This window comes from Ferruginibacter sp. (genome assembly GCF_028288465.1).
Classification (GTDB): Bacteria; Bacteroidota; Bacteroidia; order Chitinophagales; family Chitinophagaceae; genus Ferruginibacter.
In genome coordinates this window covers 115,343-322,189 of record NZ_JAQBNR010000001.1, presented here as the reverse complement: position 1 = coordinate 322,189, position 206,847 = coordinate 115,343, and the positions used below count along the sequence as shown (strand labels likewise).

Here is a 206,847-nt window from a genome sequence, read left to right as displayed (position 1 = left end):
TAGATGGCAGTGTGGCAGATGTAAAAAATCAATTTAAGCAAAACGTTTACCGGTTGGGTGCCAGCACGAATGCACATAATTTAATGACTTATATTTTTGAGGTAATTAAACACCAGCCAAACGAATTGTTATTGAAATTACTCCATGACTCCACTACCAATGAGGTGTTGAAATTTTTCATCAGCCAGGACATCCAGATCCATTCATTTAATGAAGTATTACCTACACTCAATGAGATTTTTATTCAGTTGGTAGAAGGTACACCCTATGCAAGACAGTTTGAAAAAATGAATTAATTTTTAAGTAGCATTTATCCAAAAAACATGAATAAGATCTGGCTCGTACTAAAAAGAGAATACATAACCCGGGTGCGCAATAAAACATTTTTATTGTCTACCTTTTTGCTGCCTATTGTAATGTTACTTTTTATTTTTGGCAGTGCTTTTTTTGCCATGTCATCTAAAGAAAAATTAAAAAAAATAGCGGTTATCAATGATCCCGGTACCTTCAGGGCCAACTTAAAAGGCGATTCCGCCAGTTTGATTTTTGATTTTAAAGACAATATTGACAGTACAAATTTTTCCACCAAAGGCTATGATGCTGTATTGAATTTAAACAATGATTCTGCATCACGAAAATTTGCTATCCATTCAAAAAAACAATTGGGTATAGATGCGCAGGGACTGATAGAATCCACGCTGGACAGGGCTTACGAAATTAACCAGTTACAGAAAAAGGGTATCCGCAAAGAAACGCTCGACAGTATAAGTAAGCAATCAAAGGGGGCATTTAAGGTAGAAAACCGGTTAACCACAGCACAGGGAAAATCGCAGGAAGTAAATGCTCAGCTTAACTATGGCGTTGGATTTGGAAGTGGCATTCTGATCTACATCACCATGTTTATTTTTGGCGCCATGGTAATGCGGGGTGTAATGGAAGAAAAAACGAACCGCATTGCAGAGGTTATTGTGAGCAGCGTAAAACCGTTTCAATTGATGATGGGGAAAATATTAGGTATTGCAGCGGTTGGACTTACACAGTTTTTTTTATGGATTGTTTTGATACTGGTTTTATCTACTGCCATTGGCGCATTTATTCCGCACGAGCTGGTGCAACAGGCTGGTGAGGTGAATAAGAATATACCTATGGGAGGTAGCAGCGCCATGGCCATGAAATTAATGGATGTTAAGCAAACTGCCAGCAATGTAAACTGGTCGATGATTATTACTTGTTTTATATTTTATTTTCTCGGAGGATACCTTTTTTACGCTTCGCTGTTTGCTGCTATCGGCAGTGTAATAAACGAAGATCCGCAGGAAGCACAATCGCTTATGTTGCCGATTACGATGCCCATTATTTTTGCCTTTATTATTATGACAAGCAATTTAAACACGCCCGACAGTACCATTATGGTATGGGCCAGTATGATACCGTTTACATCACCTATCGTTATGATGGCTCGTATACCGAGTGGAGTTCCGTGGCAGCAACTGGTTGTATCAATGGCATTACTGATTGCCGGCTTTTTATTTACTACCTGGCTGGCTGCTAAAATTTATAGAACAGGCATTTTAATGTATGGCAAAAAGGCAAGTTGGAAAGAAATGTTCAAATGGGCATTTAGAAAATCATGAGGCGGGGGCTTCTTACTGCTCATCACCAAAAAGACTTTTATAAATTTCAGCTTTTGTAAAAGCATACAACAAACCTGCTATTAAGAAAAAGATACAAATTAAACTGCCAGCTATAAAGCCGCCAATACCCAGCAATACAGAAGAAGTTTTGGACATTGCAAATGGCTCGGTTGGTTTATCCAATACTGAAATGATTGGAGTGGCTTTTTGTAAACGCCAGGTGGCCTCCTCCCTGTTGGTTACAGACTGGTCACGCTGCCGTACAATCCTGCTTTTTTCCATTGACAAATTTTCTTTAGGCAAATCATATTCCAACCTGTCTGTTGGAGTAAAGAAAGTAGTGTTCTGCATCGCTATTGCCTTCTTATCTACCCTGCCTAAAATTCCTTCCAGCGAATCTATTTTCTTCACGGTAAAATTATAATCTGCAAGTGCTTTGGAAGTTTTAAGATCAATATAAAACTGCGACAGTTTATCTATCAGCACGTTTGTTATCGGAGTGATCAATGGTTTGTTGGCGTTGCTAAAATATATTTCCAGTACTTCAGTCTTACTCATCTTTGCGGTAAGGTAGTCGTTTAAAATTTCCGCTCCCACAGAAGCCAATGCAATGGTGTCGTCCGGCATTTTTAGTTTCTTCTGCCAAAAAAAACTGTGGTCATTTATATCTTGTATCAACAATTCGGCTATTGTTTTATTACCAAATTGAGGCAATCGTGTTGCCGCGACCTTTTGTCTTACATTGCGACTCATGGTAAGTTCCACGATATTAATGGCAGCTTCGCTGCTAAAGCTTTTTGAAGTACCTTCAATACCTAAAATTCCACTTAATGCGCTTGTTGAAAGCGTATTTTCAGATTGATTTGTCAATGGAAAAATAGTTGCTTTTGCGGTATAGACAACCCTGTTGTGGCGTCCGTAAAAAAATAACAAAAGTGCAAATGCAACACCAACCCCTGCAATGAGAAGCTTGTATTTTCCCAGCTTATAAAAAATGCTTCTTAACAGTACTGTGCTTGTCAATTTTTTTTATTTAATCTTAAAAATCAGGTAAGTAATAATTAAAGGTATAGCTGTTGTAAGTGCTGTCGCCATAGCATTGGAAAAGTCCTTATTTTCCGGACGCGGTGGTACAGTAATAGTAGATCCCTCTTCTACTCTTGGATAAATATGAAAAAAGAAAATATTTTTCGTGCGCATGCTTTTTCCATTGGCGTAGGTTACATACACTCTTTTGCGCCATGGCCTGATACCGAAGCCACCTGCCCTGTCGATATAGTAACTGAGGTTGGTGTGTTCTTTATCAAAAGTAATTTTTAATGGCGATTGCACTTTTCCGCGAACGGTTATAAATGGATTTACTTCCGGAATATATATAACATCATTTTCCTGCAGTATAATATCGTGTACAGAATTAGGTGACTTTATGGCTTTGTATAAATCTATACTAACCGGCTCTTCAAGATTTGCTAATGTACTGTCTTTAATAATATTCCCCAGCGAGTCCCTCTTTGGTTGATACACGATCTTTTCTCTTAAAAAATCGGTTTTTTTCCTAAACAAAATGGCACCGCCAATATTAGCATTTTCTAAAACTCCGCCAGCCCTTTGAATATAGGAAGACAGTCTTTCATATTTATCAAGTCTGGAATAAGCCCCTGCATATTTTACAAGTCCCAGAATTTGTACATTTTGCTGCAGTTCGAAAGTTGGATTTTTTCTTACAAATACCTGGTCATAGGGTTTTAAAATAATATGGGCTGCCACAGAATCCAAGATCAAATTAGGTTGAATGGAAAAAGACTTGATGATGTTGCGGGTAGGTTTCAGCCCTTTTTTTGCAGAATCAATATCTACGATACTGGAAATTTCCAGTCGTCCAAATTCAGCGGATTGCTTTAAACCACCGGATAAATAAAGCAGGTCCTGCAAGGTCATGCCGCCGTATTTCCTGACATGCCCTTCTTTTCTAACTTCTCCGAAAATGTCAACAAATTCCTGGTCACCAAACTCATTACTTGAAAACAATTGAATTATATCGTTTGGCATCAATAATACATTACTGCGGCTTGATGCGGAATTATTGTTCTGTAAATCATTCAAATCAACTTCCAGCTTATCTGATTTGATAGCGGTTGAATCACCGGCTCCGCGAAATATATAGGCCCGGGCCAGGTAGGTGTTCCTGGTAATTCCACCCGCCCGGTTAATCACATCAAACAGGCGGTCGTTTTTCCTTAGCTCATAAATACCGGGATATTTTACCGGTCCTTTCACTTCCAGTTTATTTACCAGACCGGGCTTCACCAAATCTGCTCTTACAATATCCCCGTCTTCCAGTTTATAGTCAGTATCGGGAATTTTTATAATACTGGTCGCATTCACATCATGAATCACCTGGTCTTCATTTTCTGTTCGGATAACTTTTACCGCAGAAGTTAACGCTTCGGATGTAAAACCGCCTGAAAATTTAATCAGTGCTTTTATGCCTTCATCCTTTTTAAGCTGGTAGTACATTGGCCTTTTGAACTGTCCGGTTGCCAATACTTTTATTACTTCATTACCCACAAATACAAAATCATTGTTTTGCAAATAAATCCGGCTGCCCATCTCGCCGGTTGCCAGATATTTGTACACGTCGATGGTTTCTATCACCTTTCCGTTACGTTTAACCTGTATATCTCTTAAACTGCCAAAATCTGTGATACCACCAGCCAACCCAATTACATTATATGCATTTGAAAACGCTGAAACTGTTACAGGGCCGGGATTTTCAACTTCCCCGCCAACATTCACATTAATGGTTCTGGGCTGTCCCAAGGTTACTTGTATATTAGTATTGGCCGGTACAACACTCTTAAATCTTGCATAAATTAATGAGCGGGCCATTTCAAAAGTTAATCCCTGGACTGATATTTTACCCAGGCTGTTGGGAAAAATAGCTCCATCCCGAGCCACAATATAGTCTTCCTGGTATTCGCCCCCACCCCACAAGGCTACAACAATATGGTCGCCCACTCCAATTGGATAATCCAGCGGAGGTGTAGATAACTCACCGATGTCGTACATAGATGAATTTTTAAAAACATTTGCGCCGTAAGTATTTAAGGCATTATAGGATGCGTTCTTTACATTGTCATTTAAGGTGCTATCTTTATCTACCACCTTGTTGTCAAATTTCTTGGCCGCAGCCGAAGCGCTTTCCCTGCTTCGGTCAGTACCCTTTCTGCTTGGTTGATTATTATCCTTAAAATAATTTTCAAAGCCCGATTTGGTTAATTGTGTGGGATCAACATTGGGCAATAATTCCTGCAGGTTCTGTGGAGTGGGTTCTATCGTTTGTCCGCAGACAGTTAAAGAAATAAAGGTTACACCAAATAACACCGTAGCAAACTTCTTCACAAAAAACTTAAAAATACACTCCATTTTGGATGGGTTAATGAACAATAATTTTGAAACTAAGCAAATATAATAATTTATTTCAGTGGATGCCGTAATGCCAATTCAAACTCACTCCATAGCTCATTCACTATATCAGCAGCGGGTTGAACGCTTTTAATCAGGGCACTCACCTGTCCTATTTCGAGCTCGCCATTTTCAAGATCGCCCTCAAACATTCCTTTCTTAGCTCTACCCTTTCCTAATAATTTTTGTAATATGTCAACAGAAACGCCATTCAGTTCTGCTTGTTGTACCTCATCAAAAAATTTATTTTTCATCAGCCTCACTGGCGTTAGCTGTTTCAGTGAAAGTTGGGTCCCGCCTTCAACAGAATGAATGACAGCCTGTTTAAAATTATCATGCGCTGATGCCTCATTGCTGGCAACAAACCGGCTTCCGGCCTGGATGCCTTCGGCACCCAATACCATTGCGGCCAGCATCTGCCTTCCTGTTGCAATGCCGCCGGCGGCAATTACAGGAATAGTGACAGCACTACAAACTGCCGGAACAAGTACCAGCGTAGTTGTTTCCTCCCGTCCATTGTGACCACCGGCTTCAAAACCTTCAGCTACAACAGCATCGCAGCCAGCCTGCTGTGCTTTTAGTGCAAACTTACTGCTGCTGACTACATGCACTACTTTTATACCTGCCTGTTTTAAAACAGCAGTCCAGGTAGCGGGATTACCGGCAGAGGTAAAAACAACCGGTACTTGTTCATCTACAATTATTTTGATGTGCTGATCAATATCGGGGTACAGGAGCGGTACATTTACGCCGAAAGGTTTGCTGGTGGCTGCCCTGCATTTTTGAATATGCTCTTTCAATACTTCCGGACGCATACTGCCGCTGCCGATTAAGCCAAGCGCCCCGGCATTGCTTACCGCACCCGCCAGACGCCAGCCACTAGCCCAAACCATTCCCGCCTGGATGATGGGATAATCAATACCAAAAAGATGAGTAATTCTGTTGGTGAAAGATGGCATTCGTTTGGTGCTTTTTATCAACTTCCTTCAATTCAAAATGCCTGTATAGCTTGCTGCATTATCCAAGATCTATATCTGTGTTATCGCCAATGTTAAGTGATCTCGTTTCGCCTTTTATACCCGTATCGCTGCCAATTAATGAATCATCCAGCACCACATCATACAATTTTGAAAACGATCCTATAATAGAATCTTTTACAATTGTATAATTTAACAACGTACTATCGCCGATGGTAACATTGGGACCAATAACCGAGTTTTTTATATCACATCCTTCGCCAATACTAACCGGCGGGATGATAATTGTATTTTCATACCTGTCCAGCTCAGGGATTTTGCCGCCAAACTTTTTCAGTAAAGTGGCGTTAGATTCCAGTATCGTTTCCTTCTTACCACAATCAAACCAATTTTGTACTTTGAACGATTTGAAGGTTGAACCACTCTGTATCATGCATTCCAGCGCATCTGTAAGGCTCAGGTCATTGCGTGCAATGTCTTTCTTTTCAATTATTTTTTTGAGGCAAGTAAATAACAAATCAGTCTCCATTATTTTATAAATGCCTACCAGCGCCATATTGCTTTTTGGTATCGCCGGCTTTTCTACCACGCGGCTTATAAAGCCGTCTTCTTCAATTTCTGCCACGCCAAAATTGCGGGGATCGTCTACTTTTTTTACACCCAGCATAGAGTAGGGTGAGCTGAGCATTTGTTTGATATCATATTCCGCAATCGTATCTCCCAGTACTATAAATACTTCCTCGCTGCCAATAATCTCCTTAGCAAGATCAATCGCATGACCTGTACCGTACCGTTCATTCTGGTAAACAAAATGGCAATTAAGGTGGGGATATTTTGCCTTTACATAATCCTGTATTTTTTCGCCCAGGTAACCCACGATAAATATAAAATCATTTATCCCGGCTTCGTGCAATTGATCAACTATGATACTTAAAATAGTTTTACCTGCTAAGGGTATCAACGCCTTGGGCTGTGTGTAAGTATGTGGACGCAATTTTGTGCCTGCGCCGGCAACCGGGATAATAGCCTTCATTGTAAAACCTTACACCTGCTAAGTGCTACATTTTTATTGGTAATTATGATGTTGCTTATTTTAAACAGGTTGTGAAAGTAGTGAATTTTGTGTAAACGCTACACCATAAAAAATGTCATTATTTTTACTACCTCCGTTAAAGTTAATGCGGGTTTGTATATTTGCACCTTAAAAATTACGCATGCAAAAAGATACATTGGTTTTTGATTTAATAAGGCAGGAAATGAACCGCCAGCGGCACGGAATTGAACTGATAGCTTCGGAAAATTTTACTTCTTTACAGGTGATGCAGGCGTCAGGCTGTGTAATGACCAATAAATATGCGGAAGGCTACCCTGGCCGCAGGTATTATGCGGGCTGCGAAATTGTTGACCAAACAGAACAACTGGCTATCGACCGTCTGAAGCAGATCTTTAACTGCGATTATGCCAATGTACAACCGCACAGTGGCGCACAGGCCAATGCTGCGGTAGCCCTGGCTGTATTGCAACCGGGTGATATTATATTAGGGCTGGATTTAAGCATGGGCGGCCATCTTACCCATGGCTCTCCGGTAAACTATTCCGGTAAATTGTATGAAGCCCATTTTTATGGTGTGGTAAAAGAAACCGGTTTAATTGACTATGATACACTGGAAGAAAAAACAAGAACATTAAAACCGAAATTGATTTTTTGCGGCGCCTCCGCCTACAGCCGCGACTGGGATTATGCCCGCATAAGGAAAGTGGCGGATGAAGTAGGTGCTTTTGTACAATGCGATATGGCACATCCGGCCGGTTTAATTGCCAAAGGATTATTAAATTCCCCTTTTGAACATTGTCATTTCGTTACTTCTACCACACATAAAACATTGCGTGGCCCAAGGGGCGGCATTATTTTAATGAAAAAAGATTTTGAAAATCCTTTTGGTTTAAAAGATGTAAAAGGCAATACCCGCCTGATGAGTAACCTCATGGACATGGCTGTTTTCCCTGGAATACAGGGCGGACCATTACAACATATTATCGCTGCAAAAGCTGTGGCATTCGGCGAAATTTTAACGGATGAATTTACGGATTACGCTAAACAGGTAATTGTAAATGCACAGGCCATGGCAAAGGCCTTTGTTGAAAAAGGTTATGAATTAATCAGCAACGGTACCGACAATCATTTAATGCTGATTGACCTGCGCAACAAAAACATCAGCGGTAAAAAAGCAGAACAGGCGCTGGTAAAAGCAGATATTACGCTGAACAAAAACATGGTGCCCTTTGATGATAAAAGTGCATTTGTTACATCAGGTATCCGCGTAGGCACAGCCGCCATCACCACGCGTGGTATGAAGGAAGAGCACATGCAGTTTGTTGTAAATGCGCTGGACAATGTATTGATGAACGCAGACGATGAAAAAGTCATCAGCACCATCCGTGGTCAGGTGAATGAATTTATGGGACAGTTTATTTTATATCCTGAACTGGGATAGCATCAAAAAATTTATTTGTATGATACAGCGCATTCAATCCGTATGGCTTTTAATAGCATCCATTGTTACTTTTCTTACGTTAAAATTGTCTTTTTACAGCGGCACTTATCTGCCGGATAATTTATACCACCAGTTAAATGGTACGGAAAATTTTACATTAATGATACCGACCATCGGCTTGGGTGTGCTAACGCTGATCACGATCTTTTTATTTAAAAACAGGGTTACTCAATTATGGCTTTGCATAGCCGCCATTGCGCTAGATGTAATTTTGGTGATCCTATATTACATGGCAACCAAAAATTTTTCAAAAGGTGACTATGCCTTTACAGCGGTATTGCATGCAGTTATTATCGCTGCATTATTGCTTGCAGCAAGCGGCATTAATAAAGACGAGAAATTGATAAAAGACAGTAATAGGTTGAGGTGATGAACGCCACTTATTTAAAAAAGAGGCTGTCTCAAAGCATGAGCAGCCTCTTTTTCGTTAGATGATATCTAATAATTGTTCTAAGATTAAACATATCAGTTGCACTGAAAAGTATAAAAGCTAACTGCTTGGTTTTTATTTTTGATAAAGGCTCTTTTTTTAAAGCCAGCAATAATGCTTTAGCTATTTTCAGCCATGAAGTGACAATATTGATGCATTAATTTAGACGTACACCAAAGGATAATTATTGTTTGCAAAAACGTTCCCGGTATTCGTTGCAATTTGATGGGTTTTATTATATTTTATAAACGGATTCGGATATTAATTTTAGATAAATACCAATGAAAATACTGTTCGATCTTTTTGATCCTTTATTGTGGCTATTTATATTGGGACCTTATATACTGGTTCTCTTAACCATTTATATCATATTGAAAATGGTTAAGTAAATATTTAAAGAAAAATAGTTGCACGTTTAACTGAAAAAGCTCCTTTTTGAATATCACAAAACTGTGACTATAAAAACTTTCCCGTATAACTTTCCTTACATTTCTTCAAGTCAGCTGGCTTTCCTGCAAACACCAGGTTTCCTCCGGCATCGCCTGCTTCAGGGCCCAGGTCTATTACCCAGTCTGCAGACTTAATAACATCTGTATTGTGTTCAATCACCAGGATAGTATGGCCCTGTTCTATTAAGGCATTAAACGATGCAAGCAGTTTTTTAATATCATGAAAGTGAAGCCCCGTGGTAGGTTCATCAAAAATAAAAAAGATATGCCCTTGCGATTTTCCCTTGCCTAAAAAAGAAGCCAGCTTCACCCGCTGCGCCTCGCCGCCACTCAGCGTATTGCTGCTCTGGCCCAGTTTTACATAGCCTAAACCCACATCACTCAAAGGTTGTATTTTCTTTGCAACGTCGGCCTCTTCCTTAAAAAATACAATGGCGTCATCCACACTCATATCCAGCACTTCATAAATACTTTTTCCCTTGTAGGTTACTTCCAGCACTTCTTCCTTAAATCTTTTTCCACCACACACATCACAGGTTAAATGCACATCTGCCAAAAACTGCATTTCAACAATCTGTTCACCTTCACCTTTGCAGGCATCGCACCGGCCCCCATCTACGTTAAATGAAAAATGTTTTGGCAAAAATCCCCGCATTTTACTGAGCGGTTGTTTGCTGTACAATTCCCTTATTTCGTCGTATGCCTTAATGTAAGTAACCGGGTTGCTGCGGGATGATTTACCAATGGGGTTTTGGTCAACCATTTCAATTTGTGAGATGGCATCCAGATCACCCGTAACAGATTTATGTATTCCTGCTTTATCAACGCCTTCCCCTTTAATTTTTTGTAGCGCAGGATATAAAATTTGTTTTACCAATGTTGTTTTACCGCTGCCACTTACGCCACTCACCACACAAAAAACATTCAACGGAAATTCAACGTTGATGTTTTTAAGATTGTTTTGCCTGGCACCTTCTACCGTAATACTCTGGTTCCATTTACGCAAATGTTTGGGTGCATCAATGCTCAATTCTCCTTTAAGGTATTTACCGGTAAGACTGTTTTTATCTGCGATCAATTCCTTGTAATTGCCTGCTGCCACCACTTCTCCGCCCAGGTGACTTGCCAGCGGCCCCATATCAATAATATAATCGGCTTCCCGCATCATCATTTCATCATGTTCCACTACAACCACTGTATTCCCAAGATCACGCAATTCTTTTAACACCCTGATCAGTCTTTCGGTATCCCTGCTGTGCAAACCAATCGAAGGTTCATCAAGGATGTAGAGAGAGCTGGTTAAATTACTTCCTAAGCTTCTCGTCAATTGAATACGTTGGCTTTCGCCTCCGCTTAACGAATTGGCCAACCGGTTTAGCGTAAGGTAACCAAGGCCCACATCTGTCAATGTTTTAATCCGGTGATGTATTTCTATCAGAATTCTTTTGGCTACCTTTTCATCATAAGGACTAAGCTTTAAATTATCAAACCAAACCTGCAAATCTTTAACAGGCAATTCGCACAATTCACCAATGTGTTTGCTACCTACTTTTACATACAAAGCTTCTTTGCGTAAACGATATCCTTTGCAATCCGGGCAAAGTGTTTTACCACGATAGCGGCTTAACAAAACGCGGTACTGGACCTTATATAAATTTTGTTCTACTTCTTTAAAAAAATCGTTGATACCATTGGCGTAACTATTTCCTTCCCACAACAGGCGGTATTGCTCTTTTGTAAGATCTATAATGGGCGTATGAACAGGGAAATTAAAATTTTTGGCGGCTCTGATAAACTGATCTTTCCACATGCTCAATTTTTCTCCCTTCCAGGGTGCTACCGCTCCTTCATATACACTTAATTGTTTGTTGGGAATTACAAGGTCCGGATCAATACCCAGCACCAGTGAAAATCCTTCACAGGTGGGGCAGGCTCCAAACGGATTATTAAATGAGAATAAATTAGGAACAGGTTCTTCAAACTGTATTCCGTCCAGTTCAAATTTATTGCTGAAGTGTTTTATTTTTTTCCCATTTACTTCCAGCATCAGTGTCCCTTCGCCTTCATAAAATGCAATACCAACGGAGTCGCTGATGCGGTGCGTATCATCTTCATCAAATTCTTTAACAACCAGCCTGTCTATCAATAAGCAGGTTTGCGCTGGCAATTTCAAATTATTGTCTTCAAGCAAGTCTTCAATACGTTGTGCCTCAAAAGCCCCGCCAATGGCAGCATTCGGAATGGCTACTCTTGAAAAACCCTTCTGTATTAATATATTCAGTTCTTCTTTTATGTCTCGATTGGCATGCAGTTTAAATGGCACCAGCAATAGTACTTTATCTCCCTCTTTTAAACCAGCGATGGCTTTTACTACGTCCGTAACATCATCTTTTTTTACTTCCCTTCCGCTAACCGGCGAAATGGTTTTACCGGTTCTTGCAAATAACAACCGCAGGTAGTCATAAATTTCCGTCATGCTGCCAACGGTGCTCCTTGGCGTACGCGTAATTACTTTTTGCTCAATCGCAATGGCCGGGCATAAACCCTTGATATAATCCACATCGGGTTTGTTCATGCGTTGCATAAACTGCCTTGCGTAGGCGCTTAAACTTTCAGCATATCGCCGCTGTCCTTCAGCAAATAAAGTATCGATGGTTAATGAAGATTTGCCCGATCCGGACACACCCGTAACCACTACCAGTTGGTTGCGTGGTATCGTTACCGTTACGTTCTTCAGATTGTGTACCCTGGCGCCTTTTATAAAAATACCGTCAGTATTATTTGCGGGATTAAGAGGCTTTTTTTTATTGATAGATTTCGTTGTAGTCATATATAGAAATGCAAAAATAAGCCGTTCTTTTTTGCTGTAGTGATATTGTGAAAGTATTGCCAAAATCCATCCAGCAATATTTACCGTACATGAATTATATTATTTTTATTAAACAATATTTCAAAAAAAAATTTTAAGAAATATTTGGCAATTCAAAATTTATTCATACTTTCACATTCCAATATCCAATAAAGTGAAAAGCCAAGAACGCCTATCTAAGAACTTCTACGCTCACCCCATCTTATTGGTTTCCAAACAAAAGTCCTAAACCAACAAAAACTGTAGAAGTTTATGAAATGCCTTATCAATTTAACCGACCAGCAGTTAGTACATCTTTACATGGATGGAGACACTGACGCTCTTTCAACACTTGTAACACGTTACAAGGACCGAATTTACACTTCAATTTATTTGCTTGTAAAAGACAAGTACCTGGCAGAAGATCTGTTCCAGGATGTGTTTATCCGTATCATCGATACGCTGAAAGGCGGACGATATACTGAGGAAGGAAAGTTTTTGCCATGGGCACTGCGCATTGCACACAACCTTTGCGTAGATCATTTCAGAAAAGTAAAACGCAGCCCGAGTATCAAAACAAGTGACGATCGCGACATTTTTGAAGTGCTTAATTTCTCTGAACCAAGTGCAGAACATCGTATGATGCAAAGCCAAAGTCACGACAGGGTTCGCAGAATGATTGATATGCTGCCTGAAGATCAGCGTGAAGTAATCATCATGCGCCACTATGCAGACCTGAGCTTTAAGGAAATTGCAGATCTTACCAAATGCAGCATCAACACAGCTCTAGGCCGTATGCGCTATGGTTTAATTAACATGCGCAAAATGATGGCAGAAAAACAAATTGCTTTATAAAGTTAATAAGTAACCCCCTTCAAAAGTAAAACCCTTCAAAATTGAAGGGTTTTACTTTTATACACAGTTCCAGCATGTTAAAGTTGCTTTTTATATATACCCAATACTTTGTCGAGATGGGCTGCAAATTCTTTTGCTCCTTTTGTCGGATCATAGCCATAACCGCCTGGCACCAATAATTTGCCTTCGCTGTCTACAAACACATAATTGGGCTGGCCGCTGGCCTGTATCAATTGTTGTTGTAAATCTTCATTTCTATCTCCTACCGTTACCACCTGCCCGTTTAATACTTTGGAAAAAAACTTTTCATTGTCGGGCAATTCCTCGTCATCATAGTCGCTGAATAAAGACACTACAACAAAATCATTTTTCATTTTACTGATCACTTCTTTATCCGGCCAGATAGATGCTTCAAACTTCCGGCAATTGACGCATTGGATACCCGTAAAATCAATCATCACCGGCTTGTGCAGCAATTTGGACGCAGCAAGTGCCTCATTGTAATCGTAATAAATGGTCAGGTTATTTTGTTTGGCTGCCAGCGGCTCATAATTGCTTAGACGTTTTACATATTTTACAGGCGGCAGCGCCGCTGAAGCAGGCTGACCATTATCAATAGTTAAGGCTGGTTTTTCCGTTTGATTGTACAAAATAAAATCCTGGGTACCCATTGCGGGAACAAAGGCAGAAACTGCATTTAAAGGAGCGCCCCACAAACCCGGAATTAAATAAACAGAAAATGCAAGCGAAGCTATGGCCAGCATCAGCCTTGGTATAGGAACGTATTGTAACCCCCAATCATTCTTGGGCAATTCACTATCATGCTTAAAAGTCAGTATACCCAACAGGTAAAAACCCAGCAGGGAGAAAATTACCACCCATAATACAATAAATACTTCCCTGTCTAAGATGCGCAGGTTTTTTGCCACATCTACGTTGCTTAAAAACTTAAGAGCAAAAGCAAGCTCTACAAAGCCCAGTGTTACTTTCAAAGCATTTTGCCAGCCACCGCTTTTGGTTAATACGGTCAACAGCTTAGGAAAAAAAGCAAAAATGATAAATGGAAATGCCAGACCAAACCCAAAACCAAACATGCCACTGACCGGGCCCAAATTGCCCGCTTTACCGCCCGCCAATCCTAAGATGGAGGCCACAAAATTACCCGTGCAGCTGAACGAAACAACCACCAAAGTAAAAGCCATAAAGAAAATGCCCGGATAACTGTTGGAATTACTTTTGCTATCCAGTTTATTGGCCCAGGAAGACGGAAGATTGATATCGAAAGCACCTAAAAAAGATAATCCAAAAACAAGGAACATCAAAAATAAAAACAGGTTGAATATCCAATGAGTAGATAAATTATTCCAGAATGTTTTTGGTACCACCGAAGCCAACGCACCGATGGCAGAATAAATAAGGATGATAGATACCGCATAAAATAATACATTCTTTCTTCCCTGCAAAGGCGTTTTGCTTCTTTTTAAAAACAGACTAACTGTAACAGGTACCAGCGCATAAACGCATGGCGTTATAAAAGCCAGCAGCCCGGCTCCCATACCCAGCATCAGCAATATTATCCACGATTTGCTGGCAAATCCTTCATCTGCCACCACCGCAGTTTTTACGGCAGAAGTGTTTTCTTTATATTCAAACTGCATGGAAACCATTTGATCGGCGGATTCCACGCTTTCGCCCTTTTCATAATAATAATTAATGTTAGCTTTTATGCGGATACTGTCTCCTGAATTTAATTTTACTTTCTGTAACCATTCTACCGAATCGGTATAAAAATGAATGGCAGCATTATTTAACGCCGCATCATTTTTCGTTTGCATATTTCCTTTCTCAACAATACTGTCGGCTAAATAGTTTTGAATAGTTGAATCAAACTGAATAGCAGTATTTACAGGTAAATCAGCAGAAATTTTCTTAATTGAAAACAATTTTATGCCAGGGGATGGCTTAGCTTTAATATGCAAAATAAATTCTCCTTTGCCTTTCTCTTCCTTGCTAAAACTAAACTGCACAGGTTGTTGGTCCTGTGCAGTAATGGCGAGTAATATAAAAAAACTCAATCCCGATAATACGATATGTTTTATCATTTTAAAATTGTAACTGCTAGTTTAATGCGATATTGAAATTTTCGGTAGTAGGCGGCATACAGGTTCTGTCATTGCAAATCATCGACTCAACAGTTCCGCTAACATTGGTTTTGATCTTTCCCTTTACCGTAACCGTTTTAACAAAATCAACCTTACCTTCAAAATACTTCACATCTACTTTAAAATTTTTATCAAAGTAAGATACCAGCTTGCCTACTTCCTTCGGCTTTGCAGCTGCAACAGTAACCAGCCCGTTATTGGTAAATTTAAATTCTGTGGGTATCGGGCCGCCTTCCGGAGTTGTTTGAGAGTAAACATGCCAGCCTGAAGGTGGTGTTGCTGTCATGTGTAATTCGTACCGGTTATCAGCCAGTTTTTTTGCTGTGAAGCTCCAGCTTATTTTTTGCTGTGCCGTTGCCACGTTTAATAATAAGGTTAATAAAATACCGGTTACTATTTTTTTCATTTTTGTTATCTTTTAAGTGGAAGTACAACAAAGTAACGGCCAATTAGTTTTTAAAGATGTTAAACACTGTTAAACAGTTGGGTTAAGCAGCTGTTAATTAATTCCAAATAAGTGAGCGAATATTTTTTTGCCATCTTCATTACCTAATACATTGCTGCAGGCCCGCTCTGGGTGAGGCATCATGCCAAATACATTTCTTTCCCTGTTACAGATTCCTGCAATGTTATGGATAGCTCCATTGGGATTGGCTTCACTGTTAACAGTACATTTATCATCACAATAGCGGTAAATAATCTGGCGATGCATTTCCAGCTCTTCAAGTGTTTTATCATCCGCAAAATACCTGCCTTCACCATGCGCCACGGGAATTTTAAGCGCTTCACAGGTTTCAGATGCCGCTTCTTTTATAAAAACATTTTTACAAACAAATTGCTGGTGACTGTTTCGTAGCAGTATGCCTGGTAATAAACCGCTTTCGCACAAAATTTGAAACCCATTGCATATACCAAGCACCTTACCACCTTTATTGGCGAATTCAATCACACTTTGCATCATCGGGCTAAATTTGGCGATGGCGCCACAACGCAGGTAATCACCATAACTAAAACCGCCCGGCAACACAATGCAATCATCAGTAGTAAACATGCTAAGGTCTTTATCCTTGTGCCAAAGCTCCACTACTTCCTGTTTAAGGTCGGTTTTTAGAGCTTCTATCATGTCTCTATCGCAATTACTGCCGGGAAAAACTACTACGCCAAATTTCATACTAGTGTTTGTGTTTAATTTTTATTGAGAAAGCTTTGCCTTGATTTTATTGTAAATCAGGAGCAAAAATACAATTACATTTTAATTATTGTTCGAAGTAGCTGAACGCAATTACAAAACCTACCATCAGCCAGTGCAATAGCAACGGAAACCATTTTTTTTGAGGATACAGAAAAGCGCTTCCCACAAAGGCTGATAGTGGTACAGCACACAATATCCAATACTCAAAACTATGAGCGGTGTTTATAAAGGGAATAAATATAGCTACGATCAAATACAAAAATACCAGCGTCCAGCTTTTACGGGTTTGCACAAGCTGGCGCCTGAAATTTTGTTGTACGTAGAATATTCCGATTACGGTAGCAAACAGTACTATAATCATGGCTGCGGAAGCCCAGTAAGATTTGTAAAAAACAGGCAGACTTACAGAAAAGCCGGGCAGCTTATATCCTTTCCATTTATCTGCCAAAAAAACGTAGGATAACAAAAAATAATAAGGAGTAATAATACCCAGCAATGCAATCAGCCACTCTGCCAATTTAAAGGGGCGTGTTAAGGTAAGACCGACAATAATTAAAATAGCAAATGCGATAGAGGGAAAGTAAAAAAAAGTAGAAATTCCTATAATAATACCGATGTTAAACAGGGCCGACCTTGCATTTTTGTTATTGTACAGCCCGCTCATACTAGCCCAAACCCATATCAGCAGCGTATTAACAATAAGCGGTGCAGATAGTACATTCCATTCTTTAAAGAGTGAAGTTATCAGCAGGTAGGCCATTCCAGCCAGGTAATTTGGCTTTTGCATTAAACGCTGGTCGTTAGCCAGTTTATTGAAAGTTATGGCCTGCGTGTACAAAAAAATAAAGCTGATAAAAGAATATATTACCGGCACATTTCTTCCTAACGGTGCAAGCTGGGCCAGCAGTGTCTTAAATAGAAAACCATCCGTTTGTTGGGGAATTGGTATGGTGGGATGCAAAAAAACAGGCAACTTCAGCAGCAGCCCGTATACCAGCAGCAAAAATGTATTGTAAGGATTGTTGGCCTTGAATGTGCCTGTCACGTAAGGATCTGTTTTATGCACTGCAAAAGTGCACATTAATTGTGGCTTTAAAAAATCATTCCAAAACTAATGGCAGTGCCTAAAAATCAATTTTGGCAAAACATATCTGCTGGCGGTAAGAACAAGGCACAATCATTTGCCGGGCGCCGGTTTGTTTGGCATACCGTATCATAAATTCATAACCTTTGTCATAACTTTTCAGGCTGGGATTCCTGGTTAAAGTACCGTCACCGGCTATAACATTGTCAATCAGTAACGGGTTTCTTTTATCTGAATTATTGAATAAGAAATGAATTCCTGCGCCGGTATTAAAAGTAGCGTAAGACAAATAATTATCCGTTATATCTGCAAATTGTTCTTTATGAATGATATTACTCCATTCGGTTACCCCTTTGTTATCTATGCTTTGCACTAAAATATTATAATAATAATACCGGTTATTGTAATAATTATTAAAACTATTATACGGCCTGTAATAACCACCATAATATGGGCTGTAAAAATTGTAATAATAAGGATTGGAGAAGGGAGAGTTATAGAGGTAGTCCCACCGGTTCCACTGATTGTTACCCGTACTTTGGGCCGAAAAATCTTCAGCTACCAACAAATATCCACCATCTTTTTTTAAGATGAGGTTGCGGATAAAAAAGTCGTTAAAGGCATATTTCAACCCGCCTTTTTCTTTGGCGATACTCCGCACACTATCCGGCAGCGGATTAAAAACACTTGTATAGATACTATCCCCTTTTATATCCCAAACAGAAGCATAAATGCCAGTTATATTACCACGACGTTCTCCATAATAAAATGAGCTGAGCACGTACCTTTTATTGACATTATCCACTTTAATTTTCACTTCGTCTATATACGTTTTATTCAACGGCAGCACCCGGTAAGTAAACGTGTCCTGCATCGCAGGTTTGGTAACCAGATCGAGTGTACCAATATCATCCCTGGCACTCGACTTAATTGATTTTGCAAATACAAAAGTTCCATCGTTGTCTACAAAAAAATCGCTCAGGACATCCTTTCTTTCATTGTAGTCCATTATCTGGCGGCTTTTATGTATGGGCTGCAGTTGATTGTCATATAACAACGTTGCAAAATTAAAGCGGTCGTCTTTTTTCTGTATTTTGAAAACCATTATTTTTTGCTTGTCTTCACTGGCTACCACGTTGTAAATTTTATTGTCGCCAAATACACCTACCTGCGTGGTATCCAGTAAAACAGGCTCATTTAATTTTTTGACATTGCCGTCAATTTTAGCAGCCATACAATATACCACCCCCCTTTTTTGGTATTGGTATATCAGGTAAAAAAAATCAGGATACACAACAAAGTCAACATTAAATGCTTTGGAAGGAATAAAGTCAAGGTCCACCTTTTCCTTTAGTTCCATATCGCCCTGGTAAACAGAAATCGCATACCTTGAACTCACATTTTTGAATACAAGTATATTTCCGCTTACTTTACCTACAATTTCAAAATCCATGTCGCGGCTATTCTCTTTTAACACATCCGAGTAAGAAATTTTTTGCGCCTGCGAAAACAGGGGCAATAAAAACAACATGGCAATAAACGAGACTCTTCCTTTCATGGTAATGCGGCAATTTTATAATTTAAAATTAAGCTATAATCTTTTAATAATTTGTAAACAAGATGGTGGAACTTTTGTTTTTACATAATTATAACCAGTGTTTTATTTATGTTAAAAATTTACCCGCGGTATAAGTATGCTCATTCACCTGCGCTGTTTTTTCATCTTCAAATGGCTATCTAATAAAATTTTTATGCAGACAGTATTAATAACGGGCGGCACCGGAATGATTGGTAAAGCTATTACGCACCAGTTGTTACAAAAACATTACAGTGTAATTGTATTAAGCAGGAAACTGCCTGATGAAGTTGTGAAAACCCCGGGCCTGTCCTATGCAGCGTGGGATATTAAAAAACAAACAATTGATATGGAGGCAATAAAAACCGCGGATCATATCATACACCTTGCAGGCGCTGGTGTGGTTGATAAGAAATGGACTGAGGCTTATAAAAAAGAAATACTGGACAGTAGAACAGATAGCAGCAGTTTATTAGTTAGCAGCTTAAAAAAAAGTGCTAATAAAGTTAAAACTGTTGTAAGCGCATCTGCCATTGGTTGGTATGGTGCAGATAAAAGCGGCAAGCCATTTACGGAAACAGATCTGCCCGCAAACGATTTTCTCGGCAATACCTGCAGGTTGTGGGAACAGAGTATTGATGCTGTTATGGACCTGGGGATACGGCTTGTAAAACTTCGTACCGGGATTGTACTAAGTGCCATTGGTGGAGCGCTGGCAGAATTTAAGAAACCGCTTCATCTTGGCGTGGCTGGCATATTAGGTGAGGGAAAGCAAATGGTTAGCTGGATACATGTGGATGATCTTTGCAGGATGTATATCTCCGCGATAGAAAATGAATATCTGTCAGGCGTTTATAATGCAGTGGCGCCTGCGCCCGTTACCAATAAAGCCTTAACGATTGAACTGGCAAAGCAAATGAACGGTAAATGGTTTATACCAATTAAGGTACCTGTAATGGTGTTAAAATTAATGATGGGCGAAAGAAGTATTGAAGTTTTAAAAAGCACTACAGTAAGCGCTGCAAAAATTCAACAGGCTGGTTTTTCCTTTTTATACCCTGCTATCAGCGGTGCTTTAAAGCAATTGTGTCACAAGTAATAGTCCCGCAAAGAACGCTAAGTATATGGGATACAAAAGGGTTAATATGTTGCGTCAAATATTTTCTTTGTTCCCCCTGGAGTGAAACCATCTATAAATCGGTTTTTATAATCCGGTTATAACTCCACCAGCAAAACAGTACCAGGTAAGCAGCGCACAATACCATTACTACCGAGGTATAATCAGTTGGCAGCACACCCCTTGCCAGGCTTTTTACGGGATTATCAGGAAAAGTTAGTAAGCCGTCAGCTGCGTTCATGGGCAGGTAATCGCCCATACTGCCAAGATCAATGGTATTGTCTCTTCTTAATTTGATGCTCCAGATATCGAGTAGCTGCGACACGAAATTTTCAAAACCCATGTAGATAAAAAACATACCGGTCGCAAAACCTGTACGCCTTATCAGTACGCTGATTAACAAAGCCACCATATTATATGTAAGAGCCTTTAAAAAGAAAATTCCGGTGAATGAAAATCCTTCCAGCGAAAAAGAGGTGCCCGATGCCAGGCCAAAAACCAAGGCAGTCAGGATGACTAACGCCGTGCTTGCCAATGCGGCAATTATTGCTAACACAATCTTCACTTCAATAAACTGTTTCCTGCTCCATCCGTCGATGATATTTTGACGATGCGTGCGATAGGTGAATTCGTTTGTAACCAGCATAATAATTAATAAACCAGGCAGCAGCAAAATGCAACCGGCAAAATAACTTGTTGTATGCCAGGTTCTGTCAAAATCATATGGCGAAAATGAGCTCATCATTTTTGCTGCGTTCACCTCGCTAATCATGTTTTTATATACGCTGAAAGCCACATAATTAACGGCTACTACGCCCAATGCAAAAAAACTGCTTAGTATAATGAAGGCATTGTAATTTTTAATTTTCAGCCATTCTATCTTCAATAATTGTATCATAAAAAACAACTGTTTTAATTAGTCAGTTCAAAGAATTTAGATTCCAGGCTTTTCTTTTTAAGTTGCATATAATTCAGCACCACCCCGTTTTCAAAACAATAACGGTTAATGCTTTCCAGGTTGGTAGTGCCAACCGGATAAAACAACTGCAACAAATTATCATGTTCTTTTATATCGTTGTAACCGGTTAAACGGCCAATAATATTTTTTAGCTTTTCCATATCGGGTGCTCCCAATTCAACAATATCATCATTGGCTAAAATTTCATTTACATCCCCGGCTGCAATGAGTTTTCCCTTTTTCAAAATAGCCACATGCGTGCATACTTTTTCAACTTCGTCCAGTAAATGGCTGGCCATAATAATGGTTTTTCCTTGCTGGCGTAATTGCTTTATCAACTCCCGTATTTCTGCAATGCCCACTGGGTCAAGTCCGTTGGTTGGTTCATCAAAAATCAACACATCCGGATTACCCAATAAACAAGACGCAATGGCGAGCCGTTGTTTCATCCCCAATGAATAGGTACTAAAACGGGAATCTTTACGCTCTGTAAGATTCACTGTTTCCAGCACCTGCAGAATATCCTCATCACCTCTTTGTTTAATGGCAGCAGTGATTTTTAAATTTCTTACAGCAGATAAATAATGATAGAAATTAGGAGTTTCCAAAAAAGTACCAATCTTCCTCCGGCTGTTTTCATCCGGTGTGGTATCAAATAAAGTGTAACTGCCCGCAGTGGGTTTTAGAATGTCCATGATAATACCGAGCATGGTGGTTTTACCGCTTCCATTAGGCCCCAGTATACCAAACACCGAACCTTTCGGAACACTGAATGTAACGCCATTCAGGGCTTGCACTGCTCCATAATTCTTACATAAGTTATCAACAGAAAGAATCGACATAAGTTATTTGCAATTAGGGTTTGAAGATAAGGGATTTTATCACCGTGGAAGGACGCAAATGGGACCAGTGGCAATTACCGTTCGTGTTGCTGGTGCCAGATATTGCTGAAATTTCCGATCATGGCAATGCCGCTCCGGTTATAAGCAAGGCGTTGTAACTGCAGGTTGTCGATATCTTCCTGCAACACTTTCCTGGTAAAGGGATTGAGGGTTCCGCCAGGGGCCAGTGGTGCTGCTACAGGGCTGTACTGAAATTGCGGATCAACAATTGTACCTCTCGGATACATAATACCCGGCGTTCCCTTACCACGAATATCCAATATGTCCGGATGATCGAGGCCGATAGTATGGCCATATTCATGCGCCGCTGTAGTGGAATTGTTGAGCAGGTTATCCAGTAAAAAATACCCTGTATTACATCCTACTCCATCTACAAAAGAAATATTACCACTGGCAAATGCTTCAACCCTGAAATAATTATTGCGACGGCTGGTGTTTTCAAAAATCATCTCAGGCGTTAACGACTTTGCCCAGATGCCTTCAATATTAAAGACCACGTTATACACGGCATTTTTAATCCTTACTTTCCCTCCGGCTTCGTTCCAATGTTCGGCTATATCTTTCACAATTGCCAGGCTAAGAGCGTCATTAGCCGCATCGCCATAAAAAAACAATGTGGAATAAATGCAAAGCTGCTGGCTGGCTGGTTTAATTTCTGCTTCGCCCATGATGTAAAATTACACTTTTATTCTTCATCCTGAAGGGCGGAATAAGTGAAGGCGAACAATTGCCCACACACCTTTTACTATCGCTGTTGTCTAATCATCCTGGGGGTCAAGAACTTGATTTTAAGAGATTATTTACCCGGGTTGAGATTATATTTTTTAACTTGGGTAAATTTGTTTTATGAGCAACTACTGGGTACACCCCAACATAGCCAAAGCCAGTACCATTTCAACCGATGTGTACACCAGTAAAATAGTATTTGACGCGGCGAAAGAAAAAATATTTGCTCCTTCCTGGCAATTCATTGGCAGTAAAGAAATGGTAAAATTTAATGGCGACGTACAACCCTTCACCTTGCTGGAGAATTATATGAATGAACCACTGATGCTTACAAAAGATTCGGATGGCGGAGTGCATTGCCTGAGTAATGTATGTACGCACAGAGGGAATTTGATTGCTTACAAGCAATGCAGTAAGGCCACTAACCTGCGGTGCAAATATCATGGACGTCTTTTTGAGTTATCCGGCAAATTCATTTCAATGCCCGAGTTTAAAGAGGTTGAAAATTTCCCCGCCGAGGCGGACAACCTCCCGGTATTACCCTTATTCAGCTGGGGCAATTTATTGTTTACCAGCCTGCACCAAAAAGAAACTGCTTCCCATTATTTTAGCGAGATGATGGAGCGCATGCATTGGTTACCAATTCATGAATTTATTTATCGTCCTGATCTGGATAAGACTTTTAACATAGATGCTAATTGGGCCTTGTACTGCGAAAATTACCTGGAAGGCTTTCACATTCCTTTTGTGCACGCATCCTTAAACACTGCACTGAGTTTTGGCGATTATACAACAGAACTTTATGCCAAAGCCAGTCTGCAACTTGGCGTAAGTAAAGACGGTGCAGCGTGTTTTGATTTACCGGAAAGTTCTGTTGATTATGGTACCAAGGTAGCAGCTTATTATTTTTGGGTATATCCCAATATGATGTTTAATTTCTATCCCTGGGGTTTGTCGGTAAATATCGTTAGTCCGGTAGAAGTAAATAAAACCAAAGTTGCATTTTTAACTTTTATATGGAAAGAGGAATTGTATGATAAAGGTGCCGGCAGCGACCTGGATAAAGTTGAAATGGAAGATGAAGAAATTGTACAAAATGTTCAAAAAGGTATTATATCAAGGTTTTACCAGCAGGGCCGTTATTCTGTTACAAGAGAACAGGGCACGCATCACTTCCACCGTCTCCTTGCGGAGAGTTTAAATCGATGAGCTGCCCTACCGTTGTGACTGTTGCTAGTTGCGAAGCGGCTTACCGCTCTTCAAGATACTCTGTATTCTTTCAAGCGTTTTTTTCTCCCCGGTAAGGCTTAAAAACGCTTCCCTCTCCAGGTCTAAAAGATATTGTTCGCTTACCAGGGTAGGTTCGCTTAAATCGCCTCCGCACATTACGTAGGCTAATTTTTTAGCTACCGTAACATCGTGTGCAGTGGCATAGTTTGCTTTGTTCATTCCATTAATACCCGCCAGCAAAGTACCTAAAGCAGACCGGCCCATCACTTTAATATCCGTGCGTTGTACTGGCATAATATAACCATCGCTGTGCAGGTCGATCACCACTTGTTTGGCTTCTGCAACTCTTCTCCCGGGGTTGATACTTACCTGGTCGCGGCCTTTACGATAAATGCCCATCTCAAAAGCTTCTGCAGCAGAGGTTGCCACTTTGGCGGTTGCAATGGTAAGGAAACGATTTTGTATGGTAAGAATATCTACTTCACCTTCCTGTGTTTCGTCAGCCGCCCTTAACACAAACTCTTTGGTACCACCACCTCCGGGTATTACACCGATGCCAGCCTCAACCAGGCCCGTGTATGTCTCCGCCGCAGCGACCACTTTATCAGCATGCAGGCAAATTTCACAACCTCCACCCAAAGCCAGTCCATGTGGTGCCAGCACCACGGGTATGCCTGAATAACGCACCCGCATCATGGTATTTTGGAACATCCGGATGGCCATATCAATCTCATCATAATCCTGTTCAATGGCCAGCATAAAAATCATCCCAACGTTTGCGCCTGCACTAAAATTGGCGCCGTCATTAGCAATTACCAGGCCTTTATACTTATCTTCTGCTAGTGCAATTGATTTTTGAATGCCTTCCAATACTTCGCCACCGATGGACCCCATTTTTGTGTACCATTCCAGTCCAAGTACATCATCTCCCAAATGGTAGGTTCTGCAGGCGCTGTTTTTCCAGATGGTTTCATTGGCAAAATTTTTCATTACAATAAATGCATCGCCCCCTGGGACAGACTTATAATTTTTTGAGTTAACATCGTAGTATAAACGTTTTCCATTTTCAATTTTGTAGAAGGTAGCTGCACCAGAAGCCAGCATTGTTTCCACCCATGGGGCAACCTGGAAACCAGCCGCCTTCATGGCTTCTACAGTTTTAGCAACACCCAGCGCATCCCAGCTTTCAAATGCACCAATCTCCCATCCAAAGCCAGCCATCATGCCGTCATCTATGCGGTACAACTCATCGCTTATTTCAGGGATACGGTGAGAGATATAGGCAAATAAATGATAGTGAAACAAGCGGTAAAATTCACCTGCTTTATCTGTACCGGCACACAATGCTTTTAACCTCAATTTTAAATCGTCGATTGGTTTGGCAGTTTCAATTGTGGCAAACTTTGGCTTTTTGCGGGGTTCATATTCCAGTGTTGAAAGATTCAGCACCTGTATTTCTTTTTCGCCGCCAGCTGTTGCCGGCATCTTTTTAAAAAATCCCTGCCCGGTTTTATCGCCCAGCCAGTTATTCGCTACCATTTTATTTAACCAGGATGGGATAACAAACTGTTCCTTCGCCTCATCATCGGGGCAATTATCGTATACACCTTTGGCCACTTTTACCAGCGTATCAATACCTACCACATCAGCGGTGCGGAAAGTGGCTGATTTGGGGCGACCGATAACGGGGCCGGTCAGTGAATCAATTTCATCTACCGATAGCTGCAGTTTTTCCATGGTGTTCATTATCGCCATCATGCCAAATACGCCAATTCGGTTGGCGATAAAGGCCGGCGTGTCTTTACATAAAACAGTAGTTTTACCCAATTGCAGGCTGCCGTAATCCATCAAAAAACTAACCACACCTGGATCAGTAAAAGGAGTCGGAATAATTTCGAGTAAACGCAAATAGCGGGGCGGGTTAAAAAAATGCGTACCGCAAAAATGTTTTTTAAAATCATCGCTCCGGCCTTCGGCCATCAGGTGAATTGGAATGCCGGATGTGTTGGAACTTGTCAACGTTCCGGCTTTGCGGTATTTTTCAACTTCTGTAAAAATCGCTTGTTTAATGTCCAGTCTTTCTACCACTACTTCAATCACCCAGTCGCAACCGCCAATGTCCTTCATGTTGTCCGTGAAATTACCAGTTGTTATTTTTTTTACAACATCCTTTGTATACACCGGCGAAGGATTTGATCTAATCGCTGCGGTCAGTGCATCATTCACAATTTTATTTTTGTCAGCAAGCTTTGCATCCGCGGGTAAATCCTTTGGTTGCATATCAAGCAATAAAACCTGCAAGCCCACACCGGCAAAGTGACAGGCAATGCGGCTGCCCATTACACCACTTCCTAATACCGCTACTTTTTTGATGATTCTTTTCATATGTATTTTTTAGCCCGTTGGGGATTGGCAAAATTAGTTAGTTAAACAACTATTTTGAAATTCGAAGGTAGCATTTTTAAATTATGCGAAAAATAAAAATCACTGCATAAATGTATGATTGGAAACTAAATCAGTTAAGTGAATTGGCTCATTGTCCAAAAACGGATGGCTGGTTATTGCACTAAATTATCAGGGATAAAGTACAATTTTAACTTGAGCATCGCTGCCCAGGGAATAGTTGAAAATATTACTTACAAAGCTGTACCTGTCTTTTTCTGCCCATATAAGAACCGGGTAGTTCGGAAAAAATTTTTTAAGCATAGGGTATTGAAAATAGTAACCCGATAAGGCGCTCGCAGGATATTTTGTAAGGTTGCCGGCAATAGTGTCAATAACAGAGGTAATTTGCTTTTCAGTAAGCAGGTAGGGATTAAAAAATGGTGTATAATAACTCGTAAAAAAACCACTATCACAAAAATCCGGCAAACACTCCGGCACAGAAGACTCAATAATGACCTTGTTTTGGAGCTGGTATTGCTGCCGCAAAAACGAAATATATCGCAGAGACTTCTCTTTGTTGACAGGTGTCAGGTTTTTAAAATCCAACCAGATAGAAGCCGTTAGTTGCCTGGCTTTATATACATTTAAAATCTCTTCTATAAAAGGATGATTGCTTTCAGATGAATCATGATATACCAGCAATTTATTTTTACTGGTGTCAAAATACACATCCATTTCGAGTCCGGCCGTACCTGCAGGAAGCTGCTCCATTTTTTGAACCGTATTCACTGCCTTGCTCCATTTTTTGTTGGCCACTACCAAAGGCTGCTCACGTAATTTTAAATATTGGGGGCTACGATTTATGGTGAACGATTTTGGTACCAGCACACGACTCATACCTTTATGCAAAATAATATCTGCCGCCAGGCATATCAGCAATATGAGCACTGAGAGTGTATATTTGTTCAGTAAAAAATAACTTTTCTTCATTTAAATAAAGCCCCCGGCTTGGTTACTTTAAAAAACACATTCATCAAAGAAAAAACATCCCTACTGTTTTTTTCAAAGCTACTTATTTTACTAGGCGCTTTAAAATGTGTTTTCTTTTTTTATAATTATCGTGTAGCTAACGGCTGGTCGGTAGTTGATGCAAAAAATGCATTTCAGATAATTAAATGGTCTGTTTTGTATGATATTTTTTGCATTGCCCTCATTCACCTGCCATTGTTTATTTTTATTTCAGCGGCTACTCAACTGGTTCAAAAAAAACTAATTGCCTTGCCGCTTTTATTAATTTTTACATTAGCTGACACCCTTTTGATTGTGCTGAACCTGGCAGATATTTTTTACTTCCGTTTTCACCTCCAACGGGCCGATGCCGACCTGCTGTATGTTTTACGAAATCCTTTTGCCAATAGCACATTTACTGTTTTGTTGCTCGTACTGCTGATTGTATCGGCCAGTATCACAATAGCCTGGATTGTACACAGCAACTTATCCAAACTATTACACCCAGCCGCAACTGGTAAACCCTTTATACTGACACTTATTTTACTACTGCTTTTTACCTTGCTCTTTTTTTGGAATGGCACAAAAAAAACACTGCCGTCTTATCCGCTAACCCAGCTGGAGCCTGTTCAATTGCCGCTGGCACAAAACTCTTTTCATACTTTTATCTATTCCCTTTACAGGCAAAATGAAACTGCTTTACCGGCCGCAAATTATATGTCACCACAACAGGCTGCCCTGTTGTTTCCTGCATGGAAAAAAAATAAAACAGCTGGAGTGACTGATAAAAAAAATATCGTGCTGTTTATTATGGAAAGTATCCCATATGATTTTTTCGACAAGAGCAGCCCGTACAAAGTAGCAATGCCGTTTATAGACAGCCTTGTAAATAAAAGTACTTTTTTCAGTAACGCATTTAGTTTTTCTTACAGCTCAAACAAAGGAATTACCGCTATACTTGCCGGATTGCCAACATTGACTGATATTCCTTTGTATCATTCCAATTTTTTATCCATGGAGCGAAGTGAGGTTGGAAAATTGCTGGCAAAAAATAATTACAGTTCTTCTTTTTTTATTGGCGATAATTATGATGATATGGGATTTGCGCAATGTTGCAAATGGTTGGGCATACAGCATTATTATTGCATGAAAGATATCCCTGGGTACCGGCAAATGGAAAAGCACAGCCTGGGTTTACACGATGAATATGTACTCTCTTTTATGCAACAAAAGATAGCCGCAATGCAACAGCCTTTCTTTGCGGCACAGTACAATATCAGCACACATTACCCCAACGATTTGCCTAAATCGTTTAATGACAGATATCCCCGGCAAAATACCACACCTTCTATGAAAACGATGGCGTATTACAATGATTGCCTGCAGCAGTTTTTTAAAGAAGCTGCTACAAAAAATTGGTATAAGAACACGGTATTTATTTTTTGCGCAGATCACTGGGCTACTCCGGATGCAGACAATGTAAAGCTGGACGAAACCAGTGGATTTAGAATACCGGTGTTTATTTATGAACCCGGCAAAGAAACCAAACGCACGATTGCTTCCCCCGTAAGTCAGCTGGATGTGGTGAACACTATTTTGCAGACAGGCAGTAAACAAGACAGTGTGTTGAGTTATGGCACAAGCCTGACTGATACTATATTACAGCCCAACCGGACTGTTTTTACCAAGATGAACAACGCAGTGTATGAGGCCATCAATAACGAATATGTACTGGGCTTTAATGCCATTGAAGGAAAGTCATTGTATTATTTTGATTACCTGACAGATACCCGGAAACAACATAATCTGCTGTCCCAACCCCGCTATACAACCGGCATTGACAGCATGGCCTTACGCATGAAGGCTTTTCTGCAAACAGCTTCTGCACATTACCGTAACAAGCATATTAGTAATTGACACCGGAAATTGCAGCCCTCGTTTTTTAAGATTGGTAGCAGGATTAAAATGTTAGTGCGTCAAATCTATAATTGAAGCTCTTTATCGCTGGGATTTAACTATGAGTATTAACAGCAAATCACCATCTGAAATTGCGATCGGCACCGATGGGCAGACCGCAATTTCAGGCTCGTCAAAATAAAAATATTCGCTGAATCGAAGGCGCTGCACAAAGCTGGAAAAGTATAAGAGAGTGACACAACAATGATATATTGAAATACCTCTGCCGGCAGAAAATATTTACTACTAACTTACCCCACTACCGTTTTTCACCGCTTCATCCGGGTTTACAAATTTTAATTTACCATCTGCATCTTCGGCCATTAATATCATCCCGTTACTTTCTATGCCCCTCATTTTTCGTGGTGCAAGATTGGTGACTACAGTAACCTGTTTTCCAACAATTGCAGAAGGATCAAAGTGCATAGCGATGCCGCTCACAATAGTTCTTACTTCAGCGCCCAAATCTACTTCAAGCTTTAATAATTTATCTGCCTTGGCTACCTTTTCAGCAGCTATGATGGTACCTACTTTTAAATCTATTTTTGCAAAATCTTCAAAATTAATTTCAGGCTTCTTTGCTTCAGTCACTTCAATAGCAGCGGCTGTTTCAGCTACAGTTACTTTTTCTGCTGCTTCCTTGTTTTCTTTTTCCATTTTAATTTTTTCGCTTTTAATCTTTAATTTTTCTACCTGCTCTGTAACTTCCGAATCTTCAATTTTTCTGAATAACAATTGTGGTTCCCGCAATGAATAGCCTACACTCAATAAGTTGGGTTTACCTGCATTTGACCAGTCCAGCATTTTCTCCACCACCTTCATCATGTAACACATTTTTTTGGCCGCATGTGGTAAAAAGGGATTGATGTACACGGCCAGGTTAGCCGTTAACTGCAAACAAATATGCAGGCAATTATCAATTAACTGCTGCCCTGCAGGATTGGTCTCCAAACTTTTCGCCACAATCCAGGGTTGCTTTTCCTGCATGTATTTGTTGCCCTTCCTGGCGAGGTCAATCACTTCATATTGTGCATCCCTGAACTTATATGTTTCAAGCAAGCCGCTGATGGTAACTTTTGTCTGCGCTATTTCCTGCAGTAAAGTCTTATCTGTTTCATCCAGCAATGCTGCATGCAATGGTGGTACTTTCCCCTTACACAATTTATGCATCAGCACAAAAGCCCTGTTTACAAAATTGCCAAATACATCCACCAGCTCGCCTTTCACTGCATCCTGAAAACCCTTCCAGGTAAATTCACTGTCCTTGGTTTCCGGCGCAATGGCGGTAAGGTAATAGCGCAATGCATCCACCATCTGGTCGCCACCATTTTCTTTTTTTACAAAGTCGTTGATGTAATCATCCATCTCAATACTCCATCCGCGGCTGGTGCTCATCTTATCTCCTTCCAGATTCATGAACTCGTTGCTCGGTACATTATCCGGTAACACATTCCCATGCAGTTTCAGCATTACGGGAAATATGATCGCATGAAACACAATGTTATCCTTGCCTATAAAATGTACCAGCTTGGTATCTTCATTGTACCAGTAAGGTTTCCAGTCTTTATCCTTGTCCAGCGCCCATTGCTTGGTAGCACTGATATAACCGATGGGGGCATCAAACCAAACGTATAATACTTTGCCCTTCGCTCCTTCCACATTTTGTGGAAGAGCAATGCCCCAATCAAGGTCACGTGTTACCGCTCTTGGCATCAAACCTGCATCCAGCCAGCTTTTACATTGGCCAAGCACATTGGCTTTCCAGTCATCTTTATGATCCGTCAATATCCATTGGCGCAAAAATTCTTCATGACGGTTTAATGGCAGGTACCAGTGTTTGGTCGCTTTTTTAATCGGCGCATTGCCACTTAAAGTACTCCTCGGGTTAATCAATTCTTCCGGGCTAAGAGAGGTCCCACATCTTTCACACTGATCTCCGTAAGCGTTTTCATTGCCACACACCGGGCAGGTACCTACAATGTAGCGGTCAGCCAAAAATGTATTGGCTTCCTCATCAAAATATTGCTCTGTTTCTTTTACTTCCAGGTCGCCGTTGTCATTTAAATAGGTAAAAAACTCCCGGGCCGTTTCATGGTGAATGGGCTCAGATGTACGGTGATAAATATCGAACGAAATACCCAGGTCGGCCATATTGCTTTTCAGCATGGCGTGGTATTTATCTACAATGGCCCTTGGAGTTGTATTTTCTTTCATCGCCTGTATGGTAATAGCAGCACCATGTTCATCGCTGCCACATACATACACCACATCTTTTTTTTGCGCCCTTAAATAACGCACATAAATATCTGCCGGCAAATAAGCCCCCGCCAAGTGGCCGATGTGTTTTGGACCGTTTGCATAAGGTAATGCCGAGGTAATTAAATATCTTTTTGGTTCTGTCATAATGCTTTTTTTGTCCTGTCTGTTGTACTACTATTTAAGCTTCATTGGCGTCGCACTCTTTTACATCAATTCAATATTAAACGCTTTCAAATCAAAACAACCTGCAGGTAATAAATGCTCTTCCCTTCTTTACATGTTAATTTGCAAACATGCAGACTAAATTAAATATAAACGCTGCAAATTTACCTAAAGCAAGTGCAATCCCCAAACAAAGAAAAACCTCCGCAGCGGGCGGAGGTTTCAATGGCTTTCAACGGAAAAATTATTTTTTCAATTCGTTTATTTCAACCTGTGGTACCAGTACTTTATTACACTTCTCTGTTACAATATCTTTTGCCAATTCGAATGTAGCTTGTTGCTTTACGTCTTCAGAAGATGCAGCTGCTTTAACAATGTATCTACCAGCCTCTGCCACCCAAGATGTGCTGTTAGTATCGAAAGATGCCAGGTCGGCAGCAGTAATCACAAATTCAACAGTCTGGCTTTTACCGGGTTGTAGCAGGGCTGTTTTAGCGAATGCCTTCAACTCTTCGGCAGGCTTGGCCAATTTAACCGCAGGTGCGCTTATATACAACTGCACCACTTCTTTACCGGCTACTTTACCTGTGTTGGTAATAGTTAGTTTCGCAGTAATGCTACCATTCAATACTGGAGAACTTAAGGTAAGATTGCTGTAGGCAAAATTGGTATACGATAAACCGAAACCAAACTCGTATGCGGGTTTTACTTTAAATGTATTGTAATACCGGTAGCCAACATAAATACCATCTTCGTAAGTCACTTCCGCCGGAACCTGCCGCATGCCCAGCATACCGGTAACAGCACGCTCAGGAAATTCCTTACCCGGAAAACTCTTTGCAGAAGGGACATCATCGTAAGCGGCTGGGAATGTGGTTGCCAGCTTACCAGAAGGATTTACTTTGCCGCTTAACACATCAGCAATGGCATTTCCACCTTCCAAACCAGGCTGCCATGCCATTAAAATGCCATCCACCGCATCTCTCCATCTGGTAACATCCACCACGCCGCCTGTATTCAATACCACTACCACTTTTTTATGCTGCGCATGAAAAGCATTGGCGACTGTTTTAATCATCACCATTTCTGTATCGTTCAAATAATAATCTCCCGGTAATTTTCTGTCACTTCCTTCACCCGCATTTCTTCCAATGGATATGATGGCTATCGATGCAGAAGATGCCTTTTGTGTAACCATTTTTTCCTCCGCAACAAGTTCAGCGATGGGTGGAGTGGGGTGCATGAACTCCTCAAAGAATCCCTTTTTTGGATGTTTTATTTTTTCTTCCTTTAAATAATTGGTGTAAGTGTTCTGCAATGCTGCATCTAATTTAAAACCTGCCGAGGTAAGCCCCTGCGCCAACGAAACAGTATAAGCCTTATTTACATCACCGCTTCCTGTACCGCCCGCAATCAGGTCGTAACCATTATTACCAAACAGGGCGACAACTGTACCCTTTGAACCCAAAGGCAGGGCATTGCTTTTATTTTGCAGCAGTATCATTCCTTCTGCAGCAGCCGTACGCGAAAGTGCTGCATCCTTTGCCAAATCGGGTTTGTCGCTGAATTTGTATCCTTTGAAAGCTGGCGATTCCAAAATTACATTGAGCATTCTTTCCACATTTTCATCCAGCACTTTTACATCCAGCGAGTCATGCTGAACAGCAGAAATAATCGCCTGCGATTGTTGTGTCGTACCCGGCATCAGTAAATCATTACCCGCTTTCATTTGTGCAACCGGATCTTTTCCTCCAAACCAGTCTGTCATTACAAAACCTTTAAAGCCCCATTCTTTTCTAAGTATGGTGGTAAGCAAATCATATTCCTGGGAGGTATAGGTTCCGTTGATTAAATTATAGGAACTCATCACCGTCCATGGCTGCGATTTTTTAACGGCAATCTGAAAACCTTTTAAATAGATTTCCCTGAGTGCCCTTTCGCTAAGGATGGTGTTCACCGTATTGCGGTTGGTTTCCTGGTTGTTGGCAGCGAAATGTTTGATGGAAGTACCAACACCGTTGGATTCGATTCCGTTAACCATCGCAGCAGTGATATTGCCGGCAACAACCGGATCTTCGCTATAATATTCAAAGTTTCTTCCGCCCTGGGGATTGCGGTGAATGTTTAACGCCGGCGCCAGCAAAATGTCCACGCCATATTCATGTACTTCGCTGCCAAAGGCAACACCTACATTTCTAACCAGTGCGGTGTCCCATGAAGAAGCCAGCAACGTACCAATAGGCCAGGCAGTTGCATAAAATGTTTTGGAACTATCGCCGTTTCTAACCGGATCAATGCGTACCCCCGCTGGTCCATCAGCAACTACTATTGACGGAATGCCCAATCGCGGAATGGCAAATGTTGTACCTGCTGCACCGGGCACTTTGTCCTGCGTAGTTCCAACTACCGGCCCGCCGGGCGGCTTCATTCCAGGCATCTTAAATCCGTTACCAGTGAGCAGTTTGGCTTTTTCTTCCAGCGTCATGGCGGCGACTATTTCTTTTACCGGGCTTTTGCCCAACTTTGGTAATTGTGCCGAAGCGGCACCCAATAAATGAACCGATATAAACAAACAATAAATTCTTTTCATACAGAAGCTTTGTGTTATAGTGATGTAATTTTTTTTTATTCCAGTTCAGCAACAGCTCTCACCAGTAATGCACCATTCGCGGCTTTTAAAGCAACTGCATTACTTTTTGTTCCATCCACGAGTGCTTTGTACAATTCGGTTTTGCCATTGTCTTTTATTTCCAGCATCAACTGAAATGTATTACCCGCTTTTGTTTTAGTGGTAAGAAAAAAATTATCGGTAGGTGTAGCCTCAGCATAATTGGTTGCCGTATCCTTTGTAGCAGCCTGCCAGCCTGGTGACATTGCAGGTGTAAAACTGTTAGTTTCAGTCTCGCCTTCATACAACGCATGGCGTTTATCGGCCTCACCGGAAGTGACCTCAATTGTTTTGGCCGGCACAAAAAGATTATCGATAAAATTACCGGCTGTATCGGTTGTCCAGATAGTGATAACAGGCGTAATTACTTCGTTACTTTTTTCAATAATCAATTGAATGGTTTTGCCCTGTTTATCCTTATTGGTAATAATCTTATCAAAAGATGCTTTTTCCATACGGCCGCCTTTGCCACCGCCACCACGGGTTAAGTCTTCTCCAAAATGCTGTATCTCTCCGAAAGGCGGGAGGCTAAACCCGGCACCTAATAAAAAAATGCCAACAACTGCAGCGGCAACAAGAAACTCCTTTTTTATGCCACCTTCTTTACGATCCTTGGTATATACTTTCAGAGAGGGCCAGTTATTTTTAATATGGAAAAAGGCAAAGCCAATAAATATCAGGCCAAGCAACACGTGAATAGATGTTACAAACTCTGGTTTTAAACCGAAATAAAGCAGTAAACCGGTAACGGACAGGAATAAAAAAGCCAGTGCAATGCTAAGGCTGATGATGTTTTTCTTTTTCATAATTTTTAATTGTCTGCAAACTTAATTAACAATTACCGCCCACTTTTTGAAATGAGACAAAGCGTTAAAAAATTGCGACAACGGCCTGATCGTTCTTATTTCACAAAGATAAAAGTTCATTGCGTTAATATGACACAATGGTAAATTATTTTTTTCTCTCCAATAATTTTATTTTTAATGTGCCTGCAGCCCTTTATTTTTATAGTATGAGTTTCGATAAAGAATTAAGCGAGCACTTTTTGCTTGGTCATGAAAAATATCTGCGTAATATTTCTGTTGACTGCATCATTTTTGGATTTGATAAAAATGAATTAAAAGTATTGTTATTATATGCCAAGTATGCCAAACTATGGGCGCTGCCGGGTGGCTTCGTGTTAAAAGATGAACACATGGACGAATCGGCCAAACGAATTCTAAAGGAACGTACAGGACTGGAAGAAATTTACATGCAGCAGTTTCATGTATTCAGTGATCCTTCAAGATCGACAAAAAAAATCAATCAGCAGTTTTTAAAAAATGCAGGCGTAAAAATTAATGAAAGCTGGATGTTTGAAAGATTTGTAACCGTTGGTTATTCAGCGCTGGTGAATTTTCCTGAGGTAAAGCCGGTACCCGATGTTTTATCCAGTTCCTGCGAATGGTTTAATATTCATGACATACCTGAGATGTTGCTGGACCATCGTGAAATTTTAAAAAAAGCGCTGGAGAATTTGCAATCCCAATTAAATTACCATCCGGTTGGGTATAATCTTTTACCCGAAAAATTTACGATGCCGGAACTACAAAAATTGTACGAAACAATTTTGGACCGGCAACTCGACCGAAGAAATTTTCAGCGAAAAATTTTAAGTACGGGCATTTTAAAAAGATTAAATGAAACAAAAAAAGGCGTAGCACATAAGGCGCCGTGGTTGTACAAATTTGATTTACGTAAATATCAAAAAGCTTTAAAAGGTGGAATGGGCTTTGAATTATAACGGGGCGGTGCAATACTCAATTGACAAACGATGAACCGAAAAAAATTTATATCCTCTGTAGTACCGCTGGCAGCCTCGTTTCCAGGAATTGCAACACTTGCATCTTCTGAAGAACCTGAAGGTAAAACTGTTATACCTTCTTACTTAAAAAAAGACGACACTATCGGAATTTCCTGCCCTGCCGGCTTTATTACCAATGAAGACATGTTACCGGCAGTGAACAAATTAACTGAATGGGGCTTTAAAATAAGTTTTGGTACTACAGTTGGAAAAAAGGATTTTACTTTTGGCGGTACCGACGAAGAAAGGAGAAATGACTTTCAGCAAATGCTGGATGACAAAAAAATAAAGGCTATCCTTTGTGCACGGGGAGGTTATGGTGCTGTAAGAATCATTGACAATTTAAACTTTAAACAGCTTGAACTGCATCCAAAATGGATCATTGGCTTCAGCGATATTACCGTGCTGCACAGTCACCTGAACCGCAACTATGGCATTGCTTCCATCCATTCAAAAATGTGCAACAGTTTTCCGGCCGACTGGAGCCTGGCTGAACCGGTACAAAAAGAAAGTATTGAAAGTATTTATAAATGCCTCATTGGGGAGAAAATGACTTATTCTTTTTTGCCAAACATTAAAAACAAATTGGGCGTTGCAACCGGCACTTTGGTTGGTGGCAATTTAAAAACGCTTGAGTCTTTGGCAGGAAGTAAAAGCGATATCATCACAAAAAATAAAATACTTTTTGTAGAAGATACCGGTGAGTATTTGTACAGCATTGACCGTATGTTCTGGAACTTAAAAAGAAGTGGCAAGCTTTCTTCCCTTGCCGGTTTGATTGTAGGTGGCTTCAAAATAAAACCTGATGATCCCGGTGAAGAATTTGGAAAAGCACTGGAAGATATCGTGCTGGAGAAAGTAAAGGAATATGATTATCCGGTTGCATTTGATTTTCCGGTGGGACATCAGAAATATAATGTTGCTTTAAAATGTGGTGTAAAGCATACCTTAAAAGTTGAATTAAATAGCAGCATGTTAACTGAAAAATTATGATAAAAACTCCTCCCTATTTAAAAAAAGGCGACACTATTGGCATTACCTGCCCGGCCGGTTACATGGCTAAAGAAAAAGCACAGACATGTATTGATACATTACAACAGTGGGGCTACCAGGTAATGGTGGGCAAAACACTGGGCAGTAACTCAGCAAACTATTTTTCAGGTACCGATGAAGAACGGCTGAATGAGTTACAAGCTATGCTGGATGATGACAGCATTCATGCAATTTTATGTGGACGCGGTGGCTACGGTACCAGCAGGATTATTGACCGGCTAGATTTTAAAAAATTTAAGCGAAAACCCAAATGGATCATTGGTTTTAGTGACATCACTGTTTTGCACAATCATATTTTTACAACCTGCAAAACAGCCAGCATACATGCGCCAATGGCATCCGCTTTTAATGATGGTGGTGCGGAAAATGAGTATGTGCTCTCTTTGAAACAAATGCTGGCTGGTAAAAAAAATAAATACACCTCAGCTACTCATGCGTACAACCAGCAGGGAAACGCAAGCGGTGAACTGGTGGGTGGCAACCTGTCGCTGCTGGCACATTTAACAGGTACACCATCTGACGTCAACACAAAAAATAAATTACTTTTTATCGAAGACATCGGAGAATATCTTTATGGCATCGACCGTATGTTGTACCAGTTAAAACGCAGTGGCAAACTGGATAACCTTGCCGGTTTAATTATCGGCGGTTTTACGGATATGAAAGATACAGACAGGCCATTTGGGAAAAATATTGATGAAGTGATTTATGATATAGTAAAAGATTATGCTTACCCCATATGCTTTCACTTCCCGGTTAGCCATGGTACGGAAAACTATGCATTAAAAATAGGTGGTACTTACCAGTTGACTGTTGGTAAAACTAAAGTGCAGTTATCGGAACAATAAATTATTGCAGCAGCAAAGAATCCAGCTTTTGATGAAAAAGCGCATACTCGTTGAGGTTATGATGCGTGCCATTTTGGATTGTAATAAACTGATCAGTTGGTTTTAAAACCGTTTTTAGTCTGGAAGCACAACTGTAAGGAATGACACCATCTGATGTTCCATGAAAAATGGTGACAGGAACTTTGATTTTAGCCAGGTATTCGTTAGATGGAATAGTATAATCAGTCATGGCGCTTACAGGATAAATGGGTGCATAGCAGCCAAACAAATCGGCAATGCTGTAATAAGGTGTTTCTAAAATCAGTTGGCTGCATTGTTGTGTGGATGCAAGGTAAGCCGCGATGCCGGTGCCAAATGACTTGCCGTAAACAACAATATTGTTTGCAGGAAAAGCTGCAGTTGCCAGTGCATAGATTTGTTTTGCCTGCCGGTACAATACTTTTTCATTTCGGGTACCAGTACTTTTTCCAAAACCCGGGTAATCTTCCATCCACACTTCATAACCATGTTTGGTAAAATTGGCTGCAAATTTTGCATAGCGGTTAATATTTCCCTTGTTACCGTGAAAGTAAATGACAACTCCTTTTCGCAGTGAATCTGCCGGAAAAAATTTCACCATATTGATGGTATCTTTTGTATTAAAAGGAATGTCATATTCTTTAAATGGAACATTAAAATGATACTGGTAATTCCTCGCAAGATGTACCGGGTGAAACAAAAACAAGTTCTGCAAAAAATACAAAGCAATCCCGATGCATACATATACAATAACCAACCATTTTAGCCACTTCCTCATTTTAATTTTTATCCTGTTATTCATCTGAAGTATTTATTCTAAAGTTGCCCAACACATTTACTGATATCAGGGCGCTAAAATATCCCTGATGAAATTATGATATTCCGGAAAGGAAGGCAGGTTATTGTGGCCACCGCCCTGTATGCGTATCAGGGTTATTTTTCGTGGATTTAAGGCCTGCAATTTTTCGCTGTTGCTGATAGGTATCAGCCAGTCTTTGGTACCATGCAAAATATAAGTATGGCAGTTAACTTTAGGTATCCATTTATCTGTCCGCATGTGAAACCGCAACACAAAACGCATCGGCAAGATGGGTAAAAAACGTTCAACCACTTTTTTAAAGCTAAAATAAGGTGCATCTAAAATTAAATACCGGGGCTTGTTCTCGCTGGCCAAATTAGCTGCAAAACCGCTTCCCAGGCTTCTTCCATAAATAATCAGGTGATTTTCATGATGCTTAGTGGCGAGTGTATCGTATACAAACTGCATGTCTTTGTGCATGTCTTTTTCACTTCTTTTGCCCGTGCTTTTTCCAAAACCGCGGTAATCTACCAGCACCACATCATAGCCATAGCGGTAAAAATCTTTGGCATATTTTGCCCAGCCCTTTATACTTCTTGAATTACCATGAAAATACAGGATCAGGCCCAAGGGTTTTTCAACATAAAAGTGAAGTCCGTTGATGCTTACGCCTTCTGCCACATCAAAAAATAATTCCCTGAATGGCACATCGTACTGGTATTTAAAGTCGGGCTTTAATTTTTCGGGTTTAAAAATAAACCGTTCCTGCGCCAGGTAAGCTACGGCGAGCAAAACCAGGTAGCCCATGATTATATAGATGATGGTAGATGACAAGTTGGTGAGACAGTTTACTTTATGCTGACTGCCATTGCTGAATGTACAAATAATAAAGCAAAATGAAATGGCTGAACACAGCATTTGCGTGAGGGATAGTAACGGAAAGCCCGGTGACGGTGAGTGCGCAGGGCCTGTGCCGGACTTGGAGTGGATAGCCCGGCCGCCTGGCGGACACGCTCAAATCCTTTTATATAATGTCACTTATTGATTTCCGAAAGCTGTCTTCCAGGCTTCGGTGCCGCCGGTAAGATTGTATAAATTTTTAAACGGAAATTTTTGCAGTAAACGCTGAATGGCAATCTGGCTGCGAACGCCGGCCCGGCAATACAAAACAACCGGTTTGTCTTTTTCTATTTCAGCAAGGTGTTTGGTGATTTCTGCCAGCGGAAATAATGTGCCCCCTATATTAAAATCAGCATGTTCATATGGCTCCCTCGTATCAATCAACTGGAAATCTGTTTGATTATCCATCAGTTCCTTTAACTGGATAACGGTAATGCTTTTTGTTTGCTGCATGTTGTAAGCAGGTTTAAATAGGCTACATTTCTTCTTCCTCGTCAGTATAAATTCTTCTCAATTTAAACTTGCTGGTGGGCGCCACCACCAATGGGTATTTTTCAACCGATACATTGCTTTGCTCCAGGCCAAAACCACGTTCTTCACTCAAAGAAATTTCCTTTATCCAGAAATACAAATGCATGATGATCCGCTCCATAAATGGCAGCTCATTGTCCTGTGACAAGAATTTTTCCATCACCACAAACTGAAAATCGCCCACCACATTATTGCGCTGCTGGCTTTCGTAGCGGCTGGTAACATTTACCTCTTTATTGGCCACCAGATCTTCCACCACTTTCTTAAACATCAGGTTTACCCTTGGCGCAATCCTGAAGCCCAGCCTGAATTCCACGCGGATGATATCGTTGGGGATGATATGGTCAACGATGTATTCACAAGTATAAGGGTCATCGAGTGTATCCAGGTGCACAAACCAAAAAATATCCGCCCGCTTTGGCTTGCCGCTTAAGATGCTGTAAATAATTTTGTGCTCAATTTCTTTTGGATTATTGGCACTCGTCATGTAAACCAGGTGGGTGGCATATTTAGGAACCGTGGTATCATTACTTAACTCTTCGAGCTTGGGAATGTACTCTTCCATGCGTACAAACTCAACGTAGCGGTTTTTAATTTTACGGCTACGGTACCACACATACATTACCACAAATAAACCTCCGCCAACAAGCAGGGCTATGAAACCACCGTGCGGAAATTTATCGAGGTTGGCTGAAAGAAAGCTTATTTCGATGGAAAGATATACCACTAAAAAAAGATAGATCCACACACTGGAAGTTCTGCGGGAAATTAAATAATTGGCAAATAAAATAGTGGTGGCCAGCATACACAAGGTGATAGCCAAACCATATGCCGCTTCCATGGCGCTGGACGATTTAAAATACAACACGATGGTACAGCAACCTATAAAAAGTAACAGGTTAATTCCGGGAATATACAATTGGCCCTTGGCTTCGGACGGATAATTGATTTTCATCTTCGGCCAAAGATTCAGGCGGATAGCTTCCGAAATTAAAGTGAAGGAACCACTGATCAATGCCTGGCTGGCGATGATAGCTGCCAGTGTCGCAATTACCAAACCGATCAACCGGAACTGCTCGGGCATTACACCGAAAAAAGGATTGAAACCACCTTTTATCATTTCATCTGTAATAGTCTGGCCGCCATGATGCGATAATAACCAGGCTCCCTGGCCGAGGTAGTTTAATATCAGGCAACTTTTTACAAATATCCAGGAGAAACGGATATTGGCCCGCCCGCAGTGGCCAAGGTCGCTATATAATGCTTCTGCACCCGTTGTACATAAAAAAACCGCTCCCAATATCCAGAAGCCCTTTGGATAATTTGTAAGTAATTTAATTGCGTAATAAGGATTGAAGGCCCTGAAAATATCCCAGTCATCTGTAAGGTGAATGATACCAAATACGGCCAGCATGGTAAACCAGATCATCATAATAGGGCCAAACAATTTGCCTATAGAAGCGGTACCAAATTGTTGTAAAAAAAACAGGAATAACAATATACCCAGTACAATATAAATTATGGTGATTTGCTCAATGTGTTTAAATGCATCAATCTGTTTTAAACCTTCAATTGCTGAAGAAACTGAGATAGGTGGCGTGATCATACCATCGGCCAGCAGGGCAGCTCCGCCAATCATCGCTGGAATTACCAGCCATCGTTTTTGTCGCCTTACAAGTGTATACAATGAAAATATGCCTCCTTCCCCTTTGTTATCCGCCCTTAAAGTAAGCACCACATATTTAAGTGTTGTTTGCAGCGTAAGCGTCCAGATAATACAGGAGAGTCCCCCTACTATGAGGATTTCACTTATTGGTTTGCTGTTGATGATGGCATTGAAAACGTACAATGGAGAAGTTCCTATGTCTCCGTAAATAATTCCTAAAGCAACAATTAAACCTGCAGCTGTTACTTTGTTAACCTGTTTTTGCACTAGCTATATTTTTGGTAAGAGGGCTTTGGCAGCAGCGCTGTACGCTATTTCATACTGCAAATACCGCCACAAATGTATATGGAAAAGCGTTATTTTACCCAGAATAATTTTAACAACCGCTGACTGCTAAAGGTTCTGTTAAACAAATTTTATGTCGTAGGTTTATTTTTGAAACAGATGTGGTAATGATTTAAGTCCCGGGATGCTCAAAAAGCACTATCCGGAAAATATGAATATATTCAAATGAGATAATATGGCTAACTATTTTGCACTTATATTTTTCACTTGCATTTTTAATTCCAACCCGATCAACGCACAAAAACCTCTTACCAAAAATATACACAGTTTTGGTGCCAAAGGAGATGGTAAAACAAATGATACAGAGGCTTTTGTTAATGCGGCGGCTTTTTTTAATGAACGAGGGGGAAATGGCACACTGCTAATTCCGAAAGGAGTATATATTGTAGGGAAACAGACTTTTAGCAACGGGGATATAAGCAGGGGCGCCTATATGGGTGTTCATATCCTTGACTTTAAAAATATCAGTAGCCTGGTGCTGCAGGGTGAAAACGGCTCGGTTATAAAATATGAGGATCATCTTAAACTCGGAAGTTTTGACCCGGTAACAGGTGAAATTTTTAATGGTAACAATCCTGCAGCTCCAATGGTAAAATATGCGGGAGACATTGGAAACTGCATTAGTCTTACAAAGTGTAATAAGATCACGCTTAAAAACCTGGTATTAAATGGCAATAATAAATTGATCCATTTTGGGGGCCGGTATGATGATCAGGGTATTCAATTGCAACATGTAGGCATTTTTATCCGTGACTCACGCTCGATTTTTATCGACCGTGTAACTGCAAGTTATTTTGGACTGGACGGTATTGAATTAATGAATGCGCCATCCGTTTTAAAAGATGATATACATATTTCAAATTCAGCATTTGAATACAATTGCCGGCAGGGATTATCCTGGGTGGGAGGCAATTTTTTGATTGCAAAAAATTGTAAATTCAATCACAGTGGAAAAGGCGCTTACTTTTCGCCGCCCGGCGCCGGAGTAGATATTGAAGCCGAAGTAGGGCCTGTGACCAATGGTCAGTTTAATAGTTGCGAATTTATTGATAATACCGGTTGTGGTATGGTGACCGGCGGAGGCAAAGCCAGTGATTGCCAATTTAATAATTGTCTTTTCTGGGGAACTTCCAATTGGTCAGTTTGGGTTACCATGCCAAGGTTTACTTTTACAGGGTGTAATATTTACGGTAGTATTGTGCATGGTTATAATGCAGATAACGATGTGGATGCAACCCGCTACATCAATTGTATTTTTGAAGATAAACCTTATAAAGGCCAGGAACCTTATGGGAAATTTTTGATTGAATGTGATGGACCAAGAAGGATATTATTTGATAGCTGCACTTTTATACCGCATCTTAAACACCTGGCCTGGCTCAATACAAATAACGCCCAATCCGGAGAAGAAAAAGCTACCATGCGTAATTGCAGGTTCATCCTTCCAAAAAAAGATGGTAATAATACACCTGTAAATTTTACCCTGATAAATTTTATTAACAACCGTACAGAATTTACGAATCAATAAATTTTAAAATAGCCAGTGCTGCTTAAACTGTTTTCCCTGTTGAACCACCTGGTCCGGGCGTTAATAAAAAACGATAAGCTGGATTAAGTCCCTCTTCTTCCCTGTGTGATACATATAAAATAGCAGTCTTACTTTCCGCCGCCATTTTATTTATCAGTCCTGTAATAATAGTAACATTAGTATCGTCAACACCAGCCGTTGGCTCATCCAGGATAAGTAAAGGCGGGTGTTTAACCATGGCCCTTACAATCAATACCATCCGCTGTTGCCCGGGTGAAAGCCGGTAGAAATGTTTCTTTCTCAGCGGTAATAAGCCGATCAGCGCCAGCCATTCATCCGCCAGTTTTATTTGCCTGCCGGATGGTTTTATATACAGGCCGACAGAATCAAAAAAACCAGACAGTACCATTTCTTCTACTGTACTAAGCCTGCTAAACAAATCGGTCATGGCGCTGGTGAAATAACCTATCTTTTGCTTAACAGACCACACACTTTCACCACTGCCTTTTCTTTTGCCAAACAATATCAAATCCTGCCCATACCCTTTTGGGTTATCGCCGGTAATCATTGACAGCAGTGTTGTTTTACCTGCGCCGTTCGGCCCGGTCAGGTGCCAAAACTCCCCGGCATTGATTTGCCAGTTGATGTTGTTGACAATCATCCTCCCTTCGTACTGAACACTTACATTATTAAATTGAACAAGCGGATTTTCAACTGCATCATAAAAATGATCAGATACCGGTATGCGGCCGTTCAATTTGATCCGGCTAACTTGCTCTTGTTGCTGTACATATTCCCTTAAACTAGTAAGCGGAACAATACAATTATCATCTCCTATACAAACAGACTTTTCAATAAATGGCAGGCAATCCTTTGTCCGGTTAATTAGTTGAATAATGTACGTATGCTGACTTATTTCATGCAGCATTTCCAGCAATGCTTTTTGTGAACTGGTATCCAGGTTATCGAAAGGATTATCCGCAATAATAAAATCAGGTTGCTGCAACAACAGGTATTGCAACAAGGCCTTTTTTTGTTCTCCGCCTGATAGCGACCGCAGGTGACGGTTAAGATTGGTTGCCACTTCCACCTGGTCGTGCCGCTCCTCTTCTTCAATGATTTCCTTAATTAAAAAAGGAGAAAACAATACTCCTTTCAATTGATTGAAAGCGTCAAAAGGTAAAGGCTTTTTATTGCTTAGTAACTTCTCTGTCAGTAATTGTTTATCTGCTTTGTCCGACAAAAAAACTGCCCAATGATTTTCTTTCATTGCTATATATATGTTTAAAATCTGCTTTTTACAAGTCCTGCCTGCAAGATAGTTTACAAAAGGCGGTTCTTTTCACGGGAGGCTTTTTTGTGTTTACGGCGGCATGCAATTAAAAAACCGCCGGATTGGAGATTGTACAAAAGAGCTGTAAAAGGAAAAGAGGGCGATGCAACAATGATCCACATTGCATCTTAGCCGGGACGAACGTTATTTAATTTCAACAATAGCCCTGCAAACACAAGCCCCTTACTTTGCAGCAAGGGGCCTTTATACAAACTATAAGAACAACATTTAATCTGGTTTTTTACCGTCTAAAAATGTATTGATGGTGCCTATTTCGGCCTGGTTATTTTCGTCTGATTTTACAGTGTAGTTGCTGTAAAAACTTTCTACGTCCGCAATGGAATTATGTAAATCCATATTGCGGCGGAGGTAGGCAGGTACCGTTTCAAACTCATTATTCGGATCGGCTGCATTAATATTGAATGACAAATTACGCAGTTTTGCAATGCGATCCATAGCCCGGCGCCGTAATTCCTCCGTTTCGTCAGGCATCGCCCGCTCCTCAACATTGGACATCATGATTGGCTGAGTTTGTTGTACAATTGGCTGTTGCTCCTCCGCCGCTTTTTGGGATTCTTTAACCACCATTTGCATTTCAAATAAAGGCTCGTCTTCCTTCACTGTACTCCGCAAAGAGGTCAGTTCTTCCTTAGTGTTGGACTCTGGTTTCGGCTGCTCTTCCACATAAATCCTGGAAGGCTTAGCCAAAAATCCGCCTGCAGACGATACAGGAGGGGTGCTAGCTTCTTTTTTACTATCTAATGAAAATATTGTTTTGGTGGCAGTTGCTGGCTTGTCAACGGGTACAGGTGGCTCAGGTATATCAAACTCTATTACAGGACTTTGATCTGATGCCGAAGATATCTCAAAAAACACAGATTCCTCCTGCGATTTTTCCCCAGTATTTTTACCTGGTAAAACTACGTTTGTCAACGCTGACGGCGCTTCCACAGGCGGTGTAACCAGTTCGTGTACCACTTTTTCCGCCGCGACAGTTGCTACCCTGGCTACCGGTTTTACTTCTTCCAAATCTTCAAATTGCAGCGTTGGTTGTTGCTGCATTTTAACCACTTCCTTTTCTGGCGTTGCCAGCGTCATTACAATTTTATCGTTTTTCTTTTCCTCTTTTGGCTGGTTGATGGTTTTTGCAAAAGGATCTTTATGCTCAAAACCTGTTGCGATGAGTGTAATGCTTATTTCCGAACCCAGTGAATTGTCGTAACCTAGTCCCAAAATCACATCACTATCCGGCCCGGCCTGTGCCATCAAATAGTTTTGAATAATTTCTACCTCATCCATAGTGAATTCATTTTCGCCTTCACAACTATTAATGTTGATAAGTATCCATTTGGCGCCGCGGATATCGTTGTCGTTCAGCAACGGAGAATTCAATGCATCCTCAATTGCCTGTTGCGCCCTGTTTTCACCCTGTGCAGATGCACTTCCTAAAATCGCTACACCGCCTTTACTCATTACAGTACAAACGTCGGCAAAATCCACATTGATCTGGCCGGTGCTGTTAATTACGTCGGTAATACATTTGGCTGCCGTGGCCAATACATTATCTGCTTTGGCAAAAGCTTCCTTCATTTTTAAGTTGCCAAACTGGTGGCGCAGTTTATCATTGCTTATCACCAATAAAGTATCCACATGATCTTTCAGTAAACTGATACCTGCTTCCGCCTGTGCCAGCCTTTTTTTGCCTTCATAGGCAAACGGAGTAGTTACTATACCAACCGTAAGTATACCAAGATCCTTACAAATTTTTGCAAGAATTGGTGCACCACCCGTGCCGGTACCTCCGCCCATACCTGCAGTAATGAAAGCCATTTTGGTATTCACTTCCAGTATCCGTTTTATTTCTTCCAGGCTTTCTTCCGTTGCCTGTTTACCAATATCGGGATTGGCGCCCGCACCAAGTCCCTGTGTAAGGTGAGGCCCCAGCTGAATTTTATTTGGTACTTTGCTTTGGGCGATTGCCTGCGCATCTGTATTGCAGATGATGAAGTTTACCCCTTCAATGTTTTGCGAAAACATGTGGTTTACTGCATTGCTTCCACCGCCACCAACGCCTATTACTTTAATGATAGACGACTGTTCTTTTGGCAAATCAAAATGTATCATAATTTGTTTCTCCTAAATACCATTTCATTTGATGATTTAAAAATGAGACCGTATTTTTTTGATTTTCGCACTTTATTTTTTCAGTTAGTAAGGCAGAAAAAAACGTGCTGTTACTGTAATTGGGTTAATAAACTGCAATTTTTTATTGCGTATTTATAAATACCGCTTGTGATTATATTTAAAAAAGTGAGTTCCTTTTGTGCTTCGGCTGTAAAGAACTGCAACTGTCAAAGCTGTTTAGAATTTGGAATCTTCCTCTTCCTTAAACAGGTCTATCAAACCTATTTTAAAAGAGTCCATAAATCCTTTCAGCGATTTGCGTTCTTTTACCTTGCTCACTTTTACTTCCATTGGTTCCGGCTCTTCCGCAGCAACATCCAGCACTTCATCCACTGGTGGTTTTTGCAAGGTTTGCGGCACCTCCACCTTGCGGAAATTTTCTTCAAACTGCTTGGCCTTATTTTCATAATCATTGTATCCCTTTAATATTAAACCGATACAAGTACTGTACATTGGCTTGGCTAGTTCATCTATATGACCACCCGCCAGGTGTTCATTCGGATAACCAATTCTTGCATTCAGACCGGTAACATATTCCGTCAGCTGAATTAAATGCTTTAGCTGAGAACCGCCACCAGTAAGAATTACACCTCCATTCAGTAACCTTGTATCCAAACCAACCTGCTTTAAATGATAACTGACAAAATCCATAATTTCGCTCATGCGGGCCTGTATAATACCTGCCAGGTTTTTTACGCTGATTTCTTTTGGCTGCATTCCACGCAAACCCGGTATCGTTATAAATGCATTTGCTTTTGCTTCATCCGCCAACGCACTGCCAAACTGAACTTTCATTTGTTCGGCCTGTGTTTTTAAAACGCCTAACCCATTCTTAATATCGTTGGTTATATTTTCACCCCCGAATGGAATTACTGCGGTATGCTTTAAAATACCTTCATAAAAAACAGCCAGGTCAGTTGTGCCGCCGCCAATGTCAACAATAGCAACACCTGCTTCCAGGTCCTGGTCGCACATCACAGCTGCTGCAGATGCCAAAGGCTGCAACACCAAATCCTGTGTTTTTAACCCCGCTTTTTCCACGCTGCGGTTAATATTGCGGATGGCATTTTTATCGCCGGTGATGATGTGAAAATTGGCACCAACTTTCACGCCACTATAGCCAATCGGGTTAGGAATATTCTGAAAATTATCCACCGTAAATTCCTGCGGAATAACATCAATGATCTGGTCGCCGGCTGGAATATAAGTGCGGTACTGATCAGCAATGAGGCGGTCAATTTCCTCCTGTCTTATTTCTTCTTCCGTTGCCTGGCGAACAATATCACCACGGGTTTGCAGGCTTTTAATGTGATGCCCCGCAATACCTACATATACCTCGTTCAATACCAGGTTAGGGTTGGATGCATAGCAGTTTTCCAGTGCAGTCTGAATGGCTTTAATCGTCTGATCAATGTTCAACACCATTCCGTGTTGTACGCCATTGCTGTTGGCACGGCCAAAGCCCAATATTTCCAGCTTACCAAATTCATTTTTACGACCCGCAATGGCGGCAATCTTTGTTGTACCGATATCCAGACCAACAATTACGGGATTGGTATTTGCCACCCCGCTATCGTTTGTCATGTTTTGTTCGTTGCTCATAGTTGTGTGTTTGTATGTGTGTTTGTTTGTGTGTTTGGTTTTATTATGATACTACTATTTTACTTTTTAATTTTTACTTCTTTGCTTCGACGATCTTCATCATATTGTCAATACTCATTGCCTGGGTTTTTTACCTGTGGCTTAGCTACCGGTTTTGGTAACACTGCCTTTGGCTTTACAATTGGTCTGATAGCTGGCTTTACAACCGCTGGCTTCGGTCTTGCTACCGTGCCCGCAGGCTTTGCAACCACCGGTTTTTTCACACCCATCGAAGCCGGCTTGGGCATTAAAGCTACCGGTGGCTTTGTAACAGCAGCAGGTTTAGCAACGGAAACAATTGACGGAGCTGGCTTATCATTCGCTCTGCCTTCAGGCTCATCATCCCGCTGTATAGACTGCTGCACCAGGTCGGCATTGGTTGTGTTGTTTTCATTGTCAGCCGTAATCATATGTAACGAATCGTTTGACAGCCGTTCAGTATTTTCAGCGATGGCCTGCATCAGCTGCAGCGTGCGCAAACTGTCTATTGATTTATCTTCTGCTCCTTTTCTTTTTGCCACTACCTGTCCGTTGTATTGTACATTTATTTCACTGTATTTATTCCAACCAGTTTTTACCATTACCTCTTTATAAAACAACTGGAGTTTATAAAATTTGGCAGCCACATCGGTTGCATCACCAAACACAATAATGGTGTTACCTATTTTGGGCACCATTTCAAAAATGCGTTGCGACGTAATGTCTACCTGGTCTATCATGGCCATATTAAAACTGTCTTTTTGTATGGCCATACTCACAGTCAAAATATCTTTCAGCAAGGCACTGTCCTGCGGCGACAATACTGCTTTATCTGAAGGAAAGCCAGTAAACACCGGCAACCTGGCAGAGAACTTTTCACTGAGCGGCAGCATAGCCAATGAACTGTCAATGTAAAAAGTAGTACCTGCTGTAGTAAATACCCTGGCCACCGGTTCCCGTTCTGTCACCTTAACCACCAGCTTATTATTATTGTCAAAAAACAGCTGGGATGTTTTAACCCAGACATCTTTTTGCAGTGCGATTTCGAGTTTTTTTAAATCAAACGCACTCATTGCCTTGCCGGTAACACTGCCGCCTACCACCAATGCTATGGCGTTTGCAATGTCCTTCTTATCAACAAAAAAATTATTATTCACTCCTTCAATCGTTATACTCATGCCGCTGCAATGCTGCGCATCTTTTCGCTTTATGGCAGCAACGAGTAACACAATAGCACCAACACCAATGGCAATCCATATGGAGGTCGCTATTTTTTTTACTATTGTTTTTTTTATTACCATGTTAAGCTTCCAATATCTGCCGTAAGGAAAATCTGCGGAGAACGTATTTAATTATTTTTTTTCAATTATTGCTTTTATTGGTTCTATCAATGTGTCAATGTCGCCTGCGCCGGCTGTGATAATTAATGTCCCTTCAAACCCCTCTTCCACGTGCGCTTCCTTTTCCTGTGCCAAATGCTTCAGTAAGTTTTCTTTGCTCAACACCATTTTACTTTCACTGTGCATTCTTTCAATAATCATGTCACTGCTAACTCCCTCCATTGGCAATTCCCTCGCCGGATAAATTGGCAATAAAATTATTTCGTCTGCCAGGTCAAGCACTTCAGCAAAACCATCCGCCAAATCTTTGGTACGACTAAAAAGATGCGGTTGGAAAACAACCACGCATTTTTTATTGGCAAATAATTTTTTTGCGCCGGTTATCAAAGCCCTTAACTCTTCCGGATGGTGCGCATAATCATCTATGTACACCAGTTTTTCCGTTTTTACAATGTATTCAAACCGTCTTTTCACTCCCCTGAAAGCCGCCACCGCATCAGTGATTTTGTTATCGTCAATTTGCAGGTGATGTGCAACACCAATTGCCGCCAGTACATTTTCAATATTGTGCAGGCCACCCATATTCAATACCACGTTTTTTAAAATCGAATTTCCGGCAGAGCCTTCTTTAGCTCTGACTACATCAAAGTGATAGCTACCGTTACTCATTGTAATATTGGTTGCATACACATCAGCATTGCTGTTATCAAGATGATAGGTTAAACGTTGATCGCCTCTCAATTCTTTCCCTCTTTCAAGGCCGAATTTACTGAGCAACAAACCGCCTGGTTTTATACGTGCTGAAAAATCAATAAATGCCTGTTCCATGTTTTCAGCCGTGCCATAAATATCCAGGTGATCGGGATCCATGCTGCTGATGATTGCTACGTCCGGACTCAGTTTTAAAAAGCTTCTGTCATATTCATCCGCTTCCACTACACACACATTTTTTTCGCTACCCCAAAAGTTGGTATCATAATTTACCGCGATGCCACCAAGGAAAGCATTGCAACCAAACCCGCTATGGGTTAGGATATGGGCTACCATTGTACTGGTAGTAGTTTTGCCATGCGTACCTGCAATACAGACGTTATAAGAATTTTCGGTGATTGCCTGCAATACATCGCTGCGTTTTATTACTGTATAATTGTGTTGCTGATAAAAATTTAGCTCTGTGTGATTGACAGGTACTGCTGGTGTGTACACCACTAACTGTACCGCTTTATCAATCAACTCAACGCTATCTTCAAAATGAATGTTAATTCCTTCTGCTGTTAACTGGCGTGTTAATGCCGTAGGCGTTTTATCATAACCACTTACCCGTACACCGATGCTATTAAAATACCTTGCCAGTGCACTCATACCAATACCACCGATGCCTAAAAAATAAATTGCCGCGGTTTCATTTTCTGCTACCGGCTTTATCTTTAGCGATTTCAATATGTTATTGTAGTTGTTCATTTATTTTTTTTGAAACCCGGTGTTGCTGATTTTCCAAATTAATTTAAAGTGTTTCTTTTGTTTCTTCAAGCCGATCAGGCTGCGGCCTGATCCTGCCGGATGGATTGGATTATATTTTTTGCAACCACTTCATCTGCATTTGTGATCGCCAGTTTACCAATATTATTTTTAAACGTTTCCAATTTTTGATCATCTTTTACCAATGCAATAATTGACGGCACCAAACTGTTCATGGCATCACTGTCTTTGATCATCATCGCGGCATTTTTATCCACCAGGTTTTTTGCGTTGGCAGTCTGGTGATCTTCTGCGGCAAAAGGATAAGGCACAAATAATACCGCCTTTTTTTGCACACATAATTCTGATACCGACATGGCACCGCTTCTGCTGATGACTGCGTCTGCCGCAGCATAGGCGTATTCCATCTGCATGATAAAATCGTTTACCCAAATAGTTGCTTTATCATCCGCTGCTTGTTTGGCTGTTGAAAAAAACGGCTTGCCTGTTTGCCAGATCAACTGCAAATCATTTTTTTCAAATTGATCCAGGTGCGCCGCCAGTGCTTCATTTATATTTTTAGCACCCAAACTTCCGCCAATGGACAAGATTGTTTTTTTATAGGGATCCAGGTTAAAGAAACGAAGGGCATCTTCCCTGCTAACGCTACTGCTGGCAATACTTTCCCTTATAGGGTTGCCGGTAATCATTATTTTATGAGCCGGAAAAAATTTTTCCATGCCATCCGTTGCTGTATAAATCCGTGTGGCTTTTTTACCAAGCAGCATATTGCTTTTGCCGGCAAACGAATTGGCTTCGTGTATAAAAGTTTTGATGCCTTTTGATTGCGCAAACCTCAATACAGGGAAACTTGAATAACCTCCTACGCCAATTACGGCAACGGGTTTAAACGTTTTGAAAATTTGCCTTACCTGTAAAAAACTTTGTACCAGTTTATAAGGCAACGCAATATTTTTTATCAAAGAGCTTCTGTTAAAACCCGCGATATTCAACCCTTCAATTGTATATCCCGCCAGCGGTACTTTTTCCATTTCCATTTTACCTTTGGCTCCTACAAATAAAATTTCTGCTTCAGGTTGTATTTTTTTTAAGGCATTGGCAATTGCTATGGCAGGAAAAATATGTCCACCGGTTCCTCCGCCTGCGATGATGATGCGTAAAGCAGTCCCTCCACCCCCCAATGGAAAATTCTGAAGAGAAATTATGTTTTGATCATCATTCATTTTTTGGCTACTGCACTTTTTTACTTTTTAATTTTTACTTTTTATTTTCAATTTTTTAGTGGTTTTCTAATTGCTGTCCTCTTCACGTCCCTTACTGCTTTTTTTGTACAAGTGAGTGACACAACGACGATGCACACAGGACAAAAAGCTGGTCACACAATTTTACTACTCCTCTTCTTCCTGTTGAGAAGATGTGGGCGCTTTTACCTCTGCCAAAACACTTTTTCCTTCCTGCTGCTCCACATTTCTTGCTACACTTAAAATAATACCTATTGACATACAGGTGAATAAAAAACTACTTCCGCCCATACTGATTAGCGGAAGTGTTACACCTGTATTTGGAAATACATTTACGTTGACACCCATGTTGGCGATGGCTTGAATCACCAGCGTAAAACTGAGCGCCAGCGCAAGGAATGCACCAAATGCAAAAGGACATTTTCGGTACAGCCTGATACACCGGTACAAAAACAGCAGGTATATAAACACAATAAATGTCCCACCCAGCAAGCCGTACTCTTCCAGTATAATGGCGAAAATAAAATCGCTGTAGGAGTGCGGCAAAAAGTTGCGGGCACTGCTGTTGCCCGGACCAACACCAAACCAGCCACCATTGGCAATGGCAATTTTTGCCTGGTTGATCTGGTATGATTTTTCATTGTCGTCCTCCTTATGGCTGTACATGAAAGTTTGTATACGTCCGATCCAGGTGGGAATCCTTCCGGCAGAAAAAATTGCCGGCAGCTCCGCTGTTTTATGTTCCGCCTTATCGTAATATTTTACAGCGATAGTTAATAAAATAATCACCGGTATCGCAGCAATCCCTATAGTTAGCAAAATGTGTTTGGTACTGATGCGGCCAATAAACATCAGCAACAAGCTGGTTGCTGCTACCAGTATAGCAGTAGATAAATTGGCCGGCGCTATCAATACACAGATAATACCCACCGGAATAATGATGGGCAAAAATCCTTTTTTAAAATCTTTTATTACCTGCTGCTTGCGGCTTAATTGCCGGCTCATGTACATGAATAAAGCCAGCTTTGCCAGGTCGGATGTTTGAAAGGTCATGTTGATAACCGGTAGCTTGATCCACCTGCTGCCTTCATTTAATTTGGTTCCAAAAAAGAGGGTGTAAATGAGCAACGGTACAGCGATCAAAAAAAGTATCAGTGCTATCCGGGAATAAATGGTATAGTTTACCCTGTGCGCAAAATAAATAATGATGACGCCTAAAATAATGAACGCAAATTGTTTGAATAAAAAACTCTCCGTGCTTTTACTGTGCCTGTATGCCAGTGAACCGGTGCTGCTGTACACCACCAGTAAACTTGCCAGCGTAAGAATTACAACGATGGCCCATATCACCCTGTCGCCCCTGGTTTTGCTAACCAGGTTACCGCCCATATTACTGATGTTGGGTGTAAAAAAATCTTTTATGTTGATGTTATCTGCCATTCCTTTTTTTAGGACATTTTATTGTTGATTTTATTAAACAATTTATTTCAATTCACCGTTCGTCTCTTTAGCAACCGTTAGTGGTTTTTAATCAACATAGATTAAACTACTAACGAAGTATAGGTTACTTACAAATTCTTTACTGCCTGTTTAAACTGGTTGCCCCTGTCTTCATAATTTTTGAATAAATCAAAACTTGCACATGCGGGGCTTAACAAAACAACATCGCCCTTGGTTGCAAAATGAAATGCTGCCTGTACAGCTTCTTCGGCTGAAGAAGTATTTACCATTGCTGAAACAAGGGTTTCAAATGCCTCGTGAATTTTAATGTTGTCGGCACCCATGCACACAATGGCTTTCACTTTTTCAGCAACCATTTCCTTCATGGTTGAATAATCGTTTCCTTTATCAACACCACCCAAAATCAATACAACCGGCTTCTCCATACTCTCCAGTGCAAACCAGGTACTGTTTACATTGGTTGCTTTACTGTCGTTAATAAATTCAACGCCTTTTATTGTAGCAACGGGTTCCATGCGATGCTCCAGGGTTTCAAATGTTTGCAGTGCTTCCCTTATTTTTTCCTTTCTTATATCAACTGCTGTTGCGGCTAAACTTGCTGCCATACTGTTATATTGATTGTGTTTACCCTTTAACTTAAAGTCGTCAATGCTCATCTGCATTTCTTCACTTTTCCATTTCAGGTGCATCTTTACATTGGCCAGGTACGCTCCCTGCGGCAATTCTTTACTCATGGTAATTGGGTATAAGGTTGATTTAATGTTGTACTTGTTAATATTTTTTACTGTTGTTTCATCATCCAGACAATAGATAAATACATCTCCGGGTTGTTGATTTTCTACTATCCGAAACTTACTGTCAATGTAATTTTGAATGTTATAATTATACCTGTCCAAATGATCTTCGGTGATATTGGTTAACACCGCCACATCCGGACGAAACGTTTTTATATCATCCAGCTGAAAAGAACTTATTTCTGCAACATACAGTGGCTTCGGGTCGTCAGCTACCTGCTTTGCAAACGAATACCCGATGTTTCCTACCATGGCACAGTCCTTACCACCAAGTTTGCACATATGATAAATCAATGCAGTAGTAGTGGTTTTTCCATTACTGCCGGTGATGGCGATAATTTTGCTATCCCCTTTGTAGCGATAGGCAAATTCTATTTCGCTGATAACCGGTATTCCCTTAGCTCTTATCTTTTTTACCAATTCATTTTTTTCCGAAATACCCGGGCTTTTGATTATCTCATCTGCAGATAAAATTTTGATTTCTGTATGCTGCGCTTCTTCAAAAGCAATTTGGGCCTGCTGCAATTCGGCCCTGTATATTTCTTTGATAGGTCCGCCATCACTTACAAAAACATCATAGCCTTGTTGCTTTGCCAGTAATGCGGCGCCAACGCCACTTTCGCCGGCACCCAATATCGCCAGCTTTTTAGCGTTATTGTTAACTACCGGTTTTTGACCTGCTATGTTTGTTGCTGCATGCATTTATACAAATAAATAATTGCCCGTTAAGGCTTTAAAAAGTGGTTTTTCAACAGCATCAAATTTGACAGAGCATTTGTTCTGTTGATTCAGTTGTTGTAATAGTAAAATAGGTTTTTCAACAGCAAAGAATTTAACAAGGTTCTTTTCAGTTGTTTTCTTATTACCATGGTAATAAAAAATGGTTCTTCAACAGCATAGAACTTAGCGGGTTAGGCTTCAGTTAATTTTCATAATTCGGGATGTAATGGATGAAAAACTTGAATTGGATTTAACTCCTTTTCGTTTCCGGGTTTTTCTAGAAAAAAATTTATCTCAGTTTCAATGTTCCAATGGCCACCACCACACTAAGTATTGTTACAATCCAAAAACGAACTGCTATTTTACTTTCATGATATCCCAGCTTTTGATAATGGTGATGCAGCGGGCTCATTAAAAAAACACGCCGGCCTTCACCATATTTTTTCCGGGTATATTTAAACCAGCTTACTTGTATTACCACGCTTAAATTTTCTACCAAAAAAATAAAACAGAAAAATGGTATCAGTAATTCCTTACGCACAATGATGGCCAATGCTGCTATAATGCCACCCAGGGCAAGGCTTCCGGTATCGCCCATAAAAACCTGTGCCGGGTAACTGTTGTACCATAAAAATCCAATACAGGCACCCACAAAAGCGGCAATAAAAATGGACAATTCACCCAAGTTGGGGATGTACATTATATTCAGGTATTCCGCCAGCTTTATGTTACCGCTTACATAGGCAAATATGCCCAAGCCAATACCAATCACCGCACTTACTCCGGTTGCCAGCCCATCCAGTCCATCTGTTATATTGGCGCCATTGCTTACTGCAGTTACCATAAATATTACGATGATGATATACAATATGTAAGTATATTCTCTCCAGCTTTGAGGCAACAATTTTGCGTAATTAAATTCGTGGGTCTTTACAAATGGTATGGTCGCAATGGGTGATTTTACTTTTACAAAAAGGTGCTCTTTACCATCAATGGTCACGATGTTAAAAGAATCACTCATCAATTTTTGTCCTGAACCAGACAGCGAGTCTTTTACGAAATTAATATCCGGGTTATACACTTCCCTTTGCACCACAACGCTCTGGTTAAAATATAAAGTCGCTCCCACGATGATACCTAACATCACCTGTCCGAAAATTTTGAACCTGCCCGCCAGCCCATCAGCATCACTTTTTTTGTAGGTATCCCCCAGCGCCTGTGCCCTGCGTTTACTTCTGATTTTTAATAAGTCGTCTATAAAGCCGATGGTACCCAGCCATAGTGTACAAAGCAACATCAACCGTATGTATACCTTATCCAGGTTTGCAAGAAGTAAGGTTGGTATTACGATGGCCAGGATGATAATGATACCACCCATTGTGGGGGTGCCTTTTTTCTGCTGTTCACCAGCCAGGCCCAAATCACGCACGCTTTCACCCAGCTGCCTGGTTTGTAAAAACCTGATCAGCCGTTTACCAAATACCGTTGTTATCACCAGGCTGAGAATAACCGCCAACAGTACCCTGAAGGTGATAAACTCAAACACGCCACTGCCAGGGAATTTGATTCCATTTTGTGTTAGCCAGCGAAATAAGTGATACAGCATGTTTTGTTATCTTTATTAATTTGCTACCTTTTAATTTGCTAATTAGTTACTTGTCCAGCAACTCAAACATTTCATTTAATATTTTCTTGTCATCAAAATCGTACTTCACTCCTTGTATCTCCTGGTATTTTTCATGGCCTTTGCCGGCTACCAAAATAATGTCCTCTTTAACAGCCAGGCTCACTGCAGTTTTGATGGCTTCTCTTCTGTCGGCGATGGTGATGTATTTTTTTCTAGCCACTACATTTACACCTGTTTCCATCTCTTTTAAAATTTCCAGCGGATCTTCGCTACGCGGATTGTCAGCTGTAAAAATTACGCGGTCGCTGTGTTCACATGCAGCTGCTGCCATGATAGGCCGCTTTGTTTTATCCCTGTCGCCACCGCAACCTATTACAGTAATAATGTGCTCGTTGCCCTGCCTTAATTTTTTGATGGTGGCCAATACATTCAGCAACGCATCTGGTGTATGCGCATAATCAACAATGCCGATAATCCGGTCATTTGCACTTACCATATAGTCAAATCTTCCTTCTGCTCCATCCAGGCTGCTCAACACCTGCAATACGTTGCCCTTTTCTTCACCCAAACAAATAGCTGCACCATATACAGCCAGCAAATTATAGGCATTAAACTCGCCGATTAACCTGAAATAAACTTCGCTGTCGTTCACGAGCATATGCAAACCAACGAGGCTGTTCTCTAAAATCTTCCCTTTAAAATCAGCCATAGTTTTAAGGCTGTAGAAATATTTTTTTGCCGCAGTATTCTGCAACATCACCGCACCCCTTTTATCATCTGCATTGCTGATGGCAAAGGCCGTAGCCGGCAAAGCATCGAACCAGGATTTTTTTACACGGATGTATTCATCAAATGTTTTATGATAATCCAGGTGATCGTGGGTAATATTGCTAAACAGCGCCCCACTGAATTGTAATCCTGTAATTCTGTGCTGGTGGATAGCATGACTACTGCATTCCATAAATACCTTTGTGCAGCCCGCATCCACCATCTTTTTCAATAACGCGTTTACACTGATGACGTCCGGTGTGGTATGGGTAGATGAAATCACTTCATTTCCAACCTGGTTTTGTATAGTACTTATCAAACCACATTTATAGCCCAATGCTGTGAAGAGCTTCCATAGTAAAGTAGCGATGGTTGTTTTGCCATTGGTGCCTGTAACCCCCACCAGCTTTAATTTCAAGGAAGGTTCATCATAAAAATTATGACTCATAAAGCCAGCGGCTACTGCACTGGTCTCTACTTCCACATACGTAACACCATCTTTCAAACTGGCAGGCAATGCTTCACAAACTATTGCAGCCGCACCATTTTCAACCGCTGTATTTATAAACTGATGCCCATCTGAAATGGTGCCCCGAATGGCTATAAAGCAAGAGCCCTGGCTCACTTTGCGTGAGTCAATCTGCAGATCTTTTATTGCTGTATTGGTATCACCCTTTACAGTCCGCAGGCTTACTTTATATAAAATATCTTTCAGCATCAATTTAAAAACAGTGTTATAGTTGTTCCTTTTTTAAATGCAGCTCCGGGTGGTAATGATTGATTTAAAACCCTTCCCCGTCCGGTAGCCATTACCTTCAATCCTTTATTTTCCATCAGGTACACAGCATCTTTTAATCCCATTCCAATTACTGCCGGAATGATTGCAGTACCTGTTGTTGTATAGGCCGGTGTTTTTAAAACAGCCGTATTATTTTGCATACTGGTCGACCGCCAGTAACCACCGGCAGCGGAATCTTTGTAAGGCAGGCTAAGTGTATTAAAGATGGATCCCCATTCGTTCTTCATCCCGTAGTAATTATACTTTGTTGTATCAACGGATGCGGTGATGAATTTTTTAGTGCCTAAAAAACGGCCATAAATCCGATCACTTATTTCTTTAAACACAGTACCCGACACATCTGCACCGTACACTAATTTTGATTCGTTGCTGTTTTGAATCACCACAGCAACAGTATACTTTGGCTGATTGGCAGGGAAATAACCAATAAAGGAAGCCTGGTAAATTTTATTTCCTTTGTTATATCCTTTATTATTAAGTGCTGTAACTGCAGTACCTGTTTTGCCTGCAATAGCGTATGCACTGTCAAATAAAATTTTATGTCCTGTTCCGTGTACGCTGTCAACTACTGCCTGCAAACATTCTTTTAGCTGGGCCAGTGTTTCATCGCTGCAAATTTTTTCCACTACTACCTGCGGATGTATCGTTTTAATATCTGCGCCATATTCTCTAACAGAATTTACCAGGTAAGGCTTCATCATTTTGCCGTTGTTGGCTACCGCATTGTAAAGCATCAGCATATGCAGCGGTGTTACCAGTTCTTCATACCCATGTGCCATGAAAGGTATAGTGGTATTCGCCCAGCTGCGGTTAGCCGGCTTTTTAATCAACGGCCTCCCGGATGCCGCGGTGATATCAATACCTGTAATGGTATCCAACCGCAGGTGATGCAAATGCTCTATAAATTTGGATGGTTGTGCGTGGTAATACTGGTCAGCCATTTTTGCAAAAGCAACGTTGCTGCTTGCTGCAAAAGCATCCTTCACCGTAAGTACATGGTTGGGATGTGTGTCGTGAATCTTTAAACCGTAGAACTGCTTTACTCCTCCCTCACAATCTATCAGCGAATTTTTGGTTACGTATTTATCTTCCAGCAAACTTAACAGGGTGGCGAGTTTAAAGATGGAACCCGGCTCGGTAGCTTTACCAATTCCATAATTTAAATCCTCGGCATAAATACTGTTGCCTGCCTGGTCTTTTTGCACCGTACCATCTGCATTTTTCAACTGGCCCAAATTGGCAATGGCTTTTATTTTACCGGTAGCTGTTTCCATCACAATCGCAGTTCCGTGCAATGAATTATTGCCAACCAGCATTTTCATCAATGCATTCTCTGCTACATCCTGCATGTAAGTATCCAGCGTAGTGATAACATCTTTACCATTTTCCGGTTCCAGTTCTGCACCTTCCACCGGCATGTAGGCGCCGGCAATATATCGCATCAAACGTTGCCCACTGGTACCTCTCAGCACACTGTCATAGCTCTGTTCTATACCCACATTTTTGGTAGCATTGTCTCTTGATAAACCAATTGTTCTGTTAGCCAGCAACACATACGGATTGATGCGCTTATCTCTCGGATCAATAATGAACCCGCTTTTATTCCTCCCCTGTTTTACCAATGGAAACTCACGTAACTGTGCGTATTCTACAAATGATATCTTTTTTTTCAATGTATAATAGCGGTCCTCATTTTTATAGGCCAGCTGCATTTCTTTTTTATAAGCGGCACTTGTTTTATCCTTAAACAGCCGTGCCAGGTAAATACTCAGCGAGTCCACATTTTCTTTAAACCGTTTGCCCCCTTTTTCTCTTAAACCATCTGCTCCAAAATCAACATACACGTCAAAAATCGGGATGGATGTACTCAGCATATTCCCATCTTCACTGTAAATAGTACCTCTTTCTGCTTCCAGCGGCATATATTTTAAATGCAGACTGTCACCCATCCTGCTCCAGAATTTACCTTCAACGGTTTGAATATAAAATGCCCTGCCTATCACAATTGCACCCAGTACTATCATCACAATAAAACTGAGGTACACCCTCCATAATATGTCTTTTTTTATATCCAAAATACTGATCGTCCTGGCCGCTTATTTCTTCGTTTTAAAGAAAGACCCCAACGGCTTTATATGCTGATTAAATATTTTTCATTTTTATTATGCCCCTGAGATTTACCGGAGGCTACCGTTTTGCCGCAGCGATACTATCCAGCAAAACGGGTGCGGTGGTAAGTTCTCTCAATCCCAATGGCTCTACCGCTTTGGCCAGTTCACTTGCCTTACTTCTAAAAATCACTTCGCTTTTGATGGTCTTGTATTCGTATTCCAGTTCCTTAATGTGCTTTTCCGTTGCGCCAATCTTCCTTGTTATTTTATCTTCATAATGACCGTTGTAGATATACAATACGGCCAGCACCGCTAAAAATAAAAAGAAGGGAATATTCTCGACTACCCACTGATGGTTTAAAAACCGCCTCCAGTCTGCTTTACGTCCTGGTGCTTTGCCTGGTGTTTTTATATTTTCTTGCACTTTTAATTAATTGTTTTGTCAAATCTTTGCCTTAGTTCAGCGATTAATTGCACCTGACATCATACGTCTGATTTTCTTTCTGCCACTCTAAGTTTGGCGCTTCTTGATCTTTTATTTTGTTTTGTTTCTGCAGTGCCCGGCAGAATCGGTTTTTTGGTAATTACCAGCAACGGGCTTTCCGGTCTGCCGCCATAAATATCATCCGCCCCGGTGTCTGTAAAACTGCCAGCTTTAAAAAAGTTCTTTACCAACCGGTCTTCCAAAGAGTGAAAAGTAATGATAGCCGCCCGGCCACCGGGCTTTAATAATGCGGGAATTTGCTGCAGCAATTCTTTTAAAGCTCCCAACTCATCGTTCACTTCAATACGCAGCGCCTGAAATACCTGGGCAAAATATTTTTGAGGGTTCCCTTTCACAACAGATTGTACGGCCTGTTTAAATTCATTGATTGTTTTAATGGATGTTAAAGCCCTTTGCTGAACGATTGTTTTGGCAAGCGTTTTTGCATTGGTTACTTCCCCGTATTGTTCAAGCATTTTATGCAATTGCAATTCGGTAAAAGTTTTTAAAATGGCAGCAGCTGTAATGGTTTGCCGCTGGTCCATCCTCATATCGAGGCCGGCATCAAACCGCGTGGAAAAACCTCTTCCGGCTTCATCAAACTGGTGGCTCGATACACCAAGGTCAGCCAGAATACCATCTACCTTTGTTATCTTATGCAGGCGTAAAAAACGTTGCAGGTGACGAAAATTTTGAGGTATAAAAATTACCCGTTCATCATCCGGCAAATTTTTCCTGGCATCATCATCCTGGTCAAACGCAACCAGTTTTCCCTTTTGGCCCAGGCGTTGTAAAATGGCACGACTGTGACCGCCACCGCCAAAGGTGCAATCCACATACACACCGTCAGGCTGTATTGACAAGGCATCGATTGATTCGTTCAGCAAAACCGGCACGTGGTAACCAGCTTCTGCGTCTCTTTGATTGTTTGGCAGCTGTTGATTTTCCTCTTCCATACCTTTCAATTGATCTGCTTTTTTAGCTTTCGGATTTTGACCCCATTACTTCATCCGCCATTTTTTTGAACTCATCCTGTGAAAAAGATTCAAAGAACTCTTTGTATTTAATTTTATCCCAGATTTCAATTTTATCACCAATAAATATCAGCACGGCGTCTTTCACCAAACTTGCATACTCCATCAAATTTTTGGGTAGTAGTAATCTTCCTGCCGTATCAAGTTCTACCTTTGAAGCACCGTTTAAAAAACGTCTTTTAAAAGCACTCGCCTTTATGTCGAAATCATTCAGCTTACTTACTTTGGCATACAAAATATCCCAGCTGTCCATGGGATATAAACTCAGGCAGCTGTCCAATCCCCTGTTGATAACAAACTGGTGTGCGCCTTCTTCCACCAACTGCTTTTTTAAAGCAGCAGGTACAAGAAACCGTCCCTTGGGGTCGATTGTAACCTCGTATTCGCCAAGAAAACCTGTCATTTACAGCTGAATTACACTTAATGAATAAATATTCACACAAAATAACACTTTTTCCCACCTTCTTACCAAATAAGGGAAAAAGATTTTTATCCACAGCTGAAGAATTAACACCAGTATAAGTATCAGCCGAAAAAGCAGTTTACTTATGTTAACAACCCTGTGGATTACTGTGCGTTTTATGTGGATTACTCAGGACGAATGTAATTTCAGCAAGTTTTACTGGAAATGGCATACTAAAATATCCGGCGGATGCATCACTTTAAATAACAAAACCGATCATATAAACAAGGAAGCAAGGCCTTTAATTTTTCAGACTATTTTAATTGGCCGATCATATTTAGAAGTAAGTAAGCCGGATTTTTTGTTGTCGGAATTGAGAAAGTCAATCCAAAATCATAGGATAAAAAACAAACAAACTATGCGAGTAAAACATGCCGGTGAATCAGTGTGCCGGCAGTAAAATCAGGTGAAGCAAATTGTATTTTATCCGGGAAGGGGTTCACCGGCTAATTCGTGGATGAATAGTAAAGAACAGGTGTGCGTGAATATTAAATTAACTGGTATTGTCTAAGCCCTTATTAACGGAAAGCTCAGCAAAAAACTGGTTCCCTTGCCCACCACACTTTCTGCCTTGACAGTACCCTTGTGCGCTTCTACCATTGTTTTTACATAACTTAAACCGAGGCCAAAACCTTTTACGTTGTGCAGGTTTCCAGTATGTGCCCGGTAAAATTTTTCGAAGATCCTGCTGAGGGTTTCTTTGTTCATGCCAATACCATTATCTTCTATTTTTATCTTAAATGTATTGCCGGTATTTTGCGTACTGATTTTTATCAGCAGGTTATCGCCGGAGTATTTTACGGCATTATCAAGCAGGTTGCTTACCAGGTTGGTGAAGTGTACATCGTCTGCCATCAGCAAATCATTGGCGGCTCCAAAATGTACATTAAGACGCCCGTGTTTTTCTTCTACCTGTAAATTGATATTGTTTAAGGCGCTGTTTATTAATTCGTGTGCATGCAATTTTTTCAGGTTTAACTGAACCTCCTGCTTATCCAGCAAAGCTGCCTGCAGTATGGTTTCTACCTGTTTATTCATGCGCTTATTTTCTTCTTTTATGATACCGGTAAAATAGTTCATTTTTTCCCTGTCATTGATCACCTTCTCATTTTTCAACGCATCTACAGCAAGTGAAATAGTAGCAAGCGGCGTCTTAAACTCATGCGTCATATTGTTGATGAAATCAGATTTGATTTCACTCAGTTTTTTCTGTTTGATGAGCGCCCTTACTGTGATAAAAAAGGCACAGATAATAATGATGGTGAAAACAATTGCGCCAACGATAAACCAAGTCATGGATTGCCAGACAAAACTTTTTACATGTGGCACAATCAGAATCAATACTTCATCAGCCGACAGCCCTTCTGACAAGCTGCCCGGAGATGGTTCCAACGGCACCACTACAGGCTTATTGTTTGCAGAATCGTTGTACACTTTCACAAAGTTGTCTGATTGCATTTCTTCCACAACAAGCGTAGTTGAACCAATAGCAAATTCAAAAGGAATATTTTCCAGGTTTTGTTTTTCAAAAGCCTTCCGGATAATCTGCCTTATTTCATCTTTAGAATACCGTTGTGAAATAGTCGGTCTGAAGATATCTCTTTGCAATCCTTCACTTGGAAAAATGAAGCCTCCCTTTTTGGTGAGTGGTATTAAATTCCCTTTTTCCGACATCAGGTCTACCGATGCCTGGTAAGTGGCCATTGCAACGTGATCCCTGAACTTCTGTTCGCCTGAAAGCAGCGAGCCTTTTATCCAAAGTATCTGAAAGAAAATAATTCCCAACAGTGATAGAAATATTAAAACAGTAATAACGGGAAAAATTTTCTTCATGCTTGCAAAAGTAAATTACTCAGGGGCTTTTAGCCGGTTATGGTATTGTAAAAGGTAAATTTAACGAAGGTTTTAGAACTAAATCACATTTCAAAAATAAGCCACTGATTATTTCGGTAACATAAATAATTGAATTATTTTACAAACATGATTTCTCCCGCTGCAGGTATATTATTAATAGCCGATCCTTTTTTGAAGGACCCGAATTTTATGCGCACGGTAATCTTTATTTGCGAACACCAGCAACAGGGTAGTTTTGGCTTTGTACTAAACAAACAATTTGAACAAACGCTGGATGAACTGATGACCGGCTTTGACGGGTTTCCGATACCAGTTTATTACGGCGGCCCGGTGCAAATGGATACCATACATTTTTTGCATCAGTACCCCGAAGAGGTGCCTGGCGGTCTGGAAGTAATGAAAGGCGTTTACTGGGGAGGCGATTTTGAAAAACTTTCTGAAATGGTTAAAACCCAGCAGCTGGATTTTAATAAGGTGCGCTTTTTTATTGGTTACAGCGGCTGGAGTGAAGGCCAGTTAAACAACGAGCTGAAAGAAAAAAGCTGGCTAACGGTAACGGCTACACGAAACCTGGTATTTCACCCGTCGCCGGATGATATTTGGAAAGATAGCCTTAAACATTTGGGCGGCGATTATGAAATGATGATCAATTTCCCAATTGATCCGCTGCTAAATTAAACATAGTCCAATATATTTTTTTCGGTGCCAAAGCTTCATTATTTAGATGGCAAATATTTGGATACTTACAAAAAACTGTTACTTTTTATTCACTCAATTTCTAATTCCCTTATCTTAAAGGATGTTTTACCAAATCGTAAAAAAAGTAGCAAGAGTTGCTATTAAATTTTACTGCCGGGATATCAAAATTAACCAGAAAGCTTTGCTGAAAAATAAGGGCCCGTTATTGCTTGCGGTAAATCATCCCAACTCATTTTTAGACGCTATTATTCTATGCACTTTATTTGACGAGCCGGTTTATTCGCTTGCCCGGGGTGATGCTTTTAAAGGAAAATTGATCAGCGTCTTTTTGCGTTCATTGAAAATATTACCTGTATACAGGGTGAGTGAAGGCGTGGAAAACCTGGAGGAAAATTACTCTACTTTTTCGGCTTGCATTGAGCTGTTTAAGAATAATGGTATTGTTTTGATCTTTACAGAAGGCAGGTCGGAAAATGAATGGCATTTGCGTCCGTTGAAAAAAGGAACTGCCAGGCTTGCGCTTACAGCATGGCAGCAAAATATCCCATTAAAAATACTGCCAATTGGCCTTAATTATAATAGCTTCTTCTTGTTCGGAAAAAATGTGCATGTTAATATCGGCGACTGCATCGGATCAGACATAATGAAAAATACGGGCGGTGAAAATGGCCGGCAACTCAATAATATCACGGGCGCCATACAGCAGCAGTTGCAACAAAGGGTATATGAAATTGATTCAACTGATCGTCAAAAAAAACAGACCACCTTCCGGATAAAGTTCAGCAAAATCAAAACGGCCTTGTTGCTTTTGCCCGGATTTGCCGGTTTGGTTTTACACTGGCCATTTTATTTTATCCTGAAAAAATTGATTGAAAAAAAGGCTGCCCTGTCAGGGCATTTTGATTCAATCGTCGTAGGCGCATTGCTGATTTTTTATCCCTTTTTAATTCTATTCTGGGCGCTGGTTGCTCAATTTTTTTTAGGTGAATACCGGGCAATTGTTATTGCAGCTGCATTGCCCGTTTGTGGCTGGTGTTGTATGCAGCTGAACAGGCAGATAGATTAAACTCATAAAAGAACAGTATCATGCCTTGTCGCATAACACAGGCCAGCTAATCAGCCGGCCTGTGTTATAAAATAATATTAAATGCGTATTTACAACTGATATTTAAAATCAGCTTCTTTTACATCCCTGCTGTTGCCACCAATAAATAATTTAAAATCGCCTGGCTCAGCAACATATTTCAAATCGCTGTTGTAAAATTTAAGATCAGCGTTACTAATGGTAAAAGTCACTTTTTTTGATTCACCCGCAGCCAATGTAATTTTTTGAAAACCTTTTAATTCTTTTACCGGCCGGGTGATAGAACCCACCAAATCGCGGGTGTACAATTGCACCACTTCTTTGCCGGCTTTGTTACCCGTATTGGTTACCGTTACAGTAGCCGTAATGGACTGGTTTCCTTTTATCGTATTACTGCTTAAAGTAATGCCGCTGTAGGAAAAACTGGTGTAACTTAAACCATAACCAAAGGGATATAATGGATCGTTGGATACATCCAGGTAATTGGAGCGGAATTTTTGAAACCACTGCCCTTCAGGCAAGGGGCGACCGGTATTTTTATGGTTATAATACAAAGGCACCTGGCCAATATTCTGGGGGAAAGTTGTACTCAATTTTCCGGATGGATTTACGTCTCCGAACAAAGCATCGGCTATTGCATCTCCTGCTTCTGTTCCACTGAACCACACATCTAAAATAGCAGGCACATGCTCATTCTCCCATGTTAAGGTTAAGGGTCTTCCGGCAAACAATACAAGCACAACAGGCTTGCCGGTTTTCACTAAAGCTTCCAGTAATTCCTGTTGTAATTTTGGAATACCAATGTCCGACCGGCTGGCAGACTCGCCACTCATTTCTGATGACTCACCTACAGCAGCAACAACAACATCTGCCTGGCTGGCAATATCAAGTGCTTCCTTCAGGATAACTTCCTTTGGCCGGCTGTCTCTGTGCAACGATTTCCCAAACATGGTACCCCGCTCTTCAATCATGCTATCTGCATCGAGATTAGATCCTTTAGCATATAAAACTTTTCCCTGGTTACCTACTGCATTTTTCAATCCTTGTAACACAGATATTGGTGTAGAGAAATCAGTAGCCACGCTCCAGGTGCCGGGCATGTTTTCCTTCGCATCTGCCAATGGGCCAATCAATGCAATGGTTGTATTTTTTTTAAGGGGTAGTAATCCTCCTTTATTTTTCAGCAACACAAAGCTTTCACCAGCAATCTCCCTTGCCACTTTTCTGTTGGCTGGTGTAAATATTTCTGTGGCGGCACGCTGCTCGTTGCAATATTTGTATGGGTCTTCAAACAAGCCTAATTTATATTTCGCTTCCAGTACCAGTCTGCATGCCATGTCTATCTGCTGTTGTGTCACCTTCTTTTCTTCAAGTGACTTCTTCAGGGTGGTCAAAAAACCTTCGCCTACCATATCCATATCAACACCAGCTTTTAAAGCCAGTGCCGAAACCTGTTGAAGATCACCTATACCATGCGCTTCCATTTCATTGATGCCGGTATAATCTGTTACCACAAATCCTTTAAACCCCCACTGGTTGCGTAATACATCGGTCATTAAAAATTTATTGGCGGTAGCCGGTATACCATCTACTTCATTAAAAGAGGCCATCACACTTCCAACGCCGGCATCTACAGCTGCCTTGTATGGTGGCAAATATTCGTTGTACATTCTCACCCTGCTCATGTCTGTTGTATTGTAATCGCGGCCGGCCTCAGCAGCACCATACATAGCATAGTGTTTAACGCACGACATAATGGTATTGTTTTTTGAAAGATCATCACCCTGATAACCTTTGACCATTGCCGCAGCAATTCTCGATCCGAGGTAAGCATCTTCCCCGTTACCTTCTGAAATCCTTCCCCAGCGTGGATCGCGGCTGATATCCACCATCGGGCTAAAGGTCCAGCAAATACCATCGGCACTGGCTTCTGTGGCTGCAATGCGGGTTGCTTTTTCCACCAGGTTCATATCCCAGATACACGACATGCCTAACGGAATGGGAAAGGTTGTCTGGTAACCGTGAATGACATCCATACCAAAAATCATCGGAATTTTTAAGCGGCTTTCTTCGACCGCTACTTTTTGTACCGCTTTAATTTTAGCGACCGATTTAATGTTGAAAAGACCTCCTACTTTTCCTTCCCGTATTTTTTTACCAATATCAGAATTGGATGCCTGGCCGGTAACAATATCACCCGCACCGGGTAAGTTTAATTGGCCCAGTTTTTCGTCCAGGGTCATTTTTTTCATGAGTACATCAATGAAGGTTTTCATCCGATAGCTATCGGATTTAACAGCATCACTATTTTGTGCTGCTGCCTGCAGCGAAATAGAAAACAGTACTACTGCCAGGACTTTTGTAAGCAATTTCATGTTGTTGGTTTTATTATTTCAGTAAAAAAGGCGCAATCGCTTTTTGCCAGATGGTATAGCCTTTTGCGTTCATGTGTAAATTATCTTCCAAAAAAATATCGTTCATAACAGTGCCATCGGCATTAAACATTTTATGGTATACGTCAATAAAGGCCGTTTTCTTTTGTTTGGCCAGGAATTTTTTAATCAACGTATTGCCAGCTGTCATTTTTGGCCACAAGTGTTTTCGGCTAGGGCTTGGCTTCATTGAAACATAGGCTATGGATACCGTCGGCAGCTGCTGCCTTATCAGGGTAAATAGTTGCTTAAATCTGTTAAAAACTACTTTTCCGTTTACGGTGGTATCCGAACCAGCCAAGTCATTTTCGCCACAATAAATTACTATCTGTTTAGGCAGATAAGGGATAATGATATCATTGGCAAAATGTATTACATCCGGTAACGAAGACCCGCCAAAGCCCCGGTTCACAATGGGATAATCAGGAAAATAACTTTGTACATCTGTCCATTTCGTAAAGGAAGAACTGCCAACAAAAAGTATGGCATGCTTCGGTGGAAATGCTGTACTGTCCTGTTTTTTGAAGGACTGAATATCATTGTAGAATGGCTCTGTCTGGGCCTTTACAGGCATCACGGCCGTCAGCAAAATATATGCAAGGAATATTAATTGATTTTTCATAATTACTCTGATTTAATCGGCGTGCTTTTTTGAGAAACGCCGTTTTCATTAATGGCTTCTATGCTGAAATAATAGGGTTTCTGGTTGTCCATTGTTTTTAACCAATATTCATTGTTATCGTGCACCATAATACATGTGTACAATTTATCCGGGTTAGTGCCATAATAAATATTATAAGCAAACGCATTGTCAACAGGCCTCCATTTTATATAGGCACTGCGTTTGTCTTTTTCAGTTCGCAGCACAATAAAATTTTGCACGGCAGATGGCTTTGCTCCGTGTCCATTTCCAAAAACACGCAGGCCACTGATGGCAAATTTCCCGGTGGGCATGTGAATATTTTCCAGTTTAATAAACCGTGCTTCCACCGGTTGTTCCAGCTCGATATAGTCATGCGGTACATCCGTTTTATTATTGCTTTTATCCTTTAGTACGCTCCACTTTTTACCGTCCAGGGAATAGTATAATTTGTATTGATGAAATACGCCGAGTGACTTTCCCAGAAAGGAACTGTCCACATCCTGGTCAGCATAATTAATTTGTATTGCTTTAACGGTTGAAATATTGCCCAGGTCACTTTGAATAAACTCACCTTTATTGCTGGTAGCAGCGCTCCAGTAGGTTCTTATGCTTTCATCCACTGCATTGTTTGCATAATAGCTGGCCAAAGTAGAGGAAACCACAACAGGCTTGTTATAATTCAGCAACATCCATTCTGGCCTTCCGCCTGGCGATGTTGCACCTGGCAAATAGTGCGGATAATCTCCAAATGCCGTATTGCACCACATCACATCATCTTTATCGAAGCCCGCAGGCCAGATGCCAATCCTTCTTTCAAAAGTATTTTTTACGCAAATGATAGACGTTGACACATGCCAGTAATTGTTGTTGACATCTTTAAAGGTAGCGCCATGGCCAGCTCCCCTGGAAAAGCCACCAGGCTTGTAACTCAGCGGATCTGATTGGGGTGTAAACGGCCCCAGCGGGTTATCGCCTACCACTACACCGTCGGCGTAACCGCTGAATTCTGTACCGGGTGCGCCGTACTGCAGGTAATACTTTCCATTGTGTTTATTCATAGTAGCACCTTCAATAAATGGGTCCAGAAAAGTATTGTCGGTGTTTTCGCCAAAGCGTTGCCAGCCGTAGCGATCCTGCTCCAGGAAATACATTTCTTTTCGATAAGCAATTGGCGCTAAAGTATGCCGGTTGAGCTCAATGCCATACAACGGATATCTGTTGCTGCTACCATTGTACATATACAATTTGCCGTCATCATCAGTGAAAAAGCCGGGATCCCAGCCGCCCATTTCAAATGAGTCGACCAGTGGTTTCCATTCGTTCGCTTTTGGATTGGTGCTCATCCAGATGGTGAATTTGCTGGTGTAGGTGGAACCAAAAACAATCATGGTGTCGCCGATAATGCCAACTGCTGGGGCACACAATTCATCATACACGCCTCCGTTCCAGGGGCGCAAAAATTTTTTGGAAATGAATTTCCAGTTTAGCATATCGCTGCTCCACCAGTAACCCCATTGGTTGGTACTGAACAAATAATAATCGCCTTTGTAAGTAACAATCACCGGATCAGCCGTAGCCCGGTGCCTGCCCCATTCACTAAAATTGGGAATGGGCGTATAGCCGTAATCTATATTGATGGGGTTACAATAGGTTTGTTGCTTGTACTGTGCCTGTAAATTATACGCCCCAAACAGGAAGCCAATGCTTAATAGTAGTACTATTTTTGAACGGAGCGCCGCAACGATGCTAAATTGAAATATTGAAGCTGGTAACATAATCATTTGTAGGTAGTATATTTTGATTTGGGTTTAAAAAGGATATGGTCGATACTCCACTTGCCGGGACCGGCAAAAAAGAACAGCAGCCCGAAAAGAACAAACATAAAAGGATGCTGATCTTCGTACCAGAATTTTCCATGACCTATTTTAAAGGTGATGTAACACATGCTCACGATCAGTATGCCAGCGGCTATCCTGGTGAATAGTCCGAGCAACAACAACAGGCCGCTTAGAAATTCGGCACCTTTACCAATGTAAGGCATCAGCGCCGGCGAGGAAGAAGTTTTAAACATATCCGATTGTGCATATTCCTTCATTTGTACTGCGTTAAAAACTTCGGCACCATGGTACAACATCATTGCGCCGATGATGATTCTTAAGATGCCAATTGTTGTTTTAATATTCATTGGCACTGGCGATAATAGAGGCTTCATAAAATATATTTATTCTATTTAAACATGCAGGATTAGTCGGAGTGATATTTTATTCTACAAAAGTACTTTGATAAGCCCGTAAGTTCATCTTATTTCCGGTTTACTAAATCCCCTTACATGCAAAGCCTGTTCCATAATTATCTTTTGCAGCCTTTCGTTTCAATTTGATTTAACCGGTTATTTACTTCTCAAACTATATTCCGGGCTTCCCGAAATCTTTTATTTCCATTGCACCAAAATGGCCTTCGCACTGTTTTCAATGGTGATGATTTTTTGAGTGCTTACCTGCTCTGCATTTCTTACCGATTGATAATAAGCCGGATCATACAGGTCTTCCATATATTGCAAACCGTCCAACATTTTTTCCCAGCCTTCCTGTAATGGCCGGTCATTGCCTTTGTTTATACTAACTCCTGTTATTGCATTTTCAAAACCATGAAAAACAAGTTGCAGTTGTTTGAAATCGGACTGGTAGGTTCCTTCCTGTGTTTGAAGCAACAGCTGCTTTTGAACAGGATCAAATGTGATCACCCTTTTACAATAGCCGCCTTTTTGATATTCCATTCCATCACCTTTGTCTTCATAATATACAAAACTGTTTTTTTCCTTTCCGTTGTAAACATGCAACCACAGGGTGTCGGATGGCTTTTCTTTAGCTGACTGTACAACACTCTGCATGGGTATGACAGAAGATGCTTTTATAAAAACCGGAATTTGATAAGCCGGCACATCCTGTGTCCAGCTTTTTTCACCGGTTATTTTTTCGTCCGAATATATATTGTACCAAACGCCTTTGGGCAAATATATTTTCTTATTATTTTCCAATGATGTTACAGGCACTACCAGCATGGCAGCTCCAAATAAAAACTGGTACTGGTACACATTGTCATACACTTTATCATCAAAAGGATAGTTGATGCAAAGGCTTCTTGCTATTGGCATGCCTGTTTGGGAGGCTTCGTAAAATGCGGAGTAAACATATGGCATCATTCGGTACCGGAATTCAATAAATGTTTTTGCAATGCCTTCAATTTCTTCGCCATAACTCCAGGGCTCATTGTCAGGCGTAAAGAAGCCCTTGTGGTTTCTTACAAAAGGAGAAAATACGCCCACTTCTATCCACCGTTTAAACAAATCTTTTGTTCCATCACCGATATAACCACCCAGATCGGGCCCTGCAAAAGGAATGCCCGACAGGCCCATCTGGCTGTTGAGCAACACACCACTCAGCAAACCTTCATCGCTGGCCGTATTATCACCGCTCCATACGGCAGAATAGCGCTGCACGCCGGCAAAGGCTGAACGCGTTAATACAAAAGGCCGCCTGCCATTTCCGTATTTAACTGCAGATTCATAACTGCTTCTTGCCATTTGAAAACCATATACATTTTTTGCTTCCTGAGCATTGGTTGCGTGCCCATCAAAATTAAAGACCAGGTTATCCGGCAAATAACTGCCAGCCACGGCTGGCTCATTCATGTCATTCCAGTAACCATGTATACCGTTGTCTGGCAACCATTTCATTTTATCAATCCACCAGGCCCTTGTGTTGGGATTGGTATAATCGGGCAGAAGAACAGGCAGCGGGGCTATCTCCGTTTTAAATAAACTGCCGTCTGCATATTTTATAAACACATTTTTCTTTAACCCATCGGTATATAATTCGTAGGAGCTGTCAATTTTTACCCCTGGATAAACCGAGGCTGTTAATTCTATATTCATCTTAGCAAGACTGGCTGCCAACCCGGGCATATCAGGAAACCGCTCTTTGTTTACCCTGAAGGGTTGATACCCCTGCTGGTAATCAGCATCCAATACAATGCAATCCAGCGGAATTTTTTTCCTTCTGAACGTCTCCGCTATCCAGGTTACTTTTTCCTGCGGATAATAACTGCACCTGCTTTGGTGATAGCCGATACTCCACTTTGGGGGCAGCTGCATTTTTCCTGTTAAGGATGAATAGTGTTCGATAACTTTTGCAAGAGATTCATCGTACATAAAAAAATAATCCATGTCACCACCTTCGAAACTTACCGAACTGAAGTTGGGTGTAGATGATGCGAAATTGAAAAAACTTTTATAGCTGTTGTTGTAAAACAAGCCGTATACGTCCTGATGATGTATGCCTATATAAAACGGAACGCTTATGTACATGGGCAAACGGGTGTCGCCATATTTGTAATTGTCAGTGTTATTTAAGGTTATGCCCATTCCTCTTTTATCAAGATTGCCCAGCGCTTCACCCAGGCCTACAAAGCGCTCCCCCTCCTGTAATTTTTTATAGACCGTTGCTTTGTCTCCTGAAAAGGTAGTACCAAAGCAAGTGCCTTTTACATCTTCATTAATGATTTGGCCAGCTTTATTTTTAAAGGTTATTGAAAAGGCTGGTGCTTTTTCAATTTCTACGTTGATGGCATTGGTTGAAAGTGTTATAGAATTGCCCTCCTCTTTAATTGAGTAATTTTCAAACAATGGAATTTGATTATCGACCAATGCGTAAGAAAAACTATTAAGCGTTTTATTTTTTGAAATCCTTACGCGGATAATGTGATCTGAATAAGCATGGATATCAAAAATGGATGTCGCAGTTTTTCCTTCGATACCACCAAACACTTTTTTATAAGAGGTAATTTTGCCTGTATTTCTTTGCTGCGCATTGCACCTGGCGGCCATTGCAATTACGCTGCAACACAATACCACCAATTTTATTTTTGCTGCCTGCATGTTTGAGAGGCTTAATTTTATTTACGTGGACTAACCGGGTGAGCCACCCTTTTTGGGGTGACCCACCTGGTTAGTCTTTTATCCATTTACTTTTAAAACCCAATTTTTTTAATCCATTTTGCACGTCCGGAATCTTCATAAATAAATTCCAGATCAGGCCGCTTCTGTAATTTTCTATCATCACTACGATTGGCCCCTGGTCGATAGCGAGATGGCTTTTTGCGTACCAGTTGTGATGAATGCTAAAGCCATCTGCAAAACCAAATGGTCCCCAGATTTTACTTCCCAGCTCGTAATAAAAATATTTGAGTGCTTCCATACTTTCTTTGGGTGTGTATGGCATAGAAGAAATGGCTGCTGTCGGTTGAATGACGCCTTTGTCATTTTCCGGACTGTGCGCTACATATCCTTTGTAACTATCGCCGGCAGTAAGCCCCCAGCACCGGGCGCTGTAGCCTTTATAATGATTGGGATTTTCAATGCAATAGGCCCGATTGATCAGCGTGTGATTTTTTGTCTGTTCCGCATAGTCGGTTCCATGATCATCTTTCAATTCATTTGGATCGATGCCCATGTACGTGTACTGTTCAAAGAAAAGCGGGCCACCCCTGTCTTTATCATAATTGCCCAAAGGCAGTTTATAACCATAATACGATTTTCCGTTTTGCCAGCCAAAGCTGCCGCTCCAGGTAGAGTCATACACGTTTCTGGAAATGCTATGATTGGGTGATGCTGCTGATAAGATATACGTGATTAAACACTCATTGTAGCCCCATACGGGGAAGTTCATATCGAAATCATTGCGTGGGCTCCAGTGCCAGTACAATCTTTTGTTCTCGCCTTTGGTATGCCAGTTCCAGTTGGCAGCTCCCCACATTTGGTCAATGCGTTTGCGTAAATATTTTTCAGTGATGGCATCACGAGTAAAATATTCTTTGGCACATAAAAAACCCATCAGCAGGTAAGATGTTTCCACAATGTCCGCGCCATCATCCAGGCGATCAAACGGAACAGTTTTGCCGGTGGTACCATTCATGAAGTGCGGGTATATGCCATGATAACAATCTGCTTTGTATAAAAAGTCGGCAATTTTTATCAGTCTTTTTACAGCCGTGTCTCTACCAATCCAGCCACGTTGTACCGCAACGATGGTTGATAAAATACCCATTCCGGTGCCGCCAATGGCGCAGTCTTCACCACCAAAAATTGTTTTGCTTAGATTGGGTTCATCCCAGGCTTCATTAATATAATCCCAGTAGGATACTGCATGCACGGCCACATCTCTTTCGCGTGCCAGTCCGCTTATGGGATGCGCATAATGCCAGAAGTAACGAAAAGTCTGCCGCTGTACTATTTCAAGCAATGTGCTGTCAGAAATATTTTTTACAATACCGATGGGATTAACATTATTAGGATACCCATCTTTAAAATTTATTTTTTGTGCTGACAGGAGAAGAAAGCTGCTAATGAATAGCAACAACAGAGATGATTTTTTTGGCATGGCAATAATTGAAACCGTTTAAAATTCCGGCAGATTTTGCTTCCTCTTTTTATAAAAAAGAAATCCGCCAATACAATCGTATCGTATTCAGTTTTTCAAATCTACATAAAATGCTTTGTTGAATTATCTTTTTAAAATGGCTTACTTAACCAAGGCATTCTTTGTTTGTCCTGCATAGGTAAAGCCAAGTTTATTTAATCCCCGGCCTATTTCAGGGCAACTCATAAATAATTTCCACAACAGGCCACTCCGGTAATTTTCTATCATCGCTACAATCGGACCTTCATCAATTGCCAGGTAATTTTTTGAGTACCAGTTTTTAGTCTCATTAAATGCATCCGTAAAACCGTACTCCCCCCAGATTTTATCGCCCAAATCATAATAGAAATGCCTGAGTGCTTTCATTGAATATTCCGGCGTATATGGAAAGGCCGATAAGGCTGCCGTTGGTGTAATAGTGCCTTCATCGTTGGTTGGTGAAAAAGCATTGTAGCCATTGTAAGTATCCGATGCGGTGAGTCCCCAGCAGTTTTCGCCGTAACCTTTAAACGCTTTGGGATTATCCAGACAATACGCGTGATTGATAAGCGTATGGTTTTTATTTTGCACCCAGTAATCCGCATACTTGTCTTTTAATCCATTTGGATTCAACCCCAAAAAAGAATATTGTGAAAAGAACAGTGGACCTCCGTAATCAAAGCCTAACGGTAACGTATAGCCGTAAAATGTTTTTCCGTTTTTAAAGAAATTACTTTGTGCCCAGCCACGATGATATACCGCGGCAGTTACGGGATACTCATCAGCACTTGCTGCCAAAACATACATAATTAAACACTCATTAAAACCACGCACGGGGAAATTCATCGCCCAGCCGTTGTTGGGACTCCAGTGCCAAAACAGAACATCCTGTTCGTGGGTATACCAGCTCCATTCAATACCAGTCCACATCCAGCCTACCTTTGCTCTGAATTCATTTTCCACAGGGTTATCCCGGTTAAAATATTGCCGGGCACAAAGCAGGCCCTGGAAGAGGTACGAGGTTTCCACTAAATCGCCCCCATCATCCTTCCTGCTGAAGGGAATTGTTTTGCCGGTAGCGCCGTCCATCCAGTGCGGAAATGCGCCATGATACGAATTGGCTTTCAATAAAAAGTTCACCATCTTGCGCATAAATTTTGCTGCGGTATCCCTTGTAATCCAGCCACGTTCTGTTGCAACAATTACAGCCATAATACCAAAGCCTGTGCCACCCGTGGTAACTGTTTCATGACCGTAGCCGGCATCTTCATTGCTCCTCTCCCTGGCCATACCACATACCGGATGAGCAAAATCCCAGAAATATTTAAAGGTTTGCTTTTGTACTACATCCAGCAATGCGCTGTCTGATAAATTCGTTTGCCTTGCAGGTGCATTTGCAGCATGCGGCTTTACTTTCTGTGCTCCGCAGGAAATATTCAACAGTAGCAGTACAATCGTAACCAGCAGTTTTATTTTTTTGTTGATCATCGGCTATCCTTATTGAAATACGTTTATAACACCAGTGTTTGAATGGCGTGTGGCAATATAGTAACCTCTGCCGCTGAAGTGCCGATGCAAAGATTGTAAGTTGTTTTCGCATTGCTTTGGTTCATGACCACTACCACTACTTTTCCATCTTCATTTTTAAAAGAGGTAGTTAACAACTGGCTGCGGCTTGCCGCACTGCTGATTCTTTTTGCACCAGGACGGATGAATTTTGAAAAATGTCCGATGTAATAATAGGCGTTGGTGTAAATCAGATCGCCTGTTTTGGTATCGGCATGTATTGGTGCGAAACAAAAATTCTGTACATGGTTAGGGCCACCGGTTTCATCCAGTAACACATTCCAGTCTGTCCACCCAACTGTACCATTATTAAAATCATTGATCATCGAGCGGCCATACCGTTCGCCCAGCGCCCAGTTATAATAACCGCCTGCCTTAAAACTTTCTGCACAACCTTCTGTAAACATCAGGTTTTTATCAGGCCATGCCTCATGTACTCTGCCTACATTTTCATACATTTCTGTTCCGCCACTCCAGCTTTCATACCAATGAAAACCCATACCCCATGCGTATTTGGACGCTTCGGGATCACTGAATATTGTGTTGGCTCTTTGTACCATCAGGTCACGGTTATGGTCCCATACAATTATTTTTTTATCCCCCAAACCTTCTTTATGCATAGTTGGGCCAAGATTGTTCTTAAGAAAGTCCCTTTCTTCTTCCGCAGTAAAAACACAACTCTCCCAGCGCTGTGTAGCCATGGGTTCATTTTGCACAGATATGCCCCAGATTGGAATGCCTTCGCTTTGCCAGGTTTGTATAAACTTCACATAATAATTGGCCCAGGCCTGGTAAAATTCCGGCTTTAGTTTTCCACCGTGCGCCAGGTCATTATTGCTTTTCATAAATGCAGGCGGGCTCCAGGGGCTTGCGAACAAAGTCAGTTTACCACCTGCCGCAGCGATAGCTTGTTTTACAAATGGTATGCGGTACTGTTTATCATGATTAACATTAAACGACTTTAATTCTTTATCACCTTCTGTTATGTACGTATAACTGGCGCTGGAAAAATCACTGCTGTGAATGGTTGTTCTTGCCAGCGTATAGCCTATGCCAGTTGTGTCGTTATAATACGCCCGTAAAAATTCCTGCTGTTTTGGTTGAGACAATTTGGCAAATGTTTCTGCGGAAGCATCTGTTAATGCACCACCAATTCCGAGGAAGGTTTGAAAAGTTTTTGATGGATCTACAAAAACGCATACCTGTGTTTCAACCGGCTGGGCAAGCGTTTTAAAAGATAACGTATCGGTGGCCGACAAGCGCAGCGTACTGCTGTCGGCGGTAGAATACACAACTACTTTTTTGCCTTCGGCAGAATATGGCTTATCATTTGAAACTGCCTTATTGCCGGATGGCTGACTGCATGCACTCAGCAGGATTACGAGGAAGAGGACAATGTTTTGTTTCATATTTTATAATTTTAAAATCACCAAATGTATGTTGCAACAGCACCGGCAGCGAGTTGTGTGGCCACCCATTTACCATTGTATTTAATGTTGAATGAAATAGGATTGCCGCCGTCGTTTTCTGCAATTAAAATCTTTTTATTATCAGGCGTTTGAAAAGCCACCGTTTGTAAATTGCCTGAGACTGTACTTGCAATTCGCGTTGATCCAAACGGTACAAATTTCGCCGCATGTGCAACGATGTAATAAGCAACGTTACGGGAAATGGATGAGCCGGTTATGGTTAAAGCTCCTTTGCAGGTTGTGCAGCCCCCATCCGTATGCGGACCGTAATTACCATCATTGGCCAGGTTCCATTCAAGGGCAGTGCGGCTCCAGTTGCGCATGGAACCGATCAATACATTTTTAACATGCCATTTTAAATCGCCGCCAAAATCCCCTGTTGATGCCGTGTATTGTTCTGTAAAATAAAGCGACTTATCAGGATAAGCGTTGTGTACAGTTGACAATGCACTGATGTCGCCGGCATATAAATGAAAAGCAGATCCACTTACAAATGGGTTGGCCTGTGCATCCTGTAATACGGTTAGCGGGTAATTTGGCACATCACAATTATGATCGTAGGCAATAATTTTGGTGGTGATGCCGGCGGCTTGAAATGCCGGGCCCAGGCTGCCTTTTATGAAATCGGCCTGTTGCAAAGCCGTCATTACAAGGCTGGGATTGTTGTTGGGATTGAGGGGCTCGTTTTGTGGCGTAATGGCGTCAATGGTAATGCCTTCCAACTTCATCTGCTGAATGTATTTTACAAAATACTGCGCATACACGTTGTAGTTAGCAGGCACTAAACTACCGCCTTTAAAGCTGTTGTTATCCTTCATCCAAACCGGTGCCGACCATGGTGTTGCCAGTATTTTAATATTGGGGTTAATGGCAAGTATTTCTTTTAACAATGGTATCAGATCTGTTTTATCCGGGTTAAGACCAAAGGCTGCAAGGTTTAGATCCGTTTGCCCTGAGGGCACATCATCATAAGTAAATGTGGTGGCATTTAAATCTGATGCGCCGATGCTGATGCGTAAGTAATTAACGCCAATACTGCCGGATGAAGTCCCAAACAATTCCTGCAGCAAGCTGGCCTTGGCAGCAGCTTCCATGCGGTTAATTACATAAGCACTGCCGCCTGTGAGGGTGTACCCAAAGCCTTCAACAGCCTGGTAACGTTGGGCAGAATCTACTTCAATATTTACATTACTGTTTGCCGTTGTTACAAATGAAAGTACGGCTGTTTGCTTTTGAAGCAATATAGTCTGATCAGATTTTGTCAGCCAGCATTCCATGTCGTTGGTGGCAGTAACTGGTGGTATAACAGGAGGAATAACGGGCGGCGTTACCGTAGTTCCTCCAGATTTTGAGCAACCCGCCTGGAACAACAGCATAGCAGCCAATAGCAGGAGGTGATTTTTTTTACTATTCATAAGTTCGTTTATACTATTCGTGTTTTATTTCAGAATTGTTTACAGGTAAGGCGCTTTAAATCCAAGCTTTAACATACCTGCTTTTACTTCCGGGCAACTGGTAAACAGTTTCCACAATAATCCTGTTCTGTAATTTTCAATCATCACAATTATTGGTCCCTGGTCTATTGCCAGTGTTGAGTTGGCAAACCATACATTTTTCAAACTAAAGGCATCATAAAATCCATACTCACCCCATAACTTATCACCCAGTGTATAATAAAAAAAGTGCAGTGCTTTCATCGATTCCGCTGGTGTATAAGGCAAAGAAGAAATGGCCGCCGTTGGTGCGATTACACTTACATCGCTGGTTGGCGAACTTGCATTGTAGCCATCTTGTATATCGCTTGCGGTAAGTCCCCAGCAACTGCTGCTGTAGCCGTAATTATTCTGCGGATTGGCAACGCAATAACTGTAATTAATCAGTGTATGGTTTTTGGTTTGCGTAGTATAGTTGCCGTAACTATCCGTTAAACCATTTGGGTTGATGCCCAAAAAAGAGTAATGAGAAAAAAACAGCGGTCCTCCAAGTTCAGGCCCCAACGGCAGTGTATAATTATAATAACTGTTGCCGTTTACAAATGCCGAACCTTTAGCCCACCCACTTTTATACACGGAATCTGGCACAGTATGCGTCGTGGATGATGCAGCAAGTACATACGTTATAAGGCATTCATTCCAGCCTTGTATTTTCACATTCATATCCCATGCATACATATTGCTGTAATGCCAGTACAATACATCCTGGTTGTTTTGCCGGAACCAGTTCCACTCGACGCCATTCCATAAGATATTAATATCGTTTCGCAAATTGGTTTCGCCCGCATCGCCGCCATTGAAATATTGCCTTGCTGTAAGCAAGCCCTGCATTAAATACGCCGTTTCCACAAGATCAGCCCCGTCGTCTTTGCTGCTGAAAGGCACAATGGCGCCAGTAGCACCATTCATCCAATGCGGAAAAGCGCCGTGCACTTTTTGGGCAGTATTTTTTAAAAACCCAACGATGGTTTGCATACGGGCGAGCCCCTCCGTTCTGGTAATAAAATTCCTGTTGATGCCGGTTACAATAGACATGATGCCAAATCCTGAACCGCCTGCGGTAACAATATCGCCAGAGGTATTTCTTTCCCTCGCCAATCCGCTAACAGGGTGGCCCAAATCCCAGAAATATTTAAAAGTTTGCTGCTGAATTTTATCCAATAATAAACTGTCACTGATAACGGGGAATTTATTGGCTGAATCAATTTGTGTAATAAAATTTTTATCTATGCCATTACTAAGTCCACCGCCACTGGCGGATTGAAGTGCAGTTGTTATTTTAAAAAAATATTTGGAAAGATTTTTTAATGCCGAAACAGGTTGGATCAACAACACAGAGTCATGATTTGATAAACTAACAGTTATTGCTTCAGTAACGCCGCCAGCATCTTTTAGTGAAATAGCTGTTGCAACAGTACCCTGTTTTACCGGCTGGCTAAACTGTACCTTTAATAAGGGCTGAACAGTTGTTCCATAAACGGTATTATCAAAGGCTATCGTATTAAGGTAAATGGTGCTTACTTTTATTGCAAGGGCCGGTGGCGTTACAGTTGCTGCGTCTTTGGCTTTACTGCAACCCAAAATAAGCAGGCATGTAATAAAAACAAGTATGCTATTATTTTTCATAATTTTTTTATTGACCGCTGGATTGTAAAAAAACAAGTCCGCTGTTATTTTTCGCCATCACTAAAATTTTTCGTCCACCCGTATAATTAATCCATTTTGCGTCTCTTATTTCACCGTCTATTTCAGGCAACAGGCCTACTTTAGTAAAAGTGTTTTGATCTTTATAGAAAGAAAAAATGGTAGGTTGCAGCGCATCATACCTGCCCTCGTAGGGAACTACTCCATAAAAATTACCCGCTGCTAAAAACTGGTTATTTGCCAGCGCTGCAAATGAAAACACCGGTGCAAATTGTGCCTGCTCGGGTAGCGGCACATTCGCAAAACCTCCTTTACCATCATTGATAAAACAGGTATTGGTAAGGGTTTCAGCTTTTAGCTCCCGGTAATCTTTAAATAAATCAAAAAACATGTATTGTACAGTTTTACCGGCTACTTCGTTGTAAGTAACATAGGCCTTTTTCAACACCGGTAGCGCCCGCTCTAATTCATCCTTTGCTAAAAATGTATATTCCTTTCCCTTTATTGTATACGTCATTACCTGCTCCGGTGAGCCATTTTTATCAAAGTCTTTTACATACAATTTTAAGGGACCATCCTTACCTGCATATAGTTTGGAATTATGCCCCCAGTTACCCGCTAATATATCCGTAAAACCATCCCCATTTACATCTGCAGCATATAGAGATTGCCAAAGACCTGAGGATACAGGCAAATCAGTTTCCTTAAATGTTCCTTTATTATTGATAAATATTTTTACGGGCATCCACTCTCCTGCTATTACCAGATCAGTCCAACCATCTTTATTAATATCTGTAAAAACTGCTGCTGTTACCATTCCTGTTTCTTTTAAAGAAATGATATTTTCAGCTGCAGGTTTAAAATTGCCTTTACCATCATTCAACAATAAAAACGAAGACTGTGGCTGCCCGAATTCTTTTGCATTTGCAAGGCCGCCAATAAACAAATCAGTATCTCCATCCTGGTCAATATCCGCGACTGCCACACAGCTTTTATTAGTTAGCAAAACCGGTAACTGCGCTGTTGACAAAGCGAAATGTCCTTTGCCGTCATTGATGTATAGTTTATCGGCCAAAGCCGCATTGCCGTCAGCATATTCGTTGCCCCCGCTTACAACATATAAGTCAGGAAAACCATCATTATTTGCATCAAAAAAAACGGCATCCACTTCATCACTGTTTGTAGTTTTATTAAACACGGTTGTATCCGATTGTACGAATGTTCCTTCTTTAGTCTGCACCATCAGACTGCCCGGCTGACCATTGGCACCGCAAGCAAAGAAGTCATCAAGTCCGTCTTTATTAATATCACCCACCGCAATTTTTGGTCCGCGTGTGGATTGCATATGCGGAATCAAATACTGGCTATTAAAATCAATAAAATTATTTTCCCTGTGTTTCCAGTTGCACTTAACCTGGCTTGTAATATCCTGTAATATCGGTTTGGGTGATGGGAAGAATGTGACGTAATCAAAATGTTGATTGGCATCTTTTTGTTGCACCAATAAAGAGTTTACAGCAGTTACATTTTTTAATAGCTGGTATTGCTGATTGGGCCACACGATCAAGAGGCTGTCAATAATTGCTGCATCACCCAAACCAAAATGCAGCCTTGGTTCAACGGAAGATTCAAAACCCCTTGTAAGCATCAGTTGCTGGTATTGTATTTTTTTGCCGGCAAATACATAGGCTTTGGCGCCAATGCCTGAACTGTTTAAGCTGTCGCCTTTAAAAGAAACAGTGATGTAATTTTTCTTTGGCGCATTATTTTTTAAGATTACAGCTGGTGCATTGAGGCTGTTAATTATGATATCAAGGTTACCATCATTGTCAAGATCGGCATAAGCTGAGCCGTTGAAATAACCTTTCATTTCACCAGTACCCCAGCTATCGCTGACATCTGAAAAATGGCTGTTCCCAGCACCCTGGAAAAGAAAGGGATGTGATGCTCCATCAGGCATTTTTTCCAATGCCGCCGCATCATATTGATCTGTCTTATTCATTGCCTGTCTGAAAGATAAGTCTGAAACAAAACGAATGTAATCAAGATCCACTGGACGTTTCACAATACCGCCTGATATAAATAAATCCTTATTTCCGTCGTTGTCAAAATCAGCAAAGAGGGGAGCCCAGCTCCAATCGGTTGCCGAAATACCACTCAATAAACCAACCTCGCTAAAACTAATGCCATCGCCATTATTTTGTTGCAGGCAGTTTTTTGAATACTGGTACTGAAAGCCATTGCTGATGAGCTTGAATTTATAGGTGTCGGCATTTTCATCACTGCCATAGGTTTTTAAGGTCTTTTCCTCGCCCGGTAACATATCTACTGTTACAATATCCAATTGACCATCGTTATTAAAATCAGCTATATCATTACCCATACTAAATCGGCTGTAATGTCTAAAATGTTTGGCACCACTTTCTGTAAAAGTTCCATTGCCATTGTTAATATAGTAATAATCATTCTCATGAAAGTCGTTACCGATATAAATATCCTCCCACCCATCATTGTTGATATCTGCAACCGAAATACCTAAGCCATACCCCAAACTGCTTTGATAAATACCTGCTTCCGCAGAAACGTCAGTGAACTTTTTTAGCGGCGTGTTCATGTCATTGCGCATTAATTTATCGCCTGCTTCCGGATCAAATTTTCTCCTGTTGATTGTATCTACAATATTTTCATTGGCCTTGTGCGATTGATTTAAAATATAACAATCCAGGTCTCCGTCATGATCATAATCAAAAAAGGCGACCTGTGTGGTAAACCCTGAAAAATTCAACCCGTATTGGGCGGCACTTTCTGTAAACGTTACCTCTCCGGGAGCTGTTTTAGATGGTCCGTTATTTATAAATAACTCATTGTGCCCTTTTATTTTTCCATTTATGTTTACTGCCGAAACATAAATATCGAGTAAACCATCACCGTTTACATCTGCCATGGTTGAACCGGTACACCAGTCTGAACTGCCGGCTACACCAGCATTTGCAGTAATGTCTTCAAATTTAAAATTGCCTTTATTAATATATAATTTATTGCCTGCGTGGCTATTGGCGGTAAAATAAATATCCGGCAATCCATCATTATTTACATCTCCAACGGATACGCCGCCACCATTATAATAATACAGGTAATATAAAATGCCAAATGCCTTTTGCTCTTTTAGTGTGTTTTGAAATTGCACATTTGTTTCAGAAGAAGACAGGCTGGTAAATAATGTATTGGATTTTTTGCACGAAAAAAATAGGAATAAAACAGGAGAAAAAATTAAATAAATGATTCGGCTGGCAAGCATAAAAAGGTTTTAAAAAATGCAAAATCCGTTATTGTAAAAGTAAGTTATTTCATCAGCGCTTAACCTGAGTTTTTGGTGTTTGTATTTTATTGATTTAACTTGGCAGCATTGGGTTGTACCTTCATTTTTTATGAAAATATTTATACCATACTTTCGTTCTTTTCTTACCATTGTTATTGTTGCATTTGCTGTAATTTTCTTCTCACAATGCATTCACTCCGAAAAGGAAAAATTGCCCGTAACTCCAACCGTTTCAATTAATCAATTTGCCGGATCTGCCAGTTGCGCCCAATGTCACAAAAATATCTACGATACCCATCTTAACACGGCCCATTACCTAACTACCAGAATTGCTGAAGAAAAATTTATAAAAGGTAGTTTTAATAAAGACGGCAATATCTTTGTTTACGATACCGGCCATTTGGTTGCCATGGAAAAAAGGGATAGCGGCTTTTACCAGGTTGGTTACAGCAATGGCATCGAAAAAATTGCCCGCCGTATGGATATTGTTATTGGCTCCGGTACCATGGGCCAGTCTTTTTTAAACTGGAATAAAAATTGGCTGTTTCAATTGCCCGTGACTTATTTTTCCGCAGCGCATCAATGGTCTAACAGCCCTGGTTACCCGAACAAAATTATCTTTAACCGGCCCATCACTTCCCGGTGCCTGGAATGCCATACTACTTTTGCGAAAACACTTACCGACGAAAATGAAGAACCCGAAGCTTTCGACCGCAATCAAATCATCTATGGCGTGGATTGTGAAAAATGTCATGGCCCCGCTGCTGAACATGTAGCCTATCAAAGTCAAAATCCAACTGCCTTAAAAGCAAAGTTCATCATCAATCCTGCACATTTAACCAGGCAACAAAACATGGATCTCTGTGCATCCTGTCATGGCGGAAGATTAACCAAAACAAAGCCCTCCTTTCAGTTTAAGGCCGGCGACAAACTTGCTGATTTTTATGCAATAGATACCACAACGCCGAACACAAATTCAATCGATGTACATGGCAATCAATATGGCTTATTGCGGGCAAGTAAGTGCTACAGAATGAGTGATACAATGACCTGCAATACCTGCCATAATACGCACGAAAATGAAAAAGGAAAAACCGCTTTGTTCTCGCAACGCTGCATAACTTGTCACACAATTGAGCATGGAAATTTCTGTACCCTTAAGACTGCGTCTCCCATCAATTTAAAAAGCAATTGTATTGATTGCCACATGCCCTTATCTCCCTCCCGGGCTATTGCAGTATTCTTAGCCGGTAAAGCCGAGCCCACTGCAGCATTGATACGTTCGCATTATATCAGCATTTATCCCGAAGAAACAAAAAGAGTACTTGACTACATTAAAAAATAGTAACATCTTTTTCATTCTAATTTTAAACAAACATCAAAGAACTATAAATATAAAGAGGGCTGCAAAATCTTTGCAACCCTCTTTATAATGTAAAAGAATTGAAAGCCTATTGCTTATTTGAATACAACGCTGCTATATCTGCGGCGGATAAAGCCGTACCATATAACCTGAACTGATCCAGTTGTCCGTCGAAATATCCCATCCATGAATTTGCTTTGTACGCTTCTTCACCAGCACCGCCGATGGTAAGCCCGGTAACTGCTTTGCCGGAATTAAAGTTGAGCGGTCCCATAGGCGCTCCATTATTGATGACATTGCCAAACCCGGCGGGTAAATTGGTTGGTACCGCTCCATCAATGTAAGGCGTAAGCACCGAAGTGGTTGCATCGTACGTAAATGCGAGGTGATGCCATTGTCCGTTCAGTACATTTTTCATCCGTTTTACGCCGGTAAATTCAAACCACTGATCGAATAAATAGAATTTAGCGGCGGCAGAATCTGTCGTGCTTGGGTTGCCTGCATCCTCAAACTCCAGGAACATTTTTAAATTGGTCCAGCTATATCCGGACGAGTTGAGCGCAAAAGCAAAATTGGTTCCTTTGCCTGCAGCCTGCGGCGTTTTCTTAACCCAAAAAGAAATGGTAAAACTGGTGGCAGATGTAAAATCATTGGCAGATGCATACTGCGCAAATGCCGTTTCGCTGCCCTTGTAGCCTTTGCCAGAAATACCTTCTCCCACCGCCGCAGTATTGCTTGAAGGAAAATTTGCCCTGATACTATCAACCCCGTTCATCAACGGATTATCTGACGTGCCATCAAAAGCGGCATAAAATTTCAAAGGACCACCTACAGGATTAGCATCTTTTGTGTAATCTCCCAAAGCAGGGTGGGTTATTTTTTGGCAACCTGCCAGCAGGCTCCCGAAGGCTATGATAAGAACGACATTTTTAGTCATTATTTTCCTTATGTTCATAATTAGATTTTTAAAGTGTGAACTTTTGTTTGCATTTTTACCACTCAGGGTTTTGTACCAGGATACCTCCGGATAAATTGATGGCCTGTTGCGGTATAGGATAGTACCGGCAACGGTTGGTGTAACCAAGGCTGCCAAGTTCTTTAACAGCATCGCCCCAGCGAACCAAATCGAAGAAACGATAACCTTCCATTGCAAACTCAAACCTGCGTTCATTTTTGATTGCAGCACGCATTTGGTCCTGGTCAACAAATGGAATCGGCTTTACAATAGTACGCGTTGGTCCAAGGTTACCACTTGCCCTGTTCCTGATCAGTTCCAAATTAGTCGCAGCAGTTGCACCATCACCTAATTCGTTACTGGCTTCTGCCAGCATTAAAATCACATCGGCATAACGCAGTATTCTATGGTTGATCCAATCGGCCCCGCCGCTTCCAAAAATCTGTCCTGTAAACTGGCGCATGGCCGGATCAGAATACACTTTTTTATTCCAGTAGGGCTGATCCAAACCGGTACCCGGACTGTAAGCCGGTAATGTAGCTCCGTATCCACCAGCTGCCGGTCCGCCGTCATACTGGCCGGAATATAAAATTGTCTGGCTTTTCCGCGGATCTGTACTGTCCCAGGCGCTAACCAGTTTTTGTGTAGGTGTATTCCATCCCCAGCCTAAATTCCATGCATTACTGGCGCCGCCTTGTCTCACATTTTGGCTTGTTCCCCATTGTGTTCCCTTATTGGGCGTGTTGTTCGGACCTACATAGCTCTGCTCTTCGAAAATTGATTCCGGACCATTTTTACCAGCTCCGTTTAAACCATCCTTCCATATATCAGGAAAATTGGTAGTTAAACTATATTGCTGCGACTGAATTACCTGGTTGCAAAGACTTACAACCTGTGCCCAATCGCCCCTGAACAAATGCGTTTGAGCCCATAAGGTGTTTGCAGCACCTCTTGTAAGACGGCCCGGATAGATATTAGCTCCACCTACTGACCAGTTTAGCGGAAGGTATTGTGCAGCAAGGTTCAAATCTTCGTCAATCTGCGCATAAATTGCAGCAACGGGAGACTTCGCTTTAATTCCATCCGCGGCATTGGTGTAATAGAAATTAATCAGCGGCACTTCTCCGTAAGTTCTCACCAAATCAAAATAGCAATAGGCCCTGAAAAAGCGGGCTTCGCCAATATTTCTTAAGGATGCAGGATCGGTCACTTTTAAAGAATCGGCATAATACAATTCCTTATTTGCAAGGTTGATCATATAATAGCGATCGTTCCAGTAAGTATTGGGAGCCCAGTCATCCTTGGAATATTGAAAGGTTTCAAACTCCGTATTAATCTCCTTGCCATCAGTTGTACTGCTGCCTTTTTGTGCATCATCATCCCGTATGCTGTGAAAGTCAAGCCATGGCAAAGTGGAAAAACCAGCGTAAGAAGTTAAGGTATTATACAGGCCAAAACTCTGCGCTTCCAACGTTCCCTGCTTTAAATCATCCAGGGTGGCTGTTAAGGGTTTTCTATCCAAAAATTTTGCGCACCCCATTGTTAGCAGCATCAACGGCAGCACCGCCATTGCTATCTGTAATACAATTTTATTTTTTTTCATATCAATAAATTTAAAAAGATTAAAAAGTTACATTTAAACCTGCGGTAGATACCAGGGGAATCGCACCTCCTGCATTATCATAGCCAAACGCAGTTGCATCACCACCGTATTCAGCAGTATAGCCTAAATTGTTTTTCCATGTCTTCACATTTTGAACATTGAGGTATACTCTTAAGTTTTTAATCTTTGCCTTTGAAAGTAAACGCTGGCTGAAGTTAAAAGCCAATTGTACGTTCCTGATTCTGAAATAACTTCCGTCTTCAATATTATAGCTGGAGCCGTTGTAGTTAAAGCGATCTCCCTGGCTAAGGATAGGCACCCAGTTGGAAGTTCCTGCACCATGCCATCTATTGATTTTTTCTGCAGAGTAATTTACACGCTGAAACGGAGATTCAAGCGAACCCCAGGTTCTGAAAATCTGGTTACCATAAACGCCGCCCATATCAACCGCCAGGCTTAAACTTTTATAAGTTAAATTAACGGACGTACCATAGGTAAACTTAGGTGTTGGATTACCAATAACAGTTCTGTCATCAGCAGTAATTTTTCCATCACCATTCAAATCTTTAAATTTAAAATCGCCTGGCCTGTAAGCTCCGATAGCAGAGGCAACCGGTGATTTCAAGATGTCAGCATAGCTTTGATATAGCCCCTCTACTTCGTACCCGTAAAAAGAACCGATAGGAAGTCCTGGCTGGGTACGGCTTTCAGCTGATCCATTGTTTTGAAATGCTCTTGAGAAATACCCTGCCACCGTACCTTCAGCAATGCTTAATACTTTGTTTTTTAAGAAGGTAATATTGCCTCCGATATTAACAGAAAAATCACGGTTAACAGCCTGGTTCCAGCTGGCAGAAAATTCTTCACCCCAGTTTCTTAAACTACCACCATTTGTCAGCTGATCCGGCAAACCAATGGAAGCCTTGCTTAGATATGACATCAGGTTATTGGTAGTTTTGTTGAAATAATTGGCTTCAAAATGCAACCTGTTTCTAAAGGCTGACAATTCAAATCCTGCTTCCTGGGCCGAAACGGTTTCCCATTTCAAATCTGGATTAGGCACATAGGAAGGTTGTGCAGCACCATAAATATTGGTGCCAAAAACTGCTGCGATACCTGTATTTAATCTTGGATAAAATGGATAATTGATGGTTAATCCATTGGGGTCTACCGCTGTTTGATTGCCTAACACACCAACAGATCCTTTTAATTTAAGATAGTTTAAAAACGTTTGTCCCTTCATGAAATCTTCCTTGGATATTTCCCATGCGCCTCCAAGTGCCCAGAATTGCTGGTGACGATTTTTTTCGGGGATTTGTGAGGAAGCGTCATCCCGGACAGATGCGTTTAAAAAATACTTTTGCTTGTAATTGTACAATATCCTTCCCAGCATTGAAACTGTTGAATATTCGCTTTGAGAGGAAGATGCCAGTGATGTTGTTGGATCTTCAAAACCATTGGTCATGTACCAGAATCTTTTATCATCAGGTATTGGCAAGGCATTACCGGTAGTATAGGGTTTAGCAACGCCAGACCTGTTGAAGTTGCCGAAATAGTAAGAAGTAAAACCAGCAGTTGCCGTTAAATTATGATCTCCGAAACTTTTTCTGAAGGTAAGGATATGGTCCTGCTGAAATTTTTTGTAAGAGTTGTCATTCTCACTCACCTGTGTTTTTGCACCGTACAGGTAAGGGGTGTTATTTAATGGGTCATAAGCATAATAAAGCGGTGAATATTGCCTGTTATTCACTGTGCTCATATCCGCATAGAAAGTTGATCTGAAATTGAAATATTTAAGGAAATTAATTTCGCCATAAACACTTGCAACAGTTCTAAACTCGATATTAACCTGCTTATTCCATGTATTTTCCAATTCAAGCAATGGATTTACAACACCTGAATTTTGAAGCGCATTATCAAGGCCTGAATACAAATTAACAGTCATGCTATCTCCGCCATAAGGATTCGCTACACTGAAAGGCTTTGTGCCCGCCGAAACCTGCGGCATTACTTTTCTGGCATTGTCCAATACGCTGGTTGCGTTGTAAGGATTATTTTGCCTTGATGCATTGAAGTTGATGCCAATTTTTATGGCTTTATTCACCTTAAACTCATCCCCAAAAGAAAGTAGTATTTTTTCCAGCTTTTCGTGCTTGATAATTCCTTCGTCGGTTAAATATCCCAGCCCGAAGTTGAAACGGTTTTTTTCTGTGCTTCCGGAAATACTCAGGTTATTATTATTAAATTTCCCGGTCCGGGTAACAGCATCAATCCAGTCTGTATTGGCAGTTAAGGCTGAATAGTCTGGAGTAGCAACACCATTATTGGCATTTTCTTCATCAAACAAGGTTTTAAACTGGGTGGCATCTGCAAGCTTAATTTTATCTACCAGTTTTTTTGTTCCGTAAGATGTATTGAAGTTTACTACCACCTGGCCTGCCTTGGCTTTTTTAGTGGTAATAGCAATAACACCTGTGGCGCCTTTTACACCGAATATGGCTAATGAAGAAGGATCTTTCAGTACTTCTATAGACTCAATGTCATTCGGATTGATATAATCAATGTTATCGTTAAAAATACCATCCACTACATATAAAGGATGAACCTGTCCTATACTTACAGTTCCCCTGATCCTGATGTCCGGAGCTGCACCGGGAGTACCATTGTTAACAACTGACAAACCGGCTACCTTTCCCTGCAAAGATGCAACCGGATTAGTATTAGGTTTATCGGCGATATCTTTCCCGGCTACTTTTGTAATTGATCCTGTCAGGTCTCTTTTGCTTGCGCTACCATAACCAATCACCACAACCTCATCCATTTTTTGAGTAGCAGCTTTTAATTTAACATCGATGGTAGTTCTACCTCCTACTGCAATTTCAACTGTTTCGTACCCTACGTAAGAAATTATAAGCGTAGCATTATCGGGTACAGCTAATGAATACTCGCCCGAGGCAACTGTATAGGTCCCTGTTTTATTTCCCTTTACTTTAATGCTGGCTCCTTCGAGTCCTCTTCCGTTTTCATCAGTAATTGTCCCTTTAACAGTAAGATCTTTTACTTCATCGTCCCGCTGGTACAATACAACAAGGTTGTCTTTCATAATTTTATAAGACAAACCTGTACCGGTAAGCAACTTTGTCATCACTTCGGGCAAATCTGCCTCTCTAAAAGTGGCATCAATCTTTTTTGCGACAGGGATCAAATTGTTATTGTACACAAAACGATAATCGCTTTGTTTTTCCACCAGTGACATCGCTTTCGTGAGCTCAATGTTTTTGAGTTTGATGGTAATCTTGTCCTGTCCCTTAGCAGAAACAGTTAGCTGCGTCATAAAAATGAGCAACACCGGGGTCATCAATTTCATAAGCAGTAAAATTTTAAACTTGCTTCGGTTGCCCAAAGCTTGCAGCCGTTTGTTTTTTTTCATATGTTTGTCTTTTGGTTAATGTATACAAAAAGGAAGTTTGATCCACTTGAGCGTTTTTCAAATTTTCCATGTTAGCCTTTCTGAACCCGGGAAATGCGTCAACATTCTCCTGGGTTTTTTTATCTATTTTCTTCCTACATAATTTTATTTTGAAATGGTGATGCGGTTATTGTTTATTTTAAAATTAAATTTAGTAGCCACCTGCAGTGCATGTAATGCTTCAGCCAAAGTCTCTTTTGTAAAAGTCGCCGTAAGAGGTTCGGATTTCAAATTTTCATTTGCAAACTCAATTTCTACTCCATACCATTTCTCCATCTTTAAGGCAACTTCTTCAAACGTTTCGCTGCTGAAAACCAGCCTGTTTTCTACCCACGCTGTTTCTACAATCGTGCTATCCTGCGGCAATACGGTTAAGTGACGCAGTACTATGATATCCTTTGTAATTACCTTATCAGCCATTTTATTGGTTGCCACTGATTTTGCCGGTGCCGTCAATTCTTCATCACTTATAATTAATTTTTCCGACGGCCTCAGCATTATTTTATCCTTCCTGTTTTTTAAAGTCACTTCAATACTGCCCCTTATTAAACTTGTTTCTGTCTTTTTTTCTCCCGGATAACAGCGCACATTAAAAACGGTGCCCAGCACCCTGATGTCCATTTTACTGGTGTGAATAATGAATGGCCGTGCGGCATTTTTTACAACGTCAAAATAGCCTTCGCCTGTTAGAGATACTTCACGAACTGACGCACTGAAATGTTCATTATCGTACATGAGTTTGCTACTGCCATTTAGCCATACCTGAGTACCATCGGGAAGTTGAATTTTAGTGCGGGACCCGTTTTTTGTACTTACTTCGCTTTGCGGGCTCTTTATAGTTTCCTTATTGCCGGAAGCAAATGTCTTTCTATCGTTGTTGAAAAAGATAAAAAAGAACATAACAGTTGCTGCGGCAAAAATACATGCGGCAAGCAATTTTCTAATTTTTTTTCCGTGATATGCCCGGTAATTGTTCTCCGGTTCTTCGTCAGTGTTATTTGCAGCCAGGTCATATCCCCCTGCTTTCATCCGGTTTAAATGCAGATGATAGGTAGCTTCCAAAAAATCAATATCGTGTTCAGCGAATACATTCCAATATTCCTCCAGCAACTCTGCCGAAATCTGCTGATCGGGAAATTTTTTGAGTAATTCAGTCAGTTCAGTCAATTCAGAAGCTGTGGATTCTCCAGCAAGTTTTCTTGACAGTAATGTGGAAATTCTCTCGATGCTCATATCTTGTATCTTGTTAGAGACAGGAAAAGATAAAATCCCCTATGAATGTTAAAAAAAAATTAACAATTAGTTGGACGAAGGCTTTTTGACGGGAATATTTAATACAGCAGCTAGTTTTTTCACCGCAGTGGCCATCTGATTATCTATTGTCTTGATGCTTAGATTCAGCAATAACGCAATTTCTTTATACTTTAATTTATCTTCTTTGGCCAGCTTAAAAATTATTTTGCAGCGTTGTGGAAGTGTTTCAATGGCAGCATCAATTTTAAAAGAAAGTTCGTGATTAAGTAACCGGGTTTCTGCGTTTTCATCCGGGGAGGCAAACTCCACCTGCAACTCATCAAGTGAAAAAACCGCCGCTTTTTTGTGTTGGCTCAATTTTCTGACCGAATTATTGCGTACGCTGGTGTACAGATACATTTTAAGGTCTTCAATGGCACACAATTGCTTGCGCTTCACCCATAAATCCAGAAAAATATCTGATACTATTTCTTCGGCCGTTTCTTTTGACTTAATTATGGAATAGGAAAAACTCTTTAAAGGCAGGAAATAGTGGAAAAATAATTTTTTGTAGGCAGCTTCGTCTTCATACTCAGCGATGCGTTGCTGCAGTTCGTAAATATCTTTTGAGCCTAAATCGTTTTTTCTGTTCATGGCAAACAAATCGAGGGCGAAGTTAGTACTTAATTTGCTTTAGAGATAAAATTGTATATAGCATACCCAAATTTAATTGAGCTTTATAAAAAAAGCCTCCAATAAATTGAAGGCTTTCATTGTTGTTTTCGTTTTTTATACTTCTTCAGCACCTTCAACCAAAACTGTCGTTTTGTTATTCAGTACCTCAGCAAACCCGCTTTGTATGGTAAAAAGCATGGTTGTATTTTTATCTTTTAAAATTTTAAGTTTACCTGCTTTTAAAGCACTTACCATAGGCGCATGTTTGTCCAATACTTCAAACAAACCGGTAATGCCGGGCAACTGTATACCATACACATCGCCACTAAATAATTTCTTTTCGGGTGTTAAAATTTCGAGAGTCATACCCCTGTCCCCTAAAGGGGGAACTTGGTTTGTTAGTTAATAATTATTTTTTTACCATTTTAAAAGGAGGAGGTTAAGCCTGCGCTGCTGCCATCAGTTTCTTACCTTTTTCAATCGCATCCTCCAAAGTGCCTACCAGGTTAAATGCCGCTTCAGGATATTCATCCACTTCACCATCCATAATTGAATTAAATCCACGGATGGTATCTTCTATTGGTACCAATACACCTTTTAAACCTGTAAACTGTTCAGCCACAAAGAAAGGCTGACTCAGGAAACGCTGTACTTTACGTGCCCGGGATACGGTTAATTTATCTTCGTCGCTTAACTCATCCAAACCAAGGATGGCAATGATATCCTGCAATTCTTTATAGCGCTGTAAAATTAATTTTACCCTGTTGGCTGTGTTGTAATGTTCATCACCTACAATTAACGGAGTTAAAATCCTTGACGTAGAATCCAGCGGATCTACCGCAGGATAAATACCCAAATCCGCAATTTTACGACTCAATACCGTAGTGGCATCCAAGTGAGCAAAAGTTGTTGCGGGAGCCGGATCCGTTAAATCATCCGCCGGTACATAAACCGCCTGAACAGAAGTAATAGAACCATTTTTTGTAGAAGTAATTCTTTCCTGCATCAAACCCATTTCTGTAGCCAATGTAGGCTGGTATCCTACCGCTGAAGGCATACGTCCCAACAAAGCCGATACTTCAGAACCTGCCTGTGTAAAACGGAAGATGTTATCAACAAAGAACAAAATATCTTTTCCCTGGCCGGTACCATCTCCATCACGGAAATATTCCGCTACGGTCAGTCCGCTCAAAGCCACACGGGCACGGGCGCCTGGCGGTTCGTTCATTTGTCCAAATACAAAAGTTGCTTTTGATTCTTTCAGGTCTTCCATATTCACAGCACTCAAATCCCATCCACCTTCTTCCATACTATGTTTAAACTTCTCGCCGTAGTTCATAATACCGGCTTCAATCATTTCCCTCATCAGGTCATTTCCTTCCCTGGTTCTTTCTCCCACACCTGCAAACACCGAAACGCCACTGTATGCTTTCGCAATATTATTAATCAATTCCTGAATCAATACTGTTTTACCCACACCGGCACCACCAAACAAACCAATTTTACCCCCCTTTGCGTATGGCTCAATCAGATCGATTACTTTAATACCGGTAAATAAAATTTCATTGGCTGTACTCAGGTCTTCAAATAATGGTGGCTTGGCATGTATCGCACGTCCGCCCACTTTGCTAACCTGTGGTAAACCATCAATCGCATCTCCGGTTACATTAAATAAACGACCCTTAATCGCATCACCCACCGGCATTGAGATAGGAATACCGGTATCAACTACAGCCATACCACGCACCAAACCTTCGGTACCGTCCATTGCAATAGTACGTACGCTGTCTTCACCTAAATGCTGCTGTACTTCAAGCACCAGCAAATCGCCATTTTCACGGGTTAGCTGCAATGCGTTTAGAATTTCAGGGAGTTTGCTGCCACTGTCAAACTGTACGTCAACTACGGCACCAATGATCGATTTTATTTTGCCTGTATTGGCCATAAATCAAATTTTATTGTAATGAGGTGTTTTTTCAGAGCGCAAAGGTAAGGGTTGCAAAGTAATTTTTGAAATTCGACAATCAATATTTTAGCAGGCCATTTTAATCGGTGAAATAGTTTGAAAAATGTGCTTTGGCGTGTTCCCGCATTTCGATGTTATAAAATGCTTAAGGCCGGTAAATTTAGTTGATGCTGTTTTTCGCTGGGATATTTTGGAGTAAATCATACCGGCATTTAATTTTATCATTGCATTTTAAAATATACTTTAACCCGGTTCGTTAGCCCAAAAACAATATACCATTTGTCTTTTTCAAAAAAAATAGTTAGCCGTTTATTTTTAATACTAAACTTTTTAACGGTTTTTATTTACCTGCTCACCTGCCTGGTTCCATATATAGACCCCGGCAGATACTGGTTTGTAAGTATCCTGGGTCTTGCATTTCCGTTGCTATTTTTTGCTGTGATTACTTTTCTTGCTGGCTGGATTGTCGCCAGGTCAAAATGGATGCTGATTTCTTTCATTGCCCTGCTGCTAAGTTTTCAGCAGGTAAAGGTTGCCTTTGGCTGGCATTATTTTCAACCTTTTTCAGCAACAAAACCGCAGGAAACTTTACGGATTTTATCCTGGAATGTGTCCAGTTGGGACGAGCTGAATAAGGTACAAAAAGGCGGCACCAGCTACCGGCCACTCATGATGGCAGAGGTGAAGAAATACAATGCGGATATATTGTGTTTCCAGGAGTTTCTGGAAACCCGCAATCTGGAATTGTTTGATCCCACTATTCCTGAAATCAGGCAAATGGGTTATCCCTACCACTATTATATACCCAGTTACAGCGAAAAAAAATATAGTGAAATGGGGATGGTCATTTTTTCTAAATACCCCATTACAAATACAGGCGTGCACGATTTCGGCGACGAAGAATCTGTTCAGCAATTGATTTATACTGACATTGATTACAATGGAAAGCCAATACGTGTATTTAATGTTCACCTTCAATCGGTAAGATTTGGCGAAAAGGAATACAAAAGTCTTGACCTGATCAAACACAGTGAGAAGGACGGACTGAAGGATTCAAAAACAATTATCAGCAAATTAAGGAGGGGCTACCGGTTCCGTGGAAACCAGGCTGATATTGTAAATGATTTTGTACAAAAAAGTCCTTACCCGGCTATACTCTGCGGAGACTTTAATGATGTGCCGAACTCCTATACCTATTTTACCATTAAAGGAAATATGCAGGATGCTTTTTTACAAAAAGGCAGCGGTATAGGCAGAACATTCAGGCATATATCCCCTACGCTGCGTATAGACTACATATTTTCGGATAAAAAATTTACCGTTGACCAATATCAAAGACTAACTGTTCCCTGGTCGGATCATTTTGGCATTATGGCTGATATGAGTTTTTAAAGTGGCTGGTTGCTATTCCCAAGTGTGCATTGCCTTAACTACATTTGCGTTTTACCTTATAATATGATGCAGCTAATTCCCGTAAACGATTCTAAAACCGCCCGACAATTTTTACAGGTTGCAGTGCAACTATATAAAAACGACGTCAACTGGATCCGTCCGCTGGACAAGGATATTGAGGAGGTATTTGATGCAAAAAAAAACAAGGCTTTTCGTTTTGGTGAAGCGGCCCGCTGGATTTTACTGGACAACGATCATAATTTAATTGGCCGTATCGCCGCTTTTGTGAATAGTAAATATAAAAATAAAGGGGATGATGTGCCGGTTGGAGGCATTGGCTTTTTTGAATGTATCAATAACCAGCATGCCGCCGATCTTTTGCTGGATAATGCCAAACACTGGCTGATGCAAAAAGGAATGGAAGCAATGGACGGACCTATTAATTTTGGTGAGCGGGACCGTTGGTGGGGACTTGTAACAGAAGGTTTTACCGAGCCAATGTATTGCATGAATTATAACCCGCCATATTACCGGCAGTTATTTGAGAACTACGGATTTAAACTGTTTTTTAATCAACTGTGTTTTGGCATGCATCCCAAGGATGTTTTAAGTGCCAAAATGTTTGAAAGACATGCCCGCTTTGGCGCAGACCCCGAATTTACAGCAACATATATCGACAAAAATAAGCTGGAGAAATTCGCTGCAGATTTTGCAACAGTTTACAATAAGGCCTGGGCTGGGCACGGCGGCTTAAAGCAAATGCCCAAAGAGCAGGCATTGCTGTTATTTAAAAAGATGAAACTGGTAATGGACGAGCGGATTGTCTGGTTTGCCTATCACAAAAATGACCCCATCGCCATATTTATAAATCTGCCCGATTTAAACCAATGGTTTAAGCACCTGGACGGCAAATTTGGATTGCTCCAAAAGCTGCAATTTTTATGGCTGAAAAAATTTAGTCCCAATAAAAAATTTTGTGGCATCGTATTCGGCGTAGTGCCGGAGTGGCAGGGGCACGGTGTTGATGCATATATTGTTGTGGAAGCAGCTAAAGTAATACAAACACCCTCGCTTCCCTATAAGGAATATGAAATGCAGTGGATTGGCGATTTCAATCCTAAAATGGTCAACATAGCCCAAAGCCTGGGAGAAGTTTTTCAAAGCCGTAAGCTTACTACCTACCGCTATTTATTTGACAGAACAAAAGAATTCAAACGACATCCTATGCTGGCCTAGCTTGATTTAACCCGTTGAAACTACTTTCCTTTTAATAATTATCTTTTCAAAAAAGGCTATTAATCGTAATTTGCACGCATGGATAAATTTGTAGTATCGGCAAGAAAATACAGGCCGCAAAATTTTTCAACTGTGGTGGGGCAGGCGCATATTACTACCACGCTGAAAAATGCTATTAAAAATAACCAGCTGGCGCACGCCTTTTTATTTTGCGGACCAAGAGGTGTGGGTAAAACTACCTGTGCCAGGATATTGGCTAAAACAATCAACTGCGAAAATCAAACTAAAGACGGGGAAGCCTGCAATGTATGCAACAGCTGCATTTCTTTTGATGCCGGCACTTCTTTAAATATACATGAACTGGATGCTGCCAGCAATAACTCCGTAGATGATATCCGCAGCCTGGTGGAGCAGGTGCGCTTTGCGCCACAGGCGGGTAAATACAAGGTATATATAGTAGATGAGGTCCACATGCTAAGTTCATCTGCATTCAACGCATTTCTAAAAACGCTGGAAGAACCTCCTCCCTATGCCATCTTTATTTTAGCAACCACTGAAAAACATAAAATACTACCTACTATTTTAAGCAGGTGCCAGATATTTGATTTTAAGCGCATCACCAACAATGATACGGTTGAACACCTGCAAGAAATCTGCGATAAAGAATCAATAAAAGCAGACAAGGCTGCACTGCATGTAATTGCGCAAAAAAGCGAAGGCTGCATGCGGGATTCCCTGAGTATCCTGGATAAGATTGTAAGCTTTACAAACGGCGCCGTGACTTATACCAATACGCTGGAGCACCTGAACATCCTGGATGAAGATTATTATTTTAAACTGCTGGATTATTTGCAGCAGCAGGATTTAAGCAGTGCTTTGCTGATGTATGATGAAATTAACCGGAAAGGTTTTGAAGGAGATACGGTACTGGATGGCTTTTCAGAATTTTTGCGCAATCTGCTGGTAAGCCGGGATGCAAAAGTGGCTATGCTGCTGGAAGTAGCGGAAGATTTTAAACAAAAATATTTACAAACAGCCCAAAAAATACCAGCGGCATTTATCATCAGTGCTTTAAATATTTTAAACGAAAGTGAGCTGAATTATAAACAATCCCGCAACAAACGCCTGCATGTAGAGCTCACTATTATTAAGCTCAGCTATTTGCAGCAGGCCTTGGAACTGGTAAACAACGATGGCGTTGTAAGTAAAAAAAAACTGATTGATGGTGCAAAAACCATTGCTTTCCGTGCGCTGCCGATTGAAAAATTAAAGCCATCATCTGTTGAAAAGCATGGTGAACAAGAAGCACAACTTAAGCAACCCGTAAACCGGCAACCGCAGGCAGAAGCAAAATTGATCATTGAAGAACCATCACCGGTAATAAAAAAGTCATCTCCTTATAAGGCGCCGGGCAATACTTCAAATGCAACTGCAGCCAGGGCTGCAAAACCTACACTAGGTTCACTTAGCAAAATACGCCAGCAAATAGCGCAACAAAATCAAAACGGCAGCAACGAAGCCGTGCGAATAACTGAAGACGAACTGTATGTTTGCTGGGGCCTGTTTATTGAAAAGCTGCGAAATAAAAGTAATTTTTCGGCGGTAACTAATTTTAAAGCCGCAGAGCTGAAGGTTATTGACAACAACACCATCGAAATCATTACCCAGGGCGAAATACACAAAGCTTTTATTGAAGTTGAACGTGCAGATCTGGTTACCCACCTGCAGCAACATTTCAATAACCGTTTGCTTACATACCAGGTGTTGGTAATAGAAAAAGAAGATACCGCGGTTGAAACAGATGTTCCGCTGACAAGAAAACAGCAGTACCTGAAAATCATAGAAGAGTACCCGCTGGTTAAAGAGCTGAAAGAAAGATTGAAACTGGAACTGGATTAACATATAATTTCACATTCATGTTAACAGCTCCGGATTCAAAGTCCCTTTGACACGGTGTCTTTTGTTTCAGAAGTTTTGCTTGTCTGAAACAAATGCTTTTTATTGCAACAATTGGAAATGCGCTAACGAACAATGGTTGATTTCCCTTTTTTGCATTAATTTCGACCTTCAATTAAAAAAACAAACAGAAATTATTTATTATGGCAGAAGTGATACGCATGCCGCTGTTGAGCGATACTATGACGGAAGGAAAAATAGTAACCTGGAATAAAAAAGTAGGCGATAAAGTAAAGAGTGATGACGTGCTGGCAGATGTGGAAACCGACAAAGCTACCATGGAAGTGACGGGCTATGTGGACGGCACTTTGCTTTATATTGGCGTACCTGCAGGACAGGCTGCTAAAATAAACCAGATTATTGCCATCGTAGGTAAGGAAGGTGAGGATTATAAAGCCCTGCTGGAAGGCGATAACAAGACTGCTGCACCGGCAGCGCCTGCCGCAGATAGCAAAGCTGCAACACCAGCTGCTACCACACTTGCACCTGAGACCAAATCTCAAAAAGTTGCGCTGCCTGCCGGTGCAAAAGAAATAAGAATGCCTTTGTTAAGCGATACAATGACGGAAGGAAAGATTGTATCCTGGAATAAAAAAGTGGGCGACCAGGTAAAAAGTGATGATGTACTCGCAGATGTAGAAACCGATAAAGCCACTATGGAAGTGGTAGGTTATGAAGAAGGTACTTTATTATACATTGGAGTGGAAGCTGGTAAAGCTGCCAAGATAAATGAAATTATTGCCATAGTTGGTAAACCGGGAACGGATGTGAGCGCATATGTTGCTGCAGAAAAATCTGGTGCCAATGCAGAAGTGGCCTCAGCTCCTGTTGCTACAGAGGCTGCGACCGCTCCTGCTGATCAAGCTGCTCCGCAGGTTGCAGAAAATGCTTCGCCTGACCAGCGCATTAAAGCTTCTCCACTTGCTAAAAAACTGGCCGCCGATAAAGGAATAGATTTATCAAAAGTAAACGGCAGCGGGGATAATGGCCGCATCACCAAAAAAGACATAGACAACTATACGCCCGCTGCTGCACCTGCAAAAACAGCTGCAGAGCCTGCCTCGGCGCCTGCTGCGACCGCACCTGCATTTACCGCAGTTGGGCAGGAAGGATACACTGACACGCCGCTAACACAAATGCGTAAAGTTATAGCCCGTCGTTTAAGCGAAAGCAAATTTGCAGCGCCGCATTTTTATCTTACCATGGAAATTAACATGGACAACGCCATGACTGCAAGAACAGCCATGAACGAAGTTAGCCCTGTAAAAATCTCCTTTAACGATATGGTGATAAAAGCAAGTGCGATGGCACTGCGCCAGCATCCGGATGTGAACAGCAGCTGGATGGGAGATTTTATCCGCCACAACCAGCACATTCATATTGGTTCTGCACTTGCATTACCTGAAGGGCTGATTGTTCCGGTGATCCGCTTTGCAGATCAGAAATCTTTATCACAGATAGCGGCTGATGCTAAAGAACTTTATGGTAAAGCAAAATCCAAAAAATTACAGCCAAACGAATTTAGTGGCAATACATTTACCATTTCCAACTTGGGAATGATGGACATTGAAGAATTCACCGCCATCATTAATCCGCCGGACAGCGCCATTTTAGCAGTGGGCGCTATTAAGGAAAAAGTTGTTAAAAAAGGGGATGGTTTTGCTGTGACCAATGTGATGAAACTAACGCTGAGCTGTGATCACAGAAGTGTGGACGGTGCAGTGGGAGCATCTTTTTTACAAACACTTAAGAAATTTTTAGAAAACCCGGTTACCATGCTGGTATAATTTAAAATAAAATAGCTCAAAAGCGTTGGCAATTAAGCCAACGCTTTTTTTTTGCCGGGTCAAAATTATTTTTTCAATATATTTTGAAAGTTCAGGAATATATTTTAGCTTTAACATATGAAATTAACCGAAGCAAAGCAACAATTTATCAGCAGCTGGGGCGCCTTTGGTAGCCAGTGGGGTATTAACCGCACGATGGCACAAATACATGCATTGCTGATGGTGAGCCCGGATCCGCTTACCCAGGAAGATGTAATGGAGCAGCTGAATGTAAGCCGTGGTAATGTGAATATGAATATGCGTGACCTGATTAGCTGGGGACTGGTTGACAGGGTTTTGATACCTGGAGAAAGGAAAGAATATTTTTCAGCCGAAAAAGATACCTGGAAGATAGCAACACAAATTATACAGGAAAGAAAGAAACGGGAACTTGACCCCATGCTGAAATTACTGGGTCAGCTGGAAAAAATTGAAGGCGATAAGAAAGATAAAAATGTGAAACAATTTGTTGATACGGTAAGCGGCATCCGGAAATTCGGCAACCAGGCAGAAAAAATGCTGGACATGATGGTAAAGGCGGACGAAAACTGGTTTTTAAGCGGGTTGATGAAATTGTTTAAATAGATCAGCAACTCCAACTAAACAAGCTGCACTGCAGCTTTTATTTGGATACAAACTTTCAAATATTTCTGAAATTATAAAATATACAATCATTAAAAGTATTAAGAAAATAGATTTTTGGATAAGTTCGTGTTTAATTATTTTTTTCACCATAGTTACTTTATTAAAAACTGAAAGGCCCATTGTTGACTAGAATTTTTTAACCGGTTACTTCGTTGTGGGCGGCTGGCAGGTTAGCAGTATGATTGTTCACGCATTCAATCATTGGTTTACTTACAATAAAGGCAAGCGCTATGCATATCATTGGATTACATTTATAAGTATAGTCACAATGCCACTGGGTTCATTTGTTATTTTAGTATTTACAGCACCATTTATGGCGATTTGGTATACCTGGATATGTTATGAAGAAGTGTATATAAAAATGCAACGGCCGCTGGCATTACTTAAGTAATATTTACACTTCAAAATATATCATGCAAGTCTCAAAAATAACAATTCTGCCAATCTTTAAATTAGCTGCAATAGCATTTTGTATTGCTGTGACAGCCTTCACCTTAAGCCATTTTGCCTTGCTGATTCAGCATCTTATTGTAATAAAATATAACTGGCAGTTTGAGCTTTTCATGATTACAGGCATGATGTTGTTCCAGTTTCCGTTGATTTATAAAAAACCCAATTCACTAAAGCTGGATTACTATTTCAACCTTTTGATGATATCATTCATTGGGGCTGTTTTACTCTGGCCGTTATTGCGCATCAATCTCGTTTACCAAATAAACGATATGGTAAACCTCGCCTACTTTTTTGCTATCGTTCTCGTTCTCTTTTTTGTACATAAGCGGGTAGTTGCTACATTATCGCTGCCGGAAATGCTCTCTTACACCTGGGTATTTTACCGCTTTATTGTTTTACTTTTTATACTTTTAAAATGAAAGAAAAAATTATTATTGCCGGTGGAACAGGTTTCATCGGAAATTATCTCAGGGAAAGATTCAATGCGTTGGGTTTCGATGTTAAAATAATTTAGAGACATCCTGATCATGTTAAATGGACCGACACAACGGCAATTATTAAGGCACTTGAAAATGCAGCTATACTGGTTAATTTAGCCGGAAAATCTGTTGACTGCAGATACAATGACCAAAATAAAAAAGAGATTCTCGACTCAAGAATAAACACCACCATTGCCCTGGGTGATGCCATATTAAAATGTAAGAATCCGCCGAAACTCTGGATCAATTCAAGTACAGCAACAATTTACCGGCATGCAGAAGACAGGCCAATGACAGAATCTGCAGGTGAGATTGGTAGCGGATTCTCGGTGAATATTGCCACCAGCTGGGAGAAAGCATTTTTCGGTTTCGAATTAAAGAACACAAGGCAGGTCGCATTAAGGATGGCGATCGTATTAGGCAAAGATGGAGGCGTTCTAAAACCATTGAAAAGATTGGTTCAATTTGGCCTTGGGGGTAGGCAGGGAACCGGGAGACAGATGTTTAGCTGGATACATGTAGAAGATATTTTTGAAATAATCTTGTTTTTAAAAAAACATACAATTTTGGAAGGTGTATTCAATGTGTCGGCACCTAATCCCGTAAATAATTATACACTAATGAAATCATTACGCAATAATATGAAGGTGAGGTTTGGCGCACCAGCTCCCGTATGGCTGCTTCGGATAGGAGCTGTTATTATCCGCACTGAAACAGAATTGATTTTGAAAAGCAGGTGGGTTGTCCCGGAAAGATTATTAGCCTGCGGCTACATATTTAAATTTGAACAGCTGGATCATGCACTTAATGACATTTTGGACGGACATTAAATCCACGGGTATAATTCATTCACGGATGTAACTTTGCTGGCAAATGAAATCAACCTCCATCATCTTATTCGACGGCGTTTGTAATTTATGCAACGGGGCTGTGCAGTTCATCATTCGTCACGACCCCAATGGTAAATTCTTATTTGCTTCTTTACAAAGTGAAGCGGGCCAGCAACTATTGCGACAACATCAATTACCCGCTGATGAATTTTCTTCATTCATCCTGGTGCAGCATAATAAAATTTACACAAAATCGACAGCAGCGCTGTATGTTGCCAGGCAAATAAGGGGTGCCTGGTGCTGTTTATATATTTTTATAATTGTTCCTCGGTTTTTACGGGATGCAGTATACAACTGGATAGCGCAAAACCGCTACCGTTGGTTTGGAAAGAAAGAAACCTGCATGATTCCAACGCCTGAATTAAAAGCAAGATTTTTGCCCTGATGATAATCTTGTTTAAGCAACATTTTGTAAATGTATTCTGCTTCATGACGCGTACAGCAGCAACTATCTTGTTGTAAAATTTTGTAATTTTAAGTATGCAAAAGAAAAAAACGCTCGTTATTGGCGCTTCAGAAAATCCGGCACGGTACAGTTACCTTGCAGTGAAAAAGTTAACGGCAAATCAGCACCCCGTGGTGGCGTTAGGCATAAAAAAAGGCAGCATCGGTAATACAATAATTGAAACTGAAAAAAAACCTCTTGACGATATTGATACCGTAACACTTTACATCAATCCTGCCCGGCAACCGGACTATTATGATTACATTATCTCACTACACCCCAACAGGATTATTTTTAACCCAGGCACTGAAAATGAAACGCTGGAAGAGCTGGCACACAAAAACAACATTGCCACCCAGGAAGCCTGTACACTGGTATTATTAAGCACTGGTCAGTATTGATGCATATAGTATCTATCCAAATTTAAACCCGTCTGCTGAAAGAAAAACCCTTCTTTATAAAATAATATTAACGGACTGTCGTTCTCTGTAAAGACAAATCTATTCCCTACACAATAGTTTTGTTTAAATCCTTTGTACCATGAAACACCTTGCAACTACCACCCTTTTGGTACTGCTAATCCTTGCAGCAGTCACCAGCTTTGCACAAGAGCATCCCCAAAACAGGGCCTCTCCTGCTAAACCAGCTTTATTCACTCAATTTCCTGACGTTATCAATTGTACAGCCGGACAGTTAAACAGTTTTTTTAACAGCCGCCCCGGAGAAAACATTGCAGTTTCTTTCAACAGCAATCTTATGCTGGATGGAAATGTAAAAAGCAATATTTCAAAATACAGCAACCTTCAAACGGTAGTTGTAAAACTGGCGCAGTTTAATAATATATCGTTCACAATTTCCAGGATAATAGATGAGGACAATCAGATTGTATACTCCGGTCATTTGTTTGATCCTGCTTATGCGGACGGATTTGAACTTAAAAATAAAGGAGGAGGCAACTATCAGTTCGTGAAAATCGAGTTGGAAAAAATGCTTCCCACCTGTAGTCAGTAAAGCATACCCTACTACCTTACAAAATCCTTACCCTACATGTTTCTGGCCTGACAAACCGGAAAGAAAACTATTAACATGAGAAAACCTACTACCCTTTTTGTGCTATTGATAGCATTGTTGGTTTCTTTCGATACCTATGGTTTGCCTAAATTAAGCAGCTATCCAACTGCAAGTGCAACCATCTTTCTGGACTTTGACGGTCACAATGTTTACAGCCCACTCTGGCAGGGCGGCACCCCGTTTACCTGTGCTTCGGCTCCAATGACAGATGCCCAGATAACTGAAGTATTCAACAGAGTTGCTGAAGACTACCGGCCGTTTAATATGAATATTACAACAGATTCACTCGTTTTTTTGGCTGCTCCTCTTAAAAAAAGAATCAGGGTGGTTATTACCCCTACCAGTGCCTGGTATCCAGGTGTAGGAGGCATATCTTACGTAGGCTCATTTACCTGGGGTGACGATACGCCATGTTTTGTTTTTTGTGACCGGCTTGGGCCCAATAACGCAAAATATGTAGCCGAATGCTGCTCTCATGAAAGCGGACATTCCGTAGGCTTGTCTCACCAGTCGAGATACGATGGCAGCTGTAACTTAACGGCCACCTACAATGATGGGGCGGGTACAGGCCAGGTTGCCTGGGCACCCATTATGGGCAATAGTTATAACCGTAACATGAGCGGCTGGAACAATGGGCCCACCCCCTATGGATGCACTGCAACTCAGGATAACCTTTCCATCATTACCACCCAAAATGGCTTTACTTACAGACCGGATGATTTCAGTGATGCTATCAGCGGATCACCAACGCAGATCAATTTGTCACCTGTTCCTGTAACCGGCATCATCACTACTTCTACCGACCTGGACGCATTTAAAATTCCGGTAGCGGTAAATTCAAATATTCATCTGGATATTTCTCCATTTAGCATCGCGGCCAATAACAATGGCGCTGACCTGGATGTGAAAGTAAGCTTATACGACGCAACAAAAACGTTGATTAATACCTACGACCCAACTGACAAAATGAATGTAACCATCGACACAATTTTAAACGCAGGCAATTACTATATAATAGTACAGGGGGCTGGTAATAGCAACGCTACAGATTATGGCAGTCTTGGTTCTTATACCATTACCGGCGTGCAGGGTACGTTACCCATCCGGCAGGTACTCCTGGCAGGGAAAGGCGAAAAAAACAAGCATTCCCTCACCTGGAATATTCAGGCAGATGAACCTGTTCAATCTGTTACCGTTGAGTCTTCACTCACAGGTAGTAATTTCAGTACGCTCGCCAAAGTCGATGGGACTTCCAGCGGTTACAGCTATGCACCACTTCAGCGTGGAGATATTTATTACAGGCTAAAAGTAACTTCAGTACTCAATCAAAGCATGTATTCCAATACCATTGTTTTAAAAGACGCCGTAAAAGCCGATTTTAAGGTTTCTACTTTGGTGCATAGCCAGCTCTCCATAACAGCAAACAGCAATTATCAATACCGGTTGAATGACATCAACGGCAATACCCTTGCCGCAGGAAACGGCAGACAAGGCTTTAACCAGCTGAATATGGATAACCGGCCGGCCGGTATATATATACTGCAACTGGTAAACAACAATCAACAACAAACAGAAAGAATTATAAAACAGTAAGGTAGATTCATGTGTAAGTTAAAGGGTCAGCGTAAGGGGCTGGCCCTTTTTTATTTCCCGCTTTCATTCTTGCCCGTAAATACAGCAGAGTATAGAATGCTTTGCAAATGCTTTTCAGCATCTTAAGCTGCCCCTTCCCTTCAATACCACAAAATGTTTTCTTAAATAAACATTAAATCAATTCATCACGAAATGCCTCAACGTTGATGATATATATTTTTTAAGTAACTTTAAAAAACCCTTTTTTATATGTTATGGAGAAAATTCAATGGCGATCCCATTCAACTACCCATTAAACAGGCGGTAGAAGAAACAATCACAAGAGAAACAAAAGCAGGCAACCATCTTAAAGTTTGCATCGGTACAGACAGCCAGGTAAAAGGCAAGGAAACAGAATTTGCAACCGTAATTGTGTTTTTACGCGAGGGCCGCGGTGGCTTTATGTTTATTCACAATGAAAAAAGTTTGGTGAAGTACAGCATTAAAGAACGTATGCTGGTTGAAGTTGCCAAAAGTATTGAAATTGCGTATGAATTATGCGACCTGTTTACGTTGTATGATGTTGACATGGAAGTACATGCCGACATCAATACCAATCCGCAATTTAAAAGCAACGAGGCTTTACGTGAAGCGATGGGCTACATACTAGGTATGGGCTTTGCATTTAAAGCCAAGCCGGAAGCCTTTGCCAGCAGTAGTTGCGCCAACAAAATTGTAAACTAGCCTCCTGTTTCTGACTGAATTGTTTGTATGCTAAATCATACAAACTGTAAATCCGACTCCCTGATATTTTAATAGCACTAACAAGAATAGTCGACTGCTTACCCTTCTTCCTTTACTTCGTTCCGTTCATCAATCAGGTGCAATATTTTATCACGCCCCAATTTTTTAGTAGCACTGCTTATAAAATGCTGTGGTAAAAATTGCCATGTTTTTCTTAATCGTTCCAAAAATAATTTTACATTTTTCGCCACGACGGCTTGTGTTTCTTTATCAGCTTTTGTAAATACCAGGGTAAAGGGAATTTGCCAGGCATCCAGCTGATTTAAGAAATCAAGATCCAGTTTCTGAGGTGTATGACGGGCATCTATTAAAACAAATACCATCTCAAGATTGGTTCTTTTGCGCAGGTAATTTTCAATCATTTGTTCCCACCTTCTGCGGCTGCGGATGCTTACTTTAGCAAAGCCATAACCCGGTAAATCAACCAGGTACCATTTTACATTTTCACCCTCTTTTTTTGTGTTAACAGCCGAAGCTGAAATAATTTCAAAATGGTTGATGAGTTGGGTTTTGCCCGGCGTGCCGGATGTTTTGGCCAGCTTATCATTATTGCAAAGCATGTTAATTAAAGAAGATTTGCCTACGTTACTGCGACCAATAAAAGCATATTCTTTCTTATCCGGGGCGGGGCATTTTTCAAAATCAGGACTACTGATGATATATTTTGCAGATTTTATAAGCATGCCGCAAAGATAGGCTGAAAGCGCAAAGCTTAGGTCTGTATCCCTGGCGCAAAGCTGAAGCCCGATGCAAAATCCGGACGTTTCGAAATATTGGCAACGCTTGACGCTTTCAGCATTACGCTTTTTGATCAAAATGTTAAACATATTCCGTATTCTTTAACAACAGCCACCCAAAAAAGCTGAATCCTATATCTTTGCACCACAATGACCCAATTTGCTCACGATACCATCGTTCCGCTAAAAGATTCTGATCTTTCAAAAAAAGACCAGGTGGCGGATATGTTCAATAACATTGCTCACCGGTACGATTTTTTAAATCGCTTTTTAAGTGCCGGGGTAGATATATGGTGGCGGAAAAAAGCTATCCGCCAGCTAAAAAAATTAAACCCGAAAAAGATCCTGGATGTAGCAACCGGCACAGCTGACGTGGCAATTATGTCGGCATCTATCCTGAACCCGGAAAAAATTACGGGCATTGATATCAGCGACGGCATGCTGGAAATAGGCCGTACAAAAATTAAAAAGCAGGGCCTTGAAAAAACGATCGAACTGGTGAATGGAGACAGTGAAACAATAAAATTTGCGGACAACTCGTTTGATGCGGTAACAGTGGCTTTTGGTGTGAGAAATTTTGAACACCTTGAAAAGGGGCTGGCGGAAATTAAAAGAGTTTTAAAACCGGGCGGCAAATTAGTGGTGCTTGAATTCAGCCAACCTAAAACCGCCGGTGTTACGCAGGTGTATAATGTGTATATGAAACTGGTGGCGCCCAATGTGGGTAAGATATTTTCGAAAAACCGCAACGCATATAAATATTTAGATGAATCAATTAAAAAATTTCCTGAAGGCAAAAATTTTACTTTAATCCTGGATAACCTGGGATACACAAACACTTATTGTAAACCATTGAGCTTAGGAATATGCAGCATCTATTGCGGAGAAAAATAACCTCCATCATCATCGCTTGTTCATTACTCCCGTTTACCGGGCTATCGCAATTACGCAGTGAATTGAACCAACCCGACCACGATAATAAGCCTTATCATTTTGGCATTAACCTCGGCTTTAATAAATCGCATTTCAGTTTTACACATCACTCAAGTTTTTTACAACAGGATAGCGTTCTTGCTATCGAAAGTATTAACAGCACTGGCCTGAACCTTGGCTGGCTTGTAGATATCCCGTTATCAGATCATTTTGACGTTCGTACATATCCGCTCGACTTAACATTCAGTGAAAAGGCCTTTGAGTACTCGCTGGCTTATCCTGATGTTCCGGGTGGAGAAAGTAAACTGACCATTAAAAAAGTTCAGTCTATTACCATGAGTTTGCCTGTGCAAATAAAATTTACCAGCGACCGGATTGATAATATGAAAGTATACACTATTGCTGGGGTGAAGTTTGATTATGACCTGGCGGCCAATGCCGGAAAAAACAATGGTGACGAGTTGATTAAGCTAAATAAATTTGACTACGGGATTGAGGGTGGCATTGGCTTTCACCTGTACTTTCCTTACTTTGTTCTAACGCCAGAGTTAAAGGTAAGCTGGGGACTGGCCAACCTGCACAGCCGTAACCCGCTTCTTAAATTTTCCAGCAATATTGATAAAATCAACAGCCGGATGATTTCCTTTTCACTAACTGTTGAATAAGTTTTCTTTTTTTATAAAAGATGGATTAAAAATCATACTGCCTTTTGGCGATATTGAGCCTTACTCCTGCGGTAATCAAAGACATTGAGTTATCCTGTGCTGGCGTGTTTACCACTTTAAAACTGCGGTGCTGGTAGGAAAGGTCGATATATAAATTTTCTCTTAACTCATAAGATACCTGCATCAATGCGTTGATACAGGTTGCCTTTTTACCTCCGCCAACGGTATAGCCTTCATCAATACCATAGCGATCGGTGTCAAGTCGAAAGATGTTACCACCTGCATTATATCCCAAGCTATCCAGGCCCTTTTTATAATAAATAAGTTTTGCCATAATAAATACTTTAGCCAAAGGCTGATAACGGGCAATGCCAACAAACTCATTAAAGTTTGCTCCCAGCGGGTGCGCCAATGGCTGATTATAATGACTGTAATTGGAAACAGAATCATTGTGAGAATAGGTATAGGGCCTGACCCTGTTGGTTTCCGCCTGTAAATCAAGATTGGGAATTCCAAAGGCATCGATATATTTTATACCCAGCTGTGTACCATATTTATTGGCCCACCAGCCGCGGTTTGCTTTTATCCTGCTTAACACAAATTCATCCAGCAATAATTGCCCATATACCTGTACCTTATGTGCTATGTTGGCTTTAAAATCTCCACCCAGCAAAGCGTTATCCGGACTGCCAACTGTACCTTCAATATGTCTTAAAAATATGATCGGGTTTAAATATTCAAAATCAAAATGGTTTCTTCTGCCGAAAATGATGCTTTCAAAAACGCCCACGTTCAGCCATTTGGTAACATTCATGCTCAGGTGATGCATGGCTGCATATTTCCTGTCCAGCAAAACATCTCCATGTTTTACAAACTGCGGCATCAGTTCCATAAACAAATTCTGGTAATTTAATTTCCAGATTCTCGTGTTCAACTTTAAAAACAAGTTACTATTACCCCAGTCACTTAAAAACAAACTACGGTAACCATTGCCGATAAAATTTTTATCGTAACCGAACTGTACGTCAATATATTTTGCAGCATTAAATGTAATGTATCCCCTGGCATCAAAATAATCTACGCCGGTACTTTTAAAGGCTTTATAAAAGCCTGCACCCGGCACCGCCCTGGCGCTGCCAATGTATTGTTGAAAAAATTGCGGGCTCCTTTCCTGGTTATCTGTGATGGTAGTTACAAAGCCCAGCTTCTTAGCAATCATTCCCCTTGCAGTTATACCTCTTGTGTTTAAAAATATGGTCTCACTATTACCGGACTCTTTTGACAAATTGAATTGCAAAACTGGATTCACGACCAGGAAGAAGTCTTTTACATTTACCTCCAGCAGGTTGGGTTTGGTTTTATAAAAAGCTCCCCAGAAAGGCTTCTTGCTTAAAAAACTTTCTTTGGAGCCTGTAACCCACTCACTGTTATTCATCAGCAAGCTGTTCATATTGTAGTCATCCAGTTTGGTAAACTTTACGTGATCCGCTTCTTCCGTCACCAGTGAACTGGCGAACTGCTTACGAAGGCTGTCAATATATTCGGCTTGTTGTACGAGGTATTTACGGTTATAGGGTTTTAGCGTAGAAAAATTGAGGTCGGTATTGGTTTGCTGTTTAATCTCCAACCGGTCAACAAAATGATAGCCTTTGTCTCCTTGCGGCAAATAGGTTGATTGCGCCGTAGCGGCAAAGGGACAAATAAAAACTGCCAGTTTGAATATGCTTTTAATAATTTGCATAAAATTTTGTTGGTTTAACGAAACATTCATTTTGAAGATATGCAAAAATACCTTTTTAAGAACACACATATTGTAAACGAAGGAAAAATTGAAACCCTCGATCTGCTAACCGATGGTGAACGAATCGAAAAAATTGGTTCGGGGTTGAATTGCAAAAGCGATGTTACTGAAATAAATGGAGAAGGTAAGTTTTTACTACCCGGTGTGATAGATGACCAGGTACACTTCAGGGAACCCGGGCTTACACATAAAGCCACCATTTATACAGAAAGCAAAGCGGCGGTAGCAGGTGGCGTTACCAGTTTTATGGAAATGCCCAATACTATACCCAATGCCTTATCAGTTGATTTACTGGAAGACAAATACAGGATTGCTTCACAACACTCTCTGGCCAATTATTCTTTTTTTATGGGAGTTAGTAACACCAATGCAGAAGAAGTTTTAAAAGTGAATAAATTAAAAGAAAACATCTGCGGTGTAAAAATTTTTATGGGTGCCAGTACGGGTAATATGCTGGTGGATAACTACAATACATTGGAAAAAATTTTCAGGGAAACTGAGTTACTGGTGGCTACGCATTGTGAAGATGAAAAAATAATCAGGGATAATTACCAGCGTTTAAAAACAGCCAAGGGTGTATTAACCGCCTCTGATCACCCATTGATCAGGGATGATAATGCATGCTATGAATCTTCTCTGGCGGCAATACAAATTGCAAAAAAATTCAACACCCGTCTGCATATACTGCACATCAGCACTGAAAAGGAATTACAGTTGTTTGGCAACATGTTCCCTTTAAAACAAAAAAGAATTACCAGCGAAGTATGCGTACACCATCTGCATTTTACTTCAGACGATTATGCTGAACTTGGCTACAAAATAAAATGCAACCCTGCTATAAAAGCGCCCAACAACAAAGCCGCCTTATGGAAAGCCTTGCTGGACGACCGTTTGGACGTTATTGCCACGGATCATGCGCCACACCTGATGTCAGAAAAAGAAGGTGACTATGAGCATGCACATGCCGGCCTTCCGCTTGTACAACATCCATTGTTGCTGATGTTGCATTATCATAAACAGGGAAATATTTCGCTTGAGAAAATAGTGGAGAAAATGAGTCATGCCGTTGCAGAGTGCTTTGGCATAAGGGATCGTGGCTATATAAGGGAAGGCTACTTTGCTGATCTTGTGCTGGTAGATATGAATCAGCCTTCTGTAGTTAGTAAAGAAAATATTTTATACAAATGCGGCTGGAGCCCGCTGGAAGGCTTTGGTTTTCCGGCAACCATCACGCATACATTTGTAAATGGCCATATGGTTTATGGAAAAGGTGTGTGGGATGAATCTGAGAAAGGGCAAAGATTGAAGTTTGGTGGCCCCTTCTAACACCCCCGGGGGGAGAATGGGATGCGGTAATTTTTGTTTGGCAACAGTGTTAGTGTTTAGAAAGAATGATTTTCGATGTCAGGAATTTTTAAAATAAAAATTATTTCAATGTTCTTTTAATTACATCTCAGGTAATAAAGAACATTTCTTTTTATGGAAACAGATAAAACCACGCTGGCCGACTTATCTATATTGGATACAGGCGACGATTTCTCGGTATTTAGCAAATTAAACCTTTGCCGTACCGTTGGGGGAAGGGACAAAATGTATGAGAATTTTACTAACCCGCTCAACAATATTGAGGCGATCACCGGCATTCAACAAACCTTGCAAACCATATTGAAAAACCTGCAATACTGGCCAGACGAGATAAGCAATGGATCTGTTTTAATGATCGGGAAATTTTATTACGCCGCAATAGATGATATTCCGGCAAGCCCGTCCGTTATTTCTGCCTATGGATACAAGTATTTTCACAAAGCCGATTTCTCCCTGGTAGAATATTCAGTGGGTCATGCATTTGATTTTATTAAAGGCATGCAAAAACTGGTAAAACATTTCATTACCGATACCACCCCGGCGCCATTGCTGAATATTTTAACAGCAGTTCGCGACATGATGCAGCCGGAGCAGTTAGCCATCATCGAAAAAAAGAACAAAGCTGGTGATTTAACCATTGTTGACCAACTACAGCTGGGCCGCTTTTTAAAGCATTATTACAAGCGAAACATGTTGCAGTTGCTGGATATGTACAGCCAGCTGGATGCCTGGTATGGTATGGCCATGTCGGTAAAACAATTTGGCCTCAGCTTTCCTGAATTTGTAACAGACAACGAGCCTATGCTGGAAGCAAAAGGTTTGTACCACATTTTATTAAGCACACCGGTGGATTATGACATCAGGCTGGACCCTGCCCGTAATTTTTTATTCCTCACTGGTGCAAATATGGCTGGCAAAAGCACTTTTATCAAGTCTGTTGGCACTGCTGTCTTTTTGGCCCATATTGGCATGGGTGTACCTGCACAACATATGCAACTGAGCTTATTCGATGGCCTGTTAAGTAATATCAATGTGGCTGATAATCTACACAAAGGCGAAAGCTATTTTTACAACGAAGTACAACGTATTAAATCAACCGTAACAAAAATTTCTGACGGCCGCAAATGGCTTATCCTGATTGATGAACTATTTAAAGGCACTAATATTGAAGATGCCATGAAATGCTCTTCCACCGTGATTGAAGGGTTTCTCAAAATCCATAATTCCCTCTTTATTTTAAGCACACACCTGTACGAAATTGGTGACGCATTGAAAAAATATTCCAACATAAGTTTCAATTATTTTGAAACCACGGTTACCAATGATCAACTGCTGTTCAGCTATCAGTTAAAAAATGGGATCAGTAATGACCGGCTCGGTTATCTTATTTTAAAAAATGAAGGTGTGGTGGAGATGCTGGAGAAGTTGTAGGAGCCGCCTCATTTCCCTAAAGGAAACTTTTGGTACAGGGAGTTGGGTAATTATTATTTTCTCTATCCAACAGCATATTACGTTTAAACCTTTCGATATTCGTTGTCAGCCACGTTAAATTTATCCCCTTATTCTTTATTCCGTGTACATTTGCAGTTACGTTTTTTTAAATTAACAGCATTCAATAATGAAATTTTTCAGGATTTTCAAGTACATACATATACCCAAAAATAAACTGGCCTTATACCTGTTTTATTCCATCCTCGCCACCTTGTTTTCCCTGGTCTCTATCAACGCCCTGGCGCCTTTCTTTAATATCATATTTAAAGCCGACAGCCCAATGCCAACAGTGCCTCAGAGTTCACTGGGAAGGTTTAATATATTCTTTGCAGCGCTGGTAAAAAATCATTCCCCTTTATATGCATTAGGTATTATATGCATGGTAATGGTTGGTTCAGTTTTGCTCAAAAACTTTTTCGTCTATCTTTCTATCTATATTTCAACACCTATGCGGAGCCGGATTATGACCGATTTCCGTCTACGGTTTTACTCTAAAATTTTACAGTTGCCCATTAGCTTTTTTACAGAACAAAGAAAGGGCGATATTATGAGCCGCATGATCGGCGATGTTACTGAAGTACAAAATTCCATATTTACTGCGTTGGAAGGATTGATAAAAGATCCTTTGCTCATCATCGGTTTTTTAATTTCCATGATCTTCATCAGCCCGCAACTATCCCTCTTCCTGCTGATTTTTCTACCCGTCACAGGACTGCTCATCGGCCGTGTTAGCAAGCGCTTGAAAAGGCAGTCGGTTGAATATTCCGCAGCCAACGGCGAAAATTTATCCCATGTAGAAGAAACGCTGGGCAGCATTAAAGTAATAAAAGCATTCACAGCAGAATCGCGTATGCTGACAAAGTTTACCGATGGAAACAATAAAATGTTTTTCATGCTAAACAAAATGACCCTGCGCCGTGATTTGGCAAGCCCGTTAACGGAAACACTGGGAGTGACAGTATTGAGTGCTATTTTATACATTGGCGGCAGATTTGTTTTTAGTCCGGGCAATCATCTTACCGGCGGTGAGCTGGTCAGTTTTATTGTAGCTTTTGCAATGATCATCAACCCCGCAAAAAATTTCTCCACTACCATTTCTAATTTACAAAAAGGTTTGGGTGCCGTAGAAAGAATTGAAGATATTTTAAATGCGCCTTTGGAAGTAGAAGAAAAGCCAAATGCTACCGTATTGTCCGGTTTTCATTATAGCATCGAGTTCAAAAATGTATCGTTTAACTACGATGATAAGCCCGTGTTAAAAAACATCAGCTTCGTGATTGAGAAAGGTAAAACAGTGGCGCTCGTGGGCTCTTCAGGTGCTGGAAAATCAACGCTGGCAGACCTCATCCCAAGATTTCATGATGTTGCAGAAGGAGAAATTCTGATTGATGGCGTAAATATCAAAGAGTTTACCATTCAATCCTTACGCAGGCAAATGAGCGTAGTAACACAGGAAGCGATTTTATTTAATGATACGATTGCAAGCAATATTGCACTGGGTAACAGCAAGGCAACTGCAACGGAAATTGAAGAAGCCGCGATGATTGCGAATGCGCATAAATTCATCATGCTAAAAGAAGATGGTTATAACACAAACATTGGTGACCGCGGTATGAAGTTAAGTGGTGGCGAACGCCAACGTGTCACCATTGCGCGGGCGGTTTTACAAAATCCACCGATACTGATTTTAGATGAAGCCACCTCTTCGCTTGATACAGAAAGTGAGCGCCTGGTGCAGGACGCCATCGTGAACCTGATGCAGGACAGAACCTCGCTGGTAATAGCCCACCGGCTAAGCACTATCCGCAATGCAGATGAAATTATTGTTTTGCAAAAAGGTGAAATTATTGAAAGAGGTACTCACGAAATACTCCTAGCACAAAACGGTTTTTATACCCGGCTTGTAAAAATGCAGGAGATAAAATAAATGTGTTGATATTTCTGAACCCGGCTTCTGTATTACAATCAATCTTCAAAGGCGTCGCACACTTCAACTAAACAATACTATTGATCGTAAATCGCAGCAATCAATTTATCTCCTCAATGTTTTATTTGAAGTGTAAACCTGTAGCATTTAAAAAATGTATTGCTTATCTTTCATTTCATTTATCAAATCCTTAATCATTCACCCATGCTGGTTAAAACATATGGCAGCGCTGTTTATGGCGTAGAAGCAATTACCATTGCGGTAGAAGTCAATATCAATAACCAGGGCAAGTCTGACGCCATCATTGTAGGCCTGCCGGATGGCGCTGTAAAAGAAAGTTTATTGAGGGTAGAAAGCGCCATTAAAGACAATGGTTATTTTATGCCGCGTACAAGGCTGATTGTAAATTTAGCCCCGGCCGATATTCGTAAAAGCGGTACTGCTTTTGACCTGCCGATAGCAATGGGCACACTCGGGGCAAGTGAGCAACTGATTAATCCTGAAAAATTGACAGACTATGTGATTATGGGAGAACTGAGCTTAGACGGTTCTGTCCGGTCCATCAAAGGTGCTTTGCCAATAGCCATCCAGGCAAGAAAAGAAAATTTTAAAGGCCTGATTGTACCTAAACAAAATGCCCGCGAAGCAGCGATGGTGAATAACCTGCTGGTTTATGGGGTTAGCCATCTGAATGAAGTAATTGATTTTTTTAAAGATGAAACTACATTACAACCCGTCGTCGTAAATACAAGAGAAGAATTTGCCTATGCGCAAAGTGATTTTGACATTGATTTTTGTGATGTAAAAGGCCAGGAAAATATCAAGCGTGCACTGGAGATAGCCGCGGCGGGTGGCCACAATGCCATTTTAATTGGCCCGCCTGGTGCCGGTAAAACGATGCTGGCAAAGCGTTTACCAACGATACTGCCACCGCTTTCCCTACATGAAGCTTTGGAAACCACCAAGATTCACAGCGTGGCGGGCAAGCTGCCGGAAAATGCAACGTTAATTTCTAAACGGCCTTACAGGAGCCCGCATCATACTATTAGCGACGTGGCTTTGGTCGGGGGCGGCGGTAATCCTCAACCCGGAGAAATTTCTCTGGCACATAACGGTGTGTTATTTTTAGATGAATTACCTGAGTTTAAAAGAACGGTGCTGGAAGTAATGCGCCAGCCAATGGAAGAAAGAAAAGTGACCATTAGCAGGGCAAAAATTGCATTGGAATTTCCAGCCAGCTTTATGCTGATCGCCAGTATGAACCCCTGCCCCTGTGGCTATTTTAATCACCCGGAAAAACCCTGCACCTGCCCACCCGGAGCTGTACAAAAATACCTTAACAAAATTTCGGGACCATTGCTTGACAGGATTGACCTGCATGTAGAAGTAACCCCAGTAGCGTTTAGTGAACTATCCAGCACAAGGCAATTTGAAAAAAGCGACAGTATACGGGCAAGGGTTATAAAAGCAAGGGAGATACAGGAAGAAAGGTATAAAAACAATGAAGGCGTTTATTCCAATGCACAGATGAGCAGCAAAATGCTGAAAGAAATTTGTATTATAAATACTGCCAGTCAAAACCTGTTGAAAATTGCTATGGAAAAACTAAATTTATCAGCCCGTGCGTATGACAGGATTTTAAAAGTAAGCAGAACCATTGCAGACCTTTCGGGAAGTGAAGACATTAAAGCAGAGCACCTTGCCGAGGCAATACAATACCGGAGCCTGGACAGGGAAGGTTGGGGTGGATAAGGTGGTGAATTGAGAATCGTCAAATTAGACATTCAGTCGCCGGAGCGTATATAAAATAGATAAAACTGGTGTGGGCATTTTTGTAAGCGCCCGGAAAACAACAATAAAACATGTCTAAAAAAATAATCATCGACTGTGAACGCATGAAATATCCTCACACAGGGCTTCACAGTTATTGCATCAATCTTGTGCCGGCCCTGCAAAAAGTTGTTCAACCCGATTCAGAAGAATTGTGTTTTTTTTTGCCGAAAGAACAAAATGGCGCTTTTGGAAACGACCAGGATTATCTTTTTCAGCACTCTTATCATAAATTGCTGATGCCGTCACTAAAAAAATTTTCCATTTGGCATTCATTGCACCAGGACAGCGACTATTATCCTTTAAAAAATAAATTACCGGTAGTTCTTACCATACACGACATCAATGTTATGCACAACGCAGACAAGAGTGCGGCCAAAAAAAAGCGCTATATCCAACAGGTTGAAAAAAAAATACGCAGGGCAAATCATGTGGCCTTTATTTCCAACTTTACGAGCAATGATGTGAAGCAATATATTGACTTTACAAACAAGCCTAATTCAGTAGTGTATAACGGGTGCACTATAAGGGAAATTTATCCGTTGCAGACACCTTTGATAAAACCGGTTGCGCCCTATTATTTCACGTTGGCCACCATCATGAAAAAAAAGAATTTCCATGTGTTGCCAGCCTTGCTTGTTGGTAACGACAGGTTATTGGTAATTGGAGGCATTACTGCCAGTGAATCTTACAAACAGGAAATTATTAGTATAGCTATAAAATACGGAGTAGAGAAAAGGCTCGTCTTTACAGGTCCTGTTACAGAAAATGATAAGCAATGGTACATGAAAAATTGTGAAGCATTCTTATTCCCCTCATTAACAGAAGGTTTTGGTGCTCCTGTTGTGGAAGCTATGTATTTTGGCGTGCCTATTTTTCTTTCGCAGCTTACCTCCCTGCCTGAAATTGGCGGAGACGTTTGTTACTATTTTCCATCATTTGAAAAAGAGGCTATGCAACAGACAGTAAAGGAAGGATTGCAGCATTACAAAAACAGCAACGCTGCTGAAAAAATAAAAAAAAGAGCAGCCATGTTTAGCTGGCCCAATGCAGCTGCAGCATACCTGAATATTTACCGCAGTTTATATTGAGTGAAGTTATTTTATTATCACGAACATCTTCAGGCAAAACAAATAACGCCTGATTGCAGAACGTTTTTTTGACGCCAGGAATTGATCCTGGTATTTGAAAAACAGCATCATCCGCTGAAAATTATTGACCAGGGAAAAATCCTGGTAAGTTTTTACCAGTTTTTTCAACACTGCTTTTTCTTTAACCAGCGCATCCGGGCATGCATTGTAAAAAGCATTCATCCTGGTACGGATGCGGCTCATTTCAAGCCTGTTTCTTTCCGCCTTATTAATTTTGTTATGCTTGCGGCTCTTGCTGCCTACCACTCCAAAAATATTAGCCGCGTGCTGCCGGTAGCTGACCAGTTGTTCAGGTAAGTATTTTATTCCGCCATAAAATGTTGCCATATAGCACAACCACCAGTCGTGTGGTATAACTTCTAAAAATGGCACCGCCTGCTGAAGAAAAAATTTAGTCATCAGTGTAGCATGACCGTAAATCCTGCAAAATACAACCTGCTGCAAACAGCTATTAAAATCAATAGAGTTTACCCGGTCAGATATGTTTACTCCGAGCGGCTTAAGATGCTCGTCGCATAAAATGGAATCGCAGTAGATGAGCGGATAATTACCGATGGCAGCCTGCATGTTTTTTATTTTATCGATATGCCAGTAATCATCCTGATCGCACAAAGCAATCAATTCGCCGTTTGCCAGCAAGCAGCCTTTTTCAAAATTTTTAATGTAGCCGAGATTAACTTCATTCCGGATTATTTTTAGGAATGAATATTGTTGCTGAAAACGTTGTAGAATTTCAACGGTGTCGTCGGTGCTTCGATCGTCAACAATAATAACTTCAATATTCGGATAAGATTGAGCAACGATCGACTCCATTTGCTGGGTTAGGTATTTATTTCCATTGTAAGTAGCCATTACAATCGAAACGAGTGGAAATTCCGAACTGACATGATTTTGAGTCTCAGATTGATTGATATTCACGATAAATTAATATTTACTTAGATTGCCTGGCTGCTACATTAGATTTGCTAAAACGCAACTGCTATTGCAAAAATAATAATAGTAAGGTGATGTTTCTTTGAACCTTTTAACAAAACAGTAATAAACAATACTCTTAATGAACCATCCGTTAATATCTATACTGTTATGCACATATAACGGTGCGGACTATCTGGAAGAACAGATACAATCTCTGTTGCACCAAACATATCCTAATATTGAAATCATCATTTCAGATGACGCATCAACAGATAAAACCAGCAATATTTTAAAAAAATACACCAGCAATCCAAAAATCACAATCAATTTCAATGAAAAAAATGTAGGCTTACAGAGAAATATTGGGGTCGCCGCTGCCTTGTCCAATGGCCGTTTTATTTGTTTTTCAGACCAGGATGATTACTGGCTGCCAAGGAAGGTGGAGAGATTATTTAATTCAATTGGTAGTTATTCATTGGTTTATAGTGACAGCAAACTGGTTGATTCTAAAGGCAATTCCCTGAATAAAAATTTATCTGACTTCAGGAAGTTACAGGATGTAATGGATTCAAAAGGCTTTAGTGTTGACAATGCGGTATCCGGCCATTCCATGATGGCCACAAGGGAGTTATTGAATGTGGCCTTACCAATACCCGAAGAACATTTTCATGACTGGTGGATTGCCGTTCAAGCTTCAAACCTAAATGGTATAAAATATTTAGATGAAAAGCTAACGCTGTACCGGCAACATACTAAAAATATAACCCCAAGTTACATTGAAAAAGTAGCCGGTTCAAGAAGCTTTAACAAAAGACATGGGCAATTCATAAAGGAATTACAAGGGCTTGAATTGCTTAAAAATAATGAATTAGAAAAACAAAAATTATTCTACAAACAATTTTATAATTTACATCTCCAGAAAAAAAAGGGCAGTTTTACCTGGCCTTTGTTCTGGTTTTTAATCAGGAACAAAAAAGATATTTACAGGTTTTCAAAAAAAAGTGAATTGAGTCAGTTAAATGAAATCAGGAAAAGATCGAGGGCTGAAAAAGAAATGTAAATTAGTGAAGATGCTTTTACTTCCTTCACAAATGGGGAAACAAGCACCTGCTGCAGCTTATATCAGATAAAAATTTATGTTCATGAAAATTGCTGCGGCTATTATTTTATTTCATCCTGAAAAGTCTTGCTTAGCCAATATTAATACCTACTACAATTACGTACAAAAACTCTATGTTTTCGATAATACCGAAACCGGGAATAACTTCAGAGATGAATTGCAAAGTCTTACCAAAATTGAATATTACCAGGATGGAGTAAACATGGGCCTTTCCAAAAGGTTGAATGAGGCCTGTAGCCTGGCCATCAGGGATGGCTTTGACTGGCTGCTGACAATGGACCAGGATTCAAGTTTTTCTGAAGGTTATTTTATAAAATACCTGGGTTGTGCAAACCAGTGTACGGCAATGGATACCGTTGCGATGTTTGGTTTGGCATATGAACGGGACAATTCCGGCCCATCACCAACCTGCCGGTATGAAGAAAATATCCGGCTGATCACTTCCGGCTCCTTGTTAAACTTGCAAACCTTTAAAAAAATTGGTTCGTTCGATGAAGCACTGTTTATTGATTTAGTGGATCACGATTATTGCATAAGGGTAATAGCTGCGGGATATAAAACGATCCAATACAACAATATTTTACTTTTACACAACCTGGGCAATACCGTATACAATGCTTCAATCAAATCACTTTTTCTTGTAAAAAAGAAAAAGGTAATACATTCACCTGTACGGTATTATTACATGGTAAGAAATACTTTTTACCTGATTAAAAAATTTGAAAACCAAAATTTACCGCATGTTGGGCAACTCAGAGCTGACCTGAATACCCGGCTAAAAATAGCTTTTTTTTATAGCAGAAATATCTGGCAGATTTGGAAATATGTTCGCCTGGGGTACAATGACTATAAACAAAACAATATGGGGCAAATTGATGATATGCAGGATGTCGGGCCGGGTCGTTAAAATAAATTTTATCCTTTTACTCGTCGGTAATTTTTAAAATCAAACAATCGCTTGCCTGTCTTCTTCTCAAACCAGAACAATAACTTTTGTTTTAGTGAAAACTTCTTTTTGCTGATATCCAATTCTATCTGCCAGTTTTTCCTTTTGATGCGCTGAAGCATTACCGAAGGATGACTACCTGTAAACTTTCGCAGAGAATCATAATTTTTTTCAAAATCGTATACCTCAGAACTTTTTATAGCCATATGGTTTTCATCGGCTTTTTTAAGATAATACTGGTCAGTATTTTTTTGTTTTTGCAGCATCTTATGTGGTTCCTTTACCCAACCGTAATGATACACTTCCGCATCAATTAAAACCACGTCCAGTTTTTTATCACCCATTCTAAATCCCTGCGCATCTTTATAAGATGTAATTCGCCGGTCATTTTTAATCATCCTGATTTCATAATTATACCACTTTCTGCTGTCGCCAACGTAATCGTAGGTGGCATAAAAATGAAGGTATTTAAACAGTAACCCCTGCACTTTTTTATTGGTTGCATATTTTTCTGCAGCAGCTGTAATTACCGGGTGATATTTTTCATGTATCACTTCATCCGCCTGTATATAGAATATCCAGTCAGTGTCGGCCGAAACATGGGTGATAGCTTTATCCGTTTCTATTGCATATACACGCCCGCCCTGCTTCAATGCCATATCCCAGGTTGAGTAAACTATTCTTATTTTATCAGAAGCAATACTTTTTATCAACTCATCTGTTCCATCGTTGCCTTTATCAATGCTCACAATCATTTCGTCTACCATGGGTAGAATAGAAGTAATGGCCTCCACTACCGGGTAATCATTTTTCACCGCATTTTTTATAATGGTAACGCCTGTAATTTTCATGTTTGTGAGTTATCAAATTCAAAGAACCGAAATTATTCTGACAGAAGATGATTACCGTCCAAACAAAAATTGGTTTACATTAAAAATGGTTGCTGTTATATTTTGCCCGCCTGTTATCTTGTCATTTTTACCGAACTTGTACGATATTTGACATATTGAAACTTTTCGATACAATTTTACGCATCAATACAATACATGAAAATATTACTTACTTATTTAAAGCCTTATAAATGGCTGATTGCATTGGCGCTTTTACTGGCAGCCATCAACCAGGTTTTCTCCATGCTTGATCCATTCTTTTTTGGGAAACTGATCGATCAATATGCTGCACATCCAAAAGAAACTGGCAATTATGATGCAAAAAAAGTGTTTCACTCAAGCGGAATCAGAAGCCAGGGAGAATTTGTGTGGGGTGTTCTGGGCATGCTTGGTATCTTAATCAGTGTGGCCATGGTATCCAGAATTGCCAAGGCTTTCCAGGATTATTTTGGCAACGTGATCGTGCAAAAATTCGGCGCAAAAATTTTTACTGACGGATTGCAGCATTCCATGAAACTGCCTTACCAGGAATTTGAGGAACAACGGAGCGGCGAGACGTTGTCTATCCTTTCAAAAGTAAGGTCGGATACAGAGAAATTTATTATTTCCTTTATCAATGTGTTGTTTGGTATGCTGGTGGGTATCATATTCGTATCTGTGTATGCAGTAAGATTGCATTGGTCTATTATGCCCATCTATCTTGGCGGAATGATCGTGCTGGCATTGCTTACCAGTTTGCTGAGTAAAAAAATAAAAATCATTCAAAAGAACATTGTAAAGGAAACGACCGTATTGGCAGGCTCTACCACTGAATCGTTAAGAAATATTGAACTGGTAAAAAGCCTCGGATTAACCAACCAGGAGATAGACAGGTTAAATAAAAACACGTATAAAATACTTGGTCTCGAACTGCGTAAAGTAAAAAGCATCCGCACGCTCAGTTTTATCCAGGGCACGTTTGTAAACTTTCTTCGCCAGTTAATTATGTTTACTTTATTGTGGCTGGTTTTCCAGGATAAGTTAACAGCAGGTGAAGTGATAACACTTACTTTTTACTCCTTCTTTATATTCGGTCCGCTGCAGGAAATTGGAACTATCATTCTTTCCTACCGGGAAGCTGAAGCCTCTTTAAATAACTTTCATATGCTGATGAATAAGGCACCGGAGCCCACGGCAATTAACCCCAAGCCACTCGGTACAATCAATGAACTGGCTTTTAAAGGTGTAAGTTTTAAATACAATACTGTCAGTCACAAAGCAATTGATAAAATTACTTTCGATGTGAAGGTGGGCGAAACGATTGCATTTGTAGGACCGAGTGGCAGTGGTAAATCGACCTTAATGAAATTGCTGGTTGGTTTGTACCGGCCGCAGGAAGGAAAGATTGAATACAATGGATTGGATGAAACCAAAATCAATTTTGATGACCTGAGAAAACAGATAGGTTTTGTAACGCAGGATACCAACCTCTTCAGCGGTACCATTAAGGAAAACCTGTTGTTTGTAAATCCAAATGCTACCGACAACGATTTGAATGATGTGTTACAAAAAGCAAGTTGTACCAATTTAATCATGCGGGCTGAAAAAGGCCTTGATACCATGATTGGTGAAGGCGGGTTAAAATTATCAGGGGGTGAAAAACAACGTCTGTCCATTGCGCGGGCATTGTTAAGAAAACCACACCTACTGATTTTTGATGAAGCCACTTCTGCGCTTGACTCGTTGACCGAAGAAGAAATTACCAATACCATTAAAGAAATTTCTTCTGCCAAAGAACAAATCTCAATCTTAATAGCCCACCGTTTAAGTACCATCATGCACGCCGACAGAATTTATGTACTGGAAAAAGGGGATGTTGTAGAAACAGGTACGCACGAAAATTTGCTTACAGAAAAAGGGTTGTATTATGCCATGTGGCGTCAGCAAATAGGGGAAAGAAAAAAGATGCAATTGCAATAAAGTTTCTTTATCAATAAGTGCTGACTATCCTTATTGATTGTAAATGCTTTGTTTACAGACCGGCTTGGCAGTTTTTAATTAACTTTGCAGTCATGGAAAATAAAAGACCGAAACCCGGGTATCTCTTGAGTATTCTTGGTATGCGTTGCCCCAGGTGTCGCAGGGGTGAAATGTTTACACATAAAAATCCTTTTAAAAAAATAAAGCTCGACTATATACTGGATATGCCCGAGACATGCCCCGAATGCGGACAAAAATTTGACCTGGAACCGGGGTTTTGGTTTGGTACTGGTTATGTTAGCTACGCCCTCGCAGTAGCCCTTTCCGTTACTACTTTCGTAGCCTGGCTGGTACTGGTAGGCGTATCAACAGAAGATAACCGGATTTTTTACTGGCTAGGCCTAAATGGAATTTTATTGGTTGTTATACAGCCCTGGCTCATGCGCCTGAGCCGCGTTATATATTTATACTTTTTTGTGAGTTATGATGAAAACTACCAGCAATCAAAGCCATTTGAATTTGATCATAAATTGTAACCGATCTTTATCGCAATCTGATTGTTAAGGTGCAGAAGTAGTTTATCAAATAGTGTAACTTGCAATTCAACAATCATACACATTGAGGCTGTTTTATTTCCTGATCAATACCAATATTTTTATTGCGCTTGCCGCAGTGGTGCTTACGCTTGAAACACAGGTACAGCTTGGAATGCGGCCTCAATTTCACCCCTATTTAGTATTGATTTTTTTTTCTACACTTTTTGATTATAATCTCCACCGGCTCATTACCGTACTTACCAACAAAGAAGCATTGAATTCTGTAAAGCACCGCTGGGTGAGGAAAAATCTGGTTCTTTTTTATATACTCGTAGCCTCTTCCGTAATTGGTTTTTTATGGGCTGTTTTTTATGCGGATATAAAAGTGCTGATCACACTTGCCCCAATCGCACTGGTAACATTTTTTTACTCTGTGCCGATATATAAAAACAAAAAAAGTCTTTTCAGGCTAAGAGAAATTCCCTGTTTAAAAATATTTTTGATTTCATTTGTTTGGGCTGCAACCACCATTCTGTTGCCGGTAATGCGGGGTGCCACAATGTATTCCAAAGAACATGTTTTACTGATGATGGCGGAACGATTTCTTTTTGTATTTGCCATTACAATCCCTTTTGATATAAGGGATATGAAGGCTGATGCCAGGCAGGGCTTAAAAACCATTCCGCTATTAATCGGTAAAACCCCGGCGTTAATCTTAGCCAACGTCATATTGTTTTTGTTCCTCGTAGTAATCGTTCAGCATTACAAATTTACAGGCACAAACTGGCTTATATATCCTCTCTCCCTTTCTGCAGCTACAACTTTTTTGTTTTTAAATAATAAGAAAATTCAATCTAATTTCTTTTATCACTATGGCATTTTGGATGGCACTCTTTTGCTTCAGGGTGCGCTGGTGTTGGGGATGTTTTATTTGCGAAGCATGTTTTAAAATAGTTCAACTTACAATGCAGCCACAACCTTGATGTGATTTTTCTTGGTAATGAATTTGCCGAAGCCATAACCCAATGCAAATCCCAACGGATAGTCGCCGGCCCAGTGTACACCATTATTCATCATCGCAAAACTTAATAATCCTGATATAGTATAGCCAATAGGTTTTATCCATTTTACGTTTGGATAATTTTCCGAAATAATAGTAATTGCACTTACAAAAGTGGCCAGGTGCCCGGAAGGGAACGCGTCAAATTTTGTTTTGTCATTTTGAAAATCACCCAGTCTTGGAAAGGGTCGCCACCTGCCGCCCGGTATACTTGCTGCGGAAGGATTTTCCCGTCCTGTTGCATACTTCATGAGTTGAGTACCTGCTCCAAGCGCTAAAAAAGATTCGCCCAACTGGCTGGCAGTTTGCAATGCCCGGTTATCATTTTTAATTTTACCAGCCACTAAAAATCCCGCAGCCATTAACACCACGGATGAACCCTGCCCCAGATTATAAAATGCAGTATTTACATTCCTTGGCATCTTACCCAGGTTGGTATTTTTTCCGAATATTTTAACACGAACAATAGGATCAAAATCTTCGCTGGCACTGATGCCATTACGACTGGCAAAGCGTTGCACCTCATTGGTGAGCTGTTGATCAAAAATTATAAGCAGTGCAGAAGACGCAGCTACAATTCCTACTTTGTATAAATTTTGCTTTTGAAAGGAGTGTTTTGCATACCCGACAGCGTCACCCGGAATATGGGTTAAAAAATCAAATGTTTTAGGTTCGTTGCAGATGAATGAATCGCCGTTTTTTTCAAGATAAATCCTTTGCTTTGGCAATGGGGTGATACTAGTTACAGCAGGCAAACTGTCTGTTGTATTTAAAGCATAAGTTGTAAACGGACTTGTAACAAGCAGGAGTATAATATACTTTTTTATCATAACGAAACTGTAGCGGCTGTTTTGTGATCAGTATGTTTTTTAGTCATCCATTTTTCAGCTTTCCAGGCAAGCCACGCAGTGCCACTGCCCACTACTGCGCCTACCAGCACATCCGTTGGATAATGAACACCCTGGTACATCCTGGCATAACCTACTGAAGCGGCATACAAATAACAAGGCGCAATTACGTACCATTTTGGAAAAAGCAAACTTAAAGAAGTTGCCGTACAAAACGCGGCAGTAGTGTGCCCCGATGGCATGGAATAACCTCCGCCAGCGTCTCTTTTTATAATGTAGTTGTAAGTAATAAAGGGCCGGTCTCGCTGGATAATTCTTTTCATTCCCTGCGTAATGATCGCAGATGCTAAAAAACCTCCCGCCATATAAGCGGCATCCTTTTGCATTTTCTTATCATGATTGGCCAACCCCGCAGCAAATACAGCTGCAGGCGCGGCAAGGTTAAAAACAATTACGCTTTGTGCGGTGGCTTTAAAATAACTATTCTTAAAACTACTTTCATGAAGGTTGATTTTTTTCAGCAGATTGATGTCGAAATTTTGGGCAGTAGCAGCAACAGATAAGAAGCAGCTAATAAAAATAAGCGCAATTTTCTTGTTTAAATCCATGGGATATTTTTGATATTGAGGATTGCAAGATAACTGCTATGGTTGGGTTTCAGCAAAAAAAAGAAATTACAATTGTTATCGACTGGTTATTCCAATTATAAAAGCAGCAATGCTGTTTACAAAAATCGGTTGCAAACTTCAGTTATTATAAGGATGGATAAAAAAACTGCCTGCCGGTATACGTGATGCGAAGCCAGATGACGCCTGTTCTTACTGACTAATTTTGTAACTGAATGGGATATTCAATTTAACGCTGAAATTACGGCCCATATTAAACACACCAATTCTGCCGGTAGCCAGGTTTTCAGGCGCATATTTTAGTCTGCTTAAATGATTTTGGTAAGCAACATCGCCCAGGTTGTTTCCGCTAATGTTAAGACTAAAAAGTTCGGTACCGTTTTTATTTACAAAGTCAGCGCCAACGCCGGCATTTAAAATAGTATACCCCGGGGTGGCAGTTTCTGTATTGTAGGCAAAAAAGATTTTGTTTTGTGCAAACGTATTATCAGCTTCTATTTTTACATAAAAATCATGCACGGTGTTGCTTATTTTTTTAAAGTTTCCTCTCACTTCTGTAATCAGCCTCGGAGCAGGTATAAAGGGCAAATATTTGGCACCTTCAACGGGATCCTTCAACCGGCCTGATACATACGAAAAAGTGTTTTCAATATGCAGCCAATCCAGCGGATGCGGATGAATATCCATTGTAACTTCCAGGCCACTTAACGTTGCTTTTTGCTGATCGAATTTAAAAGCGGTCAAATCAGCCCCGCCAACGTTCAACGTGCTGTCGCCACCACCTGCAGCCTGTAATTTTCTATATAAAATAAAATTGCTGAAACTATTGTAAAAGCCTGACAGGCTGAAGGAAATATGCCTGGTATTCAATTCCAGACCGGCATCAAATTGTGCACTGATCTCACTTTTCAAATTTACATCGCCATACTCGTATCTTATAGTGCCTTCGTGAGAGCCATTGCTGGCAAGCTCGGGAATGCTTGGGGCCCTAAAACCTCTTGCAGCGTTGAATTTCAGGTTCAGATGGTCCGTTAATTGTAAAGCGCTACCAATGCTACCAGAGTAATTACCAAATGATTTTTTGAAGGCAGCTCCTTTCGCAATATTACCATCCATTAATTCTTTCACATCCAGGTTCCTTGTATCATATCGAACACCGCCACTAAGCGTAACTTTTTTAATTGTTTTTTGCGTATACACATATCCGCCGATGTCGAATAAATTATAATCAGGTATCAGTTGCTCCAGCCCTTTATTGGTATTTTGCTGCCGCATTCCGTTAATACCGAAGGATGTTTTCCACCCATTCATATCAGCCAGGTTCAACCGTAGCGTGTAGGTAATTGTTTTCAAATCAAAATACAAAGCCTTCTCAGCAGGATCATCCACATTGCCAAATTCTTCCCGCTGATTATGCTGAAAACCAACATTGATTAACAGCCGATTTTTGCCCAGTTTAAAATTATTATCGGTTGCTATTTTAAAATGGCGGATGTGCTGGTAAGGAATTTCAGGCGAAGTATTGTTGAAGTCTGTTGTTGTCGCTACTGCTTGTCCACCTCCGGCAACTGGCTTAACAAAAAACCCTGCGCTGTCCCGCTCTCCTTCTACTAATCCTGTTTTTAAATTAAAATTGCTAAACAGTAAATGGCTGTAACCCCATCCGCCGTTGTATCCTGCGTAACCTCCAAAATTTTTCTCGTTAAATTTAGAATTGAAAACCCGGCCATCATATTTATTCTGGTAATCGGCAGCCGTTACCGTTGAGCCATATAAATTCCAGTTAATGCCTTTTATATTGCCCGCAATATTTCCATTGAAGGAGCGTGATTTATTATTGGTTTGATAATTGGAAAAAAGATTGGCCTTGACACTGTTATTTTCAACAGGTACATTGGTGATGATGTTGATTACACCTGCTGTGGCATCGCTGCCATAAATTAAAGAGGCTGGACCCCGCAAAATCTCCACCCTGCTCACACTCGCTTCATCAATCTCAATTCCATGTTCATCTCCCCATTGCTGCCCTTCCTGTCGTACCCCATCGTTAATAGTCAGGACACGGTTATAACTTACACCACGGATAACAGGCTTTGAAACCGAAGGACCGGTTGACAAAGTTGATACGCCCGGCTTCTTAGCCAGTGCTTCAATAATATTGGTAGATGAACTCTGAGCCAGCTCTTCTTTATGCATTACGGATACCTGGAACGGTGTTTTTTTTGACTGGGTAGATGTACCCACTCCTGTTACAATTACCGCATTGTTTTCTACGATGGATTCGCTAAGCGCATAATCTTTTTTTGTGTCAGAAGAGATGTCTACATATTCTATCACCGAGGTATATCCCACATGCGACACCTCGATTAAATGCCTTCCTTCAGGCAAATTTTTAAACACAAAATTTCCTGCGGCATCAGTTGAAGTACCCACTTTTACATCTGTAAAATAAACAGAGGCGCCCCGGATGGGCGCTTTGGTAACGACGTCAGTTACTTTTCCATAAAATGTTCCTTTCAGATCAAATGCAGTTTTACCGGCGCCTGCATATAAAGTAACAAAACAAAACAAAAAAGCCACTATTAAAACGGGGGAAAATAACTTCATACTGTATTTATTGTAACAACGTTGCAAATATAAGGCATTTCTGAGCAACAGTTTTACATCATTCTCCCACAATTTAAAAAGTTCCAGCCTAAGGCCGGAACTTTCGTCAGTGAATAACATTATAAAAACATCTACTCAATATTTTCTATAATACCTGCAATGCCCTGACCTCCGCCAACACAGGCAGATACAATGCCATATTTTTTATTCAGGCGTTTCATATCGTTAAACAATTGAATGGTCAATTTACAACCTGTACATCCCAGCGGATGTCCCAATGCGATTGCTCCGCCATTGATATTCACTTTTTCCGGTTCCAGTTCCAGCTGACGAATTACAGCAAGCGATTGTGAGGCGAATGCTTCATTCAATTCAATTAAATCAATATCGTTTAAGCTCATACCAGCCTGCCGTAATACTTTCGGGATGGCTTCAACAGGACCAATACCCATTATGCGTGGATGTACGCCGGCACTGGCACAATTCACCAAACGGGCAATTGGCTTTAATCCCAGTTCATTGATCATTCTTTCACTCATTACAATAACAAATGCAGCACCGTCGCTGGTTTGGGAAGAATTGCCCGCAGTAACACAACCACCTGCAGCAAAGGCAGGTTTTAATTTTGCCAGTCCTTCGGGCGTAGTATCTGCACGTACGCCTTCATCCGTATCCACCGTAAAATTTCTCTGTTGCCTTTTTCCTTTTGCATCCAGGTAAATTTCAGGCACATTAACCGGCAGAATACCCGATTTAAAGAAACCATTTTTTATAGCATTCCCTGCTTTTAAATGGCTGTTGTAACTGAACATATCCTGATCTTCGCGACTAACATTGTATTCCTTAGCCACGGCCTCTGCTGTTAAACCCATGCTTAAATAATAATCAGGTTCCTCCGATGCAATGGTAAAAGAAGGTGAAGTTTTCCAGCCTGCCGTGGGCACCATACTCATACTTTCAACACCGCCAGCGATGATACATTCCGCCATGCCTGTTCGTATCTTCGCAGTTGCCATCGCAATACTTTCAAGTCCACTTGCGCAATAGCGGTTAATGGTTATACCAGGCGCATGAATGCCTACCGCTTTTGCAGAAATCATTCTGCCAACCTGTAAGCCTTGCTCCGCCTCCGGTACCGCATTACCCACAATTACATCGTCTACCCTTTTAACATCCAGTTGCGGCACACTTGCCAGCAATCCTTTTATAACGTCAATGGCCAGATCATCCGGCCGTGTAAACCGAAACCCGCCTTTTTTGCTTTTTGTTATGGCTGTTCTGTAACCTGCTATTATATACGCTTCCTGCATGATGTGGATTTTGTCCTGCTTTAAAAGATGGTTCAATATGGCTGCATTCTTTAACTCCTTCAGGTAAGAAGGAAAATAGTTGTTTATGCAACTTTATATACCAAAGTTATAATTTCTATACGAAAACGAAAAATTGAAAACGCTGCCCTACTTTTGCGCAATATGTACAAATTACTGCGCTCTTTTTTATTTCTATTTGATGCTGAAAAGGTGCATTATTTCGCGATGCATGTTTTTAAATCGCTTTGCAAAATTGGGTTTATAAATAAGATCATTGCCAAAACTTTTACCCCACCGCCATTCGCAGACCAACAGTTTCAGCTTGGAAAACTTTCTTTTAAAAACCCTGTTGGCCTGGGTGCCGGCTTCGACAAAAATGCATTGTACCTCGCGGAACTGGAAGCATTGGGTTTTGGCTTCGTTGAAATAGGCACAGTAACGCCACTGCCCCAGGCCGGCAATGATAAACCAAGATTGTTCCGTTTGCCAAAAGACAAAGCTTTGATCAACCGGATGGGTTTTAACAATGATGGAGTAAAAGTAATAGCTGAAAGGTTGCAGGAGTGGTCGAAAAGACAAAAAAACGCTTCCACAAGGTTGATCGTTGGCGGTAACATTGGAAAAAATAAAATAACGCCAAATGAAGATGCCTGGAAAGATTATGAAATTTGCTTTACTGCCTTGCATGAGCATGTTGACTATTTTGTGGTGAATGTAAGCAGCCCTAATACGCCCGGCCTGCGGGAATTACAGGAAAAGGATGCACTCGCAAAAATTTTGCAAAACCTGCAGCGGTTGAATGCCCTGACAAAAAACCCGAAACCTATTCTGTTAAAAATAGCACCTGATTTAAATTCCAACCAGGTGGATGATGTAATTGCGTTGGCGATGGAAATAAAGCTGGATGGTTTGGTCGCAGCTAATACTACCATTGATCGCTCAGATCTGGTTACATCAAAAGACGTTTTAGATACGATTGGTGCAGGTGGTTTAAGTGGACTGCCATTAAAACGCCGCAGTACGCAGATGGTTACTTATCTTCATCAAAAAACAAACGGGCAAATACCGATCATTGCAAGTGGTGGGATTTTCACCGGCGCCGATGCAAAAGAAAAACTGGCTGCAGGCGCTGTATTGGTGCAGATCTGGACTGGTTTCATTTATGAAGGACCGAAAATTGTAAGCAATATTTGTAAAACTTTGAGGTAAGGCATTAAATTCAATTATGGACTATTTATTTACATCGGAAAGTATTATCAGCTTTTTCGTTCTTGTTATTTTAGAAATCGTGCTGGGAATAGATAATGTAATCTTCGTAAGCATTATCATTAACCGTTTGCCGCAGGAAAAAGAAAAAACTGCCCGGCGTTTTTGGATGATAACGGGCATCATTACACGCAGTTTATTATTGATGGCGCTAGGCTGGTTGCTGACACAAAAAGGTAAACCTGTATTTACTGTTTTCAATAAAGGATTTGATCTGGCAAGCCTTGTAATGCTTGCTGGTGGTATCTTCTTAATCTACAAAACGGTAATGGAAATTCACCATAAACTGGAAGGCGAAGATGACAGTTATGAAGCACAAAATAAACCCCCGCTCACCCTTGGCAAAGCGGTAGCACAAATCATGTTGATTGATATGGTGTTTTCATTTGACAGTATCATTACCGCAGGAGGTACGGCTGACCATGTTGAAATAATGATCGCTGCGGTGGTGATTGCCATGTTTGTTATGTTTTTATTCAGCCCAAAAATTTCTGCTTTTATTCATAAACATCCTTCCATTAAAATGCTTGCCCTCTCTTTTTTGGTGATGATTGGATTATCGCTGGTAATCGAAGGCTGGGATGCGGCTAAATCAGAAGAACTGCATTTAAAAAATTATATTTATTTTGGAATGGCCTTTTCCTTTTTAGTGGAGATACTAAACATTTCTATGGTTAAAAGACAGAAGAAAAGACGGGTTGTGGAATTGAATGAACCTATATTAACAGAACGCAATGAATCTGACCAGGCAAGCTGATAATTAACAATTACAAAGTATGGTGGCGGCTACAACACCGGCGGTTTCTGTTCTCAGCCTCGTGTTGCCTAACGCCACTGGCACAAAGCGATGCTCTAATGCAGCGGTGATTTCATCCTTTGTAAAATCTCCTTCAGGGCCAATAAAAATAATAGTTTCAGTTACATGTGCTGACAAAGTTTGAACAAGTTGTTGTTTCAACATTTCCTCTTCACAATGGGCTATAAATTTCTGTTGTACCGGATGATTAATTGCTTCTGCAAAGGAAGTGGGCTCATTCAGTTTCGGCAACCAGGCTTGCTGCGATTGCAGCATAGCACTGATCAGGATATTCTTCATCCGGTCGTGCCTGAAGTGTTGCTTTTCTGTGCGGCTGCAGATTAAAGGAACAATTTCTGCTACGCCAATTTCTGTTGCTTTCTCCAAAAACCATTCAAACCGTGTACTGTTTTTTACAAGTGAAATAGCAATAGTGATTTTTTTTACGGGTTCAGTCTGCACAGATTCAGACAGCACATTTACGATACATTTCTTCCTGTTATCGTCAATTATCTCCGTTGTAAATAAATGTCCTTTACCATCTGTCAACAGTAACTGTTCTCCTGTTTGCATCCGCAAAACCTGTATCGCATGTTTGGATGTTTCTTCGCCTAAAACAAACTGCGCTGCACCAGTTTTAATTGCATCGGTATAAAAAAAAGGAAGTGCCATTTTCAAAGACGGGGTTACTATATTTTATTCTACTGACTTATGTTTTTGTCTGTTATCATTTAAAAAACCTACATTAAAAAGGAGCTTCGTCATCAAATGCGCCATCGTTCATTTTGCTGCCTTTCTGTATATATAATTTTGCACCGCCGCCATCATCATCTGTTTTTACCGGTCTGAAATTGCCGCCGGGTATTCCACCACCAAAATCATCTCCGCCATCTGTGTCTTCCACAAACTTTTGTATGTGCAGCAAGGCCCGTAATTTAACTGTGTCGAGGCTACCATTTCTGTGTTTGGCGATCTTTACATAGGTTTCGCCTTTGTTACTTTCACCATGTTCATTGGCAGTTATATCATAGTATTCCGGGCGGTATAAAAACATTACCATGTCCGCATCCTGCTCAATAGCACCCGATTCACGCAAATCACTTAACTGCGGAATTTTCGCACCCTCTTTTCTTTTTTCCACTTCACGGCTTAACTGGCTCAGTGCAATAATCGGTACCTGTAATTCTTTTGCCAAACCTTTTAAATCCCTTGAAATGCTGCTGATTTCCTGCTCACGGTTGCCATTTTTATTACTGCCACCACCGCTCATCAGCTGCAGGTAATCTATAATGATCAGGCCGAGGTTATTTTTATTTTTAAGTCGTCTGCATTTGGCTCTCAATTCAAAAATATTCAGTGCCGCAGTATCGTCTATAAAAATCGGCGCATTACTTAATCTTTCAATCCCTTTTTTATACAACTGCTTCATTTCATGCTCTTCCAGTTTACCCCTGTTAATTTTTTCCAGCCATATTTCACTTTCAGCACTTAAAATACGTTGTACCAGCTGGCCCGCACTCATTTCCAAACTAAAAAAGGCAACGGTAGTTGGTTTGGTAGGATGCAATGCCGCAGTCCGGCAAAGGTTAAGGGCAAAAGCAGTCTTACCAACTGATGGCCTTGCCGCAAGTACAATCAGGTCGGTTGGCTGCCAGCCGTAGGTTAATTTATCCAGCGAAGGGAAGCCGCTTGGCACGCCGGTAAGATCTTCATCCCTGTTACGCATATCTTCAATGCGCTGGATGGTTTTTACCAAAACGGTATTAATATCATCAAAATTTTTGCGCAAATGGCTGTTGGTTATTTCGAACAATTTGCTTTCGGCATCATCCAGTAAATCAAAAACATCCGTACTGTCTTCATATGCATCGCCGATTATTTCCCCGCTGATGCGGATCAGTTCCCTTTGAATAAATTTCTGCAAAATTATCCTGGAGTGCGCCTCAATATTGGCAGAAGAAACTACCGAGTTGGTTAATTTAGATACATAGTAAGGTCCGCCCACCAGGTCAAGTTCTTCTTTAAATTTCAATTCTTCTACCACAGTCAGCAAATCAATGGGCATACTTTTTTGTGCCAGGGAGATCATCGATTTAAAAATCCGCTGATTGGCTTCTACATAGAAACACTCAGCTTTCAATATTTCAATCACCGTATCAAATGCGCTTTTCTCCAGCATGATGGCTCCCAAAACTGCTTCCTCCAGGTCTTTCGACTGGGGTGGTACTTTTCCAAAAACCATATTGCCAAGGTCGAGCGAAGGCTTCCTTCTTGTCTTTCTATCTTTATTAAGGTTAGTAAATTCCATTTATTTTTTGTTGGTTGGTAAGATTAAAAATTCATCATCAGGCTTGCTGAACTAACTCTTGTCGCAGGAATGTTAGGTCCGCTGCAAGTATTATTTCCCTTTCCTAATTTTCTGTTCTGATCCCAGAAAATTATTGCAGGGCGGCTAAGGTAAAGTCAAATTTCTTACCGTTATCCACATTATGATGTCATCAACTTTTTATATTGATTTTCCACCACAAATCCACAGGCAAAAATAGCTTATTCACGGCTTATGCACAGGTTTATTAACAGGGTAAAATCAAACACAGCCGCAATGCGTAACAATTTATTAACACGCCGGAGACAGCCCTTTTATTTTTCTTCACCGGCAGGCATTTTTTTTTCACTTGTTTTATTGAACCCGAATCAGTAGTTTTTTTACTACAAAGCATTCGAAGCTATTTGCTCCTTGTTTTTGTCCTTAACCGTCAATGGCTATCTTTGCGGTCTCAAATAAAACAATCATTTATCGATGACCATAAGTTACAATTGGCTGAGCGAATATCTTCCGGAAAAAATAGAAGCGGAAAAATTAAGTAAAATTCTTACTTCTATTGGGTTGGAAGTAGAGAGCCTGGAAAAATACGAAGAGTTGAAAGGCGGCCTGGAAGGTTTGGTAACTGGCGAGGTACTGGAATGCGTAAAACACCCGGATGCGGATAAATTAAGTCTTACCAAAGTTGACATAGGAACAGGCGAGCCATTGCAGATTGTATGCGGAGCACCCAATGTAGCAGCAGGGCAAAAAGTAATAGTAGCTACGGTTGGAGCAACTATTTATCCGTTTACAGGTGAGCCTATGACTATGAAAAAAGCAAAGATCCGCGGCATAGAAAGCTTCGGGATGATTTGTGCAGAAGATGAAATCGGATTAAGCGATAATCACGCAGGTATTTTGATTTTGCCGCCCGCCACCAAAACCGGTATTCCGGCAGCTGCTTATTTTGGTACCTATAACGATATTATCTTTGAAATAGGCCTTACGCCAAACCGAATGGATGCCATGAGTCACCTGGGCGTAGCGAGGGATGTCTGCGCCTGGTTGCTGCACCATAATAAAAAAGATACGCATGTAAAATCGCCCTTTAAAACCTATTTTAAACCAGACCACCAGGGAGCTTCAATTGAAGTAAGTATTGAAAACAAAACTGCGTGTGAACGCTATACCGGGGTTTGTCTGCAGGGAGTTACCATTGCAGAAAGTCCAAAATGGTTGCAGCAAAAATTAAAAAGCATCGGTTTGAGGCCCATTAATAATATAGTGGACCTCACTAATTTTATTTTGCACGAAACAGGCCAGCCGTTGCATGCTTTTGATGCCGACATGATTAAAGGCAATAAAATAATCGTAAAAAATTTACCCGAAGGCAGTTTGTTTATAACGCTGGATGATAAAGAAAGAAAATTATCGGCGGAAGATTTAATGATCTGCAATGAGTCAGAAGCCATGTGTATAGCAGGCGTATATGGCGGCGCACATAGCGGGGTTAGTGCCAATACAAAAAATATATTTTTGGAAAGTGCCTGGTTTAACCCCATTAGTATTCGCAAGACTTCTTTGAGGCATGGTTTGCGTACCGATGCGGCTACCCGTTTTGAAAAAGGAGTGGACATAAGCAACACGGTTAATGTATTGAAAAGAGCGGCTTTATTGATAAAGGAAATTGCCGGGGGCGAGATAGCATCTGATATAATTGATGTATACCCGGATCCAAAGAACAAAACAGAAGTTGCCATCAAATATCACTACTTAAAAAAATTAAGTGGTAAAAATTATCATGGTGATACCATCAAAAATATTTTAACCGGCCTTGGGTTTGAAATCATAAAAGAAGGGTTGGATGATATCAGGGTGGCTGTTCCATTTAGTAAACCGGATATTCATATTCCGGCGGATATTGTGGAGGAAATTATGCGGATAGACGGGCTCGATAATGTGGAGATACCTGCCGTTATCAGCATGTCGCCTGCAGTTGAAACCCTGGCACAGGAAGCAGCTTATAAAGAAAAAGCCGCCGCCTGGCTTACAGGGGCCGGCTTCAATGAAATTTTTACCAACAGTATAACCAATGCGGCATACTACAGCGAAGCAGTGCTGGAATCAACTGTAAAAATGATCAACAGCCTGAGTGCGGACTTAAATGTTATGCGGCCGCAGATGATGGAAACGGGCCTGGAAAGCGTTGCCTATAATTTAAACCGCCGCAACAGCAACCTGCAGTTTTTTGAATTTGGTAAAACCTATGGTACGGATGGTATCGGGAAATACACAGAACAGCAACACATCAGTATTTATATCACAGGTAAAAGAAACGAAGACAGCTGGAAAGCAAAAGGCGACAAGGCTGATTTCTATTTTGCAAAAGGAATCTGTGAAAAAATTATGCTACTGCTTGGTTTATCCATAACTTCTTACAAAACCGAAGCCGATGACAAACTGGATAGCTATGCAAATGCTCTTATCAAAAATGAGGTGGTAGCAACTATCGGGTCAGTTAATAAAAAAGTGCTGGAACGTTTTGATATCAAGCAGCCTGTTTTGTACGCAGATATTGATTGGGATAAAGTAATCTCACTAAACAAAAACCTAAAAATAGCTTTTGCGGATATTCCAAAATTTCCGTCGGTACAAAGAGACCTTTCAATTGTAGTGGATAAAGCGCTTAAATATGAGCAGGTAGAAAAAGCCACCATAGCCGCTAAGCTGAGTAAATTAACATCCGTTAACTTATTCGATGTATTTGAAAGTGAAAAATTAGGGCAGAACAAAAAATCCATGGCCATCAGCTTCACTTTTTCTGATGAAGAAAAAACCATGACAGATAAGGATATTGATGGCATGATGGGAAGAATCATTGCCTGTTACCAAAAGGATTTGCAGGCAGAGATTAGGAAATAATGCTATCTTTTAAATAAACTGGCATGAAAATGTTACAATTTTAGCATCCTCTATGGCAGCAGTAGAAGAACATATTAACCGCGTATATAATAAAATTCAGCAACTGCTGAAACAGTATTATGTGTTGCAAAAAGAAAATGAAAAATTAAGATTATCCGTGGGGACGCTGCAAGCAACACACCAGCAGGATACTGAAAAAATACACCAGTTAACGCAGCAGGTCAGTATTTTAAAATCGGCTGCAGGACAAATGGAAGAGCCGGATAAAAAGGTTTTTGAAAAACAAATCAACCAATACATAAAAGAAATTGATAAATGTATTGGACTGTTAAGCGAATAGCATATGTCAGAACTAATCCCGATTAATATAGTCATAGGTGACAGAACCTATCGCATTAAAACCCTTCCCAAAGATGAGGAGGTAATCCGGCGCACATTAAAAACCGTCAACGATAAAATAGTTGAGTTTAAAACCCAGTTTGGCGGAAAAGACATGCAGGATTACATTGCTATGGTAATGATCTGGTACGCCACCCTCGCAAATGCCGATGCCAATCCGGTGCTGGAAAAAGAAGTGAGTGAAGCTTTACAAAAAATGGAATTAGCCATTGATAAAGCATTGTAAATTACTTTAATAAACACTTATTAGCCGCTCCCAACTCTGCAAAAAATCATTATCTTCGCCAACTATCTGCGTACCCTGTACTTATGGGGTTAGAAGTGTATACAAGATTGTGAACCGTTTAAAAACAAAAAATTATCAATGGAATCAAACATACTTTCCATCATCATTGGTGCAGCAGCCCTTGTTATAGGCGTTGTACTGGGCAAAATTGTATTTGCCAAAAACACAAAAAAACAAGTAGAAGAAGCTGAGCAGCAGGCAAAACTTATTTTAAAAGAAGCTGAATTAAGGGCCGAGAATTTAAAAAAAGAAAAAGAGCTGGACGCCAAAGAAAAATTTGTGCAAATGAAGGCTGCACATGACAAGGACGTGATGCAGCGCAACCAAAAAATTCTGGATTCAGAAAATCGAATCAAACAGAAAGAGCAAGGTATTAATCAGAAAGAAGCCAGCCTGGATAAACAGGTAAAAGAAAACGAAGCCATTAAAGAAACCCTTAACCGGCAGATTGAAGTAGTTAATACAAAAAGAAGTGAACTTGAAAAACACCAGGAAGAACATATTCGCCGCCTTGAAAAAGTAGCAGGACTATCTGCAGAAGATGCAAAAGCACAGTTAATTGATAGTCTGAGACAGGAAGCACAAACCAAAGCACTGGTAATTCAGCAGGAAATAATTGAAGAAGCTAAGTTAAAAGCCAATAAAGAAGCACGCAAAATTGTAATTCAAACCATTCAGCGTACGGCTGCAGAACAGGCAATTGAAAACTCCATCACTGTATTTAACCTGGAAAGTGACGAGATAAAAGGTTCTATCATTGGCCGTGAGGGACGTAACATCAGGGCGATTGAAGCAGCGACTGGTGTCGATCTCATTGTAGATGACACGCCCGAGGCTATTGTATTGTCTTCCTTTGACCCATTGAGAAGGGAAATTGCCCGTTTGTCGTTACAGCGCCTGGTAGCTGATGGCCGTATTCACCCTGCCCGTATTGAGGAAGTGGTAGAAAAAACTAAAAAACAACTGGATGACCAGGTAATGGAAATAGGGGAACGCACTGCTATGGAGCTCGGTGTTCACGGTCTTCACAAGGAGTTGGTGAGGATGGTGGGCCGCATGCGCTTCCGCTCTTCCTACGGACAAAACTTGCTGATGCACAGTCGCGAAACGGCTAACTTATGCTCTATCATGGCCGCTGAGTTAGGTATGAATCCAAAATTGGCAAAACGTGCCGGATTGTTACATGATATTGGTAAGGTACCAGATGAAGAAACAGAATTAAGCCATGCATTATTGGGTGCAAAACTTGCTGAAAAATATGGCGAAAATCCAGCCGTGGTAAATGCAATCGGCGCTCACCATGATGAAATGGAAATGCAATATGTAATTTCTCCTATTGTACAGGCTTGCGATGCCATCAGTGGCGCCCGTCCCGGTGCAAGAAGGGAAATCATGCAACAATACATTCAGCGTATTAAAGACCTTGAAAATTTGGCGCAGGCTTACCAGGGCGTTGAAAAAGCATACGCAATTCAGGCCGGCAGAGAATTAAGGGTAATTGTAGAAGCGGACAAAGTAAGTGATGGCGATAGTGATAAATTAAGCTTTGAAATTGCGCAGAAGATTCAGACAGAGATGACATTTCCGGGGCAAATTAAAGTAACCGTGATAAGGGAAAAACGAGCAGTAAATATTGCCAGGTAAATATTGTAAAAAAGCCGCAGTCCGAAAGCTGCGGCTTTTTATTGCCAGGCCAATTTTAAACTTCTTTCTTCAACTAGCAAGGCAGTTTTAAAAAATATAAGTAGAATAAAAAAATATCTGTTATTCATTTTACAATTATCAATTAAACCCCTACCTTTGCCGTCCGTTAAAAATAATGATTATGAACGCAGTTTCTTTTGTACACGAGCAACTAACAGCAAAACCAACACTTCCTGCTTTTAAAGCCGGTGATAACATCACTGTTAACTATAAAATTGTTGAAGGCAGTAAAGAACGTATCCAGAGCTTTAAAGGCGATGTGATTAAACGCCAGGGGGTTGGTGCAACGGCAACTTTCACTGTTCGTAAAATGAGTGATGGTGTGGGTGTTGAACGTTTATTTCCTTTCTATTCTCCCAATATTGAAAGTATAGTGTTAAATAAAGTTGGTAAAGTACGCCGTGCTAAATTGTTTTACCTTAGAGAAAGAAGCGGTAAAAGTGCACGTATCCAGGAAAAAAGAATGGCTGTTGCCCTTAAGAAAAAATAATAAGCGTTTAAATATGTTAAAAGGCGAAAATCAATTTGATGATTTTCGCCTTTTTAGTTGGTATACTGCCTAATTGAATTTTATGGAATGATTATTGGAAATTGATATGGAATCCTTACCGTTAAATACTTTACCTCTGATTAACAACCTTTTTCTCAACTTAATAAACTGAAGATGATGAGGAAGTTAATCACGTCTTTCCTGATTTTTTTGCTGCCATTTATTTTATTTCCTGTTCGAGAGGTATTACCAATTATGAAGCCGCCAATGGCAAAGCAAAATGTGGCAGGTATCTCAGATAATTTTCACCGTTAAAAAATTTGATTATTAACAATCAAAAAACTGCTCAAGAAGATATTTCTTTTATCTTTGTTGACTAAATTTAATATCATGCTACTATCAAGTTTAAATGCTGTTTTTTTGATTGGGATGCCGGGCGGATCTGAATGGATCTTTATTTTGCTGGCAGTTGTATTACTATTTGGCGGAAAAAAAATCCCTGAATTAATGAAAGGCATCGGCAAAGGTGTAAGAGATTTTAATGATGCCAAGGCAAGTGTAAAAAATGAAATAGAAGAAGGCATGAAAGAGAAGGATAAAGATTCTGAAATCAGGGAATTAAAACAACAGCTGGAACAAAAGAGAGCGCAGGAAGCTCAGGCTCAGAACATAGCGAAATAAATATTTAGCATTACATAACTACGGCTGAAGTGATTTTGCTGCCAGGTATCCATTTATTCGGATAGCAGGCAGGTTAAAACACTTCAGCCTCTTTTATACATATCCATCAAAACTTTCTTTTTGTTTAATTCCATTAAAGAATATCAACAACAATTAATCGCTGGACAAACTACCTGTGTTACAGCTGTTAGTCTGTATCTGCATAAAATTGACTCTAAAAAGCACCTCAACGCCTTTACAGAAATCTTTGCTGAAGAAGCACTGGAAAAGGCTAGATTGCTGGACGCTGCAAGAAAAGAAGGTGGCAAAATAGGCCGTTTACATGGAGTAGTCATCGCTATTAAAGACGTGATTTGTTATAAAAAACACAGGGTTACCGCAGCATCGAAAATTCTGGAAGGATTTACTTCCGTTTATAATGCCACCGCCATTCAGAAATTATTGGACGAAGAGGCCATCATAATTGGCAACTGCAATTGCGACGAATTTGCAATGGGGAGTACAAACGAAAATTCTGCTTACGGAAATGTACTGAATGCGTTGGACGAATCTAAAGTCCCTGGAGGTTCATCCGGAGGCAGTGCAGTGGCAGTGCAGGCAGGTATGTGCATGATTAGCTTAGGCAGTGATACAGGCGGCTCTGTACGCCAACCAGCAGATTTCTGTGGTATCGTTGGACTTAAACCCACTTATGGCAGGATATCCCGTTACGGATTGATTGCCTATGCTTCTTCATTTGATCAGATCGGTATTTTTGGCAATTCTGTAGAAGATGTGGCCATTGCTTTGGAAGTTATTTCAGGAGCGGACGATTATGACAGTACAGCAATTACGCAGCCTTTGACAGTAAAAGAGAATTCAATTGATTTCAGAGATAACGGGGCGGTGGATAAAAAATACCGCATAGCTTATTTTAATGAGGCATTACAACATCCTTCACTCGACCAGGAAATCAGCACCAGCATTTTTTCTACAATACAAGAGTTAAAGAATGCTGGTCATACCGTTGAATCGGTTGATTTTGATTTGCTGGAATATATTGTACCAGCCTATTACGTTTTAACAACGGCAGAAGCCAGCAGCAATCTTAATAGGTTTGATGGTGTGCGTTTCGGTCACCGCACTGAAGAAGCGGTGGAAGATTTGACGGATTTCTACAAGCGCAGCCGCAGTGAAGGCTTCGGCAAAGAAGTGCAACGAAGGATCCTGCTGGGAACTTTTGTTTTGAGCGCCGGCTATTTTGATGCGTATTTTACAAAGGCACAGCAGGTGAGGCGCATGCTTGCAGACCGTACAACTGCTATTTTCAACAATTATGACGCGATTATGCTTCCGACAGCACCGACTACTGCATTTACGATTGGTGAAAAAAGCGATGATCCTATAGCGATGTATCTGGCAGATATTTATACGGTATTCGCTAACCTGACAGGATTACCGGCTATCTCCATTCCGTTATACAAACATGGCAATGGGATGCCATTCGGCCTGCAGGTGCTCACAAATAAAATGGATGAAGTAACTTTGCTGCAGTTGTCAGCTATGTTGCTGCAACAGTTTAAACACGTTTAGTTACCCTGCATAATGAAAAAAGTAGTTGCCATATCTTTTTTATGTGTGCTTTACATCGCGGGCGCAAAGGGCAAAGACAATTTAATACAATCCCCATCCACCTCCTTTTTCATTATAAAAGATACTGTTCCCGAAAATATTGCCAAAGAAGATTCTTTGATTGAAGAGGTAATAAAAACCAGGTCGCTTCCTAAAAAGGATAAAGTGCAGTATTTCAACCAGGTCACCAAATATGGTTTTAAAAACCTGTTTTCCAATTATAGCTACAACGCTTCGATGCCCTATACTGCACAGGTAAATCCCAATGCAGAAAGTTTCGTGCAGGATTATATAAAAGCGCATAGTAATTACCTTCAAAATATGAAGGGCTGGGGCAAACCTTATTTTAACCTGATAGAAAATATTTTGCAGCAATACGGTTTGCCTAAAGAATTAAAATATATCGCCGTAATAGAATCCAATTTAAGTACCGGCGCTACCAGTGTGGTGGGTGCCGGCGGCCCATGGCAGTTTATGCCGTACACTGCCAAAGATTACGGGCTGGTTGTAAACGGAGCGTTGGATGAGCGCAGGGACTACTATAAAAGCACACATGCCGCAGCAAGGTATTTGTTATATCTATATAGCCAGTTGCACGACTGGCTGCTGGTAATGGCTGCTTACAACGGCGGACCCGGAAGGGTCTACAGTGCTATAAAAAAGAGCGGCAGCAACGACTTCTGGCGTCTTCAGTATTATCTGCCCGAGGAATCAAGAACCTATGTTAAAAGATTTATAGCTACCCATTATATTATGGAAGGCGGTGGCGGTGTAACCACATTTTCTGGCGGAGCTCTGCCAATGGGGAATGAAGTAAATCGTACCACCTATGGAAGAAGCGGCAATGCAGGACCTTTCAAAACAGCCAACCTGACTGCGGATGAATTGGTTGACGTTGAAGTACTGTCCATTACAGGAAAATATAACTCGCTGGTTATTGCGAAAAATATAATGATGGATATCGCTTTATTCAATCATTTCAACCCTTCATTCGATGCAACTATGTCCGTTACCGGCAACTTTGATCTTCGGTTGCCGCCCGATAAAATGCAATTATTTACTGCCAACAAATACCAGATTTTAAATGAAAGCGTGCAGGCATTACTAGGCGATGCATCTGTGCCTGATTTTAAAACGGTATATCCATTACCCGGAAAAAAGAAAACCAGGTAAGTTACTCCAGCACCTTTTTTAAAGCGGCAGCTTTCAACAAACATTCTTCATATTCCGATTCAGGATCGCTGTAAAAAGTAATGGCACTGCCTGCTTGAAAAGATACATATTGTGTAGCCGCATTGTATAAAATGCTTCTTATTACTACATTAAAATCGCAATCACCCTGCGGATTTACATACCCGATTGCGCCAGAAAAAAGGCCCCGCCTGGTTCTTTCATATTGTTCTGTTAGCTGCATTACCCGTAGTTTGGGAGCCCCGGTCATTGATCCCATCGGGAAGGTTAATTTTACTGCATCTGTCCAGTCCATCCCCTCCTCCAGTTCCCCGCTTACAGTACTTATCATTTGATGCACCTGCGGAAAACTATAAATACCAAACAACTGATCAACTTTTACAGTTCCCTCTTTACAAAATTTGCTTAAATCATTTCTCACCAGGTCAACCACCATCACATTCTCGCTTTTTTCTTTTTCACTGTTTTGTAGTTGCTGCCTGCTTTCTTCATCTGCAATAGCATCTTTTAAACAACGCCTGGCTGTACCTTTAATCGGTTGTGATATTATCTGATTACCCGATTTTTTCAGGTAACGTTCCGGACTTGCGCAAATGCAATATTGATCGTCCACTTTATATAAAGCGGCAAAAGGGCTGGGCGAAAGTTGCATTAATTTAGTGTAGACCGACCAGGGATCAATACTGACATTCTCCGAAAAAAATTCCTGGCAAAAATTAATTTCGTAGCAATCGCCCCGCAAAATGTGTTGCTGTAATTTTTGTACGCTGCTGATATAGTCCGCTTTTGAAAACCTGCTGTTTATAGTAAAGCTGGGTGAAGTTGTTACCGCACATTGTTCTAAAGATGCGATGGTATAAAATATCGTATCTGCATCCCCTTCACTGTAAATCGTAAACGTTTGTTCGGTTAATTGCAACACTGTTTGGGGCACAGAAAAATGCATATCAGCGAAACCTACGCCTTCAAAATTGCCGGATTGCAGCATATTGGTTTCATTTTTCAGGTCATATCCAAAATGCCCAAATAACCAATCATGATGATAAGAACTAAATTCTTTTAATGCCTCAAAAGAATTGCCGGCTTTGGTTTGTAGCCTTTCTTTAGAGCCTACCGCCAGCAAACATTCAAAAGCAGGCTTATCAAATAAATAACCACTATTATCCAGTAAACAAAAAATGTTGAACTGTTTTGACCAGTTCAACATTTTTAATCTAAAAGAATTAAAATCATCAATTGCAAAAGTTGTAGCTTTTTTCACTTAATTGTTTTAACTACAGGCAATTACAAATCAGTATACATTATTCCCTAAAAATCATCGTCGTCATCATCAAAACCACCGCCATCGACGTCTAAATCGTCAAAGCCCAGATCTTTAAATTCATCTTCGTCATCATCCTTGGCCGATTTTTTGCCGACAGATTTTTTTGCAGCAGATTTTGGTACGTCAAATTCATCGAAGTCTGCATCCCAGTCATCATCATCTTCAGTCTTTTCCCATTCATCTTCCGTATCGTCGATATCATCATCGTCGTCATCATCGTCACCTGCTTTTTTTGAAGCAGCTTTTCCCTTTTTAACGGGCTTTATATCTTCATCCAAATCATCATCATCGTCATCATCATCTTCCTTTTTAGATTTGGGCGATGCTTTTGGAGTAGTTTTTTTTAAAGGTGCGTCCTCAGCAGGAGTTGCCTTTTTTTCTTTGTTAGATTTTGCCATAATTTAACCAGTTGTTACTGTAAAATTTCTGATAGATTTTTAATTAGCCAAAAAAAAAGGCATTTATTTTTATAATTATTTTTTACGCCAGTATTATCTGATCTCTTCCCGGCCCGTTACTGATGTATTTAACAGGAACCTTCAAAAAATTATTAATGTAGTCAATATAATTTTTCATCTTTTGAGGTAAATCTGTATAATTATCAATTTTTGTAATATCCGTTTTCCAACCCTCAAAACTCTTGTGAATAGGATCAATTTTTACCTTGCTCATCTGGAATGGAACATAACTTTTATCTTCACCATTGATAGAATAACCGTTACAAACTTTTAATTCCGGCAATGCATCCAGGATATCTGTTTTGGTCATAATAACCTGCGTAACACCGTTAATCATGCAGGCAAACTGCAATGCTACCAAATCAATCCAGCCACAACGTCTCGGCCTGCCGGTAGTGGCTCCAAATTCACTTCCGGTTTTGCGGATCAACTCGCCCATATCATCATCAAGCTCTGTCGGGAAAGGACCACTGCCCACCCTTGTACAATACGCTTTCGATACGCCGAACACATCTTTAATTTTTTGCGGTGCAATCCCCAACCCGGTACATACACCGGCAGAGATAGTGCTGCTACTCGTAACAAAAGGAAAAGTGCCAAAATCCACATCCAGCATGCTTCCCTGTGCACCTTCTGCCAGTACCTTTTTCCCCTGCTGTATTTTATCATTGATAAAATATTCGCCGTTCACGATATTAAAACTTCTCAGTTCTTCAATTGCTTCAAAAAATTCATCTTCCCACAAGCTGATATCTTCCTGGAAGTTGTAATTATCCAGCAAACGCTGGTGCTTCAAGCGTAATTTAATGTATTGGGAGGTAAAACTTTTGTCCAGCAAGTCTCCAACTCGCAATCCATTTCTGCCTGTTTTATCCATGTACGCCGGACCTATGCCCTTTAACGTAGAACCAATTTTTTCATTGCCTTTTGCAATCTCACTCGCTTTATCCAATGCCCGGTGCGTTGGTAAAATCAGGTGTGCTCTTTCGCTGATGTATAAACTTTTTTTATAGTCAACACCCATGGATGCTACTACGCCGCACTCTCTTTTAAGTGTTACCGGATCCAACACAACGCCATTGCCTATCAGGTTGGTTTTCCCTTCATGAAAGATACCACTTGGTATTTGGTGCAATACTACTTTTTGTCCGTTTACATACAAGGTATGCCCTGCATTCGGGCCGCCCTGAAACCGGGCAATCACATCATAATTTGGAGCAAAATAATCAACAATTTTTCCTTTGCCCTCGTCGCCCCATTGAAGTCCGAGAATTACGTCTACCATTATAAATTTTTATCTGTTTTAAGTTGCCCCTGTTTTCTTAATAGAAAGCGGGGTAAAGTGTTAAGTCATTTGTCCGGGCCATAAACCAATGTGGAACATCGTTGCATCGCCCTCTTGTACCGCAAACCTGTTTTGTACTTTTATCAAAGCGAAGCGGGTAACTATTTACCGCCTAAAAATACTGCACTTCTTTTTTGCGGCTCAAAAATATATTGAAATAAAACAACCACCTAAAATGAATTGCATTTGTTTGAAACTTGGGTAGAAAGTGAACGCTCCCGGACATAAAAAAAACTGCAATTGCTGGTTGCAGTTTCATACAAATTTATTCTTTTATGCTACTTTAAGCATACTCATTTTGCTGGTATTAAACTTACGTTGGGCATATTCCAGGGTCACTTCAAAAGTTTTTACTTTTTGAGAAGGCAATTCATACATCGCATCGGTTAAAATACTTTCGCAGATACTTCTTAATCCTCTTGCTCCCAGCTTATATTCCAATGCCTTTTCAACCATGAAATCATACACGGCCGGTTCAAAAGTTAAGGCGATGCCCTCGATATCAAACAAGCGGGTAAACTGTTTTATTAAAGCGTTTTTAGGCTCAGTTAAAATATTGCGCAAAGTAGGTGCATCCAGCGGATTAAGATAGGTGATCACCGGCAAACGGCCCAGTAATTCAGGTATTAAACCGAAAGTTTTTAAATCGACCGCATTGACAAACTGCAACAGGTTTTTCTGCTGAAATTCCTGCAATTCCTTGTTTACACTAAAGCCAATCGCATGCGTATTTACGCGGCGTGCAATGATCCTGTCTACCCCATCAAATGCACCTCCACAAATGAAAAGAATATTTTGCGTATTTACTTTTACCAGTTTCTGTTCCGGGTGTTTACGTCCCCCTTGTGGCGGCACCAGTACTTCTGTTCCTTCCAGTAACTTTAAAAGTCCCTGTTGTACTCCTTCGCCACTTACATCTCTTGTAATAGAGGGATTATCACTTTTACGGGCGACTTTATCAATTTCATCAATAAAAACAATTCCTTTTTCAGCAGCTGCTACATCGTAATTACAAGCTTGTAACAGGCGGCTCAACATACTTTCCACATCTTCGCCAACGTAGCCAGCTTCTGTGAAAACGGTAGCATCCACTATAGCAAAGGGCACATTCAGCATCCTGGCGATAGACTTAGCCAGCAAGGTTTTACCTGTACCCGTTTCACCTACCATGATGATGTTGCTTTTTTCAATTTCAACATCATTTTCCACCTTTTGATTTAGTCTTTTATAATGGTTGTACACCGCTACTGCCAGAATTTTCTTTGCGTCGTCCTGGCCTATCACGTACTCATCTAAAAATTTCTTTATTTCAATCGGTTTTCTTACGGTTAATTTATGCGCTGCTCCACCCTGTTTTGTTTCAGGGTAAATCATCAGCTCCTGGCCGATGATTTCCTGTGCATGCTCCACACAATTTTCGCAAATATGTCCTTCCTGACCGGCTATCAGAATTTTTACCTCATCGCGGCTGCGGCCGCAGAAAGAACAGTGTAATGTTTGTTGTTTTGCCATTGTTTCCTGTTTAACGCTCTTTTATTTTTTGCAACTGCAAAGATAACCAATCGCTGCTCTTTAACAGACAATCTTCTGTAACAGAACGTTGCAGCAATTGTTAAAATACAATAACGGAAAATAAGAAGGATAAGTGTAATTGGAATAAATAAACGGATAATTAATAAAATGCTGGACATCAAATCCCTATTTTGGAACCTGCAGCAAATGCTTTTGCAGCATCTGTTTCAACTGCCGTTTGACAATGGCACCCATGCTATTGCATTTGGAAAAGTAATTCGTATTGAAATGCTCATTCAGCTCGCTTCTCAGCAACTTTACTTTGTAGTTCTCAGATATTTCATCTTTAATCATGATATTCAGTAATTCCATAATCTGCCTCCGGCTTGCTATTACGCGGTAAGCCATAGTGGTGCGCTCTTCGGCCTGGTATTGTTCAATTACATCGGGGCTGAGATGTTTTAGCACCAGTTCCACATACTCAAAATTTTCTTTATAAAACTGGGGCAGGTACAAATTCTTCCTTCCCTCATAGGATTGCTGATCGAAATCGATGGCCCTGATGCGATACTGATAATCTTCAATATCCGGAGTAATATCAATCACGAAATTATAACTACGCATGTCACCCAATAAACGGGCGAAACAGCGTTCATTAAATTTTACAAATTCCTTGGCAATGCGTATTTTATTTGTTTCGGGCCTGTTCATGTAATCCTGCAAAAAAACGTCGCCAGGTATGCCGGGGATATGCTCTTCTACCAATGTATTTTTATGGTACAGGAAAGTAATGCGGTTTGGCGAGAGCAGGTGTTCCAGCTCCAATCCGTATATCCGCGATGCATCGAACGATTTAATATAATAATGATCATAGTTGCCATTGATGGTATTGACGATCCTTATTCTGAAAGGCACACTATTGCCAAATTCGCAAAAATCTATTCGTTCAACATCCAGGTGTTTGATGTAATTTAAATTGCCTTCTGTTTTAAGAATGGCATAGGTTTTAACCAGGCCTTCTTTTAAAAATTCCATTTCTTTTAAATCGTATACGGCGGTTTCCCAATGGGTCAGTTTGCCATACCTGTCTCTTAGTGAAGTAGCGTAACGGTAGTTGAGCAGGTCTCTGTAAGCAATGGGTAAAATGATATCGCGGCCATATTTTTTGAGATACGCCTCGAGGCCTTCGCTCACGGGGAAAGCCTCTTTTTTCATCATGGGGCGGTCCACGTCTTTACTCAATTTCGCATTGATAATCTCTTCGAACTGCATATTGTAAAGTTAAGGAATCTCCCCCCATCCCCTAACGGGGGAGTTATTTGAAATGTTTGCTGAAAACGCAGGTCCCAACAGGTTATAATTAAAATGGCCGGTGATTAAACCGGCCATAAGATATCTTTAAAATAAGACTACAATTTATTCATCACGCCGTCCACTATTCCATAAGCGATAGATTCTTTGGCATCCATCCAAAAATCACGATCAAAATCTTTCATTATTTTTTCGTAGGTCTGGCCGCAGTTTTCAGCAAGAATGCGGGCACCAAGCTGCTTGATTTTAAGTATCTGTACCGCCATAATTTCCAGGTCGGCACTAACGCCCTGTCCGCCGCCGCTTGGCTGGTGAATCATTACCTGTCCGCTTGGAAAAATAAAACGTCTTCCTTTAGCGCCGCCACTTAACAAAATACTTCCCATACTTGCTGCCATGCCCATACATACGGTACTTACAGGTGAGCTGATCATTTGCATGGTATCGTAAATGACCATACCGCTTGTAACAACACCGCCGGGGCTGTTGATGTAAAAGGTAATTTCTTTTCCCGGATCAATTGCTTCCAGGTACAGTAAACGGGCGGTAATATCTTTGGCGCTTTTATCTTCTACAGCGCCCCATAAAAATATCTTACGCTGCTCAATAAATTTTTTGTCGAACTGCCATCCGCTCATCATTTTTTCCATCGGGTTTTCGGGCAATTCTTTTGGGTTTTCTTCTTCGTCGTCGAAACGTATTTGTTTGTTGTTATAGTTGTAATTCATTGTTTTCAATTTTTTAGAATGCTGTTTAAATTGGAAGCGTTCAATAATGGTTTGCCGTACAAGAGAGTGACACAACGATGTTTAATAGTAGTACCATCGCCGGCGTCCTATCGATTTAATCTTTCTTTGCCTTACGCGGATTGATAGTCAATACTTCATCCACTATGCCATAATCCTTTGCCTCGGAAGAAGTCATCCAGTAATCTCTTTCGCAATCCTGGGAAACTTTATCATACGGCTGACTTGTATGCTGTGCAATGATTTCGTACAGCTCACTTTTAATTTTACGAATCTCGTTGACAGTTATTTCAATGTCGCTTGCCTGGCCACCGGCACCCGCACTTGGCTGATGCAGCATGATGCGGCTATGTTTTAAAGCGGTCCTTTTGCCGGGTGCTCCTGCACACATCAGTACGGCCGCCATACTTGCAGCCATGCCTGTACAAATAGTGGCAATATCTGGTGTTACAAACTGCATGGTGTCATACATTCCCAACCCTGCATACACACTTCCACCGGGAGAATTAATGTACATCTGTATATCTTTTGTGCGGTCTGTACTTTCTAAAAATAAAAACTGGGCCGTGATAATATTAGCAACTTCGTCTGTTACGGGGTAGCCCATAAAGATGATTCTGTCCATCATCAAACGGCTGTAAACGTCCATCACAGCTACATTCATTGGCCGCTCTTCGATGATATTAGGCGTTAGGTTGGTTACGTTGTGCTTAATATATCCATCAAGGGTATTGCTGCTGATACCCCGGTGTTTCACAGCATATTTTTCAAATTCTTTTCCAAAATTCATGAGATATAATTATTTATGGTAACAAATATAGTTGATTGATGAACCCAAATATTATGCTATAAAAAAATTGCGACAAAAAGGCGGATGAGATGGCCGATGTCTGAGTTTTTGATGTCTGAGTTAAATACAGCCTATTGTTGGTTTCAGCTTTTAAATTTTTGAGCAAAAAAATGCCGGAGACTTTACACTCCGGCGAATTCAACATTTTTATTTTTACCTCTTAATTTTTTAGTGCTGGTGGTTGTGCTGCATTGCAGTCAATTCTTCACCAGTTACCTGCTTTTCGACAGGCGTTACCTGCGATTGTGCCCAGTTAAATAATTTATCTGTTACCAGTCTGCGGTAGCTGGCATCGATTTGTTTTTCGTCTTTCATCATACGATCTACATAGCTGTCTAACCAGCTGGTATCATCACCTAAACTAACGCCACCAAAATACCGCATTACTTCCGCCTTCATAGATTCTTTTAATTCTTCGGCAGATACCTCCAGCTTGTTTTCCTTTACAATCTTGTCACTGATCAGCGTCCATTTTAACTGGCTGCTAAACTGTGGAAACTCAGCTTCAGCCTGCTCCGGTGTTTTGCGTTCTTCACTACCTACCTGTAACCAGCGCTTTAAAAATTGCTCAGGAAATTCAATTTTTGTTTCATCCAGTAGATAATGGTACAACTGATCGTGCAGCTGGTTGCGGCTTTGCGCATCCCAGTATTGTTCAATTTCTTCCTTTAATTTTTTTCTGAATTCTTCTTCAGTTGCAACGGCTGCGCCGGGGAAAACTTCAGCGAAAAATGCTTCATTCAATTCTCTTTTTTCGACCAGCCCGATTTTTACAATAGTTAGTTTAAAATATTTTTTTGCAGATTCCTTGTCATCTTTATCAAGACCTAAATCCAGTACAAATGCTTCCAGTTTATCTTTGTCAAAAGTTTTTGCTAACTGCAATACTACAGCATCATCCTTCTTTTTACCCATGAACTGCTTTTGAGCCGCGGGTGTTAAGTATTTTATTATAACAGAGTTCTCTTTTTCAATACCGCCTTCAATCGTATTGCCTTCTTTATCAACTTCTGTAAACAAAATATTCAAAACTGCTTCTTCCGTCTCAACTGTTTCAGGTTCGGTCATTTTACCGCCTTTAATCAGCATACGGTCTACTTCTTCCTGCACCATTGCATCTGTCACTTCAACTTTATGTAAGGTAGCTTTGGCCTTCGGTAAGGAAGCCAGTTCAAAAGCCGGTTTTAAACCAATTTCAAATCCAAATTCGTACTCAGCTGGGTTATTTAAATCCAGTTTGCGGATGTCAGCATCCAATGCCAGTGGCTGTGCAAAAATGTCTGGCTTTTCTGTATCAAGATAAGTGTACAATTGCTTCTCTACTGTCTTAAGTACTTCATCTGTGTAAATAGAAGCACCGTACATTTTTTTTATCATGCCGGCAGGCACCATTCCTTTTCTGAAGCCGGGAATATTAACTGTCTTACTGTATTCTTTCAGTTTTTTCTCAAAGGAGGGGAAATAATCTTCTTTACCAACTTTTATAAGAATCTTGTCGTTTAGCAATCCGATGTTCTCTCTAGCTACTGTTGCCATAAATGCAATGTTGTAATGTTAAAAATTAAAAAGTTGATAAGTGATGGAAAAAAGAAAGCATTCACTGCTAACTCCTCAACCACTCTACTTATCAACTCAAAAAAAGTCCGGATGATAGGGGTCGAACCTACATGGATTGCTCCGCCAGATCCTAAGTCTGGTGCGTCTGCCAATTTCGCCACATCCGGTTAAGGGGTGCAAAAGTAAGGGTTTTATACAAAAAAGTAAAACAGAAATGTTTTTTCGTAAATTCGTTTTAATAGATGGAAACAACACCCCCAATTTTAAAATACAACCTCAACGAAGAGGAAGAGAAGAAGGAAATACTCAGGCAATACCGCGGTTTACTTAAAGAACTGAAACCTAAATTAAAGCCCGGAGATAAAGAATTAATACGCACCGCTTTTGAAATAGCAGCAGAAGCCCATAAAACCATGCGCCGTAAAAGCGGCGAACCCTACATTTTACATCCGCTGGCAGTTGCCCGCATTTGCGTGGAAGAAATTGGCCTCGGTGTGCGCAGTACAATCTGTGCACTGTTGCATGATACGGTAGAAGATACTGACATTACGCTGCAGGATGTTCAAAGGGAATTTGGTGCTGAGATAGCCAAAATTGTGGATGGACTTACCAAGATCAGCACGGTGATGGATACCAATACCAGCCAGCAGGCAGAGAATTTTAAGAAAATTCTGCTCACGCTTACGGATGATCCCAGGGTAATACTGATCAAGCTTTCTGACCGCCTGCATAACATGCGTACGATGGACAGTATGAAGCGGGAAAAGCAATTGAAGATTTCGAGTGAAACTGTATATGTGTATGCTCCATTGGCGCACAGGATGGGTTTATATGCCATCAAAACAGAGATGGAAGATTTGGCGATGAAGTACCTGGAACCAGATACTTATAAATACATCGCCCAAAAACTAAATGATACAAAAAGAGAACGCACACGGTTTATAAATGATTTTATCCGGCCACTTAAGGATAAATTAGAACGGGCTGACTTTAAATTTGAAATTCATGGTCGCCCGAAAAGCATTCATTCCATCTGGAATAAGATGAAAAAGAAGGGCGTTAGTTTTGAGGAAGTGTATGACCTTTTTGCCATTCGCATTATTGTTGATTCGCCTGCCGAAAAAGAAAAAGAAGATTGCTGGAAAGTGTACAGCATGATTACGGATGAATACAACCCATCACCTGAGAGATTGCGTGATTGGTTAAGCAACCCGAAGAGCAATGGTTATGAAGCATTGCACACCACGGTTATGGGCCCACAGGGTAAATGGGTGGAAGTGCAGATACGCACCAAACGCATGAACGAGATTGCGGAAAAAGGTTTGGCGGCTCACTGGAAATACAAAGAAGGCGCCAGCGTTGAAAATCGTTTTGATCAATGGTTTAGCCAGATCAGGGAAGCGCTCAGCAGCCAGGACACCAACTCTCTTGACTTTTTACAGGACTTTAAAACTTCCTTTTTAACAGAAGAAATATATGTGTACACACCAAAAGGTGATATTAAAATGTTGCCCGTTGGAGCCACTGCGCTGGATTTTGCATTTGGCGTACATACTGCTGTTGGCAGCAGGTGCATTGGTGCTAAAGTGAATCACAAACTGGTGCCGATTGGGCACAAATTACGTAGCGGCGACCAGATAGAAATTATTACCAGCGCCAAACAAAAGCCCAGCCAGGAATGGTTGAACCTTGTGGTAACACCCAAGGCGAAACAAAAAATTAAGGATACCCTTAAAGAAGAAAAAAGAAAGGTTGCTGAAGACGGAAAATATATTCTGCAAAAAAAACTGGAAGCCATTGGAGGCATGATGACGCAGCATAATATTGAGGAGTTGGCTTCTTTTTATAAACTGAATTCGTCGCTGGATTTACTATATGAAATTGCCATTAAGAAAATTGATTTAAAAGAACTAAAAGACTTCACGGCATCCGGTGATCGTTTGTTTCCGCCAAAACCCGTAAAGGTGGAGGTTGAGGAAAAGAAGGAAGCAGATATTACAGACAGGCCTTACAATAAAAAAGATGCTGAATTAATTATTTTCGGAGAAAGCAGTGACAAGATTATGTATACGCTTGCCAACTGTTGCAAACCCATCCCGGGAGACGACGTTTTTGGATTTGTAACTACCGGTGAAGGCTTAAAAATTCACCGTACCAATTGCCCGAATGCAGCCAGGTTAATGGCTAATTTTGGGCATAGGATTGTAAAAACGAAATGGGCGAAAAATAAAGAGATTTCTTTTTTAACTGGTTTAAAAATTGTGGGATTGGATGATGTGGGCGTGATTCATAAAATCACCAATCTGATCAGTGGAGAAATGAAATTTAATATTTCCGCAATGACCATTGAAGCAAAGGATGGCATCTTTATGGGCAACCTTAAAATATTTGTACACGACAAAGAAGAGCTCGACCATTTGTGCAATGCATTGCTGAAATTGTCTGGCATAGAAAAAGTAGAGCGCTACGATACCGAATAAGAATTTCTGAACCTTACGTGTCTTTTTTGAATAACCCTTTTGAAAATTGATTTGCAAATTCATTTTTAAACATGCAACATTTGCATCACAAATTTTAAAACTATACACCATGAACGAATTAATTACCAGCCTCACAGAAAAAGCAGGCATTACCGCAGAACAGGCTCATAAAGCTGTTGAAACAATCAAAGATTTTGTAAAAGAAAAATTTCCAATGATGGCAGGCGCAGTCGATAATTTATTCGCGGCGGCACCGGCTACAGCAGTAAGTACTGCACCGGCTGCTGTGATTGACCCAACTGCTCCTAAAGCAGAAGGAATGATGGATAAAATCAGTGATGTTATCCCCGGTGAAACCGGACAAAAAGTAGAAGACTTTGTAAAGGACGCTGCTGAAAAAGTTGAAGATGCTTTTGATAGCCTGAAAGATAAAGTGGGCGGTTTATTTGGCGGAGATAAAAAATAACCATTCAAATATTATACTCAATAGAAAAACCATCTGGCCGTTGGATGGTTTTTCTATTTGCTATCATTTTTTCTTACGTCCACTGCTGAAAAAATTATATTTTTAAGGTCGCAATACTTCCCGACTGATCACTAATTTTTGTACTTCACTTGTTCCTTCGCCGATGGTGCACAATTTACTGTCACGATAAAATTTCTCTACAGGAAAATCTTTGCTGTAGCCATTTCCTCCAAACACCTGCACCGCTTCCGTACTCACTTTTACGGCGATTTCGCTGGCATAATACTTTGCCATTGCGGCCTCTTTGGTCATGGGCAACCCTTTTATTTTAAGATCGCATGCCTGGTGAATCAGCAAGTCAGCAGCGGCAATTTCAGTAGCCATATCTGCCAATTTAAAACTTACGCCCTGAAAATTAGCAATCGGCTGATCAAACTGGTAACGTTCTTTTGAATACTTTACCGCTGCTTCATAGGCACCTTTGGCTATACCCAGGCTTAACGCTGCAATGGATATTCTGCCACCATCCAGCACTTTCATCGAATGTTTAAAACCTTCACCCACTTCACCCATTCGGCAGCTATCCGGTATACGACAGTTATCAAAAATCATTTCTGCTGTTTCACTTGCACGCATGCCCAATTTATTTTCTTTCTTGCCTCCGGTGAAACCAGGCGTTCCGCGTTCAACAATAAACGCTGTTGAATTATCTTTTGTGCGTGGGGCGCCGGTACGGCAAATTACAACGGCTACATCACCGCTTTTACCGTGGGTAATCCAGTTTTTTGTACCGTTCAAAATCCAATCGTCGCCATCTTTTATAGCTGTCAACTGCATATTGCCTGCATCACTTCCCGTATTGGCTTCTGTTAATCCCCATGCACCCAGCCATTCGCAGGTGGCCAATTTTGGTAAGTACTTTTTCTTTTGTTCTTCGTTGCCAAAACTTAAAATATGTCCTGTACACAATGAATTATGCGCAGCTACAGACAAACCAATGGAACCACAGACTTTTGAAATTTCCTGCAGAATTACATTGTACTCAAAGTAACTCAAACCCGCTCCACCATAAGCTTCCGGCACCAAAACACCCATCATGCCAAGTTTGCCTAATTCCTTATATACTGCCAGGGGAAACTGCTGGCTTTCATCCCACTCCATTACATGTGGCCTGATAAATTTATCTGCAAAATCTTTTGCTGTTTGGGCTACCTGCAGGGTCAGTTCATCTTGCTGAAAATTCATAGCTTCAAATTATATATTGCAAATTAACCCTTTTTAAACGGTTGAGTATCGTTAGTTCACTTTTAAATAGGGGGCGGTTTTGTTGTAAATATCTTCTGTGATAAGCATAATTTTTTTCAACTCTTCCACACTGGAAAAATTGCCGTGCTGGGTTCTGTATTGTACAATGGCATTAGCGATAGCATAGCGCAAATATGGATGCTTTTTCATTTCATCGGCAGTGGCAGTATTGACATTTATTTGATGAATCACTGCCGCTTCAACGATAAAACTGGATTTTATTTTTTGAAAAGTAGAGTCCGGCAAACCATAAGTTTCTCCAATTTGATCTACTTTATAAAAACCACCAAGTTTATCCCTGAATGCTACAATTCGCTGCGACAATTTACTTCCAATTCCCGGCATTGCGATGAATGCGGTTGTATCAGCAGTATTAATATCAAGAGTAGTTGTTGAATATTTTGGCTTTTCATATACCTTGTTTTCATACTGCTTTTTCTCGTAAACGGCTTCCTTATTTGCCGGCTTAATTTGTACAAAAGGAATCAGTCTTTGCACTTCATCCTCATGCAAACCCCATATTTTTCCGAGATCTTCAGGCTTATAAAAGCGGCCGCCTTTTTCAATAAATTTCTGTATGGTTGCAATGGTTTTATCCCTTACGCCCAAACGCTTCCATCCGGTTTCATCCAATGTATTGGGATCAAAAGTAAAAAGTTCTCCCTTTGGTTTATTGGGATGATTACGGTTGTAATCAGGCTCCCTGTAATCCTGGTAATCCTCTTTGTCAGCATTTCTCCTGCCATACTTAAATGTTGTATCTGCCTGTTTGATTTTTAGCTGATCAATTTGCTTTTTAAATAAAGAAGCATCAGGTGGCTTTGTATGAACAAAGAATGGAAATAAAAAAGGAAGGACTATAAAAATAGCAATCAACACAAGCAGCGCTATAATACCGGTTCGCTCCTTTTTTGTAAAACTTAAATATTCGGACATAAAACGCTTCCACATAAAGTTGCTGATTAAGTATTAAAAATAATCATCAGTTATCTGGAATACAATACCCTAAAGTGGTAATAAAAATCAGGTGAAAGACAACGTAAGGCCATCATAGGCAAGGTGCATATTGACTGGCAGTTCTGTGGTAACATCTGCATGTTTACCCAGCTGATGGCTTACATGCGTGAAATAGGCGGTTGGTATTTCCAATTCTTTCACTAAATCAATTGCTTCATCAAGTGTAAAGTGAGACACGTGTGCAGCGTGCCGGAGTGCATTTACAACTAATATTTCGCTGCCCTTGATTTTTTCCTTTTCGGCAGGTTCTATCCTGTTGGCGTCTGTTATATAAGTAAATTTTCCAAACCGGTATCCCATTACAGGCATCTTCATATGCCAAACCAGTATTGGCGTTACAGGTATATCGCCGATCATGAAAGGAGTATTGTCAATTGTATTCAAATTAATTTCAGGAATACCCGGATATCTTTTGTCTGCGAAGATGTAGGCGAATTCCCGTTTGATACCTTCTTCGGTTAATGTATTGGCATACACTTCCATAGCTTTCCCAGAAAAAAAAGAAAAGGCCTTAACATCGTCCAATCCCGCTATATGATCTTTGTGTGGATGGGTGAATAAAACTGCATCCAGTTGCTTAACCTGTTCCCTAAGCATCTGGTAGCGAAAGTCAGGCGTAGTATCTACAACAAAAGATGTAGCAGCACTCTGCACTAAAATACTGCTGCGTAAACGCTTATCTTTTTTATCCTCTGATGCACAAACTGCGCAGGGACAAGCAACCATGGGAACACCGGTGCTGGTTCCGGTACCAAGAAATGTTATTTTTAAAGGAGGGCTTTGCACGCGGCAAAAATAGGCAATAAGAAATAAGCAATCATAATGGAAAAAGAAAACAGTTATTACTACTTGTCATTTCCAACTGTCATCAACTCATCGTACAGCTTTTGACTTTCGTGGGTGAGGGCATCGAAATTTATTTCCAGTTGTGGCAACAAATCTATCAGGGTGTTTATTTTGCCTTCTGTTTGAAAAAACTTATTTAATACCACAACTTTTTTAGCCTGTAAAATACAATAGCCGCTTTGAAAATTTCCTCTTTCGTATCGAATTACATAACCGCTTTCTTCGATGATTTTTTCAATTTTATCAAGCGTATGTTGTGTAAATTTTATTATCATAAATAGTACGCCTTTTAAGCACAGATTGTTTATGCAAATTTACTACAGCCATTGAGTTTTGGCCGTTTCTACTTATCCACAAAAGTTTATAAGTCGTATACCCTGCGGTCGGCACCGAAGGTCAGACCGCAGTTGCAAACCCAGCTTTATTTATTCGTCATACGTATTATTGGCACTATCATTTCTTCCAGGCTCACACCTCCATGCTGAAATGTATTGCGGTAATAGTTTACAAAGTGATTGTAGTTATTGGGGTAGCAAAGAAATATATCCCCTTTGGCAAAAATGAAAGATGAATTTACATTAGGTGTAGGCAGCCCCGCCTCTTTTGGATCCCGGAAGACCAACACATCTTTTGCATCATAATTTAAATTACGTCCGTGTTTGTACCGGAGATTGGCTGTAGTTTGCTTGTCGCCGATAACTTTGGCAGGTGTTTTTACCCTCACCGTTCCATGATCTGTTCCAACAATAACTGTCACTTTTTTATCTGCAATTTTTTTCAATGCCTGGTTTAAGGGAGAATGTATAAACCAGCTTTCGGTAATACTACGGTAGCTAATTTCATCTCCCGCCAGTTCCTTCAATACTTCCATTTCCGTGCGGGCATGGCTGAGCATATCTATGAAATTATACACGATAATATTGATATCGTTTTGCATCATGTTATGCATATTCTCCACCATTTTTTGCCCGTCGTGATTATTGGTTATTTTGGTATACGAATATTTTAAATCCGATTTACCCAACCGCTTCAGCTGGGCTTTAAAAAATTCTTCTTCATACAAATTTTTGCCACCTTCTTCATCATCATTTTTCCATTGCTCTTTAAACTGCTTTTCAATATCAATGGGCAGCATGCCGGAGAAAATCGCATTGCGGGCATATTGTGTGGCGGTAGGCAAGATGGAATAAAATGTATCTTCTTCCTGTATGCGAAAATTTTCAGCGAAGATGGGTTGTATTACTTTCCACTGATCAAAGCGCAAATTATCTATGAGTACAAAGAATAACGGAACACCTTTTTCAACATGCGGCAGCACTTTAAATTTCATTAAATTATGACTCATTACCGGCGCACTGCCATTTTTAGGATTGATCCAGAATGCGTAGTTGCGGCTGATGAATTTAAAAAATTCTGTATTGGCTTCTGCCTTTTGCGATTGAAAAACTTCCTGCATTTCCGGGCTGTCGCTCTTCTTCATTTCCAGCTCCCAGTACACCAGTTTTTTATAAATCTCCATCCAGCCATTGTAATCCGGATTATCGTTCAGCGCCATAAATAAGCTGCGGAATTCCTGCTGATAGGCTGACGTAGTTTTTTCTGCAACCAGTCTTTTATTGTCAATCAGTTTTTTTAAACTAAGCCATACCTGGTTTGGGTTTACCGGCTTTATCAGGTAATCACTTATCTGACTGCCAATAGCCTCATCCATTAAATTTTCTGCTTCGTTTTTTGTTATAAGTACAACAGGCAAATTACTGTTGGCTTCCTTAATTTGCTGCAAAGTCTGCAAACCAGTTATGCCGGGCATAGTCTCATCCAGCAATACTACATCTACAATATTTTCTTTAACAAATTCAACGGCATCAAAACCATTTGTCTTGGTTTGCACTTCGTAGCCCTTATTTTCTAAAAACATTATTTGCGAAGTCAGACTGTCAATTTCATCATCTACCCACAGTATTTTGGCTATACTCATAATTGTGTTATTTGTTTATTGTTTGTTATTAGCAATCTCAATGTGTCAATTAAAATATTTATAGCTTATAATTGAAGAAAATTACCACTGGGTAATAAGCGATTGAACAAAAAGATAAAATCAGCGATGTAAAAATTATCTATACGGTTGTAATAATAAGTTAAACAAATAAGGTGTGTCAGCAAATATAATGGTTTCACCTTTCAGATTTGTAGCTTTGCGCTGCATGCAAAATAAGATTTAACAAAATACTACCAACCATAAAATAGTAATGCAGCTAAAAAAAATAATCAACGATCCGGTGTACGGTTTTATCACCATCGATGATGAACTGGTTTTTAAAATCATTGCCCATCCGTACTATCAGCGTCTTCGCAGAATACACCAGATGGCCATGGCACACCTGGTTTACCCGGGGGCTGTGCATACCAGGCTGCATCATTCACTTGGGGCTTATCACTTAATGTGCAACGCTCTGAACGAATTAAAAAATAAAGGTATTGACATATCAAAAGAAGAAGAGCAGGCCGCAAAAGTGGCGATCTTACTGCATGATGCGGGGCACGGGCCATTTAGCCATGCACTGGAAAACGTGTTGATTGAAGGAATGCCCCATGAGTCGATTTCTTTGTTACTGATGAAGGACCTGAACAAACAATATAATGGTCAGCTGCAGGTTGCAATGGATATATTTACCAATGTATACCCGAAGAAATTTCTTCACCAGCTTATCAGCGGGCAACTGGATGTAGACAGGATGGATTATTTAACAAGAGACAGCTTTTTCAGCGGCGTGAGCGAGGGTGTAATCGGGTACGACCGGATTATAAAAATGCTAACGGTGCACAATGGCGAACTGATGGTAGAAGAGAAGGCGATTTACTCCATTGAGAAATTTTTGGTAGCACGCCGGCTGATGTACTGGCAGGTATACCTGCATAAAACTGTCTTATGTGCTGAGCAAATGTTGCAGCAAATTATTAAGAGGGCAAAATATATAAAGGCATTTACCAAAACCCCGCTTAACAAATTTATTAATGAGCCAATTGAAACGGTAACGCTGGAAGAATTTTGCCAGCTGGACGATTACGATGTAATGAGCGCAATAAAAGAATGGTGTACACATAGCGATGCTGTATTATCCATTTTGTGTAAAGGGATTATTGACAGGCAGTTGCTTAAAATAAAATATTTTGGTGACCCTGTTGATACTAACCTGGTGGCCGAAAAAACTATTATGGCAATGGAAAAATATAATTTGAATGCTGTGGATGCGGGTTGGCTGGTGTTTACCGGCGAGGCTGTAAGCAACACTTATAATTTTGAAGATGAGCATATTCATATTTTGTTTAAGGATGGTTCAGTGAAGGATATATCGGAAGTGGACAATGCTCTTATTAATCAAAACATGAAGAGCAAGGTTAAAAAATATTACATTTGTTTTTCAAGATAGCCGCGTAGCTTTTGGCATTCCCCAATGCACTTTTAAAGTTTCGTGTTATATGCTTAAAGCTTAAAAAAATATGCAATTTTCAGCAGCACAAATAGCCATGATGATAGATGGCAAAATTGAAGGTAATGCCGATATACAGGTAGGATTTTTCGGCAAAATAGAAGAAGCTGTTGAAGGCGAACTGACTTTTTTAGCGAACCCAAAATATGAAGAATACCTATACAGTACCGCTGCTTCTATTGTTATCGTAAATCATTCGCTGGAATTAAAACAACCCGTATCAGCAACATTGATAAGGGTTAAGGATGCCTATACAGCTTTCGCTACTTTGCTGGACAAATATCAACAAATAAAAAATCAACAGTTAACAGGCATTCAGCAACCCGCCTACGTTGATGCAACTGCCAAAATAGGCGAACAGGTATTTATTGGTGCGTTCGCTTATATAGGCGAAAAAGCAATTATTGGTAATAGGGTTAAAATTTATCCCTCTGCCTATATCGGCAACAGGGTAACCATCGGTGAAAACAGCATAATACATCCGGGTGTAAAAATATACCATCATTGCAACATTGGTAACAATGTGGTAATCCATTCCGGAACTGTAATTGGCAGCGATGGCTTTGGCTTTGCACCGCAGGCAGATGGTACTTATATCAAAGTTCCTCAGATTGGTAACGTGGTTATTGAAGACAATGTGGAAATTGGCGCCAATACCACCATTGACAGGGCCACCATTGGCAGTACCCTTATAAAGTCAGGAGCAAAACTGGATAATCTTTTACAAATTGCTCACAACGTTGAAATAGGGAACAACTCTGTAATTGCGGCCCAGGCCGGTATCAGCGGCAGCACAAAAATTGGTAACAACGTTATGATTGGTGGACAAGCTGGCGTTGTTGGCCACCTGCAGATAGCCGATGGTGCCAAAATAAATGCGCAGAGCGGTGTTAGCAAATCAATAAAAAATCAAAATACCTCCGTAACTGGTTCTCCAGCCTTTGAATATACCGCAGCGTTAAGAAGCCAGGCAATGATCAGAAGCCTTCCCAAACTGGAAAAAAGAATAGAGGAACTGGAAAAATTAGTGAAAGAGTTGTTAACACAGAAGGCATGAATATACTGTTTACCTGTATTATTTTTAGTGAGAATTCTATAAGTATGTTTAATAAAACAGCTAAAGCCAAATCCGTGGCTGTTCCGGAGACAATCTACTAAAAAATATACTATTTTTTAGTACTATTAAAAAGGGAGAGACGGTGAACAAGGCGATTATATAGCGGCGCCTGATGCCAAAAATAAAATACCTTTGCCGCAATTTATAAAAACCGGTTTACGTATGGATGCACATTTCAACCCCGATAAACAACATACTCTTCTGTCAGCTGTCAACATATCAGGTACAGGATTACATACTGGTATTAATGTAGATATGACCCTCCGGCCTGCCAATGCCGGCTTTGGATACCAGTTTCAGCGAATCGACTTGCCGGGAATGCCTATCATTAAAGCTGATTGTGACCTTGTAACCGATACGTCCAGGGGGACAACTCTTGAAGTGGGTGAGGCAAAAATAAGCACCGTAGAGCATATTCTGGCTGCACTGGTAGGTATGGGAGTAGACAATTGCCTGATTGAAATAAACGGACCGGAAATACCCATCATTGATGGCAGTAGTGAACCCTTTGTTGAAATTATAAATGAAGGCGGTATACTGGAACAGGAAGCTACAAAAGCCTGGTATTCGATCGATAACAATATTTCTTACTACGATGAAGTAAAGCGGGTGGAAATGACTGTTTTACCTGCCACTGACTATAAAATAACCACGCTGATAGATTTTAACAGCCCGGTTTTAGGTACGCAACATGCAAGTTTAAAAAGCATGCACGAGTTTCAAAGCCAGATATCACCTTGCCGCACCTTTTGCTTTTTACATGAGTTGGAAGCTTTGCTGGATAATAATCTTATAAAAGGAGGTGATATCAATAATGCCATTGTAGTGGTTGATAAACCTGTAACAAAAGAAGAAATGACCAGGCTCGCAAAAGCTTTCGGCCGTGAGAGAGTAGAAGTTAAAAGTGAAGGCTACCTGAATAACCTGGAACTGCGTTTCCCCAACGAACCAGCCAGGCATAAATTACTGGATGTGATAGGTGACCTTGCTCTGATTGGTTACCCCATTAAAGGGCATATTATTGCCAACAGGCCAGGCCACAGCAGCAATGTAGAATTTGCAAAAAAGATAAAAAACTACATCAAGAAAAATAAACATACCAAGGGCATTCCTATTTACGATCCCACACAACCACCGGTATATTCTCTTCAGCAGATCGAAAAAACATTGCCCCACCGCTATCCGTTTTTGTTGGTCGACAAAATCATCGAGCTGACAGATAAACAAATTGTGGGTATAAAAAATGTAACCTTTAATGAATATTTTTTCCAGGGGCATTTCCCCGGAAACCCTGTAATGCCAGGCGTTTTACAGATTGAAGCACTGGCGCAAACAGGAGGTATTCTCTGCATTAATGCCATGCCCGAAGGCCAGTATGATACTTATTTTATTAAGATTGAAAACTGTAAATTCAAACAAAAAGTAGTGCCCGGAGATACTATGATTTTAAAAATGGAATTAATTGAACCGATTCGCCGCGGTATTTGTGTGATGAGAGCCAGCATTTTTGTTGGAAATAAACTTTGTACAGAAGGTGATTTGACAGCACAGCTGGTAAAAAGAAATTAATTACTCAACAGGTCAATTTTTGTCATGATTCATCCGCATACATATATTCATCCCAACGCCAAACTGGCAACAAACGTAAAGATTGATCCATTCAGTGTTATTCATCCCAATGTTGAAATTGGTGAGGGTACCTGGATTGGAAGCAACGTAACCATAATGGAAGGTGCCCGAATTGGTAAAAACTGTCGCATTTTTCCAGGTGCTGTTATTGCTGCTATACCACAGGATCTTAAATTTGAGGGCGAGCAAACCACGGTAGAAATTGGAGACAACACAACCATACGGGAATTTGTTACAGTGAACAGGGGCAGTAAAGACCGCTGGACAACCAAGGTTGGCAATAACTGCTTAATAATGGCTTATAGTCACATTGCTCACGATTGTATTGTTGGCAATAATTGTATTATGAGCAACAGTACACAAATGGCGGGACATGTAACCATGGGTGATAACTCTATTCTTGCAGGGATGTGTGCCATTCACCAGTTTGTACAAATAGGCCAGCATGCTTTTATTAGCGGAGGCTCATTGGTTAGTAAAGATGTGCCTCCTTATATCAAGGCTGGTCGTACGCCACTGAGTTATGCAGGTGTTAATTCTATCGGCCTAAAACGCAAAGGCTTTTCTATAGACCGCATCAACAAAATTCTGGATATTTACAGGATTATCTACAATAAAAGTATGAATACATCTCAGGCGCTCAATTTTATTGAAGAAGAATTGCCTGCAACAGATGAAAGAGATGAAATTGTGACTTTTATAAGGGAAAGTGGCAGAGGTATTATAAAGCGTTTCTCAAAAGGCAGCGGTGACGACGAGTAATTAATTTTACAGCATCTGTAAAATGTCTTGCCAAACAGTTCCTTCATACACATTATGCAAATCACATTAAACAATGTTGGAAAACGATTTAACCGGGAATGGATTTTCCGCCATTTTAGCTACCAGTTTTCTGATACCAAAAAATATGCTGTTACAGGATCCAATGGCTCGGGTAAATCTACTTTATTACAGGTGATTGCGGGTTCACTTTCTCATAATGAAGGAAAAATTGATTTCTCATTACGGCAGAATCAATTGGAAAACGAACACCACTTTCAACACATTTCTATCGCGGCTCCTTACCTGGAATTAATTGAAGAAATGACCGCAGGTGAATTTCTAAGCTTTCATCAGCAATTTAAACCGCTCATTTTACCCGATGCTGAAATACTGGAAATTGCCGGCCTAAAAAAAGCGGTTAATAAACAGATTCGTTATTATAGCAGCGGCATGAAACAAAGACTAAAGCTGGCGCAGGCTTTCTTTTGCGATGCCCCTGTTTTATTGTTAGATGAGCCCACCACTAATTTAGATGCAGAAGGGATTGCCTTATACCAACGGCTTATTAAGGATTTTACAGAAAACAAGCTCGTAATAATCAGCAGCAACGATTTACAGGAATACAATTTTTGTGATGTAGTAATTGCTATTGCAGATTATAAGTAACCCTGTTACCGCCGGCTGGCGATAAGTAAATTGAGATCTGTGTATTTTAAATCAAAGCGCTCACTTAGATAAAAATTGGTAAGGCTACCTTTAAACATGTAGATACCGCTGCGGATATTTATTTTGTACCACACCACGTTGTCAATGCCCCCATCATCAGCAGTTTCAAGCAGCAAAGGCATTAATACGTTACTGATTGCCTGGGAAGCTGTACGGGCAAAGCCACTCGGGATATTGGGTACGCAATAGTGTATTACGTCATACTTTCTAAAAACTGGTTTTTCCAGCGTGGTAACTTCGCTGGTCTCAAAACATCCGCCCCTGTCAATACTCACATCAACAATCACTGTGCCCGGCCGCATATTGCTCACCATTTCTTCGGTAACTACAATAGGAGTACGGCCGCCGGTACTGCTCAGGGCGCCTACGGCAACATCGCAGGTTTTTAGTTGTTTGGATAAAATTTTAGGTTCAATTACTGAGGTCCACAACCGGCCACCAATATTATTTTGCAACCTTTTCAGCCGATAGATACTGTTGTCAAAAATCTTTACACTGGCACCCATTGCCAGCGCTGTTCTTGCTGCATATTCACCAACAATACCAGCTCCAATAATGATCACTTTTGTCGGCGGAATACCACTGATACCACCAACCAATACGCCTTTACCATGATTGGCATTATTGAGGTACTGCCCGGCTATCAACATTACCGCACTGCCTGCAATTTCGCTCATGCTGCGCACAATGGGATTGTGCCCGCTATCATCTTTAAGGTTTTCGAAACTTAAGGCGGTAATTTTTTTGTCCATCATTTTTTGCAAAATTTCCCGTTTCATAACAGACAAATGAATGGGAGAAATAATGTAATGATTGGGCTTCAGCAATTCGCATTCGCTTTCACTTACCGGCGCACTTTTTACGAGTATGTCACATTCAAAAACTTCTTTCTTATCATAGGCGATTTTTGCCCCTGCGTCGCTATAATCTTTATCACTATAACTGGCACCCTCACCCGCCATAGTTTCCACTACTACCCTATGGCCATTGGCAACCATTACACCCACAGCTTCTGGTGTAAGTGCAATCCGGTTTTCACTAAAAGAAGTCTCTTTTGGAATGCCAATAAATAACTCTTCCCCTTTAGGTTTTATATCCAGTGTTTCTTCCAGTGTTTCATAACTAAAAGAAGGAGAGACAAATGGTTTTGATGTTGCCATAAATTTTTACAAGTTCAAGCGTACAAATTACAAATTAATTTTCAGCTTTCTGGTATTGGTGTCAATTGCTGTAATAGCGGCGTGCAATGTACCATCAGGAAACAGGCCGGGCGCTTTTTGAGGCCATTCCACAAAACAGGTATTTCCGCTATACAGGCAATCTTCAACACCGGCCTGAATCGCTTCCTCCTCGTTTTTTAAGCGATACAAATCTATATGGTAAATAAGCTGCCTTTGGGGGGTGATGTATTGGTTGATGATGGAAAAAGTAGGGCTGCTGATACCGTCTGTTACACCTGCAACTTCACACAAAGCGTGTATAAAAGTAGTTTTACCTGCCCCCATCTCCCCTTCAAACGCGAACACTTTAAAAGCATTGGTGATGTTTGTAAACTCTTTTGCCGCGACTTCTATATTATCAAGCGTATAAATTAACTCCATGTTGCAAAGATATTTTCCTTCAATAGTAATACGGTACCAAACACAAAGAATAATTTTGCAGTATGGAAAAGGTAGACTGGAAGGTAGATGGAATGGACTGTACAAATTGTGCACTTACCATTTCAAAATATCTTACAAAAGAAGGGGTAAAAAACGTAAAGGTTAATTTCATCGGCGGAGATGTAAGTTTTGAATTAAATCAAAATACGGCAAAAGAAAAACTGGCAAAAGGCATAGCCGATCTGGGTTACACGGTATTGGGTGAAACGCATGCGGATACAACCAAACCTCCGTTTAAACTTTTTGCCAATCATTTGCAACGTTTTTTATTTTGTCTTCCATTTACAACAGTACTGATGCTGCATATGCTTCCATGGCATATCCATTTTTTAATGTACCCTTACATTCAACTGGCTATTTGCTTACCTGTTTATATTGTAGGCATGAGTTACTTCGGAGTAAGTGCAGTTAAAAGTTTACGCAGAGGCATACCCAATATGAATGTGTTGATTGCAATCGGCGCTACTGCTGCCTTTATTTACAGCCTTATAGGAACGCTTGGTAATTACGGGATGGATTATGTGTTTTATGAAACAGCCGCTACAATCATCACCCTGGTTTTTTTGGGCGAATGGGTAGAAAACAGGTCTGTTGCCCTTACACAAAAAGAGTTAAATAAATTGGCTGGTCAGCAAAAGGTAATGGCCAATATGATTGCCTTTGATGATGAACACAAGGAAAATATTTTTCCGGTAGAAAATACCCAGCTCCGCCCCGGTGATTTAATCCTGATTAAAAGTGGTGAACAGGTACCGACCGATTGCAAAATATTATGGGGCAATGCACAGGTAAACGAGGCCCTGTTGACAGGTGAAAGTGTTCCTGTAAGCAAGCAGAAAAAAGATAGTCTTATAGGTGGCAGTATTTTAACAGACGGTACAGTAAAGGCGCAGGTAACCGCTACGGGGAAAGACACTGTGCTCAGCAATATTTTAAACCTGGTGAAACAAGCGCAGGGCGAAAAACCGCCGATTCAGCAACTGGCGGATAAAATCAGCGCCATTTTTGTTCCCGTTGTGTTAGGCATTTCGGTACTTACATTTATCATCAATTACTTTTTTGTTGATGCCGGCATTACGCATTCTTTAATGAGGAGCATCGCTGTTTTGGTAATCAGCTGTCCCTGTGCCATGGGGCTTGCAACGCCTGCTGCCATTGCTGTTGGCCTTGGCAGGGCAGCAAAAAACGGCATTCTTTTCCGCAATGCAAAAAGCCTGGAATTATTTAAAGATATTCAAACCGTCGTATTTGATAAAACCGGAACACTTACCAAAGGCGATTTTGTGATCAACGGTTTTCATTCTTTTGTTTTACCTGAAGAAGAATTTAAACGCATTGTTTTTTCATTGGAAAAATATTCCAATCACCCCATTGCAAAAGTGATCACCAGCAACTGGAAAACCAATAATACCATTAGCTGGAAAAAAGTTGAGGAGATTAAAGGAGTAGGCGTGATGGCAACCGATAATGAAGGCAATGTTTACCAGTTGGGTAACAGCAATATTGAAGCTACTTCCCGTGCAGAAAAAAGTCACACCGCTTATCTCATCAAAAACAACCAGGCACTCGGCTGGTTGGATATGGAAGATGAAATCAGAAAAGAATCAAAAGATGTAATTAACTACCTGCACTCAAAAAACATCAATACCATTTTATTAAGCGGCGACAGCTACGAAAGATGTAAAAAAATTGCAGATGCTGTTGGCATTGATACAGTATATGCGGAAAAAAAACCAGCAGAAAAATTACAGGTAATTGAAGCTTTAAATAAGGAGCATCCAACCGCTATGGTGGGCGATGGCATCAATGATGCTCCGGCACTGGCCAAAGCTACTATTGGCATCTCTATGAGCGATGCTTCACAGCTGGCCATGCAAACCGCACAGGTGGTGCTGATGAACAAAGGCATACAACATTTGCCCTTGGCGCTCGGGTTGGGTAAACATACTTTCGGAACCATTAAACAAAACTTATTCTGGGCTTTTATTTATAACATTGTGGCAATCCCAATCGCCGCTGCAGGGTTTCTGCATCCGGGCATAGCTGCTCTTGCAATGGGTTTCAGCGACGTTGTACTGGCTATTAATTCCATTAAGCTCAATTACAAAAAAGTGGTTTAATTTCAAACCATAAAAATTCCATTTGTCAATCAATCAAATTCTTAAAGAGTACTGGGGATATGATGTATTCCGTCCTCTACAGGAAGAAATCATCCATTCTGTTTTGGATGGAAAAGATACACTTGCCTTACTGCCTACCGGTGGGGGCAAATCTATTTGTTTCCAGGTGCCCGCTTTGGCGAAAGATGGAGTATGCCTCGTTATCAGTCCGCTGATCGCTTTAATGAAAGACCAGGTACAAAATCTAAAAAACAAGGGAATCCCCGCCTTGTCTGTGTATTCAGGTATGAGTTTTTTTGAAGTAAAAAAGACACTTCAGAATGCGGTACATGGCAATTATAAATTTCTGTATGTATCACCTGAGCGGCTGGAAACGAATCTATTTTTAGAATTCCTGCCGGCAATGAATATCAACCTCATCGCAGTGGATGAAGCCCATTGTATTTCGCAGTGGGGGTATGATTTCAGACCTCCTTACACCCGCATAGCACAATTACGGGAATACATGCCTGATACGCCAGTACTTGCATTAACGGCTTCTGCAACGGCAACAGTACAGGATGATATTTGTGAAAAATTAGCCTTCTCAAAAAATCAGCAACGGTATCAGCAGTCTTTTGAAAGAGCGAATCTTTCCTACAGTATTTTCAATGTAGCCAGCAAGCAAATTAAACTGCTTGAAATTTTAAATAATGTTAAAGGCAGTGCCATTGTTTACTGCAAAAGCCGGAGGCATACAAAAGATATTGCGGACCTCTTATCCCTAAATAAAATAAGCGCCAGCTTTTACCATGCCGGTTTAAGCAACGAAGAAAGAAATAAACGGCAGGAAGACTGGATCAATAATGACACCCGTGTAATGGCATGTACCAATGCTTTTGGAATGGGCATAGACAAGCCAAACGTGAGAGTAGTAGTGCATTATGATGTACCCGATTGCCTGGAAAACTATTACCAGGAAGCGGGCAGGGCCGGCCGCGATGGCAAAAGAGCTTATGCGGTGTTGTTATACAGCGACCGGGAGCTACAGGACTTACAATCTCAGTCTGCCATCCGCTATCCGGAAAAAGAAGAAATAAAAAAAGTGTATACAGCTATCATGAATCACCTGCAGATTCCCGCCGGCAGCGGCGAAGGCATCAGTTATGATTTTGATATGGCTACGTTTACAACAGCTTTCAAACTCAACTTGCTAACCGCTACCTATGCAATTAAAACGCTGGAGCAGGAAGACATAGTCACATTCAATGAACTCTTTTTTAAACCGTCGTCTGCTGCCTTTACCTGTGATAAAAACCAGCTTACAGAATTTGAGCAACAATACCCGCAACTTGAGCCTTTAATAAAAGGGCTTCTAAGATCTTATGAAGGAATTTTTGATTTTCCTACCGCCATTCATGAAAATCAACTGGCTAATTTTATTCATAAAAAATTACCGGATGTTTTACAGCAATTACAATTTTTACATCAAAGCGGTATTATTGATTATTCACCCCGGAAAGACAAACCACAGCTAACCCTTTTGCAAAACAGGATGTACGCCGACAGCTTTGTTATTGACCTTTCCAATTACACAAAAAGAAAATTAAATTTTGAAAAAAGAGTTCAGGCAATTTGCGGATACATTCAGCAAACTGCCAGGTGCAGAAGCCAGTTTATTGCAGCTTATTTTAATGATCACAACGTAAAAGCATGTGGTATTTGTGACAATTGCATCAATCAGCAGGATTTGAAAATAAGTGCAGAAGAATTTGAGAAAATTGCCAGTGAAATTTATAGACAGGTAGCTCAGCAATCCATATCTTATAAAGAACTGATGAAAAATTTAACCGGGGTTAAAAAGGAAAAATTCTGGAAAGTATTTAATTATCTGCAGTCAGAAAAGAAGATAAATATAGACAGGAAGGGCTCAATCACCAAAGCCTGAACTTTATTTTGTCCACAACATAAACAGCTAAAACGGGCGGTTATAAAAATAAAAAAGGGACCAAGATAGAAATCTAGTCCCGCTTTAAAATCCAATATCCTATGAAAAACCGAAACGAAGATAGGGTGTAATATCTTACAATACAACATTTTTGAACAATTATTTTCTTGCCGTCACCTCCTTTTTAAAAGTAAAAATGACAATATACGAGACTTTCAAAACTGATAAAATGCCGTTTATGAATTAGTTTTTAATTGTATACCGGTGGGTTTTAAATAGAAAAGAAGCGCCCTGGTACCATGCTATTGCTTCTTTTGACATTTCATCAGAAACAGGAAGAGGGGTCGAAATGCCGGTCGAAAAATCTGTTTGAAACTGCGCTGTTTTTTTTTGTGGTGATAGTATTAGCAGCTTATTATCTTTTATAAAACCCATATTTTGGTAAGTACTGATAAAAACTCTGTCCCTTTCAACCGGCGTTCTATATAAATCAAAACCTAAAAAATGGCTGGAATAATTCACATTCATTATTCCCAATAATGTTGGGGCAAGGTCAATCTGGCTGGTAAGCCGCTCTTCAATTTTTGGTTTCACTAGTGCTGGCGCATAAATAAAACAGGGAATGTGATACCTGTTTGCAGGAAGATCTGTTTTACCTGCGCTACGGGAACAATGATCGGATACGACTACAAATACCGTGTTGTTAAACCATGGCTTTTTTTCAGCATCTTTTAAAAATTTGTGAATGGCGTAATCAGTATATTTTACGCCTCCCTGAATAGATTGTGAGGAAGAAGGAATATCAATTCTTCCGTCAGGGTATGTATACGGCCGGTGATTACTAATGGTCATCAAATGATTGAAAAAAAGTGTGCCTTTAGTATAACTTTTATCGCATTGCTGAAGACAAAAATCAAAAGCAGCTTCGTCGTCAATACCCCAGGCGGTTGTATGATGCACCAGGCTATCCGGAATATCTCTTTTATCCAACACTCTATAACCATTGTGGCTGAAAAAATATCCCATGTTGTCAAAAAAACTGTTGCCTCCGTAAATGAAATTTACATCATAGCCCTTACCTTTCAATACACCACCAATTGTAAACAAATTTTCATTGTTGGGGCGGCGCACAATTGACTGGCCTGGCGTTGGCGTTATCCCCATTGACAGCGCCTCTAATCCCCTCACCGTCCTGGTTCCGGAAGCGTAAAAGTTTTTAAAAAAAAGGCTTTGCGGTATCAGTGAGTCAAGAAAGGGCGTTATATTTTCTTTACTGCCGAAATATTGTAAGTAATCGCCACTTAAACTTTCAACGCTTATTAAAACTACATTCCATTTCTTCTCCGCACTGTCATTTTGGATCATCCTTTCAACACTTAACGGATCGTTGCTAAAGGTAGCATTGGAGGTTTGCAATTGGGTGCGTAAAATTTGGATGTTAGCCGTATCATTGTTAACCTGGTAAAACCGGTTGTAGTCTAATTCATTATTCCAGAAGGCCGCACCAAATTCGTATGTACCGTTACCGCTCAATTCGTTTACGTAGTTATTTTTACTGATATTTTTCCACCTGTTATTTACAAGAAAATAGCCTGCCAGCGGTATAAGTAAAAAAAGTAAAAACCATAGCGTTCGCTTTCCAAAACGCATGCTATTAAGTTGAGATGCAATAAGCGTTTTTCTTACTAGAAAAAGTATCAGCAGGGTAACCATCACAACGGCTGAAATAATCAGCGGCATATTGTACGACTCCTGGATATTACCTAAGACTTCATTGGTATAAACAAGGTAGTCAACCGCAATGAAATTGAATCGTACATTGAACTCATTCCAAAAAACAATTTCGCTGCCAGCGATCGTTACAATGATAAAAATTAGAATGAAAAAGAGCATGAAAAGAGGAACACGTTGCCACTTTTTTTGAAAGAAAGAATCATTGATCAACCAGCAATACAAAGCGACGGGTATGGCGAAAAAACTGCTTACAACCAAATCGTAGAACAAGCCAATAACAAAAATACCCAGCAAAAGCAAAGGCGAAAGTTCTAGGTTTGGCCAGCTTTTTATCAGTAAAATAAGTCTTGTAATAAAACTTACTCCACAGATAACCAGCGCAAGTAAAAATAACGGACCAAAACGTTGTTTAAAAAGACTGCCCCATTTTTTCATTCAGCAAAATTAACAAAGCAATTGTTGCAAAAGCTGTTAAAACCAGCTGGTAGTTTTTTTGCTTGACCGGCCGCCCATACCCAATGCACCCAGCAGAGACCGTACGATCGTATTGCCTGCTGTACGAGCCATGCTTTTTACGATGGTGTTATTGGCAATTTTTTCAAAAGTGGATTCTTCTGGTTTTGCTGTCCCTTTGTTATCAGCCGCCTGCTGCGTTTTGTCTGCAGCATCCTGTAATTTAGCCGTTAAGATTTCATAAGCACTCTGGCTGTCAATAACCTGATTGTATTTAGCGGCTATTTTAGAATGACTTACGATCGAATCAATTTCGGCGTCAGTCAGCACATCCATCCGGCTCCTGGGCGAGCAAAGCATCACCTGCGCCAACGGTGTGGGAATGCCTTTTTCATTCAGCATTGTAATCAACGCTTCACCAATACCCAATTGAGTTATCAGGTCTTCTGTTTTATAAAAAGTAGTTTCAGGATAGTTTTCTGCTGTTTGTTTAATTACTTTTCTGTCAGCCGCTGTAAAGGCTCGCAAAGCATGTTGCACTTTTAACCCCAGCTGAGCCAACACGCTGGCAGGCACATCCATGGGATTCTGCGTACAAAAGAAAATACCAATGCCTTTGGAACGAATCAACTTGATGATAGTTTCAATCTGTTGCAGTAAAGCTTCGCTTGCTTCCTGAAAAATAAGATGTGCTTCATCAATAAACATCACCAGTTTAGGTTTGTCCAAATCACCTTCTTCAGGGCAGGTTGCGTATAACTCAGCCAGCATCTGCAACATAAAAGTGGAGAACAACTTTGGCTTGTCCTGTAAATCAGTAACCCGTAATACATTAATCATTCCCCGTCCCTGGTCATCCATACGCATCAGGTCATCTACTTCAAAACTTTTTTCTCCAAAAAAAACATCCGCACCCTGTTGCTGTAATTCTATTACTTTACGCAAAATCGTTCCGGTACTGGTAGTAGAAATTTTACCGTATGTTTTTTCCAATTCAGCTTTGCCTTCGTCACCAATATATTGCAACACTTTTATAAAATCTTTCAGATCTAACAATGGTAGTTTAGCATCATCACAATATTTAAATATCATCGCTACCACGCCGCCTTGCGTATCGTTAAGCCCAAGTATTTTTGTCAGCAACACAGGACCAAACTCGCTTACAGTCGCTTTTAAATGCACCCCTTTCTGTCCGCTCAATGTCATCAGCTCTGCCGTGAATTGTTCCGGTTTGTACTCCATCTGCAGCTTTTGGTAGCGGTCAGTTACTTTATCATTTACCGAGCCCAAAGCAGCAATACCGCTCAGGTCTCCTTTTATATCCATCAATAAAACCGGCACACTTGCATCACTTAAAAATTCACTGATCATCTGCAGGGTTTTTGTTTTACCCGTTCCGGTAGCACCTGCAATCAATCCATGGCGGTTCATTGTTTTTAACGGAAGAAAAATACCAGCCTCGGGTATCACTTCGCCATCCAAAACAGCAGCACCAATTTTTACACTTTCACCTTTAAAAGTATAACCAGCTGCTATTGCCTGTATGAATTCGTCTTTTTTTGCCATTGGTAAAATTTTAGGAAAGATACAAATGCAGTGGAAATAGCAAACATTTTTTTTATGAATAACATCACCTTAAGCATTTTATGGAAACGCTGATATTAATCAACAATCACAATAAAATTTTAAGTGAACAGATGAAGCGACTGCCAGCAAGTATAAAGACAGTCCTAATAAGATGCCAGATTTTAATTATGGAAATTTTTTCAATACAGTAAAGCGCAATAAAAACTCCAGCAGCAATAAAACGAAAGCAGCTATTGCAAATGGAAAAAACTTTTCGGTATATCTTGTAAGTGTTGATATCTCTACTTTTGATTTTTCAAGCCCGTCTATCTCCTTGTAAATACCCGCCAGGCTTGCATTGTCTTTCGCCCTGAAATATTTGCCACCGGTTTCGGTTGCGATTTCTTTTAATAATTTTTCGTCAATGGTTACTTTTTGCTGCTGCATTACAACGCCCATTTCCGTCCTCACCGGAAAAGGTGCATACCCTTCAGTGCCTACACCAATAGTATACACTTTAACTCCGAATGCTTTTGCTATTTCTTTAGCATTGGTTGGTCCTATCAGGCCGCCATTGTTTTCACCGTCGGTCAATAAAATAATTACTTTACTTTTTGTTTTGCTGCTGCGCAGGCGGTCAACACTGGTTGCCAGTCCGTCGCCAATGGCGGTACCATCTTCCAGCAAACCATTGCGTATATTATCTACAGCAGACTTTAATACAGCCCTGTCCGTTGTAAGCGGACATTGTGTAAAACTTTCTCCTGAAAAAATTACTATCGCTATTCTGTCTGTTAACCTGCTGTCAATAAAATCCTGGGCTACTTTTTTAGCAGCCTCCATTCGGTTGGGAGTAAAATCCTGCGCCGTCATGCTGCCGCTTACGTCAATGGCCAGCACAATATCTACGCCTTCGCCTTCAGCTTGTTGCTCATCTGTTTTTGTCTGAGGCCTTGCCAATGCTGCAATAATAAACGCAACGCTTAGCAGCCTTAGTAAAAATGGCAGGTGCCTGAAACTACTTTTCCATGAGGTAAGACCGGCAAAACTTTTACTGGAAGAAACCTTAATACCTGCCTGGTTAACGCCATTCTTCTTTACATACCAAAAAATCATTACCGGAAGTAACAGGCCCAGCCAGAAAAATTGCGGAGCAGCAAAACTGATATTATTTAGATAGCTGAAGAACAAAAGTTGTATAATTTATTATTTTGATGGTGATGATTCAATTAGCCTGATAGTATCCTTTATTAACCGCTGATTATTTTCGCTGTCAGAAGGCAAAGGAACATATTTTGCAAACTTTACAGCATTGCTGAAACGCAGCGCTGCAGCGGATTTATCCAGAATATCAGTAGCCGCATAATTTGATTTGATTGCAATCAGCATATCGCCCGTTGTTTTATTGCTGTAATCAGTGTTCTCTTTACGCGATAAATATTGCCTGTAAATTTCTATCAATTTTGTGTGATACTGTTTTATGTCTTTCGGCTCAGATAAGTCGAAGTTTTTTAGCTTGTCAATTTCCTGCATAGCTTCTTCAAACGGCGATAACTTTGATACCGATTGTACTGGCGTTTTACTTTTCTTTTTGGTTCTGTACCACCAGTAAATCAATGCAAGCAACAATATAATCAGCGCCCCTCCTGCAACCCAATACCAAAGTGGGTTAAAGACTTCTACTTCTTTGATTGCCTTAATATCCTTTAAAGCACTGGTTGTATCCGCAACTGAAAAAGCAACCGTTACCGGCAATGAATCGGTAAACATGGTAATTGTAGTATCATCCTTTGCAGGATTAAAATTGATATTGTAAGAAGGAAATGTCCATTTACCGGAATCAAAACTGGTGAGTGTAAAAGTTTGAGTAAGGCCGGATAATTTTTGATTGGTAAAAACAGAATCAATTTTACTTTTTTCTACCAGTTCAAAATGTTGCATTGAATCTGGTAAGGCTATCCATTTTATAAAATAATCATCTCCGGAAAAATTGGCTTGCACCTTTAATTTAAACTGTTCTCCAATTAAAATTTCACTTTTATCAATGGTTGTTCTTACAACAGGTTGCGCAGTACAAAACAAAAAAGCAAGAGAGCTGATTGCCACTGTCAATAATATTCTCCGCATTTTCCTGTTGTCCATTATCAATTATAAAATTATCAATTAACCCTAGCTTCTTTTAATGAAAAATTTCTGCAATACTTTTACGTAATCTTCATCGGTACGGATATGCAATAAATCTGCCCCGGCTTTTCGGAAATAGTTTTTACTTAATTCACTTTGCTTTAAAAACTGTTGCTGATAATTGTACTGCACCATTTTATCACTGCTGTCTATCCATTGCTTTTTGCCGGTTTCAAGGTCTTCTATCTGCAACAACCCGGCATCGGGCAATTGCATATCCATTTTGTCGTAAATACGCAGGCCTATTACATCATGCCTGCCGCCAATTACCTTTAAATCATTTTCATACACAGCATCCACAAAATCACTCATCAAAAAAGCAATACCGCGGCGACCGCTGGTTTTATTAAAGAACTTGATAGCTTCTTCCATATTGGTTGTTTTACCAACAGGTTCTGCCGTCAGCAATTCCCTTACTATATACAGGGCATGTTTTCTACCTTTTTTTGGGGCGATGTATTTTTCAACCTTGTCACTAAAAAAAATAGCACCTACTTTGTCGTTGTTATTGATAGCGCTGAAAGTGAGAACAGCACCAATTTCTGTAATCAAATCCTTCTTTCTGTTTTGAACCGTACCAAACATATTGCTGGCACTTACATCAACAAGCAAAAAAACAGTCAGCTCCCGCTCTTCCTCAAAAACTTTTGTAAACGGGTGACTGAATCTTGCACTTACATTCCAGTCGATAAAACGAACATCATCCCCTGCGTAATATTCTCTTACTTCCCGAAAGCTCATTCCCTTTCCTTTAAAAGCTGAATGATATTCTCCGGTAAATAAATGGGTGGTTATTTTTTTACTTTTTATTTCAAGCTCTTTTACCTTGCGTAAGATTTCTTCGGTGGTCAACACGCCACCAGCTACTTCACGGGAAGAAGGATCGTCTGACTTTACAGAAAGTAAATCTTCTGTAAGGTCATTGGTAGTTATATTTTTTTTCTTTTTAAACAAATTTATATTTGGTTGAACGATTTAAAAGCCCTTCAATATTGTTAGCTCAAAATCTTTTTTATCAGCAGATTATGGCACATTTACCACACGCAAAATTTCATTGATCACCTGTTCCGCATTTATATTCTCTGCTTCCGCTTCATAAGTTAATCCTATTCTGTGCCGCATTACATCTTTACAAATACTTCTTACATCTTCAGGAATCACAAATCCTCTTTTATTTAAAAATGCATAGGCCTTCGCTGCCAATGCAAGATTAATACTTGCCCTTGGTGATCCGCCAAAGCCGATGAGTGGTTTTAATTTTGACAAATTGTATTTATCAGGAAAGCGGGTTGCAAAAACAATATCCAGAATATAGTGCTCTACTTTTTCATCCAGGTAAACCTGCCTTACCAATTCTTTTGCGGTTAAAATTTCCTGGGTAGAAGCAACCTGGTTAATGGGCGGAAAAGAAAGCCCCTGGGTATTTTGCCGGATGATCAGCGCCTCTTCTGATTTGGACGGATAGTCGATTACCACTTTCAACATAAACCTGTCCACCTGTGCTTCAGGTAATGGATAGGTTCCTTCCTGTTCAATGGGATTTTGGGTTGCCAACACCAAAAATGGTTCTTCCAATTTAAAAGAAGTATCCCCGATTGTTACCTGCCGTTCCTGCATAGCTTCCAGTAAGGCGCTTTGTACTTTTGCAGGAGCACGGTTGATTTCATCTGCCAGAATAAAATTGGAAAAGATGGGTCCCTTGCGTACATAAAATTCATTTTTGCCCTGGTTATAAATCATAGTACCTACCACATCTGCCGGCAATAAGTCAGGAGTAAATTGTATACGGCTGAAGTTAGCCTTGATGGATTGTGCCAGTGATTTAATTGCCAGTGTTTTCGCCAGGCCGGGTACGCCTTCCAGCAAAACGTGCCCGTTACTTAAAAGGCCGATCAGCAAACGTTCAATCATACCGTGCTGGCCAACTATTACTTTACCAAGTTCATCATTAATACGGGTAACAAACCCTGCTGCATCATTTATCTTCTCATTCAGCAAGCGGATATCTTCGGCTGTTTGTAGCATAAAAAAAATTTACCCTTTGCCCTGAAGGGCGCCGGTATTTTAAATTAATATTTTTATTGGTACAGCAGGCATGTATCAATTTTTACAGAATTTTTGCTGGTTACTACTGTGCCTGCCCGTTTAAATTAATGCCCTTTGCGGGATGCGGCGAAAATACGAACAATGCACTAACAAAAATTTTGCCGTAATGGGGAATGGAAAAAAATTCTGTTAAAATGGCTTTATCTTTAAGTAAATTATAAAGCTATGACAGATCAGCAATTAATCACTACTTCCAATTTGCTGGAAGGATACCGCATCATCCAGCACCTGGGTGTTGTAAGAGGAATTACTGTTAGAAGCAGGAGTTTACTGGGCAACATCGGTGGCGGTGTGCAATCATTATTTGGCGGCAAATTATCTATTTATGTTGAACTATGCGAAAAAGCAAGAGAAGAGGCTTACCAATTAATGTTGCAAAACGCCAATGAAAGGGGCGCCAACGCCATCATTAATATGCGTTACGATGCCAATGAAGTAATGCAGGGTATTACAGAAGTACTTGCTTACGGTACCGCAGTAGTGGTAGAGAAAATCGCCTGATGAGCTTCAGGTTATCCCAGGTATTTCCCCACAATCGGCACTCGTCTCCCTACCCCAAAAGCTTTGGGTGATACTCTTATAATCGGACAGAACTGGTTGCGCTTGTATTCGTTCATGTTGACCATCTTTAAAATCCTGTCGACCAGGGCAGCATCAAAACCCTGCCCTTTTATTTCCTTCGGACCCATTCTGCGCTCAATGTATTGGAACAAAATTTTATCAAGGATTGCATAATCGGGTAATGAATCTGCATCTTTTTGTCCCGGTCTTAATTCTGCCGATGGCGCTTTATCAATGATATTCTGGGGAATAATTTCCTGTTTGCGGTTAATATATTTTGCCAGTTTATACACCTGCAGTTTATAGCAATCACCCAACACACCCAGACCGCCGGCCATATCGCCATATAAAGTACCATAGCCCGTTGCCAGCTCACTTTTGTTGGAAGTATTCAGCAAAATGTATCCAAACTTATTGGCAATGGCCATCAATAAATTTCCCCTCGTGCGGCTCTGGATATTTTCTTCGGCCACACTAAAAGGCAGGTCCTTAAAGATGGGTTTTAAATCCTTTAAAAAAGCGTCGTAAATATTTTTTATCGGAATGATCTCGTATGGATTACCCAACGTTTTACTCAATTTCTCTGCATCTTCCACAGAATGACCTGTAGAATATTGAGAAGGCATTAAAACAGCTTTTACATTATCAGCTCCCAATGCTTCACAAGCCAGTGCAATGGTAACAGCACTGTCTATTCCGCCGCTGCTGCCAATGATAGCTTTGGTGAAACCCATCTTAAAAAAGTAATCTTTTATGCTCATTACAATGGCGGCATAAATCTTTTCTATGTTTAAGTTTTCATGCAACACAAGCGGATTGAGTGCTGCATCCGGCACATGACTGGCGGGCTGAATCACAGGCCCATCAATGGTTCCATCATCTTTCAAAATAAAAGACTGCAGAGCCGATTGAAAAGAAGGAAGCTGTCCGCAAAGGTTGGCATATTTATCAAACACCAACGAAGACCCATCAAAAACAATCTCTGTTTGACTGCCCGTTGCATTGCAGTAAAACATCGGCAGTCCATATTTTACAACCGTTGCTTTCACAACAGCTTTCCTGTCTTCATCATGCGTATAATCAAATGGAGAAGCCGAAATATTGATCATGATATCAGGCTGGTGTTTCATTAGTTCATCCATCGGGCAAATTCGGTACAACGGATTATCGCCTAAATTCCAGATGTCTTCGCAAATGGTTACCGCCAGCTTCTTTCCTTTAAATTCAATTATATTCCATTCGTATGCCGGTTCAAAATACCGGTTTTCATCAAACACATCGTAAGTGGGTAAACAGGTTTTATGCGCTATGCCTTTCACTTCTTTTTCAAATAAAAAATATGCTGCATTGAAAAGGTCCTTGCCCTTGGGGATGGTATTTTTATCCGGTGCGCCAACGATAACTGCTATGGTATCAGCATGCTGTTTTATTTCTTCTACCGCAGCATAACACTTACTTATAAAATCATCAAACTCTAAAAAATCACGTGGCGGATAGCCGCATACAGATAATTCGCTGAACACAATGATATCGCCACCCTGCTTTTTGGCTTCTTCAATAGCGCAGATTATTTTTTTTGTATTGTCATCAAAGTTGCCAATATGGTAATTCTGCTGTGCTAAAAATATTTTCATACCCGTACCCTTAAGGAGCTTAACTTTATATTAATAAATCATTTATTTTCTTTGTAAAGTTAAAACTTCAAAAGCATTATCGTCCATGAGAATATCCTTTGCTGTAATTGTGCTGTGCGCTTTTTTATTTTCCTGCTCTTCCAATAAAATACCTGATGTTTCCAATATTAAAATCGACCTCACTACTGAACGTTTTGAAAAAGATATCTTTGATACAACCGCTCCTAACCTGTTATCTTACCTGAAACATATCAATACAAACAGCCCAGCTTTTATAGACAACTATCTTGGCAAAATATTAACGGTAGACCCTGCTTGGCCGGCCGATACTGCAGCTGCGTACGTAAATGGATTTATTAAAGCCTATCGGCCGGTATACGATTCTGCGGAAAAAATATTCAGCGATTTCAGCCCGTATGAAAAGGAAATAAAAAGAGGATTGCAGTTTGTAAAATATTATTTCCCTGATTATCGTGTTCCCAAAAAAGTAATTACTTATATCGGACCTGCAGATGGTTATGGTGATATTTTAGCCGAGGATGCTTTGGTGATAGGCTTGCAGCATCATCTTGGTAAGGACAATTCCCTGTATAAAACAACGATGGTACAGGAAACCTATCCTGAATATATTTCCCGACGTTTTGAGCCCGGTTATATCGCCTTGAATTGTATAAAAAACATTGTGAATGATCTTTATCCGGAAAAAGAAAGTGATAAACCTTTGGTGAATGAAATGGTTGAAAAGGGTAAACGCCTTTACCTGTTAAGCAAGTTGCAGCCGGAAACAGAAGAGTATAAACTAATGGGCTATACTCCGGAACAAATGAAAGACAGCTACGCACACGAAGCCGTAATCTGGGATCTTTTTATTAAGAATTCACTATTGCAGGTTACAGATAAAAATATTTTGAAAAATTACATTGATGAAGGCCCTAAAACGCAGGAACTTGGAGAAGGAGCACCCGGAAATATTGGGTCGTTTGCAGGATGGCAGATTGTTAAAAAATATATGCAGAAAAAACCCGCAATTACTTTACAGGAACTAATGACCCTGGACAGCGAAATTATTTTCCAGGAGGCCAAATATAAGCCTTGATTTTAAGCCGCCTGAGCCTGATGCTTTTTTATAACTATTGGTTGTTTTCCCAATGATTTCATCATTCTGAAATGGGAGGATATCGCTCCAAATAAAGTATCATATTTGTTATAAGGCAGGTTAAACTCCTTACATTTCTCAATTACAATTTTGCTGATTGCAGGATAATGAACATGGCTTACTCTTGGAAATAAGTGATGTTCAATCTGAAAATTCAGTCCGCCTACAAACCAGGAAATTACCGGGTTACCCATAGCAAAATTGGAACTGGTTCTTACTTCATGTTCCGCCCAGGCGGTTTCAATGTGTTTCGTTTCATCCAAAGCTACGTTTTCAAACTCTGTATTTTCTACTACGTGTGCCAGCTGAAATACCAGGGATAAAGTGATGCCCATCACTATGTGCAACACCAGGAAACCGAGCAGCCACGGACCAACGCCCCAAACCATTGCAGGAACAACCATATAAAATGTGAAGTAAGATATTTTAGTAGCCCAAAAAACAATGTGATTTTTTGTATTCAGTTTCCAGGCCTCTGTTGTATAAATTTTACGTGTGAAATATTTTGTGAAATCCATAAAAAACAACCAAAAAATGGAAGACAATGCATAGACTGGTAACAAGTACAAATGCTGTATTTTATGTGCAGGCACCCATTTTTGTGATTCGCATTGACGAATGATCGGGCTCTTTGCGATGTCATCATCTATACCGTCTACATTGGTGTAAGTATGATGAATAATGTTGTGCTTTTGTTTCCAAAAATAAGAACTGGCCCCCAGTGCATTTGCAGTTAAACCCAATGCATCATTTAGCCATGGCTTGGTGCTGTAACTGCCATGGTTGGCGTCGTGCATCACGCTAAAACCAATGCAGGCAAATACATATCCCAGGATACCGCACAATCCCAATGCAGGCCATGCATTCATTTTAACAAACATAAGACTTCCGTAAATAATAATGGCAGCGCTGATTAATGTGATGGTTTTAATGTATAACCGCCAGTCGCCGGTTCTCTTTTTATGCCTGGTAGTAAAATACTGATCAACGGCAGCTTTAAGACTTATGTAGAATTGATTATCTCTGTTATCGAAAGTTACTTTTGCCATGATGGATATTGGTATTTTTTATTTTGCACATTCCAAGGTAGGTAAATAAGCTGAATATGAAATGATAAAGTATCGCTTTAATTCATCTTAAAAGGAACTGTCATTTCAAAAGCAGGTATAGTTACGTCGAACTCCTTACCACTATTAATATTTTCCATTAAATAAGTGCCGTACATCTTGCCCATTTCTGTACGCAGGTTACAGCCACTGATGTATTGATATTCCTCCCCTGGATTGATTTGCGGTTGCAACCCTACAACTCCTTCACCTTCAACTTCCCTTAAGCTTCCGGTGGCATCATATATATACCAGTGCCTGCGTAATAACTTTACTGGATAGGAATTGTTATTTTGTATGGTAATCCGGTAGGCAAACATATACTCATTTTCAGATGGATTGCTGTATTCCGGCTGAAAAAAAGTTTCAACACTTACCGTAATTCCTTCTGATATTTTTGAGATCATGTATTGGTCGCTTTTTGTAAAAATAGTTTAAAAATCAGCCAATTGTTGTAAATTGATATAAGTTAATTGTTAAAACATATGCCTGCTTCAACCCATCATTATTCCAATGGAGAAATCACCATTTTGTGGCAACCTTCCTTATGCAAACACTCTGGTATTTGTTTCAAAGGTTTACCTGCCGTGTTTGATCCCCGGCGAAGACCTTGGATAGATATAAGGCAATCATCAACTCCCATAATTATTGAGCAGATAAAAAAATGTCCGAGCGGTGCGTTAAGTATTGTTACAGAGCCTAATTCAACACAACCATAAAGCATTCCAGAACTAACCTGCTTTTTTTGAATTAGTGTATCCATTTTTTTGTAACCATTGCAATACTTTGTCCCTGTTATCGCCCTGAACAATGATTTCGCCGTCTTTAACCGAACCTCCGGTACCACAAAAACTTTTCAGTTGTTTTCCCAAGTCTTCCCTGTCAGTATTTCTTCCTGTGAAACCTTCAATTAAAGTAACTGCTTTTCCTGCCCGGTGTTTTTTATCTAACCAAATCTTTAGCTTTTGCTGGGCAGGTGGCAATGTTTCATCTTCCTCCACATTTCCAGTCTCCGGTTTAAAATTGGGATCTGTTGAATAAACCAATCCACCCAAAGATGTTATTTTTTTTTGTGCCATGGCTACTGTTTGCTTTTTTGAAATAACACTAGTTCATCAACGATATTTCCAGTATAAAATTATTGTTTATTGTAATTTTTGCATTTAAACGTAAGTCATCAGGTTCATAATCGCTGTAAGTTTAATCTTGATTTATTTCAAAATTAATCCAGTTGCATTATTTACGCTATTACTCATACAGTTTTAAGTCTACCGGGTATGGAGGCCTTTAAACTCAAATCCAGGCTTCTTGCCTGATGTATAATTGCTCCGCTGGAAATATAATCAACACCGGTTGCAGCGTAGCTTTCAATATTGGCCAGGTTAATGCCACCGCTGGCTTCTGTTTCATACTGACCTTTGATAATTTGCAAGGCTTCGGTTATTAATGCAGGTGTAAAATTATCCAGCATTATCCTGTTTACCTTGCCAGTTGCCAATACTTTTTGCACGTCTTCAATAGATCTGGTTTCCACCTCAATCAGTAATCCGGGTTTTACATTTTGCACGTAATCGTACGCCTTATTAATAGCCTTTTCTATACCGCCACAATAATCAATGTGATTGTCCTTGAGCATAATCATATCAAATAAACCAAAACGATGGTTAACGCCACCGCCTATGCGTACAGCTTCTTTTTCAAGCAACCTGAAATTAGGAGTTGTCTTCCTCGTATCAAGCAATTTTGTCTTATAGCCTTTTAATTTATCGGTATATAATTTCGTAAGTGTAGCAATACCGCTCATGCGTTGCATGGTGTTCAGCACCAGTCTTTCCGTTTGCAAAATAGTATGTACCCTTGCTTCTACCTCAAATGCCAGTTCACCAAAATGCATCGGTTCGCCATCCTTTTTAAGGATTGAAAAAGTAACGTCAGGTTGCACATAACGAAATATTTTTTCAGCTACTGTAACTCCCGCCAGGATACCTTCTTCTTTAATTTTAAGTATTGCTTTACCATTGGCCGTTGCATCTATACTTGATAAAGTAGAATGATCTCCATCGCCGATATCTTCTGCCAGTGCGTTTTTTATCAGCAGGTTTAGCTGTTCGTTATAATTCATAGCAGGCAAATGTAAAAAATAAAAAACCTGTAAGAGAAAAAGTCTTACAGGTTAATAATATATTGGCGGAAGATAAAAATAAAGTCAATGATTTTCAAAACGCAATTCCTGAATTACCTGCAGGTCCCCCTTTTGCTTCATATACACAGTCGTTCGGTAAGTACCGGCTTTGGTGACAAGTTTCCCGATGCAATACTGCGATTGTGAACCTGCATTCTGACCTTTATGAATCACTTCAAAGCTTTTTACTATGTTAGTGGCAAAAAAATCTTTCAGTACAAGTTCTCCCTGGCTTTTACTATAGCTATTGCTTTTATCGGGCATGGTAATTTCAACGGTATTGTCAAAAAATTTCGCTATTTGAGAGGAGTTGCCTGTTTGCATGGCAGCTATTACATCATCAATCCCAACTTTCAAGGTAAAAGAGGATAAAAACAGGCCGGTAAGTATTGGAACAATCGTAAAGAAGCGTTTCATAAAGAAATTTTAGTGGTCATTTTGCTAAAAACGTGCCAGCTCCGAATAATATTTTAGGCTGAAAGATAAAGCGATCTATTACAATGACAATAAGCTTTTTATAAAAGCTGCAAAAAAGTTAACTTTACACCATGAAAGACAAAAAAGCAATACTAATAATCATGGATGGATGGGGACTCGGCAAAATTAAAAGCAGTGATGCCATTCAGCACGCCAAAACCCCTTTTGTTAGCTCTTTATATACCAAATATCCCAATGCAACTTTGGTTACCTGCGGCGAAGATGTAGGATTGCCTGAAGGACAGATGGGCAATAGTGAGGTTGGTCATTTAAATTTAGGTGCAGGAAGAATTGTTTACCAGGAACTGCAAAGAATAAATGTCGCCATCCGAAGTGGTGAATTTCAACAAAACCCAACCTTGCTGAATGCAATCAGCTACGCCAAAGAAAACAATAAAACATTGCATTTGCTGGGTTTGGTAAGTGATGGCGGTGTGCATTCTCATATCAATCATGTTAAAGCACTGGCTTCACTTTGTGCAGCGCAAGGCCTGCAGAATGTATTGGTTCATGCGTTTACTGATGGCAGGGATACCGACCCTAAAAGCGGATTGGGCTTTTTAACAGATTTGCAAAATCATCTGCAGACTTCAGCCGGTGATATAGCGACAATAACAGGGAGATATTATGGAATGGACCGTGATAAAAGATGGGAAAGAGTTAAACTGGCGTATGATGCAATGGTACATGCAACTGGCATAGCTACAAATGATGTTTTGGGAGCTATCAAAAAATTATACGATGAAGGCATAACTGATGAATTTATAAAACCCATTATTAACAGCAATGTTGCTGATACAAAAATTAAGGAAGGTGATGTGGTTATCAGCTTCAATTTTAGAACTGACCGCTGCCGAGAAATAACAGAAGTGCTTACTCAGCAAAACATGGCTGAGTTTGGCATGCATAAGTTAAACCTGCATTACACAACCATGACGCAGTATGATCAGTCTTTTGAAAACGTACATGTTGTTTTTAAAAATGATGATCTTAAAAATACACTGGGTGAAATTTTAGAGCAAAACAACAAAACACAGATACGTATTGCCGAAACTGAAAAGTACCCGCATGTATCTTTCTTTTTCAGCGGTGGCAGAGAAGTGCCTTTTGAAGGAGAAAAAAGAATTATGATTCAGTCTCCAAAAGTAGCTACATACGATTTACAACCAGAAATGAGCGCTTATGAAGTAGCTGCAGCAATTGTTCCGGAAATTGAAAATAAAACGGCTGATTTTATTTGCTTAAATTTTGCTAACGCAGACATGGTGGGTCACACAGGCGTTTGGGATGCAGTAATAAAAGCAGTGGAAACAGTAGACACATGCGTAGAGAAAGTTGTTACGGCTGCTTTGGCAAGCGATTATGCAGTTTTCCTGCTGGCAGATCATGGTAATGCAGATTATGAAATTAATCCGGATGGCACGCCCAACACTGCGCATTCGCTGAACCTGGTGCCGTTTTTTGTTATTGATAATGAATGGAGAGGTGTTGTGAAAAGTGGCAAATTGGGAGATGTCGCCCCTAGCATTTTAACCATGATGGGGCTGGCAATTCCGAAAGAAATGACGGGCAATATTTTGATCGGCTGATTTGTTGGTGAATAAATTTCCTTGCTCAATGCTTTCGTACTATTTTGTTCTTTTTATCCATAAAACTTAACCATGAAAAAAGTACTGCTTGTGTTGCTTGTTATCCTGGTGATAATACAATTTATTCATCCGGCAAAAAATAGCAGCTCGGAGGATGCGATGCTCGTGAATGACATCAGCAAAAAGTATATAATACCACAAAACGTACACGACATTTTAAAGACGAGTTGTTACGACTGCCACAGCAACAATACAGTTTACCCCTGGTATTCAAAAATACAGCCGGTTGACTGGTGGTTAACCAATCATATCAATGAAGGAAAAAGAGAAGTTAACTTTTCTGAATTTGCAACCTAAGGCATAGTAAGGCAATACAAAAAACTGGAGGAGATTATGAGCATGTGAAAGAAGATGAAATGCCATTGTCTTCCTATACTCTTATTCACAAATACGCAATACTTTCAGCTGATAAAAAGCAGGTGCTCACAGCCTGGGCCACCGCTTTGAGAGACAGTATAAAGGCTAATACACCAGCAGACAGCCTTGCAAGAAAAAGGCCGCCCGCAATAAAATAATACCGTAATATTTGCAACGGCGATTTTTATGGTTGTTATTAAGCAACAGGTGTATAATTTTTATTGCAAAGCAGCAACTAATAGGCTTAAATTGTCTATATTTAAGGTGTTAAACCAAGCACAACTATGACAGAAGAGACCATGCTTAATGGATGTCTTGAAAATAATGCCGCCGCTCAGGAAGCGTTGTATATGCGTTTAAGCCCTAAAATGCTTGGCGTATGCTATCGCTTCGCAAAAAACAGGGAAGATGCCGAAGACATGCTGCAGGAAGGTTTTATTAAAGTATTTGCTCAGATCCATCAATACCGCAATGAAGGTGCGCTGGAAGGATGGATAAGAAGAATTGTGGTGCACACTTGTATTAATATCCTCAAAAAAAACAAAAAGTTTTCTGACAGTGTTGATATTAATTATGCAAATGGCATTGGCATACGCGAAGAAACGATCCCTTCTATAATGCAGGCGAAACAGGTGGTTGAATGCATCCGGTTACTTCCGGTAGGCTATCGTACAGTATTGAATTTGTATGCTGTGGAAGGCTATTCACACAAAGAAATCGGGGATATGCTTGACATTGAAGAAAGCACCAGCCGTTCGCAATATACAAGGGCGAAGGCTATGTTGGAAGATATTTTAATTAAGAAAAACATTTTACTGAAGCCAAGAACCAAAAGCGGTGTTGCATTGACGGGAGCTGTAGCTTCAAATTAAAACGACCAGACTAATAAAACATACGAATTAGATTAACGATTGCTTTTTACCAAAACCAACAGAAATTTCGTCGATAATGGAGAGAAATTTAGATATAGATAGTTTTGAACGGTTGCTTAAGGACAGGTCAGATGAATTTAAAATGTATCCTGAAAAACGAGTATGGCACAGCATTTATAACAATATTCATCCTGGTAGAAAATGGCCATCTGTCGCAATGAGTATTACTTTAATAGGCATTCTTCTTTTAACCGGCTACCTGAATACAGATACAAAAAATGCAGGCAAACGATTCGCTTCGCAAAATCAACATAATGAAACTAAACCGGCTGATCCCACCACTTCTATTTACATTCCGCTTTTAGACAAAAAACATTTTAACAACCAACCATCTAAACCATTTGCAAATAATTCTACTTTAAACTTCTCTGGTCAATCTTTTATTGATAACATTGAACAACAGGACATGTCCAGTGAAAGTGTTAACAATCTGCAGGAACCGCCGAATCTGGTTAAGACACTGTCCGGTGTGACTAACAAAAGCACCGGCGACAATTTAACTCACGAGCATTTTATTTCATTGGCTAAAATTGAATCAACTGAAATCGCCCCTATCAAAAATGACCCTGATTTCAAGACTATACCTGCAAACAGGCCGGCGATATTTCACAACAAGGTGCTGATTGTTTCACTGGATAATTCGGAAAACAAAATCAGACACCAGAATGTAAATAACGTTACGTCAGAAAAAAATATGGTAACCGGAAGTGAAACCGATTTATCAGCCAATGATGTCAGCCTCAAAAATAAAGCGCTTTTATCTGCAGAAACAATATCAACTGATAAAAATGAAACATTGATTCTATCAGATGAAGAAAAAGCATGGGTTGAAAATTATGCAATGTATAACAGACCAGCTCCCAAAAAATGGGCAGGTAAGTTAGGGTGGCAAATGTATTTCACTCCATCTGTGGTTTACAGGCAACTAAAAAATACTATTTCAGATGGTGCTGACGTAAACCAGGATGTTGCACAACATCCCTCCTACGGACTGGAAATAGGAAGTGGTTTTACCTATCCGGTGTTAAAAGGGCTTAGAATAAGAACTGGTTTGCAACTCAATTTCACCATGTACAATTCGGATGCTTTTACTAATTCTCACCCGGTTGCAACTACAATTACGCTTGTTTCTTCTGAATCTCATCAGCCTTATCCTGCATACAGGTCAACTTCTTATTCTAATATTGATGGTATATCTACCGTTAAATTACACAATGAAACTTTTCAGATTTCATTACCTGTGGGTATGGACTTAAAAATAGCAGGTAATGAAAACTTACAATGGAATATAGGTGCAACAATACAACCAACTTATGTAATGGGAGGCAAATCCTATTTGCTTTCTTCTGACAAAAGAAATTATATAAAAGAAACTTCACTGTTAAACCACTGGAATGTGAATGCAGGCTTTGAAACATTTGTAAGCTATAAAACAGACAAAGGGATTACATTTCAGTTTGGACCACAATTCAGGAAACAGTTATTTACAACCAACAGTAAGCGCTATATCATCCAGGAAAAGTTAAACAACTATGGCTTTAAGTTCGGTATCACCAAGTTGTTGAAATAATAACTATCATTTGTTTATTGCAAGCCTCTTTCAATTTACCAATTTCTTTTAACAAAAACCGCAGTACGCCCGCAACTGCGGTTTTTGTTTTACATCATCTTTCTGTTTAATTTTAGCGCATGAAAAATATTTTTTTTCCGGTCTTTATCCTCGTTTTAGCAAGCTGTAATAACAATACAAAAAATGCCTTGGCTCCTACTACAGCAGACTCTGCTCCGGCAATAAATGAAGCGAAAAAAGATTCATTTTTTCCTGTTACATCTTTTATCAGGGGACAAATCCGTTCCTTTGATTCTTTACTTGTCACCCCACTACACACGACCGTAATCAATGATAAAACAGATTCTGTATGGATAAAACAAAATGCTTTGATTCCATTGCTAAAAGATTTTCTTTCTCCCGAAATAAAAGAAACCAACCTTACTTCATTTTTTAAAGAATCTTCTTTTAATGATCAAACTTTAAACGCCGTTACATTCACATACGATCCTGTAAGAACCTTACCTGATTCAATCTCACTGCGGCACTGGGATGTTTATATCGACCCTGAATCTGGAAAAATTTCGAAGATCTATCTGGTAAAGCAACTGAGAGGAAAAGATGGGAATATAACGAAGCAATTAACCTGGAAAACAAACAAATGGGCCGGCATCAATACCATTTTGAACAAGCCTGACGGAACCAGTGTTTTATTGAAGGCAGAAAAATTCACTTGGAATTTTAGTGAATAAAAAAGTGCCTTTTACAATCTTAATAAATAATGACACAACAAGAATTTGGTTTATTGGCTGCTACAATTCCGCTGCAGCCTGGCATTTATAAATACTATGATAGTAATAATGAATTGTTGTACGTTGGTAAAGCTAAAAGCCTGCGTAAAAGAGTAAGTTCTTATTTTTCTAAAACCTATACCAACTATAAAACACATGAACTTGTTCAACGGATACGTAAGATTGAATTTACCATTGTAAACAGTGAGCAGGATGCTTTCTTGCTGGAGAATTCGCTCATTAAAAAATTTCAGCCGTTATTTAATATTAATCTGAAGGACGATAAATCTTATCCCTACATTGTCATAAAAAACGAACCCTTTCCACGAGTTTTTTTTACAAGAAGAAAAATTAACGACGGTTCTCAATACCTCGGTCCATACACTTCTGTTGGTAAAGTAAGGGAACTGCTTGACTTTATTAAACAAACTATCCAGCTAAGAACATGCAAGCTCAATTTGACAGCTACCAATATTGAAAAAAAGAAATTCAAGGTTTGCCTGGAGTATCACCTGGGCAATTGTAAGGGACCATGTGAAGCGCTGCAATCGTTGGAAGATTATGAGGAAGGCTTACAACAGTTAAAGAATATTTTGAAAGGAAATCTCTCGCCGGTAATACAACATTTCAAAGCTGATATGCAGGAAAAGGTTGCGCAGCTTGAATTTGAAAAGGCGGGGCTGATAAAAAAGAAACTGGAACATTTACAGCAATACAAAGCCAGCTCCGCGGTTGTTAATGAACGTATGGGAACCATTGATGTGTTTAGTATCCTTGAAGAAGGAGATACTGCTTATGTAAATTACCTTGCTGTAAGCAATGGCAGTATTGTACAAACAAAAACGATTACACTTAAAAAGAAACTGGATGAAACTGCAGATGAAGTTTTAATCTTCGCTATAGCGCAGTTAAGAGAAACCTTTAACAGCGAGGCCAGCGAAATCATTGTACCATTTACGATAAGTTATCCGCAACAGGATATTGTTGTAACTTGCCCCAAAGGTGGTGATAAGAAAAAACTGCTTGACCTCTCGGAAAAAAATGTCAATTATTTTAAAGAAGAACTCAGAAAAAAGAAGCTGCTTTTACTGGAAGAAAAAACCGCATTGGAAGTAAATAACGTGTTGGTACAACTCCAAAAAGATCTTCAATTGCAAGAACTACCGGTCAATATTGAATGCTTTGATAACTCCAACTTCCAGGGAAGTTATCCTGTATCTGCCATGGTAAGTTTCAAAAATGGAAAGCCAAGCAAAAATGATTACAGAAGATTCAATGTAAAAACTGTGGCAGGGATCAATGATTTTGCTACCATGGCGGAAGTAGTTTACCGCCGCTATAAACGTTTAAAAGAAGAACAAAAACCATTTCCACAGCTGGTTATCATTGATGGCGGTAAAGGCCAGTTAAGTGCTGCAATGGAAAGTATTGAGAAACTTGAATTGACAGGAAAACTGACACTTGTCGGGCTGGCAAAGAATGAAGAAGAGCTTTTTTACGCAGGCGACTCAGAGTCGTTGAAATTACCCTGGGATAGTGAAAGTTTAAAATTGATAAGGAGAATACGTGATGAAGTACATCGTTATGGTATTACTTTTCACAGAAATCAACGGAGTAAAGGCAGCTTTAAAAATGAGCTGGAACATATTGAAGGAATTGGAAAATCTACGATTGACATTCTGCTTAAAAAGTATAAGTCTGTAAAGAATATTAAAGTACAAACATTAGGGGAGTTGACAACGGCCATCGGTAAGTCCAAAGCAATTATATTGATTGATTATTTTAATCAGGCAATAAATGCCCACTCGTAGACATAAAAAAGGGCCAGGATAAAAATCCAGCCCCGTTTAAAATCCAATATCCTATGAAAAACCAAGACAAATATATAGATTAGTTTTTTCTCTGTCCAAACGCTTAGCCGAATATTATACAATTGGCGACTTTGACTGAGTAAACGGCAGAATTCGATTTCAGTGGGCACCTGAAGATAGATTTTAGCCGGCCGTGACTGCGTCTGTCGAAAACTGAATCAAAGTTACGGGTATTAAAAAGCCCCTTCTGAGAAGGGGCTTTTTAATATTTTACTGGAAAATTAGTAACTCCATAAGTCTTGCTCGTAATTAAAAATTTTCTCTTTAATGCGTTCACCCTCAAGCAATTGAAATACGCCATTGTCTTTCAATCCTGGATTAGCGGCTATAAATAAATCGAACGGATTGTCCATCGTACTCTTTATGATGCGGCCACTGAACATTCTGGTTTCAAATAATTCTTCCCATGTCATCCTTGCTCCAAAGTTTTTACCATTATAAGTTTGGTATTTCGCGAAGATTGGACGCATATCTGGATAATAAACCCAAAAAACGTCAGCGGGTCCCTGATATTCGCCGCTTGAAGAATAAATATTCCTAACTGGAGCGATACCTAAAATACGCCAGAATAATCTCGAACTTTCTTTATCAAAAATTACCTCTTCCTTAATTTTAAACTTATAAATTGAATCCAGATTTATTTCTCTCGCTTTATAATCATAACGGTCAATCACACCCTGATCATTGTAATGTGGAACAGTATCCCCACCCCCTCCAAGTAATTTAGATACCTGGGAAATAGTAAGTGGCGTAGTAAACCGGTCATCAATCGGGTCAAAAACTGTTACAGCACTATCCTGTATAGCCTTGAGTAAAATGCTTATGAATCGCTGATTGCCCGTGTTCTCATCGGCAGAGTACCTGAACGGCAAATTGACTTTTTCCCTGGTATCTATTTCTCTCCATATTTTATGACGAAAAACAGCATCGTCAGCCCGCAAATGTTCATAGGCCAGAGGAGTCCTATCCATAATATCTTTTGTTTCTACAGCTTCGTCCAACCGTAAAGACTTTTTTACTTTTGGAACGGGTAAGCTATCAATTCTTGGCGCAGCCGGAGGTGCTGATACCACTGCCGCAACAGAATCGACCTGGCCACCAGATTTAATATTTGCCTTGGTTTTACCCTTGGTTGTTTTTTTTGTGGTGGTGTTGCTTCGCTTGGTAGCCGCACGCTTTTTCTGTTTCTGTGCGTCTGCTACTGAGAATACAAGGGTCAGTACAACCGTCAGGCACAAAAATTTAATAAGATACTTTTTCATATTTAAGATATTTTAGAATAACACAAAAGACACGGGCGGTATGGTTCTTTGCCTGCCATCAGGTCCTACCACTTTTAAATCATCAAAAGTCACTGTAGATCCGGGTTTACATAAATCAAGTTTACTTCTTATAGGTGCAAAACTTCCGCTATTCATTGTCGCTGTCTGTACGCTTCCGCTACTGGTAAATCCAGCTCCTGCAAAATAAACAGTCGCACTGGCTACACTGAATTTTGCGTCAAAATCAAAGTTTTTAAGTTCTGCCCGTAAAAAATCCTGTGCTTTAAAAACATTTGACTGTACTTTTCCTCCTGGGCTAGGACCAACCATCCCGATTGGATCAGGTATGGTTTTAATCCTGAAATCAAATTTGCTTGATTTTCCATCAGCAGTTACGGTGATGCTTGCAGCAGTTCCACCGCTAACAGTTACTACACGATTACCATTAGAACCACTCAGAGTACCACCAGTCATTGAAACAGTCGTCTTATCCCAGCCTGAACCAGATGAAATAGTTATTGGATTAGGAACTCCTATGTAAAATACATTCATTTTATCAAGCATAATGGCAGCACCTCCGGGAGTTCCTACTGTGTACTCAACAGTTTCAGTTTTTGTCTGGGACACTCCATCCTGATCAAGATAGGTAACTGTTACCGGAACTGTATGGGGGCCTGCACCGCTGGCTGTTACTTTATAAGTAGCTTTCCCGTCAACAACCGCAGGATTTGTTCCTCCGATTGAAATTTTTGGCTGGGCGGCAGAACTATATGCTCCGATTCCTGCAGTAATTTCCATTTCCTGTCCAGGCATTAGATAATTCGAACTCTGTCCTACCAACACACCAGTTTTGTCAAATTTAATTTTTACAGCACCAATTTGTTCGTGGCAAAATGTAACCACTTGATTTTCTGCATTCTTAATATTATTTTGAAATTTACTTAATAACGTTAAGGCTGCTACGGTTGGTGTCATATGAAAGTAACCTGTCGTAAAATCTTTTTTAACCCCATCTTGTCCTACAGGGGGATCTGTATCTATGGGCAACGTCTTTTCAAATTTTGCCCGGATTTCTGGATCAACGTCCAGCATTGCCTTTTTATAGGCCGCTAGTCTTGCCTCCAGTTCTTTTCCCTTTCCCTGGTTATCAAATAAACGGGTAGCAGCGTCTAGATTATCTTCTTTGAAAGACTCTTTACCATCTATCATAGTAAGGTCAGAAGCTTTTTTAAGTTCCGTCTTTAATCCATCAAGATAGGTAATGAAATCATCAGACAATTTTTTCGCCTGTTCAGCTTTAGGCTCCCAAATTTTAGCCTTTTCAGCAGTTTTGGGATCTGCCAGTTTTTCGGTTAGTGAGGCATATAAAGTGGTGTTCGCAGCAGTTAGGTTGGCGCTGGAATTTTGCAAACTTTTATCAACCACTTTAAAGGCATTCAGAATTTCGCTTGATACATTCAGTGCCAGCAATGCTGTCAACACCAGATACATCAGGTTAATCATCTTCTGCCGGGGCTCTTTAGGTAAAGCCATAGTATTTCAGATTTTACGATTGTTTAAGTGAATTGTTTCTTTAGGATAAAATTTACCTTTAAAAAGGGTTTTGAACTTGGTAACAAAGTTATATGGCAATTTATTTCACCTGCATAGCACTCAGCATATTTCCATACACAGAGTTTAATTTGCTTAGGTTGCCTGCCAGTAAACTGATTTGATCTTTTGCCTTTGTCGCGTCATCCACACTGCCCATCATGGCGGCACTTGCTTCAGCCATCTTGCCATAAAAGCCATTCAAGGCCTTGAGGTGATTGTTACTTTCCTTTAATTCCAATTCGTAAATAGTATTTAAAGAACCCAAATTTTTAGTTAAAACCTGAACCTGCTCGTGGAACCCCTGTGTGCTTTCAGAAGCTTTATTAAATGAAGCCATTGTAGCTGCAGTACTTGTAAATGTTGAAGCCATGCTTCCAATAGCCAATGTTGCTTCTTTTGTTTTAGCACCAAAGTCACCGGTCGATTTTACAACATCTCCAATTTCGCCCATGTTGTTAACAGTAGTTCCCAATTTCTGAAAACCTTCACCTAATTTTTTCAGGCTTGTAGGAGTAATATCAGCTTCGCTTAACATTTTGTCCATGCTTTTCAGAGCAGGGTTACCTGTTTCAATAGGCGCAGCTGCAGCCATTGGTGCCTCTGGTGGGGGTGCAAATACATATAACAAAGCATAACCAAGAAATATGATCGATTCTGTCCACAGTCCGATTTTTAACCAAACATCAGCTCCGGGAGCGTGGGTGATTTTGAAAAGGGCACCTAATAAAACCGGCACAGCTGCCGCAGATACAAAGATGTTAAGAATACGATCGATTGGACGTGATTGACCAGCAGCCATAATTTTTGAATTTTAAAGTTTAATAAGGGGGTTATTTTATATATTGAATTCTTTATTACATAGTGATTAGAGTCTTACAGCATTTTTTGAAAAAATACTGTAAGACAATTCTCAACAATTAGTTTAGGCAGGAGATAAGTTAGTAATTAGTTGCCACGCTTTTTCATTGCCGGAGGCAGATCAATTACGCAACGGAAACCTATATAAGATTTTGAAGTATCCTGGTACTCGTAATTACGTGTACTTGTCTGAAGAAAAAATCCCACGTCTTTCCAGCTACCACCGCGAATCACTTTGCGTTTCATACGTGGCACATCTGTATCTTTTGCATTCCAGCGAATGTCAGGATTCATATCGTGTTGAAAAGAGTATCCACCCTCATAATAAAGAGAAGAGGTCCATTCGGCAACATTACCAGCCATATTATACAAACCAAAATCATTTGGCCAGTATGCGTCTGCTCTTACAGTGTAAAAACCACCATCTTCAGGGTAATTTCCGCGACCTGGTTTAAAGTTGGCCAGCAGGCATCCTTTTTTGTTTCTCAAATAAGGTCCTCCCCAGGGATAAGGTGACTGGGCACGTCCGCCCCGTGCAGCATATTCCCATTGAGCCTCTGTAGGTAATCTAAAATCAGATTCAGTTGCTCTTTTTTTGGAATCTAAATAGGAATTAAGATAATGGGTTCTCCATTCGCAGAAGGCTGTAGCCTGTTTCCAGTTAACCCCTACCACAGGGTAGTTTCCGAAAGCGGGATGACTGTAATATTTTTTTGCCATTGGCTCATTGTAGGCATAAGCAAAATCTCTAACCCAGCACAATGAATCCGGGTAAGCCATAATATCTTTTTTGATAATAAACTTAGAACGTTGTACTCCTGCGTTTTCTCTCTTAGAAGCTTCCTTATAATCAAATGTTTCCGAATGGTAAACAATTTTGCTTGGATCAAGTTCTTTTTTATTGAAAATTCTGTTGTCGGGGGTAAAGATCATTGCATCAATCTTTTCCAGGGTTGCTTTATCATTCCATTTAATACCACGTGCTTTCTTCCAGTCAACGTACTCATTGCCATCTGTACCCTGCTTAATAAAACCCATTTGCTTTGCAGCAATAGAATCAGTTACCCAGTTGGTAAACTGCCGATATTCATTATTGGTAATTTCGGTAGCATCCATCCAGAAACCACTGATAGAAACCTGTTTGTTTCTTGCAGTATACGCAAAATTCACGTCTTCATCACTTGGCCCCATATGGAAGGTTCCTGGTGGAATATACACCATACCCGGGGGTTTGGGTAAAGACCACCCTTTAGCAGGTGCTACGCCATGCAACTGCCCATCATCCGGCAAAGCACTACCTTTTTTATTTTTACCAAGCAAATTACAGCCTGATAAAGAGATTATAGCACTGGCCGCTATAATAACTAATGAGTGATTCTTCATTGTTTTAACTTTGAGGGGTATTAGCAAATGTAATGATTATTTCCAATTTCAATAATCATACACCTACCTGAATGATTATTTTTTGTGTTAAAAAAGCAACACAATTCTAAAACGTCTATTGTTTTCAATTATTGTATCCTTATATCTTCTTTTCATGATTCGTTGAGATACAATAAGATGCCATCGATTTGCTCCTCCGGCTTAAAACAAATGTTGTTTTTGCAGAGATAAATCAAGGACTGAATAGAAGCAGGTTTGCTTTTTAAAGGTAAAAATTCATCATTCGATAAGGTTGAAGCCATCATAATTTTGTACGGAATGTAATAGTCGGCCACTTTTCGGGACAATTGAAAACAATCTCTCCCGATAATTGCCAGTTCATTAAAGCCAACCACATTTTGTAGCAAAAATGAAGCCCAAACCGCAAACGAAGACGGATATTTGATGGTTGCCTCAGAATTTATTATTAACATTTGTATAGATGTGTATTCCCAATCCGGAATGTTAAAAATTCTTGAAAGCTTAAATAGATTTGCCGCCATTACACTGTTGCCTGAGGGCAAAGCTCCATCATATATTTCCTTTTTTCTAATAACAACGTCTGTTTGATTTTTTGGTGTATAGAAAAAACAATTATTTTCCCCATCGCTGAAATTGTCAACAACGAAGCATGTATGATTTTTTGCCTTTTGCAAAAATTCAGTATCGTAAGTCAGCGAGTACATTTCAAAACAGGCCGCAATAAAAAAAGCATAATCATCCAAAAATGCAGGATATTTAGCAACTCCGTTTTTAAAAGTATGGTGCATTTCATATGAACCATTGGTCTTTATAAAATTGGTTTCAATAAAGGCAAAATTTTTCAATGCAAGCATCGTTAATGTTTCGTCTTCCAAAATAAAAGCAGCCTTTGCAATTGCTTTTAAGGCCAGGGCATTCCATCCCAGTATTATTTTGTCATCAAGTGAAGGCTTTATGCGGCCAACACGAACCTCAGCCAACTTATGAAGACAACTTTGCAACAATTCAGTCAATTTATGTTCATCTAAATTTTTCCGGATAGCAAAGTCATGGATGGGTTCAAGGATGCGCAAGATATTAGCGTCTTCCCAATTCCCTTTTTCCGTTACGTCAAAAAATTCACAAAAGATGGCCGCATTCTCCTTTAAAACATCGTCTATCTCAGTTTTTGTCCAGACATAATATTTGCCTTCTACTCCTTCACTATCTGCATCAAGAGCAGCAAAAAATCCACCTTCGCCATTGGTTAATTCCGACTGGATAAATCCTATGGTCTTTAAGATTGCGTTCCTGTATTTATCGCATTTGGTAATCTGCCAAGCGTCGCATAGGACATCGATTAGCAAGGCGTTGTCGTATAACATTTTTTCAAAATGCGGCGCCAGCCATTCGTTATCTGTACTATACCGGGCCGTGCCACCACCAATATGATCGTAAATACCACCCTGTAGTATTTTATCCAGCGACAATAAAGCTTGCCGCAGCGCTTCCGCATTTCCTGTGAAATGCTGGTATTGCAGCAAGAATTGGATAATAAAAGTTTGCGGAAACTTGGGCGCCCTTCCAAATCCTCCCCACTCCTTATCAGCAGTTGCCATTATATTTTTAAACATTTGATGGCAATTGTCCATTGTAAACAATCTCTCATCATTTGAGCTAATTGAACTGGTAGCGGTTTGAGTAAAATTTCCAGACTGGTTTAAATGTGCAATAAGATTTTCTGCCTGAGATTCTATTTCATCTCTTTTTTCCTTCCATGCTGCCGCAATGCCCTGTAAAACTTCCGGCCAGGAAGAACGGTTAAAGGCTCTGACAGGCGGATAATAGGTGCCCCCGTAAAAAGGCTTTCCGTCGGGAGTCAAAAATACATTCAGGGGCCAGCCCCCACTCCCGGCAATTGCCTGCACTGCATCCATATAAATATGGTCAAGATCGGGGCGCTCTTCACGATCAATCTTAATATTTATAAAATTTTCATTCATCAATGCGGCAATAGTTACATTTTCAAAACTCTCTTTTTCCATAACATGACACCAATGGCACGCAGAGTAGCCGATACTCGCCAGAATTACCTTGTCCTCGGCTTCTGCTTTTTGCAGTGCTTCTTCACCCCATGCATACCAGTT

At 40.4% G+C, this 206,847-nt stretch carries 165 protein-coding genes and 1 tRNA gene (1 of these 166 running past the window's edge); 68 read left to right on the top strand and 98 right to left on the bottom strand.

Annotated elements, in window-relative coordinates; all coding sequences use genetic code 11:
• Together JWR61_RS01325 and JWR61_RS01320 are read left to right on the top strand one after the other, a co-directional pair.
• Positions 1-296, top strand: a 296-nt coding sequence (locus JWR61_RS01325; protein WP_301926069.1) for a DUF4162 domain-containing protein, incomplete at its 5' end; no start/stop codon positions are given.
• A gap of 27 nt (positions 297-323) precedes the next feature.
• Positions 324-1,634, top strand: coding sequence for an ABC transporter permease (locus JWR61_RS01320; protein ID WP_301926068.1), 1,311 nt, complete (start codon positions 324-326; stop codon positions 1,632-1,634).
• A gap of 12 nt (positions 1,635-1,646) precedes the next feature.
• Here JWR61_RS01320 and JWR61_RS01315 read toward each other — a convergent pair whose 3' ends face one another.
• From JWR61_RS01315 to JWR61_RS01300, 4 genes are read right to left on the bottom strand one after another with little or no spacing between them, the layout of a single operon-like run.
• Entirely contained in the window at positions 1,647-2,657 is a 1,011-nt protein-coding gene (locus tag JWR61_RS01315; protein ID WP_290339152.1) for a hypothetical protein, read from the bottom strand.
• Positions 2,658-2,663: 6 nt separating this feature from the next.
• The gene (locus tag JWR61_RS01310; RefSeq protein ID WP_301926067.1) at positions 2,664-5,060 is read right to left on the bottom strand and encodes an SLBB domain-containing protein; all 2,397 of its coding nucleotides are present in this window, start codon (positions 5,058-5,060) and stop codon (positions 2,664-2,666) included.
• Positions 5,061-5,110: 50 nt separating this feature from the next.
• Complete coding sequence (locus tag JWR61_RS01305; RefSeq protein WP_301926066.1) at positions 5,111-6,058, bottom strand: nitronate monooxygenase family protein; 948 nt, start codon at positions 6,056-6,058, stop codon at positions 5,111-5,113.
• Positions 6,059-6,116: 58 nt separating this feature from the next.
• On the bottom strand, positions 6,117-7,109 hold the full coding sequence (locus JWR61_RS01300; protein ID WP_290339149.1) for a sugar phosphate nucleotidyltransferase: 993 nt from the start codon (positions 7,107-7,109) through the stop codon (positions 6,117-6,119).
• A gap of 181 nt (positions 7,110-7,290) precedes the next feature.
• On the opposite strand from JWR61_RS01300, the gene glyA reads away from it, so the two are divergent.
• Positions 7,291-8,571 (top strand): serine hydroxymethyltransferase, encoded by a 1,281-nt coding sequence (gene glyA, locus JWR61_RS01295; RefSeq protein WP_301926065.1) that lies wholly within the window; start codon positions 7,291-7,293, stop codon positions 8,569-8,571.
• 19 nt (positions 8,572-8,590) lie between these two features.
• A complete protein-coding gene (locus tag JWR61_RS01290; protein ID WP_290339147.1) occupies positions 8,591-9,001 on the top strand; it encodes a DUF4293 domain-containing protein in 411 nt (136 codons plus the stop codon).
• Positions 9,002-9,517: 516 nt separating this feature from the next.
• Here JWR61_RS01290 and uvrA read toward each other — a convergent pair.
• On the bottom strand, positions 9,518-12,340 hold the full coding sequence (uvrA, locus tag JWR61_RS01285) for an excinuclease ABC subunit UvrA (protein WP_301926064.1): 2,823 nt from the start codon (positions 12,338-12,340) through the stop codon (positions 9,518-9,520).
• A 291-nt stretch (positions 12,341-12,631) separates the two neighbouring features.
• Here uvrA and JWR61_RS01280 point away from each other — a divergent pair, with 291 nt between their 5' ends.
• Entirely contained in the window at positions 12,632-13,213 is a 582-nt protein-coding gene (locus tag JWR61_RS01280; protein WP_290339145.1) for an RNA polymerase sigma factor, read from the top strand.
• 77 nt (positions 13,214-13,290) lie between these two features.
• Here the strand turns inward: JWR61_RS01280 and JWR61_RS01275 are convergent, their stop codons facing one another.
• The 5 genes from JWR61_RS01275 to JWR61_RS01255 all read right to left on the bottom strand — a co-directional run bounded on the left by JWR61_RS01275 (position 13,291) and on the right by JWR61_RS01255 (position 19,209).
• Positions 13,291-15,315, bottom strand: a complete 2,025-nt coding sequence (locus tag JWR61_RS01275; protein ID WP_301926063.1) for a protein-disulfide reductase DsbD — start codon at positions 15,313-15,315, stop codon at positions 13,291-13,293.
• Positions 15,316-15,331: 16 nt separating this feature from the next.
• Complete coding sequence (locus tag JWR61_RS01270) at positions 15,332-15,781, bottom strand: protein-disulfide reductase DsbD domain-containing protein (RefSeq protein WP_301926062.1); 450 nt, start codon at positions 15,779-15,781, stop codon at positions 15,332-15,334.
• Between the two features lie 93 nt (positions 15,782-15,874).
• On the bottom strand, positions 15,875-16,546 hold the full coding sequence (gene purQ / locus JWR61_RS01265; RefSeq protein WP_290339141.1) for a phosphoribosylformylglycinamidine synthase subunit PurQ: 672 nt from the start codon (positions 16,544-16,546) through the stop codon (positions 15,875-15,877).
• Between the two features lie 85 nt (positions 16,547-16,631).
• The gene (locus JWR61_RS01260; protein ID WP_301926061.1) at positions 16,632-17,612 is read right to left on the bottom strand and encodes a DUF6427 family protein; all 981 of its coding nucleotides are present in this window, start codon (positions 17,610-17,612) and stop codon (positions 16,632-16,634) included.
• Positions 17,613-17,691: 79 nt separating this feature from the next.
• Positions 17,692-19,209 (bottom strand): hypothetical protein, encoded by a 1,518-nt coding sequence (locus tag JWR61_RS01255; RefSeq protein ID WP_301926060.1) that lies wholly within the window; start codon positions 19,207-19,209, stop codon positions 17,692-17,694.
• Positions 19,210-19,402: 193 nt separating this feature from the next.
• Here JWR61_RS01255 and JWR61_RS01250 point away from each other — a divergent pair, with 193 nt between their 5' ends.
• The gene (locus JWR61_RS01250) at positions 19,403-20,326 is read left to right on the top strand and encodes a TIGR01777 family oxidoreductase (RefSeq protein ID WP_301926059.1); all 924 of its coding nucleotides are present in this window, start codon (positions 19,403-19,405) and stop codon (positions 20,324-20,326) included.
• A 91-nt stretch (positions 20,327-20,417) separates the two neighbouring features.
• On the opposite strand, the gene JWR61_RS01245 is transcribed toward JWR61_RS01250, so the two are convergent.
• From JWR61_RS01245 to JWR61_RS01235, 3 genes are all read right to left on the bottom strand, one after another.
• Positions 20,418-21,242: an ABC transporter permease subunit gene (locus JWR61_RS01245; protein ID WP_301926058.1), complete on the bottom strand. Its 825-nt coding sequence runs from the start codon at positions 21,240-21,242 to the stop codon at positions 20,418-20,420.
• A gap of 14 nt (positions 21,243-21,256) precedes the next feature.
• A complete protein-coding gene (locus JWR61_RS01240; RefSeq protein ID WP_301926057.1) occupies positions 21,257-22,144 on the bottom strand; it encodes an ABC transporter ATP-binding protein in 888 nt (295 codons plus the stop codon).
• Positions 22,145-22,218: 74 nt separating this feature from the next.
• Positions 22,219-22,872 (bottom strand): peptidase M10, encoded by a 654-nt coding sequence (locus JWR61_RS01235; RefSeq protein ID WP_301926056.1) that lies wholly within the window; start codon positions 22,870-22,872, stop codon positions 22,219-22,221.
• 178 nt (positions 22,873-23,050) lie between these two features.
• Here JWR61_RS01235 and JWR61_RS01230 point away from each other — a divergent pair, with 178 nt between their 5' ends.
• Positions 23,051-24,139 (top strand): aromatic ring-hydroxylating dioxygenase subunit alpha, encoded by a 1,089-nt coding sequence (locus tag JWR61_RS01230; RefSeq protein WP_301926055.1) that lies wholly within the window; start codon positions 23,051-23,053, stop codon positions 24,137-24,139.
• Between the two features lie 24 nt (positions 24,140-24,163).
• On the opposite strand, the gene JWR61_RS01225 is transcribed toward JWR61_RS01230, so the two are convergent.
• Positions 24,164-26,545, bottom strand: a complete 2,382-nt coding sequence (locus tag JWR61_RS01225; RefSeq protein WP_301926054.1) for a 3-hydroxyacyl-CoA dehydrogenase/enoyl-CoA hydratase family protein — start codon at positions 26,543-26,545, stop codon at positions 24,164-24,166.
• A gap of 189 nt (positions 26,546-26,734) precedes the next feature.
• Complete coding sequence (locus JWR61_RS01220; RefSeq protein ID WP_301926053.1) at positions 26,735-27,535, bottom strand: hypothetical protein; 801 nt, start codon at positions 27,533-27,535, stop codon at positions 26,735-26,737.
• A gap of 195 nt (positions 27,536-27,730) precedes the next feature.
• Between JWR61_RS01220 and JWR61_RS01215 the strand changes: the two genes are divergently transcribed.
• Positions 27,731-29,470, top strand: a complete 1,740-nt coding sequence (locus tag JWR61_RS01215; RefSeq protein WP_301926052.1) for an LTA synthase family protein — start codon at positions 27,731-27,733, stop codon at positions 29,468-29,470.
• A 285-nt stretch (positions 29,471-29,755) separates the two neighbouring features.
• On the opposite strand, the gene metG is transcribed toward JWR61_RS01215, so the two are convergent.
• The 3 genes from metG to JWR61_RS01200 all read right to left on the bottom strand — a co-directional run bounded on the left by metG (position 29,756) and on the right by JWR61_RS01200 (position 35,404).
• A complete protein-coding gene (gene metG, locus JWR61_RS01210) occupies positions 29,756-31,912 on the bottom strand; it encodes a methionine--tRNA ligase (protein WP_301926051.1) in 2,157 nt (718 codons plus the stop codon).
• Between the two features lie 262 nt (positions 31,913-32,174).
• Positions 32,175-34,520, bottom strand: coding sequence for a glycoside hydrolase family 3 C-terminal domain-containing protein (locus tag JWR61_RS01205; RefSeq protein ID WP_301926050.1), 2,346 nt, complete (start codon positions 34,518-34,520; stop codon positions 32,175-32,177).
• Positions 34,521-34,555: 35 nt separating this feature from the next.
• On the bottom strand, positions 34,556-35,404 hold the full coding sequence (locus tag JWR61_RS01200; RefSeq protein WP_301926049.1) for a DUF4405 domain-containing protein: 849 nt from the start codon (positions 35,402-35,404) through the stop codon (positions 34,556-34,558).
• Positions 35,405-35,541: 137 nt separating this feature from the next.
• Between JWR61_RS01200 and JWR61_RS01195 the strand changes: the two genes are divergently transcribed.
• The 3 genes from JWR61_RS01195 to JWR61_RS01185 are packed head-to-tail and all read left to right on the top strand — an operon-like array spanning position 35,542 to position 38,342.
• Entirely contained in the window at positions 35,542-36,381 is an 840-nt protein-coding gene (locus tag JWR61_RS01195) for an NUDIX domain-containing protein (protein WP_301926048.1), read from the top strand.
• A 30-nt stretch (positions 36,382-36,411) separates the two neighbouring features.
• Positions 36,412-37,434 carry an LD-carboxypeptidase gene (locus tag JWR61_RS01190; RefSeq protein ID WP_301926047.1) on the top strand — a complete coding sequence of 341 codons (1,023 nt, stop codon included), beginning with the start codon at positions 36,412-36,414 and terminating at the stop codon, positions 37,432-37,434.
• Entirely contained in the window at positions 37,431-38,342 is a 912-nt protein-coding gene (locus JWR61_RS01185; RefSeq protein ID WP_301926046.1) for an LD-carboxypeptidase, read from the top strand. The genes JWR61_RS01190 and JWR61_RS01185 overlap by 4 nt, the downstream gene beginning before the upstream one ends.
• Position 38,343: 1 nt before the next feature.
• Here the strand turns inward: JWR61_RS01185 and JWR61_RS01180 are convergent, their stop codons facing one another.
• The 4 genes from JWR61_RS01180 to JWR61_RS01165 all read right to left on the bottom strand — a co-directional run bounded on the left by JWR61_RS01180 (position 38,344) and on the right by JWR61_RS01165 (position 42,523).
• On the bottom strand, positions 38,344-39,162 hold the full coding sequence (locus JWR61_RS01180; protein ID WP_301926045.1) for an alpha/beta hydrolase: 819 nt from the start codon (positions 39,160-39,162) through the stop codon (positions 38,344-38,346).
• A gap of 42 nt (positions 39,163-39,204) precedes the next feature.
• The gene (locus JWR61_RS01175; protein ID WP_301926044.1) at positions 39,205-40,077 is read right to left on the bottom strand and encodes an alpha/beta hydrolase; all 873 of its coding nucleotides are present in this window, start codon (positions 40,075-40,077) and stop codon (positions 39,205-39,207) included.
• A 120-nt stretch (positions 40,078-40,197) separates the two neighbouring features.
• Positions 40,198-40,512 carry a rhodanese-like domain-containing protein gene (locus JWR61_RS01170; protein WP_301926043.1) on the bottom strand — a complete coding sequence of 105 codons (315 nt, stop codon included), beginning with the start codon at positions 40,510-40,512 and terminating at the stop codon, positions 40,198-40,200.
• Positions 40,513-40,534: 22 nt separating this feature from the next.
• Complete coding sequence (locus JWR61_RS01165) at positions 40,535-42,523, bottom strand: KUP/HAK/KT family potassium transporter (protein ID WP_301926042.1); 1,989 nt, start codon at positions 42,521-42,523, stop codon at positions 40,535-40,537.
• A gap of 253 nt (positions 42,524-42,776) precedes the next feature.
• Between JWR61_RS01165 and JWR61_RS01160 the strand changes: the two genes are divergently transcribed.
• On the top strand, positions 42,777-44,129 hold the full coding sequence (locus tag JWR61_RS01160) for a right-handed parallel beta-helix repeat-containing protein (protein WP_301926041.1): 1,353 nt from the start codon (positions 42,777-42,779) through the stop codon (positions 44,127-44,129).
• A gap of 22 nt (positions 44,130-44,151) precedes the next feature.
• Here JWR61_RS01160 and JWR61_RS01155 read toward each other — a convergent pair whose 3' ends face one another.
• The 15 genes from JWR61_RS01155 to JWR61_RS01085 all read right to left on the bottom strand — a co-directional run bounded on the left by JWR61_RS01155 (position 44,152) and on the right by JWR61_RS01085 (position 65,420).
• Entirely contained in the window at positions 44,152-45,399 is a 1,248-nt protein-coding gene (locus JWR61_RS01155; protein ID WP_301926040.1) for an ATP-binding cassette domain-containing protein, read from the bottom strand.
• Positions 45,400-45,690: 291 nt separating this feature from the next.
• Positions 45,691-47,586 (bottom strand): cell division protein FtsZ, encoded by a 1,896-nt coding sequence (gene ftsZ / locus JWR61_RS01150; protein ID WP_301926039.1) that lies wholly within the window; start codon positions 47,584-47,586, stop codon positions 45,691-45,693.
• A 237-nt stretch (positions 47,587-47,823) separates the two neighbouring features.
• Positions 47,824-49,248: a cell division protein FtsA gene (gene ftsA, locus JWR61_RS01145; RefSeq protein WP_290339117.1), complete on the bottom strand. Its 1,425-nt coding sequence runs from the start codon at positions 49,246-49,248 to the stop codon at positions 47,824-47,826.
• A gap of 107 nt (positions 49,249-49,355) precedes the next feature.
• Positions 49,356-50,567 carry a hypothetical protein gene (locus JWR61_RS01140; RefSeq protein ID WP_301926038.1) on the bottom strand — a complete coding sequence of 404 codons (1,212 nt, stop codon included), beginning with the start codon at positions 50,565-50,567 and terminating at the stop codon, positions 49,356-49,358.
• Positions 50,568-50,618: 51 nt separating this feature from the next.
• The gene (gene murC, locus JWR61_RS01135) at positions 50,619-52,067 is read right to left on the bottom strand and encodes a UDP-N-acetylmuramate--L-alanine ligase (protein ID WP_301926037.1); all 1,449 of its coding nucleotides are present in this window, start codon (positions 52,065-52,067) and stop codon (positions 50,619-50,621) included.
• Between the two features lie 74 nt (positions 52,068-52,141).
• Positions 52,142-53,308, bottom strand: coding sequence for an undecaprenyldiphospho-muramoylpentapeptide beta-N-acetylglucosaminyltransferase (gene murG / locus JWR61_RS01130; protein WP_301926036.1), 1,167 nt, complete (start codon positions 53,306-53,308; stop codon positions 52,142-52,144).
• Between the two features lie 165 nt (positions 53,309-53,473).
• Positions 53,474-54,766, bottom strand: coding sequence for an FtsW/RodA/SpoVE family cell cycle protein (locus JWR61_RS01125; RefSeq protein ID WP_301926035.1), 1,293 nt, complete (start codon positions 54,764-54,766; stop codon positions 53,474-53,476).
• Positions 54,767-54,894: 128 nt separating this feature from the next.
• Positions 54,895-56,283: a UDP-N-acetylmuramoyl-L-alanine--D-glutamate ligase gene (murD, locus tag JWR61_RS01120; RefSeq protein WP_301926034.1), complete on the bottom strand. Its 1,389-nt coding sequence runs from the start codon at positions 56,281-56,283 to the stop codon at positions 54,895-54,897.
• A gap of 307 nt (positions 56,284-56,590) precedes the next feature.
• Positions 56,591-57,907, bottom strand: coding sequence for a phospho-N-acetylmuramoyl-pentapeptide-transferase (gene mraY / locus JWR61_RS01115; RefSeq protein ID WP_290339111.1), 1,317 nt, complete (start codon positions 57,905-57,907; stop codon positions 56,591-56,593).
• A 46-nt stretch (positions 57,908-57,953) separates the two neighbouring features.
• Positions 57,954-59,414 (bottom strand): UDP-N-acetylmuramoyl-L-alanyl-D-glutamate--2,6-diaminopimelate ligase, encoded by a 1,461-nt coding sequence (locus tag JWR61_RS01110; protein WP_301926033.1) that lies wholly within the window; start codon positions 59,412-59,414, stop codon positions 57,954-57,956.
• Positions 59,414-61,540: a penicillin-binding protein gene (locus JWR61_RS01105; RefSeq protein ID WP_301926032.1), complete on the bottom strand. Its 2,127-nt coding sequence runs from the start codon at positions 61,538-61,540 to the stop codon at positions 59,414-59,416. Before JWR61_RS01105 ends, JWR61_RS01110 begins: the two co-directional genes overlap by 1 nt.
• 142 nt (positions 61,541-61,682) lie before the next feature.
• Positions 61,683-62,030 carry an FtsL-like putative cell division protein gene (locus JWR61_RS01100; protein ID WP_301926031.1) on the bottom strand — a complete coding sequence of 116 codons (348 nt, stop codon included), beginning with the start codon at positions 62,028-62,030 and terminating at the stop codon, positions 61,683-61,685.
• A 59-nt stretch (positions 62,031-62,089) separates the two neighbouring features.
• The gene (gene rsmH, locus JWR61_RS01095; protein ID WP_301926030.1) at positions 62,090-63,046 is read right to left on the bottom strand and encodes a 16S rRNA (cytosine(1402)-N(4))-methyltransferase RsmH; all 957 of its coding nucleotides are present in this window, start codon (positions 63,044-63,046) and stop codon (positions 62,090-62,092) included.
• A gap of 22 nt (positions 63,047-63,068) precedes the next feature.
• Positions 63,069-63,527 carry a division/cell wall cluster transcriptional repressor MraZ gene (gene mraZ / locus JWR61_RS01090; protein WP_301926029.1) on the bottom strand — a complete coding sequence of 153 codons (459 nt, stop codon included), beginning with the start codon at positions 63,525-63,527 and terminating at the stop codon, positions 63,069-63,071.
• A 567-nt stretch (positions 63,528-64,094) separates the two neighbouring features.
• Positions 64,095-65,420, bottom strand: coding sequence for a sensor histidine kinase KdpD (locus tag JWR61_RS01085; RefSeq protein WP_301926028.1), 1,326 nt, complete (start codon positions 65,418-65,420; stop codon positions 64,095-64,097).
• A 147-nt stretch (positions 65,421-65,567) separates the two neighbouring features.
• Between JWR61_RS01085 and JWR61_RS01080 the strand changes: the two genes are divergently transcribed.
• Both JWR61_RS01080 and JWR61_RS01075 read left to right on the top strand, forming a co-directional pair.
• A complete protein-coding gene (locus JWR61_RS01080) occupies positions 65,568-66,119 on the top strand; it encodes a YqgE/AlgH family protein (protein WP_290339103.1) in 552 nt (183 codons plus the stop codon).
• Between the two features lie 121 nt (positions 66,120-66,240).
• The gene (locus tag JWR61_RS01075) at positions 66,241-67,206 is read left to right on the top strand and encodes a 1-acyl-sn-glycerol-3-phosphate acyltransferase (RefSeq protein WP_301926027.1); all 966 of its coding nucleotides are present in this window, start codon (positions 66,241-66,243) and stop codon (positions 67,204-67,206) included.
• Between the two features lie 89 nt (positions 67,207-67,295).
• Here the strand turns inward: JWR61_RS01075 and bglX are convergent, their stop codons facing one another.
• The 11 genes from bglX to JWR61_RS01020 all read right to left on the bottom strand — a co-directional run bounded on the left by bglX (position 67,296) and on the right by JWR61_RS01020 (position 86,224).
• Positions 67,296-69,599 (bottom strand): beta-glucosidase BglX, encoded by a 2,304-nt coding sequence (gene bglX, locus JWR61_RS01070; protein WP_301926026.1) that lies wholly within the window; start codon positions 69,597-69,599, stop codon positions 67,296-67,298.
• Between the two features lie 13 nt (positions 69,600-69,612).
• Positions 69,613-70,278 carry a GDSL-type esterase/lipase family protein gene (locus JWR61_RS01065; protein WP_301926025.1) on the bottom strand — a complete coding sequence of 222 codons (666 nt, stop codon included), beginning with the start codon at positions 70,276-70,278 and terminating at the stop codon, positions 69,613-69,615.
• Positions 70,279-70,280: 2 nt separating this feature from the next.
• A complete protein-coding gene (locus JWR61_RS01060; RefSeq protein WP_301926024.1) occupies positions 70,281-72,074 on the bottom strand; it encodes a family 43 glycosylhydrolase in 1,794 nt (597 codons plus the stop codon).
• A gap of 2 nt (positions 72,075-72,076) precedes the next feature.
• Complete coding sequence (locus JWR61_RS01055; protein ID WP_301926023.1) at positions 72,077-72,511, bottom strand: DoxX family protein; 435 nt, start codon at positions 72,509-72,511, stop codon at positions 72,077-72,079.
• 219 nt (positions 72,512-72,730) lie between these two features.
• Positions 72,731-75,235, bottom strand: coding sequence for a glycoside hydrolase family 31 protein (locus tag JWR61_RS01050; RefSeq protein WP_301926022.1), 2,505 nt, complete (start codon positions 75,233-75,235; stop codon positions 72,731-72,733).
• A 70-nt stretch (positions 75,236-75,305) separates the two neighbouring features.
• A complete protein-coding gene (locus tag JWR61_RS01045) occupies positions 75,306-76,736 on the bottom strand; it encodes a glucoamylase family protein (RefSeq protein WP_301926021.1) in 1,431 nt (476 codons plus the stop codon).
• Between the two features lie 141 nt (positions 76,737-76,877).
• Positions 76,878-78,242 carry a glucoamylase family protein gene (locus tag JWR61_RS01040; RefSeq protein ID WP_301926020.1) on the bottom strand — a complete coding sequence of 455 codons (1,365 nt, stop codon included), beginning with the start codon at positions 78,240-78,242 and terminating at the stop codon, positions 76,878-76,880.
• A gap of 23 nt (positions 78,243-78,265) precedes the next feature.
• Complete coding sequence (locus JWR61_RS01035) at positions 78,266-79,729, bottom strand: glycoside hydrolase family 30 protein (protein WP_301926019.1); 1,464 nt, start codon at positions 79,727-79,729, stop codon at positions 78,266-78,268.
• Between the two features lie 17 nt (positions 79,730-79,746).
• A complete protein-coding gene (locus JWR61_RS01030) occupies positions 79,747-81,204 on the bottom strand; it encodes a glycoside hydrolase family 30 beta sandwich domain-containing protein (RefSeq protein ID WP_301926018.1) in 1,458 nt (485 codons plus the stop codon).
• Positions 81,205-81,243: 39 nt separating this feature from the next.
• Entirely contained in the window at positions 81,244-82,908 is a 1,665-nt protein-coding gene (locus JWR61_RS01025) for a glucoamylase family protein (protein ID WP_301926017.1), read from the bottom strand.
• Positions 82,909-82,915: 7 nt separating this feature from the next.
• Positions 82,916-86,224, bottom strand: a complete 3,309-nt coding sequence (locus JWR61_RS01020; RefSeq protein ID WP_301926016.1) for a VCBS repeat-containing protein — start codon at positions 86,222-86,224, stop codon at positions 82,916-82,918.
• Positions 86,225-86,354: 130 nt separating this feature from the next.
• Between JWR61_RS01020 and JWR61_RS01015 the strand changes: the two genes are divergently transcribed.
• Positions 86,355-87,590, top strand: coding sequence for a multiheme c-type cytochrome (locus tag JWR61_RS01015; RefSeq protein WP_301926015.1), 1,236 nt, complete (start codon positions 86,355-86,357; stop codon positions 87,588-87,590).
• A 106-nt stretch (positions 87,591-87,696) separates the two neighbouring features.
• Here the strand turns inward: JWR61_RS01015 and JWR61_RS01010 are convergent, their stop codons facing one another.
• The 7 genes from JWR61_RS01010 to atpD all read right to left on the bottom strand — a co-directional run bounded on the left by JWR61_RS01010 (position 87,697) and on the right by atpD (position 97,488).
• Complete coding sequence (locus JWR61_RS01010) at positions 87,697-88,563, bottom strand: LamG domain-containing protein (RefSeq protein ID WP_301926014.1); 867 nt, start codon at positions 88,561-88,563, stop codon at positions 87,697-87,699.
• A gap of 37 nt (positions 88,564-88,600) precedes the next feature.
• On the bottom strand, positions 88,601-90,166 hold the full coding sequence (locus JWR61_RS01005) for a RagB/SusD family nutrient uptake outer membrane protein (RefSeq protein WP_301926013.1): 1,566 nt from the start codon (positions 90,164-90,166) through the stop codon (positions 88,601-88,603).
• Positions 90,167-90,185: 19 nt separating this feature from the next.
• Positions 90,186-93,533 carry a TonB-dependent receptor gene (locus JWR61_RS01000; protein ID WP_301926012.1) on the bottom strand — a complete coding sequence of 1,116 codons (3,348 nt, stop codon included), beginning with the start codon at positions 93,531-93,533 and terminating at the stop codon, positions 90,186-90,188.
• A 207-nt stretch (positions 93,534-93,740) separates the two neighbouring features.
• The gene (locus JWR61_RS00995) at positions 93,741-94,868 is read right to left on the bottom strand and encodes a FecR family protein (protein ID WP_301926011.1); all 1,128 of its coding nucleotides are present in this window, start codon (positions 94,866-94,868) and stop codon (positions 93,741-93,743) included.
• A gap of 66 nt (positions 94,869-94,934) precedes the next feature.
• Positions 94,935-95,522: an RNA polymerase sigma-70 factor gene (locus JWR61_RS00990; protein WP_301926010.1), complete on the bottom strand. Its 588-nt coding sequence runs from the start codon at positions 95,520-95,522 to the stop codon at positions 94,935-94,937.
• Positions 95,523-95,657: 135 nt separating this feature from the next.
• A complete protein-coding gene (atpC, locus tag JWR61_RS00985) occupies positions 95,658-95,909 on the bottom strand; it encodes an ATP synthase F1 subunit epsilon (RefSeq protein ID WP_290339083.1) in 252 nt (83 codons plus the stop codon).
• A gap of 73 nt (positions 95,910-95,982) precedes the next feature.
• Positions 95,983-97,488, bottom strand: a complete 1,506-nt coding sequence (gene atpD, locus JWR61_RS00980; RefSeq protein WP_290339082.1) for a F0F1 ATP synthase subunit beta — start codon at positions 97,486-97,488, stop codon at positions 95,983-95,985.
• 300 nt (positions 97,489-97,788) lie between these two features.
• On the opposite strand from atpD, the gene JWR61_RS00975 reads away from it, so the two are divergent.
• The 12 genes from JWR61_RS00975 (at position 97,789) to JWR61_RS00920 (ending at position 110,218) form a co-directional block, all read left to right on the top strand.
• The gene (locus JWR61_RS00975; protein WP_301926009.1) at positions 97,789-98,901 is read left to right on the top strand and encodes an endonuclease/exonuclease/phosphatase family protein; all 1,113 of its coding nucleotides are present in this window, start codon (positions 97,789-97,791) and stop codon (positions 98,899-98,901) included.
• Between the two features lie 63 nt (positions 98,902-98,964).
• Positions 98,965-100,137: a hypothetical protein gene (locus tag JWR61_RS00970; protein ID WP_301926008.1), complete on the top strand. Its 1,173-nt coding sequence runs from the start codon at positions 98,965-98,967 to the stop codon at positions 100,135-100,137.
• A 78-nt stretch (positions 100,138-100,215) separates the two neighbouring features.
• Positions 100,216-102,036, top strand: a complete 1,821-nt coding sequence (locus tag JWR61_RS00965; RefSeq protein ID WP_301926007.1) for a DNA polymerase III subunit gamma/tau — start codon at positions 100,216-100,218, stop codon at positions 102,034-102,036.
• Positions 102,037-102,236: 200 nt separating this feature from the next.
• Positions 102,237-103,880, top strand: coding sequence for a pyruvate dehydrogenase complex dihydrolipoamide acetyltransferase (locus JWR61_RS00960; RefSeq protein WP_301926006.1), 1,644 nt, complete (start codon positions 102,237-102,239; stop codon positions 103,878-103,880).
• 117 nt (positions 103,881-103,997) lie between these two features.
• Positions 103,998-104,504, top strand: coding sequence for a GbsR/MarR family transcriptional regulator (locus JWR61_RS00955; protein WP_290339077.1), 507 nt, complete (start codon positions 103,998-104,000; stop codon positions 104,502-104,504).
• Between the two features lie 473 nt (positions 104,505-104,977).
• On the top strand, positions 104,978-105,436 hold the full coding sequence (locus tag JWR61_RS00950) for a hypothetical protein (RefSeq protein ID WP_301926005.1): 459 nt from the start codon (positions 104,978-104,980) through the stop codon (positions 105,434-105,436).
• A gap of 134 nt (positions 105,437-105,570) precedes the next feature.
• The gene (locus JWR61_RS00945) at positions 105,571-106,326 is read left to right on the top strand and encodes a TIGR01777 family oxidoreductase (RefSeq protein WP_367881784.1); all 756 of its coding nucleotides are present in this window, start codon (positions 105,571-105,573) and stop codon (positions 106,324-106,326) included.
• Between the two features lie 43 nt (positions 106,327-106,369).
• The gene (locus JWR61_RS00940; protein WP_301926004.1) at positions 106,370-106,771 is read left to right on the top strand and encodes a thiol-disulfide oxidoreductase DCC family protein; all 402 of its coding nucleotides are present in this window, start codon (positions 106,370-106,372) and stop codon (positions 106,769-106,771) included.
• A 95-nt stretch (positions 106,772-106,866) separates the two neighbouring features.
• A complete protein-coding gene (locus tag JWR61_RS00935; protein WP_301926003.1) occupies positions 106,867-107,232 on the top strand; it encodes a CoA-binding protein in 366 nt (121 codons plus the stop codon).
• Positions 107,233-107,371: 139 nt separating this feature from the next.
• A complete protein-coding gene (locus JWR61_RS00930; RefSeq protein ID WP_301926002.1) occupies positions 107,372-107,842 on the top strand; it encodes a hypothetical protein in 471 nt (156 codons plus the stop codon).
• Between the two features lie 75 nt (positions 107,843-107,917).
• On the top strand, positions 107,918-109,495 hold the full coding sequence (locus tag JWR61_RS00925; protein ID WP_301926001.1) for a T9SS type A sorting domain-containing protein: 1,578 nt from the start codon (positions 107,918-107,920) through the stop codon (positions 109,493-109,495).
• Between the two features lie 249 nt (positions 109,496-109,744).
• Positions 109,745-110,218, top strand: a complete 474-nt coding sequence (locus JWR61_RS00920) for a ribonuclease H-like YkuK family protein (protein ID WP_290339069.1) — start codon at positions 109,745-109,747, stop codon at positions 110,216-110,218.
• A gap of 98 nt (positions 110,219-110,316) precedes the next feature.
• Here the strand turns inward: JWR61_RS00920 and yihA are convergent, their stop codons facing one another.
• Positions 110,317-110,961 (bottom strand): ribosome biogenesis GTP-binding protein YihA/YsxC, encoded by a 645-nt coding sequence (gene yihA, locus JWR61_RS00915; RefSeq protein ID WP_301926000.1) that lies wholly within the window; start codon positions 110,959-110,961, stop codon positions 110,317-110,319.
• Between the two features lie 204 nt (positions 110,962-111,165).
• Between yihA and ubiE the strand changes: the two genes are divergently transcribed.
• Both ubiE and JWR61_RS00905 read left to right on the top strand, forming a co-directional pair.
• Complete coding sequence (ubiE, locus tag JWR61_RS00910) at positions 111,166-111,909, top strand: bifunctional demethylmenaquinone methyltransferase/2-methoxy-6-polyprenyl-1,4-benzoquinol methylase UbiE (RefSeq protein ID WP_301925999.1); 744 nt, start codon at positions 111,166-111,168, stop codon at positions 111,907-111,909.
• Positions 111,882-112,613 (top strand): porin family protein, encoded by a 732-nt coding sequence (locus tag JWR61_RS00905; RefSeq protein ID WP_301925998.1) that lies wholly within the window; start codon positions 111,882-111,884, stop codon positions 112,611-112,613. Before ubiE ends, JWR61_RS00905 begins: the two co-directional genes overlap by 28 nt.
• 25 nt (positions 112,614-112,638) lie before the next feature.
• Here JWR61_RS00905 and JWR61_RS00900 read toward each other — a convergent pair whose 3' ends face one another.
• Entirely contained in the window at positions 112,639-114,354 is a 1,716-nt protein-coding gene (locus tag JWR61_RS00900) for a hypothetical protein (RefSeq protein WP_301925997.1), read from the bottom strand.
• Between the two features lie 39 nt (positions 114,355-114,393).
• Here JWR61_RS00900 and JWR61_RS00895 point away from each other — a divergent pair, with 39 nt between their 5' ends.
• From JWR61_RS00895 to JWR61_RS00875, 5 genes are all read left to right on the top strand, one after another.
• The gene (locus tag JWR61_RS00895; protein ID WP_301925996.1) at positions 114,394-115,740 is read left to right on the top strand and encodes a dihydroorotase; all 1,347 of its coding nucleotides are present in this window, start codon (positions 114,394-114,396) and stop codon (positions 115,738-115,740) included.
• A gap of 153 nt (positions 115,741-115,893) precedes the next feature.
• Positions 115,894-117,210: a DNA mismatch repair protein MutS gene (locus JWR61_RS00890; RefSeq protein WP_301925995.1), complete on the top strand. Its 1,317-nt coding sequence runs from the start codon at positions 115,894-115,896 to the stop codon at positions 117,208-117,210.
• Positions 117,211-117,397: 187 nt separating this feature from the next.
• Complete coding sequence (locus JWR61_RS00885) at positions 117,398-119,197, top strand: ABC transporter ATP-binding protein (RefSeq protein ID WP_301925994.1); 1,800 nt, start codon at positions 117,398-117,400, stop codon at positions 119,195-119,197.
• Positions 119,198-119,401: 204 nt separating this feature from the next.
• The gene (locus JWR61_RS00880; RefSeq protein WP_301925993.1) at positions 119,402-120,949 is read left to right on the top strand and encodes a YifB family Mg chelatase-like AAA ATPase; all 1,548 of its coding nucleotides are present in this window, start codon (positions 119,402-119,404) and stop codon (positions 120,947-120,949) included.
• A 110-nt stretch (positions 120,950-121,059) separates the two neighbouring features.
• Complete coding sequence (locus JWR61_RS00875; RefSeq protein WP_301925992.1) at positions 121,060-122,118, top strand: glycosyltransferase family 1 protein; 1,059 nt, start codon at positions 121,060-121,062, stop codon at positions 122,116-122,118.
• 6 nt (positions 122,119-122,124) lie between these two features.
• Here the strand turns inward: JWR61_RS00875 and JWR61_RS00870 are convergent, their stop codons facing one another.
• Positions 122,125-123,096, bottom strand: a complete 972-nt coding sequence (locus JWR61_RS00870; protein ID WP_301925991.1) for a glycosyltransferase family 2 protein — start codon at positions 123,094-123,096, stop codon at positions 122,125-122,127.
• Between the two features lie 136 nt (positions 123,097-123,232).
• Here JWR61_RS00870 and JWR61_RS00865 point away from each other — a divergent pair, with 136 nt between their 5' ends.
• Both JWR61_RS00865 and JWR61_RS00860 read left to right on the top strand, forming a co-directional pair.
• On the top strand, positions 123,233-124,153 hold the full coding sequence (locus tag JWR61_RS00865; protein WP_301925990.1) for a glycosyltransferase family 2 protein: 921 nt from the start codon (positions 123,233-123,235) through the stop codon (positions 124,151-124,153).
• Positions 124,154-124,235: 82 nt separating this feature from the next.
• Complete coding sequence (locus tag JWR61_RS00860) at positions 124,236-125,120, top strand: hypothetical protein (protein WP_301925989.1); 885 nt, start codon at positions 124,236-124,238, stop codon at positions 125,118-125,120.
• An 8-nt stretch (positions 125,121-125,128) separates the two neighbouring features.
• Here JWR61_RS00860 and JWR61_RS00855 read toward each other — a convergent pair whose 3' ends face one another.
• Positions 125,129-126,010, bottom strand: a complete 882-nt coding sequence (locus tag JWR61_RS00855; protein ID WP_301925988.1) for a glycosyltransferase family 2 protein — start codon at positions 126,008-126,010, stop codon at positions 125,129-125,131.
• A 195-nt stretch (positions 126,011-126,205) separates the two neighbouring features.
• Here JWR61_RS00855 and JWR61_RS00850 point away from each other — a divergent pair, with 195 nt between their 5' ends.
• From JWR61_RS00850 to JWR61_RS00840, 3 genes are all read left to right on the top strand, one after another.
• Positions 126,206-128,008, top strand: coding sequence for an ABC transporter ATP-binding protein (locus JWR61_RS00850; RefSeq protein ID WP_301925987.1), 1,803 nt, complete (start codon positions 126,206-126,208; stop codon positions 128,006-128,008).
• A 92-nt stretch (positions 128,009-128,100) separates the two neighbouring features.
• Entirely contained in the window at positions 128,101-128,544 is a 444-nt protein-coding gene (locus tag JWR61_RS00845; protein ID WP_301925986.1) for a DUF983 domain-containing protein, read from the top strand.
• 82 nt (positions 128,545-128,626) lie between these two features.
• Positions 128,627-129,493, top strand: a complete 867-nt coding sequence (locus JWR61_RS00840) for a UbiA family prenyltransferase (protein ID WP_301925985.1) — start codon at positions 128,627-128,629, stop codon at positions 129,491-129,493.
• 11 nt (positions 129,494-129,504) lie between these two features.
• Here the strand turns inward: JWR61_RS00840 and JWR61_RS00835 are convergent, their stop codons facing one another.
• The 4 genes from JWR61_RS00835 to JWR61_RS00820 all read right to left on the bottom strand — a co-directional run bounded on the left by JWR61_RS00835 (position 129,505) and on the right by JWR61_RS00820 (position 134,995).
• Entirely contained in the window at positions 129,505-130,434 is a 930-nt protein-coding gene (locus tag JWR61_RS00835; RefSeq protein WP_301925984.1) for a phosphatase PAP2 family protein, read from the bottom strand.
• On the bottom strand, positions 130,431-131,060 hold the full coding sequence (locus tag JWR61_RS00830; RefSeq protein WP_301925983.1) for a phosphatase PAP2 family protein: 630 nt from the start codon (positions 131,058-131,060) through the stop codon (positions 130,431-130,433). Before JWR61_RS00830 ends, JWR61_RS00835 begins: the two co-directional genes overlap by 4 nt.
• 210 nt (positions 131,061-131,270) lie before the next feature.
• Entirely contained in the window at positions 131,271-133,685 is a 2,415-nt protein-coding gene (locus JWR61_RS00825) for a TonB-dependent receptor (protein ID WP_301925982.1), read from the bottom strand.
• A 131-nt stretch (positions 133,686-133,816) separates the two neighbouring features.
• Positions 133,817-134,995 (bottom strand): acetyl-CoA C-acyltransferase, encoded by a 1,179-nt coding sequence (locus JWR61_RS00820; protein WP_301925981.1) that lies wholly within the window; start codon positions 134,993-134,995, stop codon positions 133,817-133,819.
• Between the two features lie 162 nt (positions 134,996-135,157).
• On the opposite strand from JWR61_RS00820, the gene JWR61_RS00815 reads away from it, so the two are divergent.
• Both JWR61_RS00815 and JWR61_RS00810 read left to right on the top strand, forming a co-directional pair.
• On the top strand, positions 135,158-136,204 hold the full coding sequence (locus tag JWR61_RS00815; protein ID WP_301925980.1) for a quinone-dependent dihydroorotate dehydrogenase: 1,047 nt from the start codon (positions 135,158-135,160) through the stop codon (positions 136,202-136,204).
• A 16-nt stretch (positions 136,205-136,220) separates the two neighbouring features.
• Complete coding sequence (locus JWR61_RS00810) at positions 136,221-137,018, top strand: TerC family protein (RefSeq protein ID WP_301925979.1); 798 nt, start codon at positions 136,221-136,223, stop codon at positions 137,016-137,018.
• Positions 137,019-137,021: 3 nt separating this feature from the next.
• Here the strand turns inward: JWR61_RS00810 and JWR61_RS00805 are convergent, their stop codons facing one another.
• Positions 137,022-137,729: a 16S rRNA (uracil(1498)-N(3))-methyltransferase gene (locus JWR61_RS00805; RefSeq protein WP_301925978.1), complete on the bottom strand. Its 708-nt coding sequence runs from the start codon at positions 137,727-137,729 to the stop codon at positions 137,022-137,024.
• Positions 137,730-137,802: 73 nt separating this feature from the next.
• Complete coding sequence (gene dnaB, locus JWR61_RS00800) at positions 137,803-139,365, bottom strand: replicative DNA helicase (protein WP_290339045.1); 1,563 nt, start codon at positions 139,363-139,365, stop codon at positions 137,803-137,805.
• 492 nt (positions 139,366-139,857) lie between these two features.
• On the opposite strand from dnaB, the gene pheT reads away from it, so the two are divergent.
• The 8 genes from pheT to JWR61_RS00760 all read left to right on the top strand — a co-directional run bounded on the left by pheT (position 139,858) and on the right by JWR61_RS00760 (position 148,628).
• Entirely contained in the window at positions 139,858-142,284 is a 2,427-nt protein-coding gene (gene pheT / locus JWR61_RS00795) for a phenylalanine--tRNA ligase subunit beta (protein WP_301925977.1), read from the top strand.
• A gap of 52 nt (positions 142,285-142,336) precedes the next feature.
• On the top strand, positions 142,337-142,624 hold the full coding sequence (locus JWR61_RS00790; protein WP_301925976.1) for a hypothetical protein: 288 nt from the start codon (positions 142,337-142,339) through the stop codon (positions 142,622-142,624).
• Positions 142,625-142,627: 3 nt separating this feature from the next.
• On the top strand, positions 142,628-142,909 hold the full coding sequence (locus JWR61_RS00785) for a cell division protein ZapA (RefSeq protein ID WP_290339042.1): 282 nt from the start codon (positions 142,628-142,630) through the stop codon (positions 142,907-142,909).
• Positions 142,910-143,047: 138 nt separating this feature from the next.
• Positions 143,048-144,613: a ribonuclease Y gene (gene rny, locus JWR61_RS00780; RefSeq protein WP_301925975.1), complete on the top strand. Its 1,566-nt coding sequence runs from the start codon at positions 143,048-143,050 to the stop codon at positions 144,611-144,613.
• Positions 144,614-144,794: 181 nt separating this feature from the next.
• Positions 144,795-145,163, top strand: a complete 369-nt coding sequence (gene rplS, locus JWR61_RS00775) for a 50S ribosomal protein L19 (protein WP_290339040.1) — start codon at positions 144,795-144,797, stop codon at positions 145,161-145,163.
• 390 nt (positions 145,164-145,553) lie between these two features.
• Positions 145,554-145,844: a twin-arginine translocase TatA/TatE family subunit gene (locus tag JWR61_RS00770; protein WP_290339038.1), complete on the top strand. Its 291-nt coding sequence runs from the start codon at positions 145,554-145,556 to the stop codon at positions 145,842-145,844.
• Between the two features lie 120 nt (positions 145,845-145,964).
• The gene (gatA, locus tag JWR61_RS00765) at positions 145,965-147,416 is read left to right on the top strand and encodes an Asp-tRNA(Asn)/Glu-tRNA(Gln) amidotransferase subunit GatA (RefSeq protein WP_301925974.1); all 1,452 of its coding nucleotides are present in this window, start codon (positions 145,965-145,967) and stop codon (positions 147,414-147,416) included.
• Between the two features lie 12 nt (positions 147,417-147,428).
• On the top strand, positions 147,429-148,628 hold the full coding sequence (locus JWR61_RS00760; protein WP_301925973.1) for a lytic transglycosylase domain-containing protein: 1,200 nt from the start codon (positions 147,429-147,431) through the stop codon (positions 148,626-148,628).
• A gap of 1 nt (position 148,629) precedes the next feature.
• Here the strand turns inward: JWR61_RS00760 and JWR61_RS00755 are convergent, their stop codons facing one another.
• The 9 genes from JWR61_RS00755 to JWR61_RS00715 form a co-directional block, all read right to left on the bottom strand.
• Positions 148,630-149,907 (bottom strand): anthranilate synthase component I family protein, encoded by a 1,278-nt coding sequence (locus JWR61_RS00755; protein ID WP_301925972.1) that lies wholly within the window; start codon positions 149,905-149,907, stop codon positions 148,630-148,632.
• 47 nt (positions 149,908-149,954) lie between these two features.
• Positions 149,955-150,368, bottom strand: coding sequence for a hypothetical protein (locus tag JWR61_RS00750; protein ID WP_301925971.1), 414 nt, complete (start codon positions 150,366-150,368; stop codon positions 149,955-149,957).
• An 82-nt stretch (positions 150,369-150,450) separates the two neighbouring features.
• Positions 150,451-151,713, bottom strand: a complete 1,263-nt coding sequence (locus JWR61_RS00745) for an adenylosuccinate synthase (RefSeq protein WP_301925970.1) — start codon at positions 151,711-151,713, stop codon at positions 150,451-150,453.
• Between the two features lie 333 nt (positions 151,714-152,046).
• Entirely contained in the window at positions 152,047-153,285 is a 1,239-nt protein-coding gene (gene clpX / locus JWR61_RS00740) for an ATP-dependent Clp protease ATP-binding subunit ClpX (protein ID WP_290339032.1), read from the bottom strand.
• A gap of 186 nt (positions 153,286-153,471) precedes the next feature.
• The gene (locus tag JWR61_RS00735) at positions 153,472-154,557 is read right to left on the bottom strand and encodes a hypothetical protein (RefSeq protein ID WP_301925969.1); all 1,086 of its coding nucleotides are present in this window, start codon (positions 154,555-154,557) and stop codon (positions 153,472-153,474) included.
• 137 nt (positions 154,558-154,694) lie between these two features.
• Positions 154,695-155,324, bottom strand: coding sequence for a ClpP family protease (locus JWR61_RS00730; protein WP_290339030.1), 630 nt, complete (start codon positions 155,322-155,324; stop codon positions 154,695-154,697).
• 115 nt (positions 155,325-155,439) lie between these two features.
• Positions 155,440-156,132 carry a ClpP family protease gene (locus JWR61_RS00725; protein WP_301925968.1) on the bottom strand — a complete coding sequence of 231 codons (693 nt, stop codon included), beginning with the start codon at positions 156,130-156,132 and terminating at the stop codon, positions 155,440-155,442.
• Positions 156,133-156,360: 228 nt separating this feature from the next.
• Entirely contained in the window at positions 156,361-157,728 is a 1,368-nt protein-coding gene (tig, locus tag JWR61_RS00720; RefSeq protein WP_301925967.1) for a trigger factor, read from the bottom strand.
• 106 nt (positions 157,729-157,834) lie between these two features.
• A tRNA-Leu gene (locus tag JWR61_RS00715) sits at positions 157,835-157,916 on the bottom strand.
• 75 nt (positions 157,917-157,991) lie between these two features.
• On the opposite strand from JWR61_RS00715, the gene JWR61_RS00710 reads away from it, so the two are divergent.
• On the top strand, positions 157,992-160,229 hold the full coding sequence (locus tag JWR61_RS00710) for a bifunctional (p)ppGpp synthetase/guanosine-3',5'-bis(diphosphate) 3'-pyrophosphohydrolase (RefSeq protein ID WP_301925966.1): 2,238 nt from the start codon (positions 157,992-157,994) through the stop codon (positions 160,227-160,229).
• 109 nt (positions 160,230-160,338) lie between these two features.
• Positions 160,339-160,695 carry a hypothetical protein gene (locus JWR61_RS00705; protein ID WP_301925965.1) on the top strand — a complete coding sequence of 119 codons (357 nt, stop codon included), beginning with the start codon at positions 160,339-160,341 and terminating at the stop codon, positions 160,693-160,695.
• A 102-nt stretch (positions 160,696-160,797) separates the two neighbouring features.
• Here JWR61_RS00705 and JWR61_RS00700 read toward each other — a convergent pair whose 3' ends face one another.
• The 5 genes from JWR61_RS00700 to JWR61_RS00680 form a co-directional block, all read right to left on the bottom strand.
• On the bottom strand, positions 160,798-161,940 hold the full coding sequence (locus JWR61_RS00700) for an acyl-CoA dehydrogenase family protein (RefSeq protein WP_301925964.1): 1,143 nt from the start codon (positions 161,938-161,940) through the stop codon (positions 160,798-160,800).
• 51 nt (positions 161,941-161,991) lie between these two features.
• Complete coding sequence (locus JWR61_RS00695; protein ID WP_301925963.1) at positions 161,992-162,951, bottom strand: helix-hairpin-helix domain-containing protein; 960 nt, start codon at positions 162,949-162,951, stop codon at positions 161,992-161,994.
• Between the two features lie 72 nt (positions 162,952-163,023).
• Positions 163,024-163,803, bottom strand: a complete 780-nt coding sequence (locus tag JWR61_RS00690; protein ID WP_301925962.1) for an MBL fold metallo-hydrolase — start codon at positions 163,801-163,803, stop codon at positions 163,024-163,026.
• A gap of 59 nt (positions 163,804-163,862) precedes the next feature.
• Positions 163,863-164,138, bottom strand: coding sequence for a hypothetical protein (locus JWR61_RS00685; protein ID WP_301925961.1), 276 nt, complete (start codon positions 164,136-164,138; stop codon positions 163,863-163,865).
• A 146-nt stretch (positions 164,139-164,284) separates the two neighbouring features.
• Positions 164,285-165,841, bottom strand: coding sequence for a response regulator (locus tag JWR61_RS00680; protein ID WP_301925960.1), 1,557 nt, complete (start codon positions 165,839-165,841; stop codon positions 164,285-164,287).
• A gap of 271 nt (positions 165,842-166,112) precedes the next feature.
• On the opposite strand from JWR61_RS00680, the gene JWR61_RS00675 reads away from it, so the two are divergent.
• The 5 genes from JWR61_RS00675 to JWR61_RS00655 all read left to right on the top strand — a co-directional run bounded on the left by JWR61_RS00675 (position 166,113) and on the right by JWR61_RS00655 (position 171,528).
• A complete protein-coding gene (locus JWR61_RS00675; RefSeq protein ID WP_301925959.1) occupies positions 166,113-167,294 on the top strand; it encodes an HD domain-containing protein in 1,182 nt (393 codons plus the stop codon).
• Between the two features lie 70 nt (positions 167,295-167,364).
• Positions 167,365-168,411: a UDP-3-O-(3-hydroxymyristoyl)glucosamine N-acyltransferase gene (gene lpxD / locus JWR61_RS00670; RefSeq protein ID WP_301925958.1), complete on the top strand. Its 1,047-nt coding sequence runs from the start codon at positions 167,365-167,367 to the stop codon at positions 168,409-168,411.
• A 222-nt stretch (positions 168,412-168,633) separates the two neighbouring features.
• On the top strand, positions 168,634-170,040 hold the full coding sequence (locus tag JWR61_RS00665) for a bifunctional UDP-3-O-[3-hydroxymyristoyl] N-acetylglucosamine deacetylase/3-hydroxyacyl-ACP dehydratase (RefSeq protein WP_290339018.1): 1,407 nt from the start codon (positions 168,634-168,636) through the stop codon (positions 170,038-170,040).
• A gap of 24 nt (positions 170,041-170,064) precedes the next feature.
• Positions 170,065-170,862: an acyl-ACP--UDP-N-acetylglucosamine O-acyltransferase gene (gene lpxA / locus JWR61_RS00660; RefSeq protein ID WP_290339017.1), complete on the top strand. Its 798-nt coding sequence runs from the start codon at positions 170,065-170,067 to the stop codon at positions 170,860-170,862.
• A gap of 54 nt (positions 170,863-170,916) precedes the next feature.
• Complete coding sequence (locus tag JWR61_RS00655; protein WP_301925957.1) at positions 170,917-171,528, top strand: ABC transporter ATP-binding protein; 612 nt, start codon at positions 170,917-170,919, stop codon at positions 171,526-171,528.
• Between the two features lie 5 nt (positions 171,529-171,533).
• Here the strand turns inward: JWR61_RS00655 and JWR61_RS00650 are convergent, their stop codons facing one another.
• Both JWR61_RS00650 and tsaE read right to left on the bottom strand, forming a co-directional pair.
• On the bottom strand, positions 171,534-172,748 hold the full coding sequence (locus JWR61_RS00650) for an alanine dehydrogenase (protein ID WP_290339015.1): 1,215 nt from the start codon (positions 172,746-172,748) through the stop codon (positions 171,534-171,536).
• A gap of 27 nt (positions 172,749-172,775) precedes the next feature.
• Complete coding sequence (gene tsaE / locus JWR61_RS00645; protein ID WP_301925956.1) at positions 172,776-173,189, bottom strand: tRNA (adenosine(37)-N6)-threonylcarbamoyltransferase complex ATPase subunit type 1 TsaE; 414 nt, start codon at positions 173,187-173,189, stop codon at positions 172,776-172,778.
• 62 nt (positions 173,190-173,251) lie between these two features.
• On the opposite strand from tsaE, the gene JWR61_RS00640 reads away from it, so the two are divergent.
• Positions 173,252-175,369 carry a cation-translocating P-type ATPase gene (locus tag JWR61_RS00640; RefSeq protein WP_301925955.1) on the top strand — a complete coding sequence of 706 codons (2,118 nt, stop codon included), beginning with the start codon at positions 173,252-173,254 and terminating at the stop codon, positions 175,367-175,369.
• 22 nt (positions 175,370-175,391) lie between these two features.
• Entirely contained in the window at positions 175,392-177,296 is a 1,905-nt protein-coding gene (locus JWR61_RS00635) for an ATP-dependent DNA helicase RecQ (protein WP_301925954.1), read from the top strand.
• Between the two features lie 243 nt (positions 177,297-177,539).
• Here the strand turns inward: JWR61_RS00635 and JWR61_RS00630 are convergent, their stop codons facing one another.
• From JWR61_RS00630 to JWR61_RS00605, 6 genes are all read right to left on the bottom strand, one after another.
• Positions 177,540-179,465 carry an LTA synthase family protein gene (locus JWR61_RS00630; RefSeq protein ID WP_301925953.1) on the bottom strand — a complete coding sequence of 642 codons (1,926 nt, stop codon included), beginning with the start codon at positions 179,463-179,465 and terminating at the stop codon, positions 177,540-177,542.
• 36 nt (positions 179,466-179,501) lie between these two features.
• Entirely contained in the window at positions 179,502-181,049 is a 1,548-nt protein-coding gene (locus tag JWR61_RS00625) for a helicase HerA-like domain-containing protein (RefSeq protein WP_301925952.1), read from the bottom strand.
• A gap of 186 nt (positions 181,050-181,235) precedes the next feature.
• On the bottom strand, positions 181,236-182,240 hold the full coding sequence (locus tag JWR61_RS00620; protein WP_301925951.1) for a VWA domain-containing protein: 1,005 nt from the start codon (positions 182,238-182,240) through the stop codon (positions 181,236-181,238).
• 15 nt (positions 182,241-182,255) lie between these two features.
• The gene (locus JWR61_RS00615) at positions 182,256-183,191 is read right to left on the bottom strand and encodes a DUF4381 family protein (RefSeq protein ID WP_301925950.1); all 936 of its coding nucleotides are present in this window, start codon (positions 183,189-183,191) and stop codon (positions 182,256-182,258) included.
• A 27-nt stretch (positions 183,192-183,218) separates the two neighbouring features.
• On the bottom strand, positions 183,219-184,187 hold the full coding sequence (locus tag JWR61_RS00610; protein ID WP_301925949.1) for a DUF58 domain-containing protein: 969 nt from the start codon (positions 184,185-184,187) through the stop codon (positions 183,219-183,221).
• Positions 184,188-184,256: 69 nt separating this feature from the next.
• Entirely contained in the window at positions 184,257-185,258 is a 1,002-nt protein-coding gene (locus JWR61_RS00605; RefSeq protein WP_290339006.1) for a MoxR family ATPase, read from the bottom strand.
• A 246-nt stretch (positions 185,259-185,504) separates the two neighbouring features.
• Here JWR61_RS00605 and JWR61_RS00600 point away from each other — a divergent pair, with 246 nt between their 5' ends.
• Positions 185,505-185,840, top strand: coding sequence for a YbjQ family protein (locus JWR61_RS00600; protein WP_301925948.1), 336 nt, complete (start codon positions 185,505-185,507; stop codon positions 185,838-185,840).
• Between the two features lie 11 nt (positions 185,841-185,851).
• Here JWR61_RS00600 and JWR61_RS00595 read toward each other — a convergent pair whose 3' ends face one another.
• The gene (locus tag JWR61_RS00595) at positions 185,852-187,534 is read right to left on the bottom strand and encodes an NAD+ synthase (RefSeq protein WP_301925947.1); all 1,683 of its coding nucleotides are present in this window, start codon (positions 187,532-187,534) and stop codon (positions 185,852-185,854) included.
• A gap of 85 nt (positions 187,535-187,619) precedes the next feature.
• Between JWR61_RS00595 and JWR61_RS00590 the strand changes: the two genes are divergently transcribed.
• Entirely contained in the window at positions 187,620-188,630 is a 1,011-nt protein-coding gene (locus JWR61_RS00590) for a hypothetical protein (RefSeq protein ID WP_301925946.1), read from the top strand.
• 2 nt (positions 188,631-188,632) lie between these two features.
• Here the strand turns inward: JWR61_RS00590 and JWR61_RS00585 are convergent, their stop codons facing one another.
• Positions 188,633-189,739, bottom strand: a complete 1,107-nt coding sequence (locus tag JWR61_RS00585; protein WP_301925945.1) for an acyl-CoA desaturase — start codon at positions 189,737-189,739, stop codon at positions 188,633-188,635.
• Between the two features lie 77 nt (positions 189,740-189,816).
• Positions 189,817-190,203 carry a Co2+/Mg2+ efflux protein ApaG gene (apaG, locus tag JWR61_RS00580; RefSeq protein ID WP_290339001.1) on the bottom strand — a complete coding sequence of 129 codons (387 nt, stop codon included), beginning with the start codon at positions 190,201-190,203 and terminating at the stop codon, positions 189,817-189,819.
• A gap of 78 nt (positions 190,204-190,281) precedes the next feature.
• On the opposite strand from apaG, the gene JWR61_RS00575 reads away from it, so the two are divergent.
• Positions 190,282-190,515: a (4Fe-4S)-binding protein gene (locus JWR61_RS00575; protein WP_301925944.1), complete on the top strand. Its 234-nt coding sequence runs from the start codon at positions 190,282-190,284 to the stop codon at positions 190,513-190,515.
• A 12-nt stretch (positions 190,516-190,527) separates the two neighbouring features.
• Here the strand turns inward: JWR61_RS00575 and JWR61_RS00570 are convergent, their stop codons facing one another.
• The 3 genes from JWR61_RS00570 to JWR61_RS00560 form a co-directional block, all read right to left on the bottom strand.
• Positions 190,528-190,875 carry a translation initiation factor gene (locus JWR61_RS00570; protein ID WP_301925943.1) on the bottom strand — a complete coding sequence of 116 codons (348 nt, stop codon included), beginning with the start codon at positions 190,873-190,875 and terminating at the stop codon, positions 190,528-190,530.
• Positions 190,876-191,048: 173 nt separating this feature from the next.
• Positions 191,049-191,918 carry a carboxylating nicotinate-nucleotide diphosphorylase gene (gene nadC / locus JWR61_RS00565; protein ID WP_301925942.1) on the bottom strand — a complete coding sequence of 290 codons (870 nt, stop codon included), beginning with the start codon at positions 191,916-191,918 and terminating at the stop codon, positions 191,049-191,051.
• Between the two features lie 84 nt (positions 191,919-192,002).
• Positions 192,003-192,395, bottom strand: a complete 393-nt coding sequence (locus tag JWR61_RS00560) for a DUF4783 domain-containing protein (RefSeq protein ID WP_301925941.1) — start codon at positions 192,393-192,395, stop codon at positions 192,003-192,005.
• A gap of 131 nt (positions 192,396-192,526) precedes the next feature.
• Between JWR61_RS00560 and gpmI the strand changes: the two genes are divergently transcribed.
• The 7 genes from gpmI (at position 192,527) to uvrC (ending at position 199,544) form a co-directional block, all read left to right on the top strand.
• The gene (gene gpmI / locus JWR61_RS00555; RefSeq protein ID WP_301925940.1) at positions 192,527-194,044 is read left to right on the top strand and encodes a 2,3-bisphosphoglycerate-independent phosphoglycerate mutase; all 1,518 of its coding nucleotides are present in this window, start codon (positions 192,527-192,529) and stop codon (positions 194,042-194,044) included.
• Positions 194,045-194,116: 72 nt separating this feature from the next.
• On the top strand, positions 194,117-194,401 hold the full coding sequence (locus JWR61_RS00550) for a heme-binding domain-containing protein (RefSeq protein ID WP_301925939.1): 285 nt from the start codon (positions 194,117-194,119) through the stop codon (positions 194,399-194,401).
• Positions 194,402-194,460: 59 nt separating this feature from the next.
• The gene (locus tag JWR61_RS00545; protein ID WP_301926070.1) at positions 194,461-194,619 is read left to right on the top strand and encodes a hypothetical protein; all 159 of its coding nucleotides are present in this window, start codon (positions 194,461-194,463) and stop codon (positions 194,617-194,619) included.
• Positions 194,620-194,745: 126 nt separating this feature from the next.
• The gene (locus JWR61_RS00540; RefSeq protein ID WP_301925938.1) at positions 194,746-195,333 is read left to right on the top strand and encodes an RNA polymerase sigma factor; all 588 of its coding nucleotides are present in this window, start codon (positions 194,746-194,748) and stop codon (positions 195,331-195,333) included.
• A 76-nt stretch (positions 195,334-195,409) separates the two neighbouring features.
• Entirely contained in the window at positions 195,410-196,963 is a 1,554-nt protein-coding gene (locus JWR61_RS00535) for a hypothetical protein (RefSeq protein WP_301925937.1), read from the top strand.
• Between the two features lie 119 nt (positions 196,964-197,082).
• A complete protein-coding gene (locus JWR61_RS00530; protein WP_301925936.1) occupies positions 197,083-197,694 on the top strand; it encodes a hypothetical protein in 612 nt (203 codons plus the stop codon).
• Positions 197,695-197,723: 29 nt separating this feature from the next.
• On the top strand, positions 197,724-199,544 hold the full coding sequence (uvrC, locus tag JWR61_RS00525; RefSeq protein ID WP_301925935.1) for an excinuclease ABC subunit UvrC: 1,821 nt from the start codon (positions 197,724-197,726) through the stop codon (positions 199,542-199,544).
• Between the two features lie 281 nt (positions 199,545-199,825).
• Here uvrC and gldN read toward each other — a convergent pair whose 3' ends face one another.
• The 5 genes from gldN to JWR61_RS00500 form a co-directional block, all read right to left on the bottom strand.
• The gene (gldN, locus tag JWR61_RS00520) at positions 199,826-200,866 is read right to left on the bottom strand and encodes a gliding motility protein GldN (protein ID WP_301925934.1); all 1,041 of its coding nucleotides are present in this window, start codon (positions 200,864-200,866) and stop codon (positions 199,826-199,828) included.
• Between the two features lie 12 nt (positions 200,867-200,878).
• Positions 200,879-202,399: a gliding motility protein GldM gene (gene gldM, locus JWR61_RS00515; RefSeq protein ID WP_290340002.1), complete on the bottom strand. Its 1,521-nt coding sequence runs from the start codon at positions 202,397-202,399 to the stop codon at positions 200,879-200,881.
• A gap of 100 nt (positions 202,400-202,499) precedes the next feature.
• Positions 202,500-203,258 (bottom strand): gliding motility protein GldL, encoded by a 759-nt coding sequence (gene gldL / locus JWR61_RS00510; protein ID WP_290340001.1) that lies wholly within the window; start codon positions 203,256-203,258, stop codon positions 202,500-202,502.
• A gap of 146 nt (positions 203,259-203,404) precedes the next feature.
• Positions 203,405-204,700, bottom strand: coding sequence for an SUMF1/EgtB/PvdO family nonheme iron enzyme (locus JWR61_RS00505; RefSeq protein ID WP_301925933.1), 1,296 nt, complete (start codon positions 204,698-204,700; stop codon positions 203,405-203,407).
• A gap of 152 nt (positions 204,701-204,852) precedes the next feature.
• Positions 204,853-206,847, bottom strand: the 3' portion of a protein-coding gene (locus tag JWR61_RS00500; protein ID WP_301925932.1) for a thioredoxin domain-containing protein. 75 nt of this gene lie beyond the right edge of the window; the window shows 1,995 of its 2,070 coding nt (coding positions 76-2,070); the start codon falls outside the window, past its right edge — the gene reads right to left on this strand; it ends in the stop codon at positions 204,853-204,855.

Bases quoted from the DNA above. Each gene is read 5' to 3' on its own strand.
- tsaE (WP_301925956.1), bottom strand. From the start codon at position 173,189: ATGGAGTTAATTTATACGCTTGATAATATAGAAGTCGCGGCAAAAGAG.
- JWR61_RS00920 (WP_290339069.1), top strand. From the start codon at position 109,745: ATGTTATGGAGAAAATTCAATGGCGATCCCATTCAACTACCCATTAAA.
- JWR61_RS01160 (WP_301926041.1), top strand. From the start codon at position 42,777: ATGGCTAACTATTTTGCACTTATATTTTTCACTTGCATTTTTAATTCC.
- uvrA (WP_301926064.1), bottom strand. From the start codon at position 12,340: ATGACTACAACGAAATCTATCAATAAAAAAAAGCCTCTTAATCCCGCA.
- JWR61_RS01290 (WP_290339147.1), top strand. From the start codon at position 8,591: ATGATACAGCGCATTCAATCCGTATGGCTTTTAATAGCATCCATTGTT.
- JWR61_RS00905 (WP_301925998.1), top strand. From the start codon at position 111,882: ATGCAGCATCTATTGCGGAGAAAAATAACCTCCATCATCATCGCTTGT.
- JWR61_RS01180 (WP_301926045.1), bottom strand. From the start codon at position 39,162: ATGAATAACAGGATAAAAATTAAAATGAGGAAGTGGCTAAAATGGTTG.
- JWR61_RS01255 (WP_301926060.1), bottom strand. From the start codon at position 19,209: ATGAAAGGAAGAGTCTCGTTTATTGCCATGTTGTTTTTATTGCCCCTG.
- JWR61_RS01040 (WP_301926020.1), bottom strand. From the start codon at position 78,242: ATGATCAACAAAAAAATAAAACTGCTGGTTACGATTGTACTGCTACTG.
- JWR61_RS00615 (WP_301925950.1), bottom strand. From the start codon at position 183,191: ATGGACAACAGGAAAATGCGGAGAATATTATTGACAGTGGCAATCAGC.
- JWR61_RS01085 (WP_301926028.1), bottom strand. From the start codon at position 65,420: ATGAAGAAAATTTTTCCCGTTATTACTGTTTTAATATTTCTATCACTG.
- JWR61_RS00810 (WP_301925979.1), top strand. From the start codon at position 136,221: ATGGACTATTTATTTACATCGGAAAGTATTATCAGCTTTTTCGTTCTT.
- JWR61_RS01275 (WP_301926063.1), bottom strand. From the start codon at position 15,315: ATGATAAAACATATCGTATTATCGGGATTGAGTTTTTTTATATTACTC.
- JWR61_RS00940 (WP_301926004.1), top strand. From the start codon at position 106,370: ATGAAATCAACCTCCATCATCTTATTCGACGGCGTTTGTAATTTATGC.
- JWR61_RS00785 (WP_290339042.1), top strand. From the start codon at position 142,628: ATGTCAGAACTAATCCCGATTAATATAGTCATAGGTGACAGAACCTAT.
- JWR61_RS00710 (WP_301925966.1), top strand. From the start codon at position 157,992: ATGGAAACAACACCCCCAATTTTAAAATACAACCTCAACGAAGAGGAA.
- glyA (WP_301926065.1), top strand. From the start codon at position 7,291: ATGCAAAAAGATACATTGGTTTTTGATTTAATAAGGCAGGAAATGAAC.
- JWR61_RS00855 (WP_301925988.1), bottom strand. From the start codon at position 126,010: ATGAAAATTACAGGCGTTACCATTATAAAAAATGCGGTGAAAAATGAT.
- JWR61_RS01020 (WP_301926016.1), bottom strand. From the start codon at position 86,224: ATGCTTGCCAGCCGAATCATTTATTTAATTTTTTCTCCTGTTTTATTC.
- murG (WP_301926036.1), bottom strand. From the start codon at position 53,308: ATGAATGATGATCAAAACATAATTTCTCTTCAGAATTTTCCATTGGGG.
- mraZ (WP_301926029.1), bottom strand. From the start codon at position 63,527: ATGACAGGTTTTCTTGGCGAATACGAGGTTACAATCGACCCCAAGGGA.
- JWR61_RS00805 (WP_301925978.1), bottom strand. From the start codon at position 137,729: ATGGCACTTCCTTTTTTTTATACCGATGCAATTAAAACTGGTGCAGCG.
- JWR61_RS00930 (WP_301926002.1), top strand. From the start codon at position 107,372: ATGAAACACCTTGCAACTACCACCCTTTTGGTACTGCTAATCCTTGCA.
- murC (WP_301926037.1), bottom strand. From the start codon at position 52,067: ATGAACAACTACAATAACATATTGAAATCGCTAAAGATAAAGCCGGTA.
- murD (WP_301926034.1), bottom strand. From the start codon at position 56,283: ATGCATGCAGCAACAAACATAGCAGGTCAAAAACCGGTAGTTAACAAT.
- uvrC (WP_301925935.1), top strand. From the start codon at position 197,724: ATGACACAACAAGAATTTGGTTTATTGGCTGCTACAATTCCGCTGCAG.
- pheT (WP_301925977.1), top strand. From the start codon at position 139,858: ATGACCATAAGTTACAATTGGCTGAGCGAATATCTTCCGGAAAAAATA.
- JWR61_RS01045 (WP_301926021.1), bottom strand. From the start codon at position 76,736: ATGCCAAAAAAATCATCTCTGTTGTTGCTATTCATTAGCAGCTTTCTT.
- JWR61_RS00705 (WP_301925965.1), top strand. From the start codon at position 160,339: ATGAACGAATTAATTACCAGCCTCACAGAAAAAGCAGGCATTACCGCA.
- JWR61_RS00640 (WP_301925955.1), top strand. From the start codon at position 173,252: ATGGAAAAGGTAGACTGGAAGGTAGATGGAATGGACTGTACAAATTGT.
- JWR61_RS00735 (WP_301925969.1), bottom strand. From the start codon at position 154,557: ATGCAGTTCGAAGAGATTATCAATGCGAAATTGAGTAAAGACGTGGAC.
- JWR61_RS00820 (WP_301925981.1), bottom strand. From the start codon at position 134,995: ATGCAGGAAGCGTATATAATAGCAGGTTACAGAACAGCCATAACAAAA.
- JWR61_RS01065 (WP_301926025.1), bottom strand. From the start codon at position 70,278: ATGAAAAATCAATTAATATTCCTTGCATATATTTTGCTGACGGCCGTG.
- JWR61_RS00770 (WP_290339038.1), top strand. From the start codon at position 145,554: ATGCTACTATCAAGTTTAAATGCTGTTTTTTTGATTGGGATGCCGGGC.
- JWR61_RS00965 (WP_301926007.1), top strand. From the start codon at position 100,216: ATGGATAAATTTGTAGTATCGGCAAGAAAATACAGGCCGCAAAATTTT.
- nadC (WP_301925942.1), bottom strand. From the start codon at position 191,918: ATGAATTATAACGAACAGCTAAACCTGCTGATAAAAAACGCACTGGCA.
- JWR61_RS00595 (WP_301925947.1), bottom strand. From the start codon at position 187,534: ATGAAAATATTTTTAGCACAGCAGAATTACCATATTGGCAACTTTGAT.
- JWR61_RS00960 (WP_301926006.1), top strand. From the start codon at position 102,237: ATGGCAGAAGTGATACGCATGCCGCTGTTGAGCGATACTATGACGGAA.
- bglX (WP_301926026.1), bottom strand. From the start codon at position 69,599: ATGAAATTGCTTACAAAAGTCCTGGCAGTAGTACTGTTTTCTATTTCG.
- ubiE (WP_301925999.1), top strand. From the start codon at position 111,166: ATGACCCAATTTGCTCACGATACCATCGTTCCGCTAAAAGATTCTGAT.
- JWR61_RS01010 (WP_301926014.1), bottom strand. From the start codon at position 88,563: ATGAACATAAGGAAAATAATGACTAAAAATGTCGTTCTTATCATAGCC.
- atpD (WP_290339082.1), bottom strand. From the start codon at position 97,488: ATGGCCAATACAGGCAAAATAAAATCGATCATTGGTGCCGTAGTTGAC.
- JWR61_RS00970 (WP_301926008.1), top strand. From the start codon at position 98,965: ATGATGCAGCTAATTCCCGTAAACGATTCTAAAACCGCCCGACAATTT.
- JWR61_RS00750 (WP_301925971.1), bottom strand. From the start codon at position 150,368: ATGGCAAAATCTAACAAAGAAAAAAAGGCAACTCCTGCTGAGGACGCA.
- JWR61_RS00925 (WP_301926001.1), top strand. From the start codon at position 107,918: ATGAGAAAACCTACTACCCTTTTTGTGCTATTGATAGCATTGTTGGTT.
- JWR61_RS01030 (WP_301926018.1), bottom strand. From the start codon at position 81,204: ATGAATAGTAAAAAAAATCACCTCCTGCTATTGGCTGCTATGCTGTTG.
- JWR61_RS00575 (WP_301925944.1), top strand. From the start codon at position 190,282: ATGCCTGCTTCAACCCATCATTATTCCAATGGAGAAATCACCATTTTG.
- JWR61_RS01300 (WP_290339149.1), bottom strand. From the start codon at position 7,109: ATGAAGGCTATTATCCCGGTTGCCGGCGCAGGCACAAAATTGCGTCCA.
- gldM (WP_290340002.1), bottom strand. From the start codon at position 202,399: ATGGCTTTACCTAAAGAGCCCCGGCAGAAGATGATTAACCTGATGTAT.
- JWR61_RS01240 (WP_301926057.1), bottom strand. From the start codon at position 22,144: ATGTCGATTCTTTCTGTTGATAACTTATGTAAGAATTATGGAGCAGTG.
- tig (WP_301925967.1), bottom strand. From the start codon at position 157,728: ATGGCAACAGTAGCTAGAGAGAACATCGGATTGCTAAACGACAAGATT.
- clpX (WP_290339032.1), bottom strand. From the start codon at position 153,285: ATGGCAAAACAACAAACATTACACTGTTCTTTCTGCGGCCGCAGCCGC.
- JWR61_RS01270 (WP_301926062.1), bottom strand. From the start codon at position 15,781: ATGAAAAAAATAGTAACCGGTATTTTATTAACCTTATTATTAAACGTG.
- JWR61_RS01190 (WP_301926047.1), top strand. From the start codon at position 36,412: ATGAACCGAAAAAAATTTATATCCTCTGTAGTACCGCTGGCAGCCTCG.
- JWR61_RS00625 (WP_301925952.1), bottom strand. From the start codon at position 181,049: ATGGCAAAAAAAGACGAATTCATACAGGCAATAGCAGCTGGTTATACT.
- JWR61_RS00540 (WP_301925938.1), top strand. From the start codon at position 194,746: ATGACAGAAGAGACCATGCTTAATGGATGTCTTGAAAATAATGCCGCC.
- JWR61_RS01225 (WP_301926054.1), bottom strand. From the start codon at position 26,545: ATGAAAAGAATCATCAAAAAAGTAGCGGTATTAGGAAGTGGTGTAATG.
- JWR61_RS00630 (WP_301925953.1), bottom strand. From the start codon at position 179,465: ATGAAAAAATGGGGCAGTCTTTTTAAACAACGTTTTGGTCCGTTATTT.
- JWR61_RS00550 (WP_301925939.1), top strand. From the start codon at position 194,117: ATGAAAAAAGTACTGCTTGTGTTGCTTGTTATCCTGGTGATAATACAA.
- JWR61_RS01125 (WP_301926035.1), bottom strand. From the start codon at position 54,766: ATGGCAGATAACATCAACATAAAAGATTTTTTTACACCCAACATCAGT.
- JWR61_RS01075 (WP_301926027.1), top strand. From the start codon at position 66,241: ATGTTTTACCAAATCGTAAAAAAAGTAGCAAGAGTTGCTATTAAATTT.
- JWR61_RS00665 (WP_290339018.1), top strand. From the start codon at position 168,634: ATGGATGCACATTTCAACCCCGATAAACAACATACTCTTCTGTCAGCT.
- JWR61_RS01155 (WP_301926040.1), bottom strand. From the start codon at position 45,399: ATGAAAGAAAATCATTGGGCAGTTTTTTTGTCGGACAAAGCAGATAAA.
- rplS (WP_290339040.1), top strand. From the start codon at position 144,795: ATGAACGCAGTTTCTTTTGTACACGAGCAACTAACAGCAAAACCAACA.
- JWR61_RS01305 (WP_301926066.1), bottom strand. From the start codon at position 6,058: ATGCCATCTTTCACCAACAGAATTACTCATCTTTTTGGTATTGATTAT.
- ftsZ (WP_301926039.1), bottom strand. From the start codon at position 47,586: ATGATACATTTTGATTTGCCAAAAGAACAGTCGTCTATCATTAAAGTA.
- JWR61_RS00685 (WP_301925961.1), bottom strand. From the start codon at position 164,138: ATGATAATAAAATTTACACAACATACGCTTGATAAAATTGAAAAAATC.
- JWR61_RS00600 (WP_301925948.1), top strand. From the start codon at position 185,505: ATGACAGATCAGCAATTAATCACTACTTCCAATTTGCTGGAAGGATAC.
- JWR61_RS00875 (WP_301925992.1), top strand. From the start codon at position 121,060: ATGTCTAAAAAAATAATCATCGACTGTGAACGCATGAAATATCCTCAC.
- JWR61_RS00815 (WP_301925980.1), top strand. From the start codon at position 135,158: ATGTACAAATTACTGCGCTCTTTTTTATTTCTATTTGATGCTGAAAAG.
- lpxD (WP_301925958.1), top strand. From the start codon at position 167,365: ATGCAATTTTCAGCAGCACAAATAGCCATGATGATAGATGGCAAAATT.
- JWR61_RS00990 (WP_301926010.1), bottom strand. From the start codon at position 95,522: ATGAACAGAAAAAACGATTTAGGCTCAAAAGATATTTACGAACTGCAG.
- JWR61_RS00560 (WP_301925941.1), bottom strand. From the start codon at position 192,395: ATGAAACGCTTCTTTACGATTGTTCCAATACTTACCGGCCTGTTTTTA.
- JWR61_RS01110 (WP_301926033.1), bottom strand. From the start codon at position 59,414: ATGCTGAAAGATATTTTATATAAAGTAAGCCTGCGGACTGTAAAGGGT.
- JWR61_RS00530 (WP_301925936.1), top strand. From the start codon at position 197,083: ATGAAAAATATTTTTTTTCCGGTCTTTATCCTCGTTTTAGCAAGCTGT.
- JWR61_RS01280 (WP_290339145.1), top strand. From the start codon at position 12,632: ATGAAATGCCTTATCAATTTAACCGACCAGCAGTTAGTACATCTTTAC.
- JWR61_RS00825 (WP_301925982.1), bottom strand. From the start codon at position 133,685: ATGAAGTTATTTTCCCCCGTTTTAATAGTGGCTTTTTTGTTTTGTTTT.
- JWR61_RS00700 (WP_301925964.1), bottom strand. From the start codon at position 161,940: ATGAATTTTCAGCAAGATGAACTGACCCTGCAGGTAGCCCAAACAGCA.
- JWR61_RS01175 (WP_301926044.1), bottom strand. From the start codon at position 40,077: ATGCTGTGTTCAGCCATTTCATTTTGCTTTATTATTTGTACATTCAGC.
- lpxA (WP_290339017.1), top strand. From the start codon at position 170,065: ATGATTCATCCGCATACATATATTCATCCCAACGCCAAACTGGCAACA.
- JWR61_RS00725 (WP_301925968.1), bottom strand. From the start codon at position 156,132: ATGAATTTTGGAAAAGAATTTGAAAAATATGCTGTGAAACACCGGGGT.
- JWR61_RS00890 (WP_301925995.1), top strand. From the start codon at position 115,894: ATGGAAACAGATAAAACCACGCTGGCCGACTTATCTATATTGGATACA.
- JWR61_RS00790 (WP_301925976.1), top strand. From the start codon at position 142,337: ATGGCAGCAGTAGAAGAACATATTAACCGCGTATATAATAAAATTCAG.
- JWR61_RS00935 (WP_301926003.1), top strand. From the start codon at position 106,867: ATGCAAAAGAAAAAAACGCTCGTTATTGGCGCTTCAGAAAATCCGGCA.
- JWR61_RS00845 (WP_301925986.1), top strand. From the start codon at position 128,101: ATGGAAAATAAAAGACCGAAACCCGGGTATCTCTTGAGTATTCTTGGT.
- dnaB (WP_290339045.1), bottom strand. From the start codon at position 139,365: ATGGAATTTACTAACCTTAATAAAGATAGAAAGACAAGAAGGAAGCCT.
- JWR61_RS01015 (WP_301926015.1), top strand. From the start codon at position 86,355: ATGAAAATATTTATACCATACTTTCGTTCTTTTCTTACCATTGTTATT.
- JWR61_RS01245 (WP_301926058.1), bottom strand. From the start codon at position 21,242: ATGATACAATTATTGAAGATAGAATGGCTGAAAATTAAAAATTACAAT.
- gpmI (WP_301925940.1), top strand. From the start codon at position 192,527: ATGAAAGACAAAAAAGCAATACTAATAATCATGGATGGATGGGGACTC.
- gldN (WP_301925934.1), bottom strand. From the start codon at position 200,866: ATGAAAAAGTATCTTATTAAATTTTTGTGCCTGACGGTTGTACTGACC.
- rsmH (WP_301926030.1), bottom strand. From the start codon at position 63,046: ATGGAAGAGGAAAATCAACAGCTGCCAAACAATCAAAGAGACGCAGAA.
- rny (WP_301925975.1), top strand. From the start codon at position 143,048: ATGGAATCAAACATACTTTCCATCATCATTGGTGCAGCAGCCCTTGTT.
- JWR61_RS00850 (WP_301925987.1), top strand. From the start codon at position 126,206: ATGAAAATATTACTTACTTATTTAAAGCCTTATAAATGGCTGATTGCA.
- JWR61_RS01005 (WP_301926013.1), bottom strand. From the start codon at position 90,166: ATGAAAAAAAATAAAATTGTATTACAGATAGCAATGGCGGTGCTGCCG.
- gldL (WP_290340001.1), bottom strand. From the start codon at position 203,258: ATGGCTGCTGGTCAATCACGTCCAATCGATCGTATTCTTAACATCTTT.
- JWR61_RS00680 (WP_301925960.1), bottom strand. From the start codon at position 165,841: ATGAGTATAGCCAAAATACTGTGGGTAGATGATGAAATTGACAGTCTG.
- JWR61_RS00545 (WP_301926070.1), top strand. From the start codon at position 194,461: ATGCCATTGTCTTCCTATACTCTTATTCACAAATACGCAATACTTTCA.
- JWR61_RS00730 (WP_290339030.1), bottom strand. From the start codon at position 155,324: ATGAATTACAACTATAACAACAAACAAATACGTTTCGACGACGAAGAA.
- JWR61_RS01025 (WP_301926017.1), bottom strand. From the start codon at position 82,908: ATGAAAAATAATAGCATACTTGTTTTTATTACATGCCTGCTTATTTTG.
- JWR61_RS00995 (WP_301926011.1), bottom strand. From the start codon at position 94,868: ATGAGCATCGAGAGAATTTCCACATTACTGTCAAGAAAACTTGCTGGA.
- JWR61_RS00655 (WP_301925957.1), top strand. From the start codon at position 170,917: ATGCAAATCACATTAAACAATGTTGGAAAACGATTTAACCGGGAATGG.
- JWR61_RS01050 (WP_301926022.1), bottom strand. From the start codon at position 75,235: ATGCAGGCAGCAAAAATAAAATTGGTGGTATTGTGTTGCAGCGTAATT.
- JWR61_RS00955 (WP_290339077.1), top strand. From the start codon at position 103,998: ATGAAATTAACCGAAGCAAAGCAACAATTTATCAGCAGCTGGGGCGCC.
- JWR61_RS01000 (WP_301926012.1), bottom strand. From the start codon at position 93,533: ATGAAATTGATGACCCCGGTGTTGCTCATTTTTATGACGCAGCTAACT.
- JWR61_RS01250 (WP_301926059.1), top strand. From the start codon at position 19,403: ATGCAGACAGTATTAATAACGGGCGGCACCGGAATGATTGGTAAAGCT.
- mraY (WP_290339111.1), bottom strand. From the start codon at position 57,907: ATGCTGTATCACTTATTTCGCTGGCTAACACAAAATGGAATCAAATTC.
- JWR61_RS00835 (WP_301925984.1), bottom strand. From the start codon at position 130,434: ATGATAAAAAAGTATATTATACTCCTGCTTGTTACAAGTCCGTTTACA.
- JWR61_RS01195 (WP_301926048.1), top strand. From the start codon at position 35,542: ATGGTAAATTATTTTTTTCTCTCCAATAATTTTATTTTTAATGTGCCT.
- JWR61_RS00695 (WP_301925963.1), bottom strand. From the start codon at position 162,951: ATGTGGAAGCGTTTTATGTCCGAATATTTAAGTTTTACAAAAAAGGAG.
- JWR61_RS00650 (WP_290339015.1), bottom strand. From the start codon at position 172,748: ATGGCAACATCAAAACCATTTGTCTCTCCTTCTTTTAGTTATGAAACA.
- JWR61_RS01060 (WP_301926024.1), bottom strand. From the start codon at position 72,074: ATGTTACCAGCTTCAATATTTCAATTTAGCATCGTTGCGGCGCTCCGT.
- JWR61_RS00570 (WP_301925943.1), bottom strand. From the start codon at position 190,875: ATGGCACAAAAAAAAATAACATCTTTGGGTGGATTGGTTTATTCAACA.
- JWR61_RS00860 (WP_301925989.1), top strand. From the start codon at position 124,236: ATGAAAATTGCTGCGGCTATTATTTTATTTCATCCTGAAAAGTCTTGC.
- JWR61_RS01235 (WP_301926056.1), bottom strand. From the start codon at position 22,872: ATGGGCGAAGCAGAAATTAAACCAGCCAGCCAGCAGCTTTGCATTTAT.
- JWR61_RS00865 (WP_301925990.1), top strand. From the start codon at position 123,233: ATGAACCATCCGTTAATATCTATACTGTTATGCACATATAACGGTGCG.
- JWR61_RS01185 (WP_301926046.1), top strand. From the start codon at position 37,431: ATGATAAAAACTCCTCCCTATTTAAAAAAAGGCGACACTATTGGCATT.
- metG (WP_301926051.1), bottom strand. From the start codon at position 31,912: ATGACAGAACCAAAAAGATATTTAATTACCTCGGCATTACCTTATGCA.
- JWR61_RS00885 (WP_301925994.1), top strand. From the start codon at position 117,398: ATGAAATTTTTCAGGATTTTCAAGTACATACATATACCCAAAAATAAA.
- purQ (WP_290339141.1), bottom strand. From the start codon at position 16,546: ATGAAATTTGGCGTAGTAGTTTTTCCCGGCAGTAATTGCGATAGAGAC.
- JWR61_RS00895 (WP_301925996.1), top strand. From the start codon at position 114,394: ATGCAAAAATACCTTTTTAAGAACACACATATTGTAAACGAAGGAAAA.
- JWR61_RS00535 (WP_301925937.1), top strand. From the start codon at position 195,410: ATGGAGAGAAATTTAGATATAGATAGTTTTGAACGGTTGCTTAAGGAC.
- apaG (WP_290339001.1), bottom strand. From the start codon at position 190,203: ATGATCTCAAAAATATCAGAAGGAATTACGGTAAGTGTTGAAACTTTT.
- JWR61_RS00745 (WP_301925970.1), bottom strand. From the start codon at position 151,713: ATGGTAGACGTAATTCTCGGACTTCAATGGGGCGACGAGGGCAAAGGA.
- ftsA (WP_290339117.1), bottom strand. From the start codon at position 49,248: ATGAGCAACGAACAAAACATGACAAACGATAGCGGGGTGGCAAATACC.
- JWR61_RS00505 (WP_301925933.1), bottom strand. From the start codon at position 204,700: ATGAAGAATCACTCATTAGTTATTATAGCGGCCAGTGCTATAATCTCT.
- JWR61_RS00950 (WP_301926005.1), top strand. From the start codon at position 104,978: ATGCAAGTCTCAAAAATAACAATTCTGCCAATCTTTAAATTAGCTGCA.
- JWR61_RS01055 (WP_301926023.1), bottom strand. From the start codon at position 72,511: ATGAAGCCTCTATTATCGCCAGTGCCAATGAATATTAAAACAACAATT.
- JWR61_RS01220 (WP_301926053.1), bottom strand. From the start codon at position 27,535: ATGAAGAAAAGTTATTTTTTACTGAACAAATATACACTCTCAGTGCTC.
- JWR61_RS01200 (WP_301926049.1), bottom strand. From the start codon at position 35,404: ATGAAAAAGAAAAACATCATCAGCCTTAGCATTGCACTGGCTTTTTTA.
- JWR61_RS01310 (WP_301926067.1), bottom strand. From the start codon at position 5,060: ATGGAGTGTATTTTTAAGTTTTTTGTGAAGAAGTTTGCTACGGTGTTA.
- atpC (WP_290339083.1), bottom strand. From the start codon at position 95,909: ATGACTCTCGAAATTTTAACACCCGAAAAGAAATTATTTAGTGGCGAT.
- JWR61_RS01170 (WP_301926043.1), bottom strand. From the start codon at position 40,512: ATGCAGCAAACAAAAAGCATTACCGTTATCCAGTTAAAGGAACTGATG.
- JWR61_RS01140 (WP_301926038.1), bottom strand. From the start codon at position 50,567: ATGGTAATAAAAAAAACAATAGTAAAAAAAATAGCGACCTCCATATGG.
- JWR61_RS01320 (WP_301926068.1), top strand. From the start codon at position 324: ATGAATAAGATCTGGCTCGTACTAAAAAGAGAATACATAACCCGGGTG.
- JWR61_RS01205 (WP_301926050.1), bottom strand. From the start codon at position 34,520: ATGAAAAGAATTTATTGTTTGTTTATATCGGTTCATTTATTGGGTGCC.
- JWR61_RS01035 (WP_301926019.1), bottom strand. From the start codon at position 79,729: ATGAAACAAAACATTGTCCTCTTCCTCGTAATCCTGCTGAGTGCATGC.
- JWR61_RS00590 (WP_301925946.1), top strand. From the start codon at position 187,620: ATGAGAATATCCTTTGCTGTAATTGTGCTGTGCGCTTTTTTATTTTCC.
- JWR61_RS01230 (WP_301926055.1), top strand. From the start codon at position 23,051: ATGAGCAACTACTGGGTACACCCCAACATAGCCAAAGCCAGTACCATT.
- JWR61_RS00585 (WP_301925945.1), bottom strand. From the start codon at position 189,739: ATGGCAAAAGTAACTTTCGATAACAGAGATAATCAATTCTACATAAGT.
- yihA (WP_301926000.1), bottom strand. From the start codon at position 110,961: ATGCTTATAAAATCTGCAAAATATATCATCAGTAGTCCTGATTTTGAA.
- JWR61_RS00880 (WP_301925993.1), top strand. From the start codon at position 119,402: ATGCTGGTTAAAACATATGGCAGCGCTGTTTATGGCGTAGAAGCAATT.
- JWR61_RS00760 (WP_301925973.1), top strand. From the start codon at position 147,429: ATGAAAAAAGTAGTTGCCATATCTTTTTTATGTGTGCTTTACATCGCG.
- JWR61_RS00900 (WP_301925997.1), bottom strand. From the start codon at position 114,354: ATGCAAATTATTAAAAGCATATTCAAACTGGCAGTTTTTATTTGTCCC.
- JWR61_RS00605 (WP_290339006.1), bottom strand. From the start codon at position 185,258: ATGCTACAAACAGCCGAAGATATCCGCTTGCTGAATGAGAAGATAAAT.
- JWR61_RS00830 (WP_301925983.1), bottom strand. From the start codon at position 131,060: ATGGATTTAAACAAGAAAATTGCGCTTATTTTTATTAGCTGCTTCTTA.
- JWR61_RS00675 (WP_301925959.1), top strand. From the start codon at position 166,113: ATGCAGCTAAAAAAAATAATCAACGATCCGGTGTACGGTTTTATCACC.
- JWR61_RS01080 (WP_290339103.1), top strand. From the start codon at position 65,568: ATGATTTCTCCCGCTGCAGGTATATTATTAATAGCCGATCCTTTTTTG.